This window comes from Sorangium sp. So ce381 (genome assembly GCF_051473845.1).
Taxonomy (GTDB): domain Bacteria; phylum Myxococcota_A; class Polyangia; order Polyangiales; family Polyangiaceae; genus Sorangium; species Sorangium atrum.
In genome coordinates, this window is record NZ_CP150336.1 from 12,624,576 (window position 1) to 12,855,261 (window position 230,686).

At 71.5% G+C, this 230,686-nt stretch carries 171 protein-coding genes (2 of these 171 only partly in view); 77 read left to right on the forward strand and 94 right to left on the reverse strand.

Annotated features, from left to right (window positions below):
* Together WMF29_RS47500 and asd are read right to left on the reverse strand one after the other, a co-directional pair.
* On the reverse strand, positions 1-2,274 hold the 5' portion of the coding sequence (locus tag WMF29_RS47500; RefSeq protein WP_437326630.1) for a methyltransferase domain-containing protein. Its footprint begins 114 nt before the window's first position; the window shows 2,274 of its 2,388 coding nt (coding positions 1-2,274); its start codon is at positions 2,272-2,274; its stop codon lies off the left edge, out of view.
* Positions 2,271-2,996, reverse strand: a complete 726-nt coding sequence (gene asd, locus WMF29_RS47505; RefSeq protein WP_437326631.1) for an archaetidylserine decarboxylase — start codon at positions 2,994-2,996, stop codon at positions 2,271-2,273. The genes WMF29_RS47500 and asd overlap by 4 nt, the downstream gene beginning before the upstream one ends.
* 546 nt (positions 2,997-3,542) lie before the next feature.
* Between asd and WMF29_RS47510 the strand changes: the two genes are divergently transcribed.
* Both WMF29_RS47510 and WMF29_RS47515 read left to right on the forward strand, forming a co-directional pair.
* Positions 3,543-4,385, forward strand: coding sequence for an MBL fold metallo-hydrolase (locus WMF29_RS47510; protein WP_272096768.1), 843 nt, complete (start codon positions 3,543-3,545; stop codon positions 4,383-4,385).
* A gap of 56 nt (positions 4,386-4,441) precedes the next feature.
* Positions 4,442-5,923 carry a sigma-54-dependent Fis family transcriptional regulator gene (locus WMF29_RS47515; RefSeq protein ID WP_437326632.1) on the forward strand — a complete coding sequence of 494 codons (1,482 nt, stop codon included), beginning with the start codon at positions 4,442-4,444 and terminating at the stop codon, positions 5,921-5,923.
* A 103-nt stretch (positions 5,924-6,026) separates the two neighbouring features.
* Here WMF29_RS47515 and WMF29_RS47520 read toward each other — a convergent pair whose 3' ends face one another.
* The 4 genes from WMF29_RS47520 to WMF29_RS47535 all read right to left on the reverse strand — a co-directional run bounded on the left by WMF29_RS47520 (position 6,027) and on the right by WMF29_RS47535 (position 12,537).
* Positions 6,027-6,632, reverse strand: coding sequence for a hypothetical protein (locus WMF29_RS47520; protein ID WP_437326633.1), 606 nt, complete (start codon positions 6,630-6,632; stop codon positions 6,027-6,029).
* A 143-nt stretch (positions 6,633-6,775) separates the two neighbouring features.
* Entirely contained in the window at positions 6,776-8,338 is a 1,563-nt protein-coding gene (locus WMF29_RS47525) for a hypothetical protein (RefSeq protein ID WP_437326634.1), read from the reverse strand.
* A complete protein-coding gene (locus tag WMF29_RS47530) occupies positions 8,335-11,190 on the reverse strand; it encodes a DUF4175 family protein (protein ID WP_437326635.1) in 2,856 nt (951 codons plus the stop codon). The genes WMF29_RS47525 and WMF29_RS47530 overlap by 4 nt, the downstream gene beginning before the upstream one ends.
* 63 nt (positions 11,191-11,253) lie before the next feature.
* Complete coding sequence (locus WMF29_RS47535; RefSeq protein WP_437326636.1) at positions 11,254-12,537, reverse strand: GNAT family N-acetyltransferase; 1,284 nt, start codon at positions 12,535-12,537, stop codon at positions 11,254-11,256.
* Positions 12,538-12,706: 169 nt separating this feature from the next.
* Between WMF29_RS47535 and WMF29_RS47540 the strand changes: the two genes are divergently transcribed.
* From WMF29_RS47540 to WMF29_RS47550, 3 genes are all read left to right on the forward strand, one after another.
* Positions 12,707-14,698 carry a DsbA family protein gene (locus tag WMF29_RS47540; protein WP_437326637.1) on the forward strand — a complete coding sequence of 664 codons (1,992 nt, stop codon included), beginning with the start codon at positions 12,707-12,709 and terminating at the stop codon, positions 14,696-14,698.
* A gap of 182 nt (positions 14,699-14,880) precedes the next feature.
* Positions 14,881-16,086, forward strand: a complete 1,206-nt coding sequence (locus tag WMF29_RS47545) for a hypothetical protein (RefSeq protein ID WP_437326638.1) — start codon at positions 14,881-14,883, stop codon at positions 16,084-16,086.
* A 153-nt stretch (positions 16,087-16,239) separates the two neighbouring features.
* Complete coding sequence (locus WMF29_RS47550) at positions 16,240-17,571, forward strand: phosphoribosyltransferase family protein (protein ID WP_437326639.1); 1,332 nt, start codon at positions 16,240-16,242, stop codon at positions 17,569-17,571.
* Between the two features lie 93 nt (positions 17,572-17,664).
* Here WMF29_RS47550 and WMF29_RS47555 read toward each other — a convergent pair whose 3' ends face one another.
* Entirely contained in the window at positions 17,665-19,170 is a 1,506-nt protein-coding gene (locus tag WMF29_RS47555; RefSeq protein ID WP_437326640.1) for a hypothetical protein, read from the reverse strand.
* A gap of 286 nt (positions 19,171-19,456) precedes the next feature.
* Here WMF29_RS47555 and WMF29_RS47560 point away from each other — a divergent pair, with 286 nt between their 5' ends.
* The 5 genes from WMF29_RS47560 to WMF29_RS47580 all read left to right on the forward strand — a co-directional run bounded on the left by WMF29_RS47560 (position 19,457) and on the right by WMF29_RS47580 (position 27,685).
* Complete coding sequence (locus tag WMF29_RS47560) at positions 19,457-19,999, forward strand: inorganic diphosphatase (RefSeq protein WP_012241655.1); 543 nt, start codon at positions 19,457-19,459, stop codon at positions 19,997-19,999.
* Between the two features lie 714 nt (positions 20,000-20,713).
* Complete coding sequence (locus WMF29_RS47565; RefSeq protein ID WP_437326641.1) at positions 20,714-22,414, forward strand: DUF1592 domain-containing protein; 1,701 nt, start codon at positions 20,714-20,716, stop codon at positions 22,412-22,414.
* Positions 22,415-22,465: 51 nt separating this feature from the next.
* On the forward strand, positions 22,466-23,791 hold the full coding sequence (locus tag WMF29_RS47570; protein WP_437326642.1) for a DUF1552 domain-containing protein: 1,326 nt from the start codon (positions 22,466-22,468) through the stop codon (positions 23,789-23,791).
* 100 nt (positions 23,792-23,891) lie between these two features.
* Entirely contained in the window at positions 23,892-25,181 is a 1,290-nt protein-coding gene (locus tag WMF29_RS47575; RefSeq protein WP_437326643.1) for a DUF1552 domain-containing protein, read from the forward strand.
* A gap of 134 nt (positions 25,182-25,315) precedes the next feature.
* A complete protein-coding gene (locus tag WMF29_RS47580; RefSeq protein WP_437326644.1) occupies positions 25,316-27,685 on the forward strand; it encodes a methyltransferase domain-containing protein in 2,370 nt (789 codons plus the stop codon).
* Positions 27,686-27,697: 12 nt separating this feature from the next.
* Here the strand turns inward: WMF29_RS47580 and WMF29_RS47585 are convergent, their stop codons facing one another.
* Positions 27,698-28,150, reverse strand: a complete 453-nt coding sequence (locus WMF29_RS47585) for a nuclear transport factor 2 family protein (protein WP_437326645.1) — start codon at positions 28,148-28,150, stop codon at positions 27,698-27,700.
* A gap of 477 nt (positions 28,151-28,627) precedes the next feature.
* Between WMF29_RS47585 and WMF29_RS47590 the strand changes: the two genes are divergently transcribed.
* Positions 28,628-29,359, forward strand: coding sequence for a hypothetical protein (locus WMF29_RS47590; RefSeq protein ID WP_437326646.1), 732 nt, complete (start codon positions 28,628-28,630; stop codon positions 29,357-29,359).
* A gap of 69 nt (positions 29,360-29,428) precedes the next feature.
* Here the strand turns inward: WMF29_RS47590 and miaA are convergent, their stop codons facing one another.
* The 3 genes from miaA to WMF29_RS47605 are packed head-to-tail and all read right to left on the reverse strand — an operon-like array spanning position 29,429 to position 33,074.
* Positions 29,429-30,376 (reverse strand): tRNA (adenosine(37)-N6)-dimethylallyltransferase MiaA, encoded by a 948-nt coding sequence (gene miaA, locus WMF29_RS47595; protein WP_437326647.1) that lies wholly within the window; start codon positions 30,374-30,376, stop codon positions 29,429-29,431.
* Positions 30,373-32,406 carry a DNA mismatch repair endonuclease MutL gene (gene mutL / locus WMF29_RS47600; RefSeq protein WP_437326648.1) on the reverse strand — a complete coding sequence of 678 codons (2,034 nt, stop codon included), beginning with the start codon at positions 32,404-32,406 and terminating at the stop codon, positions 30,373-30,375. The genes miaA and mutL overlap by 4 nt, the downstream gene beginning before the upstream one ends.
* Entirely contained in the window at positions 32,403-33,074 is a 672-nt protein-coding gene (locus WMF29_RS47605; RefSeq protein ID WP_437326649.1) for a hypothetical protein, read from the reverse strand. The genes mutL and WMF29_RS47605 overlap by 4 nt, the downstream gene beginning before the upstream one ends.
* 145 nt (positions 33,075-33,219) lie before the next feature.
* Here WMF29_RS47605 and WMF29_RS47610 point away from each other — a divergent pair, with 145 nt between their 5' ends.
* Entirely contained in the window at positions 33,220-34,503 is a 1,284-nt protein-coding gene (locus WMF29_RS47610; RefSeq protein ID WP_437326650.1) for an RNA polymerase factor sigma-32, read from the forward strand.
* Positions 34,504-34,506: 3 nt separating this feature from the next.
* Entirely contained in the window at positions 34,507-35,382 is an 876-nt protein-coding gene (gene rsmI / locus WMF29_RS47615) for a 16S rRNA (cytidine(1402)-2'-O)-methyltransferase (protein ID WP_437326651.1), read from the forward strand.
* Positions 35,383-35,564: 182 nt separating this feature from the next.
* Here the strand turns inward: rsmI and WMF29_RS47620 are convergent, their stop codons facing one another.
* Together WMF29_RS47620 and WMF29_RS47625 are read right to left on the reverse strand one after the other, a co-directional pair.
* Positions 35,565-36,707 (reverse strand): mannose-1-phosphate guanylyltransferase, encoded by a 1,143-nt coding sequence (locus WMF29_RS47620; RefSeq protein ID WP_437326652.1) that lies wholly within the window; start codon positions 36,705-36,707, stop codon positions 35,565-35,567.
* A 92-nt stretch (positions 36,708-36,799) separates the two neighbouring features.
* Positions 36,800-37,624, reverse strand: a complete 825-nt coding sequence (locus tag WMF29_RS47625) for an undecaprenyl-diphosphate phosphatase (RefSeq protein WP_437326653.1) — start codon at positions 37,622-37,624, stop codon at positions 36,800-36,802.
* 168 nt (positions 37,625-37,792) lie between these two features.
* On the opposite strand from WMF29_RS47625, the gene WMF29_RS47630 reads away from it, so the two are divergent.
* From WMF29_RS47630 to WMF29_RS47645, 4 genes are read left to right on the forward strand one after another with little or no spacing between them, the layout of a single operon-like run.
* On the forward strand, positions 37,793-38,305 hold the full coding sequence (locus WMF29_RS47630) for an NADH-quinone oxidoreductase subunit A (RefSeq protein WP_437326654.1): 513 nt from the start codon (positions 37,793-37,795) through the stop codon (positions 38,303-38,305).
* Positions 38,302-38,850 (forward strand): NADH-quinone oxidoreductase subunit NuoB, encoded by a 549-nt coding sequence (gene nuoB, locus WMF29_RS47635; protein ID WP_012241670.1) that lies wholly within the window; start codon positions 38,302-38,304, stop codon positions 38,848-38,850. Before WMF29_RS47630 ends, nuoB begins: the two co-directional genes overlap by 4 nt.
* A gap of 32 nt (positions 38,851-38,882) precedes the next feature.
* Positions 38,883-39,431 (forward strand): NADH-quinone oxidoreductase subunit C, encoded by a 549-nt coding sequence (locus tag WMF29_RS47640; protein ID WP_437326655.1) that lies wholly within the window; start codon positions 38,883-38,885, stop codon positions 39,429-39,431.
* Positions 39,428-40,594 (forward strand): NADH-quinone oxidoreductase subunit D, encoded by a 1,167-nt coding sequence (locus WMF29_RS47645; protein WP_437326656.1) that lies wholly within the window; start codon positions 39,428-39,430, stop codon positions 40,592-40,594. The genes WMF29_RS47640 and WMF29_RS47645 overlap by 4 nt, the downstream gene beginning before the upstream one ends.
* A gap of 18 nt (positions 40,595-40,612) precedes the next feature.
* On the opposite strand, the gene WMF29_RS47650 is transcribed toward WMF29_RS47645, so the two are convergent.
* The 3 genes from WMF29_RS47650 to WMF29_RS47660 all read right to left on the reverse strand — a co-directional run bounded on the left by WMF29_RS47650 (position 40,613) and on the right by WMF29_RS47660 (position 45,230).
* Positions 40,613-41,203, reverse strand: a complete 591-nt coding sequence (locus WMF29_RS47650) for a hypothetical protein (protein ID WP_437326657.1) — start codon at positions 41,201-41,203, stop codon at positions 40,613-40,615.
* A 302-nt stretch (positions 41,204-41,505) separates the two neighbouring features.
* A complete protein-coding gene (locus WMF29_RS47655; RefSeq protein WP_437326658.1) occupies positions 41,506-42,963 on the reverse strand; it encodes a fibronectin type III domain-containing protein in 1,458 nt (485 codons plus the stop codon).
* 206 nt (positions 42,964-43,169) lie between these two features.
* Positions 43,170-45,230, reverse strand: a complete 2,061-nt coding sequence (locus tag WMF29_RS47660) for a hypothetical protein (protein ID WP_437326659.1) — start codon at positions 45,228-45,230, stop codon at positions 43,170-43,172.
* Between the two features lie 429 nt (positions 45,231-45,659).
* Here WMF29_RS47660 and WMF29_RS47665 point away from each other — a divergent pair, with 429 nt between their 5' ends.
* From WMF29_RS47665 to WMF29_RS47715, 11 genes are all read left to right on the forward strand, one after another.
* Entirely contained in the window at positions 45,660-46,016 is a 357-nt protein-coding gene (locus WMF29_RS47665) for a hypothetical protein (RefSeq protein ID WP_272096808.1), read from the forward strand.
* Between the two features lie 88 nt (positions 46,017-46,104).
* Positions 46,105-47,421: a YcaO-like family protein gene (locus tag WMF29_RS47670; RefSeq protein ID WP_437326660.1), complete on the forward strand. Its 1,317-nt coding sequence runs from the start codon at positions 46,105-46,107 to the stop codon at positions 47,419-47,421.
* On the forward strand, positions 47,399-48,139 hold the full coding sequence (locus WMF29_RS47675; protein ID WP_437326661.1) for a hypothetical protein: 741 nt from the start codon (positions 47,399-47,401) through the stop codon (positions 48,137-48,139). Before WMF29_RS47670 ends, WMF29_RS47675 begins: the two co-directional genes overlap by 23 nt.
* Positions 48,136-49,941 carry a SagB family peptide dehydrogenase gene (locus WMF29_RS47680; RefSeq protein WP_437326662.1) on the forward strand — a complete coding sequence of 602 codons (1,806 nt, stop codon included), beginning with the start codon at positions 48,136-48,138 and terminating at the stop codon, positions 49,939-49,941. The genes WMF29_RS47675 and WMF29_RS47680 overlap by 4 nt, the downstream gene beginning before the upstream one ends.
* Positions 49,928-50,707: a nitroreductase family protein gene (locus WMF29_RS47685; protein ID WP_437326663.1), complete on the forward strand. Its 780-nt coding sequence runs from the start codon at positions 49,928-49,930 to the stop codon at positions 50,705-50,707. The genes WMF29_RS47680 and WMF29_RS47685 overlap by 14 nt, the downstream gene beginning before the upstream one ends.
* Positions 50,704-53,271, forward strand: a complete 2,568-nt coding sequence (locus WMF29_RS47690; RefSeq protein WP_437326664.1) for a lantibiotic dehydratase — start codon at positions 50,704-50,706, stop codon at positions 53,269-53,271. Before WMF29_RS47685 ends, WMF29_RS47690 begins: the two co-directional genes overlap by 4 nt.
* Positions 53,268-55,901: a thiopeptide-type bacteriocin biosynthesis protein gene (locus WMF29_RS47695; protein WP_437326665.1), complete on the forward strand. Its 2,634-nt coding sequence runs from the start codon at positions 53,268-53,270 to the stop codon at positions 55,899-55,901. Before WMF29_RS47690 ends, WMF29_RS47695 begins: the two co-directional genes overlap by 4 nt.
* 49 nt (positions 55,902-55,950) lie before the next feature.
* On the forward strand, positions 55,951-57,240 hold the full coding sequence (locus tag WMF29_RS47700) for a YcaO-like family protein (RefSeq protein ID WP_437326666.1): 1,290 nt from the start codon (positions 55,951-55,953) through the stop codon (positions 57,238-57,240).
* Positions 57,237-58,643, forward strand: a complete 1,407-nt coding sequence (locus WMF29_RS47705; RefSeq protein ID WP_437326667.1) for a TfuA-like protein — start codon at positions 57,237-57,239, stop codon at positions 58,641-58,643. Before WMF29_RS47700 ends, WMF29_RS47705 begins: the two co-directional genes overlap by 4 nt.
* A complete protein-coding gene (locus WMF29_RS47710; RefSeq protein ID WP_437326668.1) occupies positions 58,640-59,602 on the forward strand; it encodes an ABC transporter ATP-binding protein in 963 nt (320 codons plus the stop codon). The genes WMF29_RS47705 and WMF29_RS47710 overlap by 4 nt, the downstream gene beginning before the upstream one ends.
* Positions 59,599-60,948, forward strand: a complete 1,350-nt coding sequence (locus WMF29_RS47715) for an ABC transporter permease (protein WP_437326669.1) — start codon at positions 59,599-59,601, stop codon at positions 60,946-60,948. Before WMF29_RS47710 ends, WMF29_RS47715 begins: the two co-directional genes overlap by 4 nt.
* Positions 60,949-60,996: 48 nt before the next feature.
* Here the strand turns inward: WMF29_RS47715 and WMF29_RS47720 are convergent, their stop codons facing one another.
* The 9 genes from WMF29_RS47720 to WMF29_RS47760 all read right to left on the reverse strand — a co-directional run bounded on the left by WMF29_RS47720 (position 60,997) and on the right by WMF29_RS47760 (position 67,696).
* Complete coding sequence (locus WMF29_RS47720; protein WP_437326670.1) at positions 60,997-61,491, reverse strand: SRPBCC family protein; 495 nt, start codon at positions 61,489-61,491, stop codon at positions 60,997-60,999.
* The gene (locus WMF29_RS47725) at positions 61,475-61,807 is read right to left on the reverse strand and encodes an ArsR/SmtB family transcription factor (RefSeq protein ID WP_272096821.1); all 333 of its coding nucleotides are present in this window, start codon (positions 61,805-61,807) and stop codon (positions 61,475-61,477) included. Before WMF29_RS47725 ends, WMF29_RS47720 begins: the two co-directional genes overlap by 17 nt.
* Positions 61,808-62,018: 211 nt before the next feature.
* A complete protein-coding gene (locus WMF29_RS47730) occupies positions 62,019-62,495 on the reverse strand; it encodes a hypothetical protein (protein WP_437326671.1) in 477 nt (158 codons plus the stop codon).
* 417 nt (positions 62,496-62,912) lie between these two features.
* Positions 62,913-63,428, reverse strand: coding sequence for a hypothetical protein (locus tag WMF29_RS47735; protein WP_437326672.1), 516 nt, complete (start codon positions 63,426-63,428; stop codon positions 62,913-62,915).
* 230 nt (positions 63,429-63,658) lie between these two features.
* The gene (locus WMF29_RS47740) at positions 63,659-64,117 is read right to left on the reverse strand and encodes an MmcQ/YjbR family DNA-binding protein (RefSeq protein WP_272096824.1); all 459 of its coding nucleotides are present in this window, start codon (positions 64,115-64,117) and stop codon (positions 63,659-63,661) included.
* Between the two features lie 122 nt (positions 64,118-64,239).
* Positions 64,240-64,764 (reverse strand): hypothetical protein, encoded by a 525-nt coding sequence (locus WMF29_RS47745; protein WP_437326673.1) that lies wholly within the window; start codon positions 64,762-64,764, stop codon positions 64,240-64,242.
* 267 nt (positions 64,765-65,031) lie between these two features.
* Positions 65,032-65,898, reverse strand: coding sequence for a helix-turn-helix domain-containing protein (locus WMF29_RS47750; protein WP_437326674.1), 867 nt, complete (start codon positions 65,896-65,898; stop codon positions 65,032-65,034).
* A 59-nt stretch (positions 65,899-65,957) separates the two neighbouring features.
* Entirely contained in the window at positions 65,958-67,073 is a 1,116-nt protein-coding gene (locus WMF29_RS47755; RefSeq protein ID WP_437331253.1) for an SUMF1/EgtB/PvdO family nonheme iron enzyme, read from the reverse strand.
* A gap of 77 nt (positions 67,074-67,150) precedes the next feature.
* Complete coding sequence (locus tag WMF29_RS47760; protein ID WP_437326675.1) at positions 67,151-67,696, reverse strand: TlpA family protein disulfide reductase; 546 nt, start codon at positions 67,694-67,696, stop codon at positions 67,151-67,153.
* Between the two features lie 228 nt (positions 67,697-67,924).
* Between WMF29_RS47760 and WMF29_RS47765 the strand changes: the two genes are divergently transcribed.
* From WMF29_RS47765 to WMF29_RS47800, 8 genes are all read left to right on the forward strand, one after another.
* Positions 67,925-70,615 (forward strand): HEAT repeat domain-containing protein, encoded by a 2,691-nt coding sequence (locus tag WMF29_RS47765; RefSeq protein ID WP_437326676.1) that lies wholly within the window; start codon positions 67,925-67,927, stop codon positions 70,613-70,615.
* Positions 70,616-70,909: 294 nt separating this feature from the next.
* Positions 70,910-71,290 (forward strand): hypothetical protein, encoded by a 381-nt coding sequence (locus WMF29_RS47770; protein WP_272096831.1) that lies wholly within the window; start codon positions 70,910-70,912, stop codon positions 71,288-71,290.
* Positions 71,287-73,377 carry a M20/M25/M40 family metallo-hydrolase gene (locus WMF29_RS47775; protein ID WP_437326677.1) on the forward strand — a complete coding sequence of 697 codons (2,091 nt, stop codon included), beginning with the start codon at positions 71,287-71,289 and terminating at the stop codon, positions 73,375-73,377. Before WMF29_RS47770 ends, WMF29_RS47775 begins: the two co-directional genes overlap by 4 nt.
* On the forward strand, positions 73,374-74,618 hold the full coding sequence (locus WMF29_RS47780; RefSeq protein ID WP_437326678.1) for a formylglycine-generating enzyme family protein: 1,245 nt from the start codon (positions 73,374-73,376) through the stop codon (positions 74,616-74,618). Before WMF29_RS47775 ends, WMF29_RS47780 begins: the two co-directional genes overlap by 4 nt.
* 201 nt (positions 74,619-74,819) lie before the next feature.
* Positions 74,820-75,302 (forward strand): hypothetical protein, encoded by a 483-nt coding sequence (locus WMF29_RS47785; RefSeq protein ID WP_272096835.1) that lies wholly within the window; start codon positions 74,820-74,822, stop codon positions 75,300-75,302.
* A gap of 290 nt (positions 75,303-75,592) precedes the next feature.
* On the forward strand, positions 75,593-75,799 hold the full coding sequence (locus WMF29_RS47790; RefSeq protein WP_437326679.1) for a hypothetical protein: 207 nt from the start codon (positions 75,593-75,595) through the stop codon (positions 75,797-75,799).
* Positions 75,800-75,879: 80 nt separating this feature from the next.
* Positions 75,880-76,809, forward strand: a complete 930-nt coding sequence (locus tag WMF29_RS47795) for an alpha/beta fold hydrolase (protein WP_437326680.1) — start codon at positions 75,880-75,882, stop codon at positions 76,807-76,809.
* Positions 76,810-76,901: 92 nt separating this feature from the next.
* Complete coding sequence (locus WMF29_RS47800) at positions 76,902-77,807, forward strand: YihY/virulence factor BrkB family protein (RefSeq protein WP_437326681.1); 906 nt, start codon at positions 76,902-76,904, stop codon at positions 77,805-77,807.
* A gap of 21 nt (positions 77,808-77,828) precedes the next feature.
* Here WMF29_RS47800 and WMF29_RS47805 read toward each other — a convergent pair whose 3' ends face one another.
* Positions 77,829-78,983 (reverse strand): AI-2E family transporter, encoded by a 1,155-nt coding sequence (locus tag WMF29_RS47805; protein ID WP_437326682.1) that lies wholly within the window; start codon positions 78,981-78,983, stop codon positions 77,829-77,831.
* Between the two features lie 117 nt (positions 78,984-79,100).
* Between WMF29_RS47805 and WMF29_RS47810 the strand changes: the two genes are divergently transcribed.
* Both WMF29_RS47810 and WMF29_RS47815 read left to right on the forward strand, forming a co-directional pair.
* The gene (locus WMF29_RS47810) at positions 79,101-79,292 is read left to right on the forward strand and encodes a CBS domain-containing protein (RefSeq protein ID WP_437326683.1); all 192 of its coding nucleotides are present in this window, start codon (positions 79,101-79,103) and stop codon (positions 79,290-79,292) included.
* A gap of 197 nt (positions 79,293-79,489) precedes the next feature.
* Positions 79,490-81,970, forward strand: a complete 2,481-nt coding sequence (locus WMF29_RS47815) for a cation-translocating P-type ATPase (protein ID WP_437326684.1) — start codon at positions 79,490-79,492, stop codon at positions 81,968-81,970.
* 102 nt (positions 81,971-82,072) lie between these two features.
* On the opposite strand, the gene WMF29_RS47820 is transcribed toward WMF29_RS47815, so the two are convergent.
* Together WMF29_RS47820 and WMF29_RS47825 are read right to left on the reverse strand one after the other, a co-directional pair.
* Entirely contained in the window at positions 82,073-82,924 is an 852-nt protein-coding gene (locus WMF29_RS47820) for a ketopantoate reductase family protein (protein ID WP_437326685.1), read from the reverse strand.
* Positions 82,925-82,974: 50 nt separating this feature from the next.
* On the reverse strand, positions 82,975-84,069 hold the full coding sequence (locus WMF29_RS47825) for an NADH:flavin oxidoreductase (RefSeq protein ID WP_437326686.1): 1,095 nt from the start codon (positions 84,067-84,069) through the stop codon (positions 82,975-82,977).
* 331 nt (positions 84,070-84,400) lie between these two features.
* Between WMF29_RS47825 and WMF29_RS47830 the strand changes: the two genes are divergently transcribed.
* Positions 84,401-84,976 carry a TetR/AcrR family transcriptional regulator gene (locus tag WMF29_RS47830; RefSeq protein ID WP_437326687.1) on the forward strand — a complete coding sequence of 192 codons (576 nt, stop codon included), beginning with the start codon at positions 84,401-84,403 and terminating at the stop codon, positions 84,974-84,976.
* Between the two features lie 112 nt (positions 84,977-85,088).
* On the opposite strand, the gene WMF29_RS47835 is transcribed toward WMF29_RS47830, so the two are convergent.
* Together WMF29_RS47835 and WMF29_RS47840 are read right to left on the reverse strand one after the other, a co-directional pair.
* The gene (locus WMF29_RS47835) at positions 85,089-87,521 is read right to left on the reverse strand and encodes a hypothetical protein (RefSeq protein WP_437326688.1); all 2,433 of its coding nucleotides are present in this window, start codon (positions 87,519-87,521) and stop codon (positions 85,089-85,091) included.
* A 14-nt stretch (positions 87,522-87,535) separates the two neighbouring features.
* Positions 87,536-91,603 (reverse strand): RHS repeat-associated core domain-containing protein, encoded by a 4,068-nt coding sequence (locus WMF29_RS47840; protein ID WP_437326689.1) that lies wholly within the window; start codon positions 91,601-91,603, stop codon positions 87,536-87,538.
* A gap of 560 nt (positions 91,604-92,163) precedes the next feature.
* Between WMF29_RS47840 and WMF29_RS47845 the strand changes: the two genes are divergently transcribed.
* Positions 92,164-92,709 carry a hypothetical protein gene (locus WMF29_RS47845; RefSeq protein ID WP_437326690.1) on the forward strand — a complete coding sequence of 182 codons (546 nt, stop codon included), beginning with the start codon at positions 92,164-92,166 and terminating at the stop codon, positions 92,707-92,709.
* A gap of 113 nt (positions 92,710-92,822) precedes the next feature.
* Here WMF29_RS47845 and WMF29_RS47850 read toward each other — a convergent pair whose 3' ends face one another.
* Positions 92,823-93,815, reverse strand: coding sequence for a fatty acid desaturase family protein (locus WMF29_RS47850; RefSeq protein ID WP_437326691.1), 993 nt, complete (start codon positions 93,813-93,815; stop codon positions 92,823-92,825).
* A gap of 197 nt (positions 93,816-94,012) precedes the next feature.
* Between WMF29_RS47850 and fumC the strand changes: the two genes are divergently transcribed.
* Both fumC and WMF29_RS47860 read left to right on the forward strand, forming a co-directional pair.
* Positions 94,013-95,410, forward strand: coding sequence for a class II fumarate hydratase (fumC, locus tag WMF29_RS47855; protein WP_437326692.1), 1,398 nt, complete (start codon positions 94,013-94,015; stop codon positions 95,408-95,410).
* Positions 95,411-95,555: 145 nt separating this feature from the next.
* Complete coding sequence (locus tag WMF29_RS47860) at positions 95,556-95,681, forward strand: hypothetical protein (RefSeq protein ID WP_437326693.1); 126 nt, start codon at positions 95,556-95,558, stop codon at positions 95,679-95,681.
* A 38-nt stretch (positions 95,682-95,719) separates the two neighbouring features.
* On the opposite strand, the gene WMF29_RS47865 is transcribed toward WMF29_RS47860, so the two are convergent.
* Together WMF29_RS47865 and WMF29_RS47870 are read right to left on the reverse strand one after the other, a co-directional pair.
* Complete coding sequence (locus WMF29_RS47865) at positions 95,720-96,175, reverse strand: hypothetical protein (protein WP_437326694.1); 456 nt, start codon at positions 96,173-96,175, stop codon at positions 95,720-95,722.
* 501 nt (positions 96,176-96,676) lie between these two features.
* Entirely contained in the window at positions 96,677-97,093 is a 417-nt protein-coding gene (locus WMF29_RS47870) for a hypothetical protein (protein WP_437326695.1), read from the reverse strand.
* On the opposite strand from WMF29_RS47870, the gene WMF29_RS47875 reads away from it, so the two are divergent.
* Entirely contained in the window at positions 97,080-98,096 is a 1,017-nt protein-coding gene (locus WMF29_RS47875) for a porin (RefSeq protein ID WP_437326696.1), read from the forward strand. The genes WMF29_RS47870 and WMF29_RS47875 overlap by 14 nt on opposite strands.
* 157 nt (positions 98,097-98,253) lie before the next feature.
* On the forward strand, positions 98,254-101,799 hold the full coding sequence (locus WMF29_RS47880; RefSeq protein ID WP_437326697.1) for a PHP domain-containing protein: 3,546 nt from the start codon (positions 98,254-98,256) through the stop codon (positions 101,797-101,799).
* A 77-nt stretch (positions 101,800-101,876) separates the two neighbouring features.
* Here the strand turns inward: WMF29_RS47880 and WMF29_RS47885 are convergent, their stop codons facing one another.
* The 3 genes from WMF29_RS47885 to WMF29_RS47895 all read right to left on the reverse strand — a co-directional run bounded on the left by WMF29_RS47885 (position 101,877) and on the right by WMF29_RS47895 (position 109,595).
* On the reverse strand, positions 101,877-106,994 hold the full coding sequence (locus tag WMF29_RS47885) for an AAA family ATPase (RefSeq protein ID WP_437326698.1): 5,118 nt from the start codon (positions 106,992-106,994) through the stop codon (positions 101,877-101,879).
* A gap of 206 nt (positions 106,995-107,200) precedes the next feature.
* Positions 107,201-108,655, reverse strand: a complete 1,455-nt coding sequence (locus WMF29_RS47890) for an HTTM domain-containing protein (RefSeq protein WP_437326699.1) — start codon at positions 108,653-108,655, stop codon at positions 107,201-107,203.
* Positions 108,558-109,595, reverse strand: a complete 1,038-nt coding sequence (locus tag WMF29_RS47895; protein WP_437326700.1) for a hypothetical protein — start codon at positions 109,593-109,595, stop codon at positions 108,558-108,560. The genes WMF29_RS47890 and WMF29_RS47895 overlap by 98 nt, the downstream gene beginning before the upstream one ends.
* Before the next feature lie 456 nt (positions 109,596-110,051).
* Between WMF29_RS47895 and WMF29_RS47900 the strand changes: the two genes are divergently transcribed.
* Complete coding sequence (locus WMF29_RS47900; protein WP_437326701.1) at positions 110,052-111,092, forward strand: oxidoreductase; 1,041 nt, start codon at positions 110,052-110,054, stop codon at positions 111,090-111,092.
* Between the two features lie 488 nt (positions 111,093-111,580).
* Here WMF29_RS47900 and sucD read toward each other — a convergent pair whose 3' ends face one another.
* The 5 genes from sucD to murA form a co-directional block, all read right to left on the reverse strand.
* A complete protein-coding gene (gene sucD, locus WMF29_RS47905; RefSeq protein ID WP_272096863.1) occupies positions 111,581-112,462 on the reverse strand; it encodes a succinate--CoA ligase subunit alpha in 882 nt (293 codons plus the stop codon).
* A 95-nt stretch (positions 112,463-112,557) separates the two neighbouring features.
* Positions 112,558-113,754, reverse strand: coding sequence for an ADP-forming succinate--CoA ligase subunit beta (gene sucC / locus WMF29_RS47910; protein WP_437326702.1), 1,197 nt, complete (start codon positions 113,752-113,754; stop codon positions 112,558-112,560).
* Between the two features lie 284 nt (positions 113,755-114,038).
* A complete protein-coding gene (locus tag WMF29_RS47915; RefSeq protein ID WP_437326703.1) occupies positions 114,039-114,989 on the reverse strand; it encodes a hypothetical protein in 951 nt (316 codons plus the stop codon).
* 121 nt (positions 114,990-115,110) lie between these two features.
* The gene (hisG, locus tag WMF29_RS47920) at positions 115,111-115,746 is read right to left on the reverse strand and encodes an ATP phosphoribosyltransferase (protein WP_437326704.1); all 636 of its coding nucleotides are present in this window, start codon (positions 115,744-115,746) and stop codon (positions 115,111-115,113) included.
* Complete coding sequence (gene murA, locus WMF29_RS47925) at positions 115,743-117,011, reverse strand: UDP-N-acetylglucosamine 1-carboxyvinyltransferase (RefSeq protein WP_437326705.1); 1,269 nt, start codon at positions 117,009-117,011, stop codon at positions 115,743-115,745. The genes hisG and murA overlap by 4 nt, the downstream gene beginning before the upstream one ends.
* A gap of 203 nt (positions 117,012-117,214) precedes the next feature.
* Between murA and WMF29_RS47930 the strand changes: the two genes are divergently transcribed.
* Together WMF29_RS47930 and WMF29_RS47935 are read left to right on the forward strand one after the other, a co-directional pair.
* A complete protein-coding gene (locus tag WMF29_RS47930; protein WP_437326706.1) occupies positions 117,215-118,399 on the forward strand; it encodes a hypothetical protein in 1,185 nt (394 codons plus the stop codon).
* 37 nt (positions 118,400-118,436) lie between these two features.
* A complete protein-coding gene (locus WMF29_RS47935) occupies positions 118,437-118,925 on the forward strand; it encodes a DUF2452 domain-containing protein (protein ID WP_437326707.1) in 489 nt (162 codons plus the stop codon).
* A gap of 13 nt (positions 118,926-118,938) precedes the next feature.
* On the opposite strand, the gene WMF29_RS47940 is transcribed toward WMF29_RS47935, so the two are convergent.
* Both WMF29_RS47940 and WMF29_RS47945 read right to left on the reverse strand, forming a co-directional pair.
* Positions 118,939-119,925 carry an NAD(P)H-quinone oxidoreductase gene (locus WMF29_RS47940; RefSeq protein WP_437331254.1) on the reverse strand — a complete coding sequence of 329 codons (987 nt, stop codon included), beginning with the start codon at positions 119,923-119,925 and terminating at the stop codon, positions 118,939-118,941.
* Positions 119,926-119,948: 23 nt separating this feature from the next.
* Positions 119,949-121,079, reverse strand: a complete 1,131-nt coding sequence (locus WMF29_RS47945) for a serine/threonine-protein kinase (protein ID WP_437326708.1) — start codon at positions 121,077-121,079, stop codon at positions 119,949-119,951.
* Between the two features lie 545 nt (positions 121,080-121,624).
* On the opposite strand from WMF29_RS47945, the gene WMF29_RS47950 reads away from it, so the two are divergent.
* The 3 genes from WMF29_RS47950 (at position 121,625) to WMF29_RS47960 (ending at position 129,235) form a co-directional block, all read left to right on the forward strand.
* Positions 121,625-123,295 (forward strand): serine/threonine-protein kinase, encoded by a 1,671-nt coding sequence (locus tag WMF29_RS47950; protein WP_437326709.1) that lies wholly within the window; start codon positions 121,625-121,627, stop codon positions 123,293-123,295.
* 424 nt (positions 123,296-123,719) lie between these two features.
* The gene (locus WMF29_RS47955; RefSeq protein WP_272096873.1) at positions 123,720-126,806 is read left to right on the forward strand and encodes an AAA family ATPase; all 3,087 of its coding nucleotides are present in this window, start codon (positions 123,720-123,722) and stop codon (positions 126,804-126,806) included.
* Between the two features lie 215 nt (positions 126,807-127,021).
* Positions 127,022-129,235, forward strand: a complete 2,214-nt coding sequence (locus WMF29_RS47960; RefSeq protein WP_437326710.1) for a SulP family inorganic anion transporter — start codon at positions 127,022-127,024, stop codon at positions 129,233-129,235.
* Here WMF29_RS47960 and WMF29_RS47965 read toward each other — a convergent pair.
* Positions 129,228-129,428 (reverse strand): hypothetical protein, encoded by a 201-nt coding sequence (locus WMF29_RS47965; protein ID WP_437326711.1) that lies wholly within the window; start codon positions 129,426-129,428, stop codon positions 129,228-129,230. The genes WMF29_RS47960 and WMF29_RS47965 overlap by 8 nt on opposite strands.
* Positions 129,429-129,957: 529 nt before the next feature.
* Here WMF29_RS47965 and WMF29_RS47970 point away from each other — a divergent pair.
* A complete protein-coding gene (locus WMF29_RS47970; RefSeq protein WP_437326712.1) occupies positions 129,958-131,031 on the forward strand; it encodes a polyamine ABC transporter substrate-binding protein in 1,074 nt (357 codons plus the stop codon).
* 316 nt (positions 131,032-131,347) lie between these two features.
* The gene (gene speB / locus WMF29_RS47975; protein ID WP_437326713.1) at positions 131,348-132,391 is read left to right on the forward strand and encodes an agmatinase; all 1,044 of its coding nucleotides are present in this window, start codon (positions 131,348-131,350) and stop codon (positions 132,389-132,391) included.
* A 10-nt stretch (positions 132,392-132,401) separates the two neighbouring features.
* Here the strand turns inward: speB and WMF29_RS47980 are convergent, their stop codons facing one another.
* The 7 genes from WMF29_RS47980 to WMF29_RS48010 form a co-directional block, all read right to left on the reverse strand.
* Positions 132,402-133,262, reverse strand: coding sequence for a carbon-nitrogen hydrolase family protein (locus tag WMF29_RS47980; protein ID WP_437326714.1), 861 nt, complete (start codon positions 133,260-133,262; stop codon positions 132,402-132,404).
* A gap of 90 nt (positions 133,263-133,352) precedes the next feature.
* Positions 133,353-133,616 carry a hypothetical protein gene (locus WMF29_RS47985; protein ID WP_437326715.1) on the reverse strand — a complete coding sequence of 88 codons (264 nt, stop codon included), beginning with the start codon at positions 133,614-133,616 and terminating at the stop codon, positions 133,353-133,355.
* A gap of 157 nt (positions 133,617-133,773) precedes the next feature.
* On the reverse strand, positions 133,774-135,285 hold the full coding sequence (locus WMF29_RS47990) for a flavin monoamine oxidase family protein (RefSeq protein WP_437326716.1): 1,512 nt from the start codon (positions 135,283-135,285) through the stop codon (positions 133,774-133,776).
* A gap of 880 nt (positions 135,286-136,165) precedes the next feature.
* Positions 136,166-138,988 (reverse strand): TonB-dependent receptor domain-containing protein, encoded by a 2,823-nt coding sequence (locus WMF29_RS47995; protein ID WP_437326717.1) that lies wholly within the window; start codon positions 138,986-138,988, stop codon positions 136,166-136,168.
* Positions 138,989-139,694: 706 nt separating this feature from the next.
* Positions 139,695-140,525 (reverse strand): ABC transporter permease, encoded by an 831-nt coding sequence (locus WMF29_RS48000; RefSeq protein ID WP_437326718.1) that lies wholly within the window; start codon positions 140,523-140,525, stop codon positions 139,695-139,697.
* Complete coding sequence (locus WMF29_RS48005; RefSeq protein ID WP_437326719.1) at positions 140,522-141,415, reverse strand: ABC transporter permease; 894 nt, start codon at positions 141,413-141,415, stop codon at positions 140,522-140,524. The genes WMF29_RS48000 and WMF29_RS48005 overlap by 4 nt, the downstream gene beginning before the upstream one ends.
* Positions 141,408-142,523 (reverse strand): ABC transporter ATP-binding protein, encoded by a 1,116-nt coding sequence (locus WMF29_RS48010; RefSeq protein WP_437326720.1) that lies wholly within the window; start codon positions 142,521-142,523, stop codon positions 141,408-141,410. The genes WMF29_RS48005 and WMF29_RS48010 overlap by 8 nt, the downstream gene beginning before the upstream one ends.
* 432 nt (positions 142,524-142,955) lie before the next feature.
* Here WMF29_RS48010 and WMF29_RS48015 point away from each other — a divergent pair, with 432 nt between their 5' ends.
* Positions 142,956-146,786 carry a serine/threonine-protein kinase gene (locus WMF29_RS48015; protein ID WP_437326721.1) on the forward strand — a complete coding sequence of 1,277 codons (3,831 nt, stop codon included), beginning with the start codon at positions 142,956-142,958 and terminating at the stop codon, positions 146,784-146,786.
* Positions 146,787-146,980: 194 nt separating this feature from the next.
* Here WMF29_RS48015 and WMF29_RS48020 read toward each other — a convergent pair whose 3' ends face one another.
* From WMF29_RS48020 to WMF29_RS48030, 3 genes are all read right to left on the reverse strand, one after another.
* A complete protein-coding gene (locus tag WMF29_RS48020; protein ID WP_012241771.1) occupies positions 146,981-147,289 on the reverse strand; it encodes a hypothetical protein in 309 nt (102 codons plus the stop codon).
* 147 nt (positions 147,290-147,436) lie between these two features.
* The gene (gcvPB, locus tag WMF29_RS48025) at positions 147,437-148,930 is read right to left on the reverse strand and encodes an aminomethyl-transferring glycine dehydrogenase subunit GcvPB (protein WP_012241772.1); all 1,494 of its coding nucleotides are present in this window, start codon (positions 148,928-148,930) and stop codon (positions 147,437-147,439) included.
* A gap of 14 nt (positions 148,931-148,944) precedes the next feature.
* On the reverse strand, positions 148,945-149,547 hold the full coding sequence (locus tag WMF29_RS48030) for a hypothetical protein (RefSeq protein ID WP_437326722.1): 603 nt from the start codon (positions 149,545-149,547) through the stop codon (positions 148,945-148,947).
* A gap of 285 nt (positions 149,548-149,832) precedes the next feature.
* On the opposite strand from WMF29_RS48030, the gene WMF29_RS48035 reads away from it, so the two are divergent.
* On the forward strand, positions 149,833-151,569 hold the full coding sequence (locus WMF29_RS48035) for an FG-GAP repeat domain-containing protein (RefSeq protein WP_437326723.1): 1,737 nt from the start codon (positions 149,833-149,835) through the stop codon (positions 151,567-151,569).
* Between the two features lie 145 nt (positions 151,570-151,714).
* Here WMF29_RS48035 and hemL read toward each other — a convergent pair whose 3' ends face one another.
* On the reverse strand, positions 151,715-153,028 hold the full coding sequence (gene hemL / locus WMF29_RS48040) for a glutamate-1-semialdehyde 2,1-aminomutase (RefSeq protein ID WP_437326724.1): 1,314 nt from the start codon (positions 153,026-153,028) through the stop codon (positions 151,715-151,717).
* A gap of 429 nt (positions 153,029-153,457) precedes the next feature.
* On the opposite strand from hemL, the gene WMF29_RS48045 reads away from it, so the two are divergent.
* Complete coding sequence (locus WMF29_RS48045; protein WP_437326725.1) at positions 153,458-154,942, forward strand: serine/threonine-protein kinase; 1,485 nt, start codon at positions 153,458-153,460, stop codon at positions 154,940-154,942.
* Positions 154,943-154,984: 42 nt separating this feature from the next.
* On the opposite strand, the gene WMF29_RS48050 is transcribed toward WMF29_RS48045, so the two are convergent.
* The gene (locus WMF29_RS48050) at positions 154,985-155,548 is read right to left on the reverse strand and encodes a GNAT family N-acetyltransferase (RefSeq protein ID WP_437326726.1); all 564 of its coding nucleotides are present in this window, start codon (positions 155,546-155,548) and stop codon (positions 154,985-154,987) included.
* 304 nt (positions 155,549-155,852) lie between these two features.
* Here WMF29_RS48050 and WMF29_RS48055 point away from each other — a divergent pair, with 304 nt between their 5' ends.
* Positions 155,853-156,365, forward strand: a complete 513-nt coding sequence (locus WMF29_RS48055) for a hypothetical protein (protein ID WP_437326727.1) — start codon at positions 155,853-155,855, stop codon at positions 156,363-156,365.
* A gap of 113 nt (positions 156,366-156,478) precedes the next feature.
* Here the strand turns inward: WMF29_RS48055 and WMF29_RS48060 are convergent, their stop codons facing one another.
* From WMF29_RS48060 to WMF29_RS48070, 3 genes are all read right to left on the reverse strand, one after another.
* Positions 156,479-157,348 (reverse strand): hypothetical protein, encoded by an 870-nt coding sequence (locus WMF29_RS48060; RefSeq protein ID WP_437326728.1) that lies wholly within the window; start codon positions 157,346-157,348, stop codon positions 156,479-156,481.
* 434 nt (positions 157,349-157,782) lie between these two features.
* Positions 157,783-158,361 (reverse strand): hypothetical protein, encoded by a 579-nt coding sequence (locus WMF29_RS48065; protein ID WP_437326729.1) that lies wholly within the window; start codon positions 158,359-158,361, stop codon positions 157,783-157,785.
* An 11-nt stretch (positions 158,362-158,372) separates the two neighbouring features.
* Positions 158,373-161,207, reverse strand: coding sequence for a hypothetical protein (locus tag WMF29_RS48070; protein WP_437326730.1), 2,835 nt, complete (start codon positions 161,205-161,207; stop codon positions 158,373-158,375).
* 403 nt (positions 161,208-161,610) lie between these two features.
* Between WMF29_RS48070 and WMF29_RS48075 the strand changes: the two genes are divergently transcribed.
* Positions 161,611-163,101 (forward strand): ferritin-like domain-containing protein, encoded by a 1,491-nt coding sequence (locus WMF29_RS48075; RefSeq protein ID WP_437326731.1) that lies wholly within the window; start codon positions 161,611-161,613, stop codon positions 163,099-163,101.
* 163 nt (positions 163,102-163,264) lie between these two features.
* Positions 163,265-164,047 (forward strand): DUF4142 domain-containing protein, encoded by a 783-nt coding sequence (locus WMF29_RS48080; RefSeq protein WP_437326732.1) that lies wholly within the window; start codon positions 163,265-163,267, stop codon positions 164,045-164,047.
* Positions 164,048-164,115: 68 nt separating this feature from the next.
* Here the strand turns inward: WMF29_RS48080 and WMF29_RS48085 are convergent, their stop codons facing one another.
* Positions 164,116-165,558: an aldehyde dehydrogenase family protein gene (locus tag WMF29_RS48085; protein ID WP_437326733.1), complete on the reverse strand. Its 1,443-nt coding sequence runs from the start codon at positions 165,556-165,558 to the stop codon at positions 164,116-164,118.
* 168 nt (positions 165,559-165,726) lie between these two features.
* Between WMF29_RS48085 and WMF29_RS48090 the strand changes: the two genes are divergently transcribed.
* Positions 165,727-167,061: an aminotransferase class III-fold pyridoxal phosphate-dependent enzyme gene (locus WMF29_RS48090; protein ID WP_437326734.1), complete on the forward strand. Its 1,335-nt coding sequence runs from the start codon at positions 165,727-165,729 to the stop codon at positions 167,059-167,061.
* Entirely contained in the window at positions 167,058-168,044 is a 987-nt protein-coding gene (locus tag WMF29_RS48095; protein ID WP_437326735.1) for a hypothetical protein, read from the forward strand. The genes WMF29_RS48090 and WMF29_RS48095 overlap by 4 nt, the downstream gene beginning before the upstream one ends.
* A 51-nt stretch (positions 168,045-168,095) precedes the next feature.
* Here WMF29_RS48095 and WMF29_RS48100 read toward each other — a convergent pair whose 3' ends face one another.
* Positions 168,096-168,299 (reverse strand): DUF433 domain-containing protein, encoded by a 204-nt coding sequence (locus WMF29_RS48100; RefSeq protein WP_437326736.1) that lies wholly within the window; start codon positions 168,297-168,299, stop codon positions 168,096-168,098.
* A 157-nt stretch (positions 168,300-168,456) separates the two neighbouring features.
* Here WMF29_RS48100 and fdhD point away from each other — a divergent pair, with 157 nt between their 5' ends.
* Positions 168,457-169,329, forward strand: coding sequence for a formate dehydrogenase accessory sulfurtransferase FdhD (gene fdhD / locus WMF29_RS48105; RefSeq protein WP_437326737.1), 873 nt, complete (start codon positions 168,457-168,459; stop codon positions 169,327-169,329).
* 111 nt (positions 169,330-169,440) lie between these two features.
* On the opposite strand, the gene WMF29_RS48110 is transcribed toward fdhD, so the two are convergent.
* Together WMF29_RS48110 and WMF29_RS48115 are read right to left on the reverse strand one after the other, a co-directional pair.
* Entirely contained in the window at positions 169,441-170,127 is a 687-nt protein-coding gene (locus WMF29_RS48110) for a hypothetical protein (RefSeq protein WP_437326738.1), read from the reverse strand.
* Positions 170,128-170,130: 3 nt separating this feature from the next.
* The gene (locus WMF29_RS48115) at positions 170,131-171,504 is read right to left on the reverse strand and encodes an AAA family ATPase (RefSeq protein WP_437326739.1); all 1,374 of its coding nucleotides are present in this window, start codon (positions 171,502-171,504) and stop codon (positions 170,131-170,133) included.
* Positions 171,505-171,647: 143 nt separating this feature from the next.
* On the opposite strand from WMF29_RS48115, the gene WMF29_RS48120 reads away from it, so the two are divergent.
* Genes WMF29_RS48120 through WMF29_RS48140 form a run of 5 tightly spaced genes read left to right on the forward strand, consistent with a single transcriptional unit; the run spans position 171,648 to position 177,575 of the window.
* Positions 171,648-171,776 (forward strand): hypothetical protein, encoded by a 129-nt coding sequence (locus WMF29_RS48120; RefSeq protein ID WP_437326740.1) that lies wholly within the window; start codon positions 171,648-171,650, stop codon positions 171,774-171,776.
* Entirely contained in the window at positions 171,773-174,085 is a 2,313-nt protein-coding gene (locus tag WMF29_RS48125; protein WP_437326741.1) for an FdhF/YdeP family oxidoreductase, read from the forward strand. Before WMF29_RS48120 ends, WMF29_RS48125 begins: the two co-directional genes overlap by 4 nt.
* A 34-nt stretch (positions 174,086-174,119) precedes the next feature.
* Entirely contained in the window at positions 174,120-175,526 is a 1,407-nt protein-coding gene (locus tag WMF29_RS48130; protein ID WP_437326742.1) for an aminotransferase class III-fold pyridoxal phosphate-dependent enzyme, read from the forward strand.
* Positions 175,523-176,491 carry a histone deacetylase family protein gene (locus WMF29_RS48135; protein ID WP_437326743.1) on the forward strand — a complete coding sequence of 323 codons (969 nt, stop codon included), beginning with the start codon at positions 175,523-175,525 and terminating at the stop codon, positions 176,489-176,491. The genes WMF29_RS48130 and WMF29_RS48135 overlap by 4 nt, the downstream gene beginning before the upstream one ends.
* Positions 176,492-176,534: 43 nt before the next feature.
* On the forward strand, positions 176,535-177,575 hold the full coding sequence (locus WMF29_RS48140; protein WP_437326744.1) for a GAF domain-containing protein: 1,041 nt from the start codon (positions 176,535-176,537) through the stop codon (positions 177,573-177,575).
* A 20-nt stretch (positions 177,576-177,595) separates the two neighbouring features.
* Here WMF29_RS48140 and WMF29_RS48145 read toward each other — a convergent pair whose 3' ends face one another.
* A complete protein-coding gene (locus WMF29_RS48145) occupies positions 177,596-178,828 on the reverse strand; it encodes a hypothetical protein (RefSeq protein ID WP_437326745.1) in 1,233 nt (410 codons plus the stop codon).
* A gap of 56 nt (positions 178,829-178,884) precedes the next feature.
* Between WMF29_RS48145 and WMF29_RS48150 the strand changes: the two genes are divergently transcribed.
* The 3 genes from WMF29_RS48150 (at position 178,885) to thrC (ending at position 182,800) form a co-directional block, all read left to right on the forward strand.
* Positions 178,885-180,249: an NAD(P)/FAD-dependent oxidoreductase gene (locus WMF29_RS48150; protein WP_437326746.1), complete on the forward strand. Its 1,365-nt coding sequence runs from the start codon at positions 178,885-178,887 to the stop codon at positions 180,247-180,249.
* Between the two features lie 71 nt (positions 180,250-180,320).
* On the forward strand, positions 180,321-181,406 hold the full coding sequence (locus WMF29_RS48155) for a serine/threonine-protein kinase (protein WP_437326747.1): 1,086 nt from the start codon (positions 180,321-180,323) through the stop codon (positions 181,404-181,406).
* Between the two features lie 53 nt (positions 181,407-181,459).
* Complete coding sequence (gene thrC, locus WMF29_RS48160) at positions 181,460-182,800, forward strand: threonine synthase (RefSeq protein WP_437326748.1); 1,341 nt, start codon at positions 181,460-181,462, stop codon at positions 182,798-182,800.
* Positions 182,801-182,824: 24 nt separating this feature from the next.
* Here thrC and WMF29_RS48165 read toward each other — a convergent pair whose 3' ends face one another.
* From WMF29_RS48165 to WMF29_RS48260, 20 genes are all read right to left on the reverse strand, one after another.
* On the reverse strand, positions 182,825-184,666 hold the full coding sequence (locus tag WMF29_RS48165; protein WP_437326749.1) for an STAS domain-containing protein: 1,842 nt from the start codon (positions 184,664-184,666) through the stop codon (positions 182,825-182,827).
* Between the two features lie 158 nt (positions 184,667-184,824).
* Positions 184,825-186,099: a type II secretion system protein GspN gene (gspN, locus tag WMF29_RS48170; RefSeq protein WP_437326750.1), complete on the reverse strand. Its 1,275-nt coding sequence runs from the start codon at positions 186,097-186,099 to the stop codon at positions 184,825-184,827.
* Positions 186,096-186,692 (reverse strand): hypothetical protein, encoded by a 597-nt coding sequence (locus WMF29_RS48175; RefSeq protein ID WP_437326751.1) that lies wholly within the window; start codon positions 186,690-186,692, stop codon positions 186,096-186,098. The genes gspN and WMF29_RS48175 overlap by 4 nt, the downstream gene beginning before the upstream one ends.
* Positions 186,689-188,209: a type IV pilus biogenesis protein PilM gene (pilM, locus tag WMF29_RS48180; protein ID WP_437326752.1), complete on the reverse strand. Its 1,521-nt coding sequence runs from the start codon at positions 188,207-188,209 to the stop codon at positions 186,689-186,691. The genes WMF29_RS48175 and pilM overlap by 4 nt, the downstream gene beginning before the upstream one ends.
* Positions 188,210-188,236: 27 nt before the next feature.
* The gene (locus tag WMF29_RS48185) at positions 188,237-189,772 is read right to left on the reverse strand and encodes a general secretion pathway protein GspK (RefSeq protein ID WP_437326753.1); all 1,536 of its coding nucleotides are present in this window, start codon (positions 189,770-189,772) and stop codon (positions 188,237-188,239) included.
* 3 nt (positions 189,773-189,775) lie between these two features.
* The gene (locus WMF29_RS48190; protein ID WP_437326754.1) at positions 189,776-190,489 is read right to left on the reverse strand and encodes a type II secretion system protein GspJ; all 714 of its coding nucleotides are present in this window, start codon (positions 190,487-190,489) and stop codon (positions 189,776-189,778) included.
* Positions 190,486-191,145, reverse strand: a complete 660-nt coding sequence (locus WMF29_RS48195; protein WP_272096919.1) for a type IV pilus modification PilV family protein — start codon at positions 191,143-191,145, stop codon at positions 190,486-190,488. Before WMF29_RS48195 ends, WMF29_RS48190 begins: the two co-directional genes overlap by 4 nt.
* Complete coding sequence (locus WMF29_RS48200; RefSeq protein ID WP_272096920.1) at positions 191,145-191,843, reverse strand: pilus assembly FimT family protein; 699 nt, start codon at positions 191,841-191,843, stop codon at positions 191,145-191,147. Before WMF29_RS48200 ends, WMF29_RS48195 begins: the two co-directional genes overlap by 1 nt.
* Before the next feature lie 25 nt (positions 191,844-191,868).
* A complete protein-coding gene (locus WMF29_RS48205) occupies positions 191,869-192,318 on the reverse strand; it encodes a type II secretion system protein (protein ID WP_437326755.1) in 450 nt (149 codons plus the stop codon).
* Between the two features lie 3 nt (positions 192,319-192,321).
* Positions 192,322-192,735: a type II secretion system protein GspG gene (locus WMF29_RS48210; protein ID WP_437326756.1), complete on the reverse strand. Its 414-nt coding sequence runs from the start codon at positions 192,733-192,735 to the stop codon at positions 192,322-192,324.
* A 6-nt stretch (positions 192,736-192,741) separates the two neighbouring features.
* On the reverse strand, positions 192,742-193,968 hold the full coding sequence (gene gspF, locus WMF29_RS48215) for a type II secretion system inner membrane protein GspF (RefSeq protein ID WP_437326757.1): 1,227 nt from the start codon (positions 193,966-193,968) through the stop codon (positions 192,742-192,744).
* Between the two features lie 8 nt (positions 193,969-193,976).
* Entirely contained in the window at positions 193,977-195,755 is a 1,779-nt protein-coding gene (gene gspE, locus WMF29_RS48220) for a type II secretion system ATPase GspE (RefSeq protein WP_272096925.1), read from the reverse strand.
* Positions 195,752-198,346, reverse strand: coding sequence for a type II secretion system secretin GspD (gene gspD / locus WMF29_RS48225; RefSeq protein WP_437326758.1), 2,595 nt, complete (start codon positions 198,344-198,346; stop codon positions 195,752-195,754). Before gspD ends, gspE begins: the two co-directional genes overlap by 4 nt.
* A gap of 50 nt (positions 198,347-198,396) precedes the next feature.
* Positions 198,397-198,708, reverse strand: a complete 312-nt coding sequence (locus WMF29_RS48230; protein ID WP_437326759.1) for a hypothetical protein — start codon at positions 198,706-198,708, stop codon at positions 198,397-198,399.
* 41 nt (positions 198,709-198,749) lie between these two features.
* The gene (gene gspC, locus WMF29_RS48235) at positions 198,750-199,730 is read right to left on the reverse strand and encodes a type II secretion system protein GspC (RefSeq protein ID WP_437326760.1); all 981 of its coding nucleotides are present in this window, start codon (positions 199,728-199,730) and stop codon (positions 198,750-198,752) included.
* Positions 199,731-199,934: 204 nt separating this feature from the next.
* Entirely contained in the window at positions 199,935-201,341 is a 1,407-nt protein-coding gene (locus WMF29_RS48240; RefSeq protein WP_272096928.1) for a sigma-54-dependent transcriptional regulator, read from the reverse strand.
* 130 nt (positions 201,342-201,471) lie between these two features.
* Entirely contained in the window at positions 201,472-202,038 is a 567-nt protein-coding gene (locus WMF29_RS48245) for an isochorismatase family protein (RefSeq protein WP_437326761.1), read from the reverse strand.
* A gap of 5 nt (positions 202,039-202,043) precedes the next feature.
* Complete coding sequence (locus WMF29_RS48250; RefSeq protein WP_272096930.1) at positions 202,044-202,487, reverse strand: hypothetical protein; 444 nt, start codon at positions 202,485-202,487, stop codon at positions 202,044-202,046.
* A gap of 14 nt (positions 202,488-202,501) precedes the next feature.
* Positions 202,502-202,885, reverse strand: a complete 384-nt coding sequence (locus tag WMF29_RS48255) for a (2Fe-2S) ferredoxin domain-containing protein (protein WP_437326762.1) — start codon at positions 202,883-202,885, stop codon at positions 202,502-202,504.
* A gap of 616 nt (positions 202,886-203,501) precedes the next feature.
* Complete coding sequence (locus tag WMF29_RS48260; protein ID WP_437326763.1) at positions 203,502-204,134, reverse strand: hypothetical protein; 633 nt, start codon at positions 204,132-204,134, stop codon at positions 203,502-203,504.
* A 116-nt stretch (positions 204,135-204,250) separates the two neighbouring features.
* Between WMF29_RS48260 and WMF29_RS48265 the strand changes: the two genes are divergently transcribed.
* A complete protein-coding gene (locus WMF29_RS48265; protein ID WP_437326764.1) occupies positions 204,251-204,961 on the forward strand; it encodes a TetR/AcrR family transcriptional regulator in 711 nt (236 codons plus the stop codon).
* A 31-nt stretch (positions 204,962-204,992) separates the two neighbouring features.
* On the opposite strand, the gene hisN is transcribed toward WMF29_RS48265, so the two are convergent.
* The 3 genes from hisN to WMF29_RS48280 form a co-directional block, all read right to left on the reverse strand.
* On the reverse strand, positions 204,993-205,790 hold the full coding sequence (hisN, locus tag WMF29_RS48270) for a histidinol-phosphatase (RefSeq protein ID WP_437326765.1): 798 nt from the start codon (positions 205,788-205,790) through the stop codon (positions 204,993-204,995).
* A 108-nt stretch (positions 205,791-205,898) separates the two neighbouring features.
* Entirely contained in the window at positions 205,899-206,906 is a 1,008-nt protein-coding gene (locus WMF29_RS48275; RefSeq protein WP_437326766.1) for an alpha/beta hydrolase, read from the reverse strand.
* Positions 206,907-207,079: 173 nt separating this feature from the next.
* Positions 207,080-208,162 carry a hypothetical protein gene (locus tag WMF29_RS48280; protein ID WP_437326767.1) on the reverse strand — a complete coding sequence of 361 codons (1,083 nt, stop codon included), beginning with the start codon at positions 208,160-208,162 and terminating at the stop codon, positions 207,080-207,082.
* Between the two features lie 393 nt (positions 208,163-208,555).
* Here WMF29_RS48280 and htpG point away from each other — a divergent pair, with 393 nt between their 5' ends.
* Both htpG and WMF29_RS48290 read left to right on the forward strand, forming a co-directional pair.
* On the forward strand, positions 208,556-210,544 hold the full coding sequence (htpG, locus tag WMF29_RS48285) for a molecular chaperone HtpG (RefSeq protein ID WP_437326768.1): 1,989 nt from the start codon (positions 208,556-208,558) through the stop codon (positions 210,542-210,544).
* Between the two features lie 61 nt (positions 210,545-210,605).
* Entirely contained in the window at positions 210,606-211,622 is a 1,017-nt protein-coding gene (locus WMF29_RS48290; protein ID WP_437326769.1) for a hypothetical protein, read from the forward strand.
* A gap of 60 nt (positions 211,623-211,682) precedes the next feature.
* Here WMF29_RS48290 and WMF29_RS48295 read toward each other — a convergent pair whose 3' ends face one another.
* Positions 211,683-212,543, reverse strand: coding sequence for a tetratricopeptide repeat protein (locus tag WMF29_RS48295; RefSeq protein ID WP_272096939.1), 861 nt, complete (start codon positions 212,541-212,543; stop codon positions 211,683-211,685).
* A gap of 184 nt (positions 212,544-212,727) precedes the next feature.
* Between WMF29_RS48295 and efp the strand changes: the two genes are divergently transcribed.
* Positions 212,728-213,288 carry an elongation factor P gene (gene efp / locus WMF29_RS48300; RefSeq protein ID WP_437326770.1) on the forward strand — a complete coding sequence of 187 codons (561 nt, stop codon included), beginning with the start codon at positions 212,728-212,730 and terminating at the stop codon, positions 213,286-213,288.
* 38 nt (positions 213,289-213,326) lie between these two features.
* Here the strand turns inward: efp and WMF29_RS48305 are convergent, their stop codons facing one another.
* Positions 213,327-215,279, reverse strand: coding sequence for a hypothetical protein (locus WMF29_RS48305; protein WP_437326771.1), 1,953 nt, complete (start codon positions 215,277-215,279; stop codon positions 213,327-213,329).
* Positions 215,280-215,432: 153 nt separating this feature from the next.
* Between WMF29_RS48305 and WMF29_RS48310 the strand changes: the two genes are divergently transcribed.
* Positions 215,433-215,627, forward strand: coding sequence for a DUF5522 domain-containing protein (locus WMF29_RS48310; protein WP_272096942.1), 195 nt, complete (start codon positions 215,433-215,435; stop codon positions 215,625-215,627).
* Between the two features lie 243 nt (positions 215,628-215,870).
* Positions 215,871-218,051: a VWA domain-containing protein gene (locus tag WMF29_RS48315; protein ID WP_437326772.1), complete on the forward strand. Its 2,181-nt coding sequence runs from the start codon at positions 215,871-215,873 to the stop codon at positions 218,049-218,051.
* Positions 218,052-218,133: 82 nt separating this feature from the next.
* On the opposite strand, the gene WMF29_RS48320 is transcribed toward WMF29_RS48315, so the two are convergent.
* Entirely contained in the window at positions 218,134-219,324 is a 1,191-nt protein-coding gene (locus WMF29_RS48320; protein ID WP_437326773.1) for a glycosyltransferase, read from the reverse strand.
* A 200-nt stretch (positions 219,325-219,524) separates the two neighbouring features.
* Positions 219,525-220,667 carry an acyl-CoA dehydrogenase family protein gene (locus WMF29_RS48325; protein WP_437326774.1) on the reverse strand — a complete coding sequence of 381 codons (1,143 nt, stop codon included), beginning with the start codon at positions 220,665-220,667 and terminating at the stop codon, positions 219,525-219,527.
* A gap of 116 nt (positions 220,668-220,783) precedes the next feature.
* Here WMF29_RS48325 and WMF29_RS48330 point away from each other — a divergent pair, with 116 nt between their 5' ends.
* Positions 220,784-220,963 (forward strand): hypothetical protein, encoded by a 180-nt coding sequence (locus tag WMF29_RS48330; RefSeq protein WP_272096946.1) that lies wholly within the window; start codon positions 220,784-220,786, stop codon positions 220,961-220,963.
* Here WMF29_RS48330 and WMF29_RS48335 read toward each other — a convergent pair.
* Complete coding sequence (locus tag WMF29_RS48335; protein WP_437326775.1) at positions 220,931-224,332, reverse strand: hypothetical protein; 3,402 nt, start codon at positions 224,330-224,332, stop codon at positions 220,931-220,933. The two genes, WMF29_RS48330 and WMF29_RS48335, sit on opposite strands and share 33 nt — an antisense overlap.
* A 1,466-nt stretch (positions 224,333-225,798) precedes the next feature.
* On the opposite strand from WMF29_RS48335, the gene WMF29_RS48340 reads away from it, so the two are divergent.
* Complete coding sequence (locus WMF29_RS48340; protein WP_437326776.1) at positions 225,799-228,981, forward strand: fibronectin type III domain-containing protein; 3,183 nt, start codon at positions 225,799-225,801, stop codon at positions 228,979-228,981.
* A 184-nt stretch (positions 228,982-229,165) separates the two neighbouring features.
* Here the strand turns inward: WMF29_RS48340 and WMF29_RS48345 are convergent, their stop codons facing one another.
* Both WMF29_RS48345 and WMF29_RS48350 read right to left on the reverse strand, forming a co-directional pair.
* Positions 229,166-230,014, reverse strand: coding sequence for a class I SAM-dependent methyltransferase (locus tag WMF29_RS48345; protein WP_437326777.1), 849 nt, complete (start codon positions 230,012-230,014; stop codon positions 229,166-229,168).
* A gap of 181 nt (positions 230,015-230,195) precedes the next feature.
* Positions 230,196-230,686: the 3' end of a S1 family peptidase gene (locus tag WMF29_RS48350; protein ID WP_437326778.1), read on the reverse strand. It continues 520 nt past the right edge of the window; the window shows 491 of its 1,011 coding nt (coding positions 521-1,011); its start codon lies off the right edge, out of view; its stop codon occupies positions 230,196-230,198.

Genomic DNA, 230,686 nt, shown 5'->3' on the forward strand with positions numbered 1-230,686 from the left:
CTTGCCGAGCTCGTGCAGCCCGTAGATGCGGAGCGAGTAGTCGAGCTCGCGCGAGCGGCCGTCCTCGAACATGACGGTGCGCTTCACCTTGAGCCTGCTCGTGAAGAAATCCACGTGCATCTCATCCATGCAGACGCAGCCGTCCCCCTCGAACCAGACGAGGCTCGGCTGGCGGGACGCCACGTAGTCGCGGTTGACGATGTCGAGCAGGAGCATTCCGCCGGGGCGGAGGGCGCGGCGGATGCGGGCGAGGACATCCGCGTTCTTCTCGTCGTCGAAGTAGCCGAAGCTCGTCGACCAGCAGTAGACGCCGTCGAAGGTCTCCTCGAACGTCATCTCCCGCATGTCGCCCTGGAGGAAGTTCAGCTTCTGGCCGCGGTCCTGCGCCTCGTCGGCGGCGCGGGCGAGCATGGCGAGCGACAGGTCGTAGCCGACCACGCTGTAGCCGCGGCTGGCGATCTCGATCGCGTGGCCGCCTGCGCCGCACGCGAGATCGAGGATCACCGCGCCCTTCTCGACGCCGAGCCGCTCCTCGATGAAATCGACCTCGCGGCGAACCACCTTGCTGTCGATCTTGTCGAGCGTGCGCAGGAAGTCGTCGCCGAAGAGCTCTTCCCACCACGGGCGCTTCCGGCGCGCGGCGGGCTCGGTCGAGGGGCCGGAGTCGTGCTCGACCTGCTTCGCCGCGGGCGCCGCCGCGGGAGCGGCAGGCCGCGCGGCCGCGGACGGCTCGCTGGGAGACGGGGGCGCCGACACGGGCGGCGCCGATACGGGCGGCGGCGGCACCGAGCTCGTGAACGTCGCGAGATCCGGCGACGCCAGCGCCTGCGCGCGCGGGCGCCGCGGCGGCAAGGGAGGCGGCGGCGGCTTCTTGGGTTGCGCGGCGTGCGGGTCGGTCTGCGCGGCCGAGCTCGCGTCGGCCAGCTCGGCCTCGCGCTCGGGCTCGACCTCCTCCAGCTCGACCTCGGTGCTCTTCGGCGGCACGGTGATGCGCGTCGGATCGCCCTGCCCCTGCTGGCGTTCGCCTCCTCCGGGAGGAGCGTCCGATAGCAGGGCCTTCGCCTCGTTGACGGGCTCGGACTCGGGCTCGACCTCCGCGAGCTCGTCCGCGCCCGCTCCCAGCGGCCAGTCCAAGGGGCGCGCGTCGATCTCCGGCGCCGAGGCCTGCCTCCTTGGCCGCCTTCGAGGCTCCGGCTGGAGGGCGTCGAAGGCGGCGTCGCGCGCCGTCGGCGGGCCCTCGGAGAGGCCCTCCTGGAACGACTCGAGGCCCATCCCGGTCGGGGCCTCGTCCGGCTGGATCCTGAACTGGAGCGGCGGCCACTCGTGCTCCGCCGGATCGGTCAAGAGCGGCGGTCTGGCGGGCTCGGCGACCGAGGCGACCGGCGGCACCGGCGGCAGGTCCGACTCGATGCTGACGATCTGCAGCGGCCGGATCACCGCGACCGAATCGGGATCGATGATGAGCCCACTCGGCGCCGGCATCGGCGGCAGGCTCGAGGATTTCGGGGACGGGCGCGGGACGGCACGGGGGGCGACCAGCTCCGCCAGGTTCGTCGCCGTCGCCGTCGCAGCCGCCGGCTTGCTGGCGGGCCTGGGGGGGCCATCGAGCGCGGGCTCGCTGGGAGGCCTGGGCGCCTCGAGCGTCGGGTAGCTGGGCCGCCTCTCGGAGGCGCTCGGCCACCCGTCGTCGTCCGCGTCGTCGAGCGCGCGCGAGCGCGGCGTCGCGGAATCCTCCGGCACGGTGGCGCGGTCCTGCGTGGCGACCTGATCGTCGGCCTGCTGCGCCGCGTCTCCGGACACGTTCACGAGCCGCCGCGAGCGCCGCCGCCCGGTCTTCGCGCCCTCGCCGCGCTCCACTTCCGCGGCCCGCTCCACCTCCGCAGCCAGCGATTGCCAGGACCGCCTGGAGCTGGGGTTCGTCGGCAGGGGAGCGCCGTGCCGCGAGCGCTCCGTGGGGGGGCCGGCGATCCGCGGGTCGAGATCGAGATCCGGGATCTCCGCGATCGGCCCGCCGGAGCTCCCGTCCGCGATGCCCGCGATGACGTCGAGGCGCGGCAGCGGCAGCGGGGTCGTCGTCGCGAGCTGCGGGCGCACGCTGGGGGCGCGCTCGGGCCGCGGAGCGGACGCTCGCGCGGGGAGCGAGCCCTGCTCTCCCTGCGGCGGCGGTGCGGCCGCGTTCCCTGCCTCGCCCGGCAGCGGCGCGCCGGGCTCTCCGGAGGCGCCGCCTTCCTGGGCGGGCGTAGCCAGGGGGTTGCGCGGCCGCTCGCTCGTCATCGCTGGTCCCCTCCGCCCAGCGGCTCGCCGTAGAGGATCGGCCCAGGAGCCCTGCTCCAGGGGGGCGCTACCCCGCGCTCCACGAACATGACCGCGGTGGATCCGAGGTGGAACTTGCCGATCTCCTCGCCGGCCGCGACCGGGAGGGCCGGCGAGATCGTGTGCAGGCCGAGCGGCACGTCGCGCGCGTCGACGGCGCTCACCGTGATCCGTCCGACGATCATCGCGCCCACCATCACCACCGTAACGCGGCCCTGGCGCTCCGTGTCGATCACGATCGCGACGCGCCGGTTGCGCGCGAAGAGGCCCGGGACGTGGCGCTCGCCGATCGCGTTCACCGGGAACAGCTCCCCCGGCATCGAGCGGATGAGGCTCACCTGCCCGGCGACGGGCGAATGGACCCGGTGGTAGTCGCGGGGCGACAGGTAGACGATCGCGAACTGCCCGCCGTCATAACGCGTGGCTTCCGCGGGGTCGCCCACGAGGTCTTCCACGCGGTAGGGCCGCCCTTTGATGGTCAGCCGCCCGCCGTCGGTCACGGGGCCGAGCGCTTCGACCCGTCCGTCGGCAGGGCTGGTGATGGCTCCGGGATCGGAGCAGACAGGGCGCATCCCCTCGCGGAGCTTGCGCGTGAAGAACGCGTCGAAGCTCTCGTAAGGGCTCGTCAGCACCTCGGCGGCGTCCATGTCGACGCGGTACGCGCGCGCGTAGAGCCTCACCACCGTGTTCAAGACGGCGGCGGGTGCCCTGGCGTCGCAGAGGCGGCCAACGGCCCGGGTAATGCGCTCTCGCGGAAGCACCCGCAACAGCTGTGCGGCGGCGTAGGTGGCAACGGTCATTGTGCGGAGCAGCGGTAACGATGCGGGAAAGAGAGCGGTGCAGGAATGCTAGGCCTCAGGAAGGACCTTGGTCAACGCTCGGGTCAGACGAACCTTCCAGCGTCGGCGCGATCCCCAGCCAGCGAGGGAGCTCAGCCTTGACGCGACGCACAGCGCGATCCGAGGCGCGACGCCAGGCCCGTCCCCCGCGCCCCACGTTTCTCCACGTCGCTGCGAGCGCGTCAATCGCGAAGCGCCGCTCCGCGCAAATGGGGGCGCGAGAGCGCGCCGGCCGCCCCGTCGGCGCGCTCCATTCTGAAGCGGCGATCCGGACCTCGCGCTGCAACTTCGATCGACCTCCGCGGGCGCAGCAGAAAAGCAGAGCGTTTTCAAGGGCCTACGTCCTGGCACGCCGCTCGCTGAAGAGGGCCGTGGAGGCTCGCAACAACGATGGAGATCAAGTTCTGGGGAGTTCGCGGGAGCATCGCTTCGCCTGGGCCGGAGACGGCTGCGGTGGGCGGAAACACAAGCTGCGTGGAGGTTCGCTGCGGCTCGTCGCGGATCATCCTCGATGCGGGGACGGGCGTACGCAAGCTCGGAGATGCCCTGCTCCGGGAGGGACCGGTCGAGGCAACGGTGCTGCTGTCGCACCTGCACTGGGACCACATCCAGGGCCTGCCGTTCTTCGTGCCGGCGTACCTGCCGAGCTCGCGGCTGTCGATCGTGGGCAGCGCGCACGGGATCGGGAGCCTCCGAGAGGTGCTCTCGACGCAGATGGCCGCGCCGAGCTTCCCCGTCCGCATGGACGAGCTCGGAGCGCAGATCGCCGTGCGGGAGGCGCGGCCGGGCGAGGCGTTCGACGTGGGCGAGGTCCACGTGCGGATCGCCAAGCTCAACCACCCGGGCGGCGTCCTCGCCTACCGCGTCGAGCACGAGGGCCGCAGCGTCGTCTACGCGACCGACACCGAGCACTACGCCTGCGTCGATCCGGCGCTGCGCGCGCTCGCGGACGGCGCCGACGTGCTCATCTATGACGCGCAGTACACCCCGGAGGAGTACCGCGGCGACGGCGGGCGCTCGAAGGTGGGGTGGGGGCACTCGACGTACGTCGCGGGCGCGGAGATCGCGCGGGCGTGCGGCGCGCGGAAGCTCGTCCTGTTCCACCACGACCCGCAGCGGACGGACGCCGGCGTCGCGGAGATCGAGCGCCTCTCCCGCGAGCTCTTCCCTGCCTCGGTCGCCGCGCGCGAGGGGCTCTGCATCCACGTCGAGGCCCTCGCGCGGGCAGCGTGATGACGCGGATGACGACAAGCGCGGCGCCCTCTATGCTGGACACTGCTCCGCTATCCATGTCGCGCCTCTCGCTGCTCGTCGATCTCGCCTCCCTCCTCGCCCGGGAGGTCGACTTCGACGCCCTCCTCGGCACGGCGTGCGAGCGGCTCGCGAAGGCGCTCCGCGCCGACCGGGCGACGATCTGGCTCGTCGACGCCGAGCGCGGCGACCTCGTGACGCGCGTCGCCCTGCTGCCCGAGCTCCCCTCGCTCAGGCAGCCGCTCGAGCGCGGCATCGCCGGGCACGTGGCCACGACCGGACAGGTCGTGCGCGTCGACGACGCCTCGCGCGATCCGCGCTTCGATCCGTCGGCGGACCGGGCGACGGGCTACACGACGCGCTCGATGCTCGTCGCGCCCATCCGCGAGGACGGCGCCGCGCCGGTCCGCGGCGTCGTCCAGCTGCTGAACCGCGCAGGCGCGCCCTTCGACGACGAGGACCAGCGCTACCTCGTCGCGCTCGCGACGCAGCTCGCCCGCGCCCTCTCGCTGACGACGCTCCGCGCTGCCGAGGGCGGCGGCCCGGGGGTCGTGCTGCAGGGGCCGTTCAACCGGATCGTCGGCCGGAGCGAGCGGCTGGCCGCCGTGTACGAGAAGGTCCAGCTCGCGGCCCAGACCGACGCGACCGTGCTCCTCCGCGGGGAGACGGGCACGGGCAAGAGCCTGTTCGCCCGGGCGATCCACGTCAACTCGAGGCGCCAGACGAAGCCGTTCGTCACCGTCGACTGCACGACGCTGCCGGCGCAGCTCGTCGAGAGCGAGCTCTTCGGCCACGAGCGGGGGGCGTTCACCGGCGCGGACCGGCGCGTGCCGGGCAAGGTGGAGCTCGCCGAGGGCGGCACGCTGTTCCTCGACGAGCTCGGGGACCTGCCGCTCGACATCCAGGGCAAGCTCCTCCGCTTCCTGCAGGACCGCTCCTTCGAGCGCGTCGGCGGTCGCCAGTCGCTCCGCGCCGACGTGCGCGTCGTGTGCGCCACGCACTGCGACCTCGAGCGCGCGGTCGCCGAGGGGCGCTTCCGGAAGGACCTCTACTACCGCGCGCGCGTCGTCGAGATCGATCTGCCGGCCCTGCGCGAGCGCGGCCCCGAGGACGTCGAGACGCTGGCCCGGCACTTCGCGGACGTCTACGCGACGAGGTACGGCAGGCCGTCGCCGCGCTTCGATCCGGACGCGCTCCGCCACATCCGCGCTCATACGTGGCCAGGCAACGTGCGCGAGCTCGAGCACTGGGTCGAGAGCGCCATCGCCCTCGCGCCGGACGGCCGCATCTCCGCGGGGCACCTCCCGACGCGGCGGGGCGAAGGCGCCCCGCCGCACGCCGCCGCCGCGCCCGAGGGCGACGCGCGGGTCGCGCTGCCGCTCGGGCTCACCCTCGACGAGGTGACGCGGCGCTACGTCGAGGCGATGGTCCGGGCGTGCGAGGGGAACAAGACGGAAGCGGCGAAGCGGCTCGGCGTCGGCAGGAACACCCTGGCGCGCGCGCTCCGCGCGAAGCACTGAGGCCGCGCGGGGCGCGCGACCTCCTCCGGCGCGGCGCCTGGGCCGCGCGAGGCCCGCGGAGGCGCGCGCCGCGGGGCGCAGGCGCGACGCGCTTCACCCCGGGTCACCCCGGGTCCACCGGGAACGTCAGGCCGATCCCGGCGATCGCCGCGACGGCCGAGGTCTTCCACCTCGCGGCCGGGCCGGCCGAGAGCAGAGGGCGCGCCATGACGATGTGCAGCTCGAGGAAGCTGCGCAGCTGGAGGTACCGCGCGACGCGCCACTCGGCGCCGCCGCGCGCGCCGGAGGTGAGCAGCCAGAGGACGCCGTCTTCCGCCTGGGTGATGGTCTCTGCGGTGGGCGCGCGGACAGCGCCGAGCTGGAAGACGTTGCACAGGAAGACGCCGTCCCGGTGCCTGCAGAGCGACATGACCCCCAGCCCGGCGCTGATGCGCCGCGGCCCGGCGCTCGGCAGATCGCTCGGAGCGCTGCCCAGCGCGACGAGCGCCCGCGCCTCGAGCGACACGGACAGGTCGTACCAGCGGAGAGCGACGGCGGGCGAGAGGCCGACGCCTGCCGTGGGGGTCAGGCCAAACGCCAGCACGGAGGACGCGCTGAGCTCGCCGTGCGCACGCGGCTGCGGCGCGCGCTGCGCGCCGTGGGCGTAGGCCGGGGTCGGCAGGGCGAGGCCCAGCGCGATCATCAAGGGGATGCGACCAGGGTTCGGCATCCCGCGCACCGTAGGAGCGCGCTCCGGCGCGACGGAATCCGGAGCGGGCGCGCTCACGCACAAACCGCCGCTCGCGCGCCATTGCGTTGAGCGGCGTTATTTCCTCGTCTCGTCGTCTTTTTTTGGATCTCTGATGCGAGGGGCTAGCGCGCCCTGCGGCGCGCGGCCTCGCAGAGGGCCGAACGGAGGGGATCGCCGGGCAGATCGGGCGGCAGCTTCTCCTCGCAGGCCACGTCGGGGTTCAGCGGGTCGAGCGCCGTGCCCGCCGAGAAGGAGCGGTCCCCGTCGGGGCCCCCGTGGAGCAGCCCGTGCAGCGACCACCACCGGCCGTAGCGGCTGTTCACGTCCTCCACCCGCTCGACGAGCGGCGAGGCGCTCGCGCGCTCGCCCGACGCCAGCAGGGCGGCGGCGAGGAAGCAGCGCACCGCCGGCTCGTGCGGCGCGAGCGCCTGCGCGCGCGCGTGCTGGACCGCGGCGGCGGCGTGGTGGCCGCGGTCGTGGAGCAGCTGGCCGAGCCGCACCCGCTTGCTCACCTCCTGCCGGTGCGGCATGTCCGCGCCGGGCGCGAGGTCGGGCGGCACGTCGGCCGGCACGCCGGCGAGGTAGGCGCGCCAGCGCTTGTCCCACGCCGCGAGATCGGCGCCGGAGATCTCGGCGATCGCCCGCTCGAGGTCCGCGTCGCTGCTCGCGTCCTTGAGCCGGCGCAAGAGCTGCGGCAGCGCCGTGTCGCCCGCCTCCCTCGTCCAGTAGCGGATGAAGCTCGCGACCTCGGCGAACACGACCGCCGCCTCCTCCGCGCTCGGGAGCATCGCGATCGAGGGGCCGATCTTGTCGAGCGGCCGCCCGAGGCCCTTCTGGATGCCCAGGAAGGCGATCGCGTCGGCGGACGGCACGTCGTCCAGCGGGTCGGGCTCGCGCCAGCGGACCTCCTCGCGCTTGGCCACGCCCTCCTGCAGCCACAGCGGGGCGTTGTCGCGCGTCCCGCGCGACAGGGCGAGGTGCGTTATCTCGTGCGCGAGCGTGTCCAGCCAGGGATAGCCGTTCGGCGTGGCGCGCGGCGAGAGCATCGTCACCCGCCCCCACTTGGCGATGGCGACCGTGCCCGTCGTCCGCGCCGCGTCCTCGGGCAGCCCCGTCATCGCGGAGAGCGTGAACTGATCGCGGACGAGATCGATCCGCAGCGGCCGGAGGAGCTCGACGCCGAGGTCCTTCGCGAGCACGTCGCGCGTCCTCGCCGCGACGTCGACGAGGAACGGCACGAGCGCGCGATCGTCGTCGTCCTGGAGCCGCACCCAGACGCCGCGCTCCTCGTCGTTCACGACGACCGTCGCCGCGGTGGCCCGGGCGCAGCCGCGCGCGATGTCCCCGAGCGCCGCGCCCTCGGCCGTCGCCGCGAGATCGGGGCGCGCGAGGATCGCCGAGGCGGCGTCGCAGTCGCCCTCGTAGATGGCGAGGCGGCCGCGCTCGAGCGCGAGCGCGAGGTCCGCCGGATCCGCGTCCTTCAGGGCGTCTCGCGCCGCGGGGACGTCGATCTCCAGGATCGCGGCCCGCGCCCGGGACGCGCGATCGAGATCGCCGACCGTGAGGCGGCCGGACGCGGTCGCCGACGCCGTCGCGAGCCCGGCGAGGATCGCCGCCCGGAGGCCGCGCCTCGCGATCGCCGCCCCGCGCCGAGCCGGGGCTGCCCCGCCGCCGGTGCGCGTCATTTCAGGAGCCCCTCCGCGTAACGCTTGACCGCCTCTCGCAGCCGCGGCTCCGAGGTCCCCCCGAGCCCCTCGAGCACGCGACGGCGGAACTCCTCGGGGCCCTTGTGCTTGTCCTTGTCCGGGATGTCGGCCTTCCTCGCCATGTTCCGCTCCCCTTCCGACTCGGCGTCGCCCTCCTGACCCTGGTCCTCGCTGCTCGACATCTCGAGCAGCCGCTGCGCGTCGCGCTGGCGCTCGTTGCCGCTCTCGCCGTCCCCCTCGGCGAGGGCGCGCTGGGCGTCGCGCATCGCCTGCTCGGCCTCGTCGAGGCGATCGAGCGTCTCCTCCGGCATGCGGCCGTCGCCGCGCTCGCCCCGCTTGCGGAGATCGCGCGCGCGGTCGGCGAGCGAGCCCTCGCGCTGGCTCGACTTCCCGAGGCCGTCCCGCGCCCGCTCTGCCGCCGCCTGCCGCAGCTTGCGCAGCGCCTCCTCGGCCCAGGCCAGCTCCTCGGCGAGCGCCTGCTGCGCCTCGGCGGCCTCGCGAGCGGCGCGCTCCTCGGGGAAGAAGCCGCCGGCTTGCGCGCCGAGCCGCTTCGCGTCGCCCAGCGAGCGCATCGCGCCACGGCCGCTCGTCACCGCCTCCTCGGGCCGGCCCTGCTCCAGCGCTCCCGCCATCGCCTCGGCCTGCTCCCTGCCAGCCGCCGCGGCGGACTCGGCCGAGCCCGGGGCCGCGCCCGGCTGCGGCAGGTCCCGCACGGCCTCGCGGATCGCCTCCGCGTGCTTCTTCGCCTCTTCCCGGAGCGCCGCGACGTCCTCGGGCCGCGACGCGCGCGAGAGCTCCTCGGCGACCGCGTTCGTCTCGGCGGCGTGATCGCGCGCGAGCTCCTCGAGATCCCGCTCGCTCTGGGCGACGCTCTCGTCGGCGTTCGACGCGTCCCCGGGGTCGGGCCCGCGCGGCGCGCCCGACTCCACCCCGCCGCGGCCGCCGCCGCCGAACGAAGGCTCCGGCCGCCTGAGCCGCGCCGCGAGGTCGCGCGCCGAAAGCTCGGTGTGCAGCCAGTCGCCGACGCCGCGGGCGCGCGCGATCCTGCGAAGATCGTTCGCGACGATCTCGCCGAGGTCGAGGCCGAGCTCGCCGAGCTTGCCGAGCTCGACGCCCCCGCCGCCCAGCACCGTGACGGCCGCCTCCAGGCGGACCTCGCCGCCCTCGCGGTCGCCGCTGCCCAGCAGCTCGGCCGCCGCCGCCGCCTCGTCCGCGACATCGGCGAGCCGCTGGGCGACGGCCCGGGCGTCGCGGTGGCCCAGGCCGCGCAGGCCGGCGTCGAACGCGAGCAGCGCGCCCTCGGTCTCGTCGAGCAGCCCCTGGTGCGCCGCGCGGGTCGTCGACTTCCGCTCGGCGGCGAGCGCCGCGTCGAGCCGGGCCAGCTGACCTCGGGCGAGCGACGCGATGCGCCCCCGCACCCGCAGCCCGCCGTGATCCGCGGAGAGCGCCGCATCGACCGCCGCCCTGGCGGTCGCCTGCACCTCGGCCTCGTGCGCCGCGTGCGCCGCCGCGCTGCCCGCCTCCGGCGTCTTCTGGCCGATGCGGTCGGCGAGCAGATCCGTGAGGGCGTCGCGCGCCTTCACGAGCGCGGCGTAGCGCCGCGCCTCGGGCTCGCCCACCTGCGGCGGGACGACCAGGATCGCCTCGCTCCTGCCCCACTTCGGGCCCTCGATCGGATCGTTGTCCCGCGCCTCGATCCGCACCTCGACGGGCACGTACGTCCTGCGGAAGAAGGGATCGCGCGCCCGGAGCTCGTAGCCTCCGCGGTCGACCTTCGCGTCCGCCGCCGGCCGCGAGAGCACCCGCCGCTCCTCCTTCGCTCCGGCGCGCAGGACGAGATCGACCTCGCGCAGGCCGTGATCGTCGGTGATCTCGTAGCGGAGCGGGATGCTGGGCTCGTCGAGGAGCTTCACCGTGCGCGGCGCGCCCTCGAGCGTGACGCGCGGCGCGTCGTCCGGGATCGACACGACGCGCTGCGTGTCGGCCTGCCGGACGCGCACCCGCCCGAAGCGCGCGGCCGCCTGGAGGGTCGTCGACTCGCCGAGCGTCCAGCGGGCGACCACGGCGCCCTTGCCGTCGTCGACGAACGGCACCTCGGCGCCGCCGTCCGTCAGCACGAGCGCGCGCCCCGCGCGGACGGGGCGGCCGCGCACCGTGATCACGGTCCCTCGCGGCTGCATCGTCGGCGCGAACGGCAGGAGCTCCTCCGCGCCCTGGTGCAGGTACTCGGGGGGCGCCGCCGTCATCTCGACCTCCTCGATCCACGGCAGATCGAGGGGAGCCTCGCCGCCGCGGGCGGCGAGGACGTCCAGCCCCTCGACGACGCGCGACGGCTCGATCGCCGCCGCCGCGAGCGCCGCCGCGCCGAGGGCGAGGCCTGCGCCCGCCCACCGCGTCGCCGCCTGCCGCGCGCGCGCGATGATGCGCGCCTGCGAGGCGCGGCCGAGCAGGCGCCGGAGGTGCAGGCCGGCGAGCTCCGGCGAGCCGACGCGATCGTCGGCCGCGGCGCGATCCGCGAGCGTGAGCGCCCGCAGGGTGGCGGCGCCGAGCGCCTCGTCCGTGCGACCGATGATCTCGCGCACCGTGCGCCGGGCGTCGCCGCGCCGCCGCCGCACGAGGACGGCCCGCGCGGCGATCGCCGCGAGCAGCAGCGCGAGCCCGGCGCCGGCGAGCCCGCGGGCGAGCGGGGAGCCCACGCGCGCGACGTGCGCCGCGCCGAACAGCCCTGCGCAGGCCGCCGCGGTGAGCGCGCGCCGCGCGGAGGGGCCTACCTCCGCATCCCAGACGGAGCGCAGCCGCGCGATGGACAGGGCCGGCGCCTCGTTATCCATGGAGAGGCAAGGGTAACCGGCGGCGGGGAGTGGTCCAGCGGATCGGGTTGATCACCCGGTGGGTCAGACGTCGAGCTCGCCGTCGGTCATGAACCAGCTCTCCGCGTCGAGCAGCACGCGCCGCAGCTCGTCGGGGAAGGCGGGATCGAGGTGTACGATGAGCCACCGCGAGCCGACGTTCGGCGGGTGGGGCCGGGAGAAGAACCCGAGCGCCCGCAGGCGGGCGCTGAACGAAGGGGGCGTCACGAGGAGCATGCCCACGGAGACGTGCCCCTCTCGCCGCATCGCCTGGCAGAACTCGAGCAGCAGGGCGTCGAACGTGGGGCCGTTGTCCTCGCAGAACAGGTCGCTGATCTCGACCTTGTTGTTCCGCACCGAGTAGACGGCGTAGCCGAGCAGCCGCCCGTCGTGCCTGTCGAGCATACAGAAGAAGCGGTATCGGGTGTTGCCGAGCTGCGCATAGCGCCAGTTCAGGAACTGGGCGCTCCGCTCGCCGACGATCGGCCAGGGCTTCGCCCGCGACCAGAGGGCGTCGAAGCGGTGATCGGCGTCGTCCACGAGCTCGGTGCGCACGCGGCTCCCCTTCGCGAGCAGCGCGGCGGTGTCCCGGAGCGCCATCGAGGCGTCGATGGCGCTCCCCGCGGCCCGGACCAGGAGGTTGTCCGGCTTCACCGTCGCCCGCTGGACGACGCGCTCCGCCGCGGTCGACAGCGCCTGCGTGAGCGGGGCGGGCGCGGCGCCCGGCTCCGCCTCCCAGAGCGCGCGCCAGCGAGGGTGGGGGACCGCCGACGCGGCCCGCTCGGCGACCCGCTGCACCACCGTGCTCACGGTGCTCCGCTGCTCGCCGGCCGACGAGGCCGCGAGCTCGTTCAGCTTGTACGCCGCCATGAGGGGCCGGACCCAGATGACGGAATCGGCGATCTTCTTGTAGCCGGCGCGCTGGAAGATCGGGAATGAGGCCTTGTTGGGGAAGCCGAACACGAAATCGACCCCGGCGTCGCGGCAGCCCCTCGCGAGCTCTCGCTGGATGCTCATGGCGGCCCCCGCGATGCGGTGCGCCTTGGTCACGCCGAAATCGCCGAGGACGCCGGCCTTGAGCTTGCGCCCGTCGACGTACAGATCGCGCGGGTAGAACGAGCCGCTCCCGATGATCTCCCGCTCCGGTCCGTGAAAGCCCATCCAGGTCCGCGGGGGGCCGGCCGGGTTCTGCTCCTGGAACCAGCGCATCCGCCGCTCCACGAGCTCCTGCGATACCTCGCCGTGGGCGAGGTTCTCTTTCCAGAGCTGCGCGAGGACGTCCCTGTGCTCTTCCGGCTGGATGCGGGCGGCGCTGTAGACCTTCTCCATGGCTTTCCGTGCGCTCTCCTGGCGCGGCAGAGCGGCGCGCCGCGCCCGTCATGGCCGAAGGCGGCGAGGGCGTCAATCGCGCCTGGCGACGCGGCGAGGCGTTCCGCGCTGGGCACAGCGACGCCCGCGCGGCGAAGGCGTCATCACGGAACCGGAGTACACTCGCGCGATGTCCCGCCGCGCCATCGCCGCCGTCGCCTGGCTCTCGTTGCTGTTCGTCCTGGCTTGCAGCTCCGCGCTGCCGCCGCCCCCTCCGGACGCCTCGCAGGCGAAGACCAGCGGCGCCCCTGCGCGGCAGCCGGGCCCAGCCGCCGATCCGGGAGCCGCGCTCGATGATGGGATGGTCGCGGACGGCGACCCCGGTCCGGTGCCTGTGACCCGCGCGGATCCGGCGCGCGGCAGCCGGCTCGCGCCCGTGACGATCGTCGTGTTCTCCGATTTCGAGTGCCCCTTCTGCAAGCATCTGGGCGGCACGCTCGGGCAGCTCGAGCAGCGGTACGGCTCGGAGCGGCTGCGGATCGTGTGGAAGAACTTCCCGCTCGCCTTCCACAAGCAGGCCCGGCCGACGGCCGAGGCCGCGATGGCGGTGTTCGCGCACGCTGGTCCCAAGGCCTTCTGGGCGTTCCATGACGCCATCTTCACGGCCGACGAGCGTCTCTCGGCGGAGCTCGAGGCCACCGCGCTCCGGCGGGCCGGGGTGACCCCCGGCCAGATCCAGCAGCTCGTCCAGCAGAGCGGGGCGGCGCAGAAGGTCGACGCCGACATGGCGCTCGCCGGGCGGCTCGGCGTGAACGGCACGCCGGCGTCGTTCATCAACGGCGTCCTCCTCGTCGGCGCGCAGCCGGCGGAGCGGTTCGCCGAGATCATCGACGCGCAGCTCGCCGCGGCGCAGGCGCTCCGCGCCGAGGGGACGCCGCCGGAGCGGATCTACGCGGCGCTCGCGAAGAAGAACTTCGCCCCTCCTGCGGAGGAGCCCGATGACGCCGAAGAGGAAGGCGACGGCGGCGTTGTGCACCTCGTGCCCATCGGGGACTCGCCCGTGCGCGGCGCGGATACGGCGCTCGTCACGATGGTGATGTTCAGCGACTATCAGTGTCCGTTCTGCAGGCGGGTCACGCCGACGGTCGAGAAGCTCAGGGCGCAGTACGGCGACAAGCTGCGCGTCGTCTGGAAGGACAACCCGCTCCCGTTCCACCCCCGGGCCGAGCCCGCTGCAGAGCTCGCGCGCGAGGCCCGCGCCCAGAAGGGAAACGACGCCTTCTGGCAGGCCAACGATCGCCTGCTCGCCGGCGAGGCCGCCCTCGACGACGCCGCCCTCGAGGCCGTCGCCGCGGACCTCCGGCTGAACGTCAGCGCGGTGAAGCGCGCCGTCGCCTCGCACAAGCACGCCGCCAAGATCGAGGCCGACGTGGAGCTCGCCGACGATCTCGGCGCCCAGGGGACCCCGTACTTCTTCATCAACGGCCGCAGCCTCGTCGGCGCGCAGCCGATCGAGAAGTTCCAGGCGATCATCGACGAGGAGATCGCCAAGGCGGAGGCGATGGTCGTGGCGGGGACGCCGCGCGCGAAGGTCTACGAGGCCATCCAGAAGCAGGCGGTCCCGCCGGCGCCGCCGCCGAAGGTATCCCTGCCGCCGGTGCCCAAGGGCCACCCCAGCAAGGGCGCGGCCGCGGGCAAGGTGGTCATCCAGGAGTTCTCCGACTTCCAGTGCCCTTTTTGCTCGCGCGCCGCCGCCACGATGGATGAGCTCATCAAGGCGTTCCCGGGCAAGGTCCGCGTGGTCTACCGCCACCTGCCGCTCCCCTTCCACCCGGAGGCGCAGCTCGCCGCCGAAGCGGCCATGGAAGCGCTCGCGCAGAAGGGGCCGGCCGGCTTCTGGAAGATGCACGACCTGCTCTTCAAGGCCCACGACGCCTCGAACCTCGACCGCGCGGCCCTGGAGCAGCACGCCGCGAGCCTCGGGCTCGACGCGGCGCGCTTCGCGAAGGCGCTCGACGAGCACACCCATCGCGCCGCCGTCGAGGCCGACACGCAGGCCGCGCGGAGCGCCGGCATCACCGGGACTCCCGGGTTCGTGATCAACGGTTACCTGGTCAGCGGAGCCCAGCCGCTCGCGAAATTCAAGAAGGTAGTTCGGCGCGCCCTCAGCGAAGCGAACTGAACACGACCGAACACGACCTGAACACGCGCGAGACGCGCGAGACGCGCGTCGCCGCCTGCCGCTCGCGCTCCGGGCTCCCGGCCCTGCGCTCCGAGTGAGCTGGCGCTCGGAGCGCCATGTTCGCTTCTCGGGCGCCTCGCCTCCATCGATATTGCGCTTCGAGCTCGTGATAGCCTGTCGCAATGCCCAAACCGCGCGGTCGAGGGACATCGGCCGAACCCAGGCGCACCGTCAAGGCATCGAGCGGATCCGCGCGCGCGCGGCGTCAGGGCAAGGCGGGCGAGCGCGCGGGCGCGAAGGCGCGCCCGCCGGCCGCGCTGCGCGACAGGCAGGAGCGGGCGCCGGCGAGCTCGCGAGCCAGGCCCAGGAAGGCGAAGGCCGCGACCTCGCTCGCGGAGACCGCCGTCGCGAAGCGACCGGCGGCGCCGGAGAAGCGCGCCGCGGCCGAGCGATCGGCGGCGCCGAAGGGGCGGCCCCCGAGAGCGCGCGCCGGCGATGAGGCCAGCGCCGCGCCGCCGAAGCGGCGGCCCCGGGACGCGAAGGCGAAGAGCGGAGCGAACGACGCGGAGCTCTCGCCGCCCCGGCCGCCTGAGCTCGACTGGGACGACACGCCGTCCGAGAGCGCCGAGGAGGTCCTCGCCCAGCGCTGGGCGGCGCGGGGTGAGGAGCTCTTCCAGCAGCTCGAGGGCCACGGCGCCGCGCTCCACGAGTACCGCGCCGATCTCAAGGAGGGGCGCTTCGTCTGGATCGCGCCGAACGGGCGCGTGTCCGCCGAGGCGAGCGCGCGCCTCCTGTGCAGCTGGTCGTGCGCGACCTCGGTCCTGGTCATGGCGTGGGCCGACCCGCTCGTCAGCGGCGCCGAGATCGGGCGCATCGACGGGATGCCCGCGGAGCAGGACGGCGTCGACGAGCAAGGCGCCTGGCAGATCGCGATGAGGGCGGCCGACGCCTGCAACGCCGCATACCTCTATCGCGTGTCCTCGCCGCAGGCCTGGTACTTCCTCGCGCTCGACGGGCTGACGTTCTCACCGAAGCGCACCTCGTTCCATCCGGGCGCGCCGGTCGGCCTCGTGCTGCGCGCCATCGGCGAGGTGCGCGAGGCGATCGCGTCCCGCGCCGAGCCCGCCGACGTCGTCCGCGACAGGATCTCGGCGCTCAGCGACTCGCTGTTCCACCAGGCCAGATATGCCTATCGCGACACCGACTGGGTCGCGCGCCTCGATCGGACCGGCTCGTGCCTCTCGCACCTCGCGAAGCGCATCCCGCGCGCGGGCTTCAGCGCGATCGCCGCGGGCCAGCGCATCGACGAGTGGCTCGAGCGCGAGCTCGCGCTCGAGCTGATCAACGCGCTCTCGCTCATCGAGGACGAGTGGAGCCTGTTCGGTTGATGGAGCGCTGACGGGCGCGGTCGACCCCCTCGCCGCGGTCGACCCCCTCGCCGCGGTCGACCCCCTCGCCGCGGCGCGGCCGAGCCCGCGCTGCGCGCGCCTGCGGCACCGGTCTTGAAGGGGTCGCAGGAGCGGACGTGAGGGGAGGGGGCGATGGGGCGAGCGAAGCTGTTCCAGGATCGCAGGGACGCCGGGCGCCGGCTCGCGCAGCTGCTCTCGGGGTACAGGAGCGAGGCGCCGCTCGTGCTCGCCCTGCCGCGCGGCGGCGTCGAGGTGGGCTACGAGGTGGCGCGCGCGCTGGGCGCGCCGCTCGATGTGTGGATCGTGCGCAAGCTCGGCGCGCCCGGGCAGCCGGAGCTCGGCGTGGGCGCGATCGCCGAGGGGGGCGAGGTGTACATCGATCGGGGCCTCGTCGCGCTGCTGGGGATCTCCGAGGCGGAGCTCGCCGAGATCGCCGAGCAGCAGGCCGCCGAGGTGGAGCGCGGGGTGCGCCGGTACCGGGGCGACAGGCCGATGCCCCGCGTCGAGGGGCGGACGGTGATCGTCGTGGACGACGGCATCGCGACCGGCGGCACCGTGCGGGCCGCGCTGCGCGATCTGCGCAAGCGCTCGCCGAGGCGGCTCGTGCTCGCCGCGCCGGTCGCCGCGCCGTCGAGCCTGTCGTCGCTCCGCCGCGAGGTCGACGCCATCGCTTGCATCGAGGAGGACCCGGGCCTCCAGGCGATCGGCGCCTATTACGAGGACTTCTCGCAGACGTCGGACGACGCCGTCGCCACGCTGCTCGCCGACGCGCAGCGCGAGGTCCCGAGGGCAGAAGGGGCGGAGCGGCCCCTCTTCGTCGAGGCGGGGGCGGCGGCGCTGCCCGGGGACCTCGCGATCCCGGAGAGGGCGGGCGGCCTCGTGATCTTCGCGCACGGCAGCGGCAGCAGCCGGAGGAGCCCTCGCAACCGCTCGGTCGCGGAGGCGCTCTGGCGGTGGAGGCTGGCCACGCTGCTCTTCGACCTGCTCACCGACGAGGAGGAGGCGGAAGATCGCCGGAGCGCCCGCCTTCGCTTCGACGTCGATCTGCTCGCGCGGCGGCTGATCGGGGTGACGGACTGGGCGCTCGCGCGCCCCGAGCTCCGTCACCTCGCGGTCGGCTACTTCGGCGCGAGCACCGGCGCGGCGGCCGCGCTCATCGCCGCGGCGGCGCGGCCGCGCGTCGTGGGCGCCGTGGTGTCGCGCGGCGGCAGGCCCGACCTCGCGGGCCCGGCCCTGGCGATGGTGCGCGCGCCGACGCTGCTCATCGTGGGCAGCGCGGACGCCGAGGTGCTGGCGCTGAACCAGACTGCCCTCGACGATCTCGCGGGCCCGCGCCGCCTCGCCGTCGTGCCTTCCGCGACGCACCTGTTCGAGGAGCCGGGCGCGCTCGCGGCGGTCGCCCGGCTCGCCGGCGAGTGGTTCGCGCAGCACCTGATCGCGAGAGGAGACGAGGCGAGGGCGTGACGCGCGGGGCGGCCGCCCTCGCAGGCCGCGGCGAGCGCGCCGCCGGCCGTCGCCCGGCGGGAGCGCCGGCGGGAGCGCCGGCCGGCGCGGCGACTACCTGGAGAGCCAGACGGTGTACGCGTGCGGCATGAACGGCGCGTCGTCGGGATCGAACGGCAGGCTCCGGATCATGCTCCCCGCGTTGACGCCCACGACGAGCAGCCCGGAGAGCCCGTCGAGCCCCACCACCGTGCGCTGCGCGCGGCTGCTGCCGAAGACGCCGGCCACGTCGACGCGGCCGGCCTCGGCGCCCTGCTTGTCGACCTTCACGATCGCCCAGCGGAACAGCGCGGGCAGCTCCCAGTCGGCCACGAAGGTGATCTCCGCCGTCTTGAGGTCCGGCCGAGCGGCCGCGTTCTCCGCCGAGAGATCGAGCCAGAGATAGGTCGCGCCGGTCGGCTCGATCGGGCGCAGGGGCGCGACCCGCCGCGGGAGCGTGGCGTAGGGCAGCGACCACTCGAAGCGAACCCGGCCGAAATCGCCGAAGCGCTCGGCGTCGGAGAGGTGCGCGCCGTCGCTGCGGCTGCCGAGGAACGCTCGCGCGATGGCGAACTCGAGGAGCAGGTCGTCGAGGTCCTCGCCGCGGGATCGGAGGGACGCCCGGAGCGCGTCGAAGGTGTCGGGCTCGGCGTCGAAGCGCGCCGCGCCCGCGGGCGTGGCCTGCGCCGCGATGGCGAGCAGCGACGTGGCGATCTGCGCGGGCGCCCCGGTGCCGTACGCGTCGTCGAGGTACCACGGAAAGAGCAGGCCGCCGTCGAGCGCGCCGAGCGCCGCGCCGGTGAGCGCCCGCTCGGGCGCGCGCTGGAAGGCGTCGACCGCGGCGAGCTCCTCGGCCGCGCAGGGCGCCGCGATGGCGGCGAGGTAGCTCGCCGTCATGGCGATCGCGCCCTGCTCCGCCCCTGCGTCGAGGCGCATGGCGATGGCGTGCGCGAGCGCGTAGGCCGCGTCGGACGCGCTCGCGCACCCGCCGCGCTCCGGCGCTGCGATGATGGCGAACGCGCTCGCTGCGTCGAACCGCTCCCCGAGCGCCCGCGGGTCGTACCCCACGCGCATCGGGCCGCGGCGCGGGCCGCGCTCCAGGTAGAGATCGTACGATGGGCCGCCGCCCCGCGCGCCGTCGGGGAGCGGGCGCGGCAGACCGAGCGCGTCGTAGGCCCGCATCGCGGCCTCCAGGTGGGTGAGGCTCTCGAGGAGGGCGGCGCCGGGGACGCCCGCGGGCGCGTGCACGCAGACCGGCAGCGTGAAGGAGCAGGCGCGCTGCGAGGCCTCGCGGGCGTCGCGCTCGTCCGGGCGCCGCACCGGCGAGACCACGGGTCGGCCCGCGGCCGGCGGGGCGGCGGCCGCGGAGGCGCTGTCGTCGGGGGGCGCCCCGGCCTGCGCGCTCGCGACGGGCGAGGGCGGCGTGGGCGAAGGCGCGTCCGGCGCGCGCGCTGCTGCCGCCGGGGGGCCGCCGAGGGCCGCGGCCAGCGCGAGGACCGCCAGCGCACAGGGAGCCCTGCGGCGCAGCGCGGGCGCTCGCTCCGGTCGCGTCGGTGGGGCGTGTGTGGGGAACGGTCTCATGGGGAGCGCAACAGGGTTCCGGAGGCCCGCTGGCGAGTCTGCCCCGGCGGCTCCGCGCTAGCTCATCGCACGAGCGACCGCGCTTGCCCATGCTCGCCAACGTCGGTCTTGCGCCCCCGCGCCCCGCCGGCCCGCGCCTTCAGGGCCGCGGCGGCGGCGTGGCTCCTCTCGTTCCAGAGCGGGAATGCGGGGGTGTCTTGACCCCGATCTCACCGAATCGAACTCCTGGTATCCTCTGCGCCCCTCGCCCGCCTCCCGGGCGGGGGCGAAAGCCCAGGACGGTTCAATGACCCATCCGCTCCACGACATCTTGCTCCCCGACAGCCGACACGACTTCTTCCCCGTGGTGATCGAGATCCCGAAAGGATCGAAGTGCAAATATGAGCTCGACAAGAAGACCGGGCTCTTGATGCTCGATCGCGTGCTCTACTCGTCCGTGCACTACCCGGCCAATTACGGCTTCATCCCCCAGACGCACGCCGGCGACGGCGACCCGCTCGACGTCCTCGTCCTCATGCAGGAGCCCGTCGTGCCGCTCACCATCGTGAGGGCGCGCGCCATCGGCGGCTTCTTCATGCGCGACGACAAGGGCGTCGACGACAAGATCATCGCGGTCGCCGTCGACGACCCCTCCGTGGCCCATTACCTGACCCACGAGGAGCTCCCGCCGCACGTGACCAAGGAGCTCATGCGGTTCTTCATCGACTACAAGACGCTCGAGAACAAGCTCGCAGAGGTAGACACGATGTACGACAGGAACCGCGCCCTGGAGGTCATCGAGGAGTCCGTCGCGAGCTATCGGTCGATCAGCGCCTGGTCCAAGGGCTGACGCGGCTGGCCCTGGGGGGGCCGGTTGCAGCGGCGCATGGATGGATCGCGGAAGCGGTGGATCGCCCTTCCTGGACCCCTCGGCGTCCACCCCTCGCAATCTTCGAAAAAATCCAGAAACCGGGCACAGCGGCGCCGGGTAACCCCGCGAGAACACTCGGCACGAGGGTTGCTTAACCGCTTTTTGTGGATCGCTTCTCGACGCTCATGGACGACGAAGGCCTTGCCCAGCGGCTCGCCCAGAGCCCTGAGGTCGGAACGCGCCTGGCGATCCAGCGGCTCCGGTTCGACCTCGGATCCGGTGGGAGGTCGAGCTCTCTGGCGTGGCGGGTGACACCGTGAATCGGCTCAACGCGGAGCGTCGAACTCGACTTCGCTCCGGGGAGAGCCACCAAGGGCCCACCATGACGCATGCAGGCGAGCGGGCAGGGCAAAGACGCTGAAAACGACGCTGAAAACGATTCGAACGCGGACGACGTGAACGACGTAAACGACTCAAGCAACACAAACGACGCGGACGATTCGGTGACAGGCCATTGACGCGCGTGCGTATGCGCATGGATTATCGGGCGACACCGCTTGATCGGGGCTTGACAACATGAGAGACATCAGCTTTTCTCAAGCAATGATGAGCACGCTTAATAGCTTAGTTTCGGCGAAAGCGTGTCGCCGCTACTCCGCAGTGGCGCTTCTCCTCGCCGGCCCGCTTGGTTGCTTGGGCAACCTGGGCAATCCCGACGGGACGCCCTCCGAGACCAGTAGCAGCGGCAACGGCAGCGGCAGCGGCAGCAGCAGCAGCGGCGGCGACGCTGGCGGGTCGCCGATGGGCGACCCGCCGGACATGCCGACGGAGATCCCGGATGTGTCGCACTGCGAGGTCGCGGACAAGAGCACCCCTGGCCCGCGCGTCGTGCGTCGCCTGACGGTGGATCAATTCGAGGCCACTGTCCGCGATCTCTTCAAGGACCAGAGCGTCGCCCTCCCGAGCATCTTCAATGATCCGCAGGTGCTCGGGTTCACGGCCGACGCGAACGCGCTGGTGATTCGCGACCTGACGGCCCAGCAGATCATGGATTGGGCCGAGACGACCGCCGACTGGGCGGTGACGAACAAGCTCTCCAGCATCACCTCGGCGACGTGCAGGACCCTGGATGCGAGCTGCCGGACCCAGTTCATCCGCGACTTCGGCCGCCGCGCGTTCCGCGACAAGCTCACGGACGAGCGCGTCGCGTCCTACGACGCGCTGTTCGGGGCGGAGAAGTCGTTCGAGGACGGCGCCAAGGTGGTCGTGGGCGCGATGCTCCAGTCGCCGTACTTCCTCTACCGCCACGAGATCGGGACCGATGCGAACGGCTCGGGCATCTACGAGCTCACCCCGCACGAGATCGCGAGCAACCTCTCGTACTTGCTGACCGGGACCATGCCGGACGAGGCTCTGCTGCAGGCCGCCGACGCGGCCGCCGCCGGGGGCGTCAACCTCACCAGCGAGCAGATCGCCCAGCACGCGCTCCGCCTGCTGGAGGACTCGGCGACCAGGCCGCTCGCCGAGAAGGAGATGATGCGGTTCATGCGCGGCTGGCTCCAGCTGAACCGCCTCGTCACCGCGGTGAAGGACAACACGCTCTTCGATCTCACGGACGCCATGCGCAAGGACATGATGGCCGAGACGCAGGCGCTCGTCGTGGACACCGCGTTCAACCAGAACGGCACGTTCGCCAACCTCCTGCAGGCGGACTACACGTTCATCAACGCCAGCCTGGGTGCGCACTACGGCATCAGCGGCGCCGGCGGCACCGAGCTGACGAAGGTGACGCTCACCCCAGGGCAGCGCGACGGGGGCATCCTGGCCCACGGCAGCTTCCTGACGGGGCATGGCGGCGCGAAGCTGTCCTCGCCGACCCAGCGCGGCAAGATGGTCCGCACGCGCCTCCTCTGCCAGCCGCTCGAACCCCCGCCGCCCGGCGTGGATCCGAACGTCAAGCCCCTGGAGACCCCGGCGACCACGCGCGAGATGGTCGAGCAGCACACGAAGGCGACATACTGCGCGACCTGCCACAACCACATGGACCCGATCGGCGTCGGCTTCGAGCACTACGACACGTTCGGTCGGTGGCGGAACGACGAGAACGGGATCCCCGTCGACGTGACCGGCACGGTCTTCGAGCCGCCCAGCGGCGAAGATTTCAATTTCAACGGCGTCACCGAGCTGGCCGACTACCTCGCGGCGAGCGAGGACGTCAAGGCGTGCATGGTCCGTTACTGGTCGTACTACGCGTTCGGCGGCACCTGGGAGCAGGACGGCTGCACGTACGAGGAGGTCCAGGAGGACGCCGCGAAGGACGAGTTCCGTCTCAAGAGCGTGTGGCTCGCGCTGACGCGCGCGCCGCACTTCACCCGCAGAGTTCAAGGTCCGTGACCCCACGGCTGCAACCCAAGAACAGATCGGTAGCGAGTGAAAGGATCGGTCATGCGCAGCCACAGTCGTAGGAAGTTTCTCAAGGGTGTCGGGGCCAGCCTGGGGGCCAGCCTTCTGTTCTCTCCCTTCTATGATTCCATCGCCAACGCGGCTCCCGGGAAGAAGCCGAAGCGGCTCCTGATCTTCTTCACCATGGGGACGGCCCCCTCGATCTGGAAGCCCAAGAGCGTCTCCGGCGAGACCCCCACGTTCAGCGAGTCCACCTCGCCGCTCGAGGAGGTGAAGGAGCACATCGTGATGCTGGACGGCCTCCCCAGCGGGAGCCCCAGCAACAACCACGGGTCCGCCGACGGCCTCACCGGGATGGGCTATTACAGCAACGGCCCCTACGGGCTGATCTCGGTCGACCAGTACATCGTCGAGAAGCTGAAGGGCAGCGGGCTGTCGACGCCCATCCCCTCGCTCCTGCTCGGCGCCGCCGTCGAGGGTGGCAAGACGGGGTTCTACAAGGGGACCAACCTGTCGCCGATCGCCTCCCCCACGTCCGCCTACTCGACCGTGTTCACGGGCTTCACGCCGTCCAACAACCAAGGCAGCAACGACAACAGCGCCGCGGAGGCCCTGCTGAAGCGGCGCAAGAGCGTCCTCGACAACCTCACGAAAGAGCTCACGTCGCTCAAGGGAAACCTGGGGAAGGAGCAGCAGTACAAGCTGGATCTGCACCTCGAGTCGATCCGCCAGCTCGAGCAGCGGCTCTCGAACACGATGACCCCGGGAGGAGGCGGCGGCGGGACGGGCGCCTGCACCGTCCCGGGAACGCCCAGCGGCGACATGAGCAATGGCTTGAAGGCCAACCAGCTTCATCTGGATATCATCGTCGGCGCGTTCGCGTGCGATATCACCCGCGTCGCCTCGATCCAGTGGGGCTCGGATCAGATGATGAACGCGAACCTGAGCGAGATCGGCCTCAGCGGTGAGGAGCATAACGGCATGATCCACACCGGCGCCCCCGCGCACCTCGACCTGATCAAGCTCGAGAAGTGGCTGCACCAGCAGTTCGTCGGCGTCATCAAGAAGCTGAAGGCGACGCCCGAGGCGGACGGCTCCGGGACGCTCCTCGACAACACGCTGGTCGCCTGGTGCCGCGACATGGGCGACGCGCCGAACCACACCCAGAACGAGATGAAATTCGTCCTGGCGAGCGGCAACGGCGGCTATCTGAAGACGGCCCCCGGCGGCCGGTTCATCAAGAGCGGCGAGCGGCACGAGCGCGTGCTGCTCAGCCTGTGCGACGCGATGGGCGTCACGGACTTCTCCGGCTTCGGGGATCCGGCTCTGGGCAGCAAGTCGCCGCTCCCGGGCATCGCCGCGACCTGACACCGAGGGCGCGAGGCCGCTCGCCGCGACAGGTGCGCCCCCACGCACCTGTCGCGGCGAGCTCCGTTGGCGCGAGATCGGTAGCGTGAAAGGGTCGTCCATGCGCAGCCATCGTCGTAGAGATTTCCTCAAGGGGCTCGGGGCCAGCGTCGGCGCCGGCTTCTTGTTCACCCCCTTCCTCGACTCCATCGCCGAGGCGGCGCCCGGGCGGAAGCCCAAGCGGCTCCTTTTGTTCTGCACGATGGGGACCGCGCCATCGATCTGGAAGCCCACGAGCGTCTCCGGCGAGACCCCCACGTTCAGCGAGTCGACGTCGCCGCTCGCCGACGTGAAGCAGCACGTCGTGCTCGTGGACGGCCTCCCCAGCGGGAATCCGGGGAACAACCACGGCGCGCCCGACGGCCTCACGGGGCTCGGCTTCAGCGATCCCGCCAAGCTGATCTCCGTCGACCAGTTCATCGCGGACAAGCTGATCGCCGCCGGCACGAAGACGCAGATTCCCTCGCTCTTGCTCGGGGCCGAGAGCACGGTGAGCGGCGGGAGATCGCCGTATTATCGCAAGGACAACCTGCCGGGCATCGCCTCTCCGACGTCCGCCTATTCCACCCTGTTCGGCTCGGCGATCCCGTCGAACACCTCCTCTGACGACCTCTTGCGCCGTCGCAAGAGCGTCCTCGATCACCTCAAGAACGAGATCAAGGCGCTCGAGGGGAACCTCGGCTCCGAGCAGAAGTACAAGCTGGAGCTGCATATCGATTCGATCCGACAGATCGAGGAGCGGCTGTCCAATGCGTCGTCCGGCGAGACCGGCGGCTGCAGCGTGCCGACGAAGCCCGCCACCGATCCGGCCAACCCGCTCCAGGCCAACCTGATCCACATGGATCTCCTCGTCGGCGCGTTCGCGTGCGACATCACCCGCGTCGGCGCGATCCAGTGGGGCTCGGATCAGGCCATGAACGTCGATCTCCCGGACATCGGGCTGAAGGGCGACGAGCACGGCGCCATGATCCACACCGGGGCGCCGGCGCACCTCGACCTGATCAAGCTGGAGAAGTGGCTGTCGCAGCGGTTCGTCGATCTCATCAACAAGCTGAAGGCGATCCCGGAGGCGGACGGCTCCGGGACGCTCTTCGACAACACGCTGATCGCGTGGTGCCGCGACATGGGCGACTCGCCGAACCACAACCAGAACGAGATGAAGTTCGTCCTGGCGAGCGGCGAAGGCGGCTATCTGAAGACGGCCCCTGGCGGCCGGTACATCAAGAGCGGCGAGCGGCACGAGCGCGTGCTGCTCAGCCTGTGTGACGCGATGGGCGTCACGGACTTCGCGGGCTTCGGCGATCCGAACCTGCGGTCCAAGTCGCCGCTCCCGGGCCTCTCGGCCAGCTGAGGCGGCCGGCGCGTCGCTCCCCGGCGCGCGCGCTCCGGTTCCCGGCGACCGCCGCCTCGCGCCCGGGCGCCTGCGCTCTCTCGGGCGCACGCCGCCGTCGACCCTCGTCCCGGGCCCGGCGTACACTGGTCACCATGACGACGCGCGCGCCGGCGGGGTACGAGGCAGATCAGCGGCGAGACGACCTGTCCGCGTACGCGCGGTACCTGTCCGCGATGGACGCGTCGATGCGCCAGAAGGTGGCGCTCACGGCGGCGCACCTCCTGTGCGAGGGCCGCGTCGCCGACATGGGCATGGGCTCGGGGCAGGGCAGCGCCGCGCTGGCCCAGCTCTACCCGCGCCTCGAGGTGATCGGCGTCGACATCGATCCGACGGTCGTCGAGCTCGCGCGCCGCGCTCATCATCAGCCGAACCTGGGCTTTCAGCTGGGCGACATCGCCAGGACGGTATTCCCGCCCGAGAGCCTCGACGGGATCTTCGACTCGTCGGTGCTCCACCACGTCACCTCGTACGGCGGTTACCGCCACGCGAACGCCGCCGATGCGCTGGCGGCGCAGGTGGAGCAGCTCGCGCCGGGCGGGGTGCTCGTGGTGAGGGACTTCGTCGATCCCGGGCCGGGGACGGTGTTTCTGGACGTGCCCGCCGAGGACGGCGACGACGGCCGTGACCCCCGCAGCGCCTCGACGGCGGCGCTGCTCGAGCGGTTCGCGGGCGAGTTTCGCTCGCTCTCGCCGGAGCCGGGGTTCCCGCTGGCGCGCGTCGCGCGCGAGCCCTCCGGCGAGCTCCCAGCGCCGCGCATGGGGTGGCGTCGGTACAGGCTCGCCCACAAGCACGCTGTCGAGTTCGTGTTGAGGAAGGATTATCGCGCTGACTGGGAAGCCGAGGTCAAGGAGGAGTATACCTATTTCTCACAAGCGCAGTTCGAGGCGCTCTTCGCCCGCCTCGGCCTTCGCGTGCTGTCGTCGACGCCGCTGCGCAACCCCTGGATCGTGCGGAACCGGTTCGTCGGTCGCTTCGAGCTCCGGGACACGACGGGCGCCCGACTGCCTTATCCGCCCACCAACTACCTGATCGTCGGAGAGAAGGTGAAGGCCGGTCAAGGCGTCGCGTTCCGGCTCGCGCCCGCGGAGAGCTCTCAGCAGTTCTTGCGGATCGAGCACCACCGGGATCGGGCGACAGGGCAGGTGTTCGACCTGGCGGCGCGGCCGCACCCCACGCTGGACATCGTGCCGTTCTTCTTCGCGGGCGAGACGGCGTATGTGCTCGCGCGGACGAGCTATCCGCGGCCGATCGCGCGCGCCTGCCGCGAGGAGACGCCTCCGCTCGACGGCAGCGGGCCGGCCGACTATCTGGCCGAGCCGATCGCGGTCGTGCAGACCGAGTTCCCTGTCGGGCACACGGTCGAGCATGCGCTGGAGCGGGCGGCCGGGGTGTGCGCGGCGGCGATCCAGCGCATGATCCCGGGCACGACGTACTACCCGTCGCCGGGCGGCATCCTCGAAGAGGTGCGCTCGATGCTGGTGGAGGTCGAGCCCACGTTCGTGAACGCGCCGTCGGAGAACGTGTCGGGATTCGGCACCTCGGGGCGCATCCGCGCCGTCGAGGCGCGCCAGCTGCTCCGCGCCGCGCAGGTCGGCGGCCTGCCCGACGCGCGGCTCGAGCTGAACGTATACGACCTCCTGGCGCGCTTCGGCCTGCCGTTCGGACCGTGGATCGGAGACGAGATCCCGCTCCCGGCGGCCGGCGCGGGTCGGCGCGGCGCGGGCGATGCCGGCGGTGCCGGGGCCGGCGACGACGGCGGGGTGGCCGCCGTGCAGCCGACGTCGCTCGCCGCGCTGCTCGGGCGCCCGAGCCGCCGGCGGTTCTCGCGGGTGGACGCGGGCGCCAGCGCGGGGTTCCTCGAGGTGCGGCGGGCGCGCTTCGAGGAGCTGACCGCGGATGGCGGCGTGGTGGCCGCGCGAGAGCTGGAGTACGTGGTGCCTCGGCCGCTCGGGGTGCTCACGGTCTCGACGGCGCTGCTCGCGCGGACGGCGTCGGGGGAGGTCGTGCTCGGCGTGGACGATCACGATCTGCCGGCCGCCCAGAGCTTCTCGGGCAACAGCGGCATCCTTGTCGCGCCGGCGTGGCGGCTGCCGCGGAGCGTGAGCGCGCTGGCGGCCGCCGAGGCGTTCGTACGCGAGCGGCTGCAGGCCGAGTACGGCGTTCGGGTGGAGGCGGCCGTCGAGCTCGGAGGGGCCTACCGCCCTTCGGCAGGGCTGACCCCGGAGCTCGTGCAGCCGCTCGCCTTCGTCGTCACCGCGGCGCCTGCCTCGGCCGGCACGCCTGCCTCTGCCGCCGCGCCCGACCTCGCGCCGGGGTCCGGTGCCGCTCGGCGGCTCTCGTGGGTGCCGCTGATCGAGCTCGTCGCGGGGCGAGAGCGCCTGCCGGACGGCCATCTCCGCGTCGCGGCGCTGCGCGCGGCGCACGCGCTCGGCCTGGCGATCTCGCCGCCCCAGCCGCGGTGACCCGCGGCGGCTTTACCTGAGCGCTTCCTCGAACATGTTCGTGTTGCCGGTCTGGTACGATATCTCGAACCTGACCCTGGAGACCTTCCAGCCGCCCGCGTGCCTGGCGAGCTCATAGCGGTAGTGGCCCGCGACGAGCCAGTCCTCGCCGCCCGGCGCGCGCGCGAACCGATGGTAGGCGCGGACATGGCACTCCACGGAGGCGTGCTCTCCTTTCACCTCGATATCGAGGGGGCCGAGGAAATGTTGTGATGCGTCGATGGCGTCGTGAAACTTGCTCCAGCCCGCCAGAAGATCGTCCGTCCTCTGCTCCTGCGGCTCGCCCCCGAAGACGGACGTGAAATCGGCCACAACGACGTCGGCATAGAGGCCGCGGAGCTCGGTCCAGCGCCGCTTGTCGATGTGGTGGGCAATCCGGACGACCACATTCTGGATCGCCTGCACGTCGCTCGACTCTCGCGTCATGGTCGTCCTTTCGTCGCGTGGAGCAGGTGGCGCCGTGCTCCGTGGTGAGCTCTCTCGAACCGTTCCTGGTCGAAGGAGAGATGCGGTTAGCATGGACGTAAAAAGGCGAGAAGGGCTCCGCCCCCCTCGCCCTCTGGGGTTCGACGTCATTCGAGCGAGGCTGTCGGCCCGGAGCGGCGCGCGCGCCCGCGCCTTTGGGGTGAGCCCGTGAAGCGCCGCGAGCGGCGGTGTCGATGACGGGCTGGCGGCCCCCTGAGGCTTGGACCCCGCAACCGCGCTCGCCGGACGGCGGTTTCGAGGCCTCAGCGGCGCCGCCGGCGCGCGTGAACATGCCGTATCTGCGCGCGCCGCCCGCGCGCGCGGTGAGATCCAGGCCTCCGCGGCGGCTGGCACGCCGGGCGCTTACCGCGCCGCACATCGCCCGTTCGCCGGCCGCTCCCCGCGGCGCGCTGCGGAGCGGAAGACCCCATGGAACTCATGAGCAATTCCCTGAAGATCCCAATGGCCGGCGCCGCGCCGACGGACCTCGCGAGCCGGAGCAGGAGGCTCGGGTGGAGCGCGCGCGCCGATGCCGGGAGGGCCCGATCGTTCGTCGCCCTGCGCGGGCGCATGCTCGCGAGCCCGAGCCTGGCCGGGGCGCTCCAGTTCATGCAGGTGACGACCCGCCCCTGGGAGCCCCACGAGCTCAGGGCGTGGCTCGACGATCACGTGATCGCTCCGGGGTGGATGATGCTCCCGCGCGCTGTGCGCGAGCCGGGCGCGGAGACCGTGGCGCTCCGCGAGCTGGACGAGCGGCCCGAGGCGGTCGCGGCGCTCACCGCGCGCGCGCGCCGGCGCGTGGGGAGCACGCTCGTCGACTTCGTGGCGCCGGACCCCGAGGGCAAGTTTCTCCGCGCAGCGCTGTACAGCGCGCGCGTCCGCTGGGCCGTGGTGGGCGACCGATCAGGCTGGCTGCCGGCGCCGCGCGAGTGCGACTTCCTGAGCGACGTCGTGCTCAGCCTCTTCGCCGCGGCGATCCTCTCGAGCCCGGACCTCTATCAGCGCCACATGACCGTCTGCTCGCACTGCGGGCGCGTCGCGTTCGCCCAGGAGGCGCGGCCGTCCACCGCGGCCTGCCCGCGCTGCGACGGCGAGGTCCGGTGGCGCATTCCCATGGCTGGAGCGGGCCGGCGCCGCGGGAGCGGCGGGACCGGCGAAGAGCGCGCATGAGCGGCGCCTGCGGCGCGTCGCCGGCGGTTGGCTCTGGCGCAAATTATTGTAATTGTTGTGGTTTATGGATCATGACAGCGCGACGTGCGCGACCGCCTCGTCCCTCAACCACGTGCGCTGCCGGCGCACGAAGGTGCGCGTGGCGCGCACGATGGCCGGCGCGAGCTCGTCGGCCGGCAGGCGCCCCTCCAGGTGCTCCCGCACCTGCCGGTAGCCGACGGAGCCCATCGCCCGCGCGTCGCCGTAGCCGCGGGCGAGGAGCGAGCGGACCTCCTCCACCCAGCCCTGCTCCAGCCACCCGGCGACCCGGGCCTCGATGCGGCGGTCGAGCTCGGCGCGGTCCCTGTGCACCGCGAGCAGGCGCGCGGCGTGCCGGCGCTCCCGGAAGCCGTGCTCCGCGTGCCACGCGCTCTGCGTCCGGCCCGAGCGCTCGTAGATCTCCAGCGCCCGGCTGACGCGCACGAGGTCGTTGGGCGCGAGGCGGGCCGCGCTCTCCGGATCCACGGCGGCGAGGCGCGCGTGGAGCGCGGCGCGCCCCTCGGCGTCGGCGATCGCGCGGTGCCGCGCGCGCACCTCGGGATCGGCGGGCGGCGCGGGCGAGAGGCCGAGGACGAGCGCCTTCACCCAGAGGAACGTGCCGCCGCAGACGACGGGGACCCGGCCGCGGCCGCGGATGTCGTCGAGCGCCGCCTCCGCGAGCTCCGCGAAGCGCTGCGCGTCGATCGCCTGCAGCGGATCGACCGCGTCGACCAGATGGTGCGCCGCGCGCGCCCGCTCGGCGGGCGTCGGCTTCCCGGAGCCGAGGTCGAACTCCCGGTAGATCTGCACGCTGTCGGCGCTCACCACCTCGCCGCCGAACCGCTCCGCGAGCCGGATGGCGAGCTCGGTCTTGCCGCTCGCCGTCGGGCCGACCACGACGAGCAGCTCACCCGGCGCGGGCGGCGCGATCGTCTCCCACGACGGCGGCGCGGCGGCCGCGCCTGCGCCCAGGGCGAGCTCGAGCGCCGCCTCGCTCACCGCCGCCCCACGCGGTGCTCCAGCTCCGGCCAGCCGACGCGCATCACGATGGGCCGACCGTGCGGGCAGTGGCCGGCGAAGTCGACCTCGTCGAGCGCCGCGAGCAGGGCCCGCGCCTCCTCCGGCGCCACCGGGTCGCCCGCGCGCAGCGAGCCGTGGCAGGCCATCGTCGCGAGCGCGAGATCCACCGCGCCCGAGAAGGCGCGCTCGCCCGAGTGGCTCAGCTCGTCCACGAGGTCGCGCACGAGGCGCTCGGGCGCCGCGCGGCGGAGCAGCGTCGGCACCGCGTGCACCGCGAGCTGCGCCGCGCCCGCCGGGCGCACGTCGAGCCCGAGCCGCGCGATCGCCTCCTGCGCCTCCTCGACGAGCGACACCTCCGCGGGCGCCGCCTGGACGATCACCGGGAAGAGCAGCTTCTGCGTGGCGACGTCGCGCCCGTCGTACGACGCGCGCAGGCGGTGGAACGTCACGCGCTCCGCCGCCGCGTGCTGATCGAGGAAGTAGATGCCGTCCGGCCCCTCGCACACGAAGAAGGTGTTGCGCACCTGGGCGAGGAAGCGCAGCGACCGCCAGGCGACCACGCGCTCGGCCGCGGCGAGCACCGGGCCGCTGCCGGTCGGATAGGGGACGGGCGGCGACCCCGGCGCGGGCGCGGGCGGCTCGCCTGGCCCGCCGTGCGCCGGTGCCGGTAGATCGAGCGCCGCGATGTCGGCCCACGCCCCGAGCTGCGTCGGCGCTGGCCCGGCCGGCGCAGCGTGAGGACGTGCCGGCGGGACCCCGCCGAGGTCGCCGCCGAGGCCCCATGGATCGTCCGGCGGCGCCTGCCGCTCGCCCGACGCGCCCGCGGGGGACGTCGGTGCGCCTGCCGCGGGCGCCTCCGCCGCGGGGCCGCCCGACCAGACCCAGGCGTCTCCGGGCGGCGCCGCCGCGTCCTCGAAGAGCTTGCCCTTGCGGCCCTGGAAGCCGCCGGGGGCCGGCGCGGGCAGGCCGAACGCCGCGGCCACCTGCGCGGCGACGATCTTGTAGAGCGCGTCGGCGACGGCGCGGCCGTCGGCGAAGCGGACCTCGGCCTTCTGGGGGTGGACGTTCACGTCCACGAGCTCGGCGGGCAGATCGATGAACACAGCGCCGATGGGGTACCGGCCCGGCTCGAGGACGCTGCCGTAGGCGAGCGCGATCGAGCGGGCCAGCGAGCGGTCGCGCACGTGCCGGCCGTTCACGAACATCCACAGCCAGCTGGCGCCCGAGCGGGCGCGCTCCGGCCGCGACACGAACGCCTCGACCGTGAGCGGCCCCCGCTGGCCGGCGCACGTGGCGAGCTCCTCGCCCGCGAGCATCATGCGCGCCCGCTCCGCGCGGCTCGAGGTGCGCAGCCACTCCCGCGCGACGCGCCCGTCGCGCGAGAGGACCAGCGTCACGCCCGGCTCGCCGAGCGCGACCGCCTGCGCGATCTCGGACACGTGCGCCGACTCGGTGCCGACGGCGCGCAGGAACTTGCGGCGCGCGGGGACGTTGTAGAAGAGATCGCGCACCTCGACCACGGTGCCGGCGGCGCACCCGCAGGGGATGGCCTGCGCCGCGCCGCCGCCCTCGATCCGGATCTCCGTCCCCTCGGCCTCGCCGTCGCGCCGCGTCCGCAGCGAGAAGCGGCTCACCGAGGCGATGCTCGGGAGCGCCTCGCCGCGGAAGCCGAAGCTCTGGATGCTGCGGAGGTCGTCGAGCCGGGCGATCTTGCTCGTGGCGTGGCGGAGCACCGCGAGGGAGGCGTCCTCGCGGCTCATCCCGCGCCCGTCGTCTGCGACGCGCACCAGGCCGACGCCGCCCCCCTCGATGTCGACGCGGATGCGGCGCGCGCCCGCGTCGAGCGCGTTCTCGACGAGCTCCTTCACGACGCTCGCCGGCCGCTCGACCACCTCGCCCGCCGCGATCTGGTTGGCGAGGTCGTCCGGGAGGATGGCGACCCTCCGCCCCTCGGCCTGTGTGAGCGTCGATCGAGGATCCGCGCCGGCGATCCTCTCCGCTGTGCTCATGGCTCGTCGCCGGGGTCGACCGTCCGGGCGACCGCCTGGAAGTACATCTTGGTGCGCTCCCGCGTCAGGGCCAGCGCTGCGGAGCCGAGGACGGCCAGCTCGAAGAACACGAAGCGCACCCGCTCGGCGGTCCACCAGAGGCCGGCGTTCGTGAGGCCCGCGCGCTCGGGGATGTCCGGCGGGAGGAGCGCCCCCGCCTGCGCCACCATGTCGATCCAGGCGCCGCGGACGCCCCGGGTGAGGGCGTACTCGACCGCGGCGAAGGCCAGGTTGGCGGCGAGGACCTGGAGGACGAAGCCGCGCGTGCCGGGCCGCCCGCCGAGCGCCAGGCCGCTCGCGACGACGAGCAGCCCGCCGAGGAGCAGCTTCGCGATGCTGAGGGGGAAGGAGACGTCCTGGTAGAGGCTCAGCGCGCGCGCCTGCGCGGCTTCGAGCACGAGGAACGTGAACTGGAACGGATCCCCCTGGTCGCGCGCTTGCTCGGCCACGGCCATGACGTCGGGGGCCATGCCGGCGCGCAGGTACATGGCCGTCCCGCACCCGGCCATGAAGCCGCGCACGCCGATGAGCCAGGTGAGCAGCATGGTGGCCACCAGGTACCAGGGGCGCAGCGAGCGCGGGCGCGGCGGGCGGTGCGAGTCCACGTGGAGGAGGCTGGCGTGTAGCACGTTCTCCGATCCCGCGCGCTGTCTTCCTTACCTGCGGATCTCGGAGCGGGTAGCCTCCGGATCGCGAAGCGCCTGCGCGCCTGCGCGCCGGCGCAGGTGGCGCGGTGCGGCGGGGCTGTACTAGAACTTCGAGGACGAGGTCCTGGTGGCGAAGAGCAAGAGCGAGCCGCGAACGAAGCGAACGAAGGGGACCGGAGCGCCCCAGCCCGACGGAGTGGCGAAGGCGGGGCTCCAGGCCGGAGCGGAGGACGAAGGCGCGGACCTCCGGCCCGACTCGGACGCGGCCCTCCGGCCCGCAGCGAAGCGCCGCGCGCGCTCCTCCGCGAAGGACGGCGGGCGCGCGCGTGCCGAAGCGCAGCCTGCGGCGGGCGACGACGAGGGCCCGCGCGAGGACGACGACGAGGCGGACGGCGCGCCCGAGAGCGGCGCCGCGAGGACGGGCGACGTCGAGGAGGGCGACGTCGTGGAGGTCGTCGGCGAGGTGATCGACGACGCGAGCCTCGACGTGAACGACATCGAGCTCCCGCGCTCCGCGAGGGCGAGCGGCGGCGAGGGCCGCGGCGGCGGCGACGTCGCGCTGTCGCGCACGGACCCGCTGCAGGCCTACCTGCGCGAGGTGCAGCGCCACGCGCTGCTCACGCCGGACGAGGAGAAAGAGCTGACGATCAAGTACACGAAGACGCAGGACGTCGCGACCGCCGCGCGGCTCGTGACGGCGAACCTGCGGCTCGTGGTCAAGCTCGCGTACGAGTACCGGCGCGCCTACAAGAACATCATGGACCTCATCCAGGAGGGGAACATCGGCCTGATGCAGGCCGTGAAGCGCTACGATCCGTACCGCGGCGTGAAGCTCTCCTCGTACGCGGCCTGGTGGATCCGCGCGTACATCCTCCGCTTCATCCTCAACAACTGGCGCCTCGTGAAGCTCGGCACGACGCAGGCGCAGCGGAAGCTCTTCTTCAACCTCAACAAGGAGAAGGCGAAGCTCTCGGCGATGGGCATCGAGCCCACGGCGGCGGAGATCGCGAAGCGCCTGTCGGTCGAGGAGAAGGAGGTCGTCGACATGGACCGCCGCCTCTCGAGCGGCGAGGCCTCGCTCGACGCCCCGGTCGGCGATCTCGAGGGCCGGACGATCCCGCGCGTCGAGCTGCTCGTGTCGTCGGGGGCGAGCCCGGACACCGCGTTCGAGGCGAGCGAGATGGGCAGGCTCGTCCACGATCGGCTCTCGAAGTTCCGCGAGACGCTGAAGGGCAAGGACGTGATCATCTTCGACAAGCGCATGGCCGCCGAGGATCCGCTCACGCTCCAGGAGCTCGGCAACGAGTTCGGCATCTCGCGCGAGCGCGTGCGCCAGCTCGAGGCGCGGCTCCAGTCCAAGCTGCGGACGTACCTCCAGGAGGAGCTCGGCGACGCCGTCGAGATGGACTAGGCCTTGTCGAGCGGCGAGCAAGGCGGGTCGAACGACCGCGGGTGCCTCTACGTGGTGGCGACGCCGATCGGCAACCTCGGCGACATCACGCTGCGCGCGGTCGAGACGCTGCGCGGGGCGGACCGCATCCTCGCGGAGGACACGCGGCGGGCCCGGGCGCTCCTCGGCCACCTCGGCGTCTCGGGCAAGCCGGTCGACCGGTTCGACGCGCACGCCTCCGAGACCGACGCGGCGCGCGCGGCCGCGCGGCTCGCGGCGGGCGAGTCGATCGCCTTCATGACCGACGCCGGCACGCCGGTCGTGAGCGATCCGGGGACGGCGCTCGTGCGCGCGGCCGCGGAGGTCGGGGCGCGCGTCGTGGCGATCCCGGGGCCGAGCGCGGTGATGGTGGCGGTGAGCGCGTCGGGGCTGGTGACGGGGGGCTTCCGCTTCGTCGGGTTCCTGCCCCGCGGCGGGCGCGAGCGGCGCGAGGCGCTGGCCCTCGTCACGTCGACGCCGGAGGCGGTGGTGCTGTTCGAGTCGCCGCGGCGCTTCCGCGAGACGCTCGCCGACCTCGCCGAGCGGATGCCCGGGCGGCGCGCCGTCGTCGCGCGCGAGCTGACGAAGGTGCACGAGGAGATCCTGAGCGGCAGCGTGGAGGAGCTCGCGGCGATCGAGCGGGAGTGGCTCGGGGAGATCACGCTCGTGCTCGCGCCCGCGGCGCCGGCCGCGGAGGGCGCGCGCCCGAGCGACGAGGAGCTCGACGCGCGCATCGATCGGGAGCTCGCCCAGGGGAGGCGGGCCAAGCACATCGCCGAGGAGCTGTCGGTGGAGCTCGGGCTACCGCGGCGCGAGATCTACGCGCGGGCGGTGGCGCGGCGGGGGGAGCCGCGCGAGTAGAGCGGGAGAAAAAACGCAAAGGCGCCAAGGCGCAAAGACGCAAAAAAGAGAAGAGATTGACGGAGAAGCGTCCCGGTGAGCAGCGGACGCTGCCTCTCTCATCTTTCTTTTTGCGCCTTTGCGTCTTTGCGCCTTTGCGTTTTTTTCCTCTCCTCTCACTGCTCCGGAGAGGCGCGCGGCGGTCACGTGTGCCGGCCCTGCCCTCGCGACTTCAGGGCGTCGACCGCGTGCTTCACTTCCTGGGCCCGATCGCGCGGCACGATGAGCAACGCGTCGTCGGTCTCGACGACCACGAGGCCCTCCACGCCGACGAGCGCGATCACCCGGGGATCGTCGGGCGCGGCGCGCGCGCGCAGATCGACCACGTGGTTGCCGTGCGCGTCGATCAGCACCGACCCCGCGGGCGCGCTGTTGCCTCGCTCGTCCTTGTCGGCGAGCTCCCAGGCGCTCTGCCAGCTGCCCACGTCGCTCCAGCCGAAGTCGCCGGGCACCACGGCGAGCCCGGCGACGTGCTCCATCACGCCGTGATCGATGCTGACGGCTGGCAGGCCCGGGAACACCCGCAGGACGGCTTCCGCCTCGGCGTCCGGGCCGAGCGCGGCGGCGCGGTCGATCTCGTCGAGCCCCGCGGCGAGCGCCGGCAGGTGGGCGCGGATCGCGGCCAGCATGTCGCCCGCGCGGAAGATGAACATCCCTGCGTTCCAGAGGAAGCGGCCGCTCGCCACGAACTCCGTCGCGCGCTCGCGGCTCGGCTTCTCGACGAAGCGCCGCACCTTGCGGGGCTTGCGGGGCGCCGCGCCGTCCGCCCCGGCGGCCTCCTCCGCCTCGATGTACCCGAAGCCCGTCTCCGGGTGCGTCGGACGGATGCCGATCGTCGTGATCGCGCCGCCCTGGGCCGAGGCGACGGCGGCCCCCAGCGCCTCGAGGAACCTCGGTACGTCGCCGATGTGGTGGTCGCTCGGGAGCACGACGACGACCGCCTCGGGGTCGTCGCGCGCGACGGTCGCGGCCGCCCAGCCGATGCACGGCGCCGTGTTGCGCGGCGCCGGCTCGACCAGCAGGCGCCGCTCGGACACCTCGGGCAGCGCCGCGCGGGTCGGCGCGACCAGGTGCTGGCCGGTCGCGATCCAGACGCGCTCCCATCCCGCGCGCCCGCCGCGGGCGCACAGCGGAAGCACCCGGCGCGCCGTCGCGGTGAGGAGCGGCTCGCCGCCGAGCAGCGGCAAGAGCTGCTTCGGGCGCGCGGCGCGCGACGCCGGCCAGAAGCGGGTGCCCGCGCCGCCGGCGAGGATCAGGACATGGATCGAGGGGTCGGTCGGGGTCATCGGCGCTTCTCCTCGGTTGGACATGCGGTTTGGAAGTGCGGTCTCGGCGTCGAAGAGGGTCGCACGATCGCGGTGCGGCCGCCGAGCGTCGCTCAGGCGAGGCCGGGCAGCGCGCGCGCGTAGGCCACCATCGCGAGGCCGAGGGGGACGACCCACAGCGAGAGCGCGCCGACGCGCCGCCGCTCGGCGAGGGCGCGGAGCGCGGAGGCCGCCGCGGCCGCGCTGACGAAGGCGGCGAGGAGGCCGAGCGCCACGGCGCCCGCCCCTGGCGCGGGGCCGTGGAACGCGCGCGCCTCGGCGAGCCCCGAGGCGAGCAGCGCGGGGATGCTCAGCGCGAGCGAGAGCTCGACGGCGCGCCCGGGACGGACGCCGAGCCAGAGCAGCACGACGAGCGCCGCCCCGATCCGCGAGGCGCCGGGCAGCGCCGCGACCCCGTGCGCCGCGCCGGCCGCGAGCGCGCAGGCGAGCGACGGCGCGTCGGCCTCGTCGCGGCCGTCCCGCTGCGGCGCGAGCGCGGTGCTCGCGAGCGCCGCGCCGGTGGCGAGCAGGCCGAGCCCGACCGCGAGCGGCGCGTCCCGCCACGGCGCGACGTACGGACGGAGCGCCGCCGCGACGATCAGGCTCACCGCGGCGCCCAGCGCGAGCCCCGCCGCGTCGCGCGCCGGCGGCGACGCCCTGAAGAGCGACGGCCTCGCGAGCGCCCGGGCGCCCTCGCCGAGCGCGCGGAGGAGCCGCTGCCGCACGGCGAGCGCGAGCGCCGCCGCCGCCGCGAGCGCCTGCGCGGCGGCGACCCAGGCGTCGCCGTCGGCCGCGCGGAGCCAGAGCCGGGCCGCCGCGCCATGCCCGGTCGCCGAGATGGGCAGCGCCTGCGCCGCCCCCTGCACGGCCGCGAGCACCGTCACGTCAACGAGACCCACGCTCGAGCGATATCCCAGCCCGGCGCGTCCTGTCGATCCCGAGCAGCAGCGCCGGCGAGGCCAGGGTCTGCCGGCTTGCCGCGGTTCAGCTTTTCACCTACATAACCACCCTGGATCCGTCCCTCCTCGCCTGGAGCGAGGGGGGCGAGCCGAGCGAGGTTCCGCCCGATGTTGATGGCCTACGCCAGCGTTGCCGCGTTCTTTCTGGTGGCGATCGGCTTCATGCTCGGCTCTCTGCTGTTCGGGAAGCTGCTGCGCCCCAACAACATGTACGCCGAGAAGGTCGAGACGTACGAGTGCGGCGAAGCGCCTGTCGGGCCCGCGTGGTTCAACTTCAACCCGCGTTTTTATATCATCGCGCTCGTCTACATCATCTTCGACGTCGAGATAGCGTTCATCTACCCGGTCGCGGCCGTGTTCAAGCGCTGGGTGGACCAGGGGAACGGGCTCTTCGCGCTGATCGAGATCTTCCTCTTCGTGGCCATCCTGATGCTCGGCTTCGCCTATGTCTGGGTGAAGGGCGATTTCAACTGGATCCGCTCCATCAAGGGGGATCCGCGCGGGGCTCAGAACGTGAGCAGCCGGGCCCAGCCGCGCGCGCCGCGCGCGGGCGCGAGCGAAGGCGCGCCGGCGGGCCTCCCGGGTCAGGCGGCGGTCGCCGAGGGAGGTGCGGAGTCATGACATCGAACCTGAACCTGATGGCCCCGCCCCGCGGGTGGGAAGCGAAGTACGAGAGCGACGGCGGCGGCGTCATCACGACGAGCGTCGATCAGACCGTCAACTGGCTGCTCAACTGGGGCCGATCGAACAGCGTCTGGTACATGCTCTTCGGCCTGGCCTGCTGCGCCATCGAGCTCATGCAGACCGGCGGCCCCCGCGGCGATCTCGAGCGCTTCGGGGCCGCGCCGCGGCCGAGCCCCCGGTCGAGCGACCTGTTCATCATCGCGGGGACGCTGACGTACAAGATGGCGACCCGCGTGAAGCGCCTCTATGACCAGATGTCGGAGCCGCGCTTCGTCATCTCGATGGGCAGCTGCTCGAACTGCGGGGGCCTCTTCCAGTACGCGTACTCGGTCTGCAAGGGCGTGGATCAGATCATCCCGGTCGACGTCTACGTCCCCGGCTGCCCCCCGCGACCCGAGGCGCTGCTCGAAGGGCTCCTGAAGATCCAGGAGAAGATCAAGAGCGAGCGGGCCCTCGGCCGCCGCGGCGCGACGGGCGGCTGAGCCCTCTCCTCTCGACACCTCCCGGATCTTGCATGTCACCCGAAGCTATCTTCCAGGCGCTCCAGGCGAAGCTCGGCGAAGACGCGGTCTTCGACTTCCACCCCGTGTCCTCGAAGGATCGCGACGCCTGGCTCCAGGTCGCGCCCGCGAAGATCGAGCCCGTGTGCCGGCTCCTGCGCGAGGCGCCGGAGCTCGATTTCGATTACCTGGAGTGCATCACCGGGGTCGACTATCCCGATCTCAAGAAGATCGTCGTCGTCTATCACGTCTACTCGTACGCGAAGAAGCACCGGGTCGTCCTGAAGGTGTTCCTCGACCGGGAGAGCCCGGCGGTGTCGACGCTCGTCGACGTGTGGTCGGCGGCGAACTGGCAGGAGCGGGAGTGCTTCGACCTGCTCGGCGTGCGCTTCGAGGGGCACCCGGACCTCCGCCGCCTGCTCCTGCCCGACGACTGGGAGGGGCACCCCCTCCGCAAGGACTGGCAGGAGAAGGCCGAGTACCACGGCATCCCGACGCAGCGGCCGAACCCCGTCGAGCTCTTCAAGATCAAGCTCCCTAAGAAGGACGCGGAGGCGTCATGAGCCAGGTCATCTTCAGCGTCGACCGCGCGGGCGCGGAGCCGGGCGCCGAGATGGAAGACGAGATGACCCTCAACATGGGGCCTCATCACCCGTCGACCCACGGCGTGCTCCGCTTCGTCATCTCGACGGACGGCGAGATCATCCGGAAGGCGGTGCCGGACGTCGGCTACCTGCACCGGAGCATCGAGAAGATCGGCGAGCGCTGCACGTACAGCGGCTTCATGCCGTACACGGATCGCGTCGACTACATCGCTGCGATGTTCGCCAACGAGGCGTGGGCGAGCGCCTGCGAGAAGCTGATGGGCATCGAGGTGCCCAAGCGGGCGCAGTACCTCCGCGTCATCTCCTGCGAGCTCAACCGGATCGGGAGCCACATGATCGCGCTCGGCGCGATGGCGATGGACGTCGGCGCGGTCACGCCCTTCCCGTGGGCGCTGCGAGAGCGGGAGTACATCAACGACTTCATCGAGGAGCTGTGCGGCGCGCGGCTCACCTTCAATTACCACCGCATCGGCGGCGTGTCGTTCGACATGCCGAAGGGGTGGGCCGACAAGGTGAAGCGCTGGCTCGACCGCTTCGAGCCGATCATGGTCGAGTTCGACCGGCTCATCAGCCTGAACGACATCTTCATCAAGCGCCTCGCCAACGTCGCCGTGGTCACGGCCGAGGAGGCGAAGGACTGGGGGCTCGTCGGACCCAACCTGCGCGGGTCCGGCGTGAAGTGGGACCTCCGCAAGGAGGACGCCTATTCGGTCTACCCCGAGCTAGAGTTCGACGTGCCCGTGGGCCGAGGGCGCTACGGGACCGTGGGAGACTGCTGGGACCGGTTCTACGTCCGCGTCGAGGAGTGCCGCGAGTCGGCGAAGATCCTCCGCCAGGCGCTCGACAAGGTCGACGAGCACCCGGAGGACGACATCCTGGGCAAGCTGCCGAAGAAGATGCGGCCCGACGGGGAGGCGTACGCTCGCATCGAGAGCGCCCGCGGCGACATGGGCTGTTACGTGATCGGGCGCGGCGCGGAGGAGGCGTATCGGGCGCGCTTCCGGACAGGGAGCTTCACCGCGATGGCGATGATCGAGGCCAAGAGCCCAGGGCTGTTCCTGGCCGACCTCGTGGCGCTCATCGCGAGCTTCGACGTCGTGGCGCCCGAGATCGACCGGTGAGCGGGCGAGGGGGAAGCCTCAGGGCTCCTCGCCGCCGAGCTCCGGGCACTTCTCGCTGAGCGCCTGGCACTCCGGAGGCGGCTCCGCGGAGGGGTCGAGGGTCGATTCACACGTGAGCGACTTGACGAACTCGATCTGAGCGTCCGTGCACGCCTTGTACTCGGCGACCGTGGCGGTACACCCCGCGAACTGGTCCGTGGGGCACGTCCCCTCTTCCGAAGGCTCCTCGGGGTCGTTCATGCACTCTTCCTTGGCGGTCGCGCAGTCGGCGCCGCCGAGCGCGGCTGCGACCAAGCCGGCGAACTCGCACGCGTCCTCCTTCGAGATGTCGCTGGCCGACGCGGCGATCTCATCGCACACCGCCTGCGATTCCTCGTCCGTCAGGTCGCCGAGCTGCTTGTCGTCGAGGTCGCCGCCGTTGCCGCCGGTGCCGCTGGTGCTGCCGGCGCCGCCGGTGCCGCTGGTGCTGCCGGTGCCGCTGGTGCTACCGGCGCCGCCGGTGCCGCTGGTGCCGCTGGTGCCGGAGGGATTGCTCTCCTCGCCATCATCGCCGCACGCAACGAGCGCGAGCCCGACCATCAGCATTCCAAGAAGCTTCATCCGTGTCATCGAGCGCTCCATCATCGAGAATGTTCACCTGAGAGTCCGCGCGGCGCTCGAGGACGGCTCCGCCGAAGGAAGCGAGCGGGCTGAATCGTCGATCGGGCAGGCGCGCGGCGCGTGAACATACTACGACCACGCTCGATTTTTCCTTCCTCGTCAGAAAAAAAAGACAGCGCCATCCGGCGCGAGCATCGCCGCGCGCCGCCGAGGCGCTCTCCCGGCGGCGCGGCTCGGCGTCCGTCATCCCGCGCGCCCGAGGTGATGAAGTAGGCCAGCTCTCTCGGGGCTTGGCATTCGCGCGAGCTTGATCAGGGGCGCACGACCGGTGAATTGACGGCGCCCCCGAAAACCCCGAGCCCCGGTCGCACGCGGGGCCCGCCCGAGCTCGGCACGGCCTGGATCGAGAGGCCGCCCTCGGGGGTCACGTTGACGCGGCACTGCGCGCCGACGTCGAGCGTCTGCGAGATCTCCTCCCAGGCTGCCTCCACGCCCCGCCGAACCTTGTAGTCCAATATCTCGAGCAGGCCGAGACCCAGGACCTCATAGTACCAATCGGAGTCCGCATCGACCTCGAGGTTGCTCGTGACGATGCTGAGCGCGCCGTCAGCGCACACGAAATCCAGATCGAAATCGACGTCCACCTCGGGGTCGGGCAGCCATGTGCTGTAGGCCAGATCGAGGTCGACGTGGGCCGTCGTGCACTCGGCTTCGCTCGCTGGGCAACCGCGGGTGATCTCGACGGCAGGGCCGTACAGGTTGCCCCAGTACAGGTCCTCCCCATGCAGCGAGTCACCGACCAGGGCCTCGACCCGGCTCACCAGCTCCTCGTTGGGGATGCCGAACGCCAGCAGAAACTGGGCGGCGGTGTGGTTGTAGCCCGCCCAGGCCGGATGGGCGCGTAGCTCCGCATGGGTGACGGTGAGCGTCGGGGAATGGCCGCCGTCGGTATCGAGCCAGTGGCAGCTGGAGGCAGACCCGAAGTCGCGATCGAAGACCTCCATGCCGTTCACCAGGAGCGAGAAGCCCTGGACGCAGAGAGCGTCATCGCCCTCCTTGGACAGGGTGATCTGCGTGATGTCCCCGATGTCGTCGATGGAGTCGAGGTTCAGGTCGTACGTGAACGTGCTGCCGCGTTCGAAGTCGTCACGCCCGTAGTCCATGTACGTGAGGTTGCCGGACGGCACGGCGCCGCCATTGAGACGCGCGAACACCGCGTCATCCGTGTTGGCGTCGCTGCGATCGGCCACGCGCACCTCGAGCTGTGCCCGCCAGACTCGATACCCCCGGCCGTCGCGCGAGAACACGCAGCGCTCGGGCGAGAAGCGCTGGCCGTACTCGTTGTACGCGCGCACACGATAGCAATAGGACGTGTCCGGGGTGAGGCCCGAATCGGTGAAACTGGCTGTCGCGCCAGAGCTCAGGGCGCCAAAGCTGCGCCGCGTTACCCAGCTGGTCGAGCCCCCGCCGCGCCTCTGCAGTTGATAGCCCGTTTCGTAGGGCGAAGAATCGCGGAAGGACAGCGCCACCGTCGTCGCGGTGCGCGTGCCGAAGCTGATACCGGAAGGTGCCGCGGGCGGTTGTGTCGAGGGATCGACAGGGTCGATCACCGGTCCGCCCTCGCCGGGCGGCGGCAAGGTGGGCAGGGCGAACGCGGTGCCCGTGAGGCTCAGCGCCGTGAGCATCAATCCCAGCGTGCGCGCACCACGCCGCCCCTCCCGTGCTGACATGATGGAAACCGAACGGCTGAAGTGCTGATTCGAGAACATGACGTAGTCCCCTTCTTTCGAGGATCGCCTCGCGCGACGCGAGCAGACCGTCCCGCTCCTCGCCGGCAACCTGGGCGATGCGATGCTCGCTGCTCCTCTGCTCCTCTGCTCCTACTCATGCAAGCTCGAGACCAGCGAGCGCCGCGGCGCCGAAGGCCTACGGAGACTCACGCCTATGCGACGCCTCGCAGACCTCGACGGGGGCCTCAGTCCTCGCTTTCGGGCAGAGGCGGAGGCGGCGGCAGCGCGCGGGGGGGCTCGAGGCGCGTCGGCTCCGCCTTGCAGTCGATGGTGCGGCCATCGCAGCCACAGACGTTCCCGCCCAGATCCTCGTAGACCGCCGGGGAGCGCTCATCGACGTACCGCACGAGGTAGAGCGGCTCGCACGTGAAGGTCGTCGACGCGAGCCGCACCGTCGCGCCGACGTTGTAGATGCCGGCCGCGGTGCTCCGCTCGATCACGCTGTCCCGGACGAGGGCGTCCGCCTGACCCGTCTCGTTGTCGTAGGCGATGATGCCGTAGCCGTAGCCGTTCTCGCCGTCGAGCGTGCGCCCCAGGGTGTCCGTGATCGTCGTCGAGTCGACGGTCGCGTCCGAGTCGCTGAGGAAGAGGCCGCCGTCCCTGCTCCGCTCGATCAGGACGTTGCTCAGGCGCGCGCTCGCGCGCTCGCCGAGGTCGGGCAGCGACTGGACATTGACGCCCCGGCCGACCTCCTCGTTCGACGGCAGCGGCCTCGTGTCCCGCACCACGGTCGAGTCCAGGGTCGCGTCGGCCCCGAAGATGGCGATACCCATCCCGTAACTGCCTTCCACCGCGCTGCCGCGCACCTGGGCGCTCGCGCGCCGCTGATCGTGCGCGATCTCGAGCCCCGCGCCGTAGTCCGGCGCGCCGGGGAGGATCTCCCGCACGAGGAGGCCATCGATCTCGACGTCGGAGCCGTTGACGACGACCCCCCTCTCGCGGCTCCGCTCGACGAGGACGTGCCGCAGCGCCACGCGGGCGGGGCGGCCGTCGACGCGGCTCGGCTCGGTGTAGAGGCCCATGCCGTGGCCCGGATCGCCCTCCGTCAGCGCCAGGCCCGTGTCGCGCACGACCGTCGCCTCGATGGTCGCCTCCGCGCCGATCATCGCGATGGCGGCGGTGTGGTTCCGCTCCAGGACGCTGCCCCGGACCGTGAGGGTCCCGGGATCGAAGCTCGGGATATGGGTCGCCGCGAGCCCGGTGCCCGGCAGGTCCGCCGCGAGCCAGGCGACGTCGCGGACGACGCTGTCCTCGATGACGCCGTCCGCCCCGGAGAACCTGATACCGAGCCCCCCGACGCGCTCGATGACGACGGATCGCGCCGTCACGCTCGCCCGGCGCTCGAACGACTCGACCTGCATCGCGATCGCATGGCCGTCGAACGGGTGCCCCGGGTCCCCGGTGGCGAGATCGATATCGCGCAGGACCGTGCCCTCCAGCGTCACGGCGGCGTCCGCCACGACCATGCCCGCGCCCGTCGTGTGCTCCACGAGCGCCCCGCGCATGATCAGGCTCGTTTTGAACTCCAGGCCTGCGGCGAGGACGCCGATATCGCTGGTGTCGTGGATCCAGACCCGCTCGACCACGACATCGCGCGCGTTCGCCACACCGAGGCCCATGCCCTGCCCGCGGACAGCGAGGTCGTGGATCTCCGTGGCGCTCGCGCCCCTGTCGACCTGGACGGCGATCGCCGCGGGCGGCCCGACGATCTCGACGCGCGCGGGGCACCGGCCCCAGAGCCGCACGGGCTGCCCTGAGATCAGCAGCTCTTCGGCGTAGCTGCCCTCCGCGATCGCGATCAGGGCGCCCTCGGCCGCGTGGTCGATCGCGTCCTGGATCGTCGTCCACGGCCTGGCCTCCGTGCCGTCGCTGTCCGCCCCGGCGTAGGCCGCGTCGACGAACTCGGTGGTTTCATCGATCGGCGCGTCGCCCCACGGGCCCGTCCCGCATGGAGCGACCTCACGCCACGCCGCCTCGCCGGGGACGGCCATCTGACCTGGCGGGCCCGCCTCCGCCGGCAGGACGGGCACGCAGCCCTGCGCTCCGTCGGGCGTGAAGCCGCTCCCGCACCGCCCGGGCGGGACCCCCGCCGGCTCGCAGCCCGTGGCGGTCTCCACCGCGCCCGGTGGGCACGGGAACGCGGGCCCGGCGTCCGTCCCTGCGCCGTCGTCGGGTTCAAGGCGCTGCACGCACGCAGTGAGCAGGGCGATCTTCAGGAGAGAGAGGGAGAGCCGGTGTTGACGCATGGTGCTTCGGTGCCTCGCGGGAACGATACGCGCTCCTCGTCCCCGAGGCGCCCTCGGAGACGCACATGCGCATGTTGAGCGAAACCTCGCTCAGTTGCGCGCGTAGTTGCGCATCGAGGGCCGCATCGTGGGGATGCCGCCCGCGTCCCGGGCGCCGCTCCGCCGGTCCCGGGCTGCGGTCGTGAGCTCGGGCCCCGCGGCATGCGCGTTGCTTGAAGGTTTGAAGGACCGCGAGCTTCGGGGCTGGGGCGGCGCCGGAAGGCACGCTCGCTGTCCGGCTCGACGATCACGGGGTGTCACAGGCGACATGCCGCCTTGGACCTCAAGGACTCTTCGGAGCGCATCCGAGAGGGCGCGCGCGGTCGTTCGCGAATCATCGCGAGCGACCGCGCGCGTCGATACGTAGTCAACGTCTGTAAGGAGATTGCCATGCTCACCATCCAGAATACCGAGTCGATGTTCGAGACGCAGACGACCGCCGGCGCGACCGACGTCGTCGACACGAAGGCCGGCGTGCAGCGTCTCGAGCTCACCCTCAAGAAGATCAGCGAGAAGAGCAACGAGACGCTCCAGGCCGTCCCGCTGAGCTCCGCCTGTACGAGCGGGTGCTTCTCCTCGGTCAGCTCGATCAGCGTCTCGTCGAATTCGTCCTTCGACAGCCTCGACGAGGGGCAGCTCGAGAGCGTCATCCGCATGCACGACAAGGCGATCGACGTCATGGGCCAGGACGCCCTCGTCTCGGCCGCGATCGCCAAGGGCGTCGAGCTCGGCGCCGACAAGAAGTGAACCCGTAGGCGCACCCCGGGCGGCCCGGACGCGTGTTGCGCGTCCGGGCTCCCGGGGCGCCGCCCGCCCCGCTCAAGGAGCCGCCGCCATGCCGGAGATCTCGCTCATCGATCGCCTCGCGCCGCTCATCGACGAGCGCTGCGGGATCATCCGCCGTGTCCGGCGCTTCATTTTTCCCCCCGGCTTCGAGGGGCAGATGCACGGCTTCACCGCGTTCCTCGGCAGGCCCGCGGCGCTCCACCCGGGCCCGTCCCGCACGGGCTCGGAGCTCGGGTCGCTCACCGGCTCCGGCACGGCCGTCGACGAGACCACCGCCCAGATCCGGGCCGTCTGCGAGGCCCTCGAGCGCTACTGCGGCGTCATGTACCCGACCGAGGGGGTGCTGCGCGCGACGCCGCGCTCGCTCGGCGATCGCGCGCTCGATCCCGCGCGGCTGCCGCGCTGCTCTGCGCGCGAGCGGGCCCGCGCGCCGTCGACCTTCCGCCTGCGCGAGCCCGATCCGGATCGCGACGAGCTCTGGGTGCGCGGCTTCTCGCTCACCCACGAGCGCCCGATCTGGGTGCCGCTCACGGCGACGTACATGGGGTTGCCGCTGCCGATCCGCGAGCACGCGCTCTTCCCGCTCTCGACGGGGTTCGCGGCGGGCGCGACCTTCCGGCAGGCGATCCTCTCCGGCCTGTGCGAGGTGATCGAGCGCGACAGCCTCGCGCTGTTCTGGCTGCACCAGCTCCGGATGCCGCGCATCGCGCCCGGGAGCGCGCGGAGCCCGCTCGTCGCGGCGCTCCTTCGCAGCGCCGAGGCCGCGGGCACGGAGACGGCGCTCCTCGATCTCACGACCGACGTCGGCGTCCCCGTGATCGGCGCCGTGCAGACGTGCGCGCACGGCGCGCCGCACGCGATCGCGATGGCGGCCTGCCGCCCCGACGGCGAGGCCGCGGCGGCGCGCGTCCTCGAAGAGGTGGGGAGCCTGCGGGTGGCGCTGAGCGAGCCCGCTCCGCCGGTCACCCGGGCGTCGTTCTTCACCGACGCCGATCAGACACCCGAGTCGTTCGGGCGCCTCTACGCGGGGCCCGACGGGCCGGCGCGGTTCGAGTTCGCCACGCGAGAGGCGCCTGTCGCGACCGCCTTCCCCCGCCCGATCGAGGGCGACGACCCGCTCGCGGCGATCGTCGCGCGGCTCGCCGCGCTCGGCATGGAGGTGGTCGCCGTCGACGTGACGATGCCCGAGGTCCGCGACTTCGGGATCGTCGTCGTGAAGGTGATCGTGCCCGAGCTCCTGCCCATCAGCTTCACCCACCACGCGCGGTACCTCGCGCACCCTCGCCTGTACGACGCGCCGGAGAGGCTCGGGTACGGCGCTCGCACAGAGGAGTCGATCACCGATGATCCGATCCCGTTCGCCTGAGGAGAGCCCGGCCTCGGAGCGCGCCGCCGGCGCGCCCGCTGTGCACGTCATCCGTGACGGAAAGCTCGGCGCCCGCTGCGCGGAGCTCCTGATCGGCGCGGGGGCGCGGGTCACGACGTCGGCGCTGGGCACGGGCGCGCCGGAGGCGCTGCCCGGCGCGGTGATCGTGCTCGCGACCGATCGCCCCCGGCCCGCGGCGGCGCTCGCGCTCGACGCGGCGGCGTTCGCGGCACAGGTCGCCTGGACGTCGGGCACGCTGCTCGCGCACGAGCTCCGGATCGGGCCGTCGATCGTCCCCGGCCGCACGCCGTGCTTCGCCTGCTTCTCGCGGCGCGTGCGCTCGGTCGCGCTGGACCTCGAGGCGCACGACGCCCTCGAGGCGCTCGGGGCCTCGGGCGACCTTCGGCCCTGGTTCCAGGGCGAGCTCGCGGCCGTCACCGAGCAGGCCGCGGCGCTGCTCGCCGCGGAGGCGCTCGCGCTCTCCAAGGAGCGCTGCGCGCCGGAGCCGCCCCGCGCCGGAGCCGCGCGCATGGGGCGCTTCTGGGAGTGCGACGTCACGTCGGGCGCGCTCCGCGCGCGGCGCTTCGCCCGGGTCGGGCTGTGCGGGCGGTGCGCCGCCGGCGAGCACGCGGCGGGGCGCGGGGCGTCGCTCGCGGGGTACTTCGCCGAGCATCCGCTCGCGATCGCCGGATCGTCCAGCGTGGGAGGTGACCGATGAGCCCGCCCGATGATGCCTACGAGGCCCGCGATCTCAGCCGCTTCGCCGAGCTTTACTGGGAGCTCCGCTGCCCGGAGCGCCCGCGCTTCGTCGAGGATCTCCTCCGCGTGACGCTCCCGGGCGGAGCGCTCCACGTCCTCGGCGGCGAGGCGCAGATCCTCCAGGGGGCGTCGCTCCCGTGGGTGATGGAGAACCTCGTGCCGCTGCTCGACGGGACGCGCACCGTCGGCGACGTCGAGGCCGCGTTTCCGGGCGTCGTCGCCGCCGACCTGCGGGACGCGATCCACCTGATGCACATGCACGGCATGCTCGAGGAGGGCGAGGGCGCCGTGGCCGGCGAGGCCGAGGAGGCGCGCCGGGCGCAGCGCGCGTTCTTCAGCAGGTACCTCCGCCGGACCGGGCGCAACCGCAGCCGGGGGGAAGCGCAGCGGGCGCTCGAAGGCGCGCGCGTGCGCGCGCTGGGGGACGGCGACGCGCCGCTCGCGGGGATGCTCGTGACGATGCTCCGCGAGGCGGGCGTCGCCGACGTCCGCCTCGCCGCGAGCGCCGGGGAGCTCGCGCAGGGCGAGGTCGATCTGGCCGTGGTGATCGGCGACCAGGGAGCGCTCGAGGCGGCGGCGCGCGCGTGCATCGCGGCGCGCGTCCCGATGCTCGCGGCGAACCCCGGCACGTGGACGATCGGACCGCTCACGATCCCCGGGGCGTCCGCGTGCCCGGCGTGCGTCCGGCTTCAGATCGGCGCTGCCGCGGCGGATCCGGCGCTCGACGACGGCGCCGCTCGCGCGCTCTGGGGGCGCGCGCTCGTGAGCCGGGTCGCGCAGCACGTGATCTTCCACGCGAGCGGGCTGCTCGCGGTGGCCCCGCTGGAGCACGTCGAGGTGTGGCGGCCCGGAGCCGGCGAGACGGCGCTCCACCCCTTCATGACCAGGCTGCCCAGCTGCCCGCTCTGCGGCGGCGACGCGCCGCCGCGGACGGCGACGCTCCCGTCCGGCCACGCGGAGAGCCTCGCGCGGATGTTCCACAACACGACGGTCGTCCAGCCGTGGCACATCGGCCAGCACGCGGGGATGCAGGCGCACATCAGCCCGGAGGTGCGGAAGCTGCAGAGCACGCCGGCCGCGCCGTCGCCGCGGCGGCCTCCGGAGGGCGCCGGCACGCAGGTCACCGCGCCGCTCGGCGCGGCGTTCGGCGCGCCGGCGGGGGCCGCGCTGTCGCGCCGGCGCGGCGCGACGGGGACGCTCGACGCGGGGGCGCTCGGCGCGCTGCTCGAGCTGAGCTTCGGCGGGCGCGTCGAGCGCCGCGCCGAGGGCGAGGCGCACGTGCGTCGCAACACCGCGTCGGCCGGGAACCTCGGCTCGGCGGAGGCGTACGTCGCCGTGGCGCGGGTCCCCGGGATCGCGGCGGGCGTCCATCGGTTCGAGCTCGCAGCGCGAGCGCTCGCGCCGCTCCGCGCCGGCGTGGCCGCGGGCGCCCTCGCGCGCGCCGTGCTCGCGGGCGGGAGCGCCGAGCACGCCGCGGCCGTGGAGTCCGCGGGCGCCGTGATCGTCGTCGTCGGATCGGTCGCGCGCGCGTGCTCGAAGTACTACGCGCGCGGGTACACCTACGCGCTGCTCGACGCCGGGTTGATGGCCCACCGCGTGGAGCTCCTCGCCCAGGAGCTCGGCCTCGCGGCGACGGCGGTCTGGACGTTCGACGACGAGGTCGTCGCAGGCGTCGTCGGCGTCGATGGCATCGATCTCGCACCGCATCTCCTCATCGCGCTCAGGGGCGCAGCCACGGAGGCCCGCGATGTCTCTCGCTGATCACAGGATCTCGTCCACGCTCGCCGCGGCGACCCAGCCCCTGCGCGGGGTCGCCGAGCTCGTCGTCGCGAGCCGCTACCCCGAGACGCGGCCGTCGCAGGAGCCGGCGCTGCCCGCGCCGTCGCCGCTGCCCGGGGACGCGGAGCGCGCCCTCTCGCTGCCCGCGCCGCGCGCGCTCGAGCCGGTCCAGCGCTCGCTCGCGTCGGTCATCGCCGCGCGGCGGAGCGGAAGGCTGGCGGCGGGGGCCCTCGACGCGGCGACGCTCGGGACGCTGCTCGCGGCCGCCGCGGCGCGGCCGGCGGGGCTCGCGGACGCGACGCTCGATCCGCTGCTGTTTCCGGTGCTCTTCGACGTCGACGGTGTCCCGCCCGGCGCGCACCGGTACGACCGCGGCGAGCATCGCCTCGCGCCGATCGGTCCGGCGTCGCGCGCGCGGATGGCCGAGACCGCGATCCTCCAGCGCGAGCACGCCATGGGCGCGGCGGTGCTCTTCCTGGTGGTCCCGATCGGGCGGTGGCTCGTGGCGTTCGGCGATCGCGGCTACCGGGGCGCGGCGTTCGCGGCGGGGTGGCTCACCGACCGCCTGTACCTCGTCGCGGAGACGCTCGGGCTCACCTACACGGCGACCGGCGGCTTCGCCCCCGCGGTGGTCGACGAGGTCCTCGGGCTCGACGGCCGCGATCATACGGCGTTCTTCGCGTTCGCCGTCGGAGGGCACCGCCAGCCGACATCCCGCGAGGCGCCTCGCGGAGGGCAGCCGCGATGAGCCGCGGGTTCTATGTCGCGCCGTGGGGCGCGCTGCGCGTCGCGGGGATGGCGGCCGACGCGCTCGTCGGGCTCCGCCTTCGCGAGAGCCCCGCGGTCGAGCGCGAGCTCGCCGTGGCCGAGCTCGAGCTCGCGGCCGCGCGGGCGGACGCGGCGGCGCGCATGTTCGACGTCGTGCGCGGGTGCGAGGACGAGGCGCTGCGCCGCGCGGCGCTCGAGGTGAAGCGGCGGCTGTTCAACGGAAAGGCCGTGGCGGCCGGCGCGCTCGAGGGCGCGAGGACCGCGCCGCCGGAAGGGGCGCGCGCCGCGCTCGCGCTCGTCGGCGCGCGCGCGGCCCGGTGCGCCGCGCTGGAGGAGCGCTACGAGGCGACGTTCGCCGCGGAGTGGCTCGCCGCGTCGGAGCGCTTCCGGCAGACGCTCGGGAGCTCGCGCCTGCTCGGGGGGATCCTGCTCTCGAGCGCCGACCACTGGACCACGGCGCAGAAGCTCGCGGAGATCCCGAGCGGCGCGCCGCTCACCTCGGCGCAGCAGATCCGCGAGGCCACGATCGCGCGGTACGTCTTCCGCGCCACGACGCGGACGACGCCGTTCGCGGGGTTCGCGGGCGTCGCGCTGCTCGACCTCTCCGCGTCGCCCCCTGGCGTCGGCGACGCGGCGCGCGCGCCGCACGCGCACGGGGAGGCGCGGTGGCGCAGCCTCCCGCAGCTCGCGCTCGCGCACGCCGGGGAGCTCGTCGCGCGCGCGATGTCTTCTTCGTCTTCTTCCCCGGCTGACCCGGCGGCTCACGCCCTCGCACGCGCGCGCCTGCCGCTCCGGATGAACCCGCTCCGGCGCTTCGCGGCGGGCGCCGCGCCGTCGGTCGTGTTCTCGCGCGCGGGGTCGGGCGAGCTGATGTCGCTCGGGTGGACCCCCGCCGTCGCCCGCCTCGTCGAGGGCGCCGAGGGGCGTACCCTCGAGGACGCCGCCCGGGCGCTCGCGTCGGACGACGCCGACGAGCGAGCGTGCCGCGACGTCCTCGAGCAGCTCGTCGAGGCGGGCATGCTCGAGCCGGCGAGCGTCCCGATGGGGCCGACCCCTGCAGCGCTGCGCGCCGCGGCAGACGCCCTGGGCGAGATCGGGTGCGCGGGCGCGCCGGACGAGCTCCGCTCGGCCGCGCGGCGCCTCGAGGACTACGCGACCGCCGACGTCGAGACGCGCGCGCGCCTCGCCGCCGAGCTCGGCCGCGGCCCTGGGCGCTCGTCCGTGCTCGAGGATGTCATGGTGGACGGCGCCTCCGGCGCGGGGCTCCCTGCCACGCGCGGGGCGCTCGCCGCGGCGCTCGAGCCGGTCGTGCGCTTCGTGCGCGCGAGCGCCTGCGGGGCCGCGCACCGCCGGCTCTGCGCGGCGTTCGTCGAGCGGTTCGGTCGTGACGGCGTCTGCGACGACGTCGGCGGCTTCGTGACCGAGATCCTCGAGGACCCGCGGCGCATCGCGCTCATCCGCGGCGCGTCCGAGCCGATCCGCTGGATCGACGCGGAGCTCGGCCGCGTCGCCGCCTCGGCGACGGGCGACGTCGTGCGCCTCGATCCGGGGCTCTTCGAGGGGCTCGCCGCCCCGGACGCGCCGTCGTCGATGGCGCTCTTCCTCCAGATCGCGCCTCCCTGCCCGCGCGACGGCGGAGAGCCGCGCGTCGTGCTCAACGGCGCGCAGGCCGGGCGCGCGAAGTACCTGTCGCGCTACCTCGCGGACGCCGCGGGGCGCGCCCCTCAGGCCCTCGAGGCGGTCCGTCGCCGCCTGGCGCAGGAGGACGGTCCGCTCCCCATCGAGCTTTCGCCCACGCTCGGCCTCAACTTCCAGGTGCACCCGCGCCTCACGGAGTGGGCGCTCGAGCTCCCGTGGGAGCCGAGCGCGCTCGGCGACAAGGTCCTGCCGCTCCGCGATCTCTCCCTCCGCTTCGACGCGGCGGCGGTCGAGCTCCGGCTCCGATCGCGCCGCCTCGGCCGCGAGATCGAGCCGCTCCACCTCGGCTTCCTGCGGGACGCCGCGCTCCCCGATCCGCACTTCCTGCTCCGCGCGCTCTCGCCGCGGCTCCGCGACGACACGGTCGCGGAGCGGGCGGATCTCTACAACGTGCTCGATCGCCTCGATCTCGCCCGGGGCGTCGCCCTGGCCCCGCGGCGCCCGCGCCTCACGGTCGGTCGCGTCGTGGTGGAGCGCGCGCGGTGGGCGATCCCGGTGAGCGCGGTCCCGCGCAAGGACCCGAAGCAGCCGTACGCGTCGTATTTCCGCGCGATCGCGCGCCTGCGGCGCGAGCGCGAGATCCCGAGCCGGGGGTTCGCGCGGTACGTCGGGCGGGAGGTGGCCGGCTTCGGCTTCACCGAGACGAACATGTACGTCGACTGGGAGAGCCCGTTCACGCTGATCGGGCTGGCTCGCCTGCTCGGCGGTCCCAGCGACGGGAGGAGCGGGTACCTCGTCTTCACCGAGCTCCTGCCGGAGCCCGAGGCGTCGTGGCTGCGCCTCGACGGGAGGCCGCACGCGGCGGAGCTGCTTGTCGAGATCGACGGCGAGAGGAGCGCGCGATGAGCTGGATCTACCGGAAGCTGTTCCACGATCGGGGCCCCGAGGGCGAGGGGACCGACGCGCTCCTCCTCGGGCTGATCGATCCGCTCGTGTCCGAGCTCGAGCGGAGCGGCGCGATCGATCGCTTCTTCTTCCTCCGGTACGCCGAGGGAGGCGACCACCTGCGGCTGCGCGTGCGCGTGGCGCCCGGGCGCGACCCCGAAGGCGTGGCGGCGCGCGTGGACGCCGCGGCGGCGTGCTGCACCGCCGTGTCGCGCGCGGAGGCCGCCGCGTACGAGCCGGAGCTCGAGAAGCACGGGGGGCCCGCGGGGATGGAGATCGCGGAGCGGCAGTTCTTCGCGTCGAGCAGGTTCGCGCTCGGCTGCATCCGGAAGACGGCGGGGCGACCGCGGGCGCGCGCCCTCGTCGCTGTGTGCGCGCTCGACGCGCTGCTCGCGCGCGCGGGCGTCGCGGGCGACGCGCGGCGGTCGTTCCTCGCGGGGTACGCGCGGCACTGGCGCACGTTCGCCCGCGCGATCTCGGGCATGGAGCTCGTCAGCGCAGCGCCGGACGCCGAGTCGGTCGCGCTGGCGCGCGCGCTCGTGCGAGGGGAGGGGCTCGCCGCGCTCGGCGAGCTCGTCGACGACGGGCGCGCGCTCCTCGCCGCGTTCGACGCAGATCTGCCCGAGCTCGCCGAGGCGTCGCGGCGCGGAGCGCTCGGCGTGCCGCTCGGGACCGTCGTGACCAACCTCGCCCACACGTTCCATAACCGCCTCGGGCTCGCGCTCGCCTTCGAGGTGTGGGTGGCCGATGCGCTCGCCGAGGCGGACGCGCTCGCCGAGGCAGGCGCCCCGCACGAGCCGCCGCGGGCTCGCCCGCCGAGCGTCTCGCCGGGCGAGGCGTGGCAGCGCCTCGCCCGCGCGGCCGAGCAGCGTCGGCCCGTCACCGCGCTCCTCGACCCCGGCGAAGGCGCCGCGCTCGACGCGCTCCGCGACGCGGCCCGCCGCGACGGCCTCCGGTTCCTCGCGCCCGCCGCGCCCGCCGGCGGGATGCCCGCGCCGTTCGCGCTGCTGCGTGCCCTCGCGGACGCCCACCCGGCGGGCGGCGCGCTCCTCGCTGCCCTCGGCCGCATCGAGGCCGCGCACGACGCCCCGGAGTGCCCGCTGCCGCCCGACCCGGCTTCCGTCGCCGAGGCGCTCCGCGTCTTCCTCGCGGAGCACACGCTCGATCCCACGGTGCTCGTCCTCCGCGACCTCGACGGCGTCGACGCCGACACGCAGCACGCCGTCGCGTTCCTCGCGCGCGCCCTGGAGACGGAGCCGCTCGCCCTCGTCCTCACCGCGAGCGGGCGCCCGAGCCCCGGGTGGGCCGCGATCGTGGCCGAGATCGAGGAGGGGCCGGGGCTCCTCCGCGTCGCGACCGCGATCGCGCCCGCGCCCGAAGGCGAAGCCGCCGCCCCCGCGGTGACGCCGGGGCCCGCGACGGTCGCGCGGGGCGAAGCGTTCTGCCGCGCCGGCGCGCTGCACGAGGCCGCCGCGATCCTCGGCGACGCCCTGGCGTCGCCCGGCCTCTCGCCCGCGGCGCGGGCCGACGCGCTCGTGGCGCTCGCGAGGACGACGCTCCGCATGTCGCGCCCCGCCCTCGCGCGGAAGGCGGCGGAGGCGGCGCTCCGCCTCGGCCTCCCGGACCGCCGCCGCGCGCTCGCGCGGCGCGTCCTCATCGCCGCGCTCCACAACCTGGGCGAGACCGCCGCGCTCGACGCGCTCCGGGACGAGGTCGCTCAGCAACGCTCTGCGCCCGGCGCGTCCGCCGCGGAGCGCTGCTGGGCGGAGCTCGACGCCGCGCTCGTGTGCGCCACCGACGAGCGCCGCGCCGAGCACGAGGCGCGCCTCGACGCCCTGCTCGCCGCGCCGCGAGGCGACGCGCCGCCGCAGTGCCTCGCCGCCGCGCACGCGTGGCGCGGCGCCGCGCACGCGGCCAGCGGCGAGCACGAGCGCGGCCTCGCGCACCAGCGCCGGGCGCTCGCCTTCGCCGAGGAGCTCGCCGATTTCCGCCGCGCCCTCATGGTGCGCGTGCGCCTCGCGAGCAGCGTCGCCGCCGCGGGCGAGCTCGCCGAGGCGGCGGCGCTCTTCGACATCGCGGCCCGTCATGCGGCGTGGATCGGCCTCTTCGACCTCGCGTCGCTCGCCGCGCAGAACGCGATCTCGCTCGGCCTCGCGCGCCGCGACGCCGCCCCGGTCCGCGCGTGGCTCGACGGCGCGCGGCCCGCGCGCGCCCGCGTGTGGCGCTCGCCCTACGGCGAGCTCGCCGTGCTCCACGCGCGCGCCGAGTCGGCCCTCGCGCGGGGCGAGGCCACGGCGGCGGGGGCGCACCTCGATCGCCTGCGCGCGCGCCTCGCCGCGCTCGGTGGAGCCGCCCCGCGGAGCGCGCCCCTGCTCGCGCTCGCCGCGGCGCACCTCGAGGCCGACGTCGCCGCCGCCGCCGGGGACGACGCCGGCAGGGCGGCCGCGCTCGCGCGCGCCGCGGAGCTCACCGCGGGCGTGCCGCCGGAGGAGCGGCGGCTCGTCGCGGCCATCGCCCGCGCGCGGCGCGACGCCTCTCGCGGCGACGGCCGCCGCGACAGGCCGGTGGTCCTCGGTTTGCAAAGCCCCTGAACGAACTCGAGCCGCGCCCGCCACGGGCGCAGAGCGAAGGAGAAGCATCGTGGAGACTCTGACCAAGCTTCCGCCCATGCCTGGGCTCTCGGGCCCCGAGAAGAAGCGCTTCATGAACGGCACCCACCGCGCGGCCTCGCCCGAGGAGACCCTCGATCGGATCAAGGGCTTCATGCCGGCGATGGGGATCACGCGGATCGCCAACGTCACGGGGCTCGACGCGATCGGGATACCGGTCGTCGTCGTCTGCCGCCCCAACTCGCGCTCTCTCTCGGTCAGCCAGGGAAAGGGCCTGACGCTCGCGGCGGCGAAGGTCTCGGGGTTGATGGAGTCGATCGAGGCCTATCACGGCGAGAACATCGTCCGTCCGCTGCTCCTCGGCTCCTCTCGCGAGCTCCGGCGCTCCCACGCGATAGCCGACGTCTCCGCGCTGCCGCGGACCTCGAGCGCGCCGCTCGACGAGGACACCCAGCTCCTGTGGGCCGAGGGCTACGACCTCATGCGCGGCGCCCCGGTGTGGGTCCCCTACGAGCTCGTGCACGTCAACGCCACCGCGGCGGGCCGCGTCAACCCGGGTATCTTCTGCTGCTCGACCAACGGGCTCTCGTCGGGAAACGGGCTCCTCGAGGCGGTGAGCTACGGTATCTGCGAGGTGGTCGAGCGCGACGCCACGGCCGTGTGGGGGGCCCTCACCGACGAGGAGCGGGACGCGAGGCGGCTCGATCTCGACAGCATCGATGACCCCGGCTGCCGCGAGGTGCTCGCGAAATTCTCGGCCGCCGGGGTCGCCGTCGGCGCGTGGGAGACCACCTCGGACGTCGGTATCCCCTCGTACGAGTGCCTGATCGCCGAGCGGACGGAGGACGCCGTCCGCGCGCTTCACGGCTCCGGCGGGCAAGGCTGCCATCCGTCGCGCGCCGTCGCGCTGCTGCGCGCCCTCACCGAGGCCGCGCAGACCCGGCTCACGGTCATCTCGGGCGCGCGCGACGACCTCCTCCGGACCGAGTACGACCGCCACCGGAGCCCCGATCAGGTCCGGCACCTCCGCCGGCTGCTGACGGCGCGCGGAGAGCGCCCGTTCTCCGCGGGGCCCACGTTCGCGGGCGACACGTTCGAGGACGACGTCGCCTGGCAGCTCGAGCGGCTGCGCGCGGTCGGGATCGACAGCGTCGTCGCCTTCGATCTCACGAAGCCGGAGTTCGGCATCCCCGTCGTCAAGATCGTGATTCCCGGGCTCGAAGGGATCCACTCGTTCCCCAACTACATCCCTGGCCGTCGGTTCCGCCGCGCGCTCGAGCGCCGGAGCGGGAGCGCTGCGAGCCGGAAGGAGATCGTATGAGCATCATCGTCTTCATCGGTCCGACCCTCTCGCTCGAGGCCGCGCGGGCGGAGCTCGACGCCATCTATCTTCCGCCGGTCTCGCAGGGCGACGTCTACCGGGCATGCGCCAAGCGCCCGAGCGCGATCGCGATCATCGACGGCTACTTCGAGCGGGTCCCCGCGGTCTGGCACAAGGAGATCCTCTTCGCGATGGCGCAGGGCATCCACGTCTTCGGGAGCTCCAGCATGGGGGCGCTGCGCGCCGCCGAGCTCTCCGCCTTCGGCATGGAAGGCGTGGGCGCCATCTTCGAGGGGTACCGCGACGGCCTCATCGAGGACGACGACGAGGTGGCCGTCGTCCACGGCCCCGCGGACAGCGGCTTTCGCGCCGGCTCCGAGGCGATGGTCAACCTCCGGAGGACGTTCGACGCCGCGGCGGTCGCGGGCGTGATCACCGCCGCCACGCGCGACGCGCTCACGGCGATCGCGAAGTCTCTTTACTATCCCGACCGCGCCTATCCCGTGATCCTCGACGCCGCGTCCCGCCATGGCGTCCCGCAAGGCGAGCTCGCGTCGCTGCGCGACTTCCTCCCGAAGGGGCGCGTCAACCAGAAGCGCGACGACGCGATCGCGCTGCTCCGGCACCTCCGCGCGCGCGCCGAGGCGGGCTTCTCGCTGAAGACCGTCACGTACAGGTTCGAGGTCACCGAGTTCTGGTGCCGCGCCGAGCAGGCCGCCGGCGAGATGGTCGCCGCGGAGCGCCCGAGCGCCGGCGATCCGTCGCCGTACGAGACGGTCGCCCTCGACGGCATCCTCGACGAGCTCCGCCTCGACGCGGCGGCCTACGGCCGGGCGAAGCGCGGGGCCATGCTCCGGTACCTCGCGCTGCAGGAGGCCGAGCGGCGCGGCCTCACCGTGGACAACGCCGCGCTGGAGCGGACGTCCGACGCCTTCCGCCGCGAGCGGCGGCTCTACGAGCCCGACGACGTGAAGGGGTGGATGCGCCGGTTCAGCGTCGGCTGGGGCGAGCTGACGCGGCTGCTCCGCGACGAGGCGCTCATCGGCTGGGTCGAGAAGGCGACCGACGAGGTGGCGCAAGGCCACGTCCGCGACCACCTCTCGGTCTCCGGCGAGTACGCGGAGCTGCTCTCTCGGGCCCGCGACAAGCAGCAGCGCCTCGCCGAGCTCGGCCTGTCGAACCCCGCCTTCTCCGACGCCGGGATGGCCGAAGGCGACCTGATCCGGTGGTATTTCGAGCGATGTTTGGGCACGCCCGTGCCGCCCGATCCTGCGAGCGCGCTGCGCTCCGCCGGCTTCGCCGACGCGGACGAGTTCAAGCGCGTGGCGCTGCGCGAGGTGTGTTATCGCCGCGCCGCGCACGGCGACCGGGCCGCGAGCGCCTCGGCCCCGGAGCGTCGATGACGCCCGCGATCTCGCTCCGCGGGGCGACGAAGGTCTTCGCGTCGCGCCGGGCCGTCGACGCCGTGTCGTTCGAGGTGCGGCGCGGCGGCGCCACCGCGCTCCTTGGCCGGAACGGCGCTGGAAAGACGACGACGATGCGCCTCGTGACAGGCATCCTCCTCCCCGACGAGGGCGCGGTCGAGGTGCTCGGAGGCAGGAGCGACAGCGTCGCGATCCGCGATCGCGTCGGCTACCTCCCGGAGGAGCGAGGCCTGTACAAGCAGATGCCGGTCGCCGAGCACCTGGCCTTCCTCGGCGAGCTCAAGGGCGTCCGCCCGCGCCGCGCGCGCGAGAGCGCCGCGCGGCTCCTCCGGTCGCTCGAGCTGGAGCACGTCGCGCGCGCGCGGATCGAGACGCTGTCGAAGGGCAACCAGCAGAAGGTGCAGCTCTGCGGCGCGCTCGTCCACGACCCGGAGATCCTCGTCCTCGACGAGCCCATGTCGGGCCTCGATCCCGTCAACGCCGTGGTCGTGAAGCGGCTCTTCGGGGAGCTCCGCGCCGCCGGAAAGACGCTCTTGCTCTCGACCCACGTCATGCCGCTCGCCGAGAGCCTGGCCGACCACGTGGTCGTCGTCGATCGGGGGCGCGTCGTCCTTTCGGGGCCCGTCGGCGAGGTGAAGGCGTCCTTCGCCGGCAACACCGCGCGGATCGAGTTCGACGGCGACGGGACCTTCCTCCTCGGCGTCGACGGCGTGGTGAGCGCGCGGATCGAGCCCGGCGCGGCGGAGCTCGTGCTGCGCGACGCCGGCGACGCGCAGCGGGCGCTCTCGGCGGCGCTCTCGCGCCTCCGGGTGCGGAAGTTCGAGGTCTCGTCGCCGTCGCTCGGCGACATCTTCTCTCGCGTCGTCGGCGAGGGCGCCCCGCCGCCGCTCGCCCACAGGGCGCGCGCGGCCCGGGGCGCGGCGCTGGAGGCATCGTGAGCCGCATCCTCGTCGTCTTGAAGCGTGAGTACGTCGCCGCAGTGAAGACAGCGTCCTTCGCCCTCACGACGCTCCTCCTGCCGGTCCTCTTCGCGGCGGTGGGCCTGCTCCCTGCGCTCATCGTCGCCGTCGGCGCCGGCGATCGCTCGGTCGTGGTTGTCGACGGGACAGGCCGGCTCCGCGGGGTCGTGGAGGCCGCCTCCGCGGGCCTCGCCGAGGAGGCGTCGGCGCGGTCCGCCGCGAGGTCGCTCGGCGCCGCGATGGGCAGCGCGGTGCTCCCGAGGGCCGCCCGGCTGCGGCTCACCTACGTGGCTCCCGGCGACGCCGCTGCCACGAGCGCGGCCGTCGCGGCGCTGCTCGACGGCGCGAGGGCGGGCGTCGAGGCGGGAGGGCACGGGGTGGACGGCGTGGTGGTGCTGCCGCCCGCGATGCTCGAGGACCCCGGCGCGCGGGGCGCGCTGTACGCGAGGGGGGCTGACCTCGACGCCGTCGAGCACGCCGCGGCGGTGGTGGCGCGCGGCGTCGCCGTGGCGCGGTGGACGGCGCGCGGCCGCGACGCCGCCGAGATCGAGGGCCTCCTGTCGCCCCCTGCGTTCGATCCTGCGCCTCTCTCCTCGAGCGGCCCTGGGGGCCCCGGCGGCGACCTCGACATGCTCGTCGCCTTCGGCTTCGGCGGCCTGCTCTTCGTCGCGATCCTCCTGAATGGTCGCGAGATCTTGCGCCGCATCGTGCAGGAGAAGTCGGACCGTATCATGGAGATCCTCCTCTCCTCGGTGACGCCGTTCGAGCTCCTGTCCGGGAGGATCCTCGGCCTCGCCGCCGCCGGCCTCACGCAGATCGTCGTGTGGCTCGGGATGGCGGCTGTCGCGGGCGCCGCGATCGGCGCGCTGGGAGGGCCGCGCCTCCTCGACGCCGAGACCCTGCTTCGTCCCATGGTCGCCGTGTACTTCGTCGTGTTCTTTCTCCTGGGATATCTCGTGAACGTGGCTGTCTATGCCGTCGGGGGCGCGGCCGCGAGCTCCGAGAAGGCGGCGCAGCAGCTGATGAGCCCTATCTCGATGGCGCTCTCCGCGCCGCCGTTCTTCCTCGTGGTCATCGCCGGTCACCCCGGATCGACGCTCGCCGTCGTGCTCTCGATGATCCCGATCTACGCCCCGATGGTGATGTTCGTCCGGGTCCTCGTCTCCGATCCGCCGCTCTGGCAGATCCTCGTCGCCATCGGCGGCACCGGCGCGACCGTGCTGCTCTTCATCTGGGTCGCCGCAAGGATCTTCCGGATAGGCGTGCTCTCCCATGGAGCGACGCCGAGCCTCCGTGAGCTCTGGCGCTGGGCCCGCGCCAGGTGACGCGGGCCGACGGCGCGATCGGCTGTCCGAACGCGCGGCGCAGCGCTCTCAAGCTGCCGACAGCGTCTTGCCTGTCTCGAGCAGCGTCTTCAGATCGCTCAGGATGTAGCTCCAGCCTCCGCCGGCTTCCTTGATCGCGCCCGAGGTGATGGCAGCCGTCTTGGGCGCGTCGCCGACCTCGTGGGTCACGGTCAGCGACGTGATGCCGTAGGGGCTCACCTCGATCTCCCAGGTCAGCCGCCTGAACCCTTCCTCCTTCATCTCGGGATCCCAGAGGATGCGCCACGTCTGAACGAGCTTTCGCGGAGGGTCGGCCTCGATGACCTCTCCGTCGATGATGACCTTGGGGCCGCCGTGCTGGGCCATCTCCGCGTTCGCGAACGCCTGGTATTTGCCGCCGGGGCGCAGATCGTACTCCGCGCGGGCGCAGTAACCGTATTTCTCGATCCACTCGGGCTTCGTGATCGCATCCCAGACGGCCTGGGGCGTCGCCTTGATGTGGACTCGGTAGACGTGGACCGGCTTCTCACTCTTCGTCGTCATTGTTCTCCTCCAGCTGCTTCTTCAGATCGACGAGCGCCGAAATGCGCCCCTCCGTGTACTTGTCGATCCAACGATCGTGGATCTGGCGAATGGGGACCGGGTTCAGGTAGTGAAGCTTCTTCCGGCCCGATCGAACGGTGACGACGAGCCCCGCGGCTTCGAGCACACGAAGGTGCTTCATCACGCCGAACCGCGACATCTCGAGCTCGGACTCGAGCTCCGTGAGCGTGAGGCCGTCACGCGCGAAGAGCCGGTCGAGGAGGGAGCGCCGGGTGGGATCGGCCAGCGCCTTGAAGACGCGATCGTCGTCCGTCACCCCCTTGATATGTTACCAAATGGTCACCTGTCAAGGTCCGGCATGCTCGGCCGACGCAGATCCGGGGCGGACCGCTGCGGGTGCTCGGATGTAGGATGCGAGGAGCCGCGGCAGCTTGGCGCTCGCGCTCGACGACCGAGGGCATTGGCGCGAGGCGATGCGGTGACGCGGCTGGATCGAGAGCGGCCGGTAAGCGAGGCGAGGGGCGACCTCAGAAGCCTTCGCCGTTCTCGAGGAGCGACGGGCACTTCTCGCGGACGCCCGCGCACTCCTCAGGTGGCTGCAAGAGGTCGAAGTCGGACCCGCACGAGAGCGCCTTGAGGGTGCCAGCCATGGCGATCAGGCAGGTCTTGGCCTCCGCGACCGTGACGGTGCACCCCTCGAAGTCGTACGTGAAGCACCTGGTCGACGTCAGAGGTTCATTTGCAGAGATGAGGCACGCCCGCCAGATGGCCACGCACTCCTCTATCCCGGAGGAGTTGAGCAGTCCGACGAGATCGCACTGGTCTGCTTTCGCGAGCTTCATCGGCTGTTCGAGATCGTCGCACACCTGGTTGGCCTCTTGGCTCGTCAGCTCGCCGAGCAGCTGGTTCTCGTCGAGGGCGATCGCGGTCTCGCCCCCCTCGTCACCGCACGCCACGAGCGCGAGCCCAGCCGCCAGGACCCCGAGAAGCGTCATCCGTCTCATTCGAGCTCTCCTTGACAAGGAAGGTGCGCACGTGGCCGTTCAGGACCCGCAGGCACCCCGTTCGCCTGACGATACCCACGCTCCGCGCTTTCGGGCAGCGTCCCCAGCCGGATCGCCACGTCGGCATTGCGTGCCACGCGGTCGACCAGCTCGTCGGTGAAGATCAGAACGGCGACAGCGCGGGATGGCGCTCGAGGCGTGCCGGTCGCGTTCAGCTTGTGGCGGTGCTCGGCCCACCGCACGTCATGGCGTGCGCGCGGAGGAGGCGTGACGGGCGCGGCTCCTGACAGGGAGCTTTACCGCGATGGCGATGAGGCCAAGAGCCCCGGGCCGTTCCTGGCCGACCTCGTGGCGCTCAGCGCGCGCTTCGATGTCGTGGCGCCCGAGGACGATCGGTCAGCGGGGCGCTGGGTGACCTCAGGAGCCCTCGCCGCCGGTCTCCCCGGTGGCTACGATCTCCGGGCACTTCTCGGTGAGGGCCGCGCACCCTGCCGGGGGCTCCCCGGAGGTGTCGGGCGGCGTTGCGCACGTGATCGCCTTGACGCCGTCGGCCTGGGCCTTCATGCAGGCCTTGTACTCCGCCACCGTCGCGGTACAGCCCGCGAAGCCCTCGGTGGAGCACCCGCCGTCGCCCTGCGAGGGCTGCTCCGGGGCGCTCATGCACTCGGCCTTGGTGGCCTCGCAGTCACCCCCGAACGCGCCGGCGAACGCGCCGGCGACCTCGCACAGGTCTTCCTTCGTGACGGTGATCGACGCGGCGAGATCCTGGCACACCGCCTGGGAGTCCGCGGCCGTCAGCTGGCCGAGCTGCTTGCCGTCGAGGTCACCTCCGCTCTGGCTCCCGGTGTCCCCGTTGCCCCCGTCGTCGTCGCCGCCGCAAGCCGCGAGCGCGAGGCCAGCCATCAGCAATCCAAGAAGCTTCATCCGTGTCATCGAGCGCTCCCTCATCGAGAATGTTCACCAGCGTGTCCGCGCGGCGCTCGAGGACGGCTCCGCCAAGGAAGCGAGCGGGCTGCATCGTCGGCCGGGCAGGCGCGCGGGCCGGACCTACTACGACCGCGGTTCAATCTTTCTTCCTGCTGGAGAGAAATAGACGGCGGCCTCGGGCGCGAGCCCTGCCGCGCGCGGTCGAGGCGCTCTTCGCCCGAGTGTATCGGCGCGGGTCAGGGGGCGCGCCGACGTCTCGCCGGGCGTGAGGGTGCGTCCGGAGGCGCCGTCGGCTTCCCGTTGCGGCCGGCGTCCCACTGCGCGACCACGCGCTTCGGCGCCACGCGACGCCATGCGCCCACGAGCAGCTCTTCCAGGAGCGCCCGATCGACGCGGCGGAGCTCCACCCGCGTCCAGCCCTGGTGCCCCCACGGCGTCACGGAGAAGACGTCGGGCTGCGCCTGCACCAGGCTGTCTTGTTCCTCCAGCGACAGCTTGAGGACCGCGTGCTCCTCCGCCACCCAGTGGGTCGCGAAGATCTTCCCTCGCACGCGGAACGACGGTTTGCCCCAGTGGTCCTGCTCCTCGGCCTCGGGAAGCGACAGCGCGAGCCTCTGGAAGTCCTCGGAACGGAACGCAGAAGGAACATGCGTGGGAGGGGGAGGCGTGGAAGGCGTGGGAGACCCGCTCGACATGGTGTTCGCTCCTTCGAAGCTTATCCTGAAGAACGCGACGCCGGCGGTCTTGTAAAGATTTTACCCCGCCGCGGGCTCCTGCCAGCGAGAGGCCGAGCCGCGCGGCGGGGCGGGCGCTCCGCTCAGGAGCCTTCGCCCTCGCTCTCGTCTTCCTCTTCCTCTCCCTCGAAGAACGCCGGGCACTTCTCTTCGAGCGCGGCGCACGCCGCCGGCTTCTGCCCGATGTCAGCGAGCGTCGATTCGCACGTGAGCGCCTTGATGGTGCCTACTATGGCGTCCACGCAGGCCCTGACCTCCGCGACCGTGGCGGTGCAGCCGGTGAACTCGGACGCTCCGCACGAATCGAGCTCGCCCGTCACCTCGGACTCCTCCGCAGCGCTCATGCACGCCTGCTTGGTGGTCTCGCACTCGATTCCGAACAACGAGCCAACCACCCCCTCGGCCTCGCACTCGTCCTCCTTCGAGATCGTATCTGTCTGCGCGCGGAGGTCGTCGCAGAGGCCGTCGGCCTCCTCGGCCGTCAGCGCGCCGAGCTGCTTGCCTTCGATGTCGCTCCCGCTACCGCCATCGCCATCACCCTCATCACCGCCGCAAGCCACGAGCGCGAGACCAGCCATCAGAAACCCGAGAAGCTTCATCCGTGTCATGTCGAGATCTCCTTGAACGAGGACGTTCACCTCGAGCACACCCGCGGGGCCCTCCAGGCGACGCCACAGCGCCTGGAAGCGCCGGGCGCGGGCGCCTTCCGGGCGACTGCGCTGCTCAGACCGGTCTACGTTCGATGAGAGGATTCCTTTCCTCTCCGAACGGCGAGCGCAGCTTTTCCGCGCGAGCGCCGCCCGGGCCGCGTATCGGGAGTCCCACGTCCCACCCCGGCGCGCGCGACGCCCGGAGCCCCGAGGAGCGCTCGCCCGCTACGGGCTCATGCCGGCGACGTCGATCAGCGCCGCGCGCGTCCGGGTCGGGGTCGTCCCGCTGAACTGCTTCACGTCGCGCGCGAGGTGCGCCTGGTCGTAGTAGCCGAACCGCTGGGCGAGCTCCGCCCAGGTCCCCGTGGCGCCCGTCTTGAGGTGCCGCACCAGCCGGTCGAAGCGCACGAGCCGCGCGAGGAGCTTGGGCGGGACGCCGACGTGCTCGCGGAACAGGCCGATCACGTGCTTCTGGCTGTAGCCGAGCTCGCGCGCGAGGGCGCGCATGTCGACAGCGCCCCCGCGCTCCTCGATCCGGCGGAACGCCCAGGAGACCACGCCGACCTCGATCCGCGCCTCGTCCACGCGCTCGCCGAGCGCCCGCTCGATCAGGTCGAAGCGCGCGTCCCAGGTCGGGAGCTCCTCGAGGCGCTCCGCCAGCCGGGCGTGCTTCCTCGGGAGCAGATCGCGCGCCGAGATCACGCGCCCGGTCAGCTCCTCCATGGGCACGCCGAAGAAGAGCCGCGCCCCGATCGGGGTGAGGTTCACCTGGAGCCCGCGCTGGAACCCGTCGTGCTCGGTGATCGTGAAGGTGGCATCGAGGCCCGCGACGAAGCCGCCGGGGTGCGAGGAATGACGGCGATCGCTCCCCGCGTCGAACACGCGCAGCGGCGGTCCGAACTCGATGATCACGACGATCTGCGGCGCCGGGAGCTCTCGCCGCCGCAGCGGCCCGGGCGTCTCCTCCGTGTAACCGCTGTAGTCGCGGATGTAAGGGCGGAGGTGCGGCGCCGGGGGCCGCGTCGCGAGCTCCCAGCGGCCCTCACCGGAGTTGCCGCGGGCGATCCGTGCACGGGGCGCCAGCGCTTGCATCGCGGGGAAGGGTACCTGTCGATGCGGGCGCGAGCCAGCCGCGCGCGGGGCGGGGCGCGTCAGCGGATCGTCTTACAGCACCTCAGCCCGAGGTGGTAATTCGCGTGCCACGCGTCCTCCATCGGCTCGACGTGCCAGCGCGGGCTGTAGGCGCAGTGATCGGGGTAGGTCTCCCGGCCCTTCGGCCTCGGGGCGTCGTGCTCGCGGGCGACCTCGACGTAGAACCAGGCGCTCCCCTTGAGCTGGCTGTACAGCTTGCCGTCGTCGCGGTCGCGGCGGGTCATGATCTCGGCCACGTTGCCGTGCTGATCGAACACCCCGAACCGCGAGCGGCACGCGGGGAAGGACCCCGCAGGCTCGGTGTCGGTCGCGCAGGTCTGGTAGGCAGAGCGCGCGGTGTCGCCGTCGCACGGTTTGCCGTCGATGTCACGGTGCGGCGTCTGCGTGTGGCAGATGGCGAGATCGAGCTCGTCGCCGTAAGCGTACGTCCTCGGCTTGCCGCCCTCTGGATCGCCGCGGCACGCGAGGCTCCACTCGTCCTCGGTGCAGAGGCGCTTGCCCTGGAGGCTGCACACGGTCGCCGCCTGCGTCGGGCTCGCCCACACCATCGGCAGCTCGCACGGCTTGTTGGGGAACTCGAAGATGTCGATGCAGAACTCGGCCGACGCCGGCTTCCCGCGGCGGTACACGGGCACCATGTTCTCCTGGCCGCCGCAGCGGGCGCGCTGCTCCTCCGTCTGGAGGACGACGCCCCGGAGGCCCTCCAGGCACTGCTCCTTCGAGCGCGTGTGCCGCGCGAGCTCCTTGTTGCCCTGGTTGAGCCGGGCAGGCGAGCCGCCGCCGAAGTTCTTCTCCAGGAAGAGCTCCGGGTTCTTGAACTTCCGCTCTCGCTCCGAGAACTCCTTCAGCGAGAAGAGCCGCACCAGATCCTCGCGCGCCTCGTAGTGGATCGCCATCGGATCGCCGACCGCCCCGGGCGCGCCAGCGTCGCCGCCGGCCGCATCGGGCGCGCCGGCCTCGCCGGAGGCCCGAGGGGCAGGCGCCTCCGGGGCGGAGGCCGCCGGAACTGAAGGCGGCGCGGAGGCGCTGGCCGAAGGCGGCGCGCCGGCGTCGCGGCCGCGATCGGCGTCGCCGCGGGAGCAGGCGGGCGCGGCGGCGGCGAGCGCCGCCAGCACGAGGTGCAAGGGACGGGAGGGAGGGGGCAAGTGGAGCGAGCGGGGCACGTCGAGCTAGAGGGGCACGTGGAGCGAGATCAGAGGGCGGCCGCGATGATCTCGGAGAGGCTCGCCTCGTCGACGACGCCCGTCAGGTAGGCCGCGACCTTCCCTTGCCGGTCGATCACCACGAGGCTCGGCAGCTTGTCCACCCCGTAACGAGCCGAGGCCTCCTTCGCGTCGTCGATGAGGATCGGATACGAGAGGCCCTTCTTGACGGCGTACTGGCTGGCCACCTGGGGCGGGTCGTCCACGTTGATGCCGAGCACCACGAGCCCCTTCTTCTCGTAGCGGCGCGCGATCCGGTCGAGGATCGGCGCCTGGACCGCGCAGGGACCGCACCACGTGGCCCAGAAGTCCAGGATCACCGGCTGGCCCTTCAGCTCGGCGATCTGCATGCGCGCGCCGGGATCGCCGTTGGCCGCGACCGGCAGCGTCACGTCGGGGGCCTCCGCGCCGACCATGCCCCCGACCCCGGGCGCGAGGCGCGGCAGGATCACAAGTCCGAAGAGCGCGCTCAGGGCGATGAGCAACGCGACTGCAGGATAGAGAATCTTGCCGGAATTGGGCTGGGGTTCGGCCATACGGGCCCTGGGCTTCATAGCAAATCTTTGGGCCTACGTCCGAGCGGCTCTGGTACGGTCCGGCGCCTCGACCGGCCGGGCGCTTCGCCGCCTGGCACGGGGTCGGGGGCGCAGCGCGGCACGCCGCGCGACGCCGCCGCCTCCGGGAGGGGTCGGGGGCGCAGCGCGGCACGCCGCGCGATGCCACCGCCGTTCGGGTCACGTCGTCGCCCGCGCGCTGGAGGAACCATGCTCGATCGTCCGAATCTTTCACGAGAGAATCCCGCGGGGCCGCGCGGACGGCGCCCGCCGCCGGGGCCCCTTCCGGCCAAGCAGGCGGCCAAGTGGCCCCCCGATGACAACGATCTGCCCGGCGCCCCGCCGGCGCCCGCGGGCGGCGGCTTCGCGGACGACGGCAACTTCAAGCGCGGCCGGTTCAGCCCCGTGTCGATCGTGGTCGGCCTCGTCGTCGCGCTCGGCGCCGCGGGCGCCATCTGGCTCGGCGTCAAGCAGGACGGCCAGAAGATGACGGTCGACGCCGTCTCCAAGGAGAAGAAGAACATCTTCGTCCTGCCCAAGAAGGACCAGCTGCCCCTGTGGCGCAAGTGGGCCGCCGCGAGCTCCGAGCTGTCGCTCCAGCAGGAGGCGCTCATGCAGCTCGCGTGGGCCGACGACCCGGAGGGCGTCACGCACGCGCAGAACGCGCTCGCGCTCTCGGACCACCGCGTGAAGGGCGTCGCCGCGCAGGTGCTCGCGTACTACGGCTCGCCCAAGGCCGACGGCGCCAAGCACGCGCTGCTCGAGGCGCTCAAGGTCGCGGACGAGAGCGATCGGCCCCAGATCGTCTGGGCCCTCGTCGAGCTGAAGGAGCCCGCCGCGTTCAAGGACGCGATGGACCAGTACAGGAAGGGGTTCCTCTCGAAGGTCGAGCGGCTCGGCGGCGGCATCGCCTTCGACCCCGAGAAGCTCGCCGGCCTCGTGTCGCTCGAGGAGCTCTCGAAGCTCGCGACCGACGAGAGCTCCTCGGTGCGGCAGCTGGTCGCGACCGTCCTGTCGCGCAACGCCGAGCCCAAGTGGACGAGCGCGCTCATCACGCTCGTGAAGGACAAGGACGTCGAGGTCGCGCGCGAGGCCGCGAACGGCCTCGGGAGGATCGGCGACGAGACGGCGCGCGCCCCGCTCCTCGAGGCCCTCGCGAACGCCGACAAGACGAGCCGCCAGCGCTTCCTGGAGGCGCTGCGCGACGGCATCGGCGGCGAGGGGCTCGTCCTCGCGCTCGACAGCGTGAAGCAGGACCCCGAGGAGACGACCTGGTTCCAGACGAAGCAGATCATGGAGATGCTGCGCGAGCTCGCCGATCCTCGGGCGGCCGACCCGCTCGTGAAGTGGATCGAGGCCAAGAAGCCGCCGCTGCACTGGCAGGGCGAGGCGGGGACGCGGCTCGCCGAGGTCGGCGACATCCGCGCCGCCAAGTTCATCGGCGAGCGGATGCTGGCCGACCCGCTCAAGCTCTACAAGCTCGAGAAGTTCTGGGAGGCGGACGAGGGCGGGCACCTGTCGCGCACCGACCTGCCGCGCGTCGTCGGCGCCCGCATGCTCGCCGATCTCGCCGTGATCCACGCGGACAAGGCCGCCGAGCTCAAGGCCGCGGCCGAGGCCCCGGTCATCCTGTGGCTCAAGGATCGCCCGCAGCCGCACGCGAACGGCCTGCGCTTCCTCGCCACGGTCCGCTCCGAGAAGATCCTGAAGGACATGCGCGACTGGGCCTTCCCGACGGATCCGCTCCCCAAGGAGGGGCAGCAGCCGCCGTTCCCCGCGGCCTTCGAGACCGCGCAGAGCGCGCTCCGGTACATCGGGCGCATGAAGGACGAGCCCTCGTACCCGAAGCTCATCGATCAGTTCAGCCGCAAGAAGGACCCGAAGCTGGACATCACCCAGGACGCGCTCCAGGGCGCCGGGCTCGCGATGCTGGGGATGGCGCTCCGCGCGGTCGCCTACGGCGCGTCGCAGGGGCTCGCCGAGTGGGGCGATCCGCGCGCGGTGGAGAGGCTGACGAAGCTCATCGAGGACGAGACGTGGCACGAGGAGGCCCGCCAGGCCGCCTGCGAGGCCGTCGCCTGGTGCGCCGACGACAAGACGATGATCGAGGTGGCGAAGAAGGCGAAGGAGTTCGCGAGCAAGAAGGAGCCGCGCAAGCAGCTCATCGGCGCCTGCTACGCGTCGTCGCTCGCGCTCCGGCCGGTGCCCGGCGCGGCCGCCGAGCTCGTCCCGCTCCTCGCGGCCGACGTCGACCCCGGGGTGCGCATGGCCATCGCGCGCGCCATCGGCATCGGCGGCTTCGACGAGGCGGTGCAGGGGCAGCTGTTCGAGAAGCTGAAGGACGTCGAGGTCCGGAACGCCGCGGCGCTCGCGCTCATCCTCGGCGGCACGAGCGACACCGCGGCGCGGACGATCGCGATGTACGCCGACTTCGACAAGTCCGCGCTCGACGACCTGAAGGACCACTACTACCGCGCCTTCGGCTACTGGTCGGACGAGGACTTCAAGCGCGGCAACCTCTACCGGTACGTCGCGAACGCCGAGGCGATCACGCGGGTGAAGGTCGCCGATGCGCCGCAGGAGTGGGCGCGGCAGCGGCTCCAGGCCCAGTTCGACAACCTGAAGTACGACAACGGCCCGCACTCGGAGACGCGCGTCGTGCTGCGTTACCGGCTCTACCAGGAGGCCAAGAGCGGCGACGGCGCGAAGAAGAAGGGCGCGATCGACACGCTCAAGTTCATGAAGGAGAAGGGCGTGCTCATGGCGCTGCGGCACGAGCAGGGCGAGACCGGCGCGCTCGCGAAGCGCGCGTTCCACGAGCTCATGAACCCGAAGGCCACCGTGGCCGAGGACCTGAGCAAGTTCGCCCCGGCGAAGGCCGGGGGCGACGACACGCAGTAGCGGCGCGCGGTACGGCGCGGCCGATCTCGCGGACCGCGCCCGCGCACGAAGCCCCGGCGCGCGATGCAGGGGCGGGGAGCCCGGGAGCGCACGAGAGGAGGTCGTCCTCTCCGGAGCTCCCGGGCTTCCTGTTTTTGTGCTGGCAGCGCGCCCATTTCCGTCTCCGGCGCGTGTCGGTCTGGCCAGGGGGGCCGGGTGACCGGCGCGTGTCGGGCTGGACAAAACGCACGTTTCGGAAGAGTGTTCGCGCCGAGGTGCACTGTGCCTACCTGGCGTGATGAGCTCATCGAAGCCGTGAAATCGAAGGCGGAGCGCGAGGCAGAGGAGCTCGCGCGGCACAAGAAGCGGGTCGCCGAGGCGCTCGCGGCCGCGGAGTCGGCCGTGTCGCTGGGGGCCGAGTCGCTGAAGTTCGCGCACGAGAGGCTGCAGGAGAAGGGGCAGTCCATCGTGCTCACCCAGGAGCAGGACAAGCACCGGCTCGCGCTCGGCGATTTCAGCCTCTCCCTGGAGCTCCTGCGGGAGTCCGCGATCGTCCGGGTGACGTTCGGCGACGGCAAGCCGCGCGAGTTCGATTTCGCGAAGGACCGCCACATCGCGCCCGCCGACGTGGAGGAGTACATCGGCCGTCGCGCGCTCGAGCTGGTCCGCGCGGCGCAGAAGGCGTCGCCGTGGTGAGCGCCTGGCGCGCCGCGGCCCCGCTGTCGTTCCGCGCATGGGGTCTTCGCCGCGGCCTCGCCGCCGGCCTCCTCGCCGCGGTCGCCGCGTGCGCTCCGCCGGCTGCGCCGCCTCGCCAGCCTGCCGCGCCGCCGGCCTCGAAGCCTGCCGCGCCGGCGCCCGCCGCGCCGGCCTCGATCGAAGTCGATCCCGCCGCAGAGGCGCGGATCGCGGCGGACGTCGCGTACCTCGCGTCGCCCGAGCTCGCGGGGCGGGGGACCGGTGAGCCCGGCGCCGATCTGGCGGCCGAGTTCATCGCGCGCCGGTTCGCCGAGCTCAAGCTCTCGCCGCTGGGCGGGCCGGGGAGCGACGCGAAGGCGTACCGGCAGGGGTTCGACGCGCGCGTCGGCGCCGACGTGGCGCCCGCGGCCCTCGCGGTGCAGCGCGCGGGCCGGAAGCAGAGCGTCGAGGCCGGCAAGCTGGTCACGGCCGACGGGAGCGCGAGCGGCACGGTGTCCGGGGCCGCGGTGCTCGTCGGCCATGGAGTGACCGCGCCGGCGCTCTCCTGGGACGACTACGCCGGCCGGGAGATCGAGGGGAAGATCGCGATCGTGCTCGACGGCGTGCCCACGCTGGACGGCGGCTCGGGTGGAGCGGCGCACGGCGGCGCCGCGCCCGCGGGTCCGCACGGCGGTGCAGCTCATGCCGGTGCAGCCCACGGCGGTGCAGCTCATGCCGGTGCAGCCCACGGCGGCGCTGCGCCCGACGATCCTCACCATCCTGCGCGGCCGGCGGACGCGCTCCGCGACTTCGGCAGCGTCCGTTACAAACTCCGCACCGCCCGCGAGCACAAGGCCGCCGGGGTGATCCTTGTCGCGGCGGGCGACGAGCTCCCGCGGGTGCCGGACGACGCGGCGAGCATGGGCATCCCGGCCGTGGTGATCACGCGCTCCGCGGCCCGCGCGCTCTTCCCGGCGGCCGGGCTCGCGCCGCCGGTGAAGCCCGCAGGCGCGGCCCCGGAGAAGCAGGCGGCCGTGAAGCCGGCCGCGACCAAGGCCGCCGCGCCGAAGCCGCTCGACGGCACGACCGTCGAGATCACGACCAAGGTCACCGCGCGGACGGCGCCGACGTCGAACGTGATCGGCCTGCTCTCGGCGAAGGACGGCTCGCCGCACGCCGGTGAGTACGTCGTCATCGGCGCTCACTACGATCACCTCGGCTACGGGGGCACGTCGTTCTCGCGCGCGCCCGGCGTGCACGCGGTCCACCCGGGCGCCGACGACAACGCCTCGGGGACCGCGATGCTCCTGGAGGTGGCGCGGCGGTTCGCCTCGTTCCCCGAGCGGCCGGCGCGGAACCTCCTGTTCATCGCGTTCGGCGCCGAGGAGCTCGGCACCATCGGCTCGCGCCACTTCGTCGATCACCCGCCGGCCCCGCTCGCGGGGATGAAGCCGGTCGTGGCCATGATCAACGCCGACATGGTCGGCCGGATGCGGGACGACAAGCTCCTCGTCGACGGCCTGGGGACCTCGCCCGACTGGCAGCCGATCGTGGACGGCGCCGCCCGCGGGCTCGGCCTCACGCTCCAGTTCGGCGTCGAGGGCTTCGGCGCGAGCGATCACGCGTCGTTCACGGCGTCGCGCGTCCCGATCGCCTTCCTGTTCACGGGCGTCCACGAGGACTACCACCGGCCGAGCGACACGGCGGACAAGATCAACGCCGCGGGCGTCTCGCGGTGCTCGGTGCTCGCCGCGCGGATGGCGCTCGCCCTGTCGCGGCGCGACGCGCGCCTCGCCTTCACCGATCCGCCCGCCGACCCGCACCGCAGCATGCGCGGCGGCTTCCGCGCGTCGCTCGGCACGATGCCGGACTACGCGTACCAGGGGCCCGGCGTGAAGCTCACGGGCGTGCGGCCCGACGCGCCGGCCTCCCGCGCCGGCATGCAAGCGGGGGACGTGATCGTGCGCATCGGCGCCCACGCTGTCACCAACATCCACGACTTCATGTTCGCGCTCGGCGATCTCGAGCCGGGCCGCGAGGTCGAGATCGAGGTGGATCGCGGCGGGACCCGGGTGCCGCTCAAGGTCATCCCCGCCCCCGGCCGATGAGCCGGCGCCCTCGCCGCCCCGCGCCGCCGGTCGCGCCACCTCGACGGCGCAGGGCCCCGAGCGGGCCCTGCGCGGTCCGCCTCGCGTTCCTCTGCGGCCTCACTGCGGCGCTCCTCGCCTGCGACAGCCCGCCGCCTGCGGCGGTCGACGCGGCGACGCCCGGAGGGCCCGAGCGCGCCGGCGCAGCTGCGGATGCCGAGCCCGCGCCGCCCGACGCCGCTGCGGCAGAGCTGTCGGACGCCGCGGCGGCGCTGGCGTACACTCCGGCAGAGCCGCCGGACGCCGCGGCGGCGCTGGCGTACACCCCGGCGGAGCTGCCGGACGCCGGCGCAGCGATGTCGTACGCCGCGGCGGCGCTCGATGCCTCGGCGGCAGCCCCCGACGGCAGCTCGCCGGACGCCGCGGCGGCAGCGCCCGACGGCGGCGCGCCGGATGCCGCAGCGGAAGCCCTCGACGGCGGCGCTCCGGACGCGGGGCTGCCCGGCAGCTCCGAGGGGTGCCCGGGCGACATGGTCCTCGTCGAAGGCGACTACTGCCCCGTGGTCGATCAGATCTGCCTGAAGCACCACAAGGAGTACGAGAAGGACCAGGAGCGACGGGCGACGGCCTACAACGAGGCCGAGGGCCCGACCAGCGTCAGCGAGCGGTGCCTCGAGTACAGGCGGCCGACCGAGTGCCTCTCGAAGAAGCGCGCGCCGATGAGGTTCTGCGTCGACCGGTACGAGTGGCCCAACAGGAAGGGCGAGCTCCCTGCGGTGCTCGTCTCGTGGCGCCAGGCCGTCAAGGCGTGCGAGGGCGTCGGCAAGCGCCTCTGCACGGAGGACGAGTTCAACTTCGCCTGCGAGGGCGACGAGATGCTCCCGTACACGTACGGCTACGCTCGCGACGCGACCAAGTGCAACATCGACCGGCCCTTTCGCCAGCGCGAGGTCACGCTCTACCACTACGAGCGGTGCATGCGGCACCCCAAGTGCAAGGCGGAATTCGAGCGGCTCGATCAGCGCAAGCCTGCGGGCTCGATGCCGGCGTGTGTGTCGCCGTTCGGCGTCTACGATCTCAACGGCAACATCAACGAGTGGGTCGTCCGGCCGGGCCACAAGTCGCCGGAGCGAAGCGGGCTGAAGGGCGGCTGGTGGGGCCCCATGCGCGGCCGCTGCCGCCCGACGGTGGGGTTCCACAAGGAAGAGGACTACGGCTACGAGCAGGGGTTTCGTTGCTGCAAGGACGCGGCTCCGCGGTGAGCGCGCCGTGGCGCGTCCTTTTTGAGGGGCGCGCGGCCGCCGACCGGGGGTACGCTCGTGTCCAGCGGGCCCCGCGACGCGGCGCTCGCCGGCGAAGGGCCTGCGATTCCTCCTCCGGGGGCCGGGGCTCAGATCTCAGCGGCGGGCCGGCACCGGCCCGTCGCTCACGCGGGGAGAGCCCCGCATCTCGAGGAGACCTTGATGAAGCGATCCATGTGGTTCACCAGCGCGCGCTCGGCCGCCTCGGTCGTCCTTGCCCTCGGAGGCCTCGGGCTCCTGACCTCCGCGTGCAGCCGGGGCCGAGACGCCGAGGATCCGTCGAATCAGCAGTACAACGCTTACAACCAGCAGCCCGGGCAGTATCAGCAGCCTGGGCAGTACCAGCAGCCTGGGCAGTATCAGCAACCCGGGCAGTACCAGCAACCCGGGCAGTACCAGCAGCCTGGGCAGTACCAGCAGCCTGGGCAGTATCAGCAGCCGGGCACGACCGCTCCGGCGACGACGGGGCAGCCGGGCCCGCTCGCCCTCCCATGTACGAACGACATGGTCTGCGGTACGCACAAGTGCAACACGGCCGTTGGCAAGTGCGCCTTCCCGTGCGCGGCGAACACCGACTGCGCGGCGGGCTTCTCGTGCATGGGCGCCGGCTCGGCGACGGCGATCTGCGTGCCCGGCGGGCAGTAGGGAGCGCCTCGGCCCAGCCGCACGACGTCTGCGGCGGCGTTCGGAGGGCCTGACAGAGCAGCCCCGGCCACTACTTTCGAGGACTCGCATCGGCGAGCGGCCAAGCTCGGGCGAAGCCTCACCTCGACACCTGCACGCTGCGCTCGACGTCGGGGAGGCCAAGCTCCACGAGATCGCCGAGACGACCGACGATACGTGGGACGAGGTGAAGCAGGGCGCCGAACCACGTCGGAAGCGACGTCGAGGGGGGCGCGTACGACGACTCAAGAATCCAGGAAGGAGTGCTGACGATGTCGTGGTTCACAGCATGGCTCGGTTACGGCCTCGGCCGGGGAGCGGCCAAGGCCATCTTCGGCGAAGACCAACCGCAGGCAGCGCGCCCGCCGATCCGCGAGCAGACCGAGGCGGAGATCCGCGCCGACGAGAAGCGTTACGACGAGGACGCGAAGCGGCTCGACATGGAGGACAAGGCGGCGAAGAGACGCGGCTCCGGCTGAGGGACGAGCGCCTGCTCGACCGGGCGCGACCCGCATAGGTCGGCTCTGACACCGGCCGGAACCGCATTACGCTTCGTGTCATGGAGCTGCACCACACCACGATCCACGGGCACGACATCGCCTTCCGCCGGGAAGGCCGGGGCCCGCTCTTGGTGCTCATCCATGGCATGGCCGGGAGCTCGGCGACGTGGCGGCACGTGATCCCCGCGCTCGCCCGGCGGTTCACCGTCGTCGCGCCGGATCTGCTGGGCCACGGCGCCTCCGCCAAGCCGCGGACCGACTACTCGCTCGGCGCGTATGCGAGCAGCATCCGCGATCTCATGGCGGCGCTCGGACACGACCGCGGCACCCTCGTCGGGCACTCGTTCGGCGGCGGCGTCGCCATGCAGACGGTCTACCAGTTCCCCGAGTGCTGCGAGCGGCTCGTCCTCGTCGGCAGCGGCGGCCTCGGGATCGAGGTGAACGCGCTCCTGCGGGTGCTGAGCCTGCCCGGGGCCGGGCTGGCGCTGCCGATCGGCTGCCGGCCGCTCTCCCGCGCGCTCCTCCGCTTCGCTCTCGGCCCGGAGCGCTTCCTCGCGCGCGCCGCCGTGCGCTTCCTGGAGCGGCGCGGCCGGCGCCCCGGCCCGGTGCTCGTCGAGTTCGTCAACTCCTATTCATCGCTCGCGGACGCGGACGCCCGGCGCGCGTTCGTCCAGACCCTGCGCTCGGTGATCGACCGCGCCGGCCAGCGCGTGAGCGCGCACGACCGGCTGTACCTGACGGCGGAGGTGCCGACGCTGATCGTGTGGGGGACCCACGACCCGGTGATCCCCGTCGCCCACGCCCGCGACGCGCACGCATCGATGCCGGGCAGCCGCCTCGATCTCTTCGACGCCGTCGGGCACTACCCGCATTGCGAGGATCCGGAGAGATTCGTGCGAGTGCTCGAGGGGTTCGTGGACGCGACGGAGCCGGCGCGAGTCTCCTCGCAGCGGTGGCGCGAGCTCCTCACGCGCGGGCGCGCGGCGTGACGGCGACGCGCCTTCGCTGGCCATGTCGGGGCGCGATCACACGACGCGCGACGCTGACAATATACCATGGATCCCCGAGGTGGGAGGCATCGATGCGTCGGCTGCACACCTTGAAGCTGGCGGGATGGAAGCGGCGGTTTTCACGCGCCGGCGCCTGGTCGAAGGACGTGCTCGTCTGCCTGGATCGCACGAGGGTCCTCGGCCTCGCCGCCGAGACGGCGTTCTGGCTATTTCTCTCGCTCGTGCCGCTCGCCGCTGTCGCGGGTCTCCTTGCCGGGCGCTTCTCGACGAACAACTGGAGCGCGGTCGTGCAGCTGTTGAGCCCGCTCCCGGCAGCGGCCCGCCAGCTCGTCAGCGCCGAGCTGATCAACCTCGCCACCTGGAACGAGGGTTCGGCGGGCGTCGCGAGCACAGCGGTCTTCATCTGGCTCGCCTCGACCGGCGTGCACTCGATCTTCGACTCCCTCGAGATCGGGACCGGGATCTCGCGTCCCTGGTGGAAGAAGCGCCTGCTCGCCATCGGCATGTGCATCGTCCTGCCGGTCGCGGTTGCTCTCCTCGCGTCCCTGGGCCCCGCGCTCCAAGGCGCGATGGGTGGGCTTGGGCGGTGGATCCCGCCGCTGCGGGCGACCGAAGCCCCGACCCTGACGAGCCGCCTTCTCCGCTTCTGCGTCAGCACGGGGATCGTCCTCGCGTACGTCTGTGCCCTGTACCGGGTCGGCATCCCGCCGCGGGCCCGGCGTGGCGTGCCGATCCTCCCCGGTGCGCTGCTCGCCGTCGCGCTCGAGATCCTGTTCGGCTTCGCCTATGCGTTCTACATCGCCAAAGCGGGAGATGGCGGCGCCTACCTGGCGGGGCTCGCGGTGATCGGCGTGACCATGATCGGCCTGTACTTGTTCACGGCAGCGCTCCTCGTGGGGGCGGTGGTGAACCGGAAGCTTGCGCGCGGCGTCGAGACCTGCCCCGGGGCGGCTGCCAGGAGCAGGATGGACGATTGAGCGTCGATCTCGCCACCTCGATCACCTCCGAGCCTCGCCGTCCGTGCGCCTCCCCTTCGTCTCCGCCACGTAGATCCGCAGCGTCGAGATCGCCAGCGCCATCACCAGCGGCCCGAGCAAGAGCCCGAACAGCCCGAACGTCTCCACCCCACCGAACAGCGCGCCGAACGTGAAGAGCGCTGGCATGCTCGAGCCCCGGCCCACGAGCCGCGGGCGGATCACGTAGTCGGAGACGCCCCCCACCACCAGCGCCCCCCACGCGAGCTCGACGATCCCCATGGCGATGTGGTGCGTGAGGATCAGGTACACGCCCGCCGGAACCCAGACGAGCAGCGTGCCGACCGCGGGGACCAGCGAGGCCACCGCCGTCGCGGCGCCGAAGAACGCCGCCTCGGGCACCCCCGTGATGAGGTAACCGATCGTCGCGAGAAACCCCTGCGCGATTCCGGTGAGCACCGTGCCGAGGAGCGTCGTCCGGCCGACGACACGGAACTCGTCGAGCAACGCGCGGGTGTGGCGTGGGTGCAGCGGGAGCACGTCTTCCGCGCGGCGCGCGAGCGAGGTCCAGTGCCGAAGGACGAAGTAGGTGGTCATCGACACGAAGAAGAAGCCGAGCAGCGCGCTGAAGCTGGCCGAGGCGACGAACGCCGCGATGCCGGCGGCGCGGGCGGCGAGCTCGGCCGCGGCGTCGCGCAGCCGGGCGGCAAGATCGTCGGCGCGGAGCCCGAGCGGTTCGAGGCGCCGGGTCCACTCCACGACGAGCTCACGGGCCGGGGCCCCGGGGGAGAGCGCGGCGATGAGCTCCCCTGCCAGCACCACGCCCCGGCCCACGAGCAGCGACGAGATCCCGGCCAGCACCGCGACGATCACGATCGACGACAGCCCGACCGCGATCGCCGCCGCCACCGCGGGTCGACGCCCGCGCGCCCGCATCCGCTCGTAGAACGGCTGCATCGTGAAGGCGTTGAGCGTGCCGAGGAGGATGCCGATCCCCACCGGGTGGGTGATCCACACCATGGCCGCGACCGCGGCGATCGCCAGCGCCGCGAGCGCCCGTCGCTCCCGCGCGGGCTCCGGAGGGGCCGCCGGCAGGACCGCGGTGGGAGGCGGCTCCGGCGCGCGCATTTCCGAGGACGGGGGCGGCCCCGAAGCGTCGGGCGGGAGGGGGACGGCCATCACGTAGGTCTCCGCGGTTCGACGTGGTGATCGTCGTCGTGGTCCGCGCCTCGTCAAGACGCCCGAGGCCCTCCGCTGCACGCGGTGAAGCTCGGGTTCGAGCCTTGCGCACGACAGATGTCGGACGAGCTCGCCACCCTGCCCGTTACCACGAGCGTCGAGGACGTCGTGCGGACGATGCGCGAGCACGGCTGCCGGCGTGTCCCCTCGTCGACGACGACAACGGACACGCACACCGAGCAGGGAAGGCGCATCGCAGTGGTCCCGCGCATGCAACGGTCGCCGCGGCAGGGCCGGTCGGTGAAGTGAACGCCCGGCCAGGTGACGAGGGTGCATGAGACCACGCAGAACAACGCACCCGTCTTCCAGGACGAGGTGAAGAGGGCGGACGGATCGGAGACCCCGGTGCAGGTGGCCCCGGATGGCGAGCTCATTGAGCGGAGACGCGATTGAGCGCGCAGGGCGACGCCGCGCCGGCCGCGGCAGGCGTGAACGCTGAGCAAGGCTTGACGGGTCTCACCCAGGCGGAAGCGGCGCGTCGCCTGGAGGAGCTCGGCCCCAACGCAATTCCGGAGTCCGCACCTCTGCCGCTCTGGAGGCGGCTTGTCCGGCAGTTCCGAGGCCCGCTCAACTTCATCTTGTTCTTCGCCCTCGTGTTCGATCTCGGCGCCTGGCTCTACGGGGGCGGGCGGGGGTGGCCCGTCGAGGCGCTGGCCATCGCGGCCGTGCTCGTGCTCAACGCGGTGCTCGGGGTGCTCCAGGAGTACCGTTCGGAGCACGCGCTCGCGCGGCTCGAGATCCTCGCCGCCCCCGTCGCCTGGACGCTTCGTGATGGGCGCCTCGTGCACATCCCGAGCCGCCAGCTCGTCCCAGGAGACGTCGTCCGCGTCGAAGCGGGCGAGCGGATCCCGGCTGACGGGACCTTGCTCGAGGGGCTCGGCGTCATGATTGACGAGTCGGTGCTGACGGGCGAGTCGATCCCGGTCGACAAATCGCTGGGCGCCGAGGTCTACAGCGGGACGCTCCTCGCTCGGGGCACGGGCTTCCTCCGCGTCACCGGGACCGGCGCCCGGAGCACCATGGGGCGGCTCGCCGCGGTGCTCGGCCAGATCCAGGCCGACAAGACGCCGCTCGAGCGTCGTCTCGACGTGCTCGGCGACAGGATCACCCGCTGGGTGGGAACACTCGCGGCGTTGCTCATCGCCCTGGGGCTCATCGCCGAGGGCCTCGCGCACTTCGTGGAGGTCATGATCTTCGCGGTCGCGCTCGGGGTCGCCGCCGTGCCCGAGGGCATGCCGGCGGTGGTGACAGCGACGCTCGCCCTCGGGGTCCAGCACATGGCGCGGCGGCACGCCGTCGTACGGCGCCTGAGCGCGGTCGAGGCCCTCGGCTCGGTCACGGTGATCGCGACCGACAAGACAGGCACGCTGACCGACAACCGCATGTCGGTGGCCGCCCTCGAGTCCGACGATCCCGAGGCGGCTCTCGCCGTCTTGGTGTTCGCGAACGACGCCGACGCGCAGGCCGGCGCGGGCGATCCGCTGGAGCTCGGGCTGCTCGAGTACGCGCGCTCGCGGAGGATCGATGCGCTCGCGGTGCGGCAAGCGCACCCCAGGCTCGCAAGCCGTCCGTTCGACAGCGCCTGGAAGTTCATGCGGGTCACCGTCGCATCCCCGACCGGGCCGGTGAGCTACTTCAAGGGCGCGCCCGAGGTACTGCTCGCGCGCGCGGAGCTGTCGCCCGAAGGTCGAGCGCGGTGGGCCCAGCGAGCGGAGGAGGGGGCCGCGCGGGGTTACCGCGTCCTCGCCCTGGCACGCGCCCCGGGCGAGCGGGAAGACGCCCTCGAATTCCTCGGCCTCGTGATGATCTGGGACCCGCCGCGGCGGGAGGTCCCCGAGGCGATACGCGAGGTGCAGGAGGCGGGCGTGCGGGTCCTGATGATCACCGGCGACCACCCGGCGACGGCCCGCGCCGTCGCCGAGGCCGTCGGGATGGCGAGCACGGAGATGCTCACCGGGGCCGACATCGAGCGCCTCTCGGTCGAGGATCTGCGGCGAGCCGTGCGCCGGGTGGGCGTGTTCGCCCGCATGAGCCCGGAGCACAAGCTCCGTCTCGTGGAGGCGCTGAAAGCGGATGGGAACATCGTCGCCGTGACGGGCGACGGCGTGAACGACGCACCCGCGCTGAAGCGGGCGGACGTTGGGATCGCGATGGGGCAGCGCGGCAGTGACGTCGCCCGCGAGGTGGCCGATCTCGTGCTGCTCGACGACAACTTCGCCTCGATCGTGGGCGCCATCGAGGAGGGACGCGGCATCCACGAGAACATCCAGAAGTTCATCCGGTACACCTTCTCGACCAATGTCGCGCTCGTACTGCTCGTGGTCACCGGCGTGATCGGCTCGTACGTCCTCGGTCTCCGGGACGAATCGGGCATGCTCCTCTTGCCACTCACGGCGTTCCAGATCCTGTGGATCAACTTCGTCGGCGACGGCCCGCCCGCGCTGGCGCTGGCCCTCGACCGCAACCCCGATGTCATGAGTCGACCGCCGCGCCCGCCGAAGAGCCCGCTGCTCGATGGACCATCGGCAGCGTTTATCCTGGCCACGGGAGGGCTCAAGGGCTCGATCGGGATCCTGCTGATGACGCTCGTGCCCCGCTGGGGGTACGGGCCCGTCGCCATCCAGAGCGTCCTCTTCCTGTACGAGTCAATCGCCAAGCTCGTCTCCGCGTACCCCTCGCGTCGAATGGTGCACCCGTCGCGGCACAATCTCATCCTGCACCTGTCGATCGGCCTCGGCATCCTGCTGCAGCTGCTGACGATCCTCGTCCCCGCGCTGCGGCGCGTCCTCGGGCTCGGGCGGCTCGACGTCCGGGCGATGGTCGTGCTGGCGATCGCCATCGCCGCCACCTGGGCCGTGGCCGAGCTCGTCAGCTGGCTTATCTGGCGGCAGCTCGCCGCGCGCCACATTCCGCGGGAGGCGAGCTGATCCTCATGACCAGCTCGGACCGTGCTCGCCGTACGTGCATGCGTCGGCATCTCGGCCGTGCCGATGCCTCGCATCAGAACGAGCTCCTGTCGCGGTCGCACGTCAGGGCCTGATCGCGAGCAGCGTCGGCGTTTGACCCGGCGCCGCGGCGGCAATCGCGTCGATCAGCGCGCGCGGCTCGCCAGGCCCGACGGCGCCCGTCTTGCGGACGGCGTCGACCCTGCTGAGCCCCCACAGGAGCGCGGCCGTCGCTGGCGTTGGCAAGCGGCTCAGCGTCACCATCGGCTCCGGCGTGATGGTGTTTCCGAGGTGACGCACCACGCGGAGCCCTTCCTCCATGGCGCGCGCGAGCGTCATCGCCTCTGCCCACGACACGCCTGCCTTTCGCGCATGCGCCCTGGTGATAGCCACCATCGCCGGGGCGACGAGCGCCGCGTGCGTGCGCAGCCAGCTCTCCATATCGGAGTGCACGACGGCGGGAATGCCGGCGTCCGTGAAGACCTTCGCCCACGCCGCGTCCGTCACCGTGGTGACCAACCCTCGGGTGACGACCTTCGACGTCAGCTTGCCGTCCTCGAGGGTCGCCAGGATCGCGGGGAAGCCGAAGGCGAAGCGCGCCGGGCCCACCGCATCTCGGAGGCGGCCCAGCGGCTCGAAGGTGTTGAACATGAACATCACGGACTTCGCCGCGCTCTCGGCCAGCACGGGGAGCACCGCGTCCACCTGGTGCGCGAGCACCGTCACGAGCACCAGATCCCACGCTGCCGTCGCGTCGAGCGCAGCGCTCACGCGCACCGCCGCGCGCTCCCCCGCGGCGCTCACGATCGCCTCGTCCCGCCGCAGCTGCTCCAGCCGCTCTCCACGGGCGATCATCGTCACCTCGTGCCCCGCTCGCGCGAGCTGAAAGGCAAAGGTGCTTCCAATCCTACCGGCGCCGACAATGGCAATCTTCATGCGTTACACCGTAGCTCCTGTGGGAAAGCTCCATAGATTGACGGTCCGACTCAAAAGTACCGGCCAAGGCTCTCCTTGGTGAACTCCGTCAGCTCCGAGGTCCGGCCGGTCTTGATCTTCTCCACCCAGGCCGGGTCGCTGAGCAGGGGGCGCCCGACGGCGACGAGATCGAAATCACCGCGCTCGAAGCGGCGCACGAGCTCATTGAGCCCCTGGGGCGCGGAGGCCTCGCCTGCGAAGTTCCCGAAGAGATCGCCGGACAGGCCGACCGACCCCACGGTGATGGTGGGCTTGCCGGTGATCTTCTTCGCCCATCCCGCGGCGTTCAGATCGGAGCCGGCGAACTCGGGCTCCCAGTAGCGTCGCTGGGAGAGGTGGAGCACGTCGGCGCCCGCCTCTACGAGCGGTAATAGCCACTGCTCCATTTCCTTTGGCGTCTTCGCGATCTTATGATCGTACGCGCCCATCTTCCATTGCGAGAGGCGGAGGATCACCACCATTTCCGGCCCGACGGCCTCTCGAACGGCCTCGAGGACCTCCACGGCGAAGCGATTCCTCTCGCCGATGGTCTTTCCGCCATACTCGTCGGTGCGCTGGTTCGTCACCTCGTAGAAGAACTGATCGATGAGGTAGCCGTGGGCGCCATGGATCTCGATGGCATCGAAGCCGAGGCGCTTCGCGTCGGCCGCGGCCTTGCCGAAGGCCCGCACGGCGGCGTGCACGTCGTCGCGGGACATGTTCGCCGGGCCTTCCAGCGTCGCGGGCTCCTCGTGGCCGTTCGGATCCTGCTTCGCGAGCCCGACGTGCCATAGCTGGGGCGCCATCTTCCCTCCCGCCCCGTGCACGCTGTTGACGACCTTTTTCCAGCCGTCCAGCGCCCGCTCGCCGTAGAAGTGCGGGACGTCGCGGAGATGGAGTTTGCCCGGCCGCTCGACGACCGTTCCTTCCGACAGGATCAGCCCGACGCCTCCGGCGGCGCGCCGGGTATAGTACGCGACGTTCGGTTCGCCCGGCGCGTTGCCCGGTGATCGCTGGCGCGTCATGGGTGCCATGACGAATCGATTCTTGAGCGTCAGCCCCTTCAGCTCGAAAGGCTTGAAGAGCGCGCTGACGTCGTCGCTCTTGTTCGGTTGCGGATCCGCCATCGCTTCGTCCCTTCTCCTGTCCTCTGTGCGTCGTCCTCGTCGCCGCGTCGTGGCCGGCAGCGCCCCTGGCGCTCCGGCAACGCCGGCGCCTGCGATCTCGACACCGCGCGGCGCCATCGCCGGCGCGCGCCTCGGCGTTAAACCAACTGGATGGTTTAAAACCTAGGGAGCGGTCTGGGCCGTGTCAACTGGGCGGCGCGGCGTCGCCGCTGCGCGTGGCGAACGGCCGCAGGCGCGCCGTGTGGGGGAGGCCCGAAGGTTGTGGCTCGCACGTCGGCGGTGCGCTCTCCTTGCCGCGCGCCACGGCGTGTGCTCCATGAAGGATCCACCCATGCCCTACGATTCGGCGGCGACCAAGAAGAGGCTCCTCGACGCTGCGCTCGACGAGTTCGCCGAGCGAGGGCTGGCTGGCGCGCGCGTGGACCGCATCGCCGAGCGGGCCTCGGCGAACAAGCAGGCCATCTACGCCTATTTCGGCTCCAAAGAGGGGCTGTTCCGCAGCGTGCTCGAGGAGCGGTGTCAGATCGCGTTCGACGCCGTGCCCTTCGACCCGTCGGATCTGCCGGCCTTCGTCGCCGGGGTCTTCGACCATCTCGTCGAGAATCCGAAGAGCGTGCGGATGATGATGTGGAGGCAGCTCGAGCTCCCCGACGAGGTGCAGCACGACGTCGCGACCGCCAAGGTGCAGGAGCTCGCCGCGGCTTACGACCTCGGGGCGACACCGAAGCCGTGCGCCGAGGACCTGTTCGTCATCCTCCTCGGGCTGTCGATGTCCTGGTTCAGCTTCGCGCCAAACCAGCCGGCCGCGAAGGGATTGGCGGCGGAGCAGCGGCTCCACGCCTTCAGGCGATCGCTGGTCACGGCGGCCGATGCGGTCGTGAAGGCGATGGCGAAGCAGAAGCGATAGCTGGTCGGTGCCGAGCCTTGGCCTCCTCCGCCGCCAGGGATGCCTCCGCTGCGCCGCCAGGGCAGGCGGTCGCTCGGAAGTCCATGACGGCAGCCCGCGTTCACTGCGGCGCTCAGGGGAACCACGCCGCGACCTGCACGACCTCGCGCGCCGCGCCGGCGAGACCCTCGTCGCCCGCGAGGGCCGCGATGAGCGGCGCGAGCCGATCGAGGCTGACGCCGTCGCCCGCGAGCGCGGCGTGACGGAAGTCGCCAGCGATCGCGTCGAGCAGGAGGCCGAACGCCGCGGCGGCCCCCTCGGGCGGGAAATGGCGGGCCAGCGGGACCAGGTCGAGCAGGCGTTCCGGCTCGTCGGCACCAAAGCGCAGGGCCAGGGGGAGGGCCTGACGCACCAGCTCGGGCGCGTGCACGGGATCGTGGCGTGCCAGGAAGCCGAAGGCGCCCAGGCGGCCAGCGTCGGTGAGCGGCTCGACCGCGGCGAGCAGCGCGTCGCTGTCGCCTTTCGCCGCGAACCAGGGCCCCACGTCGAACATCCGCAGCCCGTAGCGGTCGCGCGGTTCGGCCTGCTGGATGGCCTGGTCGATCCGCGCCAGCAGCTGCGCCGGCTCCGTGGCGAAGGGGAGGCTGCGGGCCAGCGCCCGCACGCGAGGCGCTGGCGGCAGCGCCTCGAGCAGGTCGTCGGCGGGATCGCCCAGCGCCCTGAGGCGCGGGATCAGCGCTTCGAAGAGCTCGACGGCGTGCTCGCCGAACCGGGGAGCGAGCGCCGCGGCGCGGCGGGCCTCCGGGGCGTCAAGGTGCGGCACGAGCCGCGCGAGCGTCCAGTGCTCGGCCAGGTCGTACGGCTCGAGGTGCTGCTCCACCGCGGCGAAGGCGGCGCGTACGCGCTCGGGATCGCCGAGGACCCGCGCGAGCGCGGCGAGCGCTCGCGCCCGCGCGGGTCCAGGCAGCGCCTCCGCGTCGGGCCAGAGCGCCTCGGCGACGGCGTGCGGGAAATGTCTGGAGAACGCCTCGATATCGCCAGGATCTCCGGCTCCGTCGCGGAGGCTAGCGAGCGCCTCGCGCGCGACCGCGACCCCTTCCTCCGGAGGCAGTGCCCCTGTCGCGACAAGCATCTGGTGCGCTCGCTTCTCCGCGTCCTCCGTGGTCCGAAACGCGGCGAGCGCTTCCCGCGCGAACGCGTATCCCGTCTCGCCCCCTGCGCACTCGGCGAGGCTCAGGAGGACATCCCCGCGGAATTCGGTCTCCGGGATGCGCCGTGCGGCGTCCGCGGCCCACGCGAGCACCTCGGCGCGCGCCGGGCCGGCCGTCATCGCCGCGCCGAGCGCGGTGAGCGCCCTGGCCTGATCTCGCTCGTCGGCGATCCGTTTCTGCCGGTTGATGGGCTCGACGCCGACGGGAGCATCATGGTCCTTGCGTCGGGCGCACCAGTTTAGGCTCGCCTCGACGAGGGCCGCGCGTACGGCGAGGGCCGTTGCCTCGCGACCCATGGGAAGCACCACGACGGCGCGACGGCGCACGCGCTCGAGGTCGGCGACGAAGCCGAGGTAGGCCTCGGGCCGGGCCATCCAGCGGGCGAGGTGCTCCTCGGTGACCAGCGCGGCGAATGCCTGGAGCGGTGCGTCGCTCTGCTCCATGTGCGCGCGCACGTAGGCGCAGGGATAGCCGTCTGGCGGGAGCGCTAGGAGCTGGCGGGTCGACGTCTCGCGCGCGCCGAGGACGAGGTGCTCCTCGACCTCGCGGCGGGCCGCGTTCGAGCGGAACGCGTAGGTGCCATCGACGGCCGTGACGAGCGGCTCGATCCCGGCGAGGGCGCCCTCGATGGGCGCCCCGAGGGCGGCAGTGATCTCGTCCTCGGGGAGCCGGCCGTAGGCGACGGAGAGCAGGCCGAGGAGCTTGGCTGATGCGGCGTCCGCGGTCGCGAGCAGCTCCGCGGGATCGCCCGGTGTGGGCCAGGGCCGCACCGGCAGTGGATGGATCTGCGTGCGCGCCGGATCGAAGCCGAGGCGCTGGATCCACGCGCGGGCCGCGGCGTCGTCGCCCTCGACGGTGGCGAGCACCTTGACGCGGGGGCCAACGGCGGAGAACAGCGCCGGCCAGGCGACGAGCGGCTCCGCCTCCTCGACGTCGGTGATCGCGAGCAGCAGCGAGGGTTCGTTCTCGGTCGGCCCGACGCGCAGGTGTTCCTGCGCGATCTGTCTACGCAACAGCCGAGGCTCGCCGCCTGCGTAGTCGGAGAGCACCCGCGAGACCAGCAGCGCGAGGATGTCACGCTCGAGCCTGAGATCAGGCCCGATTGGCACGAGCTGCGCACCGTAGGCGACACCTTCGTTCTGTGCACGGACCAGGTGGGCGGCCACGACCGCGCGCCGGCTCGCGCGCGAGCCATGCAAGATCGCATAGGGCAGCTCCGGCTCGTCGAGCCACCGGCTGAGCGCGGCCAGCGCGGTTTGCTCCGCGGGGTCGAGCGCAGCGCTCGACCCTTCATTCCAGGCGCAACGGAAGGCGCGCTCGACGGGTGCGGGGGCGAGGATATGGGGCGGGGACATCGTCATCTCGCGGGTCAAGTGCCGGCGAACGGAGGCGTCGAGGAGGGCACCGTGGTGACGTTCTTCTCCCGAGATTTCGTGCGCTCGCTGCTCTGCGTCCAGGTCCCGTCCCACCGGCCCATCTTGTTCACCTTGGTTTCATCCTTGTTGTTCGGGCCGATCACGCCGCCCTTGGCGTCCTCTCCGATGTTCGCCGGGTGGAGGCCGAGCTCGCGGAAGATCTGGGCGCACATGGGGCAGGGCGCCATACCCTCACCATCCGCGTTCGTGGTTTCGATCGTCGCGCCGTTCCTGAAGCGCTTCTGAAGCTCGGCGCGCACCTCCTCATTGGTCATCTTGGGTTTCCCCTTCGCCGTTCGCTGGGCGTTCCCTTCGGCACGGATCTGGCTCGCCATCTTGTGCAGCGCGTCCACCTCTGCACACGTTGTGTCCCCCGTTGCGGTCTGATTCTGAGGATTGCGCGCCGTCTGCGCGTTCTTGACGGCCTCGGTGATCGCGGGGTCCTTGTAGTGCTTCTCGCGATGATCCTCCGCTGTTTTCCCGCCGCGCTCTCCCTGGCTCTTGCCCTCGATATCGCCCGGCACCCCGCGACGGTTCTTCGGATCGGTGAAATCCTTGCCCTCCGGGTTGTTCCCGGCCGCGTTCCGGACGGTCGAGAACGGCATCAGCCCGCTCGGATCGACGAACCGCGTCGGCGCATTGCCTGCGTAGTCGAAGCCGTTGAACCCGCCGTCGAGCCCCGCCGGGTCCGCGCTCAGGTACCGGCCGAGCGCCGGGTCGAAGTAGCGGTAGCGGTTGTAGACGAGCCCCGTCTCCTCGTCCTCGTACTGGCCCGGGAAGCGCAGGGGCGTGGTGGTCCGCCCGCCCTCCTTCACCTTCGCGCCGAACGCGGATCGGTCGAGCTCGCACACCACCTCGCCCGCTGGGCCGACCAGGCGCTCGGGCGCGCCCACGTCGTCGTTCAGGTAGTGGAACCACGGGCTCTCCTCGCGCCGCCCGCCCGCCACGCGCGTGTCGCGGTGGGCCCAGGGGGCGTACCGGGCCTCCTCGAAGCAGTACGTACGCTCTTCCACCACGGGATCCCCAGCCGCCTGCGCCACGCGCTTGATCTCGTGGACCAGCACGCCGCCGTCCCACACGAAGCGCACGCTCGACAGTTCGCGCCGCTTCCCGTCGGGCGCTCGCTCGAACGTGCGCTTCCCGATGCGCCGCGCGAACGGATCGTAGCTGAGCTCGATCACCTTCCCGTCGGGCCTCTCGACCGCGGCGAGCAGCCCGAGGGCGTTCCACGTGTACCGCGTCAGCCGCCCCTCCGCGTCGCGCGCGCTCGTGAGCCTGCCCGACTCGTCCCATGCGTACGTGGTGCCGCCCTTCTGCACCAGGCGGTTCCCCGCGCCGTAAGCGCGCTGCTCGCCGTCCGGCTCGTGGAGGTTGCCCGCAGCGTCGTACGCGAAGCGTTGCCCCCGGCCCCGCTCGTCGCGGATCCCCAGGAGCTGCCCCGCGGGGTCGTGCTCGAACAGCCTCCGGCCGAGCGCGTCGTCCCACGACTCGACGAGCTCCGAGCACGGCCCATAGCGGAACGCCTGGTACACGGTCGTCCCCGGAGGGCGAGGGCCGACCCACTCGGGCCGGCCGGCGCCCGCGCTCGCTTGCGCCGGGTGGCCCACCCAGCGCTGTGCCATGCGGCCGAGCGCGTCGTAGACGACCTGGATGCGCCCTCCGTCCGGCAGCGCGCGGGCGATCTCGCGCCCGAGCGCGTCGTGCGCGACCCCGACCGCGGTGCGCCCGTCCAGCACCACCTGCGTGGCCCGGCCGCAGGCGTCCCGCGCGAAGGCGGCCGAGTGGCCCAGCGACGTCGTCCGCTGCATCACGTTGCCCATGAGATCGTACGTGCGCCGCACGGAGAACGCGTCCCCCGACGCGATCTGCCGCTCCTCCACGACCCAGCCCACGGCGTTGCGCGTGAACGTGAGCTCCCCGGCGGGCGTGACGGCGGCGATCAGCTGGCCGCAATGGTCGTACTCGAACGACTCCGTGGCCCCGTCCGGCAGGGTGCGCCGTACCAGCTGTCCGGCCGCGTCATAGGCGAACTCGGTCATCTCGCCTGCGCCGGTCTTCTCGTGGAGGAGCTGTCCGGCCATGTCGTGCCGGTAGTACTTCTCCAGCCCGGCGAACGTCCGCTCGTACACCATGCGGCCCGCTGTGTCGTAGCGCATGAGGTGCACGTCTCCCCGCGCGTTCTCGGCCTGCACGAGGTGGCCCTCGCGATCGTAGCCGAGCCGGTTCACCTCGCCGTTCGGGCGCCGGATCGCGCAGACCTTGTGGAGACCTCCGCGATCGAAGCGCGTCGAGGTGCCGTCCGGGTGGTCGACGCGCACGACGTCTCCGTTGCGATCGTGGGCATAGCGGGTCACGCCCCCGTCCGGGTGGCGCACGGCGACGCGATCGCCCCGATCGTTGTAGGCGTACGACGTGATGTGCCCGAGCGCGTCGCGCACCGACAGGCAGCGTCCCCAGAAATCGTAGACGTGCTCGGTGACGGCGCCTGTCCCGTCGATCTTCTGGATCACGTTGCCCTGCGCGTCGTGGGCGAAGCGCGTGCGCGCGCCGTTCGGCGCGACGGTCTCCGTGATGAGCCCCCGCGCCTCGACGCGGACCTCGAAGGTCGCGCCGATCGGATCGGTCCAGTACAGGGCGCCCGCGGTGCGCGTCACCTCCGTGACGCCGCCGCCGGGATCGGTGACGCGCCGGATGTGCCCGTCCGGCTCGCGCTCGATAATGGTGGTGCGGCCCAGCGGATCGCTCACTCGGAGCGTGCGGCCGCGGGCGTCGCGGACCCAGGTCGTCGTGGCTCCGAGCGGGTTGGTGAACGAGCGGAGATTGCCGTTCTCATCGTAGGTCCGGCAGTAGACGGCCCCGCCGGATACGGCCTTGTCCAGCTTGCCGAACTCGTTGGCGAAGTAGCGGTGCACGGTGATCGAGTCCGCCACCTCCGAGTACCCGTCGTCGCCGTAGACGAGCTTGCAGTGGTAGAGTCCCCGGGCCTTCGTGCCGTCGGCGAGCGTATCCGGCACGCCCTCTGCGAGGCCGAGGCGCCCCGGATCCGGATGATCGCCCCAGGTCTCGACGCAGCGGCCACGCTCGTCGTACCGGAAATGGAAGGTGAGGTCCTCGGGATCCGTGCGCGACCTCAGCCGGTGATCGTCGTAGGTGTAGCGGCTGACGCAGCCTTCAGCGTCCGTATCGGCGACGAGGTCGCCGCGCTCGTCGTGGGTGTAGCTCCGGAGGGGCCCCCACCTCCCTCGCTCGGGTGCGTTCTTGACCTCGAGCGCGGCGATGCGGCCGTCGGGCGTGCGCCGCACGCGCACGACGCGGCCGGCGGCGTCGGTGATCGACTCGACGTGCCCCTCGCGGTAGGTGAGCCGCGTCGTGTTGCCATGGGCGTCGCGCACGGCGGAGAGGCGGTATGTCGCGCCGTCGCGCTCGGAGAAGAGATAGAACGTGCCTGCGGCGTCATCGAGCACGAACCCGCCGGCGTCGCGGGTCAGCACCCAGCCGTCGGGGCCGATGCCCGCGTCGCCGTCGGCGATCGGGTCGAACGAGAGCTCCGCGCCCGTGTCGGTCCACAGCACGGTGCTCTGGCGCCGCACCTCGACGGCCCACGCGAAGGAGTGCACCCAGCCGAAGCCGAGGCCGACGTCGCGCTCGCGGGCGCTCGTGCTGTAGCGGCGCACGAACCGCAAGCCGAGGGGGCCGAGCAGCTCGAGGTCGACCACGGGATCGGTGAACACGCGGCCGGTGGCGACGTCGACGGGGTCGCCCTTCGAGACCTTCCCGCTCTTCTTCGACCCGTGGTGGTTCGGGCAGCCGGAGCCGTCGCCGCCCGCGCCGCCGCAGGCCGACTTCCCCCCTCCGTCGGCGCCGTTACCCCCGTTGGAGCCGTCGGCGCCCTGGTCCTTGCCGCTCCCCTTGCCGCCCGTCCCATTGCCGCCGCCGCCACTGCCGCCGCCGCCCATGATGAAGACTCCGGTGTTCATGCCGGGGATCGCGGGGATATTCGGGACGGGGGCTGTGCGCGCCATGGGAGCGAGCGTAACAGCGAGACAAGAGCAGTGGAAATGCGCATCGTCCTCTTCACGGGCGCACAGGAGAGCACGTTGACCCGATCGGGCAGCCGCGAGGCCCATCGCGCTGCCTCCTCGTTCGGCCTGTCTCAATCCCGCTGGCATGTTCGCGCATTCCTGCGCGTTTCGCGCATGTTCGCGCTCGAGGTTGCGGCAGAGGGCGAGCTGTCGGTATCGTGCGCGCCATTCGCCCACTCAGGAGCTCTGCCGTGCACAAGATCTACCTCGTCCTTTCCGCAGCATTCCTCGTCACCTCTACGGCCTGCTCGGATGAATCCGATTCTGGCGGTACGAGTAATGACCAGGCCAGCAGCAGCAGCGCTTCGACCAGCAGCGCCTCGAGCGGCGGTACCGGGGGCAGCGGCGGGTCGGGGAGCTCGAGCGTCGGAGAAGGCGGCGCTGGTGGGGCGGGCGCGACGAGCGGCTCCGGCGGCGCCGGCGAGGGCGGCGCAGGGACCGCTGGCGGGCCCGCTACCGGTGCCGGCGGGGACCCGGGCACCTCCTCCCTGGGCTTCTTCGTGTCCACCCCGAGCGATAGCGGCGGCGATCTCGGAGGGATCGCCGGCGCGGACGCGACCTGCCAGGCGCTGGCGGCCGAGGTGGGCGCTGGCGGTCGGACGTGGCGCGCGTACCTGAGCACGAGCACGGAGGATGCCCGCGATCGCATCGGCACGGGGCCGTGGGTCAACGCCAAGGGCGTCACGGTGGCCGCCAGTGTCGAGGCGCTGCATGCGCTGCCCGGGGGCAACCCGGAGCTCTTCGTCGATCACAAGGGCAACCGCATCAACGGCCAGTGGCAGGGCTCTCCCACGCCGAACGAGCACGACATGCTCACCGGCTCTGCAGCGGACGGCACGGCCCTCGCCGACACGTGCAACGACTGGACGTCGTCCACCGCCACGCCTGGGCCGCAGGTGGGGCACTCCGACGGGCTCGGTCCGAACATGAACGGCGGAGCCCCGTACAACTCGTGGAACTCCGTGCACGCCCCCTCCGGGTGCAGCCAGCAGCAGCTCGTGGCGGTGGGCGGCGCGGGCCGATTCTACTGCTTCGCCGCGGACTGAGGCCGGCCTGTCGGGCGCACGCGGCCTCGCTGCGCCCTCACGGACCGTCCATCGTTGGGTCTTACGGATGATCGACGGCGCCGCGCGGGTTTCGGCCGCGCGGCGTGGGACGTTCAGGCGGTCGCGCCGGGCTGGATGCCGTTCAGCGCCATCATCTTCCGCCGCTCGTCGTCCTTGTTGAGGTCGCGGTACCGCTCGTCGAGCTTCGCGATATCGAGCTTCAGGATACGGCCGTACAGCGAGAGGGCGACGCCGACGATCGTCGGGTGGCACGCCGACTTCACCCGATCATCGTAGTAGGGATACGCCGCCTCGTGGAAGCTGCGCAGGTTGTAGAACGGGATGCCCGGGAACTTGTGGTGCTCGTTGTGGTACGTGACGTTGTTCCAGAGGAAGTTCGTGACGCGCGCGCCCGTCCCGTAGGTGCGAGAGCTGTAGGCGTCCTCCCCCGGGAGCATCTCGTAGTGCTCGATCATCGAGGTCACGCTGGCGAGGATGGCGCCGAAGACGAACGGCAGGATGTAGAAGAAGAAGAACACCTGGCGCGGCATGACCCAGAAGAAGAAGGCCATGAGGCCGTAGAAGCCGAGCAGCTCCAGGTTCATCCTGACGCGCTGGAGCGGCGACAGCCGCTTCACGTACCGCGCCATGCAGCCGAGGAAGTAGAGCGGATAGGCGAACGTGTAGACGGCGAGGAGCAGGAGCCTCGCGAGGACGGGGTTCCGCGTGTAATCCGTGACGACGAAGTTGTCGACGTCAGGGTACGTGTTCGCGATCTTGTGGTGATGAAGGTGGTAGTTCGTGTACAGCGTCACGCTCATGCCGGTCGGCGCCCAGCAGAGCAGGGCGATGACGTACGAGGCGAGCTTCGAGCGCGAGCAGCTGCCGTGGACGGCGTCGTGCGCCACGGCGCCGAGGCCGCGGACGAGGTTGGCGATCAACCACGAGCAGGCGACCCCGATCGGGATGGCGAGCGGATGGTGCTGCGTCGCGTAGAGCACCCACGTGACCGCGGCCCAGATGCCGAAATGAAGCGGGATCTTGAGCAGGTGAATCGGGTTGCGCCTGTAGGCAGCCTGCAGCAGCTCCCGCGGTACTGTGTCCATGCCGGCCATGCTGATCTCCGTGTTTCTCGCGCGTGCGCGGCCCGGAACTTCGCAAAAAACAGGCGGGAAAACAAGAGCACGCCCGCTTTTTGGCCCCGCGGCGCGAATGCGCCTACGCGCTTACGCGTCTGCGCACGCGCCGGCGACAGGGCTTCGCGCCGCTTGAGGGGTGCGTCCGCCGCCGCTAAGACGCGGCCATGGGGACGCGCATCGAGAAGGACAGCTTCGGGCCGATCGCGGTGCAGGACGACCGCTACTGGGGGGCGCAGACGCAGCGTTCCCTCGAGAACTTCCGGATCGGGGGCGAGCGCTTCCCGCGGGAGATGATCGCCGCGCTCGCCACCGTGAAAAAGGCGGCGGCGCTCGTCAACCGCGATCTGGGGCTCCTGCCGGCGGACAGGTGCGCGCTCATCGTCGCGGCGGCCGACGAGGTCATCGAGGGCAAGCTCGACGACCACTTCCCGCTCGTCGTCTGGCAGACGGGCAGCGGCACCCAGACCAACATGAACGTGAACGAGGTCATCGGGAACCGCGCGATCGAGATGAGCGGCGGCGTGATGGGCTCGAAATCGCCGGTCCACCCGAACGACGACGTGAACCGGTCGCAGAGCTCGAACGACGTGTTCCCGACGGCCATGCACGTCGTCGCCGCGCTCCAGATCGAGCGCCGCCTGCTCCCGGAGGTCCGCCGGCTGCGGGACACCCTGGCGCAGAAGAGCGCGGCGTTCGCGGACATCGTCAAGATCGGCCGCACGCACCTGCAGGACGCGACGCCGCTCACGCTCGGGCAGGAGTTCTCCGGCTACGTGGCGCAGCTCGACGCCGGCATCGCCGCGATCGAGCGCGCGCTCCCGCCGCTGCACGAGCTCGCGCTCGGGGGCACGGCGGTCGGGACGGGGCTCAACGCCCACCCGGAGTTTCCGGTGAAGGTCGCCGCCAAGATCGCCGAGCTCACGGGGGCGCCCTTCGTCACGGCGCCGAACAAGTTCCAGGCGCTCGCGTCGCACGACGCCCTCGTCGCGGCGCACGGCGCGCTGAAGGTGCTCGCCTGCAGCCTGACCAAGATAGCGAACGACGTCCGCTGGCTCGCGAGCGGGCCGCGCTGCGGGATCGGCGAGATCTCGATCCCGGAGAACGAGCCGGGCAGCTCGATCATGCCGGGAAAGGTGAACCCCACCCAGGCCGAGGCGATGACGATGCTGTGCGCTCAGGTGCTCGGCAACGACGTCGCGGTCGGCGTCGGCGGGGCGAGCGGCAACTTCGAGCTCAACGTCTACAAGCCGCTCATCGTGCACAACGTGCTGCAGTCGATCCGGCTGCTCGCCGACGGCTGCGCGTCGTTCGAGGAGCACTGCGCGCGGGGCATCGAGCCGAACCGCGAGCGCATCGAGCGGAACCTGCGCGAGAGCCTGATGCTCGTGACCGCGCTGAACCCGCACGTGGGCTACGACAACGCAGCGAAGATCGCCAAGAAGGCGCACGCGGAGGGGACCACCCTCCGCGAGGCGGCGGTCGCGCTCGGGATCCTCGACGGGGCGAAGTTCGACGAGATCGTTCGACCGGAGAGGATGATCGGGCCTTCCGGGGACGGGTGAGGCTGCGGTGGACGGGGATGCCAAGGAGAAGAGGTCGTACCGAGTTGCCCGGCGCTTGGAGAGGGGGGCCTAGGCGTTAACCAAGCTCGTTCGGTCACGCTCTGCGCCCGAAGCCCCACCATCGGTCACCAACGCGAACGTTTACGTGGTCGTTTACGTGGTCGTTTACGTGGTCGTTTACGTGGTCGTGGCCGTGGTCGTGGTCGTCTACGGCCTACCGTTGACGACCACGACCACGACCACGACTACGACTACGACTACGACTACGTAAACGACCCTCCGGTCTGAATTCTTTTTTCAACCCGGAGGCTAAGGAACAGCCCACGGCAGCCGGACGTGCGCGCCGGGGAGGATTCCCTGCTCGCCAGGCAGGTTCCAGACCACCGGCGACACGGGCAGCACCACCGGGGCGAGCGTGACCTCATAGGGGCCAAACTCGAATGTCGCGCCCGCCTCCGGAAACCCCTGAGTCGGGTCGTCGATCCCCACCTGCGCCCCCGGATCCACAAGAATGTCCGAGGACGGAATCGCCGGCGCGCTCGCCTGCGGCAGGTCGCTCACCCGCTGCAGCGCCTCGTCGACCACACGCTTCCAGTTACGTCCCATCTGCGCGGATGGAAGCTCCGCTGCGAGCGCCTCCAACCGCGCCTTGAACTGTGCGTCGGACAGCACCGTCGCAGGCCGCTCCACGGGCGTCCGGGGCGGCGGCACCACTTCCTGAGCCTGCGCCAGGCCAGGCGCAACCAGCACCGCAAGCAGCATCACGGCAGCTCCGTGCGCTCTCCTGCACACCCTCATTCACCACCTCCTTTGCGCGCCTTGACGCGGCTGACGGACATCCAGCGAGAGGTCGACCGCGCGGAGCGCCGGTCACTCCGGCCTTCCGCGCGGCGGCGGGGCGAGCCCGCCTCCGGGAACGGGCGGCGATCGACGTCGATCGCCGCGGGGTTCGGGAGCAATCAGTGTACGCCCATCGCGGGTGCACGGAAAGGGCAACATGCCTGGTGCACGCGGGTGCAAGGCGGCGCGTTGACACCCTGTCGACACGTGGGATAGACGAGAGGCGCCTGCCAGCGGGGCTGTTGCCGAGTTCGTTGCGATTCCTCGCGCCCGCCGGCCAGCTCGGACGCCAATGACACCTCGCGCATGGACTCGTCGCGGTGCGGATCCTCGATGTGCCCGGCCATGGCGCCGCGGACGCAGCTCGGCGCCGGACGGCGCTGCGATCGCCGCTGTCCTCGTGGCAGCCGTGGGGCTCGGGTGTCCTCAGGCCAGCGCGCAACCCGCCCAGCGGCTGCCGGTCCAGCCTCCGGCTGCCGACGCGCTTCCGGTTCCCCCGCCCGCCGCGCCGACCATCCCGGTCGCGCCGCCGCCCACCGCGGCTCCCCCCGGCGCCGCGCCGGCCACGCCACCTGCCGCCGCGGCGCCCGGCACCGCGGCCACGCCGGGCGCACCGCCCGCCGGCGCTGCGCCGTCCGCTGTCGCCGCACCCCGCGCACCCGCCGCCAGCACGTCGCCGGCAGGCGCCGCGCCCCCGCGCACCGCACCGTCCGCCGGGGCCGCGCCGCCCCCCGCGGCCGCGGGCGCTCCGTCCTCTGCCGGGTCGGACGCCGCGCCTGTCGCAGGCGGCGCGGGCGGACCGCCGTTCCAGCTCACGATCGGCCGCCTCGTGCTCTCGCCCATCGTGCTCGTGCAGGCGCAGGCCGTTCCCTACGTGGGCGAGGACGCCTTCCTCCAGGCGGGCGACGCCGCCGAGGGGCAGGGGTTCCGCCTGCGGCGCGCCCGCGTCGGCTTCGCGGGGAGGCTCGCCGGATATGTGCCGTTCGCGGTCTCGGGCGAGCTCGCCGGGGGCGCGGACGGCTCGGCGCGGCTCTCCGAGGCGTGGATCGGCTACGCCCACTTCCCGTTCGCGAACCTCTATTTCGGCGCGCACGACGTGCCGTTCAGCCGCTCCGCGATGGCGGGCGCCGGCGAGGGCGCGCTCATCGAGCGGCCCCTCGCCGTGCGCGCCATGGCGCCCTCACGCCAGGTCGGCCTCCACGTCGAGGGGCACTTCCGGGGCAGGGCGTTCAGCTACTTCGCCGGCATGTTCAACGGCTTCCAGCGCTCGGATCAGTTCTTCGCCGGCTATGTCGAAAACGCCGCGAGCTTCGGCAACCGCTTCGACCACATCGCCTACGTCGCGCGGCTCGCCACCGAGCCGCTCGGCCCCCTCCCTCGCTCGGTGCAGGACCTCGCCGTCTCGCGCCTCCGCGTCGGCGCAGGCGCGAGCTACTTCTTCAGCGACGGCGGGACGCGCGACATCCACGGCGTCGGCGCCGACCTCCTGGTCCACGTCGAGGGCGCACACGCGCTCGCCGAGCTGCTCTGGAACCAGAGCAACCCCGAGAGCGCCCCGACGCAGCCGCTCGGCCAGCTCGCCCCGGTCACGTCGATAGGGCTCGTCGGCGAGCTGGGGTATTTCGTGAGGCGCATCAAGCTCGGCGTGAACGCGCGGTTCGAGTGGCTCGATCCCAACCTCGACCTCTCGGACGAGACGGACAGCTGGGCCCTCACCGCCGGCGCGAGTTACCACTTCATCGACAACACCCTCAAGGCGCAGGCCGACTTCACCCACCGGCAGGAGCGCCACGGCGTCGCGCTCGACAACGACGCCGTGGCGCTGCAGCTGCAGCTCAACCTCTAGAGCACCGAACAGCTTGGAAACCAGAGAGATGAACCGCCAAGGCGCCATGAGACGCCAAGAAAAACACAAAGATCTTGGCGTCTCATGGCGCCTTGGCGGTTCGACTTCTTGCTGTTTGCATGCGGCTTCAACCCGCTTGTCGTTCTAGCGGCCCGCCATGCGAAAACGCCGCTCCGCCCTCGCGTTGTTCGGCCTGGTCGGCCTGGTCGGCCTGGTTGGCCTGGCCGGTTGCGACGACCCGAACCTCCTGCGCGCCAAGCCGATCGAGAACCGGTTCGAGCTGGTCGGCGGCCCGGTGGCGATGGCCGATGTCGGCGATTTCCTCCTGGAGAACGACGAGATCCGGGTCGCGATCCTCGGCCCGCGCCACTCGCCGGGGCCGGGCGTCTACGGCGGCTCGCTTGTCGACGCCGACCTGCGCCGCCCCGATCCGCGCTTCGCGAGCGCGTCGGGCCGCGACCGCTTCGCCGAGTCGTTCCCGGTCGCCAACCTGCTCGTGCCCGACCCGGGCGCCACCGAGGTCTTCGTGGTCAACGACGGCTCGGACGGGCAGGAGGCGATCGTCCGGGTCGAGGGCGACGGCGGCTTCCTCTTCCACGCGCTCGGCGTGCTGAAGACCCAGGAGGACCTGCTCGGCCTCCTGTTCGACGGCCTCAAGCCGGCGATGCGCTTCCGCACCGACTACGTCCTGCGCCCGGGCGAGCGGTTCGTCACGATCCGCACGACGCTCCTCCTGCCGGATCAGGTGCTCGGGTGCCCGAGCGTCGCCTCGTGCGCGCTCGAGTGCGAGGACGGCCTCGCGGCAGGCGCCGACGGCTGCCCCACGTGCGCCTGCGGAGAGCCGCTCTCGCTCGACAACTACACCGGTCCCTCGGACATCTTCAGGGGCATCCTTGGCGACGAGCGGAACGGACATCCCGAGCGGAAGGGCGGCATCGTCGCCGGCGATTTCGTCTTCTTCGGCAACCAGAACGACATCTTCGGCCCCGGCATGGGCTTCGACGAGGAGAAGGCGGTGTTCGACGCCCTCTTCTCCGGCAGGGACACGTTCCAGCAGCCGCTCAGCTTCGATTTCGTCGCCGCGGCGGGCGGCGACGTCAGCTACGGCTATTTCACGAAGGCCAGAGAGGGCGGCCCGCCCTCCACGGTCAACGTCCCCGTCTTCACGAGCGCGGCGACGGCCTTCCTGAGCGCCGGCCGGAGCTGCCTCGCGGCGGACTCCGACGACGAGGCGTGCGACCGGAAGCGAGCGTTCACCTACGAGCGCTACTTCGCCGTGGGCGAGGGCGACGTCGCGAGCGTCGCCGAGGTGGTGTACGGCGCCCGGGGCACGCCGACCGGCGCGCTCGAGGGCGCCGTGCGGTGGCGGTCGACGGGCGCGCCCGTGCCGAACGCGCGCGTCCACGTCTTCCGCGACCCGGACCCGGGCGCCGCCTTCGCGAGCGTCGACGCGCTGGTCGAGGCGAACCTCGCGCGCTCGGGGGACGTGGGGCTGCTCAGCTCCATCGACGCCGACCTCGGGCTCGATCCGGTGGAGGACGGCGACTTCCACGCGCGGCTCCCGCCGGGCGGCTACCTGCTCGTCGCCGAGAACCCCGAGGGCACCGCCGTGTCGGCGCCGATCCGCGTGGCGCTCGGCGCCGGGGCCACGGTCTCGGTGGCGGCGGAGCTGCCGAGCCCCGCGCGGATCGCGTACCGGGTGGTCGACGAGGGCGGCCGGCTCGCGCCCGCCAAGCTGACGTTCGTCGTGCTCGACGCCGCGGGGCAGCCGCTCGAGGGCGACGGCACGAGGCGGGTCTACCTCGGCCACGGCCGCCTCGGCAGCGGCGTCCGGCAGATCGAGCGTTCGGCGACGGGCGAGGGCGCGGTCGAGATCGAGCCCGGGCGCTACCGCGTCCTCGCCACGCGCGGGCCCGAGTTCGGCCGGTTCGAGGTCCCCGACCTCGAGGTGCGCGCCGGGGAGGTGCGGCGGATCGAGGCGGTCGTGCCGCGCGAGGTCGACTCGACGGGCTGGATGTCGATCGACATGCACCTGCACCAGCGCCCGAGCTTCGACAGCGGCCTGCCGCTCGAGGAGCGGGTGACCTCGGCGGTCGTCGAGGGGCTCGACGTCGCGGTGGCCACCGACCACGACGTGCACACGGATCTCGAGCCCGCGGTGAGGCAGCTCCAGCTCGAGCAGCACCTGAAGACGGCGGTCGGCGCCGAGGTCTCCACGCTCGAGCTCGGGCACTTCATCGGCTTCCCGCTCCGCTACGACGAGCTCGACGTGCCGGATCACGGCGTCTTCGACTGGGTCTGCCGCGCGGGCGGGGACGTGATCGACGGGGTGCGCGGCACGGCGGCGGAGGGCGAGGACGCGCTCGTGATCGTCGCTCACCCGCGCGACGGGTTCATCGGGTACATCGACCAGCTCGGCGTCGACCCCTTCACGCTGCGCCGGTCGATCCCGACGCTCGAGGCGAGCAACCCGCTGTTCCAGGCGGGCAGCTGCGATTTCGACGCGATGGAGGTCTTCAACGCGAAGCGGTTCGATCTGCTCCGGACCCCCACCGTGCAGGAGGTCGTCGATTTCAACCGGTGCCTGTCCCGGATCGACGCCGCGCACGACGAGGCGTCGCTCCGCGCGGCGTGCGCCGAGCTTCCCGGCGGCCTGCCGGCGTGCAAGCCCGGCGAGCGGTACGCGGTGTGCCAGCAGCGCGCCCGCTCGGCGCTGGCCTGGGGCGTGACCAAGCGGATCCTGACGAGGACGCCCGAGGAGCAGGACGCCGCCTGGGACTTCGACAGGACCGCGGCCGACGGGGAGGCGCTCTGCCTTGGAGGCGAGGGCGGCGCGGTCCCGCCGGAGGACGCGGATCGGCCGTGCACCTTCCACGCGGGCCAGGTCGACGACCTGTTCCGCTACCTCGATCACGGCTTCTCGCCGACGCAGGTAGGGAGCAGCGACAGCCACGGCGCCTCGCTGGAGCCGGGCTTCCCGCGCACCTATTTCCGCTCGCGGACCGACCAGCCGGCGGCGCTCGATCTCGCCGAGGCGACGGCGTCGCTCCGCGCAGGCAGCGCGTTCGCGACCTACGGGCCCTTCATCCGCGCGAGCGTCGGCGGCGCGACGTTCGGCGGCGTGGCGCGCGTCGAGGGCGACGCGGTGCCGCTCGACCTGCGGATCGAGACGGCGAGCTGGTTCGGCGTGGATCGCGTCGAGGTCTACGTGAGCGGCCGCCTGGTCCGGGTGCTCGAGCCGCGCTCGGGGCCGTCGGCGATCGTGGACGTCGACGAGCGGCTCATGTTGCCGGCGCCGCCGTCGGACGGCTGGGTCGTGGTGGTGGCGATGGGCCTGCGCGACGAGGACCTCCTCACGCCGGTCGCGCTGCCTGTGTCGTTCGGCGAGCTCCAGCTGCCCCGGGTCGCGAGCCTCGCGTTCACGCAGGTCAAGGCGCTCTCCCGGTTCTTCACGGCGTCGCCCCCGGTCCCCGACTGGTACCCGGTGGCGCCCTACGCGGTCACGAACCCCATCTTCCTCGATCGCGACGGGAACGGCGTCTACGACGCCCCGCGCGGCCCGCCTCCGTTCTGCGCGAGGCCGTGCGACCCGGCCGTGCTCGATCCGTCGCAGTGCCCGGAAGGGCAGCAGTGCCTGACGAACGACCACGTCTGCGGGATCTTCGTGCTCGGCCGCTGCGAGGACAAGCAGGCGTCGCCGTAGCGCCCAAGCGATGGCCGCGCGCGCGGCCGCGCGGACCTTACCAGCGGTCGAGGGCGCCTGCGGAGCGCGCCGCGCGCTCAGCGGGATCGCGCGGCAGGGGACGGCGTGATCGCGTGGGCGATGGCGCTCTGGAGCGTCGAGCGCGTGATGATGCCGCGGAGGTCGATCCCGCCCTGCGTGAGCGCGCGGGCGACCTCCGGCTGCATCCCCGTCAAGATCGCCTGCGCGCCGAGCAGCCGAAGCGCCGAGGCCGTGCGGATCAGCGAGTCGGCGACCCCGGCGTCGACGTGCTTCAGGCCGGTGATGTCGATGATCACGATCGACGGGCTGTGGCGCTCCACGCCGGCGAGGGTCGCCTCCAGCACCTGCGCGGCGCGCGCCGCGTCCATCGTCCCGATGAGCGGCATGACCAGGACGCGATCGGTGATCGGGATGATGGGCGTCGCCATCTCCGAGAGGCGCAGCCGCTGCACCCCGATGATCTCCTCCTGGAGCGCTGCCCGGGCCTGCTCGGCGCGCTCGCGCTCGCGGAGCTCCTCGAGCAGGAGCTCATTGGCCCGGTTCAGCTCATCTGCCTTCTGCGACAGGCGCTCGTTGACCGAGAACAGCTCCTCGGTGCGCCGCTGCACCTCGCTCTCGAGCCGATCGTTCATGGCGCGCTGCCTCTCGGAGGCCTCCTGCAGCCGGCCGTAGAGCAGCGCGTTCTCGAGCGCCGCCGCGACCTGCGCGCCCAGGAGGCGGAGCAGCTCCGTCTGCTCCGGGGTGAAGGCCCCGCTCGCGAGCGTGTTCTCGACGTACAGCACGCCCGTGAGCCGGTTCTGGTGGACGAGCGGGAGGCCCATGACCGACTTGGGCCGGTGCGCGGCGAGGTAGGGATCCGCCGCGAAGCGAGGGCTCGCCGCGGCGTCGTCCAGGATGAGCAGCTCTCGCGTCCGCGCCACGTAATGGACCACGCTGACCGGCAGGGCCGAGGACTCCTCCAGCGGACGCCGGAGCTCCACCTCGATCGACGCAGGATCGATGGTGACGGACGCCTCGATGAACAACCGCTCCTCGCGCGCGAGCACCAGGAAGCCGCGCTGGCCGCCGGCGCTCGCGAGGACGGCGCGCATCACGCGGTCGAGCGCCTTCCCGAGCACGAGCTCGCTGGAGATCGCCTGCGTCGTCTGCAGCACCGCCGCGACGTCGGCGAGCTTGTGGAGGAGCGGGTGGCTCACCGACAGGCTGCTCGATCTCGCGGCGGCCTTCTCGTGCTCCGCCGCGGGCCCTCGAGCGATGGGGAGCGGGTCGAGCCCGTGCTGCCGGATCAGCTCCGTGGCCTTTCGTTCTGCCCCCCACTGCCGGTAGGCGTGCGTCGCCGCGTCCAGGTAGAGCGTGGCGATGCGCCGCCGGCCCTTGCGAGCGTAGTAAAGGCCGGCCAGCTCCGACGCGAGCGCCTCGTACTGCACGAACTCGCTCTGGCGGGCCGCGTCGATGGCGTCGTCGTAGAGCCCCATCGCCTCGACGTCGCGGCCGGAGGCGCGCGCCGCCTCGGCCAGGACGAGGGCGTGCTTCACGCGGAAGTTGTCGGGGCAATGGCGGGCCCAGAGCTCGAGCTTCTCGAGCGACGCGGAGAGCGCTCCGGCGTGCCGCTCGCGCTCGCGCTCGTCGTGCTCGCCGAGCGCGACCAGCGTGAGCGCGAGATAGAAGTGGTATGTCGCCTCGATCGGCATCGCCATGACGGCCCCGAGCACCGGGCGCGCCGCCTCCGCCGCGGCGAGCGCCTCCGCGGGGCGGCCATGGGAATAGAGGAGGATGAGCCGGATGATGTGATAAAAGGCGATACCGCACCCGAAGCTCGCCCGGGTGAGCGCGGCCAGGCACTCCTCCTCGGCAAAACCCTCCTCGCTCAGCGAGGCGTCGGCCGCCGTGAGCCCCTTCAGGCTGCGCAGGAACTGCTGCTCCAGCCGGATCGTCTCGAGGACGGCGTGATTGCCTGTCTTGCGCGCGAACGACGCGAAGCGCTCGGCGACGCGGTGGACCTCCGCCAGCGGATCGCCCTTCTCGTAGACCTGCCAGACGGTCTCGAAGGCCAGGTAGCTCGCGTACACGAGGTCGCCGGCCTCGATGCACGCGAGGAACGCCCGCTCCAGGATGGGGAGATCGTTCCGGATGTGCTGGACCCAGAAGTTGATGTGATCGCCGTGGAGGTGCAGCAGCGTCCCCCGCAGCGAGACGTCCCCGAGCTTCTCGTTCAGCCGGATCGACATCTCCGAGAAGCGGAATCCCGACGGGATATCGCCGAACGCCGCGACGAGCATGAGCCCGTAAACGCTGTAGGCGAAGCACGACGCCTCGGTGTTGCCGTGCCGCAGCGACAGGTTCAGCATCTTCAGCGCGATGAGCGGGAAGACGCCCGGCCGCCCGATGTACGCGCAGGGGGCGCAGTCGGCGAGCAGGTTGATGACCGCGCGCATCTGCTCGTCGGCGAGCAGCGGCGCGTGCAGGATGTCCTCGATGCTCCTGCCGGCCATGCTCTCCGGGATCTGCGCGACCTCGGCGGAGACGGCGGCGCCGATCTCCTCGCTCGCCCCGGGGATCTCGACGCCGAACAGGCGCAGCGCCTCCTGCCCGACGGTGACGCCCTCGTCGTAGCGGCCGGCGACCTGATAGAGCTTCATCCGCAGGCTCTGGACCCGCGCCCGATCGAGGTTCGACGCCGCCACCTCGAGCAGCCTCTGGAACAGCGCCTCGGCCTCGGCGAAGCGGCCGCACAGGTACTCGCACTCGGCCGCCTCCAGCGTGAGCGCCCAGCGCAGCGCGTGATCGCTCGAGGCGCCGTCGTCCCCGAGCGCGCTGCGCCCGGCGCTGAAGTACTCCGCCGCGGCCCCGTACGCGGTCGAGCCCTTGGCCTTCCTCCCGGCGCGCAGGTTCAGGCGCGCGAGCAGATCGCGCTCGCCGGGATCGGCGATGAGGGCGGCGCCATAGTTAAGATGGTTTACCGTGTCGAAGAGCTGCTCTTCCTGCGGCTCGCCGCGCTGGCTGGCCAGCATCAGGCGGCCGACGCGCAGGTGGGCGGCGCACCTGTGCTCGTCCGCGATGAGGGCATAGGCCGCCTGCTGGACGCGATCGTGCAAGAACTGGTAGGAGACGGCGAGCGACGCGTCGGTCGCCGTCTCGCCGTGGGACGGGTCTTCCGGGTGCACGAGCCGGTAGTCGGCGTCGATGGGGAGCAGGACCCCTTCCTGCATGGCCGCCCAGAGATCCTGCGCCGCCCGCGAGGCCGGCTGCTCGGAGATCGTCGCGAGCGTGCGCAGGTCGAACCGGTGCCCGATGCACGCGGCGAGCGTCAGGGCGCGCTGGGTGGGCGGCGCGAGCCTCTGCAGCTTGGCGATCATGAAGTCGGCGACGTTGTCCGTCACGGCCCGCGACTCGATGGCTGCGAGATCCCATGTCCATCTGCCGGTCTCCGGGTCGCACCGGAGGAGCCCGTCGTCGCCCAGCATTCGGAGGAACTGCCCGAGGAAGAACGGGTTGCCCAGCGTCTTGTCGTGGAGGAGCTCGGAGAGCTGGGCGACGTCCTGCGCCGCGCGGCCGAGGGCGTCCGAGGCGAGCGCCGTCACGTCGTCGTGGGAGAGCGGCGCGAGGGGGATGTCGGTCACGGCCGCGCCCGCGGCGCGGATGGCGTCGAGGGTGATGACGAGCGGGTGCGCCGGGCTCACCTCGTTGTCGCGGTACGCCCCGACGACCAGGAGATGGCGTGTATCGGCGTCGGTGAGCAGGAGCCGCAGCAGCCTGAGCGACGCCGGGTCCGCCCACTGGAGGTCGTCGAGGAACAGGACGAGCGGGCGCGACGGAGCGGCGAACACGCCAAGGAAGCTCCGGAACACCATGTCGAAGCGGTTCTGCGACTCGGAGGGGCCGAGCGCCGCGACGGGGGGCGCCTCGCCGACGATGAGCGCGAGCTCGGGGATGAGGTCGACGAGGAGCCCGGCGTTCGGGCCGAGCGCCGCGCCGAGCTCCGCTCTCCAGTGGGCCAGCGCGTCTGTCCGCTCGGAGAGGAGCTGCTGCACGAGGCCCCTGAACGCCTGGACGACCGAGGCGCAGGGCACGCCGCGGTTCAGCTGATCGAACTTGCCGTGGGCGAAGTGGCCTCCGACCCTGGCGATGGCCTTGTAGGTCTCGTGGACCAGCGCGCTCTTGCCGACGCCCGAGTAGCCGGAGACGAGCACGAGCTCCGCGGCGCCCGCGCGGGCCCGCTCGAAGGCGGCCAGGAGCCGGTCCCGCTCCTCGTCCCGGCCGTAGATCTTCTGCGGGACGCGCAGCTCGTGGCTGCGATCGCGCTGACCGATGGGGAAGGGGTGGACCCGGCCCGTCTGCTCGAGGGAGCGCAGGCACTCCGCGAGGTCTGCCTTGACGCCGTGCGCGCTCTGGTAACGGTCCTCGGGCGCCTTGGCGAGGAGCTTCATGACGATCTCGGAGACCGGCTGGGGGACGTCCTCGCGGCGCTCGTGCGGCGGGGCGGGCTGCCGCGCGATGTGGCTGTAGAGGACGTCCACCGGATCGCCGTCCGGGAACGGCAGGGCTCCGGTCAGCATCTCATACAGCGTGACACCGAACGAGTAGAGGTCGGCGCGGTAATCGATGCCCCTGTTCATGCGCCCTGTCTGCTCGGGCGACATGTACGCGAGCGTGCCTTGCAGGGTGGACGCCGAGGTCGACTGTTGAAACTCCTGCTTGAGCCGCGACGAGGCGCCGAAGTCGATGAGCGTGGCGCGGCGCAGGTCCGAGCTGACGATGATGTTGCTGGGATTGATGTCCTTGTGCGTGACGTGACAGCGGTGCACCGCGCCGATGGCGTCGGCGATGGCCGCCGAGAGCGCCAGCGCCGCGCGGAGATCCAGCCGGCGATCGTCGAGGATCGCCCTCAGGGTCGTGCCCTCGACCGCCTCCGTGACGAGGGCGAGGCCGCCGCGCGTCCTCTCGAGCGAGCACACCCTCACCACGGACTCGAGATCCAGATCGCGCAGGAGGCCGAACTCGTGCCGCAGCAGGGCGAGATCGCGGACGCTCGGGTGCTCCCCCTTCAGCGTCTTGATGACGACCGGCCGCTGATCCGCGGCGCGGCGGCCGCGGTAAACGTGGGTCTTGCCGCCCTCATGGATCAGCTGCTCGACGACGTGTCCTGGCAGATCGAACGGTGCTGTGGTGGTCATACGTGCTTGGACTCCACCTCGTGATGGCCTCGCCCGCGCATACCGTGCGGCCGAGTACGTCCGGGAAGGATCAGTATAAGGCGGTCTTCTGCGGATTCACCCAGGGAGCGCAAAGAAGGGGGGCTCGACGTGTGCTGTGTCACGCTGCAACGTGGACGAGGACCTACGGTGTGTGCGCTAGCAAGGAACAGCCTGGCGACGCGGAGCTAGGGTGGCTGCACGAGCGCGAGGAGGCTGCGCGGCTGCGACGCGAGGTCGAGCGTCGGATCGACGAGGGCGCGGGGGGGACCTCCGTTGAGCGACGCGACGACCCTGGCCGTGATGATGGGCCGCACCCCGGAGTCCTCTTGCAGGCGATCGGCCACGTGGTGCGCGAAGTCGACGAGCATGTCGGGCCGCGTGCACATCTCCCCGACCTGGCGGCTCGTGAGCCACGCCTCGACGTCGAGCGGCTCGCGCACGCCGGTCCTCGGATCCAGCACGTGAATACCGAGCTCACTCACGCTCTTGTCGCGCAGCTTCATGCGCCACGAGAAGCGGTGTCCGGCCTCGTTCCAGGCGACGTCGCCCGGATAGACCCAGTGGCGGAGCGGCACCACGAGGTGGAACAGGAGATACCCGTGGAGCAGCGCGAGCGGCAGCGCGGGCCGGCGCGGCGCGGCGGGCGAGGGGACAGGGGCGTCGTCGCGGGGGACGTCCGCGCCCTTGAACAGGAAGGGTAGGCGCCGCCTCGGCCACGAGGGGTCGCCGAACAGCGCGAGCGCGGCGATCATCGCATAGGGGAAGATACCGATCTTGAACAGGAGGGCGTTGGAGAGGTTGAACGCCACGGCGAGCGCCGCGCCGAAGGGGAAGGTGCGCCGGGAGAAGAGCAGGAAGCCCATCGAGAGGTCGATGAAGAGCCCCGCATACGAGAGCGCGAGCCCTGTCGCCGGCGAGGCCAGGAGCGGCCCGACGAGGGGCGCGTCGCCGTGCTCGGCGAGCCACATGGTGAGCGGCTGCCCCCGGAGCCAGTCGCCGTTCAGCTTCGCGACGCCTCCGTAGAAGTAGACGATGGCGATCTGGGCCTTCAGGGCGAAGAGATAGAAGCGCGGCACGGTCTCGGGCGGCGCGCTGGGCGGCGCGCCGCCCGGCGAGGCGCGGCGCGCGCGGCGGCGATCCAGCGAGAGCGCGCGGTGCGCCGGGGCGGCGGCGAGCAGCAGGCCGAGGAGGCAGAGGAGATAGAGGTGGTTGAGGTATTGTGCCTTGTCGAGGAGGAAGACGTACGTGAGCGCGGCGCAGAGCAGCGCGGCGCTCACCCGGTAGAAGAGCCCGGCGGCGCAGAGCAGCGCGAGGACGAAGAGGGCGCCGAAGTGCCAGTACATCCCTGTCCCGCCCCAAGGACGGACGAAGGGGACGAAGCTGAAGAAGAAGCCTGGCTCGATGTAATAGCGGTGGATCCGATCGTGGAGGGCGTACCGGACGACCTCCCACGCGATCAGGGCGCCATAGCCGGCGCGGAAGACGGCGAGGGAGGCGGCGTCGACCTCGGCGGTGAGGTAGGCCGCCCAGCGCCGCGCGAGGTCACTTCCAGTGCCCGTGCCCGTGCCCGTGCTTGTGGTGCTTGTGCTTGCCGTGCACGTGGATGTGGACCGGTCGGCCGTCGTCATCGTCGTCGTCATCGTGGATCACCACCACGCCTGGAGCCCTATCGCGGACCACCACCACGCCCGGAGCCGTCTTGACGTTCACATCCACGTTCCACGTCGTCGCCACCACGACGTTGAGGGCAGGCGCGCTCGGGCCGACGATGACGTGCACGCCGGGGCGATAGCCGACGAGCACCACGTCGGCGTGCGTCGGGTGCGCCACGACGACGGTGAGCTTCACCGGGTTGACCTTTGCCGCGACCTTGCCGACGCAGTACAGGCCGCCCGGGCCGGGGGTGAGCACGACGAGCTCGGAGCCCTGTCCCACGAAGCCGAGCTTGATCTTGCGGTCGCCGACGGGGACCGGCTTCAGGTCCGCGTCGAGGACGTAGACCCTGACCTGGCCGGAGGCCTTGTCCGCGACCACCTCGATCGTGTCGTCGCCGACCACCTGGATCACCCCGCCGTTCGGGCCCGTCTTGCCCGGGGGGATGGGCCTCTTCTCGGCCTTTCTCGCGCCCTCGACGATGACCTTCGTGCCCCCCGAGGGCAGGTGGAGCGTGCCGTTCCACGGCTTCCCGGCGACGACGATGTTGTACTTCACCTCGGTGAGATCGGCCTCGAGCTTGGGCCCGGTCGCGACGAGGAGCCCAGTCTTCGCGTCGAGCGCGAGCGGGGCCTGCGCGTCGCCGTTCGGCCCTTTCCACGTGAGCGTGCCGCTCACGTCCTTGTCGATGGGTTTGCCGTCAGGCGCCTTCACGATCGCCTTCACGGTGCCATCGGGCGCGAAATCCCACCCGACCGAGCCGCCGTCGTGCTCCTCGGTCAGCGGATCTTCGATGGCCACGGGGACAGCCTCGACCGACTCCTCGGTCACGCTGGCCTCGGCGGTGGTCTTGCACCCTGCCGCGAAGGGGCTGCCGGCGATCAAGGTGGTCAGGGCCACCACGGAAAGGATGCTCTTGGCTTGCATCAAAGTCTCCAAGCACGGGAGTTTACCGCAACCGCCGCGCCGCGTCTGCGCGAACTGACTCGTTCCACGGCGATGGGTAGCACGGGCGACGACATCGGATGCACGATGACCACTTCTCCCGTGCTCGTCGCTCGCGCGGGCCTCCGTCGTGAGCTCGTACGCTTCGAAGATGCCTTGTGCGGAGCGCCTCATGGGATGACGAGCGATGTGGATCGCTCTGGGCATATCACCGAGCGCGACAGCGAACGTGCCGAGCGCGACAGCGAACGTGCCGAGCGCGACAGCGAACGTGGAGGATGCCTGTGGCGGCCCGCCAGGCGCGATCGTGGCGTTGCGGATGCCTGTGGTGGCTCGCCGGCCGCCGTCACGCGCCTCTGGAGGCTCCTCGGCGTTTTCGCGGCCGGGCTTCCCCCCAGCGCTCCTTCGGGCTAGCGTCCCGGACGAGCCCGTCCTGCCATGTCCCAACGCATCTTTGTCGGCCTCGTCGGCTATGGTCTTGCTGGCGCCGTTTTTCACGCCCCGCTGATACGGTCCATCCCTCGGCTGCGCCTCGCCGCCATCGCGACCCGCCGGGAGGGCCAGGTCATGGCCGACCACTCGGGCGTCGCCGTGCATCCGACGCCCGAGGTGTTGATCGCCGAGCCGGGGATCGACCTCGTGGTCATCGCTTCGCCCAACGAGACCCACTTCCCGCTCGCGCGCGCCGCGCTCGAGGCGGGCAAGCACGTGGTCGTCGACAAGCCGTTCACGATCACGAGCGCCGAGGCGGGCGATCTCATTGCGCTGGCCGCGCGCCGTGGCCGGCTCCTCTCGGTCTTCCAGAACCGCCGCTGGGACGCGGACTTCCGCACCGTGCGCAGCTGCATCGAGCAGGGCCTGCTCGGCGAGGTGGCCTCGTACGAGGCGCACTTCGACCGGTTCCGCCCTGCCATCAAGCAGGGCTGGCGAGAGCAGGAGGCGCCTGGCTCGGGGATCCTGTACGACCTCGGCGCGCACCTGATCGACCAGGCGCTCGTGCTCTTCGGCCTGCCGCGCGCGGTCACGGCCGACCTCCAGGCGCAGCGGTCCGGGGCGCGCACGGTGGACTATTTCCACCTGACGCTCGACTACGGCAGGCGCCGGGTGATCGTGCGCTCCTCGACGCTGGTGCCCGAGCCGGGGCCGCGCTTCGCGGTCCACGGCGACGGCGGGAGCTTCCTCAAGTACGGCATCGACGGCCAGGAGGACGCCCTCAAGGCAGGCACGCGCCCGGGCGTGCCGGAGTGGGGGCGGGAGGACCCGCGCTGGTTCGGCACGCTCGTCACGGCAACCGGCGAGCGCCGCACGATCGAGAGCCTGCCCGGCGCCTACGAGGCCTATTACGAGGCCATCGCGGCGGCGATCCTCGACGGCGCCCCGCCGCCGGTGCGCGCCGAGGAGGCGCGCGACGTGATCCGCGTCATCGAGGCTGCGATGAAGAGCGCGGCCGAGCGGCGGACGATATCGCTCGACGCGTGATCGCCCCGGCGTAGGAAAACCGCTGCTTGCGTCGAGAAGCGGTTGAGGAGCGCATCGCTCACGCGACCTCCGTCACCCTGTACCTAATCTGCTTGTCGGGGGATGAGTCGATACCCGACGTGCGTCAACAACGACAGCGATAATTCCTGGGGATTAGCCGATATCCGAGGTGGGCTAAAAAAGGATATCGGTAGGCCCGGGGCGAGGGTGCTCGTCGGGTGGGGTGGGGGATGGGCCGCTATCCGAGGTGGGTTAAAAAGGGACAGCGGTAGGCCCGGGGCGAGGGGGCTCGTTGGGCGGGGTGGGGGATGGGCCGATGTTTGAGCCCGAGGCATCTCTCCTCCGGCGAAGCTGGAGGAGAGATGCCTCGGGCGAGTTCGGCGGGGCCCCCACCCCGCCCAACGAGCCCCCTCGCCCCGGGCCGGGCAATTCGGAAAATCGCGCACAGCAAGCCCGCTGCACGCCAGACGCCCTCTCGGGCTAGAAGATCAGCGCGCCGCCGCCAGCGCCGCCTGCATCGCGACGCCCATCTCCGCCGGCGTAGCGGCCACCTTGGCCCCCGCCGCCTCGAGCGCCGCGATCTTCTCGGCCGCCGTGCCCTCGCCGCCCGCGATGATCGCGCCAGCGTGCCCCATGCGCTTGCCCGGAGGCGCCGCGCGGCCGGCGATGAACGCCGCCACCGGCTTCTTCATGTTCTTCTTGATCCACGCCGCCGCGCGCTGCTCGGCCGTCCCACCGATCTCGCCGATCAGCACCACACCGTGGGTGTCGGGATCCTGGTTGAAGAGCTCGAGCACGTCGATGAAGTCCATGCCGCCGACCGGATCACCGCCGATTCCCACGCAGCTCGACTGGCCGATGCCGAGGGCGCTCAGCTGGCCGACCGCCTCGTAGGTCAGCGTGCCCGAGCGGGAGAGGACGCCGATGTGGCCCTTCTTGTGGATGTGGCCCGGCATGATCCCGATCTTGCACTCTCCCGGGGTGATCACGCCGGGACAGTTCGGCCCGATGAGCCGCGCCGGCTTCCCCTCGAGGAAGCGACGGACGCGGATCATGTCGAGCACCGGCACGCCGTCCGTGATGCAGATGACGAGCTTGCAGCCCGCATCGACGGCCTCGGTGATCGCGTCCGCCGCGCCGACCGGCGGCACGAAGATGCATGAGACCTCGGCGCCCTCGTTGCGCACGGCCTGCTCGACCGTGTCGAAGATCGGCACCTTGTCTTCGAATCGCTGGCCGCCGCGGCCCGGCGTCACGCCGGCGACGACCTTCGTCCCGTACTCGATGCAGGCGCGGGCGTGCTGCGACCCGTAGGCGCCCGTGATGCCCTGGAAGACGACCCGCGTGTCCTTGTTGACGAGGATGCTCATCGCTTGATTACTCTACCTTCAACGTGGACAGGAGCTCGGCCACCGCCGCTGGCTCGCTGCTCAACTGGGTTCGAGGCCCGATGCCCGCGGGCGCCCTAGGCGCCGGCCTTGCCGCCGCGCGTGGCGGCGACGATCTTCTGCGCGCCGTCGGCCATGGAGCTCGCCGACTGGATGGTCAGCCCGCTCTCGTCGAGCAGCTTGCGGCCGGCCTCGACGTTCGTCCCCTCGAGGCGCACCACGAGAGGCACCTTGAGCCCGAGCTCCTTCGCCGCGGCGATGACACCGGCCGCGACGACGTCGCAGCGCATGATGCCGCCGAAGATGTTCACGAAGATGCCGCGGACCCGCTCGCTCCGGAGGATGATCTGGAACGCGGTCTTCACCTGCTCCTGCGAGGCGCCGCCGCCGACGTCCAGGAAGTTCGCCGGCTTTCCGCCGTAATGGAGGATGATATCCATCGTCGCCATCGCGAGCCCGGCGCCGTTCACGAGGCAGCCGATGTCGCCGTCGAGCGACACGTAGGACAGCCCGGCCCGCTTCGCCTGGAGCTCGACCGGATCCTCCTCGTCGACGTCGCGCATCGCGTTCCACTCGGCGTGCCGGAACTCGGCGTTGTCGTCGAAGCTCACCTTCGCGTCGAGCGCGAAGACGTCGCCGGCGCCGGTCACGACGAGCGGGTTGATCTCGAGCAGAGAGCAGTCCTCCGCGGTGAAGCAGGCGTAGAGCGAGGCCACGAGCTTCAGGAACTGGCGCTGCGTCTCCTTCGCGGTGAGCCCGAGCGCGATCGCGAGCTGCCGCCCCTGGTACGGGGCGAGGCCGAGCACCGGATCGATGAAGAGCTTGTAGATCTTCTCCGGCGTGCTGTGGGCCACCTCCTCGATGTCCATGCCGCCCTCGGTCGAGGCGATCACCGCGATGCGGCGGCGCTCGCGATCGACGAGCATCGCGAAGTAGAGCTCGCGCGCGATGTCGAGGCCCTGCTCGATGTAGAGCCGCCGGACCTTCTGCCCCTCGGGGCCCGTCTGCTTGGTGACGAGCTGCATGCCGAGGATCTTCTCGGCGAGGGCCGTCGCCTCCGCGCTGCCGCCCTTCGCGACCTTGACGCCGCCGCCCTTGCCGCGGCCGCCCGCGTGGATCTGCGCCTTCACGACGACGACCGGGTTGCCTGTCTGGGCGATCAGCCGATCGGCGATCGGCGCCACCTCGCTCGCCTGGAAAGCGGGCTCCCCTTTCGGTACCGGCACTCCGTAGCGAGCGAAGAGCTGCTTGCCTTGATACTCGTGGATTTTCATGAGAGGGGCCGCCACCCTATCACAAGGCCGCGCCAGCGCGAGACTCGAAAAACAGGGGCGACGGACGTCGGTGGAGTGAACGCGCGGGCGCGTGTGAAGTCACGCGTTACGTTTCGTTACGTTCCGTTACGTTCCGGCACGTTACGTTTCGAGTGTTTCGCGCCGACTCACCCATCCATGGAAAAGTGCGGCGGCGCGGCGCTCTCAGGCCGCGGCGCTCTCAGACGGCGGCGCTGCGCCCTGGCGCGGGCGGATCAGGGCGCCACAGCGCCGCTTCCGTCGATTCACTTGGCGGCGTAGGGCGGCGGCTCAGGTCGGCGGAGCGCCACGAGGGCGAACAGGCCGGACAGGACGTCGTCCTCGACCTGGGAGACCTTGCCTTCGAGGCTGATCTTGAGCTCATCGAACGGCGTGTAGGTGAGCCCGGCGCTCGCGGAGACGCTCGGCTGAGGCGCGAACAGAAAGGCAGAGAGGGCGCTCCCGGGCTCGTGGAGAGCCTGGATTCGAAAGCTCGGATGGATTGCCATCTTCGGGAGGACATTGGCGATGATCTCGCCTCCCACCCAGGGCTTCAGCTCGATCGCTCCCGCCTCGTCCGCCGCGCCGACCAGCCCGACGCTGCCGTCGAGCGACACGGTCAGCGCCTCGGCCGGGTAGAGCTCCAGGGCGACGACCGCCGAGTAGAAATCGATCGACGGATACAGCGCGATACCCGACCAGGTCGACCAGAGCGGCTGCATCGTGGTGAGACCGGCGCCGAACGTCGGCGCGTCGACGTCGAGATCGAAGCCGCCGAAGAGGTTGATCTCGTATCCCTCGCCGAGGACGAGCCCGGGCTCGACGCCGAGCATCCGGCCCGGGACGGTGCTGATCATGGTCGAGGTCGTCGGGAAGGTGTTGATCCAGCCGTCCCAGTCCTCGATGCCAATCGGGTGCGTGACGATGCCCAGCCGGAGGTGGTGATCCTCGCGGCCAATCTGGAGCATCGCCCACTCGGGCGGGCCGATCTTGATCCCCGGCGTCGCCAAGGACCACGTGGGGTAGACGAACGCCGGCAGCCCGAACGCCGGCAGGCCGAGCGGCGCCGTGGTCGCCTGCACGTCGAGATCGAGCCGGAAGTAGAGCGAGCCGCTCGCGAGCCGCAGCCCGACCTCGGCCTGCGCGAGCGCGTCGAAGCGAAGGGCTGCGGGCGCATCGCGGTGCACGCCCGCGACGACGCTGGTCCCCCCTCCCACCCAGGTGTCGATGTCGGCCGGGAGCGCGGCGAGGTGCGGTAGCAGCTGGGCCTCCTCTCTGTGGGTCTCCGGACGGCGGCTGGCCTCGATCAGCGAGCGGCGACGAGCGCCCCCGCGGCGATCACCGCCCCGCGCCGGCCGTCGCGGCCCGCAGGCGCTCGACCAGCGGGCGGATGGCGTCGCTCCGCAGCTTGTAGGACGCGCGGTTGGCGACGAGCAGGGTGCTCACCTCCGTGACCGTCTCGAGCACCTCGAGGCGGTTCTCGCGCAGCGTCGAGCCCGTCTCGACGATATCGACGATGAGGTGAGAGAGCCCGACGAGCGGCGCGAGCTCCACCGAGCCGTGGACGGGGATGATCTCCGCCACCACGCCCTTGCTCGCGAAGTGATCCCCGGCGATCCGCGGGTACTTCGTGGCGACGCGCGGCAGATCGGGCATCGGCGTGTCCTCGGGGCCGGCCACGACGAGGCGGCAGCGGCCGATGCCGAGATCGAGCGGCGTGTAGAGATCGTGGCGGCGCTCGAGGAGCGTGTCACGGCCGGAGACCCCGAGATCGGCGGCGCCGTACTCGACGTAGGTCGGGACGTCGTCCGGCTTCAGGAACACGTACCGGATCGCGCCGTCCGCCGTCGGCCGGACCAGGCGGCGATCGCTCGCCTCGAGGGGCGCGCTGTCGAGGCCCGCGCGCCGCACGAGCGGGATGAGGTCCTTCAAAATCCGCCCCTTGGGGACGGCGATGGTGAGCGGCCTCGTCATCCGGCCCGCCCCTCGACGCGCACCGTGTCGGCGCCGAGCTGCGCCAGCTTGCGCTCCATGAACTCGTAGCCGCGATCCAGGTGGTAGACGCGCAGCACCTCGGTCTCGCCCTCGGTCGCCACGAGCCCGGCGATGACGAGCGACGCGCTCGCGCGCAGATCGGTGGCCATCACGGTCGCGCCCGACAGCGGCGCGCCGCCGTGCACGTGCGCCGTGTGGCCGTCCACGTCGATGTGCGCCCCCATCCGCGAGAGCTCGGGGACGTGCATGAAGCGGTTCTCGAAGATGGTCTCGACGATGCGCGACGTGCCCTGCGCGAGGCACATCAGGACCATGAACTGCGCCTGCATGTCGGTCGGGAAGCCCGGGTGCGGCGCCGTCGTGACGTCGACGGCGCGCAGCGGCCGCCCCTCGCGGCGGACGCGCACGCAATCACCCTCGCGGCCCACCTCGACGCCCGCCTGGCGGAGCTTCGCCGCGACCGCCTCGAGATCCTCGAGCGGCGCGTTCTCGATCAGCACGTCGCCGCCGGCCGCGGCCGCCGCGACCATGTACGTGCCGGCCTCGATCCGATCGGAGATGATCGCGTGGTCGAACGGCTCCAGCTCGTCCGCGCCCTCGATGTGGATGACGTCCGTGCCGGCGCCGCTCACGCGCGCGCCCATCTTGTTGAGCACCCGGCCGAGCTCCTCGACCTCGGGCTCGCGCGCGCAGTTCACCAGCGTGGTCCGCCCCTTCGCGAGCGCCGCGGCCATCATCAGGTTCTCGGTGCCGGTCACCGTCGGCAGATCGAACACGACCTCGGCGCCGCGGAGCCGCTTGCACTCCGCGACGATGTAGCCGCGGGACAGCCGGATCGTCGCGCCGAGCGCCTCGAGGCCCTTGAGGTGCTGATCCACCGGGCGCGTCCCGATCTGGCAGCCGCCGGGGAGCGACACCTTGGCGCGGCCGAAGCGCGCGAGCAGCGGGCCGAGGACCATGACGCTCGCGCGCATCTGCTTGACGAGCTCGTAGGGGGCCTCGGGCCGCACGTTGTCGCCGGCGCCGACCCTCACGAGCGGCGGCGCGGTCTCGACGTTGCGCCCGAGGAACCGGAGCAGCGCCGAGGTCGTGTCGATGTCGCGCAGCGCGGGCACGTTGCGGAGCAGGCTCTCCCCATCGGAGAGCAGCGTCGCGCAGAGGATCGGCAGCGCGGCGTTCTTTGCGCCGCTGATGCGGATCTTGCCGGAGAGCGGCTTACCGCCCCGGATCCGGATGGAGTCCATGCCCCCGCTATCGCACAACCCGCGGCGGAACGCGATGTTTCGGGGGTCGCCCGCGCGCCGCGCCCCGTGTTTCGCCCGGTGCTCCGCGTCGACCGCCGCGCCGCCGCGAGCGCGGAGCGCGGCCGGCGCGGCGCGCGGGGCGGGCGGACGACGGGCCCACTTTCCCGTGCGCTTCCCGTGCGCTGGTCTAGTCTCCACCGGCCATGCGACCGAGCGCCATCGCCCTGTCCTCGCTGCTCGCCGCGTCTGTGGCCCCGCTCGCAGCCGCGCAGCCGTCGGCCGATCTCCGCGGCTTCCGCGCCTCGATCGACCCCGGGGCCGGCGTCTACCTCGAGCCCGCCGCGACCCCGGACACGGGCGAGTGGAGCGCGAGCCTCTGGGCCTCGTACGCCTACCGTCCCCTCGTGCTCCGCGATCCCGCCTCGGGGAAGGTCCGCTTCGACGTCATCCGCCACCAGGCGAGCGCCGATTTCGCGGCCGGCGTGGGCATCGCGCGGCGCCTGCTCGTGGGGCTCACGCTGCCCGTGGTCCTCCACCAGAGCGGCGACGAGCCCACGTCCGACGCCACGCGGGTGCTCGGCGACACGTGGCTCCCGGCGCAGGCGCTCGGCGATCTCGGCCTCGTCGGCAAGTTCACCCTCGTGCAGCCCGTCGGCGGCGATCTCGGCGGTTTCGCGCTCGCGCTGCACGAGCGCTTCACGCTGCCCACGGGGGACGAGGCGTCGTTCGTGGGCGAGGGGGGCGTCACGAACGAGCTCAGGCTCCTCGCCGAGTACCGCCTGATCGCGTTCGGCGCGCACCTCGCGGCGGGGGTCAAGCTCCGCGCCGGCGAGGCCCGCTTCGGGTGCGAGGCGACCCCGGTCTCCGCCGCGGGCGACGATCCGTGCCCCACGGTGTTCGGCCACGAGCTCCCCTTCGGCCTCGGCCTGTCGTTCCGGCCCCAGATCCTGGGCATCGACCCGGAAGGGCGCGCCACGTTCTTCCTGGAGGCGCACGGGCACCTCCCGCTCTCGCCGATCGCGCCGTTCGCGAGCCAGGAGGCCGCCGCGCTGGAGCTCGGCCTCGCCGCGCGCTACGCGCTGGGCGACGTCTCGTTCCTGGCCGGCGTCGAGACGGCGCTGGCCGGCGGCGTCGGCACCGCGCCGCTGCGCGCCGTCCTCTCCGTGGCCTGGACCCCGCGCGTCCACGACGCCGACAAGGACGGCGTGCCGGACGACGTCGATCAGTGCCGCGAGCTCCCGGAGGACCGCGACGGCTTCCAGGACGACGACGGGTGCCCCGAAGGGGACAACGACGAAGACGGCGTCGTCGACGAGGAGGACCGCTGCCCGACGCAGAAGGAAGACGAGGACGGCGTCGCGGATGAGGACGGGTGCCCGGACCCGTGACGCCGGGCCGTGGACGATCCATGACGACGTGCACCGCATGAGCGACGACGGCTACACGAAGCACGGCGGCGGCCGCCACGAGGGGCCCTCCCGCACCTCGCCGTATCCCCTGAGCCGGCTCTCCGCGCCGCACGAGCTCGTCGACGTGGCGCGGGAGATCCAGCAGGCGGACGCGCTGCTCGGCGCGGTCACCGGCGGCAAGCTCGCGCAGATCGCGCGGCAGATCCGGTCGCTCCAGGAGGAGGCGCGGCGGGTCCTCGAGGCGGCGCAGCGCGACGGCGAGCTCCACCGGGCGGCGTGCAACTTCAAGAAGCGGCCCGGCCACGTCTATCACCTCTACCGGCGCGGCGACGGCGTCCCTTACCTCTCGATGCTCTCGCCCGAGGAGTGGGGCGGCTCGCCGCCGCACGCGTTCGAGGGCTCGTACCGCCTCGAGGTCGACATGTCGTGGACGCCGTCCGAGGAGGCCGAGGCGCACGACGCGGAGGCCGGCGCGCTCGCTCGGCTCACCGGCCGCGGCGCGTGACCGCGGCGCTCGCTCACCCGCCGAGCTGGAGCAGCACCTTTCCGAACGACGCGTTGCTGGCGACGTAAATATGCGCCGCGGCGGCATCGCCGATCGGGAAGACCCGGTCCACGACCGGCCGCACGGCGCGGCTCGCGAGCCACGGGGAGATGTTCCGCTCGAGCACCTGCGCCGCCGCGATCTTCTCCTCGATCGGGCGCGAGCGGAGCACGGTGCCGATGAGCTCGACGCGCTTCCGGAGGAGCTCGCGCAGGTCGAGCTCCGTGGACGCGCCGGCCGTCAGCCCGACGAGCGCGATGCGGGCCTTGGACGCGCACGCCTTGAGGTCCTCGCCGACGTACGCGCCTCCGACGAGCTCGAGGACCACGTCGACCCCCGCGCCTCCGGTCGCCTTCAGCACCTCGTCCGCGAACCTCGCGCCCGACGCCGCGATCCCGGCGTGCAGCCCGAGCTCGCGGCAGCGATCCAGCTTGTCCTGCGTGCGCGACGTCCCGACGACGAAGCACCCGAGCGCGCGGGCGATCTGGAGGCCGGCCGTGCCCACGCCGCTGCCGACCGCGTGCACGAGCGCGCGCTCGCCGGGCGCGAGCCGGGCGCGCGTGACGAGCGCGTCGTAGGCGGTCACGAACGCCTCGGGGACCGCGGCCGCCTCCTCGTCCGTGAGCCCTTCCGGCACCGGCGCGACCTCGCGCTCGTGCGCGACGACCCGCTCGGCGTAGGCGCCGCCCGCGAGGAGGCCGAAGACGCGATCGCCCGGCGCGAAGCGGCGCGCGCCCTTCCCCGTGGCCTCGACCACGCCGGAGTACTCGAGCCCCGGCACGTCCTGCGGCGCGCCTGGCGGCGCCGGGTAAAGGCCCAGCCGCTGGAGCAGATCGGCGCGGTTCACCCCGGCGAAGCGGACGGCGACACGCACATGCCCGTCGGGCACGTCGGGCGCATCGACCTCCCGCACCTCGAGGACCTCCGGCCCGCCCGGCTCGCGGATGACGACGGCGCGCATCTTCAATGTGCCGCTCACGCCGTTCATTCTTCCATCGGCGGCGGGAGCACGCTCTTCCGGTAGAAGTATTCCACCTTCTCCGAGTCCGGATCGACCGGCTCCGCCTCCGGCTCGGCCGGCGCGTTGCCGCCGATCGCCGCCTCGATCTGCACCTGCTCGAGCGCGTCCATCATCAAGGCCGCGCTCGGGAAGCGCTCCTCGCGATCGAGCGCGAGCGCGCGCATCGTCGCGACGTCGAGCGAGTGGGGCACCTCGGGCCGCAGCATGCGCGGGCGGATCGGCTTCACCCGCTGGATCTCCGCGAGCAGGGCGGCGGCCGTCGGCGCCTTGAAAGGCAGCTGCCCGGTGAGCATCACGTAGAGCAGCATGCCCACCGAGTAGAGGTCCGCGCGCGCGTCGAGATCGCGGACGCCCTGCGCCTGCTCCGGCGCCATGAACGCGGGCGTACCGGCGATCGCGTGGCTCCCGGCGGCGGCCATCGAGACGAGGATCGACGGCGCCGCCGCCCCCGTGTTGAACGCCTCGGCGACGCCGAAATCGAGCACCTTCACGGTGAGCGGGCCGCGGCCGCCGCCGACGAGACAGATGTTGTCCGGCTTGAGATCGCGGTGGAGGATGCCCTCGGTGTGCGTGACGACGAGCGCGCTGAGCACCTGGACGGCCACGTCCAGCACGACGGGAATGGGCATGGGGCGCTCGCGCGCGAGCCGCTCGGTGATGGTCTCGCCCTCGAGCCGCTCCATCACGAGGTAGGGCGTGCCGTCGTCGAGCACGCCCAGATCGTAGACCTCGACGATGTTCGGGTGGCCGAAGCGGCCGGCGACGGCGGCCTCGTTGTGGAAGCGCGCGATGGCCGTCTTGCTCTGAGCGTACTGGCCGCGGAGCGTCTTGATCGCGACCCGGCGCCGCAGGCCGATGTGGATCGCGTCGTAGACCATCCCCATCCCGCCCTTCGCGATGACGCCGAGGATGCGGTAGCGGTCGTGCAGCAGGCGGCCGACGAGCGGCGCTTCCTTCGTCGGCCGCGGCTGATCGGGATCGATATCGGGCGGCAGCGGCCCGTCCACCGGCCACCCCGACTCGCCCCTGCTCGTCGGCGGTACCCGCGTCGAGGAGGGAGGGGCGACGCTCGGCGTGAGCGCCGTGCCGTGCACCGGGCACCTCTCGGTGTCCGACGGGTGCGGCAACCCGCACGCCTGGCATCGGATGAAGTGCTGCGGCGGCATCGGGGACCCGGTCAGAGTACGGGTACATCCGCCCATGCAGCAAGCTCGTTCAGGGACCGAGCGTCCCGGCCGGGGGAGCACGCCCACAGCGTGTGGTTGGGTAGCCAACCCATGTCATCTTCAGCAGCTGGGTTGGATCGGCTCGCGGCTTACGGTAGGCTGGGCTCAAACGTGCCGCAGCCGGTCCGAAAGCCAACCCGACGAGCGCGAGAGGTGTCGCGGCGAGGCGGGTACCAGAATTTGCATCAGAACGTAAGCGAGAACGTAAGCGAGAACGTAAGCCGGAACGTGAGCGAAAACGTAAGCCGGAACGTGCGGCGGCACGTCGACCTGAACGTTGACCAACACGTGAACCAGTTCGTAAGTCGAACGTAAGTCGAGCGTTAGGCAGCGCGTGACGGGCTCGGGGTACGCTTTCCCCGACTGCCAGCAGTGGGGGCCAGCGGGATGGGAAGGGGAAAGAGACAGAGGCCATGAGCACGGCGGAGAAGCTTTCGGACGGTGCCTCGGCCAGCGGTGAGTCCGATCCGCTGCTGGGAAAGGTCTTGAATCAGAAGTTCAAGATCCACTCCCTCCTCGCGACGGGCGGCATGGGCGTCATCTATCGCGGCGAGCAGATCGCGCTCGAGCGCCAGGTCGCGATCAAGGTCCTGACGCCCACGAACTCATCGAATCAGATCGACCCCAACTTTCATAAGCGCTTCTTCCTCGAGGCGAGCATCCTCGCCAGGCTCCAGCACCCGAACATCGTCACGGTCTTCGACTACGGCCGAGTCGAGAACATGGAGCCCGAGCGGTACTTCATGGCCATGGAGTTCCTCGAGGGCGAGACGCTCTTCCGGCGGCTGCGCAAGGCGGGCCGCCTCCCGGCGCCCGACTCGATGGGCATCGCCCGGCAGATCGCCCGCGGGCTGCGCGAGGCGCACAAGCACGGCGTGGTGCACCGCGATCTGAAGCCGTCGAACGTCATGCTCGTCCCCGGCGAGGACACCGGAGAGCTCGTCAAGATCCTCGATTTCGGCCTCGTGAAGGTGCTCGCCGACGACTCGGAGGAGCTCACGCAGCAGGGCTCGTTCCTCGGCTCACCGCGCTTCATGTCGCCGGAGCAGATCTCGCACGGCAAGGTCGATCTGCGGACGGACGTGTACTCGCTGGGCGTGATCCTCTATCAGATGCTCTGCGGGAAGGTCCCGTTCGAGGCGCAGAACTCGGTCCAGATCCTGATCGCTCACCTGCAGCAGCCCGTGCCGCGGATGAAAGAGCGCAACCCCGAGGCCGACGTGCCCGAGCCGCTCGAGGCGTTCGTGCTGCGCTGCCTGTCGAAGGATCCGGACGGCCGACCGGCCAACATGGAGGCCCTCATCCGCGGGCTCGGCGAGTGCGCGCAGGCGATGGGCCTGTCCCCGGCGTTCGGCTCGACGGGCCTCGTGACCATGGACTCCACCGGCACCGGCAGGATGCCGACGCCGATGCCGCCCGTGCGCGTGATGACGGCGATCCCCGCCAGCTCGTCGTCGCCCTCGTCGACGTCCGGCGCCACGACCTCGCAGGTGGACGACGCCTCGCTCGGCGCCGCCTCGCGCCCGGCCGACGCCGCGCCGCAGGGCCGCAAGGGCATCGTGCTCGTCGCGGTGGGCGTCCTCGCCGTCGCGGGCATCGGGGTCGCGATGTCGCAGATGCGCTCGAGCGAGCCGCCGCCGGCGCCGGCCGCCGCGCAACCGGCGAAGCCGCAGGTCGCGCCGCCGCCCGCCGACGTCGGGTCGTTCGTGCTGATGGTCGAGTCCATGCCGTCCGGCGCCGAGGTGCTGGAAGACGGCAAGCCGCTCGGGAACACGCCGCTCCAGCTGTCGCTCTCGAACAGCTCCGTGCGCGCCAACCCACGCCGGCTGACCGTGCGCCACGAGGGGTACGAGCCGTACTCGATCGTCCAGGGCCCCTCCGATCAGTCCGTGCGCCTGGTCGCCACGCTCACGAAGCAGGCCGCGGCGGCGCCGACGAGCACGCCTGCCGCGCCCACGCCGCCCCCAGCCTCCCCGGCGCCCCGCCCCTACGCTGGCCGGCCGGCCGCGAGGCCCACGCCCGCTCCCGACGCTCCGCCCCCGCCCCCTTCTCCTCGGCCGCTGGATATCCAGATCGAACGATGACCCTCCAGCGCCCCACACTCCACATCGTCGTCTCCCCGTCTGTCTTCACCGTGCGGCCGCTCTGGGCGGATGTCCCCGCCGAGGTGGAGGCACCTTGTTCCAGGCTTTCCGCGGGCGAGCACGCCCCGCTCGGTGCGCGCGGTGCGCACGGTGACGGTGAAGGAGACGATGTGCCGCATTCTCCGGAATATGCGCAGGAGTGCGCGCACGGACACGCGCACGCTCGCCAGCCCGCGCTGCGCGAGGAACGTCAAATCCAGCGGCGAACCGGGCCTTCCCAGACCTCCCGAGCCACCGCCCGAACGATCGATCGAAGATCCCGGTATTCATCCGTTCCCGCCGGCAGTAGACTCCAGGCTCTGCGTCCCGCAGACGCGCTTCCCAGGCCGATTCCAAGCGGGATCCGTTGCTGAGGAGCAAGGAAATGAACCCGCTCGTCCCCGACTTCATCATCCAGCAAGACGCTCTCGGCAACACCGAGGGCAGCTTCACGGGGGCGGTGCTGATGATCGACATCCCCGGCTTCACCGAGCTCACGGAGAAGCTGATGCAGCACGGCCGCGCGGGCGCGGAGACGCTCGCCGGCACGCTCCGGTACTACTTCGACCCGCTCATCGCAGCGGTCCACCACGCCGGGGGCTTCATCACGAACTTCGCGGGCGACGCGTTCACGGCGCTGTTCCAGGACACGCCGGACCGCAAGGTCGCCGAGTACGTGCTCGGCGCGGCGCTCGCGATGCGCGACCTGTTCGCGGAGCACCCCGAGCGCGACACGCCCTTCGGCAGCTTCCCGTTCTCGTTCCGGATGGGGCTCGCGTGGGGCTCGGTCGAGTGGGGCATCGTCCGCATCTCCCCGGAGCGCGCGTACTACCACTTCCACGGGCAGGCGCTCGCCGCGTGCGTCGCGATCGAGCGGCAAGCGCTGAAGGGCGACATCCTCCTCGATCGCGCGCTCTGCGATCGCATCCCGCCCGCGAGCGCGAAGTACCACGGCGAGGGCGTCTACAAGCTCGGCGACGTGCCGGCGCCCAGGATGCCGCAGGTGCCGAGGAACCCGCCGCGCGGCGAGGGCACCGCGTTCGTGGCGAGGGGCGTCGCGGACATGCCCCCGGAGGGCGAGTTCCGCAACGTCACGAGCGTCTTCCTCTCGTTCGAGCAGATCCCGAGCTTCGCGGAGCTCACGCGCCTCCTGCACGAGCTCTCCGAGCTCTACGGCGGCACCTTCACGGGCATCGACGCGGGCGATCTCGGCATCGCCGCGCTGATCCACTTCGGCGCCCCGATCACCCACGAGAACGACAACGATCGCGCGCTCGACTTCGCGCTGGAGCTGAAGAAGCGCGGCCTCCGGCAGATGCGCCTCCGCGCGGGGATCACGCGCGACGTCCGGTACGCCGGCTTCAACGGCGGCACCGAGCGGCACGAGTTCGCGTGCATCGGCCGCGCGACGAACCTCGCCGCGCGCCTCGTCGCGAAGGCCCCCTGGTCGGCGATCTGGGCCGACGAGCAGGTCTTCCGCGCCGGCGAGACGAGCTACCAGTGGACGACGGAGAACATCTTCCGGTTCAAGGGCTTCGATCTGCCCATCCTCGTCTACTCGCTGGAGCGCCGCCGCATCTCGGTCCAGAAGGAGTTCTACGACCTCGGCCTCATCGGCCGCGAGGCGGAGATCGAGCAGCTCGCGCGCTACGTCGGGCCGATCTTCGAGGGCAAGCCGGCCGGGATCACGTACATCGACGGCGAGCCGGGGCTCGGGAAGAGCTACCTCGTGCAGCGCTTCCGCCACCGGTGCGAGGAGCACCAGAGCGACCGGCCCTTCCTGTGGATCGACGCGCGCTGCGACCAGACGCTCCAGAGCTCGCTGAACGCGTTCGAGTTCGCGCTGAAGGAGTACTTCTGGGAGTCCTCCGCGCTCGGCAAGGAAGAGAAGCTCACGAACTTCGACGACGCGTTCGAGTACCTCCTCGAGCGCCTGCCCGAGAGCCAGGCCGCGCTGAAGCGCGAGCTCGATCGCGCGCGCTCGGTGTTCGCCGCGCTCATCGGCATCCGCTGGGAGGACTCGCCGTACGAGCGCCTGCACCCGAAGCTCCGGTACACGAGCACGCTCTCGGCGCTGAGCTTCGTCTTCCTCGCCGAGGCGTCGCTCCAGCCGGTGATCCTGCACCTCGAGGACGCCCACTGGGCCGACGAGGACTCGCTCGAGGCGGTGCGCGTGATCGCGCGCGCGTGCCGGGGGCTGCCCATCGCCATCATCTGTACGACGCGGCGCAAGGACGACGGCACCCCCGTCCGCATCCCGCTCGACCCGGGCATCTCCGAGAACGTGATCGAGCTGAAGCCGCTGCCGCGCGAGCAGCTGCTCGCGCTCGCGGTCCCGTTCTTCGGCGGCCCGATGCCGGACATGCTCGCGACGCTCCTCTGCGAGACGGCCGGCGGCAACCCGTTCTTCGCGCAGGAGATCCTCGCCTACTGGCTCGAGGACGGGCGCTACGGATCGAGCTCGAGCTCCATCTCGATCTCGAACACGTTCATGCCGCCGAAGAACGTGAACAGCCTGCTCATCTCGCGCCTCGACCGGCTCGACGCGAAGGTGAAGCAGACGATCGTCGCCGCGGCCGTCCTCGGGCGCGAGTTCGACCTGCGCGTGCTCGCGCTGATGCTCCCCGACGCCTCCGTGCTCGAGGAGCACGTGCGCATCGGCGAGGCGCAGTGCATCTGGTCGCAGATGACGGAGCGGCGCTTCCAGTTCAGCAACGCGCTGCTCCGCAACGCGGCCTACGAGATGCAGTCCCGCGCGCGGCTCCAGGAGCTCCACCGGCTCGCGGCCGAGGCGATCGAGAGCCTCTACGGCGACGACCTCGAGGACCAGCTCGTCGCGCTCGGCCGCCACTGGCGCCGCGCGGGCAAGGTGGACCACGCGCGCCGCTACTTCCTCGCGGGCGCCCGCAAGGCGGCGGCGCGCTACGCCCACGAGGAGGCGACCCGCCTCTACCGCGTCTACTTCAAGCTCTCGCCGGAGCCCACGCCCGAGAGCGTCGTCGTGCGGTACGAGTTCGCGCGCGACGTCCTCGAGGCGAGGGGGCGGTACCAGGAGGCGCGGCAGGAGCACATCCGCGTGCTCACCGACGCCCAGAAGCTCGGCGATCGCGGGTCCGAGGCGCTCGGCTTCCTCGGCCTGGGCCGCACGCACTGGGCGATGCAGCAGCCGGACGACGCGCGCACGTACTGGGAAGAGGGGCTGCGCGCCGCGCGCGAGGCGGGCAACCTGCCGGCCGAGGGGCTCACGCTCGCGAGCCTCGGGATGGCCTACGCCGTCCAGGGCCGGTACGACGCCGCCCGCACGCTCTACTCGCGCGCGATCACGGTCGAGCGGCAGATCGGGAACCGGCGCGAGGAGGCGAGGCTCCTCGGGGAGTTCGCGAAGCTGCACCGGCTGAGCGGCCACCTCGGCGAGGCGGAGGCCCTGCAGGAGCAGGCCGCTGCCATCGAGCGTGAGCTGGGGGCCTCTTGAGCCGGTGGGGGACGCTGCCGTGCCCTCCGCCCACGCGAAAGCGGCCCCGCCGTCCGACGTCGTCGCGCGCTCCCTAGATCGCGGCGCAGAGGCCCCGCCGGCCCGCGCGGCGCCGGCGTGACCCGGCCCTCGCCGCCCTGCGAATTCCGCTGACAATCGATAAGAGGTCTCCCAAGAGCATGACACGACAGGCAACAAAGGAGTCACCTGCGCTGTTGAACGAGGAGCTCCTTGAGAAGGCGAAGCCTTCCAAGCTCATGCCCGCCGTGATCGCCGGAATGGTCTCGGGGACGCTGGTCGTCTCGTTCGATATCTCTCTTGGCGCGCTGATATTCAACCACGGGCTGGCCGATTACCTCTCGCGAGGGATCGGCATCATCCTGATCAGCTCCGTCATCGTCGGCGTGATCGTCTCCCTGCTCAGCTCCTACAAGCCGGTGATCGCCGCGCCGCAGGAGGACGCAGCCGTCATTCTCGCCTCGATGGCGGCGGCGATCACGACCGGCATCGCGCAGAAGGACCCGACGGCGAGCCCGTTCCCGACGATCGTGGCCGCCATCGCGATCACCTCGGTGGTCGCGGGCGGCTTCTTCCTGCTGCTCGGCCTCTTACGGCTCGGCATCCTGGTCCGCTTCATCCCGTACCCCGTGGCCGGCGGCTTCATCGCAGGCGCCGGCTGGCTCCTCCTCCAGGGCTCGATCTCGGTGATGTCCGGTCAGCCATCGGCGCTCGACATCTTTCCGGCCGTGGCGACGGATCCGGAGCTCTTGAAGCGGGTCCTCCCGGGCCTCGTGTTCGGCGTCCTGCTCCTCCTGGTGCTGCGGCGGTTCTCGTCGCTCCTGCTCCTCCCCGTGCTGCTCGGGGGCTCGATCGTCGTGTTCTACGTCTCGGTGGGGCTCGCCGGCGTCAGCGTGCAGCAGGTGCTCGACAGCGGCTGGCTCCTCGGCCCGTTCCCGGCCGCGTCGCTCTGGCCGCCGATCGCCGCCTCGGACCTCGGGAAGGTGGACTGGGGGGTCCTGTTCGGCAGCGCGGGCAACATGGCCGCCGTCACGATCATGGCCGCCATCACCGTGCTGCTCAGCGCGTCCGGCGTCGAGCTCGCGACGGAGCAGGAGATCGATCTCGACCGCGAGCTGCGGGCCACGGGCGTCGCGAACATCGTCACCGGCCTGTTTGGCGGCATGGTCGGCTACCTGTCGCTGGCCGAGTCGTCGATGAGCTTCAAGGCCGGCTCGAACAGCCGCGTCTCGGGCCTGGTCGCGGCGGCGATCAGCTGCGTCGTGCTCTTCGTCGGCGCCGACGCCATCCTGTACTTCCCGCGCCCCGTCCTCGGGGGCCTGATCGCCTATCTGGGCTTCCACTTCCTCATCAACACGCTCTACGAGGGCTGGTTCCGGCTGCGGCGCATCGAGTACTTCGTCATCGTGGTGATCCTCCTTGTCGTCGCCGTCCGGGGCTTCCTCGTCGGCATCGGCGTGGGGCTCGGCGTCTCGTTCATCCTCTTCGCGCTCAGCTACAGCCGCATCGAGGTGGTGCGCAACGCCATCTCCGGTCTCCACCTGCGCAGCAACGTCGCTCGCAGCGACGGCGAGGAGATGACCCTGACGGAGCGCGCCAAGCAGCTCTACGTGCTCCAGCTCCAAGGGTATATCTTCTTCGGGACGGCGTACAATCTCCTCTCGACCGCCCAGCAGCGCATCCAGAGCGACGACGGCGAGGTGCGCTATCTGCTCCTCGACTTCCGCCACGTCAACGGCATCGACTCGTCCGCCATCGCGAGCTTCCTCCGGCTCCGCAGGCTCGCCAAGGCGAACGGCGTCAAGCTCTTCTTCACGGAGGTGCGTGTGGACATCCGCAATCACCTCGAGCGGGGTGAGGTCTTCGTCCGCGACGGTGACGACGTCTGCCAGATCTACCCGGATCTGGATCGAGGCCTCGAGGCGTGTGAGAAGGACATCATCGCGGAGGCGCCGCCCAGCATGCTGCCGCCTCCGATGCTGTTCTACGATCTCCAGGACGTATTCGGCGGTCGCGATGAAATGCTGCGTTTTCTCGGCTACCTCGAGCGCGTGGAGCTCCCGGATGGGTTCGATCTGTTCCGGGCCGGAGATGTCTCGAAGGAGCTCTACCTCATCGAGAGCGGAGAGCTCACGGCCTGGCTCGAGATCGACGGGAAGAAGGTGAAGCGGCTCCGCACGATGGGGCCGGGGTCGGTCGTCGGCGAGTCCGGGCTCTACATGGGAGAGAAGCGGTCGGCGACGGTCACCGCCAGCCGGCAGTCCACGCTCTACCGGCTCTCGGAGGAGGCGCTGCAGCGAATGACGGCGGAGGCGCCCGAGCTGGCCGCGGCCTTCCATCACAACGTGGTCACGCTGCTGGCCCGGAGGATCGTGCACTCGACGGGGCCCGTTAAATCGCTGTTCAATTAGGCTCGATCGGATCGGCCTGGAGTGTTGCGTTCCCGTGGAGACTCGCTTGCAGCATGGTGCGACGGCAGGACGCCTCTCGCCGGTGCGCGCCGCGCGCCGGGGGGCCGACGTGCGCGCTCTTCAATGCTGCACGCGTGAGCACCTGGATCCGGCCGATCCGATCGAGCACGACGCGCACGATGCGCACGAACACCGAGCGCAACCTGCGAGCATTGCGGTCCTGTGTTCCGGTCGCGCCGAAACATGCATTGCCGTGCCGCGCGCCGTTTCACCTGGGAGAGAACAATCCCGTGTAATCGCTATCCCAGAGGCGCGCGGATGCGCGGCGAACACACATTTGAATGCAATTTCGACGATCTCTTTCGGATTCAGAGCCACGAAATGTACGATTCGCCTAAGCTTGCGAACAGTCGTGGTTTCGCTCCCAATGAGAAGGCCAGTCGTGTTGCTTACTGCGCATCACATTTCCCTTGACAAGGGGACGCGCGCTTGCAATCCACGAACCCCAGGGTTGCGGCCGGGGCTGCCCGGCGTCCCGCGCGCGTCCTACCGGCCGATGGGGGCCTCGGTCCGCAGACGCGCTCCGGTGGTTGGCGCTCCCGGAGATCTCAGAGGCCAGCATCGCGCCAGCGAACCCCCGCAGGCCTGTCCGCCTTGAGCAGCTGGAGAAAGGACAACTTATGCAAACTCAACGTCGACCCCTGATGGTATTAGCCATTCTGTTGGGTGTCCTATCGGTCGCCGCCTGCGGCAAAGATAAGGCTCCTGCTGAAGCACGTGCAGAGTCGGGCGCGAAGGAACCTGCAGCTCAGCCCTCCGAGCTCAGCGTCCTCATCTTCCCGAACTACCTGGACGACAAGAGCATCAAGGACTTCGAGACGCAGAACAACGCCCGTCTGCGGCTCACGATCTACGACTCCACCGAGGAGATGGAGAGCAAGCTCGCCTATGCGGGCGCCGACGCGCAGTACGACGTCGTCGTGATGGCGGCCCACGCCAGCGGGCGGCTCGCGCGCCGCGGGCTCATCCGCCCCCTGGATCACGCCCTGCTCCCCAACCTCAAGAACCTCGAGTCGCGGTTCTCGGGCCCGAACTTCGACGAGAACAACAAGTATTCTATCCCCTACCAGTGGGGCACTGTCGCGATCATCTACAACAAGAAGAAGATCCCGAACATGGATCCGACGTGGGGCGTGCTCTTCGACGCCCAGAAGACGCCGGGGACGTTCGTGCTGATCGACGAGATGCGGGACATGGTCGGCGCGGCGCTGAAGTACAAGGGTTTTTCCAGCAACACGTCGAAGCCCGAAGAGATCCGGGAGGCCGGGCGCATCCTCAAGGAGGCCAAGAGCAATCCGAAGTGCCTCGGCTTCAAGGGCGGCATCGGCGCGACGCAGGACGTGAAGGGCGGCTCCGTCGACATGGCGGTCGTCTGGAACGGGGACGCGCAGAAGGTGGTCTGGGAGGACAAGGATCGCCTCGCCCTCGTCATTCCGAAGGAAGGCTCCGTGATCTGGGTCGACGTGATGACCGTGCCGACCAAGTCGCCCCACCCCGAGCTGGCGCACAAGTTCATCAATTACATGCTGACCCCCGAGGGCGGCGCGCAGCTCTCGATGATGACGAAGTACGCGACCCCGAACAGCGCCTCGCAGGCCCAGCTGCCGGTCGAAGATCGGACGAACCAGCTCATCTACCCGACGGGCGACCTGGCGACCCGCCTGGAGGCCCATCGCGATCTCGGTGAGGCGGCCAAGCTCTACGACGAGGTCTGGGCGGCCGTGAAATCGAACTGACCGCGAGGCAATGGCGCCAACGAGGTGTTCAGCCTCAGATCACGGCGATGCCAATGCTGCGCGACGCGCCGGTGTCGAGCGCACGCCCGAGCTGGAATCCGGGCCGCTGCGCAGAGTCCCTGGCAAAACTGAATGCTTCGTTGCAATCGACGTGTCACTCTGGCGCGGCGCTCCTCTCGCCGACGCGTCCCCGACGCGTGAGCGACGAGCCCGGCTGGAGCGCACGGCGTAGCAGCTCGTTGCCACCGGAGCGCACCGCGCCGAAGGCGCCCGACGCGACGAGGTGGAGTGCGTCGATCGGAACGTAAGGACCCCCATGGAAGATCATCGCTCCAAGACCGCTTCTCGCGCGAGAGGCATGATCGTCGACAACGCGTTCACGGCCGATAGCCTCTATGGCGTCCGGCGCGAGCCGACCTACAGCGGCGCGCTCTCCTTCCTGCGTCGCAAGTACACGCGCGATCTGACCGGCGTCGATGTGGCGGTCACCGGCATCCCGCTCGACACGGCGACCAGCAACCGTCCAGGGACGCGCTTCGGTCCGCGCGCGGTGAGGGAGGCCTCGGCGCAGCTCGCGTGGAACCGCCCTTACGGCTACGAGTTCGACCCGCTCGACCGGCTCGCCGTGGTCGACTATGGCGACTGCGTCTGGGATTACGGGCGTCCGGAGGAGAGCCCTGTCGCCATCGAGGAGCACATCGGCCGCATCCTCGACGCCGGGGTGACGCCCCTCTCGATCGGGGGGGATCATTTCGTGAGCTACCCGATCCTGCGCGCCGTGTCCAAGCGCCGCGGCAAGCTCTCGCTGATCCATTTCGACGCTCACTCCGACACGTGGAGCGACGAGGTCGGATCGGGGCGGGTCGATCACGGCACCATGTTCTTCCACGCGGCGCGGGAGGGCCTCGTGGAGCCCAGCCGCTCGGCGCAGATAGGGCTCCGCACCTACAACGCCGATACGCTCGGCTTCCAGGTGCTCGACGCGCCCTGGGTTCATCGCCATGGCGCGAGGGCGGTGATCGAGCACGTGCGTAACATCGTCGGGGACCACGAGGTTTACCTGACGTTCGACATCGACTTCCTCGATCCGAGCTTCGCGCCCGGCACCGGCACGCCGGTCTGCGGGGGGATGTCGACCGCGGTCGCGCTGGAGATCCTGCGTGGGCTCCAGGGCATCGCGCTCGTCGGCATGGACGTCGTGGAGGTCGCGCCCGCGTACGACGTGGGTGAGATCACGGCGCTCGCGGGTGCGACCATCGCCCACGAGGGGCTCGGGCTCATCGCCTGCCGGCCTGGCGCTCAGAAAGCACGGGAGCCGGCCGAGAAAGCAAGGGAGCCGGCCGAGGGAGAGTGTCGTTAGAGCGGCGGCTCTACGAGCGTGTCTGGCGGCGCGGAGCCCGAGCTCGGTACGGCGCGAACACCGCATCTGGCGAGTCTTCGGTGAACTGGCGGAGCACGCGGTTCAGCCCGCGCGTGCCGTGCGCGCGGACCGTCTGGACGCGGTCGAGATCGAGCACCTCCCCGAGGTACTCCTCCCCGGAGCCGCCCAGGAAGAGGACGCGGCCCTCGGGATCGACGGCGATGGAGCGCCCGCCGCCGATCTCCACCGCGGCGTTCACGTTCACCACGTAACACTGGTTCTCGATCGCGCGGGCGCGGGCGAGCACGAGCTCCTCCTCGCGATCCGGCGTCGTGGTGAGCGTCGGGTGCAGGATCACCTCGGCGCCGCGCAGCGCCAGGCCGCGCGCGACCTCGGGATACCAGCCGTCGTAACAGATCATGAGCCCGAGCCGGCCGACGCGCGGGATGTCGAACACGGGCGCGGGCTCATCGCCCGGCGCACAGGTCTCGAAGGGCATCCACGGATAGAGCTTGCGGTACCGCGCGACGAGCTTGCCGCTCGGCGAGAAGACGACCGCGGTATTGTGCAGCTTGTCGCCCGCGCGCTCGTAGATCGACCCGGCGCAGAGCCACCTCCCGGCCCTGCGCGCGATCGCGCCGAGCCGCCTCGTGAGCGGCCCCGGGATCGGCTGGGCGAGCTCGCGCGACGGGGAAGGGTGGCGGAACGGGTGGTCCCCCGTGAGCCACAGCTCGGGAAACAGGTAGAGCTGCGCCTCGGGGAACGAGACCCCCAGCGTCTGTACCTCGCGCTCGAGCTTCTCGAGCGTCGCAGCAGGGTCGCCGGGCACGGGCCGGGACTGGACTCCGATGATGTGGAGGAGGCGAGCCATACCAGCGAGGTTATACACCCCTCTGCGGCGCAGAGGCGTCAACCAATCTTCGCGCCGCGTTCTCCTACATCCGAACGTTTACGTGGTCGTTTACGTGGTCGTGGTCGTGGTCGTGGTCGTGGTCGTGGTCGTCAACGATAGGCCGTGAACGACCACGACCACGACCACGACCACGACCACGTTCACGTTCACGTTCACGTTCACGTTCACGTTCACGTTCACGTTCACGTTCACGTTCACGTTCACGTTCACGTTCACGTTCACGTTCACGTTCACGTTCACGTAAACGTTCACGTTCACGTTCACGTTCACGTTCACGTTCACGTTCACGTAAACGTTCACGTAAACGTTCACGTTCACGTTTACGTTGGTGACCGATGGTGGGGGGCGGGGCGCGGGCTTCGTGCCCTGAGCGTGACCGAACGAGCTTGGTTAACGCCGATGCCCTCTGCGGCGCGCGTCCGGCGGGACTCCGTGAACGTAGCGCCGGGCGGGCGCGTGGCGAGCTCGCTCAGGTGGTCGGCTCGATCGACCCGCGCGCCGCCGCGATCACCTCGGCGGTGGCGAAGTGCGCCGACTCGAGGGCCCCTTGCGCCCAGCCCGTGTAGAGGCACGTGTGATCGCCGGCGAAGACGACGCGCCCTTCCCCGCGCTGGAGATCCGCGATCAGGTCGGTCTGATCAGGCCGGAACGCGGGCCAGCCGCCTCGCGTGTACGGCTGGTGGTGCCACGAGAACGACAGCCCCTTCTGGAAGTACTCCCGGGCTTTCGGGAAGAACGACTCCATCGTCTTGAGCCCGAACTCGATGCGATCGGCCGCGGTGGGCAGCTCGTCGAGCGCCGCGGCGTTGCGGTCCTGCACGTACGCCGTGAGGATGCCGGAGGTGCCCGGCTGGAGCGAGGTCAGGTCCCACAGACGCTCGATGGGCGTGGTCGTGCATGCCGCGAGCAGCCCGATGATGCCCTCATCCGCCCAGAACCGGTGCGAGAACTGGAAGTTGAGGCGGGTGACGGTGAACATCGGGATCTCCGACGCGGCGCGGTGCTTGGGGCCGGAGAGCGGCGGGTCGAACGCGACCTCGAGCAGGATGCGGTGGGGGAGCGCGCACACCACGAAGTCGCCCTCGATCGTCTCGGGGTCCCCGTTCCTGAGGAACTCGACGGTCACGCCGTCCTCGCGGGAGATCACCCGCTGCACATGGGCCCCCTTGAGGATGCGATCGCCGAGATCGTCGGCGAACGCGGTGGTCAGGCGGTCGTTCCCGCCGGCGATCGCGTAGGTGTGGAACCACTTGGCGTCGAGCCGCTGGTTCGCCGACCAGGCGAGGCCGCTGAACATCTCGATCTCCGTGCCCTCGTACGCGCGGCAGATCTCCCTCGCGGCGTGCGAGGCCCCGGTCCGGTCCAGGCTGCGGTAGAACGTCTCGCCCGAGAAGTCCTTGCGGACGGTCGCCGGTGGCCACTGCGTGTCCCGCGGGTCTCCGATCACCGAGAACGCCTTCGCCGCGAGCTGCAGGTTGAGGGACTCAGCGTCGATGTCCCGCTCTTCCGGAGTGAGCGGAAAGTCAGCAGGATAGTGCGCTTTGCCTCGCGACGTGCTCAGGAAGCGATGGCCCATGACGTAGTACAGCTGCGTCGCGTCGAGCGGATACTCGAGGATCTCCAGCCCGAAGTGGCGCGCATAGGCGAGCGTGAGGACGTGGGTGTCGGCGATCCGGGTGACGCCGAGCTCGGCGTGCTGGTCGCCGAAGTGGTTCCGGAGCGTGTAGAAGCGGCCGCCCACACGGTCATTCCGCTCGAGGATGATCGGGTCGAACCCGGCCTTCCGCAGCGACCATGCGGTGCACAGCCCTGAGATCCCGCCGCCGAGCACGATGACGCGGCGCCCGCCGCCGACGCTCGGCCATTCAGGTAGAGTGTCCCACAGCCGGGGCAGCATCTCCCCTGCCGCCGCGAGACGACGCCGGTCGTAGACGGATGCGAACGATTGCTCGGGGACATCGATCGGGCGGTCGGACAGCATGGACCTCTTGCTCGGGCTGGCTGACGATAGTCAGGTTGGCAAAAACGCCGTCAAGATGGCGCGCCGCGGGCGGAATACCCGACGCGCGCTCCTCTCGTGACCTAGGGGGTCGGCGCGAAAATCGGCGCCCATCGCTCTCCTGGTCGCTCCTGGTCGCGGCGCGATCCGCCGAGCGGCGCGCCCGTTGTTCCGCCGTCGCTCCGGACCGCGCGCGCCGTGTGCCGCGTGATCCGAGGTCGAGGAGCAGATAGTCACGAGTGACCATGATGGACAAGCGATGTTTTGCTTTCAAGCAAAATCATGACCGCGCCGATCGCCACAAAAGGTGCGGGCGTCCGATGATGTGGTCACTTGGTCTCGGTTACGGGTCTCGGTTACGGGTCTCGGTTGCGTTGGTTACGTTGGTTACGTTGGTTACGTGGCCGCGCACCGCCGGATCGCCGCTTTGTCGACGACGGCCATGAGGCGAGCGCACCGCTCCACACCATCGCGCCTCGATCGTGGACTGCGGAGGATCGTGCGTGATTTGCGCCCCGGCGCACGATTTGCGTCGGGCAAGGAAGTGTCCGAGAGCGCTGCATAACGCGCGAGGCCGGTCCAGGCGCTGAGTTCACGCGAGGTGTTGAATTCGAGCGTGGCGCGAACCGCGTGCAGCGGTGGAGCTCCTGCCAGAGTGGAACGGTGCAGCGGGTGTGGCTTGCGCCACGCCTGGAATGGATGAGGTCGCTGAGACGACGCCGCTCGATGGCCCGCGGGGCGCGAGGTCACGCGCTGCGCTGGCCACCCTGCGCGGCGCTCGAGCAGGGCGGCGCGGGGGCGGAGCGCCGAGAGGTGATGGGCGTGAGGTGGAGAGCGCGCGGCCAGGACGGCCGCGCGATGATCAGAAGTTCAGGTTGGCCGAGAGGAGGAAGGTGCGGCCTGCCTGCGGCATCCTGGTCGCCGTGAACTGGGGCGAGATGGGGGCCTCGTACTCCCAGTCGGCGACGTTGTAGACGCCCATGTTGTAGCGGAGGCCGGCCACGTCCGCCTGGCCGGAGAGGACGACGTCCCAGATCACCGCGGGATCGGTCTCCGTCAGGGTCTTGTCGAGGCGCGACGACTCGACGGTGAGGCGCGTCGACAGCATCAGGGCCTTTCCGAACAGCGGCACGGTCCCCTTGACGGCGGCCATGTGCTCCGGCGAGTTGGGCACCTTCTTGAGCACCTCGTCGACGTCTCCTTTATCGAGGTACCGCGCCCGTGAATAGGAGTAGGAGAGAGAGGCCATCCAGCCCTGGCGCCACTCGCGGCGCAGCTCGGCCTCCGCGCCCATCACGAGGATCGGCTCCTTGGTGTTGTCGTACCTCCCGTGCTCTTCTGCCGTGAACGAGCCGGTCTGCGCGATCATGTCGGTCATGTAGTTCACGTACCCCGCGCCGAGCAAGGAGAGCGTGGACGAGAGCCGGTGCGTGAACTCGACCTCTCCCGAGAGCACGCTCTCGGGACCGATCCGCTCTTCATCCGTATCCTCCGGATTGAACCCCGGGTCAAAGTAGCTCGAGGGCACCGTCAGGAAGAGCTCGTAGATGGGCGGAGCGCGGAACGCGCGGCCGCCGGTGACCTTCAGGTTGCCCCCTTCGTAGGGCTTGACGACGAGCGCGATACGCGGGCTGATACCGGAGTTGAAGCTGAGCTTGTCCTTCCCGTAGTTGTAGTAATCGATACGAGCGCCCGCGGAGACGCGGACGCGGTCGGACGGGACGAAGTCGACAACGCCGTAGCCGGCGAGGATCTGGTAAGGATGCGAGTCGAACAGATCCTCGTTGTCGGGATCGAGGCCGCCGACGGGCAGGATGAGCTCGTCGATGCACGGAGTAACACCGCACCGGTTCTCCTCGATGCGCTGCCTGCCGAGCAGGTGTATCTGGCCCTCGGCGCCGACGGTGACCTTCAGCTCGCGGAGCGGTGAGACCTCGAAGCGCTGATCCGCGAGCAGCCACGTGTCCTGGTACTGCTCGACGTCATGGGTCGTCTCGGTCCCGGCGTCGACCAGCCACAGCGTGTCATCGTAGAGCTGCATGTCGACGCCCACGCGGGTCGTCATCGAGAAGCTATCGGAGAACCGCGGCGAGAACGTGAGCTCGGCGAACCCGCGCCTGTCGCGGTAAAACGTCCTGTCGTCGCCGACCATGGTGTAGTTGGCGCCGCTCGGGAGCGCCTTCTTGCGCTCGTTGTAGGACACCTGCGCAGAGAGGGACTTGTACCAGAGCCGCCCCTGCACCGTCCCGACATTGAAGTGGTCCGCGTCGCGGGAGTTGGCATCCCTGTTCTTCCACTTGTCCTCGAGTCCGGCCGGGATCGGCAGGTAGTAGTCTCGCCCTTGACCGTGGCCGCCGGCGACCGACAGCCACATGCCGGAGTCGCGCCCGAAGGGCACCTGCACCTGGGCGCGGCCCCGGATGAAGCCGTGCTGCGCCGCGCCCACGCCGACGCCCGCGCCGAACGACGTCGGGCGGCCCTTGGTCACGATGTTGATGACGCCGACGAACGCGCCCGTACCGTAGAGCAGCGAGCCGGGGCCACGGACGACCTCGATCCGCTCGACGTCCTCCAGGTCGGTGCGCGCCGCTTGATCGGCGAACGCGAGGCCGTCCCACGTGTCGTTGATCGAGTGCCCGTTGAGCAGAACGAGCACGCGGTTGCTGTAGTCGCCGGGGATGCTGATCCCGCGGATGCCGACCCAGGAGTAGGTGCCGTCGTACGTCGTGTAGACGCCGCGCATGCCCCTCAAGGCCTCTGCGACGGTCGGATACCCCATCGCGCGGAGCTCCTGGCCCGAGATGATCGTGACCGAGCCGGGCGCGTCCTCGACGGCCTCCGCCGTACGCGACGCGGCCTCGACCTCCTCGAGCTGCCGGAGGGAAATGTCGATTCGGGTCTGCTGTCCAGCCACCACGTTGGCTGACTGCTCGACGGGGCGGAAGCCGCGCAGTGAGACGCGCACGCGGCGCTGGCCGCTCTGCACGTTGAGGACCGCGGGCGTGAAGCCCATCGGCTTTCCGTCGACCTCGACGAGCGCGTCGCGCTCGTCCGCGTTGACGACGAGGCTGCCGGTGAGCGGGTTGAGCCGGTAACGCGCGGTCACCGTGCTCGCGGCCGCCACGTTCACGTCCTGCTCCGACGGCTGATAACCCTCCTGCGCAAGGTAGAGGCGGTGCCTGCCGGGAGGCAGCGTGAGATCGCACGGCGCGGTGCACGCGGGAGGGCCGCTCGCGTCGTTGACCCGCACGACGGTGCCCGCCGTCTCACCGACCACGCGCACCGTGCCGACGATGCGCTTCAGCTTGACCGCGACGTTCGTTTGCTCGCCGATCTTCGCCTCGACGTTCTCGACCTCCGCCGGCTCATACCCCTCGAGGTCGACGATGATCTTGTGCTTGCCGGGCTGGAAGCCGAGGAGGCGGGGCGTGCTGCCGCGGCCGCCGAGATCGCGGCGGTTGATGTACACCGTCGCTCCCGGCGGATCCGTCGTCACGTTGATGACGGCGACGTTGGGCCGGATGCGCGCGAGCGCCTCCTCGATGGCCGGCCTGCGCGCGGCGTTGGGCTCGAGATCGAGCGCCTGAACATAGTAGCGAAATGCGTCTGGATACTCCTGGAGAGCCTCGTAAGTTCGGGCGATGTTGAAGATGACGTTTCGGTTCGGGACGAGCCGGTTCGACACCAGGAAGTGCTCCAGGGCGCCTCGGTAGTCACGCGCCGAATAGCGCTCCGTGGCGATCCTGAAGTGCAGATCGGCCTCATCGGCCAGATCATCCGCCCAGGCAGGCCGACCGGAGAATGTGAGGAGTGCTACGAGTATGAGTAGGAGTGCGGAGCGACGAAAGCTCATCTTTCGATCTCGATTCCCAACGGTCGAAGTGGAGCGCAAAGCGCCGTCCGCCGGGTCCAGCCGTCACGCAAAGACCCGGCGAGCTTGGGACGAAACAGCCGCATTGCCGGGTCAGCTTACCGTAAGCCGTCAGCCGATCCAACCTGTTCGCACAGGCGGCCGAGGACCTCACGCCCGCGTGGACGCCGCTGTGTAGGCTCCCTGCGCGGAGCGCATGACAGAGTGAGCAGAGCCCGGGGCGGCGCGCGGTCCGGGCTCGGCGCCCCGCAGGAGACGCGGTCAGGCAAGCGCTCGAGCTCGGCGCCCCGGTGCCGGGCTGCGCGCGAGCCCGAGGGAGCCCGAGGGAGATGGAGCGCTGGTCACGCGCTGGTCAGGCCCGTCGCCAAGGTGAACAAGGGCGCTGCATCGCTGCGCTGACGCGCAGGAGTCCGCCGGGCTCGCGCGGCGCGCGAACCGCTCAGCCACCCAGCGCCCGGCGCGCTGTCCTCCGCCGCCTCCGCCGCCTCCGCCGCCTCGTCTGCGAGGCCGGGCCGGCGGCTCAATTGTGCCTCCAGCGGGTCAGCCGCTCCAGGAGCACGATGGACACCGCCACGCCGATCAGGAGGAGCGTTGAAATCGCGAACAGGTCGGTCCGCACGCCGCGCATCTGAGATTGGTAGACGTAGAGCGGGAGCGTGACCGAGCGTGGGCCGGACGTGAAGAAGCTGATCACGAAGTCGTTGAGCGACAGCGTGAACGCCAGCATGGCGCCCCCCACGATCGCAGGCCACAGGAGGGGGAGCGTGACCCTCCGGAAGTGGATCCAGGGCGACGCATAGAGGTCCATCGCGGCCTCGCTCAGCGTCGGCCCGATGGCGATGAGCCGACTGCGGACGATGAGCGTCACGAACGCGATCTCGAACGTCACATGACCGATGATCATCGTCGTCATGCTGGGCTCGAACCACTGGTCCACCACGCGGCGCAGCACGTTGAACGCCATGACCAGCACCGCCGCGAACGTGATGTCGGGAGCGACCGCCGGGATGTCGACGATCGACTCGAGCACGCGACTCACGGAGCTCGGCCACGGAAAGTGCATCCCCAGGGCGAGCAGCGTCCCGAGGACCGTCGCGATGAGCGTGGAGGCGCCGCCGAGCACCAGGGTGTTCACGGCGACCTCGCGGATCTCCAGCGCACGCCGGTTGGTCTCGGGATCGGCGAAGAGATCGAGGTACCAGCGAACCGAGAAGCCGGTCCAGAGCAGGCCCCGCTCCGCGGCGTTGAACGAGTAGACGGCGACCGCGAAGAGCGGCAGGTAGAGGAGCGCGAAGCCGAAGAAGGCGGCGATCGTCGTCAGCGCGCGCCAGAGGCCCCGGCCGAGCTTCACAGGATCTCCACGGAGCGCCCATTCCGGCGGTAGAGGGACACTCCGCCCAGCGTCAGAACGATGAGCACCAGGCTGAGCGCCGCGCCGTAAGGGATGTTCCGCCCCGGGCCGAACTGGTGCTGGATGAGGTTCCCAATCAGCCAGTGCTTCGCGCCGCCGAGCATGTCGCTCACCACGAAGACGCTCATCGCTGGGACGTACGTGAGGAGGACTGCGACGCTGAGGCCGGGGAGGGTCTGCGGCAGGATCGCCGCGAGGAAGATGCGCAGCCGCGACGCATAGAGATCCTGCGCGGCCTCGACGAGCGACCAGTCGAGACGATCGATGCTCGTGTAGAGGGGGACCACCGCGAACGGGAGGGAGGCCGCGACGAGGCCGATCGTGACCGCCGTCCAGCTGGGATAGACGTCGCGGCCCGGGTCGATCCACCCGAGCCAGGCGGCGAGCTTGGCAGGCAGGAGCTGCGCCGACAGCAGGAGCTTCCAGCTGAACGTGCGGATCACGAGGTTCGTGCAGAGCGGGACGATGATGAGCGCGAGCCAGAAGAACCGCCGGCTCCGCGAGCCGCGAGCGATGAAGAAGGCCATCGGATACGCGAGCATCACGGAGGCGGTCGTCACGACCAGCGCGAGGACGATGCTCCTGATGAGGATGCGCGCGTTCTCGCCGGACGCGGAGCCGAAGATGCGCTCGAACGACTCGAACGACAGCTCCCAGAGCAGGGCGCCGTCCGCGTCGCGCTTGAGGAACGACACGACGAGGAGCGCCAGGCTCGGCAAGAGGAGGAACACGGACAGCCAGGAGACGCCGCCCGCGATGAGCAGCGACCCCCGCGCGAGGAGCCTGCGCCGCGTCGTCAGCTGGCCATACCAGACCGTGGGCTCAGTCACTGAGCACCTCGAGCCGCTCGGCGGGCAGGGCGAGCCAGACCGAGGAGCCGGGCTTGAGCCGCGAGCGGGGGCTGAGCTGCACGCGCAGCGGCCCGGGCTCGATGATGAGCTCCACGTGATCGCCGCGGTAGAAGCTCTCCTTCACCACGCCGCGCACGCCGTTCTCCGCCGGCTCGTTCTCGCAGAGCTCGATCCACTCGGGGTGGATCGCGAGCGTGCCGTACTCCCACTGAGGCTTGGTCTGCACCCGCAGCGCGCCCACCGTCGTGAAGACGAGCGTGGCGCCGACGCGCTGCGCAGAGATGAGGTTGGCCGCGCCGAAGAACTCGGCGGCGAAGCGGCTCTGCGGCCGCTCGTACACCTCGGCCGTCGCCCCTTGCTGCTCGATGCGGCCCTTGTTCATCAGCACGATGCGGTCCGAGACGGTCATCGCCTCGTCCTGATCGTGCGTGACGAGCACGAACGTCTTCCCGAGCGCGCGCTGGAGCCGGCGCAGGTCGAGCTGGACCTCGGCGCGCAGCTTCGCGTCGAGCGCCGACATCGGCTCGTCGAGCAGCAGCACCTCAGGCTCGTTGACGACCGCGCGCGCGAGCGCGACTCGCTGCTTCTGGCCGCCCGAGATCTGGTGCGGATACCGCTCCGCGAGGTCATCGAGCTTCAGCATCGAGAGGCTCGAACGCACGCGCTCGCGCACCTCGGCATCAGGGAAGCTGCGCGACCTCAGGCCGAAGGCCACGTTCTCGAACACGGTCAGATGCGGGAACAGCGCGTAGTTCTGGAACACGGTGTTCACCGGCCTGCGGTTCGCCGGCAGGTGGTCAACCGCCCTGCCCGCGAGGCGGATTTGCCCCCGATCCGCGCGATCGAGCCCCGCGATGATGCGGAGCAGCGTCGTCTTGCCGCAGCCGGAAGGCCCGAGGAGCGTGACGAACTCGCCGGCCTCCGCCGTGAACGACACGTCGTTCAGTATCTGTGTCTTACCGAAGCTCTTGCTGACGTTCTCTACAACGAGGCTGCATCCCGGGTTGCGCTCGGCCACGCTCTCGGTCAGGGGCGCCATGCTGCGCTGCCCCGGCGACGAGAAGAAGTCTCTCAACCTCTGGATCACCCCAGCAAACCCTTTGCGCGTGGCGCTTTCCGAACCGCTTCCGAAGCCTCGGAGCGTACTACGCAGACCATGATGCCCTCCCGTTGTCAACTGGGTGCGCGCCGGGCTGACCGGCTGAGCGGCGCGCGCCCGGCCGGGCTCTTTTCGCTCGCAGGCGGCGTACGCTACCGCCCTTCCCCTGGGCGTGCCACCTTTCTGCCGATCCTGCTCGCGGTGCGCTCCAGCGCCGCGCAGGGTTTGCGCGTCGCTGGAGCGCGCCCAATGCGCTCGGAGCGCGCTCCCCCTGCGCGTTCCGGCGCGCTTCGCCGCGCGTCGGGCGCGCGTTCCCCACGCGTTCGCCGCGCGTTCTCAACGCGCTGCCCACGCGCTGCCCACGCGTTCCCCACGCGCTGCTTGCCACCGCTCGGCGCCGGTGATTTCTTGGTCCCACGCATGGGCCTGAGGAACGCGAGACCCGAGTTTGGAGGCACGCGTCGCTTCCAGGTCGTTCGCGTCGTGGGCCGCGGCGGGATGGGGGTTGTCTACGAGGCCTTCGATCGCGAGCGGAAGGGGCGGGTCGCGCTCAAGATCCTCCGGAATCTGAGCGCCGACGCGCGCCTCCGGTTCAAGAACGAGTTCCGCGCGCTCCAGGACATCCAGCACCCGAACCTGGTCAGCCTCGGCGAGCTTCACGAGGAAGAAGGGCAGCTCTTCTTCACGATGGAGCTCATCCGCGGCGTCGACTTCGTGGTCCACGTGCGGCTCCACGAGGAGGGCGACGCCGGGCCGAGGGGCGAGCCCGCGGGCGTCGGGCGCCGCTCCACCCTGCCGTCGAGCCCCATGTGGTCTGCGGTGCAGGGCCCTGCCTCGGAGCCACAGCCCCGGATCAAGCGCCCCTTTCACGAGGCCCGCCTCCGCTCGGCCCTGGCGCAGCTCGCCCAGGGGCTCGCGGCGGTGCATGCGGCTTACAAGGTTCACCGCGATATCAAGCCTTCCAACGTGCTCGTGACCGCGGAAGAGCGGGTGGTCCTCCTCGACTTCGGCTTCGTCGCCGACGCGAGCGGCACAACGCGCGAGCAGGCCGTCGTCGGAACGCTCCATTACATGGCGCCCGAGCAGGCCGAGGCCAAGGCGGCCGGGCCCGAGGCCGACATCTACAGCGTCGGGGTCATGCTTTACCTTGCGCTGACCGGCGTCTACCCGTTCCAGACGGCGCCCAAGGCGGCGCTCGACATGATGCGGCGGGCGGAGCCTCCGCCGCCGAGCCGGCTCGTCGAGGACATGCCCCCCGACATCGACGAGCTCTGCGTGGACATGCTCCGCATCGATCCGGCCGCCAGGCCGACGGCGCGCGACGTGCTGCGCCGGCTTCAGGTGCAGGAGCTCATCGAGGAGCCGCCCGTCCTCTCGCAGCGCATCGGCTTCGTCGGCCGGCGCAGCGAGCTCGCCGCGCTCGAGGGCGCGTTCGCGGAGGCGAAGCTCGGGCGCGCGGTCACGCGGTTCATCGAGGGCGAGTCGGGCGTCGGCAAGAGCGCGCTCCTGCGCCGGTTCCTGGAGCGCATCGATAAGGAGGCGCTCGTGCTCGCGGGGCGCTGCTACGAGCGCGAGGCGGTCCCCTACAAGGCGGTGGACGAGCTCATCGACGGGCTGAGCCGGCACCTCGTGCGCCGCCCCCCCGAGCAGGTCAAGGCGCTCCTGCCGCCCAACGCGGGCCTGCTCGGCACCGTGTTCCCGGTGCTCCGCACGGTCCCCGCGATCACGGAGGCGCGCGCGCGGCGCAAGGCGATCGACCCGCCCGAGATCCGCGCGCTCGTCTTCGCCGCGCTGCGGGAGCTGCTCGGCCGGCTCGCGGCCGAGCGGCCGCTCGTGCTCGCGATCGACGATCTCCAGTGGGCGGACGCCGACAGCGTCGCGTTGCTCTCGGAGGTGATGCGCCCGTGGACCGAGGCCGATTTCATCGCCGCGAGCAGGCCCGGCTCGTTCGCCGGCCTCGATGGGCCCGTGTCGTCGGGCGCGCTGGTGGACCCCTCGCGCCCGCGCGCGATGATGCTCGTGGCCACGGTGCGGACCGCCTCGGAGACCGCGCCGCCCGTCTCGCGGCAGCTCGGGGTGCCGATCGACTCGCTCGGGCACATCATCCTCCACCGCCTGTCGCTCGCGGAGGCGCAGGAGCTCTGCGCGCTCCTCCTCCGGGGCGCCCCGGTCGGCCGCCCGCTCAGCATCGAGGCGATCGCGCAGGAGGCCGGCGGCCACCCGCTGTTCATCGACGCGCTCCTGCGCCACCGGATGATGTCCCCGGACACCGACGGCGGCCCGGTGCGCCTCGACGACGTCCTCTGGGCGCGGATCAGCCGGCTCGACCCGCGGGCGCGCCAGCTGCTCGAGCTCGTCGTGTGCGCCGGCGCGCCGGTGCTGACGTCGGTGGCCGCGCACGCCATGGCGGCGGACTTCGGGGAGCTCACGCGGGTGCTCTCGGCGCTGCGCGCGGCGAACCTCGTGCGGACCGGCGGCTCGGGTCAGGACGAGTTCCTCGAGCCGTTCCACAACCGCATCCGGGAGACGGTGGCGAGCCGGCTCGACGAGCAGGCGGCGCGCAGCTGGCACGGCCGGCTCGCGCTGGCGCTGGAGGCCTCGGGGCGCGCCGAGCTCGAGGCGCTGGCCGAGCACTGGCGCGCCGCCGGCGATCCCGAGCGCGCCGCCGGCTACGCCGTGCGCGCCGGCGAGCATGCCGAGGCCGCGTTCGCGTTCGACCACGCGGCGCGCCTCTACCGCATGGCGATCGACCTCCACCTGCCCGGCGGGGCGGAGCGGCGGGTCGTGCTCGCCAAGCTCGGCGACGCCCTGAGCAGCGCGGGCCGCGGCGCCAAGGCGGCGGAGGCCTACATGGCCGCGAGCGACGGCGCACCGGAGTCCGAGGCGATCGATCTCGGCCGCCGGGCCGCGGAGAACCTGCTCCGCGCCGGTTACGTCGACGCCGGCATGGCGGGCCTGCGCTCGGTGCTCGGCGCGGTCGGCATGCAGGTGCCGAAGACGCCGGAGCTCGCTGTCGCGTCGCTGATGCTGCGGCGCGCGCAGGTGCGCCTGCGCGGGCTCAACTTCGTCGAGCGCCCCGCCGACGAGGTCTCGCCCGAGGACCTCATGCGCATCGACGTGTGCTGGTCGGCGGCGATGGGGCTCGCCATCGTCGACCCCACGCGCGGCGCCGACTTCCAGGCGCGCAACCTCCTCCTGTCGCTCAAGGCGGGCGAGCCGTACCGCGTGACGCGCGCGCTCGCCTTCGAGGCGACCTACCTCGCGATCGACGGCGGCCCGTCCGCGTCCCGCGTCGCCGATCTGCTCTCCACCGCGAGCGCGATCGCGGCGCGCATCGGCAGGCCTCACGCGCTCGGCCTCGTCGGGTTCGTCGGCGGCGTCACGGCGACGCTGTTCGGCCGCTGGCAGCAGGGCGTGGCCGATCTCGACCGTGCGGACACCATCTTTCGCGAGCGCTGCACCGGCGTCACGTGGGAGCGGAGCTGGGCGCACACCTTCTCGGCCTGGGCGCTCTGGTACGGCGGCGAGACGCGCGAGTTCATGCGCCGGGTCCCGATGTACCTGCAGGCGGCCGACGAGCGCGGTGACCGCTACCTCGCCACGAGCCTGCGCTCCTCGCAGAGCAACGCCTACTGGCTCGTCGGCGACGACCCCGACTCCGCGCTGCGCCAGGCGCAGGACGCCATCCGGAGCTGGTCCAAGGCGGGCTTCCAGCTGCAGAGCTATTTCGATCTCGTCGCCCGCGCGCACATCGGCCTTTACCGGGGCGAGGGCGAGGCCACCTACCGCCTCTTCGCGGAGCAGCGGGCGGGCCTCGAGAGCTCGCTCGTCCTGCGCATCCAGGCCGTGCGCATCATCATCACCCACCTCCGGGCCTGCGCCGCGCTGGCCGCCGCCGCCGCGTCCACGCCGGCCGACGCGGAGCCGCTGTACGAGGAGGCGACGCGCGCCGCCCGCAAGATCGACGCGGAGCACATGCCCTGGGCCGACCCGCTCGCGGCCGCGGTGCGCGCCGCGATCGCCGCGGCCCGCGGCGAGGCGGAGGTGGCCGTCCAGCAGCTCGCCGACGCGGCGCGCGGCTTCGAGGCCGCCGGCATGGCCCTCTACGCCGCGGCGGCGCGGCGCCGCCACGGCGAGCTGGTGAAGGGCGACGAGGGCCGCGCCGCCGTCGAGGCGGCGAACGGCTGGATGCACGAGCAGGGCATCGTCAGCCCGGACCGCATGACCGCGATGCTCCTCCCTGGCTTCTAGAGCGGGCTCACCCGCTTCTAGAGCGGGCTCACCCGCTTCGGATACGGGCCCATCTCGGCGTTTTCGGCGCGGAAGCGTACAAGAGTACGCTTCCGCGCCGAAAACGCCGAGCTGGACCCGTCTCCTGTGCGGGTGAGCTCCGGCGACGGTAGGGGGAAGGGGAAAAAGGGGAGGGCGGAGCCGGCGGGCGCGCCTCAGGGCTTCACGCGCAGGACGGCCGTGCCCTTCGCCTTGCCGTAGAGCTGCTTGATCTCGATCTTGTACTCGCCGGGGGACGACGCGCTGAACTCGACGGGGGAGGCGCTCTGCGGCTTGCCGGTGGGCAGATCGCGCAGCACGCGCTCGATGATGATCTTCCCGGAGGGGGAGCGGATCTTGATGTTGAACGGCGGGGTCGCCTCGTCGTAGGCGCGGAACACGAGGCGCACGGTGTCTCCAACCGAGACCGGGGTGGTCTGGCTGATCGTCTCGATGTCCCCTTCGTTCTCAACGGTATCGGCCACGCGTCGCTCGTCCCGTGAGGTGCCTCACCGCGGTCCCTCGGCGCTCATTGTAGTCGCGTCCGGCGGAGATTCGCGAATTTGGAGCGCACGGCCGGCTGGCGCCGCCCGCCGGAGGAGGCCGACCGGGGGCCGCCTCCTCCGGGGAGCTCAGGCCTTCGACCATCGCAGGCGCGGCTGGCGCGCGGCGCGGGCCTCGTCGAGGCGGCCGACCACCGTGCCGTGGGGCGCTTGCTTCACGACCTCCGGCGTCTCCTGCGCCTCCTTGAGGATGCTGAGCATCGCGGCCACGAACTCGTCGAGCGTCTCGCGGGTCTCCGTCTCCGTCGGCTCGATCATCAGGGCGCCGGGCACGACCAGCGGGAAGTAGACCGTGGGCGCGTGGAAGCCGTAGTCGAGCAGCCGCTTGGCCACGTCGAGCGTCTTGACCCCGGTCTCCTTCTCCAGCTGGCTGTCGGAGAGCACCACCTCGTGCATGCACGGCTGCGGCACCGGCGCGAGGTAGTGGTCCTTCAGCTTGGCCCACAGGTAGCGCGCGTTGAGCACGGCGAGGCTGCTCGCCGCCGTGAGGCCGTCGCCGCCCATCTCGCGGATGTACGTGTACGCCCGGATGAACATGCCGAAGTTGCCCGTGAAGGCCCGGAGCCGCCCGACGCTCTGGGGCCGGTCGCGGTCCCACGCGAACGCGTCGCCGCGCCGCACGAGGACGGGCGAGGGCTGGAACGGCTCCAGGTGCTTCTTGAAGCAGACCGGCCCTGAGCCGGGGCCGCCGCCGCCGTGCGGGGTCGTGAACGTCTTGTGCAGGTTGATGTGGATGACGTCCATGCCGACGTCGCCCGGGCGCGCGTGCCCCATGATCGCGTTCGTGTTCGCGCCGTCCCCGTACACGAGCCCGCCCTTGTCGTGGATGAGCTTGATGATCGCCGGCAGGTGCGTCTCGTAGGCCCCGAGGGTGTTCGGGTTCGTGATCATCAGCCCGCAGACGTCGCCGTCCGACCCCTCGCGCTCGATCGCGGCGAGGACCTGCTCGGGGTGGGTGATGCCGTCGGCGGTCTTCTCGATCCGGACGGCCACGAGCCCGTTGAGCGCGCAGCTCGCCGGGTTCGTGCCGTGGGCGCTCTCCGGGATGAACACCTTCCTCGGCGAGCGCCCCTTCGACTCGTGGAACGCCCGCATCATCATCAGCCCGGCGAGCTCGCCCTGCGCGCCCGCCGACGGCTGCAGCGAGCAGCCGTCCATCCCGCTGACCTCGCAGAGCGCCTCCTGCAGGCGCCACATCACCTCGAGCGATCCCTGGCTGAGCTCGTCGGGCGTCATCGGGTGCAGCTTCGCGAATCCGGGGATGCGCGCGGCCCACTCGTTGATCTTCGGGTTGTACTTCATCGTGCACGACCCGAGCGGGTACATCTGCCCGTCGATGCAGAAGTTCCACTGCGAGAGCCGGATGAAGTGCCGGAAGGCCTCCGGCTCGCTCACCTCCGGCAGGCCGGCTGGCTCCTTGCGGGCGAGCGCGCCGTAGTGGGCGGCGGGCTCGACCTCGGGCACGTCGAGCGGGGGGAGCGACGCGCCGGTCCTGCCCGGCGTGCCACGCTCGAAGATGGGGGGTTCACGGAACTGGATGCCTCGAGGCTGCGGTTGGGTCATCGGGGGCTGTTATGTCAGAGGCCGGGGGGCTCGGCAGGTGCTTCGTCGGAAGGAGAGGCGGGCGGCTCGGGCGCGCCTTCCTCCTGGTTCGCGCTGTCCCAGTCGCCGCCGCCCATGTCAGAGGCGCCGGAGCCCCCGATCGACTTCAGATCCGGGAGCATGTTGCGCTGCTTGACCGCTTCCCAGGGCTCGCCGACCTCGTCCTTGTTGCGGCCGATCTCGCCCGTCAGCCGGTCGTCGACGTTCTCGCCCTCCGGCCGCGTGTACTTGAAGTACCCCCGGCCTTCCTTGGTCGCGCTCTGCCCGATCGCGCCGATGGTGTGCTCGGTCCACGTGAACTTGATGAGGTCGCCTGTCACCGTCCCGTGCAGCACGCCCCAGCGATCCTTGACGGGACGGAGCCAGCGTCCCTCGATGGCGTCGTTGTCCTGCACGAGGTGCAGGTAGCCGTAGAGCTCGCTGTAATAGACCCCCGTCCAGTCGCCGCCTTCGGGCATGTCACCAGCTTGCACCTTGGCCGTCTTGGGCGCGGGATTCGAGCTGCAGCCAAGCGCCGTCGTCCCCATCAGGAGGGCACATGCGGCGCCGGCAATCCAAAGCCGTCGCGATACGTTCATGGCGGCGGAGCCTAGCACAGCACCTACCCGCACCCATACCCCCGCCATGCGCGCCATGCGTCTCCGACGTCGCGCGGGGGCGCGAGCGGAGGTGGGGAGCGGGGAACGGGGGGTGAAAGCGTGCGCGCTACGTCACGGACGTGGACTTGCCTCCCTCCTGCAATGACGTGTGCCACCTGCGCGCCAGAAGGAGGAGCGTAACGTACCGTTCGGCGCGTGCGCGACTGCGTCAATTTTCCGCTTCCACCTCTTTGTGGGGCCCGGAGCGCTGGTAAGCTTCCTGGCATGATGAAGTCCTTTGTCTGCAACCGAGGTTTTGTAATTCCCGGTAGAATCGCTCTCTTCACCAGCGTCCTCGCCCTCGCGGCCTGCGAAGGGCAGCTCGGCAACCTCGACGGCACCTCTCCCACCAGCGGCAGCGGCTCCTCCGGTTCCTCTGGCTCCGGTGGCTACCGCCCCCCCGTCGGTGGGGGCTCCAAGCCGCTGCCGGCCGCCGCGTCGTGCGCTCCGGGGTCGAGCGGCTCCTCCGACGTCGCGGAGCCCCAGCTCCTCCTCCAGCTGTCCGACGACGACGAGAGCGCGTGGCTCGGGTCGCCGGTGGTCGCCGATCTCGACGGCGACGGCGAGCAGGAGATCCTGGTGACGCACAACGGCAACGTCGTCGTCTGGGGCCCCGACGGCGAGCAGAAGTGGCGGTACGACGAGTCGCGTCAGAACGGCCGCATCTGGGCGAGCCCGATCGTCGCGGACTTCCGCGGCGACGGGCAGCTCGAGGTGGTCTTCGCGGCGCGCACCACGATCTACATGCTCGACGCGAGCGGCCGGCTGGTGAGCGGCTGGCCCGTCACCTGGAACGACGAGATCCGCTCCCTCGCCGCGGGCGACATCGACGGCGACGGTCAGCTCGACGTCGTCGCCGCGAGCACCGACAGGTCCCCCGACTACTCCGACATCCTGATGGCCTTCCACGCGAGCGGCTCGCCGGTCCAGGGCTTCCCGCCGATCGAGAGCCAGACGATCGGCTGCGACGCGCGCCGCAGCGACGACGCCGAGTGCTGGATCGTGGGCGCCTACGACCAGAACCTGGCCATCGGCGATCTCGACGGCGATGGATCGCAGGACATCGTCTCGCCGATGGATAACTCCTATGCCGGGTTCTATCACGGCACGGGAGAGGCCTTCGACGCGAATCCCATGTTCGAGGGCCGCCCGAAGACGCCGGGCGTGCGGTACATGCACGATCTCGAGCTCGCGCAGCAGGGCTTCGGCGACAGCAGCGACCTGCAGGCCTATTTCAAGAACTCGGCCCCTGCGATCGCGGACGTCGACGGCGACGGCACGCCGGAGGTCATCATGCTCGGGGCGGCCGAGGACGTCGCCATGAATGACCAGTCCCAGGGCGTCGGCCTGTGGGTGGTCCGCAACGACGCGAGCCGCATCGAGGGCTGGGAGAGCCCGTTCTACGCGCCGGACTACCTGTCCGGCGGCGAGGATTTCGACGGCAACATCGTGGCCATGACGCAGCAGGTGACCGTGGCCGATCTCGACGCGACGCACGCCGGGCCCGAGATGATCTTCGCGGGCCTGGACGGGCAGATCCACGCGGTCTACGCCGACAAGACCGAGTTCTGGGCCGTCACCTACACCGACGACACGCAGGTGCTCACGGGCGGCGTCGTGGTCGGGGATCTGTCGGGCGACGGCATCCCCGAGATCGTGTTCAACACCTACTCGACCGACGAGGACAGGAGCCACCTCTTCGTCCTCGACGCCGGCGGCAGGATCCTCCACAAGATCCCGCTGCCGCGGCTCGGCGCGATGCCGGTGCCGACGCTGGCCGACGTGAACGGCGACGGGACGATCGAGATCGTCGTGTCGCTCCGCGAGATCGGGTGGGACGGGGCGGACCCGGAGCCGAACACGTACGTGTACACGGTGCCGGGATCGGCGACGAACTGCCTGCTCTGGCCGACCGCGCGCGGTAACTACTACCGAAACGGCTGGGTCCGCGCGGCGGACTGACGCGCTCCGGCGCCCGCTCGCGCGCCGGCGTGCCGGCGTAGGTAGAAGGAGCGCCGGCGCAGAAGGGCCGATCGCCGCGGCGGTCGGCCCTTCGCCTTCCTGGCCCGCCCTCGCGGTGCCCTCCCGGCAGGGGCCGGCGCGGCCCTCAGGCCGCGAGCGCCTCGCGGCAGGCGGCGATCGTCCGCTCGATGTCCTCTTCCGAGTGCGCCCCGCTCAGGAACGCCGCCTCGTACTGCGACGGAGGCCAGTAGACGCCTCGCGCGAGCATCGCCGCGTGGAAGGCGCTGAAGCGCTTCGTGTCGGACGTGGCGGCGTCGGTCCAGGAGCGGACCGGCCCCTTCGTGAAGAACAGCGTGATCATCGAGCCGACCCGCTGGACGCACGCGGCCACGCCGGCGCCCTCGGCGGCGGCCCGGAGGCCCGCCTCGAGGGACGCGCCGAGCTTCTCGAGCCGCTCGTAGAGGGCGGGCGTGAGGCGATCGAGCGTCGCGAGCCCCGCCGTGACCGCGAGCGGGTTGCCGCTGAGCGTGCCTGCCTGGTACACGGGGCCGAGCGGCGAGACGACGCGCATCACGTCGGCGCGGCCGCCGTAGGCCGCGAGGGGCATGCCGCCGCCGACGATCTTGCCGAGCGTCGTCAGGTCCGGCCGGAGGCCGAAGCGCTCCTGCGCGCCGCCGCGGGCGAGGCGGCAGCCGGTCATCACCTCGTCGAAGATCGAGAGCGCGCCGTGCTTGCGGCAGAGGTCGATCACGAGGGCGAGGAACCCGGGCTCCGGCGGGACGCAGCCCATGTTGCCGACCACGGGCTCGAGGATGACCGCGGCGATGTCGCCGCCGCGCGCGGCGAAGGCGGCCTCGAGGGCGGCCGGGTCGTTGAAGGGCAGGGACAGCGTGGTGCGGGCGATGCTCTCGGGGACGCCGGCGGAGTCGGGGGCGCCGAAGGTGGCGAGCCCGCTGCCCGCCTTGACGAGCAGGTGATCGGCGTGGCCGTGGTAGCAGCCCTCGAACTTGATGAGCGCGTCTCGGCGCGTGAAGCCGCGCGCGACGCGGATGGCGCTCATCGTGGCCTCGGTGCCGCTCGAGACGCAGCGGAGCATGTCGATGCTCGGGTAGAGCTCGCGGATCTTCTCGGCGAAGCGGACCTCGAGCTCGGTCGGCGCGCCGAACGAGAGGCCGCCCAGCGCGGCCTCGCGGACGGCCTCGATGACGGCGGGGTGCGCGTGGCCGAGGATGGCCGGCCCCCAGGAGCCGACATAGTCGATGTACTCGGCCCCGTCGGCGTCGAACAGCCGCGCGCCCTCCGCGCGGGCGATGAACAGGGGGTCGCCGCCGACGGCGCGGAAGGCGCGCACGGGGCTGTTCACGCCGCCCGGCAGGACGGCGGCGGCGCGGTCGAACAGGGCTTTGGAGGCGGGGGCCCGGTCCGCGCGGGCGGGCGGAGCGCTTGTGGCGTTCGTCATCGTGCTCCGGCCATAGCAGGGGAGAGGCGGGGGAGCGACGCGGATCGCGGGCGAGGGAGAAGGGCGCGCGGGGCGTCGCGGGTGCGGTGCGCGGGGCGTCGCGGGTGCGGTGCGCGGGGCGTCGCGGGTGCGGTGCGCGGGGCGTCGCGGGTGCGGTGCGCGGGGCGTCGTGGGTGCGGTGCGCGGCGCGGCGCTGTGTGCGGGGCGTGGAGGACGCGGGGCGTCGTATCGCGGATGCCGGGTGCGGGGGATCCCGGCGTTGCGGACGTCGCGATCGAGGTGTCGCGGGCGCTGGCGAGCCACACGAGCCTTTCCGGCGCGGTCGCGCTTGGCTATGGTGATCGTCTGGAGAGAGGGGCCGCGACCTGCGGCCGGGCTGCTCCTGGGGACCGCGGGCGCGGCTCCCCGAGCACCAGCATCTGGTGAGCCATGCGGATCTCCGAGGACCCCGGTCCGGGGCAACGTCTCGGGCGATATGAGCTTCTGCGCCTCATCGGCGAGGGCGGGATGGCGCAGGTCTGGGCTGCGCGCATGGAGGGCTCCCGCGGCTTTCACAAGGTCGTCGCGCTGAAGACGCTCATCCCGGCGCTCGCGCGTGATCCGCAGTTCCAGCGCATGTTCCTCGACGAGGCGAACCTCGCCTCGAAGATCCACCACCGCAACGTGGTCGAGATCCTCGACCTCGGCGACACGGACGGCGTGCTCTTCCTCGTGATGGAGTGGATCGACGGGCAGACGATGCAGCAGCTGCTCCGGCCGGGCCTGCGTCCGATGCCGCTCTCCCCGGCGATCGCCTCGCGCATCGTGGCCGACGCGGCGCACGGGCTGCACGCGGCGCACGACCTCCACGACGACCGCGGGGAGCCGCTCGGCATCGTGCACCGCGACGTCTGCCCGCAGAACATCCTCATCGATCGCGACGGCACGGTGAAGGTGGCCGATTTCGGGATCGTGAAGGCGTTCGAGCGCCTGGGCGACACGACGCAGACGGGCGAGATCAAGGGCAAGGGCGAGTACATGTCGCCGGAGCAGGCGCAGGGCCAGCCGGTCGATCGCCGCTCGGACATCTTCTCGCTCGGCGTGGTGCTCTTCGAGGCGGTGACGGGCGCGCTCCCGTTCCAGGTGCTGCACGACCTCGTGCTGCCGCAGACCGGGGTGCCGGAGCCGCCGCGGCCCACGTTGATCGCGCCGCATTGCCCGCGTGATCTGGAGGAGATCATCGTGAAGGCGCTCGCGCGCGATCCGCGGAAGCGCTTCCAGACGGCGGGCGAGATGGCGAGCGTGCTGGAGGACTTCCTCATGCGCAGGTCGGGCGTCGTGACGCCCGCGCACGTGGCGGAGCTCCTCCTGGAGCGCTGCGGGGAGAGCATGGAGGAGGAGCGGCAGCGCATCGCGGCCGCCGTCGCCCCGCAGCAGCGCGCGGGGTGGCGGCCGAAGCCGGGCGCGACGCTGTCCGCGGGGCCGTCCTCCGAGGGCCGGCGGAGCGCGCGGCCTGCGCCGCGGCGGGGGCTCGGCGGGCTGATGCGCGCCGGCGGCGACGCGCTGCGCCCGGTGGCGCTGCCCTGGCTCGTGGCCGCGGTGTCCACGGGGGTCGCGGTGGCGTCGCTCATGTTCGTCGCGCTCAGCCGGCCGAGGGATCAGCGGTCGCTCGTGGATCCGATCGCGGTGCAGATCGAGCCGAGCGCCGCGGTGGTGCGGCTGAACGGCGTGGTGCTCGGCGTGGGCAGCCAGGTCATCGCGCGGCCGATGCCGGGGGTGTCGCTCTCGGTGGACGTGCGATCGAGCGACGGCGTCTCGCAGACGGTGGAGATCACGTCGGAGTCCCCCGCGCGGATCCAGCTGAACCTGGCGCGCAAGGGCGAGGCCGGGACCGCGGCGCCGCCGGGCAGCAGGGGAGCGACGGCGCCGAGGTAGCGCGGGAGGGAAGCGCGCGCAGGCCGCTCGGGCGATCTCGGGTCAGCTCGCAGCGTCGTCGGCGTCGCGGCGCAGGAGCCCGTAGATCGCGGTGTCGGTGTACCGCCCGTTGTAATAGCAATTCTCGCGGAGCAGCCCGTCCCGCACGAAGCCGAGCCGCTCCAGAACGCGCATGCTGGCGCGGTTCTCGGGATCGATGTGCGCTTCGATGCGGTGGAGGCCCATCACGTCGAATCCGAAGGGGAGCATGGCGCGCAGCGCCTCGGTCATGATGCCCCGGTTCCAGAGCGCGGGCAGCAGCTCGTAGCCGATCTCCGCCCAGCGATGGGGTTTATGCCAGTGCCAGAATCCCGTGGTCCCGATGAGCTCCCCGCTCTCGTGGAGGGTGATGCCCCAGCGGATGGCTGTGGCGTCGCGGATCCCGGCGAGGACGAGAGCGATCCGCTGCTCCGCGTCGGCCAGCGACATGTCGGGCGCACGGCCGAAGTAGCGCGTCACCTCCGGGTCTGAGTGGATGCGGAGGATGGTCGCGGCGTCGGCGGGCTCGATCGCGCGGAGGCGTAGGCGCGGCGTCATCAGGACGGGGAACGGATCGAACGACACCATCGGGCGAGGGGATGGGCGGAGGTCCGGCGGACGTCAAGCGTCGGACACGGCGCTCGCGACCGCCGTCCGGGGCAGCGTTCGACTCGAGCGGTGCTCGCCTGGAGCGGCCTGCGATCCCGATCCTCGCCGTGCGTCCCTCGCTGTGCGTCGTGGGCGTCGCGCGCTGCGCGAGGGGCGAGCGCTGCGCGTGCTGGAGGCTGGAGGACGCGCGCCGTCCGAGCTGGCGCGCGCGAGGGGGCGGGCGACGCAGCGGGCTTGACGGCGCGGCGACCTCGTCCGAGATCCGCGGAGGAGGACACGGCGCATGGCTCCGCTCGAGGATCGGCAACCGGAGCAGCTCGCCGCGATCGACGAGGCGGAGAGCGCTGCCCGCGGCGGGCGCGGCGCGGGCTCTCACGCCCCGGGCCATCGCGTGCGCTTTGCCCTCGGGATCTCGGAGCTGCCCGGCGAGCGCGCGGTGGTCGTGCTTCACGAGGACACGATCCTGCGCTGGCGGCCCACGCCGAAGCGGCCGGACGGCGCGCTCTCGCGGCTCGGTGATGTGTCCACCGGTGCAGCGATCGCCGTCGAGCACGGCGGGATCTGGGAGGAGGGGATTGTGCTCGGCCGCGTGGTGCGCCCGGCGTGCGAGGGGGGCTTCCGGGTCGACGGCGACGTGGAGCGCTATCCATCCATCGCCGACGCCGAGAACGCGCACGGCCCGCTCGAGGCGGGCGAGCCGCAAGCGCCGCCCGCGAGGACCGGCGAGCCGGCGTTCGAGCTGGGCGAGCCTATCGGGCGCGACGCGCGCGGGATCGGGCGCAGGGCGAGGAGGTGACCGCCGTGCCGGCGCCCTGCGATCGCAGCCGCGCTGTGGCCGCAGGGCGTGCGCAGGCGTGGTGAGCGGCGACCGGAGGAGCGCTGAAGGGGAGCGTGAGCGTCCGGATCAGATCAGGCGATGCCGAGCGGCGGATCGACGGGGGCGGCTTCGGGCTTCACCGGGCTGGCGTCTGGCTTCTTCTGGGTCCGAGGGGACGTCGGTGTGGAGCGCGTCGCCGTGTACAGGTTGGGGAATCGGCCCTCGGGATCGTCGTAGTAGAAGAGGAAGCGGCCAACGCGGACGGCCTCGTCGTAGTGGCGGAAGAGCAGCTTGGCGGCGCGCGCCTGGTAGCCCTTCCAGAGCGTCTGCTCGGGCGTCGCCGTGGCGCCGAGGAGGCGGAGGAGCTGCGCCGCGAGGGCGGCGGCCTCCTGCTCGTCCTCGCCGCGGAAGTTCCGCTTGTCGTCCTGGATGGCCGCGCGGTGCTTCCGGTACATCTCGGCGGCGCCGGACAGGTCGTTGGCGAGATCGAGGTGGCCGCTGCCCGCGCGCAGGTGCGCGAGCTGCGCGGTGGCTTCAGCGTCGCCGTCGAGGTGATACTCGAGCGTCTTCAGCATGCGCGCGCGGGTCTCGTATGCCCGCTCGACGAGGGGGGCCGGGAGCGCTGCCCCGGAGTGGGTGGCCGAGGTCAGGAGGAACTTGTACCGGGCGAACCATGTCGCCCAGGCGACGCCCTCGAGCCCGCCGATCAGCGCGGCGTCGAGCGCGCCCGTCGCGGCGATGGCCGCGATGCGCTGGCGGAGCTGCGGCGCGGAGAGCGCCTCGGCCACGCCGATGGCCTGCACGGCGGCTGCCTGCAGATCGAGCCGCGGCACCTCGAGCCCTGCGAGCGGGATGGCGTCCAGGTCGGGCCGCAGGCGCTGGAAGGCCGCCTCCGCGGTGTGGAGCTGGGTGGATCCAACGGCGGGTGTCCCTGATTTGTTCGGGCTTTTGGGTTTGGGCATAAGCACAAGGAGTAAGTCGCACAGGGACGAGCGCCGCGTGTGAGCACAAAACGGGCGCGATTTGGGAGCAGCGTCGCGCGGTTGCGCGCAAGCGGCGCTGGTGCGCGGAGCCGTGAGAGACGAAGGCGATGAGGCGCGAGCGCTGGACCTCGGCGGAGGTGGTGGAGGACGTCGAGGGAAGTGCCCCGGGCTTCGGCGGAAGTGGTGGAGGACGTCGAGGGAAGTGCGCGGGGCTTCGGCGGAGGTGGTGGAGGACGTCGAGGGAAGTGCCCCGGGCTTCGGCGGAAGTGGTGGAGGACGTCGAGGGAAGTGCGCGGGGCTTCGGCGGAGGTGGTGGAGGACGTGGGGGGAAGCGGGGGGGCTTCGGCGGAGGTGGTGACGCTACGATCGGCGAGACGTGGCCGGCCACGGTCGGCGCTCGCGGACATGGACGATCACCAGCGGAAGCCGAACTCAGAGATCCATGCGGGCAGCCCAGCGCTTGTCGCCTGGAGTAGGGGCCCGTTCAGCGCACGGCTGTAGTCGAACCCGGCGAGCATGAACGCGTCGACGCGCGCTGCGCGATCCACAGGCCACCGAAGGCGCGCCGCGCACGAGAGCGTGAGCAGCTCGGCGCGGTCGTGATCGCTCCCTGCGGCGGCGCGTAGCGTTCCCGAGTCGATCCCGAGCCCGGCTCGGTAGGACACGACGACGTCGCGCAGACCGAAGCCATCGCGCTCCAGGTGCAGGGCGGCGCCGTAACGCCAGGCGTCGAGCCCGGCAAGCGCATGGCGAAGGAGCAGCTCCGCGCCGAGCTCTGTCTGGGCGCCGCCGCGGCTCTGCGAGCGGTAGCCCCCGAGCAGCCAAGACTGGCGGATCGTCGCGGTCGGAGCGCCGCTGCACGCGCCTTCCAGACAGACACCCACGCCGCCGCCCATCGCGCCATGCTTCAGCAGGAACCAGCCATCAGCTTGCTTGTCCTCAGCGCGCGCGACGCTCCCCGAGGTCGAGAAGGCGAGCGCAGCGGCGAACATGGCTGCAGGTCTCACGGGCCCGACCCGACCCGGATGGCGGCTGGAGAGATGAGGCCCTTGCACTCGGTCTCGTTGCCGAGATTCTGGATCGTGATGCTGACCGCGCGGCGGGACAGATCCTCGACTGGCGAGAGCGTCGCGCCGATCGCCTCGACGACGCACGACTTGTTCCAATCGATTGTCCCCGATGTCTGGCAGAGGTCTGGGGCCGCTTCATCCATGATCTCGGCGGCACCGTAAGCCCGCAGAATCGATAGAATCGCATTGGCGGCCTCTCCTCTCCAGATCTTACGCTCATCCGCGTTCGTCGGGGTCGACGTGGAGCCAAACCTCTGATTGCTATAGCCTTCCACTACTTGGAGCATCCATTTCGGAGGCAGCGTTGCCGCGTTGGGCTTGTTCGTCAGAAGGGGTTCGAAGTGGAGATGGGTGGCCTTGAGTGCCCTTTGAAATACTTCTTTCATGGCATTATAGCTGTGCATCTTGGTTTCAGGGGCGGACGAGGAGTCCTCGCCGCTTTTGGCCATGTGAATGCTGCAAATCCCAGTGCCAGTTTCTTTGCACCACCACTGGGTTCCATTGTCTTTGCTATTGCATTCAAGAAAATTGGAAAAATCGCTGGCGGGCACATTCAATGAATGGGTCGGGAGAATTGCCGGCCGGCACGCGAGTGTTACGGCGTTGGTCGAGGGTGCTGGATACCCTAGGGACGCTGCGATCGTCTTGAGGATCCAGGGCCCTGCATCGTCCTTCCATCGATCGGACGCTGCGCCGCTCACGCGAATGCGCCGTCGCTTTGGTAGAAGGCCACGCGCGTCGAGCTCTCTCAATCGTCCGGCGATCATCTCGAGGCGCATACGATGAGAATTTGATATTTCTGGGCTGGCTCCCAAGTAGAGCGGTTTTGGCACCGGGAACTCTTCTGACCGATACTGATCGTCCGGCGGCAAGATGAGCGCATCGTATCCCGCGACCGTGCAGTCGAGATGTCCGTTGGCGTTGCTCCGCGCGTCGTCGCGCACTGCCGCGCAGAGCGCGTCCGCCTGCGCGCGCAGGTCGATTTTACGGTTGATGCCGCACATCTCCCACGCGACCTGCCGGATCGCCTCGGCAACCCCCGCGTTGCCATCCGGTGCGACCGGAGGGCGCCCGCCGTCGGCCGGGGGCCTGCTGCACTCGGCCGGCTGCGAGAAGACGCGGTGGGCGACCGCCGGGTCTCCGGCGCGGCCCTGCTCGCCGCACACCGGCACGTAGACATCCGGCCTGTACGCGAACGAGAGCTGCATCAGCGCGCTCTGCACCGTGAGGAAGCGATCCATGGGTCGCGCCTGCAGCTGGCTCAGCAGGGTGTGCTCCCGCTGCTCGACGAGGAGCAGGCTCGCGGTGAGACCTCGCGGAATATCGAGGAGGCGCGGCATGTCCTGCTCCGTGAACGGTCGGAGCGTCGACTTGCGGACGAGCGCGCCATCTGCCGCCTGGATGCGGGCATCCCACACAGCCCACGCGATGGCGGGCTCGGCCTGCTTCGACTGGGTGGGCGTTGACTTCGGGGTGGCGCACTCCTCGGATCGCGGCGCCTCGATCTGCTTTGCCAGCTTCGCGTGAAGCTCGTCAGCGCAAGGCAGCGATGTGCTGGCGCGGATCATGCCCTCGTAGATGCGCGCGAGCAGCGGCGAGCTAGGAAAGTCAGAGGGTTTCCCGAGCGCGGAACGGCAGACGCGATTTGCGAGCGAACCAGGTCGGAGACCGAGCTCGATCAGGACGTCGGCGATCTCCCCGCCTGCCGCGCAGACGGCGGAGTCGACGGCCTCTGCCTCGAGTGCAAGGTCGACGACCGCTGCCGCGGCGCCGTAGGAGCGCTCATCCAGCGTCGCGATGGACGCGTCGATTTTCTTGATGAGGTTCGTGAGCCAGAGCAGGCTCACGTCCAGCAGAAGATCCCCCTCGGCTGCGAGAAAGAGCCGCGCCAACTCTTCCGTATGCGCAGCGTCATTGGCCGCACCGTTGCGAATTGCTTCGAGGCGCCGGAGGGCATACTCCGCGTCACGAAACATGCCGCCGAGCGCCAGCATCTCGCGCAGCGCAAACTTGCCGAGCTGCGTCACCTCCGCAAGGTGCTCAGCGGTCGACGGATCCCGCGACGTGGCATCGATCACGGCGTCGAGACGCTGCGTTTCCTCTAGGATAGTGACAATGCCTCGACGCATATTCTCGATGGTGGCAGGAAACTTCGCCGACTGCGTTGCCTGGTTGACGATGTCCTTGACCTCGGATTGCGCGCATCCTGTCTGAGTCGGCCCGCGGAATGCCTTCTCGGCACAATCGTTGAGCTTGCAGAGAACGTTGCTATTCGAGGCATTGTTCAAGAATTCGTCGAGCAGGGTTGCCGCGTCGCTCCAGGTGGCCTGGGGCGTGTTGCTGGAGTTGGTTGCCAAGAGTTGTTTAAGATTTTTTGCTGCGGTGACAATTTCTCCCGCGGGCATTGCGGCGCGCTGCTTGCGGGGGACCGTGGGGGGCTGTGCCAGCGTGACGCCAAGCTCGGCGATTCTGTCGAGATGATCTGTAATCTGCGTGAAGGGATCGACGCGCGAGCCGGCTGCGCCGCCGACGAGCGTCGCGCGAATGCGTTCGACGGCCTGGGGATCGTCGCCGAAAAAGCTGTATGCATGCCCGGTGCCCGACGGCGCGCTCTCGATGCCCTGGCAGAGTGTGAACAGGCGCTTCGCCCGGGTGACTTGATCGCGAATCTGCCACCGCAGGTTTCCGATGCCCGGAATGCATCCGAACCCGATGAGCATGACAAGGATCATGCCTGTCTGCGCAGCGATCGAGCTGCCGGTACGCATGGGCATTATGGTAGTACGAATATGTGGTCCAGGTCACGATATTTGTCCGTGGGCGATTGCGCGCCGCGTGTCGCGGACCGCGTTCCATCACCGAAGAGGCGGCTTCACCCTCGCTGCAGGGCCGGTTCGTCGTGAAGTCGACGGCGCAGCGGGCCGCGGCGCGCGTGGAGCGCCTGTCGCTGCGGCTCTCGTGCGGCTGGGGCGACGTAGGCGGGCCGCCGAGGTGGACAGATCCGATATCTCCGGAGGAGGAGGCTCCACGGGGGAGTGAAGAAAACGGAGGAGGGCAGGACTCGCGAAAAGGCGAGCGCAGACGTTCGGGCGAAGAGATGCCGCGCGGCCGGAACATCGGGGCGGCGCTCGAGCCCGCGGTGGCAGCCTCGTCCTCTGCTACCTTCCGGCCATGGATCGTCACCGATCGCTCCGCATGACCCTCCTCCTCGCCGCTGGCGCCGCCGGCTGCTCCAACGCGAAGAGCCCCGACGTCGCGGTCGTCACGCTCGGCGAGCCGCAGGCCACGCCCCGCGACGCCGGCGTCCCGGAAGAGCCGGGCCAGTCGGCGCCCCGGCCGCCGCCGCGCGGCGTGGGCTGGGTGACGGAGCGGGACGGCACCGTGCACCGCGCCACGCGGGTCCGGTGCGACGCGACCATCGACCAGCGCGCGTGCAGCGGCACGGAGCGGACGTTCCAGTGCAGGACGGACGCCGATTGCAACGAGGGGCCCCGCGGAAAGTGCGTGAGCTCGTTCGGACAGATAGGTCCGTATTGCGGCTGCGAGTACTCCTGCGAGAGCGACGCGGAGTGCGGCGCGTCCGAGGCCTGCGTGTGCAAGGGGACTGGCGCCCTCCGAGAGCAGCACTCGGTCTGCGCAAAGGCCCTCTGCTCGGTCGACGCCGATTGCCCGGGCAGCACCTGCGGCCTGTCGGCGTACTTCAATGGCTGCTGGGAGCAGGTCACGCTCGCCTGCCGCACGAAGGATGATGCCTGCCGGAGCGACGCGGACTGCCGATCCGAGGAGAACCGCGGCGCCGCCTGCGTCGTCACCGACCCGGAGGCCGAGAGCGTGCGCTGGGAGTGCGCCGGGATCTCCTGCGCCATCGGCCGCCCGCTCGTCGTCGACGGCCAGCCGCGCGCCGCGCAGGGCGCCGCGCGCGACGACTGGCGCGCGCCCGCCGAGCTCGACGTCGCGTCGCTCTCGCCCGAGGTGCGTGAGCTCGCCGCGGCGCACTACGCCGCGATGGCCGCGCTCGAGCACGCGTCCATCGCGAGCTTCGCCCGCTTCTCCCTCCAGCTCCTCGCGCTCGGCGCGCCGTCCGCCCTCGTCGGCGAGGCGCACCGCGCCGCGCTCGACGAGATGGAGCACGCGCGCCTCGCCTACGGCGTCGCCTCCCGCCTCGCCGGCCGGGCGATCGGCCCCGGGCCGCTGCTCGAGGCGGCCACGGCGCCGCTCGGCGCCAGCGTCGCCGAGGTGGTGGAGGCGCTCGTCGAGGAGGGCTGCGTTGGCGAGGCGCTGGGCGCGGCGGAGGGCCGTGAGCTCTCGCAGCGCGCGGGGGATCCGGCGCTCGCGGCCACGCTCGCGCGCATCGCCGCCGACGAGGAGCGGCACGCGGCGCTCTCGTGGAAGGCGCTCTCGTGGATGCTCGCGACCTTCGGCGAGCCGGCGCGCTCCGCGGCGGAGCGGGCGTTCTCCCGCGCCGCCGCCCGCTACGCCGCCGACCCGGCCCCCGGGCCCGCCGTGCACGAGGCGCTCGGCCTGCTCCCGGCGCGCGCGCTCGGGGCGCTGCGCCGCGAGGTGATCGCCGAGGTCATCGCGCCATGCCGCGCGGCCTTACCGGGGCTGTCGCGCGACATCGTTGCTGCGCAACCGTCGAGTCCGCCACAGGCATCCTCCTGACCGCAAGCGGACTGATGAGGCAGATTCGCCCACTCCTGTAGCAACTTGCCACAGAGGGGGAGAGGAGCAGTCGCGCGGATTCGGGAGAAAAGGGTGCACCCGTGCGTGCACCGGATCTTGCACGGGGGCCGGCACTCGAATCCACGTGAGGAGGTCTTTACCCATGGTCGCATCGCGCAACGCTCTCGTCCTGACGATCGGTCTCGCTGTCGGCGCCGGCTGCTCCAACCCGCCCCCGCCGAGCAGCCCGAGCACGAACGAAGCACCGCCGCAGCCGGCCCCGACCGCCGCCCCGCCGCCGCCGGAGGCGGCGCCTCCCGCGATGCCGCCGGCTCCCCAGCCCGGCACCGAGCCGCAGGCGGGGGCGACCACGACGCCGAGCGCGCCCGCCGAGGTGCCGCTGACCGACGAGCAGATCCTCGCCGTCCTCGACGCCGCGAACAAGAAGGAGATCGACGAGGCCCAGCTCGCGCAGACGAAGGCCAAGAGCAAGGACGTGAAGGCCTATGCCAAGGTCATCACCCAGCACCACACCGAGGCCAAGGCGAAGCAGGCCAAGCTGGCCAAGAAGCTCGGTATCACGGCCGCGGACTCGGACAAGAGCAAGCAGCTCACCGGCGAGACCGAGCAGGCGATCGAGCAGCTGAAGGCGCTGCAAGGGGCCGATTTCGATCAGCAGTTCGTGGCCACCATGATCAAGGATCACCAGAACACGCTCGACTTCCTCGACAGGAAGGCGCTGCCGAACGCGAAGAGCGCCGATCTGAAGGCGCTGGTCGAGAAGGACCTCCGGCCGACGATCGAGAAGCATCTGAAGGACGCGGAGGCGCTCTCGCAGAAGCTCGATACGGCGGGCGCGGGCGCGACAGGGACCCAGGGCGGCGCGCAGCCGCCGGGCGCTGGCACGAAGCCCGGCACGAAGGAGGCCGCGCCCCCGCCGAAGTAGTCGGCCGGAGGCGAGGACGGGAGAGTGAGACGAGAGCGGGGCGCGTCGTCAACGCCGATGCGTCCCGTTCAGCCGAGCGAGACCCAGACCGATTTGAGCTGTGTGAGCTCGTCGAGCACCGCGCGGCCGTTCTCCCGCCCGAAGCCGGACTGCTTGTATCCGCCATACGGGCTCGCCGCGTCGAAGCGGTTGTAGGTGTTGATCCAGACCGTGCCCGCCGAGAGGCGCGCGGCCAGCGCGTGCGCCTTGCCGACGTCGCGCGTCCAGATGCCCGCCGCGAGGCCGAACTCGGTCGCGTTCGCGACGCGCGCGGCCTCCTCCACGTCGTCGAAGGGGAGGACCGCCAGCACGGGGCCGAAGATCTCCTCGCGGGCGAGGCTCATCGACGGGGCGACCGCCGAGAACACCGTCGGCTCGACGAAGAACCCCGGGCCCTCGCGGCGCCCGCCGGTCTCGCGGCGCGCCCCCTCGGCCGCGCCACGATCGATGTAGCCGAGCACCTTGGTGAAGTGCGCCTCCGAGACGAGGGGGCCCATCTGCGTCGACGGATCGAGCGGATCGCCAGCGACCAGCCGGCGCGCGCCGTTCGTGACCACCTCCAGCACGCGGTCGTGCACCGCCCGCTCCACGAGGAGCCGGCTCCCCGCCGTGCAGAGCTCGCCCTGGTTGTAGAAGATGGCCGTCACCGCCGCCTTCGCGGCGCTCTCCACGTCCGCGTCCGCGAAGACGATGTTGGGGCTCTTGCCGCCCAGCTCCAGCGACAGCTTCTTCAGCGTGCCCGCCGCCGCGCGCATGATCGTCCTGCCCGTCTCCGTGCCGCCCGTGAACGAGATCTTCGCGACGCCCGGGTGCTCGACGAGCGCAGCCCCCGCCTCCTCGCCGTGCCCCGTGACGACGTTGACGACCCCCGGCGGCACCCCCGCCTCCGCGAGGATGCGCGCCAGCTCCAGCGTCGTGAGGCTCGCCTCCTCCGGCGGCTTGACGACCACCACATTGCCCACCGCGAGCGCGGGCGCCACCTTCCGCGCCGCGAGCAGGAGCGGGAAGTTCCAGGGGATGATCGCGCCGATGACGCCGAGCGGCTCGCGCACGGTGTAGTTCAGGAACGGACCCCGGACCGGGATCGTCTCGCCGCCGAGCTTCGTCGCCCACCCGGAGAAGTAGAAGAACGTGTCCGCCGTGCGCGGCACGTCGATCGTCCGCGCGGCCGTGATCGGCTTGCCCGTGTCGAGCGCCTCGAGCCGCGCCAGCTCCTCGCAGCGCGCGAGGATCAGCTCCCCCGCCTTCCACAGGATGCGCGCGCGCTCGTTGGGATCCATCGCCGCCCAGCGCGGAAACGCCGCGCGCGCGGACGCCACGGCCGCGTCCACGTCCTCGCGGCGGCCGCGGGCGAGCCGCGCGAGCGCCCCGCCCGTCGCGGGGTTCGCGGTCTCGAACGTCTCGCCGGAGAGCGCCTCCCTCTCGGCGTTGTCGATCCAAAGCCTCTTCACCGTCTCGCGCGTGTCACCCATGCCCCCGTCGTAAACCCGCGCACCAGGGGGCGGCAAGCGGCGATGACACCCGCCCCGGTGTGCGGGATACTCGCGCTGCCTATGGATTTCTCCGATCGCCCCACGCTCCCGTCCGTCCCTCCGCGAAGAGTCGTTACCGAGCTGCCCGGGCCGAAGGCGCGGGCCTGGATGGCGCGCGGCGGCTTCGACATGCAGTCGAGGTACCGCGCTGTCGTGATGGACGACGTGGCGAGCCGCGGGTGCTCGCTCGTCGACGTGGACGGCAACGTGTTCCTGGACCTGTTCGCGAACTTCGCGCTCGGGGCGCTCGGCTACAACCACCCCGCGCTGGTCGAGGCGGCGCACCGCGAGGGCTTCATCCGCGCCGTCGCGAACCCGACGTCGACGCCGTTCGTGACGACGCCGGCCTGGTTCGAGTTCGTGGAGGCGCTCGAGCAGCGGTTCGCGCCGCGCGGCATGGCGCGCGTCTTCTGCGTGGACGCGGGGGGCGAGGGCGTCGAGTCCGCTATCAAGGCGGCGTTCATCCGGCACGGCGAGCGCCGGCGGGAGGCCGCCGGGCTGCCGAGGAACCCGCTCGAGCTGCCGGAGGATCTGCAGAAGAGCATCCTCGACAACGCGGGCACCGACGCGGTGGTCGTGTCGTTCGCCGGGGCGTTCCACGGCCGGGGCCTCGGGCCGATGTCCGCCACGCACTCGAAGGTGATCCACAAGGCCGACCTGCCCGCGTTCCCCTGGCCGACGGCGCCCTTCCCCGCGAGCCGCTTCCCGCTGGCGCGCTTCGCCGACGAGAACGACCGCGCCGAGGCGGAGGCCCTCGCCGCGCTCGAGCGGATCCTCGACGCGCACGACGGCCGGGTGGCCGCCGTGATCGTCGAGCCCGTGCAGTCCGAGGGGGGCGACCGGCACGCGAGCCCGGCCTTCTTCCGGCGCGCGCAGGAGCTCGCCGGGAAGGCGGGGGCGGCGCTCATCCTGGACGAGGTGCAGACCGGCATGGGGATCACCGGCACGCTGTGGGCGCACGAGCAGCTCGATCTGCCGCGCCCGCCCGATCTCATGTGCTTCGGGAAGAAGATGCAGATGGGCGGGTTCTTCGCGACGTCGGCGTACGACGTCGCGCAGTTCGGGCGCATGTACCAGACGCGCAACGGCGACCGCGCGCGGTCCGCGATCGCGCTGGCGACGCTCCGCGCGATCGAGTCCGAGGACCTGCTCGGCAACGTGCGCGCCACGGGCCGCCATTTCCTCTCGCGGCTCGAGGAGCTCTGCGAGCGCTACCCCGCGCTCGCGAGCGAGCCGCGCGGCCGCGGCTTCCTGCTCGCGTTCGACCTGCCGACGACCGCGGCGCGCGACGATTTCCTGGCGCGCGCGCTCCGCCGCGGGGTGTTCGCGAGCTACACGGGGACGCGCTCGGTGCGGCTGCGGCCGCACCTCATCACGACGGTCTCGGACGTCGACGAGGCGATCGGCGTCTTCGACGCGGTGCTGCGCGAGATGGCCGGATGATCGTCGATCCGCGCGACGTCTGCCCGGGGGAGGGGCCGGAGAAGGTCGCGCGGGCGCTCGCGCAGTTCTCCGTGGACGAGGCGCAGGACGGCGCGGCGTTCGACGAGGGCTACCGGGCGCTCGACGCGGTCTTCGGGCCGAAGGGCGAGCTCGAGCGCCGCGAGGTGCTCTGGGCGTGGCTCACCGGGGCGCACACGGACGCGGGGGCGCCGATCTCCGCGACGTACCACCTGCTGCTCGCGCGTGACGCGGAGGGGCACCTCGCCGGCGTGCGCGATTGCTACGTCACGCTCGACCGCGCGGCGCGGCGCTGCGTGGCGCTCCTGTCGCACGCGCTCGTCCTGCCGGCCTTCCGCCGCACCGGGCTCGCCGCCCTGCTGCGCGCGGCGCCCGTCGCGCTCGCGCGCCGCGCGATCGGCGACGCAGGGCTCGCAGGGGGCCAGGGGGGCGGCGGCGACGGCGCAGACGTGATGCTCGCCGCCGAGATGGAGGCCGTCGACCCGGACGACCGCGACACGGTGGTGCGGCTCATCGCGTACGGGCGCGCGGGGTTCTCGATCGTCCCGCCAGACGTGCTCCCGTACGCGCAGCCCGACTTCCGCGACATCGCGGCGCTCGGCGTCACGCCGGTGCCGCTGCCGCTGCTCGCGGTGGTGCGCCAGGTCGGCGAGGAAGAGCGCGACGAGATCCCGCGCGCCCGGGCCGAGTCGTTTCTGCGCCATTACCAGGCTGTCCACGCGCGCGAGGTGAGCCAGAGCGAGCTCGCGCCGATCCGCGAGAACGCGCTCGCGCGCCTGGCGGCGTTCCCGGGCGAGCGCGTGCCGCTGATCCGGATCCCGCGGGGGCCGGCGGAGGTCGCGGGGTTCGCGCCGGTGCTCCGGAGCGCGGTGATGCCGCTGTTCCCGCCGGCGTGGCGCGGCAAGGCGCCGCTCGACGTACCCGAGCGGGAGCTCGAGCGGCTCTGCGCGGCGTGGCGAGATTGAAGGGGCGGCTGGGGCAACAACGGCGCTCGACGCCAGGAACCTCTGGCTGCATCAAGGTATCTGAAAGCTGCTCTCGTCGTACCGCAGCGCCGCCGAGAGCCCTTCAGCAGGAAGCTGCGGGTAAGCTTCCTGGATTTGCTCACGTGTCGCGCCGCTCGCCAGCAGATCGAGGATGAGTTCGACGCTGATGCGGGTGCCCTTGATGCAGGGCTTACCCCCGAGCAGGCCCGGGCGCGCGACGATCCAATCTTCCATCCGGCTCTCCTCCTGTCATCGTCCCGTCGGCTGGAGGATAGCAGCACGATCGCCGCCTCATCGGCCCGCGCTGGCAGACCATCGAACACATCCTCCCGAGCGACCTGGTCTGCTGGGCGCAGCAGGCTAGGATGACGGAGTCCGGAACCACCCCGCCATGCCGTCCAGCACAGCCCACGTCTCGATACGCACGATCACGGGCGAGATTGCCTCGGACGCCGAAGATCTGCTCGCCGTCGAAGCGCCGCTCGAGATCGTCGTCGTCGCGCGCCCCCGCGGGGCGCTCCCCCTGGCGTCGGGAGCCCGCGCCCCGCGACGCCTCGGCATCACGATGCGCACGCCTGGCAACGATCGCGAGCTCGCGATCGGGCTCCTGTTCGCCGAGGGGATCATCTCCCGCGCTGCCGACGTGGTCGACATCGACGAGCGCTCCGGCCCTTCGGGCGATCTCGTGCGCGTCACGCTGTCCGAGGATGTGACCGTCGATCTCGGGCGCAGCGAGCGCGCGCTCGCGGTCGCGAACGCGAGCTGCGGCGTCTGTGGCAAGGCGTCGATTGACGTCGCGTCGTGCGCGCCGCCCGCGCCGCTCGCGCGGAGCGTCCCGCGGATCGCGCCGCACGTCGTGCACGGGCTCGCCGCGCGGCTCCGCGGCGCGCAGCCGGTGTTCGGGCGGACCGGGGGGCTGCACGCGGCGGCCCTCTTCGACGCGAGCGGCGCGCTCGCCGACCTCCGCGAGGACGTCGGGCGCCACAACGCCGTCGACAAGCTGATCGGCGCCGCGCTGCTCGCGGGGCGGCTGCCCGACCCAGGCGCGGTGCTCATGGTCAGCGGGCGCGCCGGATTCGAGCTCGTGCAGAAGGCGCTCCGGGCCTCGATCCCGGTGATGGTCGCGGTGGGCGCGCCATCGAGCCTGGCCGCCGAGCTCGCGGCGGCGCACGGGATGACGCTCGTCGGCTTCGCGCGCGACGGGCGATTCAATGTGTACGCGGGCCGGGAGCGCATCGCGGTCCCGGCGGAGACCGCGTCGTGACGGCGCTGGAGCTCGGGCGAATCCCTGTGGCGTGATTCTGCGGAAGAAAGCGCAAGCGCGAGCGGCGCCCGTCAGCGCGGGCGGCACAGCGCGAGTCTCGACGGAATCCTCTCAGAGCTCGCGAGGGAATCGGGACCAAGGCGCAGGCGTCGGATACACGCCGTGCCCGCTGGTCTCGTCGAGCTGGACCTTGATATGGTGGAAAGCCCCGTCGAAGCCTGGAAGATGGACCTCGTCGTTCTCCCACGCGAGCTGCCGCAAGCGGGACGCGCTGAGCTCATCCGCGCCGGGCGTTTGCGGTGAGGTCCCCCCGAGCGTGGGCTTGCCGAGGGTGGGGTTGGGCGAGCTCTCCTCAGAGAGTTCGTCAAACCGGTAGGCTGTGCCGAGATGGACCTCGTCGATTGAGAGTCCCAGGACGCCAGCGAGCGCGAGCAGCTTGTACAGCGTCCACCGCATCTGCTGGAGGATGTCTTCCCATTTCCCCTGGGTGACCTTCCGCTTGCACTCGATGATGTGCGCCTCGATCCGGCCATCGGGCCCGATGACGAGGAACGCCCCGTCGGCGTTCTTATCCCCTAGCAGGAACAGGAAGCGACCGGTCTCCTCGAATCTCCACTGGATGCAGAGGTGTCCTTCCGGGATGATACACGCCACCTCGGCGTAGCCGTCCTTCTTGGTTTCCTTGACCGTCGCCTGGGAGGGAGGACGGAGCACCTCATAGAAAGGTCCCCCGTCTCCCAGCACCGGCGCGATGATCGCGGCGAGACGCTCTTCAAGGCTGCCTGCGTGCCGTGCCATGATCTACTCGTTCAGGAGACCGTCGAGGTACGCGACATCCTGGCTGAGCTTGACGATCGCCTGGTTGAACGTGGGCATTACCAGGCCGGCCTCGGTGCGCTTCATCGCCACTGCGGTGGAGCGCTTGCCGGTCGGATCGAGCCTGAGCTCGCATCCAGAGACGTCATCGAGATCGAGGTAATCCTGCGGGTCGTATCCGAGCTTCTGCTGGGCCTCGGCACGCTTGTCGGGCGGGAGGCTGCCCAGCTTGATGAGGTTGTTGATCTCCTGGCAGAAGTTCTCGCTGTGGGTCGTGACCCAGACGAAGAGCCCTTTATGTACCAGTCGCCCTATGACCTGAGCGATGCGGCGCTGGAGCTGGGGGTGGAGGTGGGCTTCGGGTTCCTCCAGGACTAGCGCGGGGAAGGACGACAGGTGACGAAGGACGAGGATTAGAGGGGCGAGCTCTGTGACGAGCGCGGACGAGAGCTGCATCGGCAGCGGCGCCGTCGTCCCCGCCGGGTGATAGCGGTACTCGTTGACGGCCCCGGCGTCCGCGACGAGCTCGACATTGCCCGTCAAGGACTGCTCCAGGAACGCGGCTTCCTCTGCATAGCGCTGGGACTGCTCGCGCTTGAGCCCGAACGCCAGCATGTCGATGAAATGGAAGGCCGGGGTGGTGAGATCCAGAGAAAAATCGCGCTTCTCCGCTGTTCTACGGAAGGTCTCGTGCATGCTCCGGCGAGCCGCGGCCTTATAAAGATGCATGAAGCCCGTGCGGGATGCAGGAAGATACAAAGGGGCAGACTTATCGAAGAGCTCGAGGCCGGGCATGACGGCCGACAGGCGCTCGAACACAGCGGCGCGCATCACGATCTCCCTCACCGTCATCCGGAGATAGTCGATCGATGACGAAGGGATCGTGACATAGACGCCTCGTTCATCAGACCAAAACGCCTCTACCACGGATTGGCCGTCCGGCTCCCTTCGCCAGCGGAGCCGCAAGCGCCGCTCGGCGCAGGTGCGCCGGAACGACACGGCGCCGAGGGTGACAGCGTCGTTGTTGAAGAGACTCCGCGACAGTCGGGATCGATTGGCGGTGAGCAGCGCATCGAACAACCTGTCGAACAAGCCGAGCTCCTCGATCGTCAGCTCGTGCTCGAACGGCGCCTTCCCCTCGTCGATACGCTGCGCGATCCAGGCGTTCGCTGCCTCCAACTCGGGGCAGGCCTGCGACATCAGCTCGCCAGGGAGCGCCACAAGCCCCCAGAGCAGCGATACCAGGTAGCTCTTGCCGCTGTTGTTCGGCCCGGCGAACAGGGTCAGCGGTCGCACCTCCACCTCGGCCCGCTCGATCTTCCCGAACGCCTCCACGGAGAGCTTCCATCGCGGCTTCATGGCCCGTGTATGTCAGCGCTGCCGTTCGGCATCAACCGTGGCCGTCCCGCACGCTGGCAGGACGTCGAGCCAGCCTCGCGGGCCTCGCGGGGCCTGCTCTATCGGAGGAGGCGCGGTACCATCGAGCGCGGGACGACCCCGCCATGCTGTCCACCACGACCCACGTCTCGATCCGGAAGATCACAGAAGAGCGCGCCGCGGACGTCGAGGCGCGCCGCTCGCTCGAGGCGCCGCGCGCCCCCGTTGCGGTCCCGGCGGAGGCCGCGTCGTGACCGCGCGCGACGTGCAGGCGGAGCCGCCTCCGGAGCCCGAGGCGCCCAGCATCGGCGAGCGCAGCGCGGCGGCCGGCGGGCTCCCGGCGGTCGGCGCGACGCTCCGGCACGCGGTCGGCGAGATGGGGGTCGCGCGCGCCGTGCGCACGCTCCTCCGCGTGAACCAGGGCGAGGGCTTCGACTGCCCCGGCTGCGCGTGGCCCGAGCCCGAGGAGAAGCGCTCGATCGCGGAGTTCTGCGAGAACGGCGCCAAGGCGGTCGCCGAGGAGGCGACGCTCCGCCGGGTCACGCCCGAGTTCTTCCGGGAGCACAGCGTCGAGGCGCTCTCGCGGCAGTCCGACCACTGGCTCGGCAAGCAGGGGCGGCTCGTCCACCCGATGCTGCTCGACGAGGGCGCGTCGCATTACCGCCCGGTGTCGTGGGACGAGGCGCTCGACGTCGTCGCCTCGTCGCTGCGCGCGCTCGGCTCGCCGGACGAGGCCGTCTTCTACACGTCGGGGCGCACGAGCAACGAGGCGGCGTTCCTCTACCAGCTGTTCGTGCGCGAGCTCGGGACGAACAACCTGCCCGACTGCTCGAACATGTGCCACGAGTCGAGCGGCGTGGGCCTGCGCGAGGCCATCGGCGTGGGCAAAGGGACCGTATCCCTCCACGATTTCGAGCTGGCCGACGCGATCTTCGTCGTCGGGCAGAACCCGGGGACGAACCACCCGCGCATGCTCTCGGCGCTGCGCGAGGCGCGGCTGCGCGGGTGCGAGATCGTGACGGTGAACCCGCTCCCCGAGGCCGGCAACGAGCGCTTCCAGCACCCGCAGCACCCGCTCGATCTCGTCGGCTCCGGCGTGCCGCTCTCGACGCTCTTCCTCCAGGTGCGCATCAACGGCGACGTCGCGCTCTTCACCGGGATCATCAAGGAGATGCTCGAGGAGGAGGAGCAGAGGCCGGGCGCCGTGCTCGATCGCGCGTTCATCGCGAGCCACACCCACGGCTTCGAGGCGTTCGCGGGCGCCGTGCGCGGCGCGTCCTGGGACGACATCGTCGCGCAGAGCGGCGTCCCGCGCGACCGGATCCGGGCGGCGGCCGAGATCGCGATGCGGTCCGAGCGCACGATCGCGTGCTGGGCCATGGGCCTCACGCAGCACCAGAACGCCGTGGCCAACGTGCAGCAGGTGATGAGCTTCCTGCTCCTCCGCGGCAACGTCGGGCGGCCCGGCGCGGGCGCGTGCCCGGTGCGCGGGCACAGCAACGTGCAGGGCGACCGGACGATGGGCATCTGGGAGCGCCCTCCCGCGGAGCTCCTCGATCGGATCGAGCAGAATTTCGGCTTCTCGCCGCCGCGCCGCCACGGGCTCGACACCGTCGCCGCGATCGCGGCGATGGCCGAGGGGCGCGCCCGCGTCTTCTTCGCGCTCGGCGGCAACTTCCTCTCGGCCACGCCGGACACGGCCCTGACCGCCCGCGCCCTCGCGCGGTGCGACCTCACCGCGCACGTCTCGACCAAGCTGAACCGGGCGCACCTCGTGACGGGCAGGCGCGCGCTCATCCTGCCTTGCCTCGGCCGCACCGAGCGCGACGCGCAGGCTGGAGGCCCGCAGTTCGTGACCGTCGAGAACTCGATGGGCGTCGTCTCGAGCTCGCGCGGCAGCCTCCCGCCGGCCTCGGAGCTGCTGCGGAGCGAGGTGGCCATCGTGGCGGGCCTCGCCCGCGCGGCGCTGGGCGCGCGCTCGCGCGTGCCCTGGGAGGAGCTCACCGCCGATTACGACAGGATCCGCGATCTCATCGAGCGCACGATCGATGGGTTCGACGACTTCAACGCGCGCGTCCGGGACCCGCGCGGCTTCGCCCTGCCGAACGCGGCGGCGCGGCGCGAGTTCCGCACGGCGACGGGCAAGGCGAACTTCGTGATCCACCCGCTCCCGCGGCACGATCTCGAGCCGGGCGAGCTCCTGATGATGACGATCCGCAGCCACGACCAGTACAACACGACCATCTACGGCCTCGACGACCGCTACCGCGGCGTCCGGGGCGGGCGCCGCGTCGTGTTCATGAACGCCGAGGACGCGGCCGAGCGCGGGCTCGCCCAGGGGGACCTCGTCGACGTCACGAGCCGCTTCTCCGACGGGGAGCGCGTCGCGCGCGCGTTCCGCGTCGTGCTGTACACGATCCCCCGCGGCAACGTCGCGGCCTACTTCCCCGAGGCGAACGTGCTCGTGCCGCTCGGCAGCATCGCCGAGAAGAGCCACACGCCCGCGTCGAAATCGATCGTGGTGCGCATCGAGCCGGCCGCCGCGGCCGACGGATCTGCGTGACGCTCCGCCGCTGCCGTTGCATTGGAGTCCGACCATGAACGCCCAGACCCACTCCCCTCCGCCCATCCCCGGCGAGCCCGAGCGCGCCTCGATGCGCACCGCCATCCCGGGGCCTGCGTCCGAGGCGCTCCGCGCCCGCCACCATCGCTACCAGGACGCGCGCCCGATCCACTTCTATCAGGACGCGCGCAAGAGCCTGGGCAACTACATGGTCGACGTGGACGGCAACGTGCTGCTCGACGTGTACGGGCACATCGCCGCCGTGCCCATCGGCTACAACCACCCGGACCTGCTCGCCGCGTGGCGCGACGGCCGCTTCGACTGGTGCGCGGGCTACCGCTCCGCGCTCGGCGTCGCGCCCGCGCCCGAGTGGGTCGACCTCGTCGAGAAGACGCTGATGCGCGTCGCGCCGAAGGGGCACACGCGCGTCTTCACGTTCACGACCGGCGCGGAGGCGGTCGAGAACGCGCTCAAGGCCGCGTTCATCCGGCTCGCGCGGCGCCGGCGCGGCGGCGCGCAGCCGAGCGACGGCGATCTCGCCGCGGCCATGCTCAACCGGCAGCCCGGCGTGAACGCCTTCAAGGTGCTCTCCTTCGAGGGCGGCTTCCACGGCCGCAGCATGGGCGCCCTCTCGGCGACGCGGAGCAAGCCGATCCACAAGCTCGACATCCCCGCGTTCGACTGGCCCGTCGCGCCGTTCCCGGCGAGCCATTTCCCCCTCGCCGCGCACGCCGAGCAGAACCGCGCCGCCGAGGCCCGCTCGCTCGAGGCGGTCGAGGCGGCGCTCGACGCGCACCCGGACGAGGTCGCCGCGGTCATCGTCGAGCCGATCCAGGGCGAGGGCGGCGACCGCCACGCGAGCCCGGCCTTCTTCCAGGCGCTCCGCCGCCTCACCGCGGAGCGCGGCGTCGCGCTCATCATCGACGAGGTGCAGACCTGCGGCGGCGGGACCGGCGCGCTCTGGGCGCACGAGGCGTGGGACCTGCCCGAGCCGCCGGACATGGTCACGTTCTCCAAGAAGATGCAGCTCGGCGGCTTCTACTGCCGCGAGGAGCTCGCGCCGATCGAGCCGCTGCGCGTCTTCAACACCTGGCTCGGCGACCCGCTCCGCGGCGCGCAGCTCGAGGTGATCCTCGAGGTCATCGAGCGCGACCGGCTCCTCGAGAACACGCGGGCGACCGGCGAGCGCCTGGTCGCCGGCCTCGAGGACCTCTGCCGGCGCTACCCCGCGGTGCTCTCGGGCGCCCGGGGCAGCGGCACCTTCGCCGCGGTCGACTTCCCCCACGCCGCCCGCCGCGACGCGGCGCTCACCGCGCTCCGCAACCGCGGCCTCGAGGTGGGCGGCTCGGGCGATCGCACGCTCCGCTTCCGGCCGGCGCTGATCTTCGCCTCGCGCCACGTCGGCGAGGCGCTCGATCACCTCGAGTCGGTCTGCAAGTGACCTCTGACGCCGCCGCCTCGCCCCCGATCCGGGTGTTCCACACGCCGCGCTACTTCGCGGACATCGGCGAGCACGTCATGCCGATGCGCAAGTTCGCCCTCGTGCGCGAGGCGATCGAGCGGAGCGGCCTGCCCGCGCGCATCGAGGAGCCCGAGGCGGCCTGTGACGAGGACCTCCTGCGCGTCCACGCGCCCGCGTACGTCCAGGCGATCGCGACCGGCGAGCCCCGGGCGCTGGCCGAGTCGCAGAAGTTCCCGTGGTCGCCGGCGCTGGCCGGGGCGGTGCGCTTCACGAACGGCGGCTGCGTCGCCGCCGCCGCCGCGGCCCTCGAGGACGGCGTCGCGGGCAACCTCGCGAGCGGCTTCCACCACGCGCACGAGGGCCACGGCGAGGGCTTCTGCACCTTCAACGGCCTCGTCGTCGCGCTGGAGCGCGCGCGCGCCGAGGGGCGCATCCGCCGCGGCCTGGTGGTCGACATGGACCTCCACTACGGCAACGGCACCGCCTCGCTGCTCGCGTCGCGCCCCTGGGCGTTCCAGCTCTCCATCTACGGCAGCTGGTACAAGCAGAACCGGGCGTACCGGGACGTCGAGGGCGAGCGCGCCCCGGACACGGAGAACTGCTGGTCCGTCCCGGTCCCGGGCGGGAGCGGCGGCGCCGCCTACCTCGAGATCCTGGAGCGGCACCTCGGCCCCGCGATCGACCGCGCCGCGCCCGACCTGATCCTGTACCAGGCCGGCGCGGACCCGTTCCGCGAGGACCCGTACTCGCCGCTCGACCTGACGCACGACGATCTCTACGCGCGCGACGCGATCGTGTTCCGGGCCGCGCTCGAGCGAGGCGTCCCGATCGCGTGGGTGCTCGCGGGTGGGTACACGCCCGACGTGAGCCGGGTGGTCGAGGTGCACCTCCGCACCTTCATCGCCGCGTCGCGGGCGAGGGGAGCGGCGGCGCGCCCGGGGTGACCTCGGCCGACCTGCGCCCTGCCAGGCAGGATAACATCGCGCGATGGCCGACCTGAACGACCCCGCCCGCCTGGCCGAGCTGCGCGGCGCCGTGCTGCGCGCCGAGGCGGACGCCATCCTCGACGCCTGCGTCGCGCGGGCCGCCAAGCTGGCCCGGTCGCCGATCGCCTTGGTCAGCCTGCTCGTGCGCCATGTCCAGCTCCTGCGCGCGCAATACGGGCTCCCCCTCGAGCTCGCCGTGAGCTGCGCGACGTCGAGGAGCAACTCCTTCTGCCAGCTCGTCGTGCTCGACGAGGCGCCGCTCATCGTCGACGACGCGCTGCGCGACGAGCGCGTCCCGAAGGACCTCGTCGAGAGCTACGGCATCCGCGCGTACGCGGGCGTGCCGGTGCGCGCGCAAGGGCACGTGCTCGGAGCGCTCTGCGTGCTCGACGTCGTCCCGCGCCGCTTCGACCAGCGCATCGTCGGCGCCCTCGAGCAGCTCGCCATCGACGTCTCCGGCCGGCTCTCCGCGCTCACGCTGGGCGACGCCCCGCTGGCCAGCGCCGACGTGCAGGAGCGCCTCGTCCGCGTCGAGCAGGCCACGCGCGCGCTGGAGCGCGCGCTCCTCGCCCTCTCGCCCGTCATCGCCGCGGCGCAGGCGGCGACGGCGGGGCCGCGGGTCGGCGCGTCGCGCGGGATCGACGCCTCGCGCGCGACGCACGTCACGCCGGCCAGCCTGCGCGCGGCCGTGTCGTGCTGGCGCGACATGGGCCCCGTCGCGGACGAGCTCTGCGAGGAGGCCGCGGCCATCGCGGGCGCCTCGCCCTGCGAGGCGGCGTCCGGGCTCGCCACGGAGGCCCGGGCGCTCGCGCGGAACCTCGCCGAGATCGGCCCGCTCGTCCGGCTCGCCGAGGGCGTGCTCGACGGGACGCTGGGAGAAGCCGCTGCGGCCAAGGGGCGGGCGCTCGTGCTTCGCGGCGCGCTCGACGCCCACGAGGCGGCCTCCGCCGCGGTGCAAAAGCTCCGCGCGGGCGCCCTGCGCGCGCGGGCCGCGACGGCCGGCCCCGGGAGCGGCGCCGCCGCTCCGCCCGGGGCGGCGTGATCAGCGCGGCGCCGTGGTGATCACCGCGGCGGCAGGGTCGACGCCGGCGCCGGCACCTCGCGGGTGATCTCGCCCGGGTCGGCGCCGTCCGGGATCGGCTCCGTGCCCGGAGAGAGCGGCGTGCCCTCCCAGGTCGCGGTCTTGTCCCGGCTCCCGTAGACGAACGGCGGACGGGTCTCCAGCTCCCGGGCGATGCGGGCGAGCTCCTCGTCGAGGTGGCGCGGGTTCGCGAGCAGCTTCTCGCGGATGCCGCTGTTCAGGTAGCCGCGGACGTCGGGGCTGTCCGGGTAGTACTTCGTGAACACGTTGTGCCGGAAGAGCGGCTTCAACCGGTGCAGGTCCCTGGGCCCGGTCGGCAGCGGCAAGAGCTCGACGAAGCTCTTCCGCTTCGCCCGCTCCTCCAGCCGGTCGAGGACGAGCTGGAGGCTGTTCTCGAGCAGGTGCGGCGCGCAGTGATCCGCGAAGTCGTCGTACAGGAGCCGCATGAGCGCCCTCGCCTCGTCGATCGGCAGCTGCGCCTGCCGCTCGCGGCCCATGCGCCGCACGAGGACCATGAAGGGAGACGGCTGGTTGCCGGTCGCGCGGATCACGTCGGGATCGCGGAAGTCGGGCTGTCGGTAGGGGAAGTGGCGCGGGTTGATCGCGTCGAACCCGCCGCGGCCGTAGAACAGGATGCGCTGCCACGACAGGCGCTCTTCCGGCGTGAAGTACTCGACCTCGGCCGCGAGATCGACGTTCATCCCGAAGTACTTGCCCGGGGCCGAGGGCGCGGGGAGCGTGATCTTCCCCATCGCGTGGAGGTCGGTGAGGTACTGCATGGCGAGCTCGACCGGCGAGATGCGCAGCCAGTACGACAGCACCGTCCCGCGCGCCTCGGGGAGCATGAAGATATGAGCGAGGTAGATGACGCAGAGGTCCGGCGCGTACGCTGGATTGATGAGCACGGTGCCGTCGCGTACGCCGCGCACCTTTCCGTCCGCGTCTCGCGCCACGAGCAGGAAGTAGCGCATGTACGTGCCCGACGGCTCGGGCGTGAACGGGTCGTCGCGGAGGAACGCCTCGATCGCCTCCTTGCGCTCCATCTCTCCATGAGGACCGAAGCAGTCCCAGAGGATCTGATACGCCGCGTCGAAGTCCGGGTCGGAAGGATCCTCGATGGACCAGATCTGGTATTTGCGGGTTTCGCGCTCGATCATCTCCACCACGTCCTGGTGGAAGAGATCCTTCATGCAGAGCCGGACACGTCGCTTCAAGCAGGGCTCCCGGGGTTCATGGTGCCAGAGGCGCATTCCTCTGATAGGTGATCATCGTGGCTCGCGCAGCGCTCTTTGACACGTCCACGCACACCCGCTCGCACATCGATTCCGCGCGCTCCGTGTGGAGCGAGGCGGGCCCGGTCTATGAGCCCGTCCCTCCGCTGCGCGCGGACGCGGCGGCCGACGTGGCCATCATCGGAGGAGGGTTCACCGGGATCTCCACCGCATATCATCTAATCCGCCGATTTCCGAGCCTCCGCATCATGATCCTCGAGGCGCGTCACCTCGCGAACGGCGCGAGCGGGCGCAACGGGGGAATGATGCTGAACTGGATTAACGGGGTGAGCTCTCGCGATCCGGAGCTCACGCGCCGCGTGTACGAGACGACGCGCGCGGGGATCGACGGCATCGTCGGGATGATCCAGGAGCACGACCTCCCGGTGCGCCACCGCCGCGACGGATGCATGGAGGTGCTCACCGACGCGCGCCGGGCCGAGGCGGCGCACGCTCGGGTGGAGCAGCTGGCCAGCTGGGGCATTTCGCTACAGTACCTGGACAGCGCGGCGCTCTCGAAGCGGCTCGGGGTCCGGGGCGCGGCCGGGGCCGTGCTGGACGCGACCGAGGGGCAGCTCAACGGGGTCGACCTGCTGCGCGGCCTGCGCCCGCTGCTGCTCGCGTGGGGGGTCGCCGTCCACGAGGACACGCCGGTGCTCGGGATCCGGGAGGGGCGCACGATCGAGCTGACCACGCCGGGGGGCGTCGTCCGGGCCGCGGCCATCGTGCTCGCCACCAACGGCTACACGCCGCGCCTCGGCTACTTCGAGAGCGGCGTCTTCCCGCTGCACTCGCACGTGATCGCGACCGAGCCGCTCGACGCCGAGGCGCGCGCCGCGCTCGGCTGGGGGCAGGTCGCCGGCTTCAGCGACGACCGCGACCGGATCGCGTACGCCAGCATGACGCCCGCCGGTGAGCTGGTGTTCGGCGGGGGCAGCAACGCGGCGTACGCCTACCTCTACGGGAACAAGACCTCCTACCCGGGCACCCCCGACTCGGCCGGGCCGGCGTTCGAGGCCATCCGGCGCCGGCTCACCGGCTATTTCCCTGCGGCCGAGCGGCTGCGGATCGCGCACCGCTGGACGGGCACCCTCGGCATCACGATGAGCCGGCTCTGCAGCATGGGGGTGCGCGGCGAGCACCGGAACGTGTACTACGCCCTCGGCTACAGCGGCCACGGCGTGGTGCTCGCCAACCTCGCGGGCCGCGTGCTCTGCGACATCTACGCGGGCGACGACGCGCGCTGGCGGGATCTGCCGTTCTACATGGCCCCCCTCCGGGGCGTCCCGCCCGAGCCGCTCCGCTGGCTCGGCTATCACGCGTACACCAAGCTGACGGGGCGCTCGCCGCGCAAGGCGGGCTAGAGCGGCTAGCGCGGAGGCCCGCCGAGCGGGCTTGCGTGGCCGGAGCGCGGAGCGCTATTCGAAGCGAGGCCATGTTCTGCGCGCGCTGCCACCGGGAGTACGACGCGGGCCATCGGTTCTGCCCCTACGACGGAGCGGAGCTCGCCGAGGGCCGGCGCGTCGACCTGTTCCGGTGCAAGCCGACCCGGCTGCGCGGGACCCGCCTCGGGGAGCGCTACGAGGTGCGCGGCTACCTCGGCAAAGGGGCGATGGCGCGCGTCTACCTCGCGGTCGAGATCGAGACGGGCCAGCCGGTCGCGATCAAGGTCCTCGAGGAGTTCGCCGCCCGGGCGGAGCGGACGCGCGAGCGGTTCGTGCGCGAGGCGCAGAGCGCCGCGATGATCGGGCACCCGAACCTCGTCCGGGTGCTCGACGCCGGCACGCGCTCGGAAGACGGCGCCCCCTACCTCGTGATGGAGTACCTCTTCGGCGAGTCGCTCGGCGACTGGCTCCGGCGCGAGCGCCGCATGGACGCGGACCTCGCCATCCCGGTGCTCTCCCAGGCCGCGTCCGGGCTCGCCGCCGCGCACCGCGCCGGGATCATCCACCGCGACGTGAAGCCGGACAACATCTACCTCGTGGGCCCGCAGGGCGACCCGTACGCGGTCAAGGTGCTCGATTTCGGCCTCGCGAAGATCCAGGCCGCCGATCTCATCACGGCGACAGGCACCGCGGTGGGCACCCTCGAGTACATGGCGCCCGAGCAGGTCGTGAGCGACCTGCCCGACGCCCGCACCGACGTCTACGGGCTCGGCGTCGTCATGTTCCGGGCCTTCACCGGGGAGCTCCCGTTCCCGCGCTCGGAGCAGTCGGAGCTCCTCGCCCGGCAGCTCGTGACCCCGCCGCCCCGCCCCTCGGAGAAGCGCCGGAGCCTCGACCCGCTGCTCGAGTCCGTGATCCTGAAGGCGATCCGGAAGCGCCCGGACAACCGCTATCCCTCGATGGAAGCGTTCCTCGAGGATCTCGAGCGCCTGGCCGGCGACCGCGACGGGCCGCTCTCGGCCGACGAGCCGCTACGGGAGCCCAGCGACGTCTATGTCCCGCAGGGATCGTTTGCCAGGAACGCGGCGATCTACTTCTATAGGCGGCTCGGCATGGAAGCCCCACGCTTCGACTGAACCGACACCACCTTCCGCGGGCGCTTCCCGCCACCCAGGAGATCCGTATTGCCATGGCCTACTCTGCTGCATTCCGATGCCTGACCGGTTGCGCCGGGAGCTACCCGCTGACGCAGCCCCTCTACCGTTGCCCCACCTGCGGCGGCCTCCTCGACGTAGCCCACGACATCGACGCGCTCCGCGACCGGAGCCCCGCGACGTGGATGAAGCTCTTCGACGAGCGCTACAAGCGCACGGTGTGGCCCTACGGCTCCGGGGTCTGGGGCAAGCGGGAGTGGGTCGCTCCGCAGGTGCCGGACGAGGCCATCGTGTCGATGGACGAGGGGGGCTCGAACCTGTTCTGGGCAGACCGCTACGGCCGCACGCTCGGGCTCGATGACGTCTGGGTGAAGCTCTGCGGCAACAGCCACACGGGGTCGTTCAAGGACCTCGGCATGACGGTGCTCGTGTCGGTGGTGAACAAGGCGATCCGCGAGGGGCTCGAGGTGCGCGCGATCGCGTGCGCGTCGACCGGGGACACCTCGGCGTCGCTCGCGGCGTACGGCGCGGCGGCCGGTCTGCCCGTTGTCGTGCTGCTGCCGCGGGGCAAGGTGTCGACGGCGCAGCTCGTCCAGCCGATCGCGTCGGGGGCGCTGGTCCTCTCGCTGGACACCGACTTCGACGGCTGCATGGCCATCGTGCAGCGCCTCTCGGCCGACGGCGTCGTCTACCTGGCGAACTCGATGAACGCCCTGCGGCTCGAGGGCCAGAAGACCGTGGCCATCGAGATCGTGCAGCAGTTCGACTGGACGCTGCCCGACTGGGTCATCCTCCCGAGCGGCAACCTCGGCAACGCCTACGCGCTCTACGCGGGCTTCAAGATGCTGAAGGACCTCGGCCTGACGACGCGGTTCCCGCGCCTCTGCGTGGCGCAGGCGGCGCGGGCCAACCCGCTCTTCAAGGCGTGGTCCGAGGGGCGGAGCGAGGTCGTGCCGATGAAGGCCGGGGAGACGCTGGCGAGCGCGATCCAGATCGGCAACCCGGTGAGCGCGCCGAGGGCGATGCTGGCCCTCAAGGCGATGGACGGCGTCGCGGAAGAGGTGACCGAGGACGAGCTCTGCGACGCGGCGGCCCGCGCCGATCGCACCGGGATGTACACCTGCCCGCACACGGCGGTCGCCCTCGCGGCGCTCGAGAAGCTCGTGAAGAAGGGCCTCGTGGAGAAGCGCCAGCGGGTCGTCGTGGTCTCGACAGCGAACGGCCTCAAGTTCACGGAGTTCAAGGTGAAATACCACGAGCGCGCGCTCGCGGACGTGACGAGCCGGCTCGCCAACCCGCCGGTCGAGCTGCCGCCCGACTACGACCGCGTCCTCGCCGCCCTCGACAGGCACGCCGCGCAGACCGGCAAGCGCTGAGCCGGACGCCGCGCGACGCCGCCGCTACCGGCGCGCCCTCGCGCGGCGCCGCCGGCGCCGTCCGCGCGCGCCCGCGGAGGTCATCGCGTAGGCGATGCCGTTCTGCAGGGTGTTGTGCGTGACGATGCCGCTCATGTCGACGCCGATCTCGACGAGCGTCCTGGCCACGTCGGGGCTCAGGCCCGTGATGATCACCTCCGAGCCGAGCAGGCGCACCGCCGTCGCGGCGCCAAGGAGCGCGTCGGCGCACGGGCCGTCGATCCGCGGCACCCCGGTGATGTCGAGGATCGCGACGTGCGCGCGGCGGGCGGCGACGCCGCGGACCAGCGTCTCCTGCACGCGGCGCGTCCGCTGCGGGTCGAGGGCGCCGACGAGCGGCATCACGACGATGTCGTCGCTGATCGGGATGAGCGGGGTCGACAGCGCCGCGAGGATCTCGTTCTGCGCCCGGAGGGCCTCCTCCCGGGCGCGCCGCGCCTCGGTCTCCGCCTCGGCGCGCTTTCGCTCCGTGATGTCCCGGACGATGACGACCGCCTCCGCCCGATCGCTGCCGGCGATCCGGACTTCGTAGTGGCGCGCGCCGCCCGCCAGCTGCTCCTGGTACTCGAAGACGTGCGTCGCCTCGTCCGCGAGCGCTCGCGCCACGAGGCCGGTGATCTGCTCGGCGACGTGGGCGGGGAACACGTTGCCGACGTGCCTGTGCAGGAGATCCCCGGCGCGGAGCGACGGCCTCGGGTCGCGGGAGGCCTTGAAGTCCAGGCAGATGCCGTCGCTGTCGATCCGGAGGATCGTGTCGGGGATGGCGTAGAGGAGCGCGCGGTTGTTCGCCTCGCTCCGGCGCAGGGCCGCCTCGACGCGCTTGCTGCCGATGAAGTGGCCGGCCTTGGCGGCGATCGCGAGCAGGACGTCGAGCAGCCCCGGATCGGGCGCGCGCGGCTCGGCGTCCATGAGCTCCAGCACGGCCGCGACCTGCGCGTCGGCGCGGACCGCGATGGGGAGCTCGACCGCGAAGCGGAGGCCGGCGCGCCGCGCCGCCCGCGCGCGCGGGTCGTCCGCCTCGGCGTCGAGGTCGCTGAACCAGGTCGGCTCCCCCTGGGCGAGCGCGCGGCCGGGCAGCCCGGCGTCGCGGGCGAAGCGCGCGCCCCGGGTCGCCGCCTCGAGCGCGATCGCGTCGTCGGGCGCGGCGCTCCAGGTGTGCTCGCAGCGCAGCCCTTTGCTCTCGTCGTCGCCGAGCCACAGGGCGGCGAACCGGAAGCCGAGCGTCTCCCCGAGCGCGCCGAGGAGCGCCGGGACGCCCTCCGCGAGCGTCGTCGACTCGACGAGGATCCTGGTCACGGTGTACTGCGTCGACACCTTGTAGTTGGCCTCGGCGAGGGCGCGGCGCTGGTTCCACTTCTCGGTGAGCGCGAAGGCCATCTGGCGGACCTCGCTCGGGCCGAACGGCTTGGCGAGGATGAGGAGGTTGTCGGTCTGCCCGAACCGGGCGGCGATCTCCTCCCACGAGTCATCCGAGTCCGCCGCGCAGAGGACGGCCTGGATGGCGCCGTCTTCCTTCCAGATGCGCGAGAGCGTCTCGAGGCCGTCCCACCCCGGCATGCGCGCGTCCACGAACACGAGCGCGTACGGCGCGCCGCTCTGCTGCGCCTCGCGGACCTTCGCCAGCCCCTCCTCCCCGCGGGTCGCGGACGTGAGCTCGAACCTCACCGGCCGCCGGGCGGGCGGCTCGCGGAGCCGCGCCGGCTGGGGGCTCGCGAGGGCCGAGCCCTCCGCGTCGGATCGGAGGATCCTGCGGAAATCCTCGTGGATGGCCTCGTCGTCGTCGATCAGCAAAACGCGCCGGTTCTGCTGCCAGCTGGGATCCCCCATCACCGAGTCCTTGGAGCGTGAGTCCGGGTCCTGGAGCGGGGCGCGCCTTCGTGCGCTACGGGCTCGTCCGCGTCGTTCGGCTCGCTGCGGCGTGCTTCGTACGCCTCACTCGCCGGCCCAGCGGCCGAGCCCGTGTCCCACGAATTTTGCACCTCGCTCTATTCAACGGGAGGCGTGCCCTCGCCGTCTACAGGCGGAGGAGACGGCGGCCGTGTAGGCGACTCGTCCTCGGTGGAGGGAGGGGGCGGTGGCGGGGGCATCATGGAGGGCTCGTGCTCCTCGCCGTCCCTCGGGGCGGCCTCGGAGGCGCCGAGGGGCATGTTGATGCCGCCGGGCTTCCTCGTGGTCGTGGCCGGGCTCGCGCCAGGCGTGCGGCCCCGAGCGGCGGGCGACTCGGCCGCGTGCGGGTCGAACCGGGGCTTCTTCAGCGGGCCGTGGACGTGCCAGCCGTAGAAGCCGTCGGCTCGCTTGGACCGCTTCATCTTGGGCTGCTGCATCTCGATCAGCCCGGGCACGCTCGACCCCGGCGCGCCGAGCAGCGATTTCGTGAGATCGCTCTTCGATCGGTAGGCGTCGGTGAACTTGAAGCGCACGTAGAGATCCGCCGTGGAGTTGTTCCACGGCTCGCGCATGTTGACCTTGCCGTCGCCGTCGAGCTCGAGGTCCTGGCCGTTCGCGCTCATCTTCGTGACCTTGAGGACGCCGTCCTTCGCCTCCGCCGACAGGAGCAGCTCCCCGAGCTTGGCCTCCGGGAGCGCGATGAGCCCCTGGATCTTCGTCTTGCCGTCGCCGACCGAGACCTCCTTGGCGGAGACCTCGAGCGCGCCGTTCGCCTTGTTGAATTTGCCTTCTGGCGCGCTGAGGTCGAGGTTCGCGCTCAGCGTGCCGGCGATCGGCAGGCCAAGGATCTCGCCGAGCGGACCCACCTTGGCGAGCTCCACGTTCGCGACCTCGACGTGGACGTCGCCGCCCGATCGGCCCATCGGGACCACGCCCTCGATCTCGCCGCCGAACACGCTGGCCCAGAACGAGACCCGCATCCGCCCGATCAGGAGGGGCAGGATCTTCAGCCGCGCGTGCGCCTCGTCGATCTCGATGACGCTCGGCTTCGGCGCGCTGTCCTTGGCGGCGTCGCCCGAGGCGAAGGCCGCGGCGCCGCTCGGCCTGCTGCCCGAGCCGAGCTCGCCCGGCGGCAGGATGAGCCGCACGCCCTTCATCTCGACCCCCGTGAACCAGTACGAGTCGAGCTCGTCGATCTCGAGGCGCTGCGCCTGGCTCGGGCCCCGCTTCTGCTGCGTGCGATCGAACTCGGCGATCAGCCGGTCCTTGAGCCGGTCGTAGGGGAAGGTGAGGTAGCCGAAGAGGCCCAGACAGAAGAGGTAAAAGAGCGGATAAGCCGCCCACCTCGCGATCTTGATGAGCCGCGCTCTCATGGCTCTTGCTCCTCTTCGGCGGCGGGGGGCGCCGACGGCGCGGGGGTCGCCGGCGGGGGCTCGCCCTTCCGGTCGAACGCCGAGATGCCGAGCTCGACCTCGTAGGAGTCCGGCTCTCCGGCGCGCGGCTTGAGGTTCAGCTTCGTCACCGCGACCGGGTGGCCCGAGCCCTCGATGTGCTCGAGCATCTTCGCGAGCCCGAGCATCCCGATCCTGTGCATCTTCACCACCGTGATCCGCTCGGTGTACTTCTTGCCGTGCGGGACGTCCGGGCGATCCTGCGACTCGGCGGCGGTGAGCTGCTGCTGCTTCGCCGCGTCCTCGATGAAGCCGGCGAGCGCGGGCGCCGGCCGCGAATAGCGCGCGAGCAGCGCGTCCTTCAGCGCCTTGCGCTCGCTGACCTTCCCCGAGGCCTCGTAGATCGACTGGAGCAGATCGCGGATCTCCTGGTTCTGGGCGCGCTTGCTGGACGCGACGCTCGCGAGCCCGATCGGCACGAGCAAGAGGACGAGCACCCCCAGGAATCCGAGGAGGATGGTGAGGAGCCGGCGCTCGCGCGGCTCCAGCTTGTCGAGTCGCTCGCGGAGCGTCATCGCGATCCCTCCGGCTTCTCCGGCGCGCCGGCCGAGGCGCTCTCCGCCGCGTCGGCGGCGCCGGTCTTCTTCTTCTTCGCCTTGTCCTCGCACTTGAGATCCAGCTCGAGGACGTACTTGTGCTTGCCCTCCGTGAACTGGCTCGTGCGGCCGATCTTCACGTCGCGGAAGCAGCGGTGCTCCTTCATGTGATCCGCGATGATCTGCGCGTCCGACACCGACGGGACGACGCCCTGGAGGGTCACGTGGCCGCGGTTCACGTCGAGCTCGAGCACGTCGTGCGTGATCTCCTTCGGCACGGCCTTCGAGAGCTGCACCATGACGTCGAAGGCGTCGACGCGGGGCATCGGATCCTCGTCGGCCGCGCCGGGGCCCTGCTCGAGCAGCTCGCGGGCCTTCTGCGGGTCGCTCGTCTCCTCGCCGAGCACGTCGTGGGAGGCGGTCGCGAGCGAGGCGGAGAGCAGCTCCCGCTCCGCGTCGAGGGTGCGCAGCTCCGCGACGATGGAGAAGCCGAAGCTCAGCGCGATGACGGTGCCGAGGCCGGCGAGGATCGGGATCTTCTCGCGCAGGAACGGGTAGCTGCGCTCGGCCTCGAGCGCGCCCTTCCGGAGGTTGAACCCCTTGGTCTTCGGCGTCAGCCCGAGCGCGAGCCCGAGCGCCTTGGCGAAGCGGGGCAGCGCCGCGGCCTGCTCGGGCGTGAGCCCCTCGATGCGAGGGGTCGGGAGCGGCAGGATCGTGAGGCCGAGCTGCGTCGACAGGAACATCTCCGCGCCCTGCGCCGTGGCGCCGCCGCCGACCAGGTACATCCCCGCGAGCGGCTCGCCGCCGAGGTTGCGCCACGCCGCGAGCGTCTGGCGGAGCTCGCGCGCGAGCGCCGGCGCGGTGCCGGGGAGGCCGGCCGTCCCGCGCGACAGCGTCCGGGCGAAGACCGGCTCGCCGCCGGAGACGATCACGATCTCGGACGTGAGGTAGTCGAGGTCGAGCAGGGCGATCGGCGCGCTCGCGCCGGCCGGCGTCGGCGCGGCGAGCTCCGGCATCACCGCCTCGAGGTTGGCGAGCGCCACCGCGCCCAGCGCGACCCGCTCCGGCTCGAAGCCGAGCGCCTCCTTCACGACGGCGATGCGCTCGCGCACGTCGTCCGTGCGCGCGACGGCGGCGAAGACCGGCAGCGTCTCCACGCCGGGCGATCGCTTCAGCAGGCGGTGGTCGAAGACGGCGTCTTCCATCTCGAACGGCACCGTGGCCTCGAGCTCGAAGCCGAGGACGTTCTCGACCTCCTTCTGCGCGGCCGCGGGCAGGTCGAGGCGGCGGTAGAACGATTTCTCTCCGGAGAGCGCGATCGCCGCGGCGTCGGGGCGATGGAGCCCCACGGCTGCGCGGATGGCCTCGGCCTCGGAGACGCCGTCCGTGACGGCCGCCTCGCCGAGGGCCTCGACGAAGACCCTCCTGTACGTGGTGCGGATGAGCGCCGCCCGCACCACGGATTTCCCAGCATCTATCCCGAGCAGCCTGTGCATTTGCGCGCTTCTTCCCGGAGGGGTGTCCTATTCGATGCGATAGTAGATGATCGTCCCGGCAGGGTTCGATCGTACCTGCTGTTCGTACGTTTCCGGCGTTGGAGCGGCGCCACCGCTGCCACCGCTTCCGCCATTGCCACCGTTGCCGCTACTGCCGCTGCTGCCGCTGCTGCCGCTGCTGCCGCTACTGCCGCTCTGGCTGAGCGGCGTCGCCCCCGTGAGATCGACCACCGCATGGACGCGCACCCGCGTCTCACGCTTGTTCCCAGGGACGATGCCATCGGCGTAGATGCTCAGGAAGTTGGTCCTGTTGCCGAGGGACTTCGTGACGTTCGGCTTGAACTTCACCGCTTCCACGCCCATCGCCTTGAACTGCTGCCCGAGCATCCCCCCGAGCGAGCTGCCCGCCTTCTGGGTCATCGCATCGACATAATCTTTCGGTGTGGGGAAGAGCAGCCCCCCGGTCATGCTCTGCACGAGCGACGCCACGGTGAGGAACGCCGTCTGCTGGTTCACGTCGGTGCAGAGCGTCGTCGTCGCGATATCCACGAAATCGGGGGTGCACGTGAGCCTGAGCAGCGTCAGCGCGTTCGCCGACGAGACGTTCACCTTCTGCTTTCGGCTGCCCCAGACGGTCAGGACCCTCTTGTCCGGGTTGCTCGGATCCGGGTCGACGAACGTCGCCCAGAAGTCGTCGTTCATGCCCCGGACCAGCCGCAGCTCGTCGATCGAGTCGAACGGGGCGTTCTTGCGCTGATAGGCGAGGCCGACCGTCTGGTAGAAGCTGTCCTCTGCGCCGGTGGAGCTCGGGGCGTTCGACGTCGCGTCGCAGGCGAACGTCTGGTCGCCGGGGTCGGCCCAGTCGATGAGCGCGCTGCAGATGGTCGCGCGGTCCGAGAACTGGCCGTCTCCGTCGCGCTCCTCGAAGAGCGCGTTGTACTGCGCGTCGCTCATCAGGCTGAGCAGCTGGTTCCCCACGGCGATCTGATCGGAGATGCCGCCCACGTCGTCGGCGGCGCGGTTGACGTTGATCTTCGAGTCCTCGTCGACGATCTTGAGCTCGAAGCGGCCGCCGCCGGTGAGCCCCAGGTTCTTGCCCGCCGCGCTGCCCTCGCCCGCGGCCTCGGGGGGCGGCGCCGCGCTGCCCTCGCCCGCGGCCCCGGCGAGCTGCGCGTTGAAGGGGCCGAGGAACATGTCGGTGAACTTCCAGACCGGCACCTGGAACTTCCCCTTGATCCCGACGATCGCGAGCATCGGCCCGATCGCCGTGCTGACGCTCGGCTCGGAGGCGATGAGCATCCGCGACAGGTTCACGGCGCTCTTCGCGTAGTACTCGGCCCGCAGCGCGTCGCGATCGGCGAGCGCCGCGGAGAGCTCGGTCGAGGTCTCCTCCTGGAGCTCGGTCAGGAACACGGTGAGCACCGTGATCGCGCCGAGCACCATGACCAGCGCCACGCCGCGCCGGTCGCGCCGCCTCCGGAGGCGGCGGCGCGCGCGTGCGCGCCTGGAGCGCGGCCTCTCGGCGGCGCGCTCCTCGGCGTGGGGGCTCCTCGGGCGGCTCATGGCTCAGTTGGCCCCGAAGGCGATGGGGACCTGCATCGGGAGTGGCACCTTCGACTCGAACTTGATCGGCTGCCCGCCAGGCCCGCCGTTCAGGACCAGCGTCACCCACACCTGCGAGGGGAGCCGGTCGAGCTGCGCCGCCGGCTGCGTCGAGTCCCACGAGTCGACCCACTCCCCGGTGATCGGGTCGAGGTACTGGAGGTTGAAGCTCTCGATGTCCTCGGCGAGCACGTTGACGACTCCGCCCCTCGTCGGCTCGGTGTCGATGGTCCTCGCCTCTCGCCGCACGAGATCGAGCCTGTCGTGCTCCGGGTCGCGCGCGCCGAAATAGCCGATCTCGCACTGATCGGACTCGTGCGCGTTCCGGAGGAGCCTCCGGTGCGCGAACGCGGTGAAATCGACGCGGTCGGCGGGCGACGAGTCCTCGCCGGCGAACGCGGTGAGCCGCGCGACGATGTTCTTGTCGGCCGGCTGGTGCCTGGACAGGAAGGCCGTCTGGAGCTCGCGCGAGATGCGCGCGATCGCCGCGCGGCCCTGGTGGTAGCGGTCGCCCATCCGCGAGATGCCCGAGCGCGCGCGGCTCATGCCGTCGAACGCGCCGTAGATGAGCGTCCCGATGAGCGCCAGGATGCCCACCGAGACGAGGACCTCGAGGAGGGTCACCGCGCGCGAGCGGCCGCGGCGCCTGCGGAGAGAGCTCGTCCTTCGTGCCGTCACGGTCCTCCTCCTCCCTCGCCCGTGCCCGCGTCGGGCTGGCCCATCTGGGGGATCGTGACCCACTGCACGAGCTCGAACGAGTGCTCCCGAGACCCCTGCTGCCAGGTCAGCTTGACCGTCACCCGCCGCGCGCTCGCCTCGAAGATGGGCTGGAGCGTCGGCGCGAGCATGTCGACGAACGGCTGCAGGAGCCCCGAGATCCCGCCGGCCGACTCGCCGCCCCCCGCGCCGCCGCCGACCAGCGATTGCGCGAGATCGTCGAGGTTGCCGCTCGGGGCCGCGGTGCCGCTCGACTCGCCCGGCTTGCCGAGCGCCCCGAGCCCCTCGAGGTTGGTGTCGAGGTCCAGATCGCCGTACTTGGGCTCGGGCATCTCGGGCTTCTCGATGCGCCAGCTGCACTTGATGTTGGGCGACTCGTCGCCCTCGCAGCACGGCCCGCTGTCGGCCTCGTCGAGCGCCGGCAGGCCGTCCTTGGCGAGCCGCTCCTCGAGCTCGGTCATCTTGCAGCGCGCGAGCCCGTTCGCGAGGCTGAGGTTCCTCGCGTGCGCCGCGGCCGAGAAGGCGCCGGCCTGCGCGGAGAGGATCGCCGTCAGCCCGAGGCCGAGGATGGCCACCGCCACCATCACTTCCAGCAGGGTGAAGCCGCGGGCGCGCATCAAAACCCCGTGTCCTCGCGCTCGGACGCCTCGGCGTCGTCGCGCGGCCTGGGCATGCTCGCCTTGCCCTTCCTGAGCTCCGTCTTGCCGGTCAGCGGCGAGACGAGCACCGTCATCACCGCGTCCTCGGTCTCCCCGCCGCCCAGGCTGAGCTGGATCGCGGCGTGCTCGGTCTGGCCTCCGGGCCAGAAGTAGAGATACGCCCGCCCCTCCGTCACGGGCTCGTCCTGGTGCCCGGTCTCCACCTGGAGGAAGCGCACGCCGCTCGACAGCTCCTTGCCGGGCCTGTCCTTCTCGGGGTTGAAGCCGTACGCCTTCGCCGGCTCGAACGACGGCCGCGGCGCGCGCGGCCCCTTCAGGATGGCCTCGGCCTCCGCCGTGGCCGCCTTCTCGGCCTCCGTCGCCGCGGCGGCGCCGCCGGCCCGGTCGTTCCGCTCGACGAGGAGCTCGCCGGTGGACTCCTCGAGCACGATCATCCGCTCCTCGAAATCGAACACCAGCCGCACCGGCTTCGACTTCGCGTTCGCGTGGGCGTACGCGACCCGGACGGCGCCCGCGAGCAGCGCCGCGCTGCGCTTCAGCCGCGCGCTCGTGACCGCGCCCATGCCGAGCATGACCGAGCCGCTGATGAGCGCGATCACCGTGACGGTGATCAGCACCTCGACCAGCGTGAGTCCCCTCGTCCGGCGGCGTGTCATGGGCGCTCCTGCTCCCGGCGCGGCGCTACATCTCCGCGATCTTGTTGAGATCCGATTGCTTCATGTCATCCCGGATGTCGTCCGGGGTGTTCTCTTTCTTGTCGTCGCCGGACGAGACGACATGGATATCGTTGTTCTCGTCACACTTGATCTTGTACGGCTGGCCCCAGGGATCGTCGATCTTGTTGCCGTCGATCTGCTTCGCGCTGACCAGCGCCTGGATCGTCGGGCACCCTTCGCCGCCCGCCCCGAGCTGCTGGTACTGCTCGGCGGCGGTCTTGATGACCGTCGCCCCGGTATAGGCGCTCTTGACGCGCGACTGCTTGAGCTTCGGCCACACCACGAGCGTGGCGCCGCCGGCGATGATCGCCATGATCGTCACGACGATGAGCACCTCGACCAGGGTCACGCCCCGCGAGAGCTTCCGGCCCAGCCGTCGAATCCTTCTTGCGCTGCTTGCTCTGTTCGTCTCCATCTCTCACTCCACCCTGTCAAGGCCCCCTATTTCGCCGTCCGGCCCGTCGCTCATGAGATCGTATCCGTCCGGATCCTTCCTTCCAGGGCAGGTGAGCCGGAGCGGCCTGCCCCACGCGTCGACCGGGTCGATCGCGAGGTATCCCTCGCGCTTCAGCTCTTCCAGGGAACCCGGGCACCGCCGCTCGTGATCGGCGCGGTACAGGGTGATCGCCCCGTGGACCACGGACAACGTCGCGCGGGTCGAGCGAATTCCCACGAGCCGCCGCTCGCGCGCGCCGAGGAGCAGCAGGAGGACCACCATCGCGAGGCCCGCGGCGAAGGGCCTCGCCCGCGCCATGCCGGTCCGCCGGAAGAGCCCGCCGCCGCGCTCCCAGGGGAAGAAGATCGTGCTCTCTCGCTGCCTGCGCCGCCCCATAGCCACCTACCCGACGAAGCTCGACATCTGGATGAGCGGCATGAGGATGGATATCGCGATGAACGCGACCGCGCCGCCCATGATGACGATCATGAGCGGCTCGAGCAGGCTCGTGAGCACCTGGACGCGGGTCTCCACGGCGGAGTCGTAGGCGTTGGCCACGTTCTCCAGCATCGCCTCCAGCTGCCCGCTCCTCTCGCCGATGGCGATCATGTGGGTGACGATCGGCGGGAACCGGCCGCTCCGCTTCAGCGGCTCGGCGATGCTCTGGCCCTCGCGGATCGACGCGATGGCGTCGACGATGACCTTCTCCAGCGCGGCGTTGCCGAGCACGCTCCGGACGATGTCCATCGCGCTGAGGAGCGCGACGCCCGACGACAGCAGGGTCGCGAGGGTCCGCGCGAAGCGCGCGATGGACAGCATCTGGATGAGCTTGCCGAAGATGGGCGCCCGCAGCACGAACGTGTCCCACGCGAGGCGGCCCTTCGGCGTCCGCACCCAGCGGCGGAACCCGTACACCGCGCCCACGATCGCGAGCAGGACGAGCCACCAGTAGCTCGAGGCGAACGCCGACGTGCCGATGAGCGCCGCCGTGTACCAGGGCAGCGCCTGGTCCATGGAGGCGAAGATGCCTGTCACGTTCGGCACGACCGCGACCATGAGGACCGAGATGAGCCCGATGCCGATGAGCGCCATCAGCGCGGGGTAGGCGAGGGCGGCGGTCACCTTGCCCACGAGCTTCGCCTGGTTCTCCATGAAGGTGGTCAGGCGGGTCAGCACGCCCTCGAGCGTGCCGGACGCCTCGCCGGCGCGCACCATGCTCACGTAGAGCGGCGGGAAGACCGAGGGGTGCGCCTCGAGCGCCTTGGCGAAGCTCGTGCCTTCGCGCACCTGCTCGCGCACCTGCGTGAGCACCTTCTTCAGCGACTCCTTCTCGACCTGCTCGATGAGCGCGTTGAGCGACTCGAAGAGCGGGATGCCGGCGCCGATGAGCGTCGCGAGCTGGCGGGTCATCACGGCGATGTCCGACGTCGAGGGGCGGCCCGCGAAGGCGAAGATCTTGATATCGCGCTTCGCCTTCGCCTTCGCGGCCTGCTCCTCGGTCGCGCCGGTGAGCATGATGCCGTCCTTGCGCAGGGCGACCCGGAGGGCCTTCGCGTTCTCCGCGTCGCGGACCCCTTTGACCGGCTTTCCGGTGCCGACGAGGATGCCTTTGTATTCGAATACCGCCACGGCCTTCCCTACTCGTCGACGATGACGTCTTCCTGCGTCGCCGCGAGGACCTCCTCGACGGTGGTGATGCCCTTGAGCACCTTGCGCGCCCCGTCGTCCCGGAGCGTATCCATCCCCTGGGAGATGGCGACCCGCTTGATGGTCTGCGCGTCCGCGCTCTTCAGGATGTGCGGACCCACGGCGTCGTCGATGACCATCTGCTCGTAGATGCCCCGCCGGCCGATGAACCCCTTCTGGTTGCAGGCGTCGCAGCCCCCGGGCTTGTAGAACACGGCCCGATCGATGTCCTGCCCGATGTAGTCGTATTTCTGTCCGTGCACGCTGTAGCGGGCCGAGACCTTCCGCCGCGCCTTCCAGGCGAGCCGGTCCTCGTCGAGGCCGAGCTGCTGCAGCTCGTAATCGGAGGGCCGGTAGGGGACCTTGCACGCCGGGCAGAGCAGGCGCACGAGGCGCTGGGCGAGGATGCCGATCACGCTGCTCCGCACGAGGAAGGGCTCGATCTCCATCTCGACGAGGCGGGTCACCGCGCTGGCCGCGTCGTTCGTGTGGAGGGTCGAGAGCACCAGGTGGCCGGTGAGCGACGCGTGGATGGCGATCTCTGCGGTCTCCTTGTCGCGGATCTCGCCGACCATGATCACGTCCGGATCCTGGCGGAGGAACGCGCGGAGCGCCGAGGCGAAGGTGAGCCCGATCCCGGGGTGGACGTGGATCTGGTGGATGCCGCCGATCTCGTACTCGACCGGGTCCTCGGCCGTGAGGATGTTCCGGCTGGGCTCGTTGATCCGGTTGAGGCAGGCGTAGAGCGTGGTCGTCTTGCCGCTGCCGGTCGGGCCGGTGACGAGGATGATGCCGTCCGGCCGCTGGATGAGCGCGTCCATGATGGCGAACTCGCGCGGCGCGAAGCCGAGGTCGTCGAGCCCGAGCAGGACCGACGCCTTGTGCAGGATGCGCATCACGATCCGCTCGAAGCCGCGGCTCGTCGGCACGGTCGAGACGCGGATGTCGACGCTCTTGCCCGCGATCTTCAGCGTGATGCGGCCGTCCTGCGGGAGCCGCTTCTCGGCGATGTTGAGCGCCGCCATGATCTTCACGCGGGCGATGATCGGCGCCATGAACTGCTTCGAGGCGCGCTTCGCGACGTAGAGCTCGCCGTCGATCCGGTAGCGGACGACGACGTCGCGCTCCTCGGGCTCGATGTGGATGTCGCTCGCCCGCTCGCGGACCGCCTGCGCGAAGAGGCCGTTGACCCAGGCGATGATCGGGGCGTCGTCGTCGGAGTCGATGATGTCGACGAGGTTGTCCTCCTCGAGCGCCGTGTCGCCCTCGAGCTTCGCGCCGCCGTCCTCCTTGCGCTCCCAGATGCGGTTGATCGCGTTCAGCACGACGTCGCTCGTGGCGACCGCGATCTCGACGGGCTTGCCGAACAGCGCCCGCACGTCGTCGATCGCCGTCGTGTCGAGGGGGTCGGCGACGGCGCAGTAGACGACCCCGTCGTGCTCGGCGAGCGGCAGGATCTTGTGCTGCTTGGCGTACGTGATCGGCACCCGGCTCGCGAGATCGAGCGGCACCGCGTCGATGTCGATGCGCGGGAGGAGGCCGACCTCGCACTCCTCCGCGAGCGCCTTGGCGATGCTCGCCTCGTCGGCGATGTTGGACGAGACGATGAGGTCCGCGAGCGGCTGACCGCGCTCGCGGACGGTGTCGTAGAGCGGCACCAGCCGCTCCGCGGGGACGACGCCCCGCCGGATGAGGATCTCGCCGAGGTACTGCTGCTGCTGCAGGCTCATTCCACGCGCTCCATCTGCCGTCCGCCCGGCGGCCGCCGCGTGGGCCGCTGCGGCGGGGCGCCGTTCGGCGGCGGCGGCAGCTGGGCCGGCTCGCCCTCCATGTCGACCATGCCGGGCTGCATATTCACCGCGCCGGTGGCCTTGCCGCCGAACGTCGGCAGGCCGACCGGATCCACCGGCACGTGCTCGCGCGGCCCCTTCGGGCGCGCCTCCTCCTCGAGGCGCGCTCGCTCTTCCTCGGCCAGCATCGACTGGCGGATGTCCTCGAGGAGCCCGTTCGCGCGGCCGAAGTCGCGCGGCGGCTCCCACGCGGCGCTCTCGCTGAAGACGAAGTAACGGTCGATGAACTCCTGCCGCTCCTGCATCTTGCGCTCGAAGATGGTCCGGAGGTCGTCCTGGTCGCGGATCACGTAGGGCGTCAGCACGAGGAGGAGGTTCGTCTTCGTCTTCGTCTTGACCCGCTGCCGGAAGAGGAACCCGAGCACCGGGATGTCGCCCAGCACGGGGATCTTCGTCTCCGAGGTGGTCATGCCGTCGCGCATGAGGCCGCCGATCACGACGGTCTGCTGATCCCGGACGACGAGCGTTGTGCTCGCGGTGCGCTTGTTGATGGGGATCGCGCCGAGCGCGCCCTCGAGGGGGGCGCCCGCGTCGGAGATCTCCTCGGAGAGCTCCAGCCGCACCTGATCCGAGTCGTTGACGTGGGGGACGACCTTGATCTTCGTGCCGACGTCCTGGCGCGCGGCGGCGCCGCCGCCGAGGCCGCCGAGGCCGCCGAGCAGGCCGCCGAGCGCGCCGAGCCCGCCCGCCGCGCCCGCGCCGCCCGCCAGGCTCGCGAGCTGGTTGAGCCCGCCGCCGCCCACGTTGGTCTGCAGCGGGATGTTCTGGCCGATCGAGATCTCGGCCGCCACGTTGTCGGTCGCGAGGATGTGCGGCGTCGCGAGGACGTTGGAGTCGCCGTCCTGGGCCAGCGCGTGGAGGACGACGCCGAACGCGGGGATCGAGATGCCCGTCCCGAGGATGTTGTTCGAGCCGGTGATCGCGGGTCCCTTGACGCCCAGCGCGAGCGCGCCGAGCTGCGCCGGCAGGCCGATGACGGACTGGCGGATGTTGTTGCCGCCGTAGACGACGCTGTCGTCGGGGTTGAGGCCGTCGAACGGCGCGCCGGCGTGGTAGCCGATGCCGAAATCGAGCGAGCGGCTGACGTTCACGTCCATGATCACGGCCTCGATGAACACCTGCCGCCGGGGCTCGTCGAGCTGGTCGATCACGGTGCGCAGCTGGGCGTAGTCGTGGGGTGACGACGTGATGAGGAGCTTGTTGCTCGCCTCGTCGCAGGTGACCTTGACCTGCCCCTCGAAGATGTCGTCGGTCGAGCCCGGCACCGCCGGGGCGGCGCGCGCGCCCGGCCTGCCGCCGACGGCCGCTCCGCCCCCGCCCGCTCCGCCGCCGAGGATCTGGTTCAGCGTCGCCGACAGCTCCTTGCAGCCGGCGTGCTGGAGCGAGAGCACGTGGACCTGCCCCTCGCCCGTCTGCGGCACGTCGAGGCGCTTCAGGATGCCGAGGACGCGCAGGTAGTCCGGCTCGGTCGCGGTGATGACGAGCGAGTTGGTCCTGTCGTCCGCGATGATGCGGGCGCCGGTGCCGCCGGCGCCGCCCCTGCCGGGCCTGCCGCCGCCCGCCGCGGCCCTGCTCGGGTCGACGATCTCGTTCAGCTTGGTCGCGACCTCCGCCGCGGAGCCGTAATGAACGGGCTGCACCCAGAGCTGATCGCCGGCGCCGCCGACGTCGATCTCCTCGACGATCCGCAGCATGCGCTGGATGTTCGACCCGGTGTCCGTGATGATGAGCAGGTTGCCGGGCGGGTAGACGGTGACGTCGCCGTCCTTCGATTTGAACTTGCTCAGGACGCCGCCCGCCTCGTTGGCGTCGATATGCGACAGCCGGTACATGCGGGTGACGAACCGGTCCTCCGCGGGCACGGGCGTGGCGGTCCCGAACACGGGCGTCGTCTCGGATACCGCGCCTGGCGTCTCCACGATCTTGAGGAAGCGGCCGTGGGGGATGACGGTGAGATCGTTCGAGGCGAGGATCGACAGGAACGCGCTGTACGCCTCGGCGACGGTCACCTTCTCCGGCGCGTACACCGTGGCCTTGATCTGCCGGAGCTTGCCGCCGTAGATGAAGCGGCGCCCGGTGATGTTGCTGATGGCCTTCACGAGCTCGGGGAGGTCGGCCTCGTCGAGGTTGAAGCTGACCTTGTAGCCGCCGGGCTTCGGCTTGAACTCGATCTCCTGGACCCCTTGCTTGACCGCGGCGAGCGGGTCGTCGCCGGCGTCGCCCGGAGCGCCTGGCGCGGCTGCGCCCGGCGCGCCTGCGGGGGGCGCGCCTGCGGCCGGCGCGCCCGGCGCAGGCGTGGGGCGGGCGGGCGCCGGCGGGACCTGGCCGGGGGTCCGCAGCACGGGGGCGCCGCGGTTCGCGGGCTGCGCTGCGGCGGGCGGCGCCGCGGCGGCGAGCACGAGCGCCGCCACCGGCGCGGCGAGGAGCCTCCTCCGGAGGCAGCAGGATCGCTCGAGGGTCGTCATCACCATCAGTCGACTCGATATTCTCTGCGTTGGTTGGTAGGGGGAGGCGGCGCCGCTCAGTCAGCGTTCGGCGCGCTCTCGCGCGCGGCCGGCGAGGGGGGCCGCGGCCGCTTCGAGCGGGAGGTCTTGCCCAGGGCGGTCTTGGTCGCGCCGGCGGCGGCCTCGCTGTCGGCCTCCTCCGTCGTGTCCGCCGCGGACTCCTTGTCGTGGGACGCCTCGTGGGGCGGCAGGACGGCCTTGGCGACCGACACGAGGACGAGGCTCATGACCCCGACGAACGTGAGGGAGCCGAGGACGAACGTGCCGATCGCCATCAGCGTCCGTCGGAGCAGGCTCCCCTCGTTCAGCGTCCCTATCCATCGCGCCATGCCGCTACCCTGCTTTCGTCCCTGGATTCAGTCCGGAGCGCTCACTTGATGTTGAAGTCGATGTTCATCGGCTTGCCCTTGCGGTTGATGCTCACCGTGAGCCGGTCCGCCGTCCGGAGCCGCGCGTAGGCCTCGAGGGCCTTCTGCGGATCGCTCATCTCAAACCCGTTGATGCTGGACAGCCGATCTCCGTTCTCCAGCCCGAGCGTCCCCAGCAGAGAGTCCGGGCGAATCCCGAAGAGACGGATGCCCACCACCTTGTCTCCCTCCTTCTCGGGGACGATGCGCGCGGAGCGCATCAGCTCGCCCTGGTTCTCCAGGATGTGGTCGACGGCGCTGCGCTCCACGTTGAACTCCGTCTCGCTCACGCGCTGGATCTTCGAGGCGATCTCCGGCGGGATCTTCTTGCCGGCGCGGGCGGCGGGCTTCGCCGCGGCGCCCGTCGGCGCGGCCGTGGGTGTCGGCGCCGGCGCGGCGCTGGCGCGGGCGACGGCGCGGCTGCCAACGATGGCCTGGCACCGCGAGCTGCCGGACGTCAGCCAGACCCGATCCCACCCCACGTAGTAAACGGTCTGCCCGCTGATCTCATCCCCCTGCCGCCGCAAGATCGCCTTGCCGTCCGAGCCGGTCATGGCCGCGAACGACCACGCGGGATCGTCGGCCTGCGTGATGAGGAGGACGCGGGCGCCGTCGCAGGACGGGTCCGCGTACGGGTCCTTGTTGGGCAGCTCGTGCTGGACGGTCGGGAGCTCGACGGGCTTGCCGTCGAGCGGCCCCGTCACCGAGTCGAACGGGTTGCGCGAGAGGATCGCCGCGGCGCTCGTCGTGTGGTCCGTGCTGCTCGCGGTCGGCCCGAACGACGCCGGGCGCGTCGGATGGCTGGGCGGCGCCGGCGGGGCGTCGATCGCGACGCTGGAGACCACGAGCTGACCCATGCCCGACGCCTGGAAGTAGGCGGCGAGCGCGATCAGCACGCCCAGCACCCAGGGAAAATACCGCTTCAGGATCGCGTCGATGCCCATGCGCCCATCCTCCTCTAGGCGAGTTTCATGCCAGCGGTCAATCGCCGGTGGTTTCCCGCGTCTTCACGAAATTTCGAAAGCTGTCCCGCCAAGGTGACGAACCCCGGGCGTGTCGGACGGCCTCCTTTGCCAAAGTGACAAATGGATTTTCGCGGGGGCCGGCGCGCAGGCGCGCGCGGTGTCCGCGGGACGGCGCGCGCGGCGTCACTCCAGCTCGCCGAGCTTTCGGTAGATGGTGCGCGTCGAGATGCCGAGCAACTGCGCGGCCACGGATTTGTCCCCGCGGGCGTGGCGGAGCGTCTCGCGGATGAGCCTGCGCTCGACCTCGTCGAGGGGCGTGCCGACCGAGAAGGTGAGCGAGCTCGGCTCGGCGGGGGCGGCCTCGCGGATGAAGTCGGGCAGGTCGTCGACGGAGAGCTGGTCGCCGCGGCAGAGGACCACGGCGCGCTCGATCACGTTCTCTAGCTCGCGCACGTTGCCCGGCCACGTGTAGTCGGTCAGGCGCGCGAGCACGTCGCGCGGCGCCTCCAGGCGGGGGCGGTTGTTCTTCGTGCAGTAGATGCCGAGGAAGTGGTCGACGAGGAGCGGGATGTCCTCGCGGCGGGTCCGGAGCGGGGGCGCCGTGATCGCGATCACGTTGAGCCGGTAGAACAGGTCCTCGCGGAAGCGGCCCGCGGCGACCTCGGCGCGGAGGTCCTTGTTGGTGGCCGCGACCAGGCGCACGTCGGCGCGCACCGTGTCGCCGCCGACGGGCTCGTACTCGCCCTCCTGCAGCACGCGGAGGAGCTTCACCTGCACGGCGGGCGAGAGCTCGCCGATCTCGTCGAGGAACAGCGTGCCGCCGGCCGCCTTGGCGAAGCGGCCGTCGCGCTTCGCGAGGGCGCCGGTGAACGCGCCGCGCTCGTGGCCGAAGAGCTCGGCCTCGAGGATGGTCTCCGGGATGGCCGCGCAGTTGACCGCGACGAACGGCCCCCGCGAGCGCGCGCTGCGCTCGTGGATGAAGCGCGCGAGCAGCTCCTTGCCGGTGCCGCTCTCGCCGAGCACGAGCACCGTGGCGCTCGAGGGCGCCGCCTGGGTCGCGATGTCGAGCACGCGGCGGAGCGTCGGGCTCGATCCGACGATCTCGCGCTTCGTGAGCAGCTTGATCTCCTGCCGGAGCGAGCGGTTCTCGGCGACGAGCGACTGGCGCTCGGCGGCCTTGCGCACGCTCTTGATGATCGTCATCCGCTTGAGCGGCTTCTCCACGAAGTCGTAGGCGCCCTCGCGCATGGCCTGGACCGCGGTCTCGACGGTCCCGTAGGCGGTCATCATCACGACCTCGGTGTCGGGCGCGAGCTGCTTCAGCGCGCGGAGCAGCTCCAGGCCGCTGACCCCCGGCATCATCAGGTCGGTCAGGACGACCTCGACGCGGCGGCTGCGCACGATCTCCAGCGCCGCCTTCGCGCTGTCCGCCGTGATGACGCGCATGCCGTCGCGCTGGAAGATCTTCTCGATGGAGGCGACGTTCGACGGCTCGTCATCGACCACGAGGACCGTCGGCGCGCCGGGCGGCGGCGCGGCGGGGCCAGCCGGCGGCGCGCTCGGGGGGACTTGTGCCAGATCGTCAGCCATGCGCCACTGTGTCACAGGCGTTGGCGGCATGTCCAGGAGAGCACGGGTCTGACAAAGTCCGATCCGGCGCCTGACAAACTGACAGGCCGACCTGGGCCCCGCGCGCCGCCCGCGAAGATCGCGGGATCGGTCAGCGGATGAGCTTCGAGAGCTGCTTGAAGTCGTCCGTTCCGGCGATCTTGAGCCAGTCGAAGACGACGGTCTCCGCGGTGGTGATGGTGGCGCCTGCGGCGCGGCAGAGATCGAGGCCGGCGAGCCGGTGGTCGTCGCGGCGGGAGGCGACGCCGTCGAGCGGGACCTGGACGAGGACGCCGCGCGCGGCGAGGTCGCGCACGGTCTGGAACACGCAGACGTGCGCCTCCACGCCGACGACGATGGCGGCGCGGGGCGCGCGCCCGGTCGACGTGCGCAAGATGCGCTCGAACTCGGGGGAGCCGCAGGCGGAGAACTCCATCTTGGGGATGACGGGCGCGCCCGCCTGGGCGAGCCGCTCGGCGATGGGCGCGATGGTCGGGCCGAGGCCCGCGGGGTACTGCTCGGTGGCGATGACCGCCGCGCCGAGGCGCCGCGCCGCCTCGATCAGCACCGTGGCCGCGCGGGTGAGCGCGTCCATCTGGGGCGCCGGCATCGCGCCGGCGAGCTTCTCTTGCACGTCGATGACGATGACCGCGCTGTCTGCGGGCTCGATCCTTTGCATGGTGGCTACCTCGTGGCCCGGAAGCTCCTCAGGAACCGGAGCAGGTCGCTCCGCAGGTCGAAGCGGAGGAGCGCCTCGCCGATCAGCGCGCCGCCGTCGCCGACGAGGACGCCGGGCAGGACGGTCATCGACGTCATGAGATCGCCGGGGCGCACGGTCTTCCGGCCGGCGAACGCGCAGCGGCGGCCGTCGTTGGCGGTGAACTCGAAGGAGTAGGGCAGGGTCCCGGTGCGCGCGACGTCGAGGCCGAGCCGCCCGGAGAGGTAGCGGTGGTCGGCGAAGCCCTCGGCGTCGATCTCGCCCTCGATCTCGACCTCGGGCTTGCGCAGGAAGTCGAGGAGGCCGCGCGAGCGCGCGCGGATCGTGAACGACATGGGCCGCTCGTCGGAGGGCGAGTCGACCAGGTGGAAGCTCCCGGCCATGGTCTCGCAGAACTCGAAGCCGCGCATCACGCCTCCGCCCATCACGCTTCCGGGGGCGCGCCGCGCGGCGGCGCCGGCAGCGGCGGGGCGGCGGTCGCCTCCGTGTAGTCCTCGGGCGGGAGCACGAGCCGCTCGACGCGCCGGCCCGAGGCGAGGGCATCGACGATCTCCGGGACGTCGGCGGGGGTCACGCGGCCGTAGAAGTAGCCGTCCGGCTCCACGGCGATGACGGGGCCTGCCCAGCAGACGTCGAGGCAGCTCGCGGAGCAGGCGCGCGCCTCCACCTTCGCGAGGCCCCGCTCGGCGAGCGCGGCCTTGAGCTGCACGTGGATGCCCTCGGCGCCGCGCTGAGCGCAGGAGCCCTTGGGAACGCCGTCCGGGCGGCGGTTGACGCAGACGAAGAGGTAACGCTTTCGCTGGGGCACGAAGCGGATCCTCGTGCGTCGCGGGGGCCAGGTCAAGCTGGGGCGGGGGAGGCGCGGGGGGCGCGTCGAGCTTCGCCAGGGGGCGGGCCGGCGGCCGGACGGGCGCACGGATGCTGTGCGCGAGGCATTCCTGGGCCCGGTGGCGTACCGTCCTCGAAGGTTGTCGACGATCTTGGCGGTTCCGACTTCTTCGGAACCCCGTTTGCAAAGGTTATCGAGACTGCGTTTTGACAGACGAGTACTGTGTCACACCCTAGGGGGTTTCATGGCTACAGGTGATTGCAGACTCATTCCAATGGTAGCAAGCTACCTTGGTTTGAGCCCGGTTTCAGCGCAGTGGAGAGGAATCGATGCGGTCCTCCCGATCCTGGAGCGCATGCGCAGCGACGGGGCGATCGTCCTCATAAAGCTTGATGGTGGTAGAGGCCCGTCCGATGGCGGCCCGTATACTGTCCTCGCTTCCGGTGGGCCTCTCAAGGGCGATTTTGTTCGCGCGGATGTGTCATCGATCGAGCATGGTATCGCAAAGGTGATAGTGGAGTATGCGAGAAGGTGTTGGGGGTTCGTTGAACCCTCGTAATCTGCTCGGGGGTTGAACGCCGGCAGGCTCCTCGCCTCAGGCCCCGGCTTCCGCGGCGCTGCGCGCGCGGTGCCGGCGCAGCGCCAGGTTCACGATCCCGATCGGCGCTACGACGAGCGCCGTCGCGAACCCGAGGACGCCGACCACGAGCCCCGCGAGGCTCGCGAGCGCGAGCCAGAGCACGTCGAGCGCCGCCGGGCCGGAGCCGGACGAAGAGCGCTCATCGACGCGCATCTCCCTGCGCAGCTCGCCGACCTCGCGATCGAGCAGCTCCTCGAACGGGCGGCCGTACAGGCTCTCGCTGCGGCGGCCGCGGAAGAAAGCGCGGACCGTCCGGCGCGGGGCCGACAGCAGCCCCGCGAAGAGGCCGCCCAGGTTGAGCTGCCAGGCCGCCACGAAGCCCTTGCAGCCGGCGCCGAGCTCCCAGGCCGCGATCTCGAACTCGCCGATCGCGTTCGTGTCGTAGCCCGTCAGCACGTGGTGCAGGTCGTGGTAACGCACGGCGCGCACGCGCGCCCGCGTGTTCGGGAACGGAACGGGGAGCGGACCGAGCTTGAAGTCGACCCACGCGTCGCCGTACCCGCCGTCCGCGCCGAAGCGGTTCACCTCGAAGTAGAGCGCCCGCGCCTCCCGCATCGTGAGGCCTTCGTCGTAATGCACCAGAGCCATGGCACCACCCTCGCTCGATGACTTCAGTCACTGACCATGGTCACTATTCGCGCTCGTTCTGTCAAGGAGATCGCCGCTTGACGGGGAGGCATCCGCGACAACAGAGTTCTCCGTCGATGAGCAAGGTCATTCCAGGCGCGACGAAACGCCGGAAGCGAGCCGCGGCGCCGCGAGCTCCGGTCGCCGCGGCGCCGGTCGCGTCCGCGCCGAGCGCGCCGGCCCCCGAGCGCGGCGGGCGCGCCCAGCAGAAGCTCGACACCCGGCGGCGGATCCGGGACGCCGCGTGGGCGCTCTTCACCGAGCTCGGGTACGACGACACGACGACCAAGGCGGTGGCGGAGCGCGCGGAGGTCGCGACGGGGACGGTGTTCGTGCACGCGCGCGACAAGGCCGACCTGCTCATGATGGTGATGCACGACCGGCTCGCGGCCGCGGTCGACGCGGCCTTCGAGGCGCTGCCGCGCAAAGAGCCCCTGCTCCCTCAGCTGCTCCACGTGTTCCAGCGGCTGTTCGCGATGTACGGCGAACAGCCGCTCGTGTCGCAGGCGTTCGTGAAGGCGTTCCCCGGCGCGTCGGGTCCGAACGGAGAGCGGCTGAACGCGCTCACGTTCGCGTTCCTGCACCGCATCGCGGGCCTCGTGCGCGACGCGCAGGCGCGCGGCGACGTCGCGGGCGACATCGACCCGCTCGCCGCGGCGCACAACATCTTCGCCCTCTACTTCGCGGCGCTCCTGTCCTGGCTCAGCGGCTTCGTGACGCTCGCGGCGGCGCTGGATCCCGTGCTGAAGAGCTCCCTCACCCTCCAGTTCCGAGGGCTCCGGGCGTGAGCCGCCGCCGGCGCTCCGACGTCGGCGCGCGTCAGCGCGCGCCCTGCCGGGGATCGCCGGCGCGGAGCGCGGCGAGCACCTCGGCGTGGGTGCGCGGGTCGCCGGCGGCCACCACGTCACCGGCGCTCGCGGCGTCGAGCGGGCGCCCTTCCCAGTCCGTCATGACCCCTCCGGCGCCGGTGATCACCGGGACGAGCGCCGCGAAATCGTGGAGCTTGAGGCCGTACTCGACGACCACGTCGATGCTGCCGCTCGCCACGAGGCCATACTGGTAACAATCGCCGCCGTAGCTCACGAGCTTGGCCCGGGACGCGACCTCCCCGAAGGCGCGCGCCTTCGCCGGCGGGAAGTACTGCGGGCCCGTGGTGGAGAGGCGCGCGAGCGGCAGCCCCGCGCACGCGCGGACGCGCGCCGGCGCGCCGTTCCAGAGCGTCGGACGGCCCAGGACGCCGAGCCAGCGATCCCCGAGGACGGGCTGATCGATGACGCCGAGCACCGGCCGGCCCCGGTGCAGCAGCGCGATGAGCGTGCCGAAGAGCGGCTTGCCCGTGATGAATGCCTTCGTCCCGTCGATGGGATCGAGCACCCACACGAGCTCCGCCCCCTCGTTCTGGCGGCCGAGCTCCTCTCCCACGATCCCGTGTCCCGGCGCGCGCGCGGCGAGCAGCTCGCGTATCGCCGCCTCGGCCTCGCGGTCGGCGATCGTGACAGGGCTCGCGTCCGCCTTGTCGTCGGCCTCGATGCCCTTGCGAAAGTAGCGCCGGATCACGGCGCCGCTGGCGTCCGCGAGCCGCTCTGCCAGCTCGACCAGGTCCTGGGAAGGGGTCATCGTCTCCTCCGTGGGCCCTCGAGGCGAGCCTCACCGCGCGATCCCCTACGCGCGCCGCCCGCTCACGGCAACCACCTCGCCCCGCAGCGCCGCGGAGCGAGCTCCGCATCAGGCCGCGTCAGGCCGCGTCGCCGCTGCCGCGCTCGACGACAGGCGCGCTCGGAGATACGCGCCCAGCGCGTCCGTGCCCCGCGCGCCCTCCGGGTGGAAGTCGGCCAGCACCGGCCCGTTGTGGGGCATGTCCCGCAGCACGTCGAGCGTGACGTCGACGCCCGCCTCGCGGGCGCGCCGCGCGAGCTCCTGGCCCTCGTCGTGGAGGCGCTCGGCGTCGCCGACCTGGATGAACAGCGAGGCCAGCCCCTCCAGACGCGCGTGGAGCGGTGACAGCCGGGGATCGTCCAGCGGGGTCGCGCCCGCGAAATCGCGCGCCTGGCGCAGGAGACCCTCCCGGGTGCCGTAATCGGTCGAGTCGTTCGCGATCGCCGAGGCGCTGCTCGCGGTGAGGTCGAGCCAGGGAGAGATGAGCGCGGCGCAGCGCGCCTGCGCGCCGCGGTCGCGCAGCGCGAGCTGCGTGACGAGCGCGAGGTTGCCGCCGGCGGAGTCGCCGGCGAGCGCGATCTCCCCCGGCGCATGGCCGCGCTCGACCAGCGCGCCTACGGCGGCGAGCGCGTCCTCGAGCTGCGCGGGATAGCGGTGCTCCGGCGCGAGCCGGTAGTCGATGCCCACGACGCGGGCGCCGCTCGCCAGCGCCAGCCGCGCCATGAGGTCCGCGTGGGTCCTCGTGGAGCCGAACAGGTACGAGCCGCCGTGGAGGTAGAGGACGACGCCGCGCGACGCCGCGCCCGGCGGCTCGAACCAGACCGCGGGGACGCCCTTCAACGTGTCGTCCGTGCGCTTCACGCGCCGGACGGCCTTCTGGGAGTACGGGCGCGCGTCGAGCTCGGCCCTGACCTCCGGGTAGGGCCGGTTGAGCACGTAGGCGAAATCGCGGCGGAGAAAGCGGACCACCCACTCGAAGCCGAAGCCCCAGCTCGGGCGCGCGGGTCCCCGGCGGGCGCGTTCGGTCGTGGTCTCCACGAAGGCGAGGCCGAACATCTTCATCAGGCGAAGCATCATGGCGAGCATCGTAGCGGACGACCCCCGCGATCGCGGCGGCCTCTGCCCACGCCGGTCCGCTCGCTGCGCCGTCGCCCCTCTCGGCGAGGCGCGCCGCGACGCGCGTCAGCGCTCTTCAGCGCTCATGCCGCGCGTCAGCGCTCTTCAGCGCTCTTCAGCGCTCATGCCGCGCGTCAGTGCTTCTTCTTCCGCGGATCGCCCCGGAGGATCGGGTACGCCATCAGCAGACTGAACCAGACCACCAGGAACTTCGGGTCGGTCAGCGTCTCGAACGGGATCTCGAAGCGCTCGTTCGCGCTCGTGGCGGCCTCCGCCTTGCGCTGCTGCGCCTGCGCCACCGCGGGGCTCACGACCTCGATCCGCCTCTCGCCGCTCATCGCGCCCGTGCCGCCGGTCGTGGGCATCTTCGGCAGCAGGGTCCCCTCGGCGATAGCCCTCTCCTCGGGCGTCCGCTCCACCTTGAGATCCGGGTCGATGAGCACCGCCGCCGGCTCGAGCCCCTCGGGGTGCTCGCCGCCGGGCCGCTCCGCGGTCGCGACCCGCGCGTCCTCTTTCTCCGGTCGATCCACCGGGACGAAGCGCGGCGTGACCTCGCCCGGCTTGCGATCGCGGAGCTCGACGGTCACCTGCGTCGGGATGTACAGGCGCCGTACCTCCTCGAGCGGGACCACGGTGTCCTTGGCGGAGGCAGGCGGCCCGCCCGCGAGCTCGGGCACCTTCGCGCGCGCCGCGTCGATCGCCGCCTGCTCCGCGGCCATCGCGGCCTTGCAGCTCGGAATGGACGGATCGAAGTCGAGGCCGACGGCGCTGGCGCCCCCCTTCCTCCGCTCCTGGGGCGGCGTGCACTCCTCGTAGATGCGCTCCGCGACCTCGTCATCCTCCCGGTGCAGGAGCGCGAGCGGGAGCTCCTTGCGATCGTCGATGCCGTTCGCGACCTCCGGCCGGGCCACGAAGCGGTACCGTACGCGGAGCGCGAGGGTGCGGTGCCCCGCGGCGTCGACGACGGTCACGGCCTCCTTGGCGAAGGTATCCGTGGTCGCTCCCTGGACCTCGCGCCGGCTCACCATCACCCGGGACTTCCGCAGCCCCGTGAACACCGTGCGCGTCTGCGCCCGCACGCGCTCGAGGATCTTGAAATCGCTCGTCCCGGTCGGGACATAGACATAGCCGTCGAACTGGAGCACTGCGGGCGGTCGCTTCAGGAGGTCCTGCTCGGCCGTCTTGCCCCGATCGCCGCACCCCGCGAGCGCCAGCACCCCGGCCAGCGCGCCGATTGCCGGGAGAACACGGAGTACTGCACGGAGAAGTGCTACCACAACAGATCTCCCGGACCGCGAGGGTGTAACGCCGGTGAATCTAGCTCCGGCGACCTGATGAAGAAACCCTTACCCACCGGAAAAACCGGGCAGGGATGCGGGGATCGCGCACAGCGACCTGAACGTGACGACCCGGCGCGCAGATCCCGACCTCGACGCAGCGTCGGCCCGCGGCCTGGTGAGCCCCTCACCCGGCCGGCGGGGCCCCGAGCCGGCCGCGGAGCGCGCTCGGAGCGAGGCGACACACCGCGGCGCGTTTTGGGGGCGCTCCGCGGCGCCCGCGGCGCGCCGGGGGATTGCCCTTTCGAAAATCGGATCCATTTGGTCGCCGACATGAACACGGAAAGCCCGAACCCCGAAACCAGCGGTTCCACGCCCTCTGCCGAGCCTTCGGGTGCGGCTCCGGGCCCGGAGACGCCCGCGTCGACCCCGTCCGAGGAGGCCAAGGCCGCCGGCGCGGTCGAGCTTCCCTTCCAGGCCGAGGTGCAGCAGGTCCTCGCGCTGGTCATCAACTCGCTCTACGCAAACCAGGAGGTCTTCCTCCGCGAGCTCATCTCGAACGCGTCGGACGCGCTCGACAAGGCCCGCTTCCTGGCCCTCACGCGCGAAGGGGTCGCAGAACAAGCCGGCGAGCCCGCGATCCTCATCACGCTCGACGACGCCGCCCGGACCCTCACCATCGAGGACAACGGCATCGGCATGACCCGGGACGAGGTGGTGCAGAACCTCGGCACCATCGCTCGCTCGGGGTCGCTGGAGTTCCTGAAGGCCAACGCCGAGGCCGCCAAGCAGAAGAAAGACGGCGGCAAGCTCCAGCTCATCGGCCAGTTCGGCGTCGGCTTCTACGCCGCGTTCATGGTCGCCTCGCGCGTCGACGTGCAGACCCGCTCGATGCTGCCGGGCGCGGAGCCCGTCCTGTGGCGCTCGTCCGGCGCGGGCTCGTTCACCGTGGCCTCCGGCGATCGCGAGCACCCCGGCACGAAGATCGTCCTCCACCTCAAGGAGGACGCGCGCGAGTACACGAAGGTGTGGCGGATCAAGGAGATCATCCGCAAGTACTCGGATTTCGTTCATTTCCCCATCAAGGTGAACGACGAGGTCGCGAACCGCTCGGCCGCGCTCTGGACGCTGCCCAAGTCGCAGATCACCGAGGAGCAGCACGCGGAGTTCTTCCGGCACGTGACCGGCGGCTACGAGGGGGAGAAGCCGCTGCTCACCGTGCACCTGTCGATCGACGCGCCCGTGCAGTTCCACGCCCTGCTCTACGTGCCCGAGAAGGCGCCGGCGGACATGTTCCACAAGGACCGCCGGGGCGTGCGCCTCTACGCGAAGCGGGTCCTCATCGTCGAGGACTGCGACAAGCTGACGCCGATGTACCTGCGCTTCCTGCGCGGCGTCGTCGACTCCGAGGACCTCTCGCTCAACGTCTCGCGCGAGATGCTCCAGGAGAACCGCACGCTCTCCCAGATCGAGCAGCAGATCGTCAAGCAGGTGCTCAAGTCGCTCAAGGACCTCTCCGAGTCGGATCCCGAGCGCTATGCGGCTTTCTGGAAGGAGTTCGGCCGGGTCATCAAGGAGGGGGCCACGAGCGACTGGAAGAACAAGGACGCGATCGCCGAGCTGTGCCGGTTCGAGTCGATGAACACGGAGGCCGGCAAGCTCATCTCGCTCCGCGATTACGTGGCGAAGATGCCGGAGGCGCAGAAGGAGATCTATTACGTGACGGGGCTCGGCCGCCACGCGGTCGAGCAGAGCCCGCACCTCGAGGCGTTCCGGAAGCGCGGCTACGACGTGCTGTTCCTCGTGGATCCGGTCGACGAGTGGTTCGTGAAGGCGCTGAACGAGTTCGACAAGCGCCGCCTCAAGAGCGTGATGCACGGCGACGTCGATCTCGGCGCCGAGCCGGAGAAGAAGGACGAGCCGGAGGAGTCGGTGGACGCGGCCGTGGCGGCGGTCAAGGCGGCGCTGGGCGACCGGGTGAAGGACGTGCGCGTCTCGCGGCGCCTGACGGACAGCGCGAGCTGCCTCGTCGCCGCCGAGGGGGATCCAGGGGCGAACCTCGAGCGGATCATGAAGCTCATCGACCAGAACGCCGAGGAGTCCAAGCGGATCCTGGAGCTCAACCCGGGTCACCCGGTGGTGAAGAACCTCAACATCCTGGCGGGGCGCGAGCCCGGCTCGGAGCGGGTGAAGCAGTGGTCCGAGCTCCTCCTCGACCAGGCCCTCCTCGTCGAGGGCGTGGTGCAGGAGCCGGCGAAGCTCGTCCGGCGCATCCAGGATCTGCTCGCGCAGGTCAGCTCTGCCGCGGTCAGCCAGCCCTGACGAGCCGCGGTTTCTTGGCCGGGGTCGAGCGTGGGTGATACGCGCGGGACGAGGTCGCCAGATGTCCCGATTCGCATCACCGGCGCTCGGCCGCCGGGCCTTCCTTCGTGCGCTCGGCGTGGCGGGCGGCGCCTTGGCCGCGCCGGGGCTCTTTGCGCCGGCGCTCGCCAGGGCGGCCTCCAGGGTGAGGGCCGTCGAGGCGTCGGACATCGGCGTGACGCTCAAGATCGAGCTGTCGAACGCGCCGTTTCCCTGCGACGGGGCTCCTTACCAGGACGCCACGGCGATGGTCTTCGTGCCGGCGCATTACCGCGCGCCGGAGAGCGATGAGCTCGACCTCGTGATCCACTTCCACGGCCACGTCACGACCGCGGAGCGGGCCATCGCGGCGCACAAGCTCCGCGAGCAGCTCCACGAGAGCAAGCAGAACGCGGTGCTCGTGGTGCCGCAGTGCGCGGTGAACGCGGCGGAGTCGCCCCCGGGCAAGCTGGGGCAGAAGGGCGGCCTCCGGCGGCTGTGCGGCGAGCTCGCGTCGGTGCTCGCGGCCCCCTCGGCGCGGCGGGCGCTCGGCGATTGCGCCATCCCGCGGCAGGCGAGGCTCGGGACGCTCTGCCTGTCGGCGCACTCGGGCGGATACCGCGTCGCGGCCGCGTGCCTGCGCCACGGCGGCTGCGAGGTGAACGAGGTGTACCTGTTCGACGCGCTGTACGGCGAGGTCGACGCGTTCCGCGACTGGGTGCTCGAGCGGAAGGGCCGATCGGGGCGGGACAGGCACAAGCTCATCAGCCACTTCGTCGCGGGCGACGTGCGGCGGCTCAACCTCGAGCTCGCGCGCGCGCTCGAGGCCCAGGGCGTCGCCTGCCTTCACGAGCGGCGCCCGGGCGAGCTCACGCGCAAGCAGCTCCTGGACGGCCGCGCCATCTTCATCCAGGTCCCGCTCGCGCACAGCGCGGTGACCTTCGAGCAGAACGCGTTCCGCGACTGCCTGTTCGCGTCAGGCCTCCGCCGGCAGCTCCGATCCAGCTGGTTCGAGAAGAAGGACGAGCCGCGCCGGATCGACGTGCGGCGCGGGTCCTGACGTCGTCCCCCCCGCGCGGCGCCGTGCGGGGGGAGCGCCGGCCGGCCGTGGCGGCGCGCGTCAGTGCCGGAGCGAGACGTCGGCCAGCGCGAGGCGCGCGTCGTTGATGTACGCGCTGTCCGGGAAGCGGCGGATGAACGACCGCAAGGTCGTCTTCGCGTCGTTCCAGGCCTGGATGTCGAGGAGGCACTCGGCGAGGAGGAAGGTCGCGTCATCCATGACCTCCCGATCGGGCGACGCCTCGGAGAGCGTCATGAGCAGCGGAATCGCGTCGCGCTGCCGGTTCAGCCTGCGGTAGGCGCGCGCCAGGTTGAGGCGGGCCGACGGGGTGTGCGACGCCGTCTCCTTCTGCCGGATGGCGTCCTCGAAGGCGACCGCGGCCTCGTGCCAGCGGCCCGTCCGCATGTGATCGAGGCCCGTCTGGTACGATTTGATCGAGAGCTCCGAGCGCGCCTTGTCGACCGAGTCCGAGAAGAACGCGAGCTCGGCCCGGGTGAGCGGCGCCTTGCGCAGCGCCTCGAAGCCCTCGATCACCTCCTGTCGCCGCTCGGCACGGATGAGCTCGTAGAACGCCGCGGCGTCGCTCTCGGCCTTGGCGCGCGCGTCGCTCCGCTGCTGCATCTCCTTGAGATCGGCCTCGTGCTTCGCGATGCGGTCGCGCGCGCCCTTGGTCTCGGCCTGGACGGCGTCCACGCGTGCGTCCCAGGCGAGCTTGACCACGCCGATCACCACGATCACGAAGAGCAGGTTCGCGCTCGCGCTGTTCCAGAAGGCGCGCCGCTCGTACGCCATCTGGCGCTTGGAGATGCTCTTCAGATCCGCTGCGAGGGCGTTCGTGAGGTTGTTCGTCTTGATGATGAGCCCACGGGATTCCACGATCTCACGCTTGATCTCCCTGAGCTCGTCGTCGAAGTCGTGCATTTTCAGGTCCTGAAACCGTGCCCTGTGCAGGAGGTCGTGCTCGTGCTAAGGGGGCCGCGAACGCGGACCCCCGACCCGTGGAAGGGGCCGCGGACGCGGACCCCCGAGCCGCGCCAGGGGGCCGCGGACGCGGATCCCCGGCCTCGCCGACAGGCCGCCCTTACGCTACCAGGAAGCTCTCCCCATGGACACAAGCGACATCCGAAAAGGCCTCAAGTTTATGGTCGACGGCCAGCCCTACTCGGTCATCGACTTCCAGTTCGTCAAGCCGGGAAAGGGGCAGGCGTTCACCCGCGTCAAGATCCGGAACATGGCGACGGGCGCGGTGCTCGAGCGCACGTACAAATCGGGCGAGAAGCTGGAGCCGGCGGATGTGGAGGAGCGCAGCCTCCAGTACATCTATCCGGAAGGCACCGACTTCGTGTTCATGGACCCGGCGACCGGCGAGCAGCTCACGGTCCCCGGCGACAAGATCGGCGATGACTCCAAGTGGCTGAGCGACGGGATGTCGATCGACGTGACCCTGTTCAACGGATTGCCGATCGGCGTCAGCATGCCCCCGCACGTGGTGCTCCAGATCGTGAGCAGCGAGCCGGGCGTCAAGGGCGACACGGCGAGCGGCGCCACCAAGCCCGCCACGGTGTCGACCGGCGCGACCGTCAACGTCCCGCTCTTCGTGAAGGAGGGCGAGTGGATCAAGATCGACACGACCGACGGCAAGTACCTGGAGCGCGTCAACAAGTGAGCCCCGGCTGACCTCCGGGGTCCGAGGGACGACGGAGGTCACTTCGCCTCGAAGATCACCGCGGCCGCGCCGGCGACGCACGCGACGCGGGCTCCGCCATTGGCCGGCGCGCACGCCGTCGCCTGCGCGAGGTCGCCGCCCGTCCAGAGGCGCGGGGCGCCGCCCGCGGTCGCCACGAGGAGCCCGCCGGCGGCCGGGACCGCCAGCGTGGCGCCGTCCGGCGACCGCGCCGCGCCCTGAGGCGCGGGCGTGGTGAGCGGGAACGACAGGGCGGACGAGGCCGGCGCGGCGGCCCGCAGGTCGATCGAGATCAGCGCGGCGCCGAGGGCGATGTCGAAGCCGCGCTCGGACGCGGCCAGCGGGACGAAGGGCAGGCGCTCGGTCCCGGCGCAGCGCTCGGGCGCAGCCGCGCCGGGCCGGGCGCGAGGCCCCTGGCCGCGGAGCAGCGGGAGCGGGACCTCCATCTCGCCGACGGCATCGGGCGAGCTGCGGAACAGCCCGAGCAAGGTGGGCGCGTCGCAGCGCCGCTCGACGGCGACGAGCTCCGCGGGCCCGGCGTGGACGGCGGCGGGCCAGGGAGGGATGTCCGTCGCGGACTCGGTCGACGTGGCGGCGTCGACGCGGACGACGCCCTGCGCGGTGCGGACCAGCAGGGCGCCGCTCGCCTCGAACGCGAGCGGGCCGAAGGTGCCGGTCCTTGTCGGCTGCGGGGCAGCGGCGGTGCGGTACACGGCGGCGGCGGTCGCCGGCGGCGCGAGCTTCGCGAGGAGCTTGCCGTCGTCCTTGGTGCGCGCCTCGGCGCCGCCGCGGTCGAGCGCCGCGATGGCCGCGATCGGCGCGCCCCGCGTGGACGCCGCGACCGCCTCGGCGTGGTCGATGGCGGCCGCGAGCCCCGGCTCGCCGCAGCGCACAGGGCCGGCGCCCGTCCAGACGAGGGCCTCGCCGGCGCGCGCGGCGTCGCGGCCGGCGGTCGCTCCGGCGCCGCTTCCGGCGTCGGCGCAGAGGGCGGCGTGGAGCCGGCGCAGCCGCTGGGCGGAGGCGGCCACGGCCGGCGCGGTCGACTTGGCGCGCGCGTCCCGGAGCAGGGAGGCAGCGAGGGCGCGCAGCGCCTCGCCGGGCTGGGCCGCGTCGCGCGAGAGGCCGGCGGGGCGATCCAGGAAGACGAGCGGGGCGCGGACCTCGGACGCGGCGCCCGCCGGGGCAGGGAAGGGGCGCAGGGCGCCGGAGAGGCCAACCGAGACGATGAGGTCGTCGCGGCCGTCCGCGTCGCGGTCGGCGACCTCGAGGGAGGCGGAGAGCGCTTCCTCCGCGGGCGGCGCGCGGAGGCGGAGCTCCAGGGCGAGCTCCGGCGGCGCGCCCGCGCCCGCGGTGGGGCCGGGGAGGCGGATCACGGCGATCCAGCGCGTGGCGCCCGTACCCGTGGCGCTGCGGTGAGCGCCGCCGCACTGCGGGGCGAAATCGAAGGCGAGCGCGGAGGGGCCGATCTGGCTGAGGCCGACGCGCGGGGTGCACCCCTGCGCGTCGAGATCGCCGGGGAGCGCGGCGAGCGTGCGCAGCGCCTGCGGCCGCGCGGCGGGCGCGAGCAGGAGCTCGCCGCGCAGGCCGTCGGGCGACCGGGTCCAGGCGACGAGATCGCGCGCGCCGTCCCCGTCGACGTCGAGGAGGAGCCCGGTCTCGAACGTGCGCCCGGTCGGCGCCGCGGCCACGGCGCCGCCCTCGAGGGGCCATTGCTTGCCGCCTTCCGGCGCCGGGACGCTCGGGACCACCGCGAACCGAGGCGCGGCGGCGTCCGGAGCGCCGGCGTCGGCCTCGGGGCCGGCGCTCGCCGCGCCAGGGCCGACGCCGCTCAGCGGGGGCGGCGAGCCGGAGGGCGTCGCCGAGCCGAGCGTGTAAGGCGTGTAGGGCCTGGAGCTCGGGCAGCCATCGCAGCCGGCGGCGGCGAGGAGCGGGAGCAGGGCGCGGAGGAGCTTCGAGCAGGATCGATCGGGCATCGCGGGCGGACCCGCCGGTGCACCGGTGTGCGGCGGGCGGCGCAGGCGTAGCACGGGCGGCGGGCGGGCGTCGTGGAGCCGGCGCGCCACATCCAACCGCCCGCGCGCCGGATGGCGCGGGCGCGCCTTTCGGAGTAGCTTGATCGAGGGTCGATGAGCGGGCCGAAGCCTCCCAGGGCCGTCGAAGGCGAAGACTATTACCTCGAGGGAGGCCGGGTAGTTTTTACAGAGGCGTATCACCTGAAACGGGGATACTGCTGTAACTCCAAGTGCCGCCACTGCCCTTACCGGGAGAAGGCGCCGGCAGACGCGATCTCCGTCGTGCTCCCTCGGCTGAAGCTCCCCTGACGCCGGCGCAGCGGTCGAGCATCCGCGGCGGCTCGCGGCGAGGGCGCCATGCAACGTGCCGCTGTGACGGTATCGCAGAAGCTGCTGCGCACGCGCGCGTGCCGACGTTTCGCGGGGACCTGTGGGCGGCAATCCGTCTGCGGTTGATGACGCGCGGAGAGCCCCGGCGCACCATGAATGTCGGTTGATCCGGATTGCGTGGAGCGTCTAGGATTTCGCGCCCACATTCGCGCAGGAGCTCCTATGCGTCGCAGTCTTCGCCCTCTGCTCTGCTGCCTCTTGCTCTCCGTGCCGATCGGCTGCGACGCCACGTCGACGAACAGACCGCCGTCCGGCGACAAACCGGCGGAGCTGCCGGCCGCGGACACCGATGGCGATGGGATCAGCGACGCGCTTGAAGGGCGCGCCGATGCGGTCGACACGGATCGCGACGGCCAGCCCGATTTCGAGGACACCGACTCCGACAACGATGGGTTGTCCGACAAGCTCGAGGGCGCTCCTTTCCCAGGGGAGGCGAAGCCGCGTGACAGCGACGGCGACGGGGTGCCTGATTATCGGGACGAGGACTCCGACAACAACGGTCTGCCCGACGAGGAGGACGGCGACGGCGACCGTGACGGCGATGGAACCGCCGATTATGCGGATCCCGACGATGACGGCGACGGCCTCTTGGATGTGGTCGAGCTCGGCTCGGACCCGCTCGATCCGGTGAACACCGACGGCGACAGGTGGCCTGATTTCCGCGACAGGGACTCCGACGACGACGGTATCCTGGATCGGTTCGAGCGCGAGTTCGACGTCGACGGCGACAGGATACCGGCGTTCCGGGATCTCGACTCGGACGGGGACTGCCGGCCCGATTCGGTCGAGCGAGGCGACGGCGCGCCCGAGCAGCCGCCCGTCGACAGCGACATGGACGGCGGGGGCGATTTCCTCGATCTGGACAGCGACAACGACGGCCTGCTCGATGAGCTCGAGGACGTCGACTGCGACGGCGTGCTCGACCCGGGCGAGTCCAGCACCGCGCGCGAGGACACGGACGATGACGGCGTGAGCGACCTCATCGAGCAGGCCGCAGGCACGAACCCGAACGACGATCTGGACAACCCGCGGGCGAACGGGGACTTCGTGTTCATCGTGCCTTATCAGGGCGACCCGGATCCGGCGCAGGACACGCTGGATTTCTCGACCAACATCTCGCAGGCCGACGTGGTGTTCGCGATGGACACCACCGCGACCATGGGCGGCCAGATCAACAATCTGAAGGGCGCGCTCCAGGAGATGATCGATCAGCTCGCCGAGGAGATCCCGAACATCGGCATCGGGGTGACGCAGTACAAGGACTTCCCGATCAACTCCTACGGGGGCCCCAACGATCAGCCGTTCTACCTGGAGCACCGGGTGATGAGCGTCCGCACGCCGGCAGGGCGCGAGTCCGTGCAGGACGCGGTGGACGACCTCAAGGCCGAGGCCGGCGGCGATATCCCGGAGAGCGGCTGGGAGGCTCTCTATCAGATCGCGACCGGGGCGGGCACGAACGAGGGCGGCGCCCACGTGCCCATGTTCAATCCGCTGAACGCTCCGCCGGGCATGATCCCGGCGGGCGAGGCGGTCGGGACCATCGGTGGCGTGGGCTTCCGCTTCGGCTCGCTGCCCATCGTGGTGATGATCACCGACACCCCGAGCCACAACGGGACGTTCGTACAGAACAACTACTCCACGGCCAAGGTGGTGTCGCCGACCCATTCGCAGGCGCTGCAGGCGGTGACCCGCGTGGGAGGTCGCGTCATCGGCATGGTGGCCGCCAGCTCGGCTCAGGCGCAAGCCGATGCGGAAGCCGACCTGACGGCCGGCGCGGTGGCGACGGGCTCGGTGGTCCCGCCGGCGGCGTGGGGACCGGAGGGCGTGCGCCCGCCGCGGTGCGCGGTGGGACAGTGCTGCATCGGCGAGAACGGGAGCGGCGTGACGATGGCGAACGGCAAGTGCCCGCTCGTGTTCCGGGTCGCCAGCAGCGGCGCCGGGCTGAACCTGGCCGTCGTGCAGGCGATCAAGGTGCTCACGACCTATGTCACGCTCGACATCTCGGCGGCGGCGGTGGCGGACGAGACCGACGCGGTCGACGCCGCGAGCGCGTTCATCGACAGGATCATCGCGAACAACGACGCTCCCGAGCCCTGCACCGCCGGCCTCAGGGTCATCGACAAGAACGTCGATGGCGTCGCGGACACCTATACCAACGTGTTCCCCGGGCCCACGGTCTGCTTCGACGTGATTCCGAAGACCAACGTCTCGGTGCCTCCGACGACCGAGCCGCAGGTGTTCACGGCGAACATCGTCGTCACCGGGGACGGCGTGACAACGCTCAGCACCCGCAAGGTCTTCTTCCTCGTCCCGCCGGAGATCCCGGTGCCCCCCATCGATTGATGAGCGACCGGCGCTCCTCGCCGTTCCGGCCCCTCCTCGCCGTTCCGGCGCCCGGAGAGCGGCCCGGGATCCCTCTCCCCCGCTACCTGGCGGGCGATCGCAAGGAAGACGGCTCGTCCGCGGCCACCAGCGCCGTCCCGGACCCGATGTAGAACGCGTTGCCTCGCCAGGCGACCCGCCGGTTCGAATACGCGTTCAGCCAGCAGAAGAACCAGCACAGCGTCCGGAGCGGCTCCACCGCCACCAGCGCCAGGTTGGAGCGCGTCGGGCGCAGCATCTTCAAGGCCAGGAAGGTCCCCAGGCTCTGCAGCGTCCAGGCGAACAGCCACATCTCCAGCGCGAGGCCCGTGGGGTTGAGCAGCAACGTGAGCCACGCGATGAGCAGCGGCGAGTTGAACGGCTCCACCGCGAAGCAGCGCGGAACGAGCGTGCGCCGCATCTTCGCCCAGCGGGTGTGCCGATCCAGCATGCGCGTGAGAGAGCCGCTCGTGTTGCGGTTCTCGATCGGATCCAGGCAGAGATCGACAACGAACCCGCACGCGCTGAAGCGCTGTCCGAGCATGTCGTCCTCCGCCAGCACGTGGGCCACGCTCTCGAACCCTCCCACCCGCGCGAGATCGACCCGCCGCATCGCCATCGATTTGCCCACGCTGATCGACCGCCCCGCGAGCTCGGCGGCGGCGACGACCCCGGGCGCGATGAACGCCCCGAGCTGCGCGTTCTCGACCACCGCGCCGAGCGTCCGCTCCCCCGTGCCCACGACGACGCTCGAGACGAGCCCCACGCCCGGCCGCATCAAGACCGACAGCAGCGATCGGAGGTAGTCTGGACGGACACACACGTTCGCGTCCGAGATGACGAGCACGCTGCCCTCGGCTCTGCGCTCGAGCTCGAGGAGCTGCGCCACCTTCGGGTTCAACGCCTCGTTCGGATCCGTCAGGCAGAGCCGCGCCTTCACCTCGGGGTGCGCCGCGATGAAGGCCTGGATCACCGGCACCGCCCGGTCTTCTCGCGAGGCGACGCCGAAGACGATCTCGTAACAGGGGTAATCGAGGCGGGCGAAGGATTCGAGGTTGTCGGCGAGCCCGTCGTCGACGCCCGCGACGGGCTTGAGGATGCTGACGAACGGGGTCGCCCCGGGCGGCCGCCACGCGTCGACCGGCGCCACGAGCCGGTGCCGCGCGATCCTCCAGAGGAAGGAGGTTTGGATCGTCGCGTAGATGATGGATGACAGCGCCGTCGGCGCGACCGTCGCCAGATCTCCCCAATCCATGGATGGCCATGCTGATCGAAACGCGTGGCGTCTCGATGGCCGGACCGCAAACCCAGCGCTGACTTTTCGCGACCGAGGCGTGACAGGCCCTCACGGCCACGACACACGGTGATGGCCGGTACGAACTCGGGTTGCGCAGGATCCGTCGCCGACGCACGCGCGCCGGGGCGACGCGGGCGCATCGGCGCGACCGGGCAGCGTCAGCCGATGCGGCCGATCAGCTCGCGCGTGATGTTCTTCTGATGCGACTCGAGCGTGCCGCCGCCGATCTCGAGCAGCTTGGCGTCACGGAAGAAGCGCTCCACCTTGTACTCGGTGCAGTAGCCCCAGCCGCCGAGCACCTGCATGGCGTTGTCGGCCACCTCCTTGCCCACCGGCGCGGCGAAGAGCTTTGCCGCGTCCGTCCCGAGCCGGTTCCTCCGCTCGGGGCTGACGTTGCGCGCCACCGCGTAGATGAGGGCGCGCGCCGCCTCGGTCTTGGCGTAGCTCTCCGCGATGTAGCGCTGGATCTGCCCGTGCTCGGCGATGGGCTTGCCGAAGCTCTTCCGCTCTCCGGCGTACTGGATCATGATCTCCAGACAGCGGTCCGCGATACCCAGGCTCATGGCCGCGAGCGTGAGGCGCTCCAGCTCCAGGTTCCTCATCATGTTGCGGATGCCGCCCCCCTCCTGGCCCAGGACGTTCCAGGCGGGCACGACGCAGTCGTCGAAGAGGAGCTCGCTCATCGTGCTCCCCCGCATTCCCATCTTCGGGGTCTTCTCGTCGGTCGAGAACCCGGGGAACCCCCGCTCCACAACGAAGGTCGTGACCCGGCCCTCGATGGTCGCATAGACCAGGAAGATCTGGGCCTCCGGGGCGTTCGTGATGAGCGCTTTGCGCCCCTTCAGGATGTACCGATCCCCGTCGCGCCGGGCGAACGTCTTCATGCCGAGGACGTCTGTCCCGCTCGTCGGCTCGGTCATGCCCATCGCGCCGATCCACTCGCCGGAGAGCACCTTCGGCAGGTACCGCGCGCGCTGCTCGTCATTGCCGGCGTGGAAGAGGTTGTTCACGAACAACATCGCGTGGGCGAGATACGCGAGCGTGAACCCCGGATCGCTCTTCGCGAGCTCGTGGTGCACGATCACCGCGGCGACCGCGTCCATGCCCGCGCCCCCGTACTCCGAGGGCACGGTCACGCCGAGCAGGCCGAGCTCGCCGAGCCGCCGCATCAGGGGAACGTTCAGGGTGGCGCTCCGGTCGTGCTCGTCGGCCTGCGGCTCGACGACATCACGGGCGAAATCCCGCACCATCTGCCGCAGCATTCGGTGCTCTTCCGTCGGGTTTTCCAGATCGCTTTCCATTGCGGGAGATGACGCGCTCATCGCGGCCCAACGTAGCACGCGGGGCCGCGCGTCAGCGATGGGGTGGCACGCCATTCGCCTCGTTACTGGACGGACCCTCATCGAAAGGGGCACGAATGAGAAGCTGGACCGATGTGGTGCTCTGGAGCGTGGTGCTTGTCTCGCTGCTGACCTGGCTGCTCGCCGTGTTCGGTGTGCTGGCCGTGCACCCGTGGACCCCCGCGCTCCTCGTGATCTCCGCCGCCTTCGCCGTGACCGGGATGCTACGGCAGATGCCCGGGCGGCCGCGGCTCTGAGCCGGCGGGAGCGGCCGGGGCGTCCGGCGGCGCGTCCGTCGCCGTCGCTGTCGCCGGGGGCGAGGGCCCGTCCTGGCAGCACCGGACGCCGGTCGAGTAATCGAGGTAGCCCCTCGGGTGGGCCGTGACGAGGGCCTCGCAGCCTGCGCGCGTCGAGCGCGAGTAGAAGCCGCCGGCGAACGCTCCGCCCGGCTCGCTCACCCACTCATCGAGGTTGCCCACGAGGTCGTAGACCGCGTCGCTGCCCCAGCGGCTCCTGCACCGCGGGCTCCCGCCCGTCTCCCGGAGCAGCGGCTCCCGGGCGCTGCGCACGCGGTTCAGCCGGGGATCCAGGTGGCCAATCGACGCGTTGCCGTGCAGCAGCGCGGCGGGGTGCGCCGGCCGGTAGACATTGCACGCGCCCTCCTCGAACGTGTCGCCGTACGGGTACAGCGTGTCGTCCTCGCCGCGACACGCCGTGACGAACTCCTCGACCGAGCAGAGCCGCTTGCCGGCCGCAGCGCAGGCGCTCTCGGCCACGAGGCCGGTCACATAGCCGCTCGGCCGCACCCCGGACCGCGAGCGGGCAAGGGCGGCGATCGCCCGGCCGCGCTGCCAGGGGGCGAGCAGGGGCAGGGGGAACGCGCGCGCGTGGACGTCGCCGACCCGCCGCAGGCCGGTCGACCAGTCGGCGAGGGTGAGCTCGAGCAGGTTCGGGGTCGACGGGTAGTCGGGCGAGAGCGCCTGTCCGGTGGCGCCGTCGACGAGCATCGCCTCGAAGCGATCGACGCAGAAGCGGCCGCCGTCGACGGCCACCATGTCCGCCGGGCACGCGGGCGCGCCGGGCAGCGCGGCGGCGGGCGCCTCCGCGGGCTCTCCTGCGGTCGAGCGCGCCGCCGCGCCCGCGCCCGCGGGCAGCGCGGGGCGAGCGACGCCGGCTTCGGCCTGCGCGTCGAGGCCGCTCACGGCGCTCCCGAACCACCGCAGGCTGCCGTCGGAGGCCCAGACGACGTCGCCCACCACGCAGGCGCCGGGCGCCGCGAGCTCGGGGACGGTCACGAAGGCGCCGGGCGCCGGGGCCGGGACCGCGCGCCGCGCGGGTTGCCCGTCGACGCAGAGCGCGCCGGTGTCGTCGGCCGGCCAGGGCTGCGACGCGAGCTCGGCGCCCTCGTCGTCCAGCCACACCACGTGGCGCCGGGCCGCGTCGCTGAGCAGCGCGCCCCCCTCGGGGAGCGCGACGAGCCGCACCGCGAGGTCGCCCTCGACGATCGGCAGCGAGGTCACGCGCGCCGCGCCGGGCCGGCCGAGCGCGTCGATCGAGAGCGCCACGACCGTGCGCGGATCCGCGGCGCTCACGCCGGCGAGGATGGCCCCGCCGCCGCGGCGCTCGCAGGCGTCGAACCCCGCGCGCACCGGCGAAGCGACGGCGAGGGCGGGCGGCGTGCGGCCTGCGGCGACGGGCTGGAGCGCGCCGGGCGCGGGCCCGCCCTGCGCGCCCGGCCCGGTGAGCGCGCCCGAGGCGTCGATCCCGGTGATCTGGAGCCTGTCGCCGAGCACCTCGAGGAAGAGCCCGCGCTCGCGGCCGCCGACGAGCGCCGTGCTGTCCTCGTGCGCGCGCCCCCGCAGCGCGGGCACCACGAGCGGTCCGGGCAGGAGCCGCGCCACGTCGGTCCTCGCGAGCCACCAGGACGACCCGATGCGCGCGGCCCGCCGCCTGTCGGTGGGGCGCTCCGGCTCGCCGATCGGCGTGCCCGGCGCGCTGCCGGCCGCGCCGCCGGCCGGCGTGGCGCCGAGGCGATCTGGCGTCGCCGCCGCGGTGACCTGGGCGCGCGCGTCGAGCCGGTGGAGCTGCCCCGCGGCGAAGGCGAGCCCCTCGCCGTCCGTCGCGAGCGCGCCCCACGCGATGCGCGCGCGCCGCGCCGGGAACGGGTCCGGCTCGCGGCGCGGCTGCCCGTCGGCGCGCGAGGCGGAGAAGAGCCCGCCGGAGATCGTCTGGAAGTATGCGCGATCTCCCGCCCATGCGGCGAGCCCGGGATCGTACCCCGGCTGCCCCGCGGCGCGCCGGGCGCCGCTCGCGGCGATGCGCTCGAGCGCGCCGATCTCGGCCGGCGTGACCGGGCTCGCGTCCGCCAGGCGCGCCGGATCCACGGCGCAGACCGCCCTCGGCGCGGCGCCGGCGGCCAGCCGCTGGAGCGAGGGCGCGACGCGCGTCGCCTGGCAGGCCCCGTTGCGGCCGGTGACGTCGACGACCACGGCGCCTGCGCTCGCCGTCACGAGGCGTGGATCCTGATGGCCGCGCAGCGCGCCGTACTCGAGATCGCCCTCGACGACGACGGCGCGCCGGCCCGGATCGAGCTTGCCGTCCTCGCCGAGCGAGGCGAAGGCGATCTGCGCGCTCCCGAGCCACGACGTGCTCGTTTTCTTCGAGCTCGCCGCGTAAAACAGGAGGTCGATCGCGCCTGGCCGCCCGCCTGCGTCGATCAGCCCCATGCCGTCGAGCGGCGGCCGGAAGCGGAGCCCGGTGGGGGACGACGTGGCCGCGATCCCTTCGGACGGCGAGACCCAGCGGAGCCGCACCTCGACCTCGGGCAGCGGCTCCGGCCGCTTCGGCCGGGGCGCGGGGCGCGCGGCCTTCGTGGGCCGCTCCTCGCGCCCGCGGCGCTCGCCGCGCTTCTTCCGCGTCGCCTTGCCGCTCGCGCCGGACGTCTTTGCCGGCTGCTTCGACTTCCGCACCGTCGCCTTGCGGTCGGATGTTTTGCGCGCGGGCTTCGCGGCGGCGGAGCGCTCGCGCGCGGCGCGCTGCGCCGGCGTCGTGGAGCTGCCGCGCGGCGCGGTCTCGGCGAGCTCGAGCAGCGCGACGCGCTCGCCCACGGCGGCCATGGCGTGCGCGCGGATCGGGGCGCACGTGCGCGATGCGGCCGAGGCCTCGCCGGGGAGGATGGCCGTCACGCAGAGCTCGTCGCCCTGCGAGGTGAGCAGCGTGGTGGTCCCGTCCGGGGAGGAGTGGGCGCCGGCGAGGTCCTCGTCGAGGAGCAGGTGCGGCGGTCCGAGCTCGCCGGTGGCAGCGTCGAGCCGCCTGACCCAGCCGGCGCGATCCGACGACAGCTTGGAGAGGAGCAGCACCGAGCGGCGGTCGAGCGACGGCTCGATCGTGAACGGGAGCGGCTGCACCGTCGCCGCACCGAGCGGCGTGCGGCCGGGGGGAGCCACGCTCGCCAGGGCGGTCGCGGCGGCGCCGATCGAGGGCGCGCTCTCCGAGGCCGGGGCCGGCGCCGGCCTGGCGCCGGGCGCGTGCGCCGCGGTGCCGGTCTGTGCGGGCGCGTCCCGCAGGGAGCCGCCGGAGCACGCACCTGCGCCGCAGGCGAGCGGTACGAGCAGGGCAGCGATCACGGATCGGGGGGAGAGGGGGGATCGGGGACGACGCATCCTTCGCTCGCGCTAGGGTCTCCTTGTCCGCGTGCCTGCCCGGGACGGCGGCCGAGCCTAGCGCGGGCGCCGGCCGCGCGCTCGCGGTTGGTTCGGAGCGGTGGTCCGTCCCTCGTCGTGCGAGGCAGGCCCAGGGGCCCTTGTCGGCCAGGTCGCCGCAGGGGGAGCGTCGCCCGCGTGAAGGGCTGAGGCGCGCCGGAGCGGCCCGGTGGAGGCGGCCGCGAAACCGCAGAGAGGTTTCCGCGTAGCAGCGGATGAACCCGCCCGACGGAGCGCGCAGGGAAGCGCGCCCCGCGAGCTCGCGGCGCGCCGTGCGCGCTGTCACGACCGAGGTGCGCCTCGACGATCGACGCACCGACAAGCCCGCGCCGCTGGGTTCATGCGCAATACCCCAGGAGCTTTCTCATGTTTCGGAGCACGATGAGCGCCACGGCTCTGAGCTTCGGTATCCTCGCGGCGGCGCTGCCGGGCTGCACCGGATCCGGCGAGGCGCCTGCGTCTGCGGCGCCGACGTCCGCCGCCTCTGCTTCTCCGCCCCTTTCGTCCCTCGCGCCTGCATCCCTGCCCGGAGCGGCGTGTACGCCTCTGGATACACCTTGGTAGACCCCATCTCCGAACCAGGACGGACGGCCGCAGGACTCCGTGCCTCTGACACCGTCGCGCGGTCCGCGGGCGGACAGGCCCTCTCGTGGCTCCTGTCGCGCGTCGAGGATACGTCGGGCAACGCGGTCGCTTGCGAATACACCCCCGAGAGCCATCCCCTCCGCTACCTCTCGCGCATCAGCTACAACGGGCAGGCGATCCGGTTCTATTATCAGCGCCGCGACGATCCGGCAGTGCGCCCGAGCAAGGCGGGTTCGTCGGGCGAGATGAGCGCCTCGAACGGGCTTCGTCGCGACGCCGGGGCTCGCGGCCCCGCAGGCTGGCTGTGGCGTGAAGGCGGCCCCTTGGATGCGTAAATCGACCTGTTGATATCGCGTCGCTTTATCAGGAGGTAGCGGTTCGCATCGACAATGTTCCGTCACCGGAGGTGAGCGCGTCGATTCGCCCTTGATCGAGTCGGTTTTGTTGACAACGTCAGCGGGAAATCGAGCGAGACATCAGAGAGAACGGTGGGGCTTTGCTCCCCCCTTCTCTCCACCTCCCTGTGAATCTCCCGCGAAAATAATTCGCGGGGATGTTCCAGGGGTCGCCCTTGACTGCACCGGTTTTGTTTGCAATATCGGTGGGAAATCAAACGAGGCGCCAGAGAGAAGGGTGAGACTTTACTCCCCCTCTCTCCGTCTCCCTGTGAATTCCCCCCGAAAATATCGCGGGGATGTTTCAGGGTTCGCCCTTCACGTCCTCGAATCGTTTCCTCGAGACGGCGCCCTTTGGTTTGCGCCGCCTCCCGATCCTTTTTGCTTCATCCATCACGAGGTCAAGTAGCAATGCGCCAACGTCGTACCCTCGCACATCTCTGGCTCCCGCTCTTCTGCCTGCCCGCCTGCGTCTCTTTCGATTCGCCCGACGCCGTCGAGGCGATCGCGTCGCAGCAAGCGGCCCTCTCCGGCACGGATCTGACCCCGACGTCCACGGCCGACGTCAGCGATATGTGGGGAAATCTCCCGGGTGACGAGGGCATCGACAAGGTGCACGACGGCGACATCGACACCAAGCTCTACATGCCCCGCCGCAAAGACTGGATCCAGTACCGGATGCAGGCTCCGTCGATCCTCGTTTCGTACGACATCACCTCGGCCAACGACTACCCGGACCGTGATCCGCGCGACTGGACCTTCGAGGGCTCTTACGACGGCCTGACCTGGCACGTGCTCGACACGAGAACGAACGAGTCCTTCACCTCGCGGCACCAGCCCCGGTCCTTCACTTTCTCGAACTCGAATGCGTACCTCTACTATCGCTTGAACGTCAGTGATAACTTCAGCGACGACGACGATTACAACGAGCTGCAGCTTGCCGAGCTGCGCGTCGGCGGCTCGGTGGCGGCGGGCACCATGCCCGGCACTCCAGCGCTCGGCGCGCCGAGCGTGAGCTCGAGCGCCGTCACGCTGACCTGGGCGCCCGCCGCGAACGCCACCGGCTACTACGTCCAGCGCGTGAACGATGACGGCAGCGGCACCACGGAGTTCTTCACGAGCTCCACCAGCTACACCGACACGAACCTGGCTCCCGGCACGGGCTACCTCTATCAGGTGCAGGCGGTGAACGGCGCGGTGCGCGGGTTCCCGTCCGCGGTCTCCGCGCGCGCCACGACCGCGGGAGTCGCCGCTCTCCAGGACATCACCGCGCTCTCCTCGTCCGTGCCCGTCGAGCAGCACCCTGGAAACGAAGTCACCGGCGAGGAGGTCACGAAGGTCACGGACAACAATCCGTTCTCGAAGTACTACGAGCCGAGCTCCAGCACCTGGATCCGGCTCGAGACGCCGAGCTCCGTGGTCCAAAGCTACAGCCTGACGTCCGCCAACGATTTTCCGGTCCGCGATCCGAAGGACTGGACGCTCGAAGGTTCGAACGACGGCACGAGCTGGACCGTGCTCGACACCCGAACCAACCAGTCGTTCACGAACCGCCACAGCACGCGCACGTACGCCTGCAACCCCGAGCACCTGGAGTTCAGCCACTACCGCCTGCACATCCAGGCCAACCACAACGACGTCAGCACGCAGCTCGCGGAGTGGCGGCTCTTCGGCACGAGCAGCGCCTCGCTCGCCGCGCCGGCCGCGCCGGGCAGCCTGAACGCGCAGGTCCTGTCGGGCAATCAGATCCGCCTCACCTGGACCGACAACGCCGGGCAGCTCAACCCCGAAACGTCGTACCGCGTGGAGCGAGCCACGAACTCGAGCTTCACCTCCGGTCTCGTGGTCGGGACCACGGGCGCCGGCAGCACCGAATTCCGCGCCACGGCGCTGGCGCCGAGCCAGACCTACTATTTCCGCGTGAGCGCGCTGAACGCGGCGGGCAGCTCGAGCACGGTCGGACCCGTGAACGCGACCACCACCGCGAACACACCGCCCCTGTCGTTCGTGGAGAACGGCTGGTACGGCGGCCAGAATCGCACGGTAACCCGCACCTACTCGGACGCGCACATCGCCACGTACTTCGACCAGTACGTCCCGAACCCGACCGGCGTCACCTGGGTGAACCCGATCATCAGCGAAGCCTGGGCGTACGCGAAGGACACCTACGGCAGCATGGTCGACCCGATCCTTTACGTGATCGGAAACCAGGACGACGCTCCGGGGGACGAGGGCAGCGACGCCTACGACGCCGCGGGAGTCGTGTACGCCTCGAGCGACGAGGCATCCTATCGAAACATCATTTTCACCAACACCGAGGATTGGTCGGTGCCGGACTACGGCTGGGCCCTGCAGTCGCTGATCCACGAGATGGGGCACATCGTCGAGAGCAACAACAACGGCATCGCGGGCTCGCCCGCCTTCAATGCCTGGGGTGACAGCAAGTGGGCCGACATCTTCGGTTACGACGTACACCTGCACCTGACCACGACCCCCTCGAACATGGCCTCGCAGTTCTACGAGGAAATGCTGCTCAAAACCGATGATTACGGCGTTCACTGGTTCCGCGACTGGTACTATCCGCTCTATACGGGCGAGTTCGGCAACACGGCCGCGGACCACAAGGGCAGCCGGTTCCTGGCCGGGTTCTTCGAGCTCCTCGCCGAGCATCTGCCCACGATCAACAGCAGCTACGGCGGTCGCCCGCTCAACCTCGGCGAGTACATCCACTTCTGCTCGGGCGCCGCGGGGGTGGACCTCGAGGACGAGGCCCGGCTCGCTTTCCGCTGGACTCCACAGCTCGAGCTCGAGCTCGCCAGGGCGCAGTCCGAGTTCCCCGCCGTCTCGGCGCTCTACCTCGCCAATCGCGCCCCCGGGTTCACGTTCGATCCGATCACGCGCGGCGCCACGGTCAACGTGGCGCTGTCCGGGCAGACGCTCGCGGGGACGGCTGCCGATCCGGACCTCGGCGACACGCTGACGTACTCCAAGCAGAGCGGCGCGAGCTGGCTCACGGTGGCGAGCGACGGCACGCTGAGCGGTACGCCGCCCTCCGGCGGGCTGAGCACGGCCGTCGTGCGGGTCACGGATCAGAACGGCCTCTTCGATACGGCCGAGCTCGTCTTCGACGTGACGGGCGGAACCTGCACTCCGGAGAGCGACGCGCAGCTGTGCGCGCGGCTCGGCGCCAGCTGCGGCAGCGTGAATGACGTCGACAACTGCGGCGCGCCGCGCAGCGTGAGCTCGTGCGGTAGCTGCACGGCTCCCGAGACCTGCGGCGGCGGCACTCCGAACGTGTGCGGCGGCTCTGGCGGCAGCGCTCCTTGCAGCGGCCTTTGCTCGAGCCCGGTCGTGTTCTCGACCCAGAGCTACCCGTCGGGCAACCTTGGCACTGCGGCGACCTGCCACGAGACCCTCGCGAGCCTGCAAGGGCTCAACTGCGGCAATTTCGCCGCGGGGCGGACCTTCCGCATCAACGGCGTGCTCGTGACCTGCAACGGCGCCAATGTCACCTTGCCGGCCACGCGAAACGGCGGCTACTGCATGCAGGCCAGCGCCGGGAACGAGCCCTGGGCGTACTTCGCGACGTTCTGAGCTCCTGCGCATAGGTAAAAGAAGCCGGTTCGCTGCGCGATGAAGTGTGGCGCGGCGAACCGGAGGGGCGGGAGCGCGAGCGCCGCGGCGGCTCGTTCATGGGAACGTGGGCAGGTAGGGCGCTGCCTCCCGGCTCCGGAAGTGGAGCGCGGTCGCTGTCGGGCCGCGTCGCGCGCTCTCCGCTTCAAGAAAGGCGATCCGCCGTCACGATGCGCAGGTGATTCGCCACCTTCGTCGCGCGGCCGACGTCGGGAGATAGCGGGGCGCCGATACCGTGGATGTCCTCGTCCGCGGTGACGCCGAAGCCGTGCCTGGCGAGGAGCGCGCGCATCGCGTCGGCGGTGAACGCGGAGCGCAGCGGCTCCCCGAGCCGGCGCACGAGCAAGCCGACCACGCGGAGCATGAGCGCGGGGCTGTGATAGAGGATGACGAGGCGGCTGCCCGCGGCCGATCGCTGCGCGAGGACGGCGAGCGTCGCCTCGACGTCAGCCGGGGTCAGGTACATGACCACGCCCTCCCAGATCCAGGTGGTCGGGCGCGCGGGATCGTGGCCCGCCTTCGCGAGCGCGCCGTCGAGGGCGTCGCGCTCGAAGTCGATGGGTACCCAGCGGATGTCCCGCGCGCACGGGGAGAGCGCCCCGACGCGTGAGCGCTTGTCGCGCTGCGAGTCCGGGTGATCGACCTCGAAGACGACGACGTCGCGCAGCTCCGGCATGCGCCACGCGCGGCCGTCGAGGCCGGCGCCGAGGATGACGAGCTGCGGCGACGTGGCCCCTCGGATGGCGTCGTCGATCGCGACCGTGCGCGCGACCATCACCTTCGACTGGCGCTCGAGGTACGCGCGGCCGAGGCGCCCGCGTAGCCCCTTTGGCGCGACGCCTGCACGGAAGCGCTCGACGCGGGCTCGCGCCTCGTCGGGCAGGAGCGCCATCGCGGTCGGATCGGAGAACCGCGTCACCGTCGTCGCGCCGTGCGCCGCTGCACGTCCCATGCACACGAGCTCCGCGGTCCGGCTTGCGCGCCCAGGTTTCATGCGCGGAACGATAACGGCGCATCCATCACCCGCCAACCCTGCGGATAGGTGCGCATTCGCTCTTTCGAGCAACCATGGGGCTCTCCGCGACGCTGGCGAACCTCACGCCAGTCGCCGACCTCGCGCGCGAGCCCGAGCTGCACCCCCTGATCGCGCTGGTCATACAAAGCCTAACTACATCTCACCGGCGTGCCCTGGATCGTCGCACGAGCATCGCGATGGCGCCCGCCATCAAGGCGACGTTCGCTCCGACGCCTCTCTGGTGGTCCATGGAGCGCCCGGTGCGGCCAACGGCGCACCCGCCCGGCGAGGCTCCCTCGAGGCCCGCCGCCGGCGCTTCGCCGTCGCCCGTTACGGGCGCCTCTCCGTCGGCGTTCTCCGCTATCCAGCGGCCGTATGCGGGCGCGAGCGTATAGATCCCGCCGTCTCCGCAGTCGGCGCCGGCGGGTGAGCCGAGCGCCCGGACGCTGACGCCGAGCAGGTGCGGCTCTCCAGCGATCATGAGGCACGCAGGCCCGCCCGAATCACCAGGGCAGCTGTCCGGCGACCCGGGCGCGCCGGCCGAGAACTCGGTCGCGTTCCGCTTCTGGAAGGGCGTCTCGCCGACGTACAGCGCGCCGGAGGGCTCGCCAGGCTCGCCCCGGGCGCCGTAGCCAGCGATCACGACCGGTG

Excerpts from the sequence above, each read along its gene's own strand:
- gspN (WP_437326750.1), bottom strand. The coding sequence starts at position 186,099 with ATGAGAGCGCGGCTCATCAAGATCGCGAGGTGGGCGGCTTATCCGCTC.
- WMF29_RS48230 (WP_437326759.1), bottom strand. The coding sequence starts at position 198,708 with ATGGCGCGATGGATAGGGACGCTGAACGAGGGGAGCCTGCTCCGACGG.
- WMF29_RS47690 (WP_437326664.1), top strand. The coding sequence starts at position 50,704 with ATGAGCCGCGGGTTCTATGTCGCGCCGTGGGGCGCGCTGCGCGTCGCG.
- WMF29_RS47930 (WP_437326706.1), top strand. The coding sequence starts at position 117,215 with ATGCGACCGAGCGCCATCGCCCTGTCCTCGCTGCTCGCCGCGTCTGTG.
- WMF29_RS48330 (WP_272096946.1), top strand. The coding sequence starts at position 220,784 with ATGAGAAGCTGGACCGATGTGGTGCTCTGGAGCGTGGTGCTTGTCTCG.
- WMF29_RS47705 (WP_437326667.1), top strand. The coding sequence starts at position 57,237 with ATGAGCATCATCGTCTTCATCGGTCCGACCCTCTCGCTCGAGGCCGCG.
- WMF29_RS47515 (WP_437326632.1), top strand. The coding sequence starts at position 4,442 with ATGTCGCGCCTCTCGCTGCTCGTCGATCTCGCCTCCCTCCTCGCCCGG.
- WMF29_RS48030 (WP_437326722.1), bottom strand. The coding sequence starts at position 149,547 with ATGAACGTATCGCGACGGCTTTGGATTGCCGGCGCCGCATGTGCCCTC.
- WMF29_RS47735 (WP_437326672.1), bottom strand. The coding sequence starts at position 63,428 with ATGACACGGATGAAGCTTCTTGGATTGCTGATGGCTGGCCTCGCGCTC.
- WMF29_RS47820 (WP_437326685.1), bottom strand. The coding sequence starts at position 82,924 with ATGAAGATTGCCATTGTCGGCGCCGGTAGGATTGGAAGCACCTTTGCC.
- WMF29_RS48055 (WP_437326727.1), top strand. The coding sequence starts at position 155,853 with ATGGCTCCGCTCGAGGATCGGCAACCGGAGCAGCTCGCCGCGATCGAC.
- gspC (WP_437326760.1), bottom strand. The coding sequence starts at position 199,730 with ATGGGCATCGACGCGATCCTGAAGCGGTATTTTCCCTGGGTGCTGGGC.
- WMF29_RS47660 (WP_437326659.1), bottom strand. The coding sequence starts at position 45,230 with ATGCGTCAACACCGGCTCTCCCTCTCTCTCCTGAAGATCGCCCTGCTC.
- WMF29_RS48155 (WP_437326747.1), top strand. The coding sequence starts at position 180,321 with ATGTTCTGCGCGCGCTGCCACCGGGAGTACGACGCGGGCCATCGGTTC.
- WMF29_RS47540 (WP_437326637.1), top strand. The coding sequence starts at position 12,707 with ATGTCCCGCCGCGCCATCGCCGCCGTCGCCTGGCTCTCGTTGCTGTTC.
- WMF29_RS48315 (WP_437326772.1), top strand. The coding sequence starts at position 215,871 with ATGCGTCGCAGTCTTCGCCCTCTGCTCTGCTGCCTCTTGCTCTCCGTG.
- efp (WP_437326770.1), top strand. The coding sequence starts at position 212,728 with ATGGACACAAGCGACATCCGAAAAGGCCTCAAGTTTATGGTCGACGGC.
- WMF29_RS48065 (WP_437326729.1), bottom strand. The coding sequence starts at position 158,361 with ATGTTCGCCGCTGCGCTCGCCTTCTCGACCTCGGGGAGCGTCGCGCGC.
- WMF29_RS47560 (WP_012241655.1), top strand. The coding sequence starts at position 19,457 with ATGACCCATCCGCTCCACGACATCTTGCTCCCCGACAGCCGACACGAC.
- WMF29_RS47900 (WP_437326701.1), top strand. The coding sequence starts at position 110,052 with ATGTCCCAACGCATCTTTGTCGGCCTCGTCGGCTATGGTCTTGCTGGC.
- WMF29_RS47570 (WP_437326642.1), top strand. The coding sequence starts at position 22,466 with ATGCGCAGCCACAGTCGTAGGAAGTTTCTCAAGGGTGTCGGGGCCAGC.
- WMF29_RS47710 (WP_437326668.1), top strand. The coding sequence starts at position 58,640 with ATGACGCCCGCGATCTCGCTCCGCGGGGCGACGAAGGTCTTCGCGTCG.
- WMF29_RS47620 (WP_437326652.1), bottom strand. The coding sequence starts at position 36,707 with ATGACCCCGACCGACCCCTCGATCCATGTCCTGATCCTCGCCGGCGGC.
- WMF29_RS48340 (WP_437326776.1), top strand. The coding sequence starts at position 225,799 with ATGCGCCAACGTCGTACCCTCGCACATCTCTGGCTCCCGCTCTTCTGC.
- WMF29_RS47580 (WP_437326644.1), top strand. The coding sequence starts at position 25,316 with ATGACGACGCGCGCGCCGGCGGGGTACGAGGCAGATCAGCGGCGAGAC.
- WMF29_RS48050 (WP_437326726.1), bottom strand. The coding sequence starts at position 155,548 with ATGGTGTCGTTCGATCCGTTCCCCGTCCTGATGACGCCGCGCCTACGC.
- WMF29_RS47870 (WP_437326695.1), bottom strand. The coding sequence starts at position 97,093 with ATGGGCGAGAGCACGAGGCGGCCGATCGTGAGCTGGAACGGCGGTCCG.
- WMF29_RS47685 (WP_437326663.1), top strand. The coding sequence starts at position 49,928 with ATGTCTCTCGCTGATCACAGGATCTCGTCCACGCTCGCCGCGGCGACC.
- WMF29_RS48175 (WP_437326751.1), bottom strand. The coding sequence starts at position 186,692 with ATGACGCTCCGCGAGCGACTCGACAAGCTGGAGCCGCGCGAGCGCCGG.
- htpG (WP_437326768.1), top strand. The coding sequence starts at position 208,556 with ATGAACACGGAAAGCCCGAACCCCGAAACCAGCGGTTCCACGCCCTCT.
- WMF29_RS48060 (WP_437326728.1), bottom strand. The coding sequence starts at position 157,348 with ATGCCCAAACCCAAAAGCCCGAACAAATCAGGGACACCCGCCGTTGGA.
- WMF29_RS47790 (WP_437326679.1), top strand. The coding sequence starts at position 75,593 with ATGTCGTGGTTCACAGCATGGCTCGGTTACGGCCTCGGCCGGGGAGCG.
- mutL (WP_437326648.1), bottom strand. The coding sequence starts at position 32,406 with ATGAGCACAGCGGAGAGGATCGCCGGCGCGGATCCTCGATCGACGCTC.
- WMF29_RS48035 (WP_437326723.1), top strand. The coding sequence starts at position 149,833 with ATGATGAAGTCCTTTGTCTGCAACCGAGGTTTTGTAATTCCCGGTAGA.
- WMF29_RS48275 (WP_437326766.1), bottom strand. The coding sequence starts at position 206,906 with ATGATGCTTCGCCTGATGAAGATGTTCGGCCTCGCCTTCGTGGAGACC.
- WMF29_RS47665 (WP_272096808.1), top strand. The coding sequence starts at position 45,660 with ATGCTCACCATCCAGAATACCGAGTCGATGTTCGAGACGCAGACGACC.
- WMF29_RS47745 (WP_437326673.1), bottom strand. The coding sequence starts at position 64,764 with ATGACACGGATGAAGCTTCTCGGGTTTCTGATGGCTGGTCTCGCGCTC.
- WMF29_RS48265 (WP_437326764.1), top strand. The coding sequence starts at position 204,251 with ATGAGCAAGGTCATTCCAGGCGCGACGAAACGCCGGAAGCGAGCCGCG.
- sucC (WP_437326702.1), bottom strand. The coding sequence starts at position 113,754 with ATGAAAATCCACGAGTATCAAGGCAAGCAGCTCTTCGCTCGCTACGGA.
- WMF29_RS47675 (WP_437326661.1), top strand. The coding sequence starts at position 47,399 with ATGATCCGATCCCGTTCGCCTGAGGAGAGCCCGGCCTCGGAGCGCGCC.
- WMF29_RS47530 (WP_437326635.1), bottom strand. The coding sequence starts at position 11,190 with ATGGATAACGAGGCGCCGGCCCTGTCCATCGCGCGGCTGCGCTCCGTC.
- WMF29_RS48310 (WP_272096942.1), top strand. The coding sequence starts at position 215,433 with ATGAGCGGGCCGAAGCCTCCCAGGGCCGTCGAAGGCGAAGACTATTAC.
- WMF29_RS47895 (WP_437326700.1), bottom strand. The coding sequence starts at position 109,595 with ATGCAAGCCAAGAGCATCCTTTCCGTGGTGGCCCTGACCACCTTGATC.
- WMF29_RS47990 (WP_437326716.1), bottom strand. The coding sequence starts at position 135,285 with ATGCTGTCCGACCGCCCGATCGATGTCCCCGAGCAATCGTTCGCATCC.
- WMF29_RS48045 (WP_437326725.1), top strand. The coding sequence starts at position 153,458 with ATGCGGATCTCCGAGGACCCCGGTCCGGGGCAACGTCTCGGGCGATAT.
- WMF29_RS47535 (WP_437326636.1), bottom strand. The coding sequence starts at position 12,537 with ATGGAGAAGGTCTACAGCGCCGCCCGCATCCAGCCGGAAGAGCACAGG.
- WMF29_RS47545 (WP_437326638.1), top strand. The coding sequence starts at position 14,881 with ATGCCCAAACCGCGCGGTCGAGGGACATCGGCCGAACCCAGGCGCACC.
- WMF29_RS48075 (WP_437326731.1), top strand. The coding sequence starts at position 161,611 with ATGGATCGTCACCGATCGCTCCGCATGACCCTCCTCCTCGCCGCTGGC.
- thrC (WP_437326748.1), top strand. The coding sequence starts at position 181,460 with ATGGCCTACTCTGCTGCATTCCGATGCCTGACCGGTTGCGCCGGGAGC.
- pilM (WP_437326752.1), bottom strand. The coding sequence starts at position 188,209 with ATGCACAGGCTGCTCGGGATAGATGCTGGGAAATCCGTGGTGCGGGCG.
- WMF29_RS47785 (WP_272096835.1), top strand. The coding sequence starts at position 74,820 with ATGAAGCGATCCATGTGGTTCACCAGCGCGCGCTCGGCCGCCTCGGTC.
- WMF29_RS47810 (WP_437326683.1), top strand. The coding sequence starts at position 79,101 with ATGTCGGACGAGCTCGCCACCCTGCCCGTTACCACGAGCGTCGAGGAC.
- hemL (WP_437326724.1), bottom strand. The coding sequence starts at position 153,028 with ATGACGAACGCCACAAGCGCTCCGCCCGCCCGCGCGGACCGGGCCCCC.
- WMF29_RS48085 (WP_437326733.1), bottom strand. The coding sequence starts at position 165,558 with ATGGGTGACACGCGCGAGACGGTGAAGAGGCTTTGGATCGACAACGCC.
- WMF29_RS47720 (WP_437326670.1), bottom strand. The coding sequence starts at position 61,491 with ATGACGACGAAGAGTGAGAAGCCGGTCCACGTCTACCGAGTCCACATC.
- WMF29_RS48345 (WP_437326777.1), bottom strand. The coding sequence starts at position 230,014 with ATGAAACCTGGGCGCGCAAGCCGGACCGCGGAGCTCGTGTGCATGGGA.
- WMF29_RS47940 (WP_437331254.1), bottom strand. The coding sequence starts at position 119,925 with ATGCGCGCCGTCGTCATCCGCGAGCCGGGCGGGCCGGAGGTCCTCGAG.
- gspE (WP_272096925.1), bottom strand. The coding sequence starts at position 195,755 with ATGAGCCTGCAGCAGCAGCAGTACCTCGGCGAGATCCTCATCCGGCGG.
- WMF29_RS48325 (WP_437326774.1), bottom strand. The coding sequence starts at position 220,667 with ATGGAAAGCGATCTGGAAAACCCGACGGAAGAGCACCGAATGCTGCGG.
- WMF29_RS47830 (WP_437326687.1), top strand. The coding sequence starts at position 84,401 with ATGCCCTACGATTCGGCGGCGACCAAGAAGAGGCTCCTCGACGCTGCG.
- WMF29_RS47670 (WP_437326660.1), top strand. The coding sequence starts at position 46,105 with ATGCCGGAGATCTCGCTCATCGATCGCCTCGCGCCGCTCATCGACGAG.
- WMF29_RS48205 (WP_437326755.1), bottom strand. The coding sequence starts at position 192,318 with ATGGAGACGAACAGAGCAAGCAGCGCAAGAAGGATTCGACGGCTGGGC.
- WMF29_RS47640 (WP_437326655.1), top strand. The coding sequence starts at position 38,883 with ATGTCACCCGAAGCTATCTTCCAGGCGCTCCAGGCGAAGCTCGGCGAA.
- WMF29_RS47555 (WP_437326640.1), bottom strand. The coding sequence starts at position 19,170 with ATGAGACCGTTCCCCACACACGCCCCACCGACGCGACCGGAGCGAGCG.
- WMF29_RS47880 (WP_437326697.1), top strand. The coding sequence starts at position 98,254 with ATGCGAAAACGCCGCTCCGCCCTCGCGTTGTTCGGCCTGGTCGGCCTG.
- WMF29_RS48200 (WP_272096920.1), bottom strand. The coding sequence starts at position 191,843 with ATGACACGCCGCCGGACGAGGGGACTCACGCTGGTCGAGGTGCTGATC.
- WMF29_RS47760 (WP_437326675.1), bottom strand. The coding sequence starts at position 67,696 with ATGGCCGAACCCCAGCCCAATTCCGGCAAGATTCTCTATCCTGCAGTC.
- gcvPB (WP_012241772.1), bottom strand. The coding sequence starts at position 148,930 with ATGACCCAACCGCAGCCTCGAGGCATCCAGTTCCGTGAACCCCCCATC.
- hisN (WP_437326765.1), bottom strand. The coding sequence starts at position 205,790 with ATGACCCCTTCCCAGGACCTGGTCGAGCTGGCAGAGCGGCTCGCGGAC.
- WMF29_RS47805 (WP_437326682.1), bottom strand. The coding sequence starts at position 78,983 with ATGGCCGTCCCCCTCCCGCCCGACGCTTCGGGGCCGCCCCCGTCCTCG.
- nuoB (WP_012241670.1), top strand. The coding sequence starts at position 38,302 with ATGACATCGAACCTGAACCTGATGGCCCCGCCCCGCGGGTGGGAAGCG.
- WMF29_RS48165 (WP_437326749.1), bottom strand. The coding sequence starts at position 184,666 with ATGGGGGATCCCAGCTGGCAGCAGAACCGGCGCGTTTTGCTGATCGAC.
- WMF29_RS48140 (WP_437326744.1), top strand. The coding sequence starts at position 176,535 with ATGGCCGACCTGAACGACCCCGCCCGCCTGGCCGAGCTGCGCGGCGCC.
- WMF29_RS47885 (WP_437326698.1), bottom strand. The coding sequence starts at position 106,994 with ATGACCACCACAGCACCGTTCGATCTGCCAGGACACGTCGTCGAGCAG.
- WMF29_RS47780 (WP_437326678.1), top strand. The coding sequence starts at position 73,374 with ATGAGCCGGCGCCCTCGCCGCCCCGCGCCGCCGGTCGCGCCACCTCGA.
- WMF29_RS47825 (WP_437326686.1), bottom strand. The coding sequence starts at position 84,069 with ATGGCGGATCCGCAACCGAACAAGAGCGACGACGTCAGCGCGCTCTTC.
- WMF29_RS47655 (WP_437326658.1), bottom strand. The coding sequence starts at position 42,963 with ATGTTCTCGAATCAGCACTTCAGCCGTTCGGTTTCCATCATGTCAGCA.
- WMF29_RS48290 (WP_437326769.1), top strand. The coding sequence starts at position 210,606 with ATGTCCCGATTCGCATCACCGGCGCTCGGCCGCCGGGCCTTCCTTCGT.
- WMF29_RS48015 (WP_437326721.1), top strand. The coding sequence starts at position 142,956 with ATGGGCCTGAGGAACGCGAGACCCGAGTTTGGAGGCACGCGTCGCTTC.
- WMF29_RS47980 (WP_437326714.1), bottom strand. The coding sequence starts at position 133,262 with ATGGCTCGCCTCCTCCACATCATCGGAGTCCAGTCCCGGCCCGTGCCC.
- WMF29_RS47750 (WP_437326674.1), bottom strand. The coding sequence starts at position 65,898 with ATGCAAGCGCTGGCGCCCCGTGCACGGATCGCCCGCGGCAACTCCGGT.
- gspD (WP_437326758.1), bottom strand. The coding sequence starts at position 198,346 with ATGGTGATGACGACCCTCGAGCGATCCTGCTGCCTCCGGAGGAGGCTC.
- WMF29_RS47695 (WP_437326665.1), top strand. The coding sequence starts at position 53,268 with ATGAGCTGGATCTACCGGAAGCTGTTCCACGATCGGGGCCCCGAGGGC.
- WMF29_RS48320 (WP_437326773.1), bottom strand. The coding sequence starts at position 219,324 with ATGGATTGGGGAGATCTGGCGACGGTCGCGCCGACGGCGCTGTCATCC.
- WMF29_RS47510 (WP_272096768.1), top strand. The coding sequence starts at position 3,543 with ATGGAGATCAAGTTCTGGGGAGTTCGCGGGAGCATCGCTTCGCCTGGG.
- WMF29_RS48115 (WP_437326739.1), bottom strand. The coding sequence starts at position 171,504 with ATGAAGCCGCGATGGAAGCTCTCCGTGGAGGCGTTCGGGAAGATCGAG.
- WMF29_RS47645 (WP_437326656.1), top strand. The coding sequence starts at position 39,428 with ATGAGCCAGGTCATCTTCAGCGTCGACCGCGCGGGCGCGGAGCCGGGC.
- WMF29_RS47630 (WP_437326654.1), top strand. The coding sequence starts at position 37,793 with ATGTTGATGGCCTACGCCAGCGTTGCCGCGTTCTTTCTGGTGGCGATC.
- WMF29_RS47795 (WP_437326680.1), top strand. The coding sequence starts at position 75,880 with ATGGAGCTGCACCACACCACGATCCACGGGCACGACATCGCCTTCCGC.
- hisG (WP_437326704.1), bottom strand. The coding sequence starts at position 115,746 with ATGACGAGGCCGCTCACCATCGCCGTCCCCAAGGGGCGGATTTTGAAG.
- fdhD (WP_437326737.1), top strand. The coding sequence starts at position 168,457 with ATGCCGTCCAGCACAGCCCACGTCTCGATACGCACGATCACGGGCGAG.
- WMF29_RS48240 (WP_272096928.1), bottom strand. The coding sequence starts at position 201,341 with ATGGCTGACGATCTGGCACAAGTCCCCCCGAGCGCGCCGCCGGCTGGC.
- WMF29_RS47800 (WP_437326681.1), top strand. The coding sequence starts at position 76,902 with ATGCGTCGGCTGCACACCTTGAAGCTGGCGGGATGGAAGCGGCGGTTT.
- speB (WP_437326713.1), top strand. The coding sequence starts at position 131,348 with ATGGAAGATCATCGCTCCAAGACCGCTTCTCGCGCGAGAGGCATGATC.
- WMF29_RS48195 (WP_272096919.1), bottom strand. The coding sequence starts at position 191,145 with ATGCGCGCCCGCGGCTTCACCCTGCTGGAAGTGATGGTGGCGGTGGCC.
- WMF29_RS48095 (WP_437326735.1), top strand. The coding sequence starts at position 167,058 with ATGATCGTCGATCCGCGCGACGTCTGCCCGGGGGAGGGGCCGGAGAAG.
- WMF29_RS48210 (WP_437326756.1), bottom strand. The coding sequence starts at position 192,735 with ATGGGGCGGCGCAGGCAGCGAGAGAGCACGATCTTCTTCCCCTGGGAG.
- WMF29_RS48110 (WP_437326738.1), bottom strand. The coding sequence starts at position 170,127 with ATGGCACGGCACGCAGGCAGCCTTGAAGAGCGTCTCGCCGCGATCATC.
- WMF29_RS48130 (WP_437326742.1), top strand. The coding sequence starts at position 174,120 with ATGAACGCCCAGACCCACTCCCCTCCGCCCATCCCCGGCGAGCCCGAG.
- WMF29_RS47955 (WP_272096873.1), top strand. The coding sequence starts at position 123,720 with ATGAACCCGCTCGTCCCCGACTTCATCATCCAGCAAGACGCTCTCGGC.
- sucD (WP_272096863.1), bottom strand. The coding sequence starts at position 112,462 with ATGAGCATCCTCGTCAACAAGGACACGCGGGTCGTCTTCCAGGGCATC.
- WMF29_RS47590 (WP_437326646.1), top strand. The coding sequence starts at position 28,628 with ATGAGCAATTCCCTGAAGATCCCAATGGCCGGCGCCGCGCCGACGGAC.
- WMF29_RS47840 (WP_437326689.1), bottom strand. The coding sequence starts at position 91,603 with ATGGCGCGCACAGCCCCCGTCCCGAATATCCCCGCGATCCCCGGCATG.
- WMF29_RS47835 (WP_437326688.1), bottom strand. The coding sequence starts at position 87,521 with ATGTCCCCGCCCCATATCCTCGCCCCCGCACCCGTCGAGCGCGCCTTC.
- WMF29_RS47765 (WP_437326676.1), top strand. The coding sequence starts at position 67,925 with ATGCTCGATCGTCCGAATCTTTCACGAGAGAATCCCGCGGGGCCGCGC.
- WMF29_RS47935 (WP_437326707.1), top strand. The coding sequence starts at position 118,437 with ATGAGCGACGACGGCTACACGAAGCACGGCGGCGGCCGCCACGAGGGG.
- WMF29_RS48090 (WP_437326734.1), top strand. The coding sequence starts at position 165,727 with ATGGCGCGCGGCGGCTTCGACATGCAGTCGAGGTACCGCGCTGTCGTG.
- WMF29_RS48120 (WP_437326740.1), top strand. The coding sequence starts at position 171,648 with ATGCTGTCCACCACGACCCACGTCTCGATCCGGAAGATCACAGAAGAG.
- WMF29_RS48070 (WP_437326730.1), bottom strand. The coding sequence starts at position 161,207 with ATGCGTACCGGCAGCTCGATCGCTGCGCAGACAGGCATGATCCTTGTC.
- WMF29_RS47890 (WP_437326699.1), bottom strand. The coding sequence starts at position 108,655 with ATGACGACGACGATGACGACGGCCGACCGGTCCACATCCACGTGCACG.
- WMF29_RS48100 (WP_437326736.1), bottom strand. The coding sequence starts at position 168,299 with ATGGAAGATTGGATCGTCGCGCGCCCGGGCCTGCTCGGGGGTAAGCCC.
- WMF29_RS48245 (WP_437326761.1), bottom strand. The coding sequence starts at position 202,038 with ATGCAAAGGATCGAGCCCGCAGACAGCGCGGTCATCGTCATCGACGTG.
- WMF29_RS48185 (WP_437326753.1), bottom strand. The coding sequence starts at position 189,772 with ATGAGCCGCCCGAGGAGCCCCCACGCCGAGGAGCGCGCCGCCGAGAGG.
- WMF29_RS47680 (WP_437326662.1), top strand. The coding sequence starts at position 48,136 with ATGAGCCCGCCCGATGATGCCTACGAGGCCCGCGATCTCAGCCGCTTC.
- WMF29_RS47650 (WP_437326657.1), bottom strand. The coding sequence starts at position 41,203 with ATGACACGGATGAAGCTTCTTGGAATGCTGATGGTCGGGCTCGCGCTC.
- WMF29_RS47850 (WP_437326691.1), bottom strand. The coding sequence starts at position 93,815 with ATGGACACAGTACCGCGGGAGCTGCTGCAGGCTGCCTACAGGCGCAAC.
- WMF29_RS47525 (WP_437326634.1), bottom strand. The coding sequence starts at position 8,338 with ATGACGCGCACCGGCGGCGGGGCAGCCCCGGCTCGGCGCGGGGCGGCG.
- WMF29_RS47585 (WP_437326645.1), bottom strand. The coding sequence starts at position 28,150 with ATGACGCGAGAGTCGAGCGACGTGCAGGCGATCCAGAATGTGGTCGTC.
- WMF29_RS47575 (WP_437326643.1), top strand. The coding sequence starts at position 23,892 with ATGCGCAGCCATCGTCGTAGAGATTTCCTCAAGGGGCTCGGGGCCAGC.
- WMF29_RS48260 (WP_437326763.1), bottom strand. The coding sequence starts at position 204,134 with ATGGCTCTGGTGCATTACGACGAAGGCCTCACGATGCGGGAGGCGCGG.
- WMF29_RS47550 (WP_437326639.1), top strand. The coding sequence starts at position 16,240 with ATGGGGCGAGCGAAGCTGTTCCAGGATCGCAGGGACGCCGGGCGCCGG.
- murA (WP_437326705.1), bottom strand. The coding sequence starts at position 117,011 with ATGGACTCCATCCGGATCCGGGGCGGTAAGCCGCTCTCCGGCAAGATC.
- WMF29_RS48080 (WP_437326732.1), top strand. The coding sequence starts at position 163,265 with ATGGTCGCATCGCGCAACGCTCTCGTCCTGACGATCGGTCTCGCTGTC.
- WMF29_RS47740 (WP_272096824.1), bottom strand. The coding sequence starts at position 64,117 with ATGTCGAGCGGGTCTCCCACGCCTTCCACGCCTCCCCCTCCCACGCAT.
- WMF29_RS47520 (WP_437326633.1), bottom strand. The coding sequence starts at position 6,632 with ATGCCGAACCCTGGTCGCATCCCCTTGATGATCGCGCTGGGCCTCGCC.
- fumC (WP_437326692.1), top strand. The coding sequence starts at position 94,013 with ATGGGGACGCGCATCGAGAAGGACAGCTTCGGGCCGATCGCGGTGCAG.
- WMF29_RS47730 (WP_437326671.1), bottom strand. The coding sequence starts at position 62,495 with ATGAGACGGATGACGCTTCTCGGGGTCCTGGCGGCTGGGCTCGCGCTC.
- WMF29_RS48305 (WP_437326771.1), bottom strand. The coding sequence starts at position 215,279 with ATGCCCGATCGATCCTGCTCGAAGCTCCTCCGCGCCCTGCTCCCGCTC.
- WMF29_RS47950 (WP_437326709.1), top strand. The coding sequence starts at position 121,625 with ATGAGCACGGCGGAGAAGCTTTCGGACGGTGCCTCGGCCAGCGGTGAG.
- WMF29_RS48295 (WP_272096939.1), bottom strand. The coding sequence starts at position 212,543 with ATGCACGACTTCGACGACGAGCTCAGGGAGATCAAGCGTGAGATCGTG.
- WMF29_RS48250 (WP_272096930.1), bottom strand. The coding sequence starts at position 202,487 with ATGCGCGGCTTCGAGTTCTGCGAGACCATGGCCGGGAGCTTCCACCTG.